Below are 226069 nucleotides of genomic sequence, written 5' to 3'. Positions count from 1 at the left end.
ATCAGCCGGCTCGGCGCCGCGATCGGGGCGGTGAGCGCCAGGTCGGCGTCCCCGGCGGCCAGTTCGGCCAGGCAGCCGTCCCGCGCACCCTGGCTGAGATCGAAGTCCGGCTGGGGATGCCGGCTGCGGAAAGCACTGATCAGCAGCGGCAGCATCGCCTCGCCGAAGGTGTGCTGGAAGGACACCGCGATCCGGCCGCGCACTACCTCCGACTCGTGCCGGACCAGATCCAGCCCGGTTTGGAACTCGCCCAGCGCTGCCTCAATGTGCGGCAGGAGCGCCTTCGCCGCCGGGGTCAGCCGCACGCCCCGGCCGTCGCGGATCAGCAGTTCCGTGCCGATGATGCCGCTGGCCCGCGCGATCGCCCGGCTCACGGTCGACTGGGGCAGTCCCAGCACCTCCGCCGTGGCGGTGATGTGCTGGGTGCGCCCGAGCTCGGCCAGCAGGGGCAGCAGCGGCAGCAGTTGGACGAGCTGCTTGTGCTCCACGTCCATACTCGCACCCCTCCCAAAACGATCCATATTTGCGATTGATTCTATGAGAAACATGCATTGGAAGCATGTCTTTCCGGAGCCTATTCTGGGGACATGGCCCGACTCCCCCTCCCAACTCCCGCGGCCGAGCCCGGTACGGCGGCCGACGGCGGTCGCCGGAACGGCCGGGCGGCGGACGTCGAGGTTCCCGTGTGGACGGGCCACAGCAAAGGGTCCGCGGCCTACCGGAGGATCCTCGCCGGCCTGGCATTCGCCGGCGTCGCGACCTTCGCCCAGCTCTATTCCACCCAGGCCGTGCTGCCGATCATCGCCGCCGATTTGCAGGTGACAGCTGCCGAAGCCGCCCTGACGATCTCGCTGGCCACCGTCGGCCTGGCTGCGACCGTGCTTCCCTGGTCCTTTTTGGCTGACCGGATCGGTCGGGTGCGGGCCATGGCCTGGGGCATCTCCGCGGCCACCGTCCTGGGGCTGCTGGCTCCGATGGCCCCCAGTTTCCCGGTCCTCCTGGCCCTGCGGACGCTGGAGGGCATGGCACTGGGCGGTATCCCGGCCATCGCCATCGCCTACCTGAATGAGGAAGTCAACAAGGCCCACGCCGCCCTGGCCGCGGGCACCTACGTCGCCGGCACCACCTTGGGAGGCCTGGCGGGCAGGCTCGTGGCCGGCCCGGTCGGCGATCTGTGGGGCTGGCGGGCCGCGGCACTGGCCGTGTCCGTAATGGCGACGGCAGCCGCCGCCGTGTTCCTGATGCTCGTGCCGCCGGCGCGGAATTTCACTGCCGCGGCCGCCAGCGGCTTCCGCGGCGCCCTCGCAACCCTGGCCGGCCACGGACGGAACCCGCGGCTGCTGGCCATCTACGTCCAGGCGTTCCTGCTGATGGGCGGCTTCGTGGCCGTTTACAACTACCTTGGTTTCCGGCTGTCCGGCGAGCCCTTCAGCCTGCCTGCGACGCTGATCAGCCTGATCTTTTTGGCCTATCTCTCCGGCACCGTCTCCGCGCGCTGGGCCGCCGGGCTGACCCTGCGCTTCGGCCGGCGAAACGTGCTGGTGGCGGGCACGGTCCTCATGGTCGCCGGGCTGGCACTGACGCTGACCCAGTTCCTGGCCCTGATCCTGGCCGGGCTGCTGCTGTTTACCGGCGGCTTCTTCGCGGCCCACAGCATTGGCTCCGGCTGGACCGGGGTGATTGCCAGCAGCGGACGCGCGCAGGCGGCCTCGCTCTACAACCTCGCCTACTACCTGGGTTCCAGCGTCATCGGATGGGCGGGCGGCTTGCTGTTCCAGACCCTGGGCTGGACTGCCCTGGCCCTCGCCGTGATGAGCCTGGCGTGCACGACGGCGGTAATCACCGCCGTCGCGCACCCCTCGGGAGCGGCCGCAGCGGGGCGGACCGCGGCGCGCTAGCGGGTCGCCTCGAGGGCCTGCACCAGGTCCGCGACGATATCCGCCGGGTCCTCCAGCCCGACGGAGACCCGGAGCAGGCTGGCATGCGGTTTGGCCTCGGCGGCCACCGGGCGGTGGGTCAACCCGGCGGGGTGCTGGATGAGGGTGTCGATGCCGCCGAGGGAGACGGCGTGCGTAATCATGCTGACTGCTCCTGGAACACGCTCGGCGTGCTCGGCGCTGGCCAACTCGAACGCCAGCAGCGAACCCGGGCCCGCCATCTGGGTGCCCACCAGGCCGCGCGGGTCGCATTCCGGCATGCCCGGGTAGTAAACCCGCCGGATCAATTCGTGTTCCGTGAGGGCCGCCGCAACCTTCTCGGCACCGGCCTGCTGGGCGCGCACCCGGACCGGCAGCGTCGCCAGGCCACGGTGCAGCAGGTAGGCCGGCCACGGCGTGAGGATCCCGCCGGTGATGGCGCGGATCTGCCGGAGTCGAACTGCCCATTCCGGGGCGGCGGCCACGACGCCGCCCATGGCGTCTCCGTGGCCGCCGAAGAACTTCGTGGCGCTGTGCAGCACCATGGCGGCACCCAGCCGGTAGGGCTGCTGGAGCACCGGAGTGGCGAAGGTGTTGTCGACGAGGAGCGGCACGCCTTCCGCCGCTGCCGCCGCGGCGGCAATGTCGACGAGGTCCAGGCTCGGGTTCGCCGGCGTCTCCAGGATGACGAGTCCGGTGTCGGGGCGCAGTGCCGAGCGGATGCCGTCGGGCGTGGTGAAGGTGACCTCGGTTCCCAGCACCCCGGTGGCGAGCAGGTGGTCGCTGCCTCCGTAGAGCGGACGGACGGCCACCACGTGTTTTTTGCCGGTGGCGACGACGGCGAGCAATACCGCGCTCAGGGCAGCCATGCCGGTGGCGAAGGCCACGGCTTCTTCGGTGCCTTCGAGCAGGGCGACGCCGTCTTCGAAGCGGGCAACGGTCGGGTTCCAGAGCCGCTGGTAGACAGTGCTCTGCCCCTCCAGGTGCGGGCCGCCGGTGGCCATCTGTTCGTAGGCGAGGCCTCCGTCGTGGACCGAGGGCAGCGGGGCCGTGGTGGAGAGATCGATCGGGACGGCGTGGACGCCCAGTTCCGTGAGGCCGTTGCGGCCGGCGTGGACCGCCAGCGAGTCTTGAGAAAGCACCCGTACTCCTTTTGAATATTCACCATTGAATGCGGCAAGTATCTGGCAATAATTCGGAGTTTCACAGAGGCGGTGAATGGAACTGTCAGATTGCGGCGTTTATGATGAACTCACAACACTTCAAGGAGGATCCGTGAGCAGCACCACGAAGAATGTTCGGCCGGGCGCCGGCGCCGGCGAAGCCCTGGACGCCATTGACGAGCGGCTGCTCGCCGCGCTGGTTGCGGACGCGCGGATCTCCAACAAGCAGCTGGCCGAACTGGTGGGGATCGCCCCGTCGACGGCGCTGATGCGCACCCGGGCCCTGTCCGAGCGCGGGATCATCCAGGGCTTTGAGGCCAAGCTCAGCCTTGCCGCGGTGGGCCGCTCGGTGCAGGCGCTGATCGCCGTCCGGCTGCGCGCCCACGACCGCGAACAAATCGACCGGTTCACGTCCCGGGTGCCCAAGCTTCCCGCGGTGCTCTCCACGTTCCACACCTCGGGTTCGGTGGATTACCTGTTGCATATCGCGGTCGCCACCACGGAGGACCTGCGCGACTGGGTGCTGGACAACCTGGCGACCGATCCCGTGGTGGGCCACACCGAGACCACCCTGGTGTTCGATCACATCCAGGGAAACCACGGGCCGCTGCCCGACTAGCCTGCTGCCGGACTAGCCTGCTGCCGGACTAGCCTGCTGCCCTCAGGCCCGCTGCCGGAGGGCTGCCCGCAGCGTGACGGCCGCCAGTGCAAGGGCAAAGACGGCGCACAGCGTGACGAAGCCCGCCACGGCTGCCTGCAGGCCGAACGCGCCGGCGGCGAGCCCCAGGCCGATCACCGGGAAGGCGCTGCCGAGGTAGGTGATGACGTAGACGGTGCTGATGATCTGGGCGTGGCGCGACGCCTCCACCTTGCCCGCAACGTCGTTGAAGACGGTCCGAAAAGAGACGCCCTGGCCCAGTCCGGCGGTGATGCTGGCGGCAATCAGCAGCCCCGGGCTGCTCCACGCCGCGGCTGCCGCGATCAGCAGCACGGAAACGGCAAGCAGCGACAGTCCCACGGGCACCACGAAACGGCCCCGCGCGGCCAGCAGCTGGCTCAGCGCCGAGGCCGCCAGCGTCAGCCCGGCGAGCAGTCCGATCAGCGGACGGGAGTCGGCGTGCACAATCTGGGCGAAATAGCCCGGAGCCAGCGAGAGGCAGAAGCCAAAGACGGCGAAGCTGAGGAACCCCACGGCCGAAGCCAACCAGAACGCGCCCCGCGCCTCGCTCGACACGGAGGGGCGCCGCGGCGCGAGGACCTTCAGCGGCTGCGGACCCGCGACCGAGGTGATGGCGGGCCGGGCCTTGAGCAGGTAGAGCGGCACCAGGAGGGCGATCAGGATTATTGAGTGCAGGTAGTACGGCGTGGACGTCGGGCCGGGGAGCACGGACAGCACGCCGCCGATGGCCGGCCCGGCCGCCACGCCGCCGGCGGAGGCAAGGAGCGTAAACCGCGAGGCCCACTCGGGCCGGCTGGGCAGCAGCTCGCGCAGCGCGGCGGAACTTGCGCCGGTGGCGAGCGCCACCGCGGCCCCCTGCAGCGCACGTCCTGCGGAGAGCGCCAGCAGGCTGTCCGCAGTAGCGAAGACGAAGCCTCCGGCGAGGCCTACCAGCACGGCCAGCAGCAGTGCGGCGCGCCTGCCGATGTGGTCCGACCAGTGCCCGGCCAGGATGAGCGTGGCCACGAGCGCCAGGACGTACGCGGAGAAGGCCACCGTGACGTCCAGGGCCGTGATGCCGAGTTTGGCCTGGAGCAGCGGGTAGAGCGGGGTCGCCAGATTGGCGCCCACCAGCAGCGTGAAGATCACGACGCCGGCCATCACCAGCCGGGCGGTGACGGAAGCGTCCCAGCCCCAGCGTTCTGCCGTGGCCGGGCGCATGCGAAGTTCGCTGAAGACGGTCATGGCGGTGCCCCTGCTGCATTGATGCGGACGGCACGCGTTCCCTGTGGGGAGGCGCCCGCCCGGTGAAGATTGATACCACCAGAATGCGACACGGGTGACCTTTCCAGCCAAGTTCTGTGCCAAAATTGAGCAAAACCGTCAATCACTAGCCGCAAGGATGAACCGGAGTGATGATTTGAACAGTCTGGACCCCACCGACCTCAAGATTCTGCTCGAACTGATCAAGGATCCGCGGATCCAGATCGGCGAACTCAGCGACACGCTCGGGATAGCCCGGAACACCGCGCAGTCCCGGGTCCGCCGGATGCTCCGCTCCGGTCTGCTGCATGACGGCGGCAGGGAAATCGACCTGGAGGCGGTGGGGTACGACGTCGTCGCCTTCGTCACGATCGAGGTGAACCACCGCGAACTGGACGGAGTGGTGGGTGCTTTGCGCCTGATCCCCCAGGTCCTTGAGGTCCACGAGATTTCCGGCCGCGGAGATGTCTGGTGCCGGGTGGTGGCGACCGACACGCATAACCTCCAGGCCGCGCTGCGGTCCATCCTCCGGATCAAGGGCGTCATCCGGACGGAAACCGTGCTCGCCCTGCACACCCACATCCAATACCGCACCGAGCCGCTCATCAGCCGGCTGGCCCAAGGCAGCGCTCTTACCCCCGGCCGCTCTGCCGCACGCCGGGCCGGTGCCGCGGATCCTCAGCTACAGACTGGATAATGTCCCGGTGACTATCATTGACAACGCCGTTTACGTCGACGGCGTCCGCCGCGCCGAGCCGCGCAACCTGGAACAGACTTTCGAGACCCTGACCGAGCATGGCGGGATGGCCTGGATCGGCCTGTACCGGCCCACGGAAGAAGAAATGGCCGCCGTCGCGGCGGAATTCGGCCTGCACGGCCTGGCCGTGGAAGACGCGATCTCCGCTCACCAGCGCCCCAAGTTGGAACGCTACGACGACAACCTCTTCACGGTGCTGCGGCCGGCGAGGTACCTGGACGACACGGAGACGGTGGAGTTCGGCGAGCTGCACGTCTTCACCGGGCGGAACTTCGTGGTGACGGTCCGGCACGCCGAGACGGCCGTCGTCGGCCAGGTCCGGCGCCGGCTGGAGCGGCGCCCGGACCTGCTCTGCCACGGCCCTGAAGCGGTGCTCTACGCCCTGATGGACCAGGTGGTAGATGATTACGGCCCGGTGGTGGCCGGGCTGGAGAACGACATCGACGAGATCGAGGACCAGCTCTTCAGCGGCGACCCGCTGGTTTCCCGGCGCATCTACGAGCTGGCCCGGGAGGTCATCCATTTCCAGCGGGCCATCCACCCGCTGCCGGCTATGATGCAGCAGCTCCGGCGGGGCTTCGAGAAGTACCGGGTGGACACCGAGCTCCAGCACAGCCTCCGCGACGTCGAGGACCACGTGGAGCGGCTGATCTCCCGCGCCGATTCCTTCCGCGACCTGCTGCAGAATGCGCTCACCCTGGACGGCACACTGACGGCGAACCGCCAGAACGAGGCCAGTGCGGAACAAAACGAGCAGGTCAAGAAGATCTCATCCTGGGCCGCCATCTTCTTCGCGCCGTCCTTTGTGGCCGGCGTGTACGGCATGAACTTCGAACGGATGCCGGAGCTGCGTTGGGCCTTCGGCTACCCGATGGCGATCTGCATGATGGCGGGCACCGCGGCGATCATGTACGGCATTTTCAAACGCAAGGGCTGGCTCTAGCCGTACGGCCCGCGCCGGCCCAGGGTTGCGGGGCGGGCTGCGCTCCGGGCCGCCGCGCGGGCTAGCGGGTCGGGCGGCGGCGGCGGGCCTGGGCCACCAGGCGGGTGAAGGCAAGGACGAAGCAGCTCTCGATCACTGCCATCAGCCCCAGCCACAGCCATTGTCCATGGCCGATGAAGTAGATCGTTCCGAGCAGCACCAGCACGCTGCCGAGGACAAGGGCGCAGACGGCGAAGCCGACCGCCACCCGTGCGCTGCGCACGCCGGTGCGGAAGCCGAATCCCAGGGGCTCACCGCCCGGGTAGCCGCCCACACGGTCCTCCCCGGCCGGCCCCAGCCGGTCGAATTCCTCCCACGGGTCGCGGTCCTGTTCCCGTCGCTGATCGGCCATGGACCCATTATCCCGCCGCGCAGGCCGGCAGGCCCTAACGGGCACGTTGCACCGGTTCAGGCGGCGCGCTGACCGACTTCGCCGGGACCGGCGCCGGCGGCGCCGAAGATGAGCTGGCGGGTAGCGATCTTGTCCGTGAAGAACCGGTCGTGGCTGACCACCACGACGGCGCCGGGGAAGTGCAGCAGCGCGCGTTCCATCACCTGGGTGCTGGAGAGGTCCAGGTGGTTGGTGGGTTCGTCGAGCAGCAGCACCGAGGCGCCGGAGAGCAGGCACTGCGCCATGGCCACGCGCGCCTTCTGGCCGCCGGAGAGGTTGCCGATCTTCTGCTTGAGGTCCGCCTCGGAGAACTGGAACATCGCCAGGAAGCGGTTGACGGACTTCTTCGTGGCGCTGAAAGCCAGGCTGTCCGGCAGCGCGTTGACGGCATGCGAGACGGTGTCGCCGTCGTCGAGGTCCTCCAGCATGCGGTTGTACGACACGAAGCCTGGGCCTTTCGCCCAGGCCACCTGGCCGGCGTCGGCAGCTTCCTCGCCGGTCAGGACCTTGAGCAGGGTGGACTTCCCGCTGCCATTCGCGCCGAGGACGGCAATCCGGTTGCCCTTGCGGATTTCAAAGCTGAGGTCCGCGAAGAGCAGCTTTTCGCCGTAGGCCTTGCCCAGCCCCTCCACCCGGCACAACACGTCCTTTACGTGCAGGCCGCCGTAGATCTCGGTGACAATCTGGTCCACCGGCCGGGGTGTGCGGGATTTCTTGATCTTGGCCAGCTGGTTGCCCAGTCCGCGGCTGGCAGCCTTGGCGGCTTCGCGGCGGTCGGCGATCCCTTCGGCCTCGAAGGCGAGGAGCTCGGACTCGTGCACGAACTGCTGCTCGAGGCTCTTGAGCCGGAATTGCTTCTGGACGACATATTCACCGAAGTTTCCCGGGTATTCGTGCAGGTGGAAGTTCTCCACCTCGATGATCCGGGTCACGACGGCGTCCAGGAACGTCCGGTCGTGCGAGACGATCACGGCGGCGCCCTGGAAATCGCGGAACCAACTCTCCAGCCATTCGACGCCGGCGACGTCCAGGAAGTTGGTAGGTTCGTCGAGGAGCAGGACGTCCGGTGCCTCAAGCAGGATCTTTGCCAGCGCGGCCCGGTTCCGCCAGCCGCCGGACAGGGCGTCGATCGCGCAGTGCCGGTGTGCGTCGTCGAAGCCCAGGGTGGTCAGCACCGTATCGATGCGGCGCGGATAGTCCCAGCCGTCCAGCCGGTCCATGTCCTCAAAGAGAGCGGCCTGCCGCCCGATCAGCCGGTCCAGCTCCCCGGCCGGGGGTTCCGCGGCGATCGCGGCGTCAATGCCGGCCAGCTCTGCTTCCACGGCCTTGATCTCGCCGAACAGCCCGTCGAGGACCTCGGTGATGGTCGATTCTCCGTTGAGCTCGGAGAACTGGGAGAAATACCCCACCTTGGTTCCGAGTTCCACACTGACCGTGCCGGTGTCCGGGGCTACCTGGTCCAGGATCAGCTTCAGGATGGTGGTCTTGCCGGAGCCGTTCTTGCCGATCAGGCCCACCCGGTCGCCCGGTTCCAGCCGGAAGAACGCCTCGCGGAGAATCTGGGTGTTGTCGAAGCGGACGCTGACGTCGTGCAGCCGGATCAGGCTCATTGCTGCGGTCCTCTCAAGGGGTTGGCTCCGGGATCCCCCGGCGCCGTCGGGGACGGCGGGGCCCGGCCAGCCGCCGTCCGGTCAGGAGCTTCCGGCGGACGGGGTGCGCGGGGTGAGGTTTCAGACTATCCCGGACCGGCGTGGCCGCCGGACACGGGAGCGCCCGGCGCGGGCTGCGGTGCCGCATCTGGGAACAACGAAGACCCCGCACCGCTAAGCGGTACGGGGTCTTCGGGCTACTTCGGGCTAGCGGCTACTTGCGGGACTTGCCGTGCTCGGCCTTGCCATGCCCGGACTCGCCGTGCTGGGCGGGAACGGCCTTCGGCGCAACGGCGGGCGCGGGCGCATGAACGGCCGCGGTCGCCGCTCCGGCGCCGTAGGAGGGAACGGCCGGGGTGGCGGCGTGCTCGTTGTGGTGCTGGGCGGCTGTGGCGAGCCCGGCCGCTCGGTGCGCTGCGGCGTTCTGGTGCGCCCAGGCGCTGTTGCCATGTTCCGAGGACTTCTCGTGTTCCTTGGTCCGGTCTTCCCCGGCCTCGTCGGCGTCATCACCGTCGGTGGGCTCCTGGGCCGGAGCGGTCTCGGTCTCGGAGGGCTCCGGTGCGGGCGCAGTCTCGGTCTCGGAGGGTTGCGGGGCGGGCGCAGTCTCGGTCTCGGTGGGCTCCGGGGCCGGAGCCGTCTCGGTCTCGGTGGGCTCGGCGGTCGGCTCGACCGTGGGATCCGCCGTCGGGGTCTCAGTGGCCGTGAGCTCCGGCGAGACGGTGGCGGTGGGTTCCGAGCCCAGCTCCGTGACCGTGGCAGCCATGGCGGCTCCGGCGCCGCCAGTGACGACGACGGCGGCAACAACAGTGGCCTTGCCAGCGGTACCGAGGGCGCTGAGCCAGGTGAAGATTCCTGCCAAGGGATGGTCCTTCCAAAGTGCGTACGTTGAGGGGGCCGGCGCTTACGCACATCCAGCCGGGCGCAACGTTACCGAACAGAAACCGCGCCGCGGGACGGGACGGGGATTCCTGCGGATTTCCTTGGGAAAACCATGGGCAGCCGCCGAGGAAGGCAGGCTCCGCTGGGTGTCATGCCAGGCGGCTACGGACAATCTCACTGACGCTTTTGCCGTCGAAGCGGCCGGCAACCTCGGCGGTGACCGGCTTCATCACCGCGCCGATGGAGCGCGTGGTGAGTTCCTGGCCGTCGGCCTTCAGGGCGGCGATGGCGTTGTCCACGATCGCTTCGACCTCTTCGCGGGAGAGGGCCTTGGGCAGGTAGGCCTCGATGATCTCCGCTTCGGCGAGCTCGGCGGCGGCGCGGTCGGTTTCGCCTGCTTCGGTGAAGATGCGGGCGGTATCGCGCCGCTTGGCGGCCTCCTTTTGCAGGAGCGAGGTCACCTGGGCGTCGTCGAGCTCAACCGGGGTCTTACCGGACTTCTCCCGGGTGCTGATCTCGCCCAGGACATTCCGGACGGTAGTCAGCGCCGTCTTATTGCCGGCCTTCATGTGGGTGACCACGTCTTGTTTCAGGCGATCCTTGAGCGTCATGGCGTTCCTCTTTCCTAGCGCGTTCAGCGGTGCTCTACTGACCAGTTTCCCCCGGGAGCGTGGGGACGAACCAAGTACCCGGGGCGCGAGTCGGCCCCTCCCACAGTGCATGCCATCTAGTCCGTGCACAAGAAGACCCTGCTCGTGGATTGTAGGCCGTCAGCATCCATCGGCTTCCAACTCTTTTTGGACTTCGCGCCTCCGGGTTCCAGACCCCCGTCAGCTTATGAACGCCGCGCCGTCCCAGCAAGGCAGGAGACCCGATCTGGTTGGCCCTCCTCGGCGGGTTTCGTCCCACCCTTGGCGGCCCGCACGGCTAGCGTGAAGGGTAAACGGCAGAGGTCACCCCATGCCGCCATGACAAGGAGAGACAGTGCCGAAGCGTTCCAGGAACGACACGAGGAATTATTCGATCGTCGGAGGCGTCGTGTTCGCCGCCACCTTGGCGTTGATAGTGTTCCGGCCTGCCCAACAGCCCGCGCTGGAGCTTGGGCTGCTTGCGGCCGGGCTCATCGCCGGCGCAGTGTTCCTGCGCTTCGGCGTGCCCCGGGTCTGGATGGTGCACCTGGTTCTTCTGGCGTTCATGGTCATCACCTTCATGTTGGGCAAATACTTCATTGGCTGGTTCTTCGGCTTCGGCGCCGGAGCGAACCTCGGGGTCGCCTGGCGCGCGCTGGCCACCAGAGAGAAAGCGACCTACCCGTGGACCGTGGACGGCAAGGGCTATGCCGCCGTCCCCCAAGTGCGGAAGGCGGCCCTGGCTGCCCTGCACTCTCTGGACGGGAAGAAGAACTGGCGGCTCATCGTCGAACACGGCGCGGCACGCTTCGACGCCTCAGGCAGCGCGGACGGCGTCGTCTGCCATCGGACACCCGACGCCGACAAGGTCGGAACCTGGGCGATCCTGGAACGGCCCGGTGAGACAGGCACCGAAACGGTCGCCGTCCCTGTGGGCGGACTCACCGGCACCATCCCCGCCCAGTACGTCACCGACATCGCCACTGCGGAAGCCGAACTGGGCAAATTCCTCCAGGACCCGGACGGCTCCGCGCCGGGCCCGGAGTGGAGCACCGATCAGATCGCCGAGGATCTGCACCTCGGCTCCTGAGGCCGGAGACAGCGATTCCTCTCTGCCAAAATGAAGCCATGGAGACTCCCTTGCCAGTCGCAGTCCGGGCCACCGCATCATGGAAGCAGCGCCGCTGGCTGAAGACCCGGTACCGCAGCATCCGCTATGACGTCAGATTCGCCGATGGGCGCGAGGAGTACGGAGTCCATTTGGACGCCGTCCTTCAGGGAGCCCGGTACCCGGCTGATTACTGGAGCACGGTCAAGGGCGCCGACAGAGCCTGCCCGAAAGAAGGGGCCGGACCATGGGTGGATTACCCCTACGGTCGGCCCTTGTAGCCACGTGGCGCAGGCAGTGAGCACCGCGGCGCCTGGCCCTGCGCTGCGCCTCCTCCCCGGCGACCGCGTTGAACGGAAGGATTTCGACGGCGGGCGGTCTTGGCGAGGCCGGCCTCTCCGAGACCATCGACCGGCAACGGCCGTCCGCATATGATCCGGTTAGCAATGTTCCTGGCAGCAGTGTGAGAGCAGGCACCATGAAGGAAACCCGGACCGATACGGCCGTTGACGATGCCGGCACACTCGAGCTCGTCCGCACCCCGGCGTGGGAGGTCAAGTTCAAGCGCGGCGACGACCCCGGAATGTTCGCCCACATTGTCTGTTGCCGGGACCTGGACTGGCGGAGGTCTTTCTGCGGCTTCCAGGATCCGGATCCGGTCATCATGGTGGACGCGTCCAACCTCTGCACGATGTGTATCGAGGCCGTCGGCGGCTTGGATGGCCCGCTGGCGCACGGCCAATGCCCGGTCGATGACCAGCCATGTCCTCCCGAAGAGGAGATCGACAAGATCATCGAGGAGCGGACGTTCCGCCCCTGAGCCTGCGGGGAGCGCGCCCCAGCCCCGGCTTTCCTTCAATCCATTTAGGGTGTTCAAATGACTGGTCAATTTCACGGCGGACTAGAGTGGCCCGGCAAGCTGCAAAGGGTGTCCGGGCCGTGGATCCTAATGACGGCAACCGGCTCCTCTATTGAGTTCAGCATGAGGTTTCGCTGGCTCGAGAGATTCTTTGGCCCATGGAGAGTCGAACGTTCGGCCGTTCGGGAGGTGTACGTCACTCCACCGGATGCCCTGGCTCCGTGGACGCGGGTGCGCATCCTTGCCCAGGAGAACATGCCGTGGTGCTTCCTGACCCAGCGGCCGTACGAGGTTCTGGACTACCTGGCGCGCCTGGGGTATCCCGTGGGCAGTGACGGCAATCCCTGACTCGTACCTGCCGCCTTATTCCACGCACACAGGCGCTCAAAAACCCCTGCAAATTGTGGAGCTAAGGAGATTCGAACTCCTGACCTCTTCGATGCGAACGAAGCGCTCTACCAACTGAGCTATAGCCCCGCAACAACGCCGCTCCCGGAGGAACGGCGTTCTCAACGTTCCTAGGCTACAAACTATCGGCCTGCATTGCCAGCCAGCCCTCGAATGTCAGCGTGCCGTGTCGCTCCTCCGGCACAAGGTTGAGTCCGGCACGCAGGTATCGGCCCATGCCGCCGGGCAACGGGAACTCCAGCAGGCGCCCGCGCGCCCCCGTCGCCTGCTGCCAGCATTCAGCCAACCCTCGCATCCCGACGATCTCGGGGCCGCCGATAGTCCGGACGCGATGCCGGACGCCGGAGGGGGCCGCCAGGGCGGCCTCCAGCAGGGCGGTGGCCACTTCTACGGGCGCAATCGGCTGGAACCGGGCACCCTTGACCACCGGAATCAACCGAACCTTCGCGCCGGCGGCAAAGAGTCGGGCAAGCAAGGAATGGAACTGCGTGGCCCGAAGCGCCCGGGTTTCCAGACCGGAATGCTCGTAGATCTGTTCCTTGGCCGCTTTGGACTGGTAGTAGCCGAAGCTGCTCCGGTCGCAATTGACGATCGAGAGCATGACCGCCTTCGTGACGCCGGCGTCCTGGGCGGCGGCCAGCAGCCGCGCCCCGCCGGCGGCGAAGTTTTTCAGCGCCCGGCCGGACTGCCCCTCGAGGCAATCGATGACGACGTCGGCTCCCGCCAGCGCCGAGGCCAGCCCCTCCCCCGTGCTGACGTCCCCGCGGAAGTACTCCGCGCCGTCGTGCCTGCCGGCCTCTCCTGGCACGGGCGGGCGGCGGCTGAGTACCGTCACGCGGTGTCCCTCCGCTACAGCTTGACGCACCACTTCCCGGCCTACCTGCCCGGTTCCCCCTGCTACGCAGATTCTCGTCATGCTCGTCAGGATAACTGCCGGGGGCAACAAAAAAGCCCCGGGCGGCCGATGGGTCGGCTGCCCGGGGCGGAGCGTTTGGGTCAGGCGCGGCGGCGCTGCAGGACGTCGTCGAGGTTGCTCAGGGCGCTTTGCCCCTTGCCCACCGTCTTCGACTCGGCAGCAACGGCATCCGGCTGCCGGACGGTGGCCTGCTTCAGCGAGGGCTTGCCAACGGCTTTCGGTGCTTCCGGAAGGTCCAGCGGCTGCGGGGCGGGGCGTTCCGCCTTGGGCGCCTCCACGTAGGTCGGCTTGGGGACCTCCACCGGCTCCCAGCTGGAACCTTCAGCCGAGGACGGATCGCCCACCCGGCGGACGGACGTGTCGCCGGAGGCGGCGGCCTCCGCCAGTGCCGCCTGCCGCAGTTCGTCGGCAGTCAAAGGCTTGGGGGCATCCTGGGGCTCGGCGGCGCCGGCCTCGGCGTCAAAGAGCGGACTCTCCTTCGCGGGGCCAGCAGCTTCACGGACAACCTCGGAACGCACCGGGGCCGCCTCCTCGGAAGCGGACCGGGCCGGGGCGCCCATGGCCGAGCGGAACGCGGCGTTAACCTTGCGCCGCCGGTCCCGCACCGCGAGCCTGCGCAGCAAAAAGACCGCGGCAACGGCGGCAAACAGTGTGGCGGCGGGCAGCCAGCCCGAGCCGATGCCAAAAAGGCGCAACGCCGCCGAGACGATGCCGGTGAGGAGCGAGATCAGCCCCGCCACGGCAAGTACCAGGCGGCCGTAGCGGATACGGAAAGCCGGAGCCGCCGGCTCCCGATCGCCGGGTTCAAGGAAACCCGGGGCTGGCTCGGGGCGCTGCGTACTCGTCATCGGTGTCTCCTCCGGGGCCGCCATCTTCATGACGTTTCCGGCTTGGGGGTCTGCGTTTTCTACATCCACGGTGTTCATCCGGAGTTCCACTGCAGGCTGCAGCTGGGGGCGGCCGTTCCGCAGCATGTAGGGAGCCACCCATACGATCCAGAGCGCGACAGCAATGACAAGGATCACTGAGCTGCTAAGAGGGAAGTCCACAGTCAAAACCGTATGAGCAAGACGGCGGGGCGGGCGGCATTGGCACCGGTGTGTCGCGAGGCAACTGCCAAATCACTGGATATATGACGAAACGGCTGGTCAGGCGGGGGTTTCGGGAGCCTGTGCGGGACGCGTTTCCAGCCACCGGGCCAGCAGGCCTCCCGGGACTTCCTCCGAAGTCAGCGCGAAGGTGCGGTGGTCCGCCCATGCGCCGTTGATGTGCAGGTAACGCGGCCGGTATCCCTCGTCGCGAAACCCGAGTTTTTCCACCACCCGCAGGCTTGGGCGGTTCTCCGGACGGATGTTGATCTCCATCCGGTGCAGCCCCAGCGTGCGGAAGCAGTAGTCGGTCGCCATCGCGACGGCGGTTGGGGCTATGCCTTGGCCAGCCCTGTCCTGGTCCACCCAGTAACCGAGGGTGGCCATCATGGCCGAGCCCCAGACGATGGAGGAGACAGTCAACTGTCCAACGATTACCGGTTCCTTGAACCCGGGGGTCCAGGCCGTGATGACGAAAGGCAGGGCGGTGGCTTGCGCCGCCTGGGTCTTCAGCGACCGGACCATCTGCCGGTAATCGGGCAGCCCGCCCCCGGGTACGGGATTGGAAGCTTCCCAGGGGGCCAGCCACGCTTCGTTGCGGGACCTAAGCTCGCTCCACTCCTTGCGGTCCCGGTACCGGATCGGACGCAGCACGAGGTCGCCGCACTCCAGGGTCACCGGCCAGTTGAAGCTGCCCCCCACGGGACTATTCCGTCAGGCTGGAAGCGAAGCCGGGCAGCCAGGCCCGCAGGCCGGGGCCGAGGTCGTCGCTGTCGCAGGCGAGCTGGACGCAGGCCTTCAGGTAGCTGAGCTTGTCACCCGTGTCGTAGCGGCGGCCGCGGAAGACGACGCCGTACACGCCGTAGCCTTCGCCTTCGCCGGCGGAGAGTTCCTGCAGGGCGTCGGTGAGCTGAATCTCGCCGCCGCGGCCGGGCTCGGTCCGCTCAAGGACTTCGAACACCGCCGGGTGCAGGACGTAGCGGCCGATGATGGCCAGGTTCGACGGGGCCTCGTCGACGTCGGGCTTCTCGACCAGCTGCTTGATCCGGACGTACTCCTCGCCCTCAACGGCCTCGACGTCGGCGCAACCGTAGGCGCTGATCTGCGACGGGTCTACCTCGATCAGGGCCACGACCGAGCCGCCGGTCTTCGCCTGGACCTCGATCATGGTGCTGAGCAGTTCGTCGCGGGCATCGATGAGGTCGTCACCAAGCAACACGGCAAAAGGTTCGTAGCCAACGTGCTGCTTGGCGCGCAGCACTGCGTGGCCCAGGCCCATCGGGTCGCCCTGCCGGACGTAGTGGATGTCGCCCAGGTTGCTCGCGGCCTGGATGGACTCCAGCTTGTCGGTGTCGCCCTTGGCCTCCAGCGTCGCCTCCAGCGTGGGCACGCGGTCGAAGTGGTCCTCAAGGGCGCGCTTGTTGCGTCCGGTGATCATCAGGACGTCGTTGAGGCCCACGTTCACGGCTTCCTCAACCACGTACTGGATGGCCGGCTTGTCGACGACGGGCAGCATCTCCTTGGGCATCGCCTTGGTGGCGGGAAGGAAGCGGGTGCCGAGGCCTGCAGCGGGAATGACGGCCTTGCGGACCGAGGCGTTGGGTGTAATCACTCGACTAATCTAACCGAGGGGGCAAAACATCAGGTAATTGTCTCCGTCGGCACGGCAGCCGCGGCCCCTGAACCGGGTGCCGCCCGCGCGAAAGGACGCCACAGCATGAGCACCAAGGAAGAGATCCGCGCCCTCCACCGGCTGCGTCGGGCGTCAATGTCGCCGGCAGAACGGGACGCCGCCGGAGCGGCCATCGGCCGCCATGGACTGGCCTGGGCCTCCGCTCTGGCGAACGGCGGTTCGAGCACCTTCGCCGCCTACCTGGGAGTCGGCTCCGAACCGCCCACCCTTCCACTCTTGGCCGCCCTCCATAATGCGGGACACAGGGTGCTGCTGCCGGTCTGCGAGCCCGAACTGGCGCTGAGCTGGGTGTACTGGACCCCTGCCTCGGAGTTTGTCCGCAGCCGCTATGCGCCGATCCAGGAACCAACCGGTGAACGGCTCGGCACCTCCGCGGTTCGAGGGGCTGCCGGAATCTTCCTGCCCGCCACGGCCCTGGACCGCTCGGGCAACAGGATCGGCCAAGGCGGCGGCTATTACGACAAGTTTCTGGCGGCGCTGGCCGCCCTTCCCGCCGAGGCTTCCCAGGGCACCGATGGGCCACCGCCGACGGCGGCGGTCGTCTACGACGCGGAGGTGCTCGCCGCCGGCAGCATCCCGGCGGAGTCCTTCGACCGGAAGGTGGCTGCCGCCTTGACGCCCGGCGGGCTGGTCCCGCTGTCCGCGCTTTCCTAGCGGCAGCCGGCGGGTGATAGAATTGGCACTCAGGCCCTGCGACTGCTAATGCGGTTTCCTCGCTCACCGGTTCCGGTGACGGAGATGCCGCTTCGACAGCCCGGGACCTGCTCGTTTGTCCAAGAGGAGGAATCCCAGTGCCCACGTATGCATATGCCTGCAAGGACTGCAGCCACGCCTTCGAGACCGTGCAGTCCTTCACGGACAGCTCCCTGACGACCTGCCCGGAATGCCAGGGTACGTTGCGGAAGAAGTTCAACAGCGTCGGCGTCGTATTCAAGGGCTCCGGCTTCTACCGGACCGACTCACGGGACTCCAAGGGCAGCGCCGTCGCCCCCGCTCCGGCAGCCACCGCGAGTTCCGCCCCGGCTTCCGCCGCCGCCAGCTAGGACCAGACGGGCTGCACGCCCGCGGTTGTCCACATAGCGACGCCCGGGGCTGATGCCTGCCGACGGGCTCAACGTAGCGTGGCGGCATGGCCCACCGCAGCCGCCGCGCACTTTTCTCCGAATCGACGCCGCATTCAGAATCGGCACCTCCAGGGCTCCGGCGCGGCCCCTTCCGTCCCGGAGCCGGCCGCAAGTACCCGGCACGGCGGCGCTTCCGCGGCTGGGCTGGCAGACACCGCCGGCTGGCCATAGCCCTCCTGCTGTGCCTGGCCGCTAGCATCGCCGTGCACCAGCTAACGCCTGCGCCGGACGCGACCGTCCCGGCGTGGGCCGCCGCAAGGGATCTCCCGGCCGGCCGGGTCCTGGATGCGGCCGACGTCGTCGCCGTCCAGGTTCCGCCCGGCGTTGTCCCCGCAGGCTCGCCTGGCCATGAAGCACTGCAGGGAAAGCAGCTGGCCGTGGCGCTGCGCAAAGGCCAGCTGTTCTCCGACACCCAGCTTGTTGGCCCGGGGCTGCTGGCCGGCAGCCCGCCGGGTTCGGCGGCCGTGCCCCTTCGCATGGCCGACCCAGCCTCGATCCAGCTGGTCTCCCCCGGCCAGCTGGTCAATGTCGTCATGACGAGCGGCGACGGCTACGGGAAGGCAGCAGCACCCCGGGTGCTCGCGTCGGCGGTTCCGGTCCTGTGGACCTCCGCCCAGGGCGGACGTGCCGACCCATGGCTCGACGCCGGGGAGACGGACGGCCTGATGGTGGTGGCAGCGGACCGGGACCAGGCCCGGAAACTCGCCGGATCCTCCACCCAGGGCAAGCTGTTCTTCGTCCTGGTCGGGGCCGGGTCCGGCTAGGCGGAGGATCGCCGGCTCACCGGTGCGCCGGTCAGCCCCAATGTGGTGGGCGCTGTTCCTTGAGCCAGGCGTCGTGATCGTAGCTGCCGGGCTGGTCGCCCCAGCGTCGCGGATCGTCTTCGGCCGCCTTGTTCGGCAGCACTCCCCCGGATACCGCGGCACCGGATGCCGGCTGACCCTTTGACTTCCCGGAACCTGCATCCTGGCTCGGCACGGACGCGTCCGGGGTGGTTGCGTCCGAGTCGCCGGACCGGTTCGCGTCACCACCGTGACGCTGTTTGTGCTTGTCGTTCTCGGCGTCTGCGCTCATGCTGCCGGCCTCCTTGCTGCGAATAACTGTTCCCTGCTGAGCGGCACCGGCCGCGGCCTAGCTCCGGTCCGCGGTGGCCGGGGCGTAGGCTTCCTGTACGTCTTCGACGCTCAGGTTCTCGATGTCGTCGGAAAAGCCGGGCGAGGTGCGCGTTCGGCTCGATGCCACCGGCTTCTCCAGTCCGAGGTAGCCGCCGATCCGGTCCGCGCAGGCGGAAGGATCGGTGAAGACCTCTATGGTCCATAGTGGCATGTACCGCCAGCCCATGCGCTCCAGCAGCTGCGGGCGGAGGCGGCTGCGCTCACGCACCGTCATCCGCCGGTACCGTTCGGTGCCGTCCGACTCGATGGCAACCGGGCGGGGAATCTCTGCGTCGTCCTGGCCGATGGTGTGCATCGGGTCGGCAGCGGCAACCATGTCCAGGACGCCGTCGTACTGGTGCCAGACCCGCGCACCGCGGGCACGGAGCCGGTCGCCGAGATCGGCCACCAGCGGGTCGGCGCCGAGGGCCTGCTCGCTGGCCGCGGCACGTGACGCCGGGCTCCCCAGATCGGAGTTGCCCGCGATTTCGCGGTCCAGGAGTTCGTAGAAGTCCACCGCTCCGTGGCTCAGGCGGGTGACGTCCAGGTCCTCAGGCCGGAAGCAGCTCAATACGTGCAGTGAGCGCCGGGCCCGGGTCATCGCGAGTGCGAACTTGGCGCGGCCGCCCTCGGCTGACAGCGGGCCGAGGCTGTGCAGCGCACGCCCGTGCGGGGTGCGGCCGTAACCGGGCGAGAAGATGACATGGTCGCGGACCAGTCCCTGGGCCCGTTCAAGGTCCACCACCCGGAACGATTCGTCGCCGGCGGTGAAGAAGCTCCCCAGCAGCGGGTAGTTGGGCAGCTGCCGCCGGATGGCCTCGCCAATCCGGGCGGCATGGCGCAGGCTGCCGGTGACAACGGCCAGCGAAGTGCGCGGGCGGAGCCTTGCGTGTTCGAAGACCAGTTCCACCACGCGGTTCACTTCGGCGACCACCGATTCGACGCCGTCGTGGTCGGCGCTCGGCAGGCCGGTCCCGTCCGGCAGGTACTCCACCGTCAGGGCCCGGTCCAGCCCGGTGGCTGACTGCCCCTCCGGAAGCCTGCGGAGTCCGCCGTCGTAGAATCCCTTGCTCAGCTGCCGGACCAGGTCCTCGTCGACGGCACGGTAGACGGTCCTCAGTTTCCAGACCGGCAGCACCGCGGCGAGTGCCTGGTACGCACTCTCCACGGGCTGGTGTGAGTTTTCGCCGGCGGCGAGCCTCTCGACCCCTACGGTGAAGCCGCGGGGGCTGGCGATCTTGTCGTCGCCAAAGGCAATGACCTGCCGGGAGCGGGCGACGGCGGGCAGCACGGCCTGCAGCGAGGTGGCCTCGGCATCCAGGATCACCACCGCGTCGAAGCGCTGTTCGGCCGGCAGCAGGCTGGTCATGAGGTACGGGCTGACGGACCAGACCGGCACCAGCATGGGCACGAGCTCCGGCGATTGCGCGGTCAGCGCCGCGGGGGTCACCCGTCCGTCCTTCAGCAGGCTGCGCAGCAGGTCGGCCTGCCGGGGGTGCTCGCTGAGGGCGGCGCGCCACCGTTCCGCGAGTTTCCAGCGCAGCCGGGCGGCACCGCTGGCGATGTGGGCGTTGTCCGCGAGGCGGTACTCCGCTTCGAGCTGGCGGAGGGCATCGCCGTCGGACATCGCAAGATAGTCGTCGCCGCTGATCATGGCTTCGAGGGCGGACTGCCACCAGGCCAGCTCAAGCTCCGCGGCCACCGATTCCGCCGGCACCTCGCGCTCGGCGAGGTCCGCGAGCAGTTCGCCCAGGCCGTGCTCGCGCATGTTCTCCACGAGCAGGGTCCGCTCAGGCAGGGTCTCCAGCGTGCCGGTGTCCGCGACGAGGCGTTCCAGGCGCTCCATCAGTTCCTCGTACGGGGTCTCCCGGACGGCTCCGCCGGCAGCCGTGTGCCGCACGGCCGCACTCAGCTCGCTCAGCTCGGACTCCAGCTCACGGTACAGGGCCGTGATCTCGGCCAGCCCGGATGGGACGGCCGGGTGGCGCTGGGTGGTGGCGTAACCGGACCAGCTTGCCCGCTGCTCCTGGACCAGCACCAGCGAACTGTGGAGGTCCGCGATGTGCACGCCCGGACGGACGTACTCCTTGGCGACGCGCCGCAGGCGGGAGCGCTGCATGGACGCCATTTCGATGTTCCGTTCGCGGCGCCACGAGGACGGGGCGGTAGCCGAAATCAGATCATGGACGGGCCGGTCGAAAATGTCGGGGGTGAACTTGTCCAGGCTTTCCCGGACGGCGACCAGCAGCTCGATCTGGTCCCCCCACTCGGCGAACGTCTCGCCAAGGCGGATCTCGGCGTGTTCAGCGACGCCGTTCATCCGTTCGCGCAACTGCGGGAGCTTCTCCGCGACGGAGCGGGCCACCTGCTGCGCCTCCTGGGTCTCCTTGCGCGTCAGCAGCCGCGCGCCGTGCCACGGGCTCATGGTGGAGGCCCGGCTGAAGCTGCCCAGCTCCGCGGCCCGCTTGAGCCGCCCCGCGAGTTCGGCGCGGTCCCGGATGCTGTCCAGCACGCTGCGCTTGAGCCGGACAGTGGTGGCCGGCGCCGGGTGAATGGCGGTCAGCGCGGCGAGCGACTGCATCGCCTCATACGGCGAGCATCCCCAGCGCGCCCGGACGTTGTGCAGGGAAGCGACATGGTCCATCAGGGCGTGACGGTGCTCGGTCAGGGTGGAGTGCAGGTTCGCCAGTTGCGGTTCGAGCGACTTTTCGTTGCGGACGATCGCGCGGACCAGCTGACCCTTGAGCATCAGGGGCGTGGAGTTGCCGGCGAGCTGCACGAGCAGCGACTCGAGCCCCAGCGCCTCCAGCTGGGCGGAGACCTCGCCCAGGCTGGCGCGGCGGTCGCCTACGACCAGGACGCTCTTGCCTTCGTCGACCAGCGCACCGATGGTGTTGATCGCCGTCTGGGTCTGGCCGGTTCCCGGCGGGCTGCTGACCACGAGTGAGTCGCCGGCACGGACGGCGTCCACGACGTACTGCTGGTCCGTGTCGGCGTCGAGCAGCAGGAGTTCGTCCGCGGGGCTGCGCTCATCCGTGCTGGGGAAGCGTCCCTCCTCCAGCGGGGGGACGTCGACGGGTGCGCCGGCAGCGGCGCGGCCGAGGGCCGCCACGGTCGGGTTGGCCTGGTTGATCCACGGGTCGTCCAGGTTGCCGGAGAGGTCGGCGAACGTGGAGACCAGCAGGTTGTGCTCGATTTCCGCGCCGTGGATCGGCTGGATCAGGGTGCCCAGGCGGTCGAGCACCGGCTGCGGGTCGAATCGGGCCGTGCTGTAGGCCATCCGGGTTACGGCGTTGACGTCGAACACAATGCCGTGGATGGTCTTCAGGTGCCGGACCAGGGCCGGGTTGATCCGGGCCTGCTCAGTGAGCTGCAGTTCGTAGTCGTCCTCGCCGGGGCGGACGGTGAGGGAGATGGCGGTGAGCATGACCGGCGCGGAGACGCGCTGCGGTTTGCCCCCGACGGCGGAGGTCCAGACGACGGTGCCGGCCGAGAAGTAGCCGGCGTCGATGCCGCGGTCGTTGGCGAGCTCGAAGATCTTGGAACGGAGGTTGCGTGAGGCGCGGGCGGCGACGACGTACTGCTGGCGGTCGCGGATCAGGGTCGACAGGCGGGTCCGTCGCCCGGCCATCAGCTGGGCCAGGCCGGAAGGGTGCGCGTGGGTCAGGTCTATGGAGCCTTCAGGCGTCTTCGTAAAGCGCAGCATGGTGTCTGCTCCGGTGACGGGTTTGAGACCCGACAGCCATTTCCTAAACTCCTCGGAGCCCTCGGGGTGGCCTTGACCAACTGACACTGCTGCCTTCTTTTCTGTGCTCACGGTTTCTGTGTTCGCGGCTTCTGGGTTCGCGCGGGACGCCCTGGACCATACCGGCATGTTTTCGAGGTTAGCCCGAATCGGGCGTTGGTGCGGGGCCGCAACACTGGCACACACCAAATTCGTGGGCAAATTGCTTCGCCGAAGCCGCTTGGCCAAAAGAAAATGGCCGGCCTCCGAGGAGGCCGGCCATTCACAACGCTATTCCCATTCGATGGTTCCCGGCGGCTTGCTGGTGACGTCCAGCACCACGCGGTTGACGCCGTCCACCTCATTGGTGATCCGGTTGGAGATCCGGGCGAGCAGCTCGTAGGGCAGCCGCGACCAGTCCGCCGTCATCGCGTCCTCGGAGGACACCGGACGCAACACGATCGGGTGGCCATAGGTGCGGCCGTCGCCCTGCACCCCGACGCTGCGGACGTCCGCCAGCAGCACCACGGGCATCTGCCAGACCTCATTGTCGAGGCCGGCCGCGGTCAACTCGGCGCGGGCGATGGCGTCGGCCTTGCGCAGCAGGTCGAGCCGCTCCTTGGTCACCTCGCCAACGATCCGGATGCCGAGCCCGGGGCCCGGGAAGGGCTGCCGGCCCACGATTTCCTGCGGCAGGCCAAGCTGGGCACCGACGGCGCGCACCTCGTCCTTGAACAGGGCACGCAGCGGTTCCACGAGCTCGAACTGAAGGTCTTCCGGCAGGCCGCCCACGTTGTGGTGGCTCTTGATGTTCGCAGCTCCCTCGCCGCCGCCGGATTCGACGACGTCCGGGTACAGGGTGCCCTGGACGAGGAACTTGATCTTTTCGCCGTGTGCGGCGGCCTCGGCGATGATGGCCAGTTCGGCTTCTTCGAAGGCGCGGATGAATTCGCGGCCGATGATTTTGCGCTTGGTTTCCGGGTCGCTGACGCCGGCCAGCGCGGCCTGGAAGCGCTCCTGCTCGTTGGCGACGTAAAGCTTAACGCCGGTGGCGGCCACGAAGTCGCGTTCAACCTGCTCGGCTTCGCCCTCGCGCAGCAGTCCGTGGTCCACGAAGACGCAGGTCAGCTGGTCGCCGACGGCACGCTGCACCAGGGCTGCGGCGACGGCGGAGTCAACGCCGCCGGAGAGGCCGCAGATGACCCGGGAGTCACCGATCTGCTCGCGGATCCGGGCGACCTGTTCCTCGAGGATGTTGCCCGTGGTCCAGTTCGGTTCCAGCTTGGCGCCCTTGAAGAGGAAGTTCTCGAGAACCTGCTGGCCGTAGGCGGAGTGCTTCACCTCGGGGTGCCACTGCACGCCGTACAGGCACTTCTCTTCGTTCGCGAAGGCGGCGACGTCGGCGCCCGCCGTTGTCGCGAGGACCTCAAAGCCCTCCGGGGCTTCGTGGACGGAGTCGCCGTGGCTCATCCAGGTGCTCTGGTGCTGCGGCATGCCCTCCAGGATGGAGCGGCCTTCGCCAATGGTGGTGGTCTCGGTGGCGCCGTATTCGCGCAGGCCGGTCCGGGCCACCTTGCCGCCCAGGGCGTTGGCCATGGCCTGGAAGCCGTAGCAGATGCCGAACACCGGCACACCTGCCTCGAACAGGTCGGCGCCCACGCTCGGGGCACCTTCGGCGTAGACGCTGGCGGGGCCGCCGGAGAGGATGATGGCGGCCGGGTTCTTGGCCAGCAGCTGCTCGGTGCTGTAGGTATGCGGAACGACTTCCGAATACACATTCGCTTCCCGGACGCGGCGGGCAATCAGCTGCGCGTACTGGGCACCGTAGTCAACAACCAGGACAGGCCTTTGGGACGTCTGGGATGCAGTGGAAGTGGTCACTGTCCTAGCCTACTTTGCACCCCCGGTCCCCCGCACATTGAGAAGCCCCGGGTAAGCGAACTCACAGGGTAATTCCCCGGTTCAGGGGCCAGTCAGGGGCCGGCTCAGTAGCGCTGCGGAGCCTGCGGGTTGGCGGCCAGTTCGGCCTCCACCTCGGCGTGGAACTTCTTCTCCACGAAGAACGACAGGAACGGCACGACGCCGCCCAGCGCCAGGATGATGAGCTTGGCAAAGGGCCAGCGCATGAGCGACCAGAGCCGGAAATTGGACATCAGGTAGACGACGTACATCCAGCCGTGCACGATCAGCACCGTCACGGACAGGTTCACTCCGTTTATCACTCCGGCCGGATCGGCGTCGGCGAACCCGAAGCCGAACGGCTGTCCGGTGACGGCGTTGGTGCCGCCGGCGAAAAGATACTGGCCGAAGACGTAGCGCGCGATCAGCTCCGCGCAGAGCAGGAGAAGCATGGAGCCCGTCAGGTAGGCGAGGACCTTGTAGAACTTCAGGGCGGAGCGGATCTGCGCCTCGGTGCCGCCGAAGCGGCGCTTCTTGCCGTTGGCGTTACCCGTTCCGTTGGACTGCTGCGGCTGGATGGCCGGCTGGGGCTCGATCATGATTGCACTCTCGGATTGGTTGGGTCGGATTCGGGGGAATCTTCGGGGGAAGCAGCGCCCTCGGGGCCGCCCGAGGCAGCGAGCCGGGCGGCCGCTTCATCCTGGGCGTCTTCGAGGCCGCGGCGATAGTCGTCCTTGACCAGCCGCCACCAGATGAACAGGGCGAAGCCGGCGAAGACCACCCACTCAGCGGCGTAGAAGAGGTTGAGCCAGTTCACGGTCTGCGCCGGCGGCTGCGGACCAATGTTGAGCGGTTTGACGGCGCCGGCGGCGGCCACGTCGGCGCCCCCGGAGCGCTCGGCGCTGGCGGCCACGAACCCGGGGTAGCTGCTGACGTCCCAGAGGTTGATGAGTTCCGCAACGGAGACTGCGGTGGCACGCCCGGGGCCGGCGTCGGTGTTGGGCAGCGGCGCCTCCGAAGGAATCAACCGGCCGGTGAGTTCGATGGTGCCCGACGGCGGTACCGTGGCATCCGCCGGGTCGGCGACCCAGCCCCGTGCCACCGGAATCCAGGTCTGCGGCGAGGCACCGGCGCCGGACAGGGCGGGGGCGCCCTGCACCGCGAAGGCGGAGACGATCCAGAAGCCCTTGGCCCCGTCGTGGATCCGGCCCGGCACCAGGACTTGCTTCCGCGGGTCATAGCTGCCGGTGGCGTTGACCACCTGGTCGGACGCCGTGCCCGGGAAGAACTGGCCCGGCTTCAGCACCGCGGTCAGCGGGCGGGCGTCCTCGGTCCCCGTGGAAACCGGCGCCTCGGCCCGCGTGGAGCGGCCAAACTGCCACTGGCTCAGCAGCACAAAGACCCCGGAAATCACGATCGCCAGCACGAGGCCTGCGATCCAGCGGGGTTTGAGGGCGGTTTTCAACACCCCTTAACCGTACTTCGTCCGCGTGTAGAACAACGAAACGGGGCGGCCCGGGTTCAGGTCCCTACGTGGCGACGGAGTCGACACGAAAGGGCCTGCCCCAATCTCTAGTGGTCGAAGAACACCAGGGACGAATTGATCAGTTCCGAGATGACCTCGGGATCATAGGCCCGGCGCAGCGACTCCCGGAAGGACTCCTTGGACAGCGAACGTGCCAGCGTGGCCAGCACTTCCAAGTGGTCGGAGAAGGAACTTGCCGGCGTCGCGATCAGCAGGACAACGGTGGCCGGGCCGTCGGCCGCGCCAAAGTCCAGGGCCTTGCCGTACTTGGTGATCCCCACGGCGATGGAGGTGCGGGAAACGTACTCGCTGCGGGCGTGGGGCAGGCCGACGCCGCCGGGAAGCCCGGTGGCCAACTGGTGTTCGCGGGCGTTGACGTGGCCGAGGAATCCCTCCAGGTCGGAGATCCGGCCGGCGTCATACATCCGCTGCGCGAGCTGGGCGGCGGCGTCGAACTTGTCCTTCGCATCGAGCTCCAGGATCACCATCTGCGGCGTGGTGAGGTCGGCATCGTACCTGTCCAGTGGTTCCGCCAAGAGGTGTCCCTTCGAAGTGGCGTCGGTGCACGCCGACTGGTGGTGCGCCTTGCGGCGTCCCCGGTCAGCGCAGCGGGACGATGTCCTCGACGCCCATTCGCGCGGCGTCGGCGGATTCGTCGTCCGGCTGCTCCTGGCTCAACCGTTCCGCGTCGACCCGTGCCAGGTAGTGCTTGATCTCGCTCTCGCGCTGCGCATCGCTCCAGCCGAGAACCTCACCGATCAGTTTAGCGACTACCGGCGCGGCGGACACACCGCGGTCCCACGCCTCGATCGAGATCCGGGTCCGGCGGGTCAGCACATCCTGGACATGGCGGGCACCCTCGAACCTGGCGGCGTACACAGCCTCGGCCGCGAGGTAATCGTCGGCGCCGGGCAGCGGCTCGGCCAGTTCGGGGTTCTCTCCGATCAGCGCCAGCACCTCCGGAGCCATCGAGCCGTAGCGGTTGAGCAGGTGCTCGATCCGCGCCACATGGACGCCGGTCTCCTCGGCCATCCGGTTGCGCTTGTTCCAGGCGGCCTTGAAGCCGCTGGCGCCCAGCAGCGGGATGGATTCGGTGCACGACGGCGGGACGCGTTCGTCCATGCTGCGGGTTGCCTCGTCCACGGCGTCCTTGGCCATGACCCGGTAGGTGGTCCACTTGCCGCCGGCCACGACGACAAGGCCCGGCACCGGGTGGGCCACGACATGTTCGCGGGACAGCTTGGCCGTCGAGTCGTTCTCCCCGGCCAGCAGCGGGCGCAGTCCCGCGTAGACGCCTTCGACGTCCTCGCGGGTCAGCGGCCGTTTGAGGACCTTGTTGACGTGTTCGAGGATGTAGTCGATGTCCTTGCTGGACGCCGCCGGGTGCGCCTTGTCCAGGTGCCAGTCGGTGTCCGTGGTGCCGATGATCCAGTGCCGGCCCCAGGGAATGACGAACAGCACGGACTTCTCGGTCCGCAGGATCAGACCCACCGTGGACTGGAAACGGTCCCTCGGCACCACCAGGTGGATTCCCTTGGAGGCCCGCACCTTGAGCTGGCCGCGGTCGGTGACCATGGCCTGGGTTTCGTCCGTCCAGACGCCGGTGGCGTTGATGACCTGCTTGGCCCGGATGTTGAAGCTGGAGCCGTCCTCATGGTTGACGACCTTGGCGCCCACCACCCGTTCGCCCTCGCGCAGGAAGTCCACCACGGCCATCTGGTTCACCGCGTGCGCCCCGTAGTAGGCGGCGGTGCGGACGAGGTTGGCGACGTATTTCGCGTCGTCGACCTGGCCGTCGTAGTAGCGGATGGAGCCCACGAACGCGTCGTCCTTGAGGCTGGGCGCCGCCCGCAGCGTGCCGCGCCTGCTCAGGTGCTTGTGGAACGGGACGCCGCGGCTGTGGCCGCCGGTGATGGACATGGCGTCGTAGAGGATGATGCCGGAGCCGACGTAGGGCCGTTCCACGAAGCGCTTGGTGAGCGGGTAGAGGAACGGGACCGGCCGGGCAAGGTGGGGGGCGAGAACGGAGAGGATCAGGCCGCGCTCGTGCAGGGCCTCCTTGACCAGCGCGAAGTCGAGCATCTCCAGGTACCGCAGGCCGCCGTGAATGAGCTTCGAGGACCGCGACGAGGTTCCCGCTGCCCAGTCGTTGGCCTCCACGATGCCCACGCTGAGGCCGCGGGTCACGGCATCCAGGGCGGCTCCGGCACCGACGATGCCGCCGCCCACGATCAGGATGTCGAGTTCCTTGCCGGGCTCGGTGCTGGCTTTGAGCACCGCGAGGGACGCTTCGCGTTCCGCGGGCCCGAGCGCGCCGCCTGCCAAGGGAGCACCACCGGGAAAACTGTTCATCTCACGCCTCCATCCGGATCAAACCTCGTAGTGCACCACACTACTTCCAAGTTCTCCGGATGGGCAGGGCTTTAGCTGCGCCGGCGAAAGGCTGTGGCCCCGCCGGCGCAGGGCTCAGTTGCCGGCGTAGGGCGAGACGACGACGTCGACGCGCTGGAATTCCTTCAGGTCCGAGTAGCCGGTGGTCGCCATTGAGCGGCGCAGCGCGCCGATCAGGTTCGAGGTCCCGTCGGTGTGGTGGCCGGGTCCGAAAAGGACTTCCTGGAGCGGTCCGACGGTGCCGACATTGACCCTGTCGCCGCGCGGAAGTTCGAGGTGGTGGGCTTCCTGGCCCCAGTGCCAGCCCTTGCCGGGGGCCTCTTCGGCGCGGGCCAGGGCGCTGCCGAGCATGACGGCGTCGGCGCCCATGGCGATGGCCTTGACGACGTCGCCCGAGGTGCCCATACCGCCGTCGGCGATGACGTGCACGTAGCGTCCGCCGGATTCGTCCATGTAGTCCCGGCGGGCGGCGGCGACGTCGGAGATGGCGGAGGCCATCGGCGAGTGGATGCCCAGCGCGCGGCGGGTGGTGGTGGTGGCTCCCCCGCCGAACCCGACCAGCACGCCGGCGGCTCCGGTGCGCATGAGGTGCAGGGCCGGGGTGTAGCCGGCCGCGCCGCCCACGATGACCGGGACGTCGAGTTCGTAGATGAACTGCTTGAGGTTCAGCGGCTCGTGGTCCTTGGAGACGTGCTCGGCCGAGACGGTGGTGCCGCGGATGACGAAGATGTCCACGCCGGCGGCGACGACGGTCTTGTAGTGCTCCTGGGTGCGCTGCGGCGTCAGCGAGCCGGCCACGGTTACCCCTGCGGCGCGGATCTCGGCCAGCCGCGAGGTGATCAGTTCGGGCTGGATCGGAGCCTGGTAGAGCTCCTGCATGCGGCGTGTGACGGCGGGGCTGTTCGTCTCGTTCTGGAGCGCTGCGATCTGGTCCAGGACCGGCTGCGGATCCTCGTAGCGGGTCCAGAGGCCCTCCAGGTCAAGGACGCCGAGGCCACCGAGCCGGCCGAGCGCAATGACGGTTTCCGGGGACATCGCGGAGTCCATCGGCGCGGCAATGACTGGCATGTCGAACTTGTAGGCATCGATCTGCCAGGAGACGGAGACGTCTTTGGGATCACGCGTACGTCGGTTGGGGATGATCGCAATGTCATCCAGGGAGTAGGCACGACGCCCACGCTTGCCACGGCCGATCTCAATCTCGTAAGTCACGTCCCCACTTTACTTGACCCGGCCCGGGACCCGGCATCGGCCCGGGCTGCCCCGCCGGTCGGAGCGCGGCAGCCCTCGCCGGCAGGCCCCGTTCGACGCCGCGAAGCACTCCGAAATAATCGATAGCTCACACTGACTTGACCGATTTTGTCAATAGTTTACAAATCGTGAAAATGCCCTTACGTTTACTTTCGGCCGCCCGGGGATTTCGCCCGGCGGCCTCCCCACCCAGTTCCGGGCATTCCGCAATGCCCGGTTATAGAAAGCAGAACCCATGGGAAGTGCATCACGCAGGACCTCGCGCGTCCTGGCCCTCTCGCTGGCGGCCGTCGTTGGCACCATGACCCTCGCCGTCTCCCCGGTGCTCGCGGCCCCCGTCACGGGCCCGGTCGCCTCGGAGACCGCACCGGCGCCGGACGTCAACGCCGGCGAGGCGTACACGCAGTTCATCGTCAGCTTCAAGAAGACGCCGGGCAACGCCACCCCCAACGGCCGGGCGAACGCCTGGGGTAAGGCCGCGAAGCAGCAAGGGGTGAGCGTGCGGGAACTTCGCGCCCTGGCCACCGGCGCAACCCTGATCTCCTCCGACAAGGCCTTGTCCGACCAGGCCGCCACGGACTTCATGGACGCCATCGTCGCTTCTGGAGCCGTCAACGCCGTCGAGCCCGACGCCCGCATGACGGCCGTGCTGACCCCGAACGACACCCGCTACGGGGAACAGTGGGACTTCACCGGCACCAAYGGCATGCGGATCCCCGGCGCCTGGGATGTCTCCACCGGGTCCGGATCCACCGTGGCCGTGATCGACACCGGCATCACGGCGCACCCGGACCTCGACGCCAACGTGCTGCCGGGCTACGACTTCGTGTCGGATGCCACTGCCGCGCGCGACGGAAACGGCCGCGATTCCAACCCGCAGGACCAGGGTGACTGGTACGCGGCCGGCGAATGCGGGCAGACCACGGCAGGGAACTCCTCCTGGCACGGCACGCACGTCTCCGGCACCATCGCCGCCGTGACGGGCAACGCCGCCGGCGTCGCCGGAGTCGCTCCCAACGCCAAGGTCCTGCCCGTCCGGGTGCTGGCCAAGTGCGGCGGCTCGCTCTCCGACATCGCGGACGCCATCATCTGGGCTTCCGGCGGCACCGTTTCCGGAATCCCCGCCAACGCCAATCCGGCCAAGGTCATCAACATGAGCCTGGGCGGTTCCGGGGCCTGCGGCACCACCTACCAGGCCGCCATCGACTCCGCCGTGTCCAGGGGCACCACCGTCGTGGTGGCCGCGGGCAACAGCAACCAGGATGCCTCCGGCTTCCGTCCGGCCAACTGCAACTCGGTGGTGACCGTGGCCGCCAGCAACCCTAGCGGTTCCCTCTCGTACTACTCCAACTACGGCGCCACCGTTGACCTCACCGCCCCGGGCGGCGACACCAGCGTCAGCGGCGGCGGCATCCTCTCCACGCTCAACACCGGAACAACGACGCCGGCAGCGGCCGGCTACGCCTACTACCAGGGCACCTCGATGGCGACCCCGCACGTGGCCGGACTCGTCGCCCTGATGAAGTCCAAGTCACCTTCACTCACGCCGGCCCAGGTGGAGTCCACGCTCCGGCAGGGCACCCGGGCCATGCCCGGCGGCTGCACCAAGGGCTGCGGCGCGGGTCTCTCCGACGCCACCGCCACGATGGGCCTGCTCGGCGGAAGCACTCCGCCACCGCCGTCGGGCAACCTGCTGCTGAACCCCGGCTTTGAAAGCGGCTCGGCGTCCTGGACCTCCAACCAGACGGACACCTTCGAAACCGGCACCGCTGCCCGCAGCGGCAGCGGCTTCGCGGGGCTGAACGGCTGGGGCAAGTCAACCTCGTACACCCTGGACCAGGCCTTTTCCATCCCGTCTTCGGTCAGCGGCTCCTCGCTGTCCTTCTACCTGAAGACGCTTACGGACGAGACAACCACCGGCTCCGCGTACGACACCCTGAAGGTCCAGGTCATCAGCGGCGGGGTGACCACGACCCTGGCCACCTACTCGAACCTGAACCAGTCCACAGGGTACGTCCTGAAGACGCTGGACCTGTCCGCGTTCAAGGGCAAGTCCGTCACCCTGCGTTTCCTCGGCGTGGAAGATTCCTCCCTTGCCACGTACTTCTACCTTGACGACACCTCGGTGACCACCTCCTAGGTTCTGGTCCGCCGCACAGAATGGGCATGCCCTCCCTCGCCGGGAGGACATGCCCATTCTTTGTGCGCGGGGACGGGCATATCGGCATTATGTCCACTGGCCGCGGCCTGGGGAGGACATGTCCGCCCGGCGGGTTGACTACAGTGGCTCCATGGCTGAGCGCTGGATCTTTGACGGACACATAGCCGGGATCGGTGCCGCCTCCGGTCTCCGGGCCGTCGTCGGTATCTGGCGGGACTCCCCCTTGGGGGCCTTCGCGGACGTCATGGTCCAGACGGACACCGGGCAACGGCTGCTGCTGGCCCCCTCCGACGACGTAGCGAACTTCATTGCCGCCACGTACAGCTTCGACGAGGTGCGGATCGTGGACGTTGCCGCAGGCCTGGACGGCCGCCGGCTGTCGGTCGCGGCCGGCCCGCTGAGCATCGAGGCAAGCGTTGGCCCCAGGGCGGCGGTGGGTTTCGGCCTCCGGGCGGTCCCCCGCCGGCTGGCTGTCCACCCGGCTTGGCTGCGGACCATCAATCCGGTGGCGACCCTGCTCAGCCCGGGTGCCCGGACGTCCGGCACCGCCGGGAACGGCCGGAGGGAGTACTACGGTGTGACCGATCTTCACCGGATCACCGGGGCCCGGGTCCGCTGGGACGGCGCAGACCAAGGCCCCCTGGTGCCGATCAGGCCGGCCGTGACGTTCGGTTTCAGCAGCGTCCCGGCCCGGCCTTCGGTTGCGACGGTCCGCACCACGATCGTTTCCGGGGACTGAGCCGCGTCCGGTCCTTCGGCGCCCGCAATCAGCCGGCGCACGCGCCGCGGCTCAGACGCCCTCGGCCTCGTCCACACTGAGCTGCGACTCGAACATCCGGAAGTAACGCCCGCGCAACGCCACCAGTTCCTTGTGCGTGCCCTGTTCCACGATTCTGCCGTCTTCGAGCATGTAGACGATGTCCGCCTTCTCGATCGTCGCGAGCCGGTGGCTGATGGCGATGATGGTGCTGCTGCGGTCGGCGAAGAGCCGGGTGAAGATCCGGTGCTCGGCCAGGGCGTCAATCGCCGACGTCGGTTCGTCCATCACCATGAAGGACGCATCCCGGTAGAAGTTCCGGGCCATCGCCAGCCGCTGCCACTGCCCGCCGGACAGGCCGCTGCCCTTCCGCCCGCGGGGATCCTCCATCCAGTTGCTGACGTGGTTGTCCAGCCCGTTGGGCAGCTTGTTGATGAACTCAAGGGCCTCTGCATCGGCAGCGGCCCGGCGGATCCGCTCGTCGTCGCGCGGCGCATCGACGTCGCCGAAGATAATGTTTTCCGCCGCCGTGGCGAACTCGTACTTGAGGAACTCCTGGCTGAGCACCGCCAGGTGGCGGTGCCAGGACTTCACGTCGACAGCGGCGAGGTCGACGCCGTCGAGCAGTACCTGCCCGGAGTCCGGTCGGTAGAGCCCGGCGAGGATCCTGATCAGGGTGGACTTGCCCGCCCCGTTCTCCCCCACGATGGCGATGTGCTGGCCCTGCCGGATGGTCAGCGAAATGCCTTTGATGACTTCCAACTCGCTGCCGGTGTAGGTGAAGCGGATGTCGCGCAGTTCCACGGTCCGGGGCGCCTGAAGCAGGGGCGGGGCGTGCTCGGAGTGGACCGGCAGCGCCATGAACAGCTCGTAGTCCTTGAGGTTGGCGAGGTCCTCGTCGATGGAACTGAGGGATGAGACCAGGTTGTTGGCCGTGGACAGGGCCCGGCTGACAATCTGCTGGACGTAGAGGAACTGCCCCACCGGCTGCGCCCTGGCGATGATCTGTCCCACCACCCAGATCAGCGAGACCACTTCGGCGCCGTACTGCAGGGCGTCGGCGGCGAGCTGTTTGGGGATGTAGCGCTTCTGGAAGTCGAGCCGGCGCTTTTCGTCCGCATCCCGGAGCCGGGACCGGAGCCCCATCAGGTAACCAACGATCCCGTACAGCCGCATTTCGGCGATATGTTGCGGGCGCAGCAGGTTCGTTTCGATCATCCGCCGCTGCCGGCGCGAGTCAACCTGGGTGTTCCAGTGCGCAATCTGTTCGCGGGACAGTTTGAACTGCAGGTAGACGCTGGGCACGATCGCCACCAGGACGATCACGGCGATCCACCAGCTGACCAGCAGCAGCGCGCCGATGGCCAGGATCACCGAGACCAACTGGGTGAAGATCGCGGCGATCCGGTCCAGGACGCGGGCGTAGGAATCGGAGAAGCGCTTCGCCCTGTCGTACAGGTCCACCGTCTCCTTGTCGTCGTAGCGCCAGAAGTCGAGGGCGAGGAACCGTTCGTACATCAGGTCCCCCACGATCGCGCCGACCCGGAAGCTCATGAGTTGCTGGATGTAGCGGTCCACGCTGCTGAAGGCTCCCCAGAACAGGCCGAGCGCCGCGGTGATGATGACGTAGACGATGGCTTGCTGCCCGGCGGCCGCATTTCCTGCATACGCTGCCGCGAGCGCCGTCGTGGTCAGCGCGGCGAAGTAGGTGGTGACCAGCGGCAGCAGCGCCGAGATCAACGAGCCCACCACTTTCATCACGACGGCGGCAGGCGAGGCCTGGAAGCTGACCCGCAGCACCTGCGCCACGGCCCGGGCGTAGGGCCGCAGCGCCAGTTTCCGCTTGGGCTCGCGCGCGGGCAGGAGTTCGGACATAGCTTCAGCCTAGTTGCGGGGCGGGGCCGTGCGCGCAACGGACGTCCAGCCGCGCAGGCCCTCTAGTATTTCTGCCCGTACTGGTACTCCGGGAACTCGAAACAGGCGCTGAAGCTGTCGATCTGCAGGCTCTCCGGGCCGTCCCAAAAAGACACCAGCAGCTGGGTCCCGTCTTCGTGGCGCAGCTGCACACGGCGGTTCCCGTCGTTGTCCTTCCCTTCCGTCGCCGACCAGCCGGAGCGGACGGAGACTGAATCCCGGACCTTGTCCAGGAACTTTGCGCGGTCCAGGCCCGGGCGCAGCTCGACCTGGCCGGTCCCCGCCCACTTCTTCTGCTCGCCGCTGCAGGGCATCAGGCTGGAGGTGTCATTCTCGAAAACCGAAACGGACGCTTCGGCCGGGACCATCCCGATAATCTCGTGCTGCACGGCCAAGAGCTTGGATTTGGCGGTTTCCAGCGTCATGGGTTTCATCGTTTGACTCTCTTGTGGTGCGGATCCTGATCCGCAGGCTGACAGGCCAAGGCACAGGCTGACGGCCAGCGGCCCGAACCAGCTACCTGCCCGATCGTTCGACCCGCCCCTACCGCGCACGGATCTCCCTGCGGATGTCTGCCAGGGCCGGACCGTTGAACGGATCCGTCGTCGCGATGAGGCTGTGGTTATCGCTGCTGTAGGCCTCCTGCCAGCCGGTGCCTCCGGGCGGGGCGTACACATGCTTTTCAAAGGCGGGCTCCTTCATGGGGTAATTGTCTCCCACGACCCCGCTGCGCTCCGCGGTCAACAGGATGTCAGGGTAGGTGTAGCTGGAGTACTGGGTGCCGGGATCGGCGGTCCAGCCTGGCGGCATGGCGGCCCCGGAAAGGGCGATGACCTTGTCAAAGTGGGCGCCGGCGACTTCGGAGCCGGTGACGTTCCGCAGGCCCCAGCTATGGCCGATGGCAACTGTCTGCGCCCCGGACGGCTTTTCCAGCTCGACGGCGGCCTGGAAGTCCCGCAACACCGGGGCCGTCGCGGCCACGAAGTCATCGCTCTTGGCTTCATCGAAGAAGGCCTCCGCAAATCCGCCGTCGGGGAACTCGGTTCCTTTGTAGACGAAGGCGACCGTGCCCTGTGAGGGGTCCGAGCCCACCAGCCACTGCGGGACCGATTGCGGGCGGCCGACGTAAAAGGACTGCTCGTTGGTCCGGGTTCCAGGCACATACGTGACGACGGTCGTGGTGTCGGCTTCGTAGTCGCCGACCATCTCCACGATCGCACTGCGCGCCGTGTCGTAGGCCACGAGTTTGACCTTCCCGTCGACCACTTTCTGCAAGTAGTCCTTTCCCTCCTGCCGCGCGGCCCACGCCTCGTGCTGTTTCGCGTACATCTGCGGATACCCGGCGGCCATGATCAGCGGATTGAATTTGGGTTCCGGATCGGAGTTGCGGAGCCAGTCAATGCGGTGCTGGGCGTTGATGGCGTTGGCGCGGACGCGGTCCTCGAACGGGATGCCATTGGTGTTCCCGGCGAGGTTCGGATGCTGGGCGATGAAGGCCGTCCGCTGTTCCGCGGTGAGCCCGTCCCACCAGGACCGAAGCTGGGCCGGAGTCTTACCCTGGAGGTCAGTGGGCTGAGGGACCGGCGTGGCCACCGAAAGACCAACGGCCGCCGTCCCGGCCGCGCGGGCTCCGCCGGCCTGGTTGGCTCCGCCGGCCTGGCTGGCCTGTTCCTGCTCCGCGGCGTTGCGGAGCAGTTCCTCCGCCGCGGCAGCCAGGAACGCGGCCGCCTGACGCAATGCCCGGCTGTGCCCGGATTCCCATTCCTGCCGGAACCTGTCAGCGTCCGGTCCCGGCCAAGAAGTTTGCGCAACCCCGGGTCCCAGTGAACCCAACTGCGCCATCAGTAGCCGGCCTGAGGAACCCATCTGCGCGCCTAGCCGCCTGAGCTGGGAGGGATCCGCCCCCTGGAATCCATCAGCCACGTGCAATCCCCCTGTTGTCCTCGGCTACCGCCGCGGATCAGGGAACCCCTGGCCGCCGGTCACGCTCGAGGCTACCGTGCACAAACACACGCAGGCCATGGGGAGAGTTCCCCATGGCCTGCGTGTATATATGATGCCGGGTGGGCCCGAGGGGCGGGGACTAGCGCGAGCCGTAGTTCGGCGCTTCCACCGTCATCTGGATGTCGTGCGGGTGGGATTCCTTCAGGCCGGCCGGCGTGATCCGGACAAACTTGCCGCGGGCCTTGAGCTCGGCCACGGTCGGGGCGCCGGTGTAGAACATGGTCTGGCGGAGGCCGCCGACGAGCTGGTAGGCCACCGAGGAGAGCGGGCCGCGGTAGGCGACACGGCCCTCGATGCCTTCCGGGATGAGCTTGTCGTCGCCGGAGACGTCGGCCTGGAAGTAGCGGTCCTTGGAGTAGGAGGTGTTCTTGCCGCGGGTCTGCATGGCGCCCAGCGAGCCCATCCCCCGGTATAGCTTGAACTGCTTGCCGTTGACGAAGATCAGGTCGCCCGGGGACTCATCGCAGCCGGCCAGCAGGGAACCGAGCATGACCGTGTCGGCGCCGGCGACGAGGGCCTTGCCGATGTCGCCGGAGTACTGCAGGCCGCCGTCGGCGATCAGCGGCACGCCGGCCGGGATGGCTGCCTTGGCGGATTCGTAGATCGCGGTAATCTGCGGGACGCCGACGCCGGCCACCACGCGGGTGGTGCAGATGGATCCGGGGCCGACGCCGACTTTGATGCCGTCGGCACCGGCGTCGATCAGGGCCTGCGCGCCTTCACGGGTGGCGGCCTGGCCGCCGATGATGTCCACGTGCGCGGCCACCGGGTCGGACTTGAGCCGGCGGATCATGTCCAGGACGCCCTGCGAGTGGCCGTTGGCGGTGTCTACGAAGAGGGCGTCCACGCCGGCGTCGATCAGCGCCATGGCGCGCTCCCAGCCGTCGCCGAAGAACCCGATGGCGGCACCGACGCGCAGCCGGCCCTCATCGTCCTTGGTGGCCAGCGGGTACTGCTCGGCCTTCGTGAAGTCCTTGGTGGTGATGAGGCCCTTCAGCCGGCCCTGCTCGTCGACGAGCGGCAGCTTTTCGATCTTGTTGGTCGCGAGCTTGTGCGAGGCTTCCTCACGGCTGATGCCGACGTGGCCGGTGACCAGCGGCATCTTGGTCATGACATCGCTGACCAGCCGGATCGGGAAGTCTGTTTCGGGCACGAAGCGGGTGTCGCGGTTGGTGACGATACCCAGCAGCCGCATGCCCTCGTCCACGACGGGCAGGCCGGACACCCGGTAGTGCGAGCAGATCTCGTCCAGCTCGGCCAGCGTGGCCTCGGGGCCGATGGTGAGGGGGTTGGTGATCATGCCGGACTCGCTGCGCTTGACCCGGTCCACCTGGTCGGCCTGGTCGGCGATCGAAAGGTTCCGGTGTACGACGCCGAGGCCGCCCTGGCGGGCCATGGCGATGGCCATCCGCGACTCGGTGACGGTGTCCATCGCGGCGGACAGCAGCGGCGTGTTCACCGTGATGCGCTTGGAGATCCGCGAGGAGGTATCAGCCTCGGAGGGGATGACGTTGGTGTGTCCGGGCAGGAGCAGGACGTCGTCGTAGGTCAGGCCAACGAAGCCGAAAGGGTCGTGTTCGGGCTGGGTCATGAGTGCGCCTCTTACCTTGGGTTTCTGGGTTCACGGGTAGGGGTTGCAGCAGATGACCAGCCCGTCATTACGGGCATGGCCTGTGCAGAAGTGTTGTGTAAATAGTAGAACCTTGGCGGCAATCCCCATATTCCGGGGCGCGAATGTGAGCAACGGCATCCGGCGCGCGGAGCCACAGGCGTCACTTCCAGCCGGTGGTGGCCAGCAGCCGCTTTTCGAACATCGGGATCATGCTTTGGACGTAGGTCTTGGTCAGGTGGTTGTCGTCCTTGTAGACGTACACGTTACCGACGACGGCAGGGCAGGTTCCGTCGGCGCAGATGAAGTCGCTCATGTCCATCAGGTGCAGGCGCGCGACCTTGCCGCGGTAGTCGTCCAGCGGTGAGGACGCCGCCAGGGACTCCTGCAGCGGGACGTTGCACTCGGCGGCGTCGGGGCCCTTCTTCTGGACGCATTCGGGCATGTTGATGGTGAACCGCGGGTTGTCGCGGATACCGACCACCTCGATGCCGGCGTCGGTGAAGGGCTTGATGCCCTCCAGGTACTGCGGCACCTCGGTTTCGAACGGCGCTTCCTTGTGCGTCAGCGAAGCGACCGTGAAGACGGCGTCGGGCTTGTGCGCCAGGACATAGTCGGAGCTAGCCTTGTTGAAGGCGTTGCAGTCCGCGTCCCGCTCGGGAGACTCTCCGCCGAAGCGGCAGTTGCCCTTGAGCAGGGTCACGACTTCCCAGCCGTGGCTCTTGGCAATGGGCCCGAGCGCGGCCATGTACTGCTGGGCATGGGAGTCGCCAAGCACCACGATCTTCTTGGTGACCTTGTCCGGCCGGCTGTTTTGCAGGCAGCCCTGCAGGAGGGGGTCGCTGGGGACGTTCGCGCCGGTGCAGAGCCCGTCGATGTCGGCCCATTCGTTCTTCATGGCGGCCGGCGCCGGGATGATCTTGGCATCCGGCGTCGGTTTGCCGGCGTTCTCCGGGGCCAGTGCAGCGGCGCCGGGAGTCAGTTCCTTCGGTTGGGCCGCGGCTGCGGCTTCGTCGGCGGTGATGTGGCTCTGCCACAAGGTGACCGGACCGGCCAGTACCGCGCCGCAGGCGGCGATGACGACGGCGGTGCGCCAGGCACGGCGCTGCGGCCAGTGCCACTCGCGGAGCGGCTTCTCGACGAACCGGGTGGTGAGCACCGCCAGCAGCACGGAGGCGGCGACAATCGCGAGCCCCTGGCCCAGGTCCGGCGCGGTGATTCCCATGCCGGCAAGGGCCAGCACCAGCAGGGGCCAGTGCCAGAGGTAGAGGGCATAGGAGTTGTCGCCGAGCGCGACGAGCGGACGCCAGGTCAGGAAGCGGTCCACGCCGAAGCGGCTGCCGCTGCGGCCCGCCACGATGATGGCAGCGGCAGCGAGGGTGGGCCAGAGCGCGATGAACCCGGGGAAGGAACGGTCCACGGTCAGCAGCAGCCCGCAGGAGAGCATCGCGGCCAGCCCCGCCCAGCCCAGCACCACACGCAGTACCTTCCCGGGCTTCAGGTACGGCAGGGCCAGCGCCAGCAGCGAGCCCAGCGCGAATTCCCAGAGCCGCGCCCGGGTGTCGAAGTAGGCGTAGGCCTGGTTGCTGGCGGTCTGCTCGATCGAGTAGGCCAGCGACACAGCGAAGATGGCGCCGAAGGCGAGGGCCAGGAGCAGGCGGTAATTCAGCAGCCGTTCATCCAGCCTGGTCCAGCGGCGGAGCGCGTAGCGCAGTCCCCTGTGCAGCAGGGCGGCCCCGGCGAAGATGAGCGGCCACAGCAGGAACACCTGTCCCTGGATGGACAGGGACCAGAAGTGCTGCAGCGGGCTCGCCCCCGAGTGGTCCTGGGCGTAGTAGTCCACGGCGGTGTCGGCAAGCAGCCAGTTCTGCCGGTACAGCAGGGACGCCCAGGCCTGGTCCAGGATGTCCGGCCAGCGGCTTGCCGGCAGGATGGCCCAGGTGCCGATCAGCACGCCCAGCACCACCACGACGACGGCGGGCAGCAGCCGCTTGAGCAAATGCAGCCAGTGGCTGAGCAGCCGGAGCGGCTTACCGCCCTCCACCTTCCGGGCGAAGCTCAGGGTCATCAAAAAGGCCGAGATGAGCAGGAAGATGTCCACGCCGCCGGACACGCGGCCCAGCCACACGTGGTAAGTCACCACCATGAGGACGGCGAGGGCACGCAGGCCCTGCACTTCCGGGCGGTAGTCCGTTTTCCGGCTCGCGGGAGAACCCGCGGCCGCGTGCTGCGGGCTGGCTATGGTTCGCTCGTTCGTCACGTGGGATCCCTCAGGCTGGCTTCCAAAGCATCAATGTTACCGAAACGTAATTTTCTTTTCCAATTTCCGGGGCGCCGTCCGGCCGGGATTCCCTGAGCCCGGCGGGCCCGCGCAGCTAGTCTGTTACGAGTCGAAGGAGGCCGCCAGTGATCGTACAGTTGCGGATATGTGTCCCGGAAGAACTCTCCGGGGCGGTGGTCGAGTGCTGCTCCGGCGAGCTCGGCGTCGCGGAGGTGGCGTTGCACCCCGGCGCCGCGGTGGTGCCCCCGGGCGACGTCATTCTCGTGTTCATGGCACGGGAATCCGTTGAGGCCCTGATCGAGAAGCTGCACGCCCTGAACGTCCAGGACGTGGGATCCATATCGGTCACCACTCCCGAACTCGTGCTGTCCGACCGCGCGGACCAGGCGGTCGACGAAGCGCCCGGCGAAGGCGCGGACGCCATGATCTGGGATGAGGTGTCGCGGCAGACCGGCGAGGACTCCAGGCTGACGTGGAGCTACCTGGCGTTCCTGGTCCTCGCCACCCAGCTTGCCGCAATCGGCATCGTCACCGATTCCACCATCGCAATCGTCGGCGCCATGGCAGTGGGGCCCGAGTTCGGCCCGCTCGCCGCGCTGGCCGTTGCGCTGGTGCGCAGGCAGTGGCGGCTGGGCCGCAGCGCGGCGCTGGCACTCGGCGTCGGGTTCCCGGTCGCAATGCTGGCCGCCGCCTTCACTGCCTGGCTATCCGTCCCCCTTGGACTGTTCCCCACCGACGCCCTGGACCGCGGTTCCGCCGTGGAGTTCATCTACCACCCGGGCCCCTACTCGCTGATTGTCGCCCTGCTCGCGGGTACCGCCGGCATGCTGTCCGTGATCAGCCGGCGTTCGGCGGCCCTGATCGGAGTGTTCATCTCCGTCACCACCGTTCCGGCGGCAGGGTTTGTGGCGGTTTCCCTCGTGCTGGGTGAGTATCAGAAGGCCGCCGGCTCTGCCTTGCAGCTTCTCCTGAACCTGGTCGGGATAGTGGTCTCGGCGGTGGCGGTGCTGCTCTTCTACCGGCTCGTGACAAAGCGCCTGCCGCGCGACGCCGCGCGGAAGCTGCGGCGGAACTCACAGCGACTGCGGGGTTGAACAGCGCCTGCGGGGTTGAACAGCGCCTGCGGAAGCTTCGGGCCGGGGAAGCTGCTGGCCGGGGAAAGCAAAGGACCGGGCCGGCGGATGCCGACCCGGTCCCTGTTCTTTCCCACGAAGGCGGCGCCGGCTACTTCCAGCCGGTCGATTCCAGGAGACGCTGGCCGAAGACCGAGGCCATCGAAGCCACGTAGGTCCGGGTGAGGTGGTTGTTGTCTTTGTAGACGAAGGTGTTGCCCACCACCGCGGGACAGATTTTTCCGTCGCAGATCAGGTCCGTCATGTCGACCATGAACAGTCCCGACACCCTGCCCTGGAGCGCAAGGAGCGGGCTCTTGGCAGCCAGCACGTCGCGTTCGGCGCGTTGGCAGTCCGGGCTGTCCTCTCCCTTGTTGGCCGCACATTCGGCGATGTTGAAATTGAAGCGCGGGTTGTCCCGGATGGCGACCATCTGGACGTGCTTCTCGGCCCAGAACTTTGCGGTCGCTTCCAGGTCCGGGGAGACCTTCTCCGCCGGGGACGACACCGCGGCTACGGTACCGACCGTCATGATGGCATCCGGCTTATTGCGGGACACTTCCTCCGTCACGGCGGCGTTGTAGCTGTCGCAGGGAATCGAGCGGCCCTGGGCGGAGATGCTGTACCGGCAGCCGGCCCTGAGCATTGAATAGACGCGCCAGCCCTTTTGCTTGCCGACGGCGTCGATGGCGGCCAGCCATTGCTGGGCGTGTGAATCCCCCAGCACGAGGATTGTCTTGGCGGGCTTGTCCGGTGCGCTGTTTTGCGAGCAGGTGCTCCGCAGTGCCGGGTTCGCGGGCTCGAGTTTGCCGGCGCACCGGTTGCCGAGGCTGGCCCAGTCCTTGTTGAGCTGCTCCGGCAGGGGCAGGATCGTGGCGTCGCCGTCGGCTGCGCTGACGAAGCCGGGCAGCAGCGCCAGGGCACCGGGGTTGTTCCGTTGCGACTGTGACATCGCGGCCTGCGCCTGGATCTGCTGCTGGAGCTGCAAGGCGGTCAGGGGCACGGCGACCACCGCGAGGGCCAGCGCCACGGCGACGACGGCGCGTCGGCGTCGTGCCTCCGGCCACGCCCAGGACCGCCACGGCTTCTCGACGAAGCGGGTGGTGAGGAACGCGAGGCCCAGCGAGACGGCGATGATAACGCTGCCCGAAAGCCACCCCGCCTGCTCCTTGCCGCTCCACGCCAGGGCCAGCACCAGCACGGGCCAGTGCCAGAGATAAAGCGCGTAGGAGTTGTCTCCGAGTTTCACGAGCGGGCCGGAGCTGAGGATACGGTCCACTCCCCAGCGGCTGTTCGTCTGGCCGGCAAGGATGATGCAGCTGGCGGCCAGCGTGGGCCAGAGAGCCACAAAGCCGGGGAAGGCCCCCTCCACGTCCAGGATGAAGCCGCAGCTGATCATGGCCACGACGCCGACCCAGCCGAGGACAACCCGGACCGGCCGGGACAGCAGGCTCAGCCCGGGCAGGAACAATGCCAGCAGCGTGCCCAGCGCAAACTCCCAGAGGCGTGCGCCGGTGTCGAAGTAGGCCTGGGACTGGTTCGTCGCCGTATAGATAATCGAGAAGGTCAGCGAGGCGAGAAAGATGGCACCGAAGATGTAGCAGAGCAGCACCCGGTAGCGGAGGCCGTACCGGCGGGCGACCAAGGCTGCGCCGGCAAAGATAAGCGGCCACAGAATGAAGATCTGGCCCTGGATGGACAGTGACCAGAAGTGCTGCAGCGGGCTGGCCATGGCGTGGTCCGCCGCGTAGTAGTCAACGGCTTCGGACTGCAGCAACCGGTTCTCAACGTAGAACAGCGATGCCCAGCTTTGCTCGACGACATCCGGGAAACGGGTGCGGGGCAACAGGAAGTAGCTGGCCGCCAGGACCGTCAAGATGACTACTACCGCCCCGGCCAGGAGACGACGGAACAGGTGGAGCCAGTGCTTGAACAGGTCCATCCGCGAGCCCCGCTCGTAGCGGCCCACAAACTGCAGCGTCATCAGGAACGCGGAGATCAGCAGGAAGATGTCGACGCCGCCGGACACCCGGCCAAACCAGATGTGGTAGGTGACCACCATCAGCACCGCGAGTGAGCGGAGCCCTTGGATTTCCGGCCTGAACTTTGTCCCTCGGGCGGGACGGGCCGGGGTACTGGTTTCCCGCGGCAGGACGAGCGTTCCCGCTCCAGACATATGAACCCCCGTGAAAATGACGCAAGACAGCCAGAGCAACTATACAGGCCGCCCCAAGCACCAACGCCCCAAATGTCGCGCGACCCGCCGTCCGGAACCCTCCGCACCAGCCGTGGAACGAAAAAAGACCGGACCAGCTGATGCTGGTCCGGTCTTTTATTGCGCGGAGACTACGGCGCGGAAACCTTAGTGCTGGTGTCCGGCGTGCTCGTCCTCGTCGGCGGGCTTTTCCACCACGAGGGTTTCGGTGGTGAGAACCAGCGCCGCGATGGAGGCCGCGTTGCGCAGGGCCGCACGAGTGACCTTGACGGGGTCGATGACACCGGCCGAGATCAGGTCTTCGTATTCGCCGGTCTTGGCGTTGAAGCCCTGGTTCACGGCGGATTCGGCCACCTTGGCGACGACGACGTAGCCGTCGAAGCCGGCGTTCTGGGCGATCCAGCGCAGCGGCTGGGTCAGGGCGCGGCGGACAATGCCAACGGCAGCTGCCGCGTCGCCGTCGAGCGCCTGGACGGCCGGATCCTCATCGAGGGCCTTGAGTGCGTGGATGAGGGCGGAACCGCCGCCGGCCACGATGCCTTCTTCGAGGGCAGCGCGGGTGGAGGACACGGCGTCCTCGATGCGGTGCTTCTTTTCCTTCAGCTCGACCTCGGTGGCAGCGCCAACCTTGATCACGCCGATGCCGCCGGCCAGCTTGGCCAGGCGTTCCTGCAGCTTTTCCTTGTCCCAGTCCGAATCCGTGCGGGTCAGCTCGGCACGCAACTGGGCAACCCGGGCCGCGACGTCCTCGGCCGAACCGGCGCCGTCGACGATGGTGGTGTTGTCCTTCGTGACGGTGATGCGGCGGGCGGTGCCCAGGACCTCAAGGCCCACAGAATCCAGGCTGAGGCCCAGTTCCGGGGAGACAACCTGTGCGCCGGTGAGGGTCGCGATGTCCTGCAGCATGGCCTTGCGGCGGTCGCCGAAGCCCGGGGCCTTGACGGCCACGACGTTCAGGGTGCCGCGGATGCGGTTGACGATCAGCGTGGACAGGGCCTCGCCGTCGACGTCTTCGGCGATGATGAAGAGCGGCTTGGAGCTCTGCAGCGCCTTTTCCAGCAGCGGCAGGAATTCCTGGACCGAGGAGATCTTGCCCTGGTTGATCAGGATCAGGGCGTCCTCGAGGACTGCTTCCTGGCGTTCCGCGTCGGTGACGAAGTACGGGGACAGGTAGCCCTTGTCGAACTGCATGCCCTCGGTGAGGACCAGCTCGGTCTGCGTCGTGGAGGACTCCTCGATGGTGATTACACCATCCTTGCCGACCTTGCCGAAAGCCTCGGCCAGGAGCTCGCCGACCTCGTCGCTCTGCGCCGAGATTGCGGCAACGTTGGCTACCTGGGTGCCTTCGACCGGGCGGGCGTTTTCGAGCAGGCGGGCGGCGACGGCCTCGACCGAGACCTCGATGCCGCGCTTGATCTGGCCCGGAGCGGCGCCGGCGGCAACGTTGCGCAGGCCTTCCTTGACCAGGGCCTGCGCGAGCACGGTGGCGGTGGTGGTGCCGTCGCCGGCGACGTCGTTGGTCTTGGTGGCGACCTCCTTGGCGAGCTGCGCGCCAAGGTTTTCGTACGGGTCGTCCAGTTCGACTTCGCGGGCGATGGTCACACCGTCGTTGGTGATCGTGGGGGCGCCCCACTTCTTGTCCAGCACGACGTTGCGGCCGCGCGGGCCGAGCGTCACCTTGACCGTGTTGGCGAGCTTATCGATGCCGGCTTCAAGCGACCGGCGGGCAGCGTCGTTAAACGCAAGCTGCTTTGCCATGGTTTTGTCCTTTCAAGACAGAACCCCGCGCAGCCGTTCCGTTCAAAGCGAAGGAGCGGCGGCGCGGGGATCCAAGAGAGTTACTTTACGACGATCGCCAGAACGTCGCGGGCGGACAGCACGAGGTACTCGACGCCGCCGGTCTTAACTTCGGTTCCGCCGTACTTGGAGTAGATGACAACGTCGCCGACTGCGACGTCGACGGGAACGCGGTTGCCGTTGTCGTCAAAGCGGCCGGGGCCTACTGCAACAACTTCGCCTTCCTGCGGCTTCTCCTGTGCGGAGTCCGGGATAACCAGGCCGGAAGCCGTGGTCTGCTCGGCTTCGAGCGGGCGGACAACAATACGATCCTCAAGAGGCTTAATAGAGACCGACACTCGGACCTCTCCTTTTCGTCAGCAAATTCGTGGACTTTAAAGCTGTGGTGCCATGGCGTACAGACCGTCGTCGCGGTGCCGGCAGCAGCCAGACTGGTCAAGCTTCAGGTGTTAGCACCCGCCTAGGGTGAGTGCTAATGACGACTCTATGTAAGTCGTTAGCACTCGGTCAAGGCGAGTGCCAGAAGTTCGTCCCTGGTGAACGCACTGGCCCCGCAGGACATGCCCATCGCTCAGATCAGCCGCCGGGCATAAAGCCTTATGCCCGGCCCTTGGTTCCAAGGATGGGCATGTCCGTCAGGCGGGGTGTCGTCCCTCGGGCCGGTGGGGTTAGCCGCCGGCGAGATCGTCGAAGTCGACGTCGTCGCCGTCGTCGATCCGGGCGGAATTACCGCGGTCGCGGTACAGCACGAAGCCTCCGGCGAGCGCGGCGATCACGCCGAGGACGAGGCCGATGATGCCGGCTACCCGGGCGCCGGCGTAGGTGTCCCGGATGGCGCGCGCTTCGTCGGTCGCGTCTTTCACATTGTTGCCGCCCACGGAGTACACGGTCGCATTGAAGGAGTCCAGGAAGAAGATGATCACGAGCAATGCCACGCAGACGACGGCGATCACGATGCCGGTGATCAGCGCCGGCCGGGCGAAGCGGGCCAGTCCCCGGTTGTCCTTTGCCTCCCCGAGGGTGCTCTCCCGGGTGCCTGCCGTGCCGAAGTCTTCTGTATTGCTGCCGTCCATGCCGTCCAGCCTATCGGGCGTCCCGCGGGTTCCCGGCCTGAACTACGCTTGATGGCATGGCTGAGACTACGCAGGACCAGATCGCCCCGCTCCTCAATCCGGAGGGCTGGGAGCTGCTGGCCTCGCTGGGGCCGTACCGCGAGGAGGAAGCCTTCCGCCTCAACGCCTCGCTCCGGAAAGCCGGCCATTCCCCGGAACTGGTCTCCGCGGCGCTGACCCAGTCCCGCTTGCGGACCAAGGCGGAGGCGAAGTTCGGCGAATTCGCCCGGCAGATGATCTTCACCCGCGCAGGCCTGGAGCAGGCCACCAGGCTCACCGTGGCGGCGCGGCACGCCCAGCGTTTCGCCGAGGCCGGGATCGCCCATGTGGCGGATCTGGGCTGCGGACTCGGTGCCGACGCCATGGCCCTCGCTTCCCTGGACATCAAGGTAACCGCCGTGGAACTGGATGAAACCACCGCCGCCTGCGCCACGATGAACCTGATTCCGTTCCGGAACGCCACCGTTGTCCACGCCGATGCCGCCACCGTTCCGCTCGACGGGATTGACGGCGTCTGGCTGGACCCGGCCCGTCGCACCACCTCCAGCTCCGGAACCAAGCGCCTCTGGGATCCGGAGGACTTCTCTCCCCCGCTGTCCTTTGTGGAATCTTTGGCCGGCTCCGGCCGCGCCGTCGGCGTGAAGATGGGCCCGGGCATGCCGCACACCTCGGTGCCGGAAGACTGTGAGGCCCAGTGGGTCTCCGTGGGCGGCGATGTCACGGAAGTGGCGCTGTGGTTCAACGCCGTCCGCCGCCCCGGGATCAGGCGTGCCGCCCTGGTCCTCGGGCCGCAGGGCGCCGCGGAGCTGACCAGCGCGGAGGACTTCGGGGCCGGGCCGGAGGCACCCCTGGGGCCGGTGGAGGGCTACCTGTATGAGCCCGACGGCGCCGTGATCCGCGCCGGCCTGGTCGCCGACGTCGCCCTGCAGCTGGGCGGTCATCTGCTGGACGAACATATCGCCTACATCTGTGCGCCGGAATTGCGCGACACCCCTTATGCCCGGGCGTACAAAGTCCTTGAGGTGATGCCGTTCAACGTCAAGGCGCTCAAGGCCTGGGTCAAGGACAACGGCGTCGGCGTCCTCGACATCAAGAAGCGCGGCACCTCGGTTACGCCCGAGGAACTGCGCAAGCAGCTGCTCCCCGCCGGCGGCAGGAATGCCAAGAACGCTGCCAAAGAGACCGCCACCCTGGTCCTCACCAGGATCGGCGAGGAACGCGTGGCCATCTCGGTTGAGCCGGTCTAGCACCGGACCCGGCCGCCCGGCTACTGGGCGCGCATGAACTCCTCGGCGGCCCGGACCTGCTCGTCGCTGGGCCGGATCCCCGTGTAGAGCACGAACTGTTCCAGGGCCTGGATGGTGGCGACCTCGGCGCCGGTGATCACCTGCTTGCCGGCGGCCCGGGCGGCCTTGATCAACGGCGTTTCGGCGGGCAGCGCCACGACGTCGAACACCACCTTCGCGGCGGCCACGGCGTCCGGCGGGAAGGACAGCGCGTCAGCCTCCGTGCCTCCGGCCATCCCCACGGGCGTTACGTTGATCAGCATGTCGGCGGCGCCCTCCCCGGAGTCCGGGGCGGGGATCCCGGGCCGCCATTCGAAACCGTAGAGCCCGGCAAGGGCCCGGCCGGCCGCCTCGTTGCGGGCAATGATGGTGACGTGCCGGAAGCCGGCATCACGCAGCGCGGCCGCGGTGGCCTTCGCCATTCCCCCGGCACCCAGCAGCCACACCGAGTAGTCAGTGGGGACGGCGTTGCGTTCAAGCAGCTGCTCGATCGCGGTGTAGTCGGTGTTGTAAGCCGTGAGGGTCCCGCCGTCGTTGACGATCGTGTTGACCGAATCGATGGCTTTCGCGGACGGGTCCATGACGTCAACGAGTGCGATGACGTCCTCCTTGAAGGGCATCGACACCGCGCAGCCGCGGATGCCCAGGCCCCGCACACCGGCAATGGCCTGTGCCAGGTCGGTGGGGGCGAAGGCCTTGTAGATCCAGTTCAGGCCCAGCAGTTCATAGAGGTGGTTGTGGAAGCGGGTCCCGTTGTTGCTCGGCCGGGCCGAGAGCGAGATGCACAGGGTCATGTCTTTATTCAGGATGGGCACAGCACCATTAAACGCCACGGGGCCCAACCCCGCCCGGTTCGTTCAGCGGCAGCCGGAACCCGGCCCCTGACGCCCGACGGCGACCGGCAGTTTGCCGGGGGCGGCCGCCTTTCCGGCGAGTACCGCCAGCAACGCGTCGAAGGCCTCCGGGCTCCGTCCGTACAGAGCGATCTTGGCGCGGGCCGCAGACTTGGCCAGCGGCCACGGCGCATCGAGCGAGACGGCCACGTCCGCCTTCGCCGGGGCGCCGCCGTAACCGATCAGCGTCACGAGCGGCCCCGCACCGATGCCGACCCCGGCGTGCCGGGCCGCTGCCACGAAACGTGCCCGGTCCTGCGTGGAACCACCGCTCACGCGGACCCTGGCCGGAACGATCCGGCCGCGGCAGGGCCCTGCGAGCACGGTGATGGCCTCCTGCGAAACCTTTTCCGACAGCGCGGAGCCGCTGCCGGGAGCAGATCCCCGCGGCGTGTGGCTGCGTCCGCGCCAGAGTTGCATGGTGGCTACCCGCCGCGCCGCCTCGTCCAGACGCGCGGCCGGCAGCGAGCCGCTGCGCACGGCCTTCACGATCGCTTTGTGGGCAGTCTCCACCGAGGCCGGCATGAGCAGCAGGTCCGCTCCGGCCGCGAGCGCCAGCGGTGCGGCCGTGTCGCGGGGGAACTGCTGCTGGATTGCCCCCATGTTGAGTGCATCCGTGACGGCGACCCCCTTGAAGCCCATCCGGCGCAGCTCCGCATAGGATGCCTTCGAAACCGATGCCGGGACCCCGGGTTGGAAGGCGCGGACGGCGATGTGGCCGGTCATGATCATGGGCAGCCCGGCGTCGATGGCCGCCTGGAAGGGCAGCAGGTCCTTCGCGCGAAGCTGCTTCAGGCTGGCGTCCTGGACGGGCTGCCCCTTGTGGGAATCGACGCTGACGGAGCCGTGGCCCGGAAAGTGCTTGGCGGCCGGGAGGATCCCCGCGCCGAGCATGCCCTTGGAGAAGGCGATGCCGAATTCCGCGGCGGTGTGCGGGCTGCCGGAGATGGACCGGGCGCCAATTGTGGGGTCGGCTGGCCCCATCGTGACATCGGCGGTCGGAGCGAAGTCGACGTTGAACCCGAGGCCGGCCAGTTCCGCCGAAATTGCCCGGCCGGCGTCGGAGGCCAGCTTCCCGCTGCCGGCTGCCCCGTAGCTCATCGGAGCGGGCCACTCGGTCAGCGGGGCGCGCAGCCGGGCCACCACCCCACCTTCCTGGTCCACTCCGATCATCCCCGGCCAACTGCGGCCATCGGCGCGGGCGGCCCGTTGCAGTCGCGTCGTGGCAGCGCGCATGGCGGCAGTGTCCACCCGTCCGTCCCGGGTGGCGGGCACGTTGTCCCCCATGATGATCGATCCGGCCAGATGCAGGCGCTCAATGGTTCTGGCGTGGGCCGCGTAGTCGGGCCCGGAGAAGAATGGCAGCAGCACCTGGCCGGCCTTCTGCTCGAGGCTCATGGCTCCCACCGCCTTGGCCGCGGCGTCGGCGTCGCGCTGGTCCGGGCCCCAGCCGAGGGGATATGGTTTCGCGGCCCGGGCGGGCGGAGCCGACGGGACGGCTGCAGCCGGCGGCGGGCCGGCCTGGATGCTGCCCGCGGACGTCCCGGGGTCCGGGGTGCCGGGGCCGGATTTGCCGGGGCCGGCGCAGCCCGTGGAAACCAGGGCGAGCGCTGTCAGAACCGCCGCGGCGGCCGGAAACAGGCCTCTTCTGTGAACACTCTCACGTATCAGCTGTAACTTGACCACCGGTTCGATGCTACCCCTGCACTAGACTTTGAACACCGCCGCCTTGCCGCCGCATGCCGTATGCGGGCTGCAACACGGGCGGGCAATAAAACAGTGAAGGGACCACATGAAGATTGATTTCGCTTCATCCAGGCAATCAACTCTTGGTGTGGAATGGGAACTGGCGCTCGTCAACGCCGAAACCGGCGAGCTGGCCTCGGTGGCCAACGAGGTGCTCCGCGGCGTGTCCGCCCGGCATCCGGAACTCAACGAGGATGACGAACATCCGCACATCAAGCAGGAGCTGCTGCTCAACACGGTGGAACTCGTCACCGGCATCTGCACCACCGTGGCTGAAGCGAAAGCGGATCTAAGCAGTTCCCTTGCCGCGGTGCGCGAGGTCACCGACCCGATGGGCGTGGAGGTCTTCTGCGCCGGCAGCCACCCCTTCAGCCCCCCGCAGCTCCAGCCCGTCACGGACAAGGCACGCTACGCCAAGCTGATCGACCGCACCCAGTGGTGGGGCCGCCAGATGGTCATCTACGGCGTGCACGTGCACGTCGGCCTCGACCGCCGCGACAAGGTCCTGCCCGTGCTGGACGGCCTCGTCAACTACTTCCCGCACGTCCAGGCGCTGTCCGCCTCGAGCCCGTTCTGGGGCGGCGAGGACACCGGCTACGCCTCGCAGCGCGCACTGATGTTCCAGCAGTTGCCGACGGCGGGACTGCCGTTCCAGTTCGCCAGCTGGGAAGAATATGAGTCCTACGTCCAGGACATGTTCACCACCGGTGTGATCGATACCCTCTCGGAGATCCGCTGGGACATCCGGCCGGTCCCCAACCTCGGCACCATCGAGATGCGCATCTGTGACGGCCTGGCCACGATCGAGGAAGTGGGCGCCATCGCCGCCCTCACCCAGTGCCTCGTGGACGAGTTCTCCACCATCCTGGACAACGGAGGCACCATCCCCACCATGCCGCCCTGGCACGTTCAGGAGAACAAATGGCGTGCGGCCCGCTACGGGCTGGAAGCAATCATCATCCTCGACGCCGAAGGCAACGAGCAGCTCGTCACCGACCACCTGCGCGAAACGCTGAAGAGGCTGGAGCCCGTCGCCGCCAAGCTCGGCTGCAGCGCGGAGCTCGCCGACGTCGAAAAGATCATCGAACGCGGCGCCGGCTACCAGCGGCAGCGCCGCGTCGCCGCGGAGCACGGCGGAGACCTGCGCGCCGTCGTCCTGGACCTGGTCGAGCAGATGCGCAAGGGGCCCGAAGCCTAGCTCCCCTGCCCGGGCGCCGGACCGGCTTCCTAGGCGGAGACGCTCGTTACCGGCATCGACGAGTCCGGTGCGAAGCCGATCCCGCTCGGCGCGGTTCCGGACATCACCAGCTGCGCACCGAGCGCGGCTACCATGGCGCCGTTGTCCGTGCACAGCGAGAGCGGCGGCACTGTCAACCGGATTCCTGCGGCGCTGCAGCGCTGCTCGGTCAGCTGGCGCAGCCTCGAGTTCGCGGCCACTCCCCCGCCGAGCAGCAGTTCGGTGATGCCGTTTTCGCGGCAGGCGAGGACTGCCTTGGCGGTGATGACATCCACGACCGCCTCCTGGAAGGCCGCCGCGACGTCGGCCACCGGCACTGCCTCGCCGCGCGCCTCAAACTGCTCCACGCAGCGGGCGACGGCGGTCTTGAGACCGCTGAAGGACCAGTCGTAGCGGTGCGGGCCGGGTTCCTCGGCGGTCCCCATGTATTTCGGCTGGGTCAGTCCGCGCGGGAAGCGGATCGCCTTGGCGTTGCCGGTGCGCGCGAGCTTATCGATGGCCGGCCCGCCCGGGTAGCCAAGCCCCAGCAGCCGGGCCACCTTGTCGTACGCCTCGCCGGCGGCGTCGTCGATCGTGGATCCCAGCAGCTCGACGTCGTCGGTGATGCTGCGGATCCGGAGGATCTCGGTATGGCCGCCGGAAACCAGGAGGGCACCGAGGTTCTCGGGCAGGGCGTTCGGGCCGGGCGCGGCCTGCGGGCCGCCGTCGTCGGGGCCGCCGTCCTCGGGCTCGAGCAGGCCGACGCCGACGTGCGCCACGAGGTGGTTGATCGCGTACAACGGCTTGCCGGTGGCAACCGCGAGCGCTTTGGCCGCGCAGACGCCCACCATCAGCGCACCGGCGAGGCCCGGGCCGGAGGTGACGGCGATGGCATCGATGTCCTCCAGGGTCACACCGGCTTCGGCGAGGGCTTCCCGGAGGGTCGGGACGAAGGCGTCCAGGTGCGCGCGGGAAGCAATCTCGGGGATCACGCCGCCGAAGCGCACATGCTCCTCCATGGAGGACGAGACTGTGTTGGCCAGCAACCGGGTGCCGCGGACAAGGCCGACGCCGGTCTCGTCGCAGGAGGACTCGATCCCCAGCACCAGCGGGGCGGAGCTGCGTGGGTGGTGGTTCATTCTGGGCCTGTTCCCCTTTGCTGTGTGTGGTCCGCGGTGCTGCCCGGAATTGCGCCGCCGGTCTTGTGCAGCTCGAGGCGCATGATCAGCGCGTCGACGCCGTCGCGGTAGTACCGCGGGCGGATGTGGATCTGCTCAAAGCCGAAACGCCGGTAGAGCTGCTGGGCCCGCGGGTTGTCCGCGCGCACCTCCAGCAGCACATCCGCGGCGTGCCGCCGCCGGCTTTCCCGGATGAGCTCGGTCAGCAGCGCCGAACCGATGCCCCGCCCTTCCTGCTCGGGCACCACCGCGATGGTCTGCACGTCCGCGATGGGTTCGATGCACATCAGCCCGGCGTACCCGACAATTGCGCCGCCGGACTCGGCGACGAGATAGCGCCGGGTCTCCGACTGGGCGAGCTCGTCGGCAAACATCTGCAGCGGCCAGGCGTCCACCGGGAACAGCCGCAGCTCGAGCGCGTGCACGGCCGGGATGTCCGCGGGAACCATGCTCCTGAGGTTCACTCCGGCCGGGGGCGTTACCGGCGCCGTTTCCGCGGCGTTCACAGGGCGCGCTTCCGCGGGCCCGGGACCTGCGCATCCGACTCCCGCAGGTACAGCGGGGTGGAGTCCAGGAGCTGCTCCCCGGCAGCGAGCCGCGCCAGCGCGAACTGGCCCAGCGAGAGCGCCTCGGGCTGCCGGGTGGCGAACCCGGGGACGGCGTTGAGCACGTCCGGGTACAGGCCGGCGCCCGCGCCGAAGACGGGAAGGTCCGGCAGATCGGCGGCGGAGCCCACATGCGGACCGTCCACCAGTTGCGGCAGCTGGCTCCCGGCCAGCGCGTAGCGGGCCCAGTAGACCTCCTTGCGCCGTGCGTCGGTTGCGACGATGAACTCGGCCGCCGCTTCCGTGGACTCCGCCACTTCCAGGGCGATGGCGTCCAGGCTCATGAGCCCGAAAAGGGGCTTTTGCCAAACGAAAGCCAGGCTGCGGGCGGTGACGATGCCGGAGCGCAGTCCGGTGAAGGGGCCCGGCCCCACCCCGGTGACAATGAGGTCGACGTCGGAGCCGCTGAGGCCCGCATCCGTGAGCAACTGCTCGATGCCCGGGGCAAGGACCTCGGCGTGGCTGCGGGTGTCCTCGGTCGCGAAGCTGCCGACGACCGATTCGAGCGAGTCGTCGGAAACGAGCGCCGCGCTGGCCACGGCCGAGGTATCGATGGCGAGAATCAGCATCTTCAGTCCGTTTCCGGGGTCGCGGGCAGCTCGGTGGTACCGACCATGTCGGGGATTACAGCCAGGGGGGCCGGCGGCTCGGCCCAGCGGGGGCCGAAGCCGCGGAACACTATGGTCCTGGGCTCGTCGTCGGCGTCGTCGGTGTCGAAGTCCAGCACGCCGCGGGCGGCCTGGGGGCTGGTCGGCTGGGTGCTGGCCGGTTCGGAGCCGGCGGGCTGGGCGCCGCCAAGCTGGCGGTGCAGCTCAACCTCGAGCCGGCTTTCGCTGAGGTGCTCCACCCGGTCACGGCCCCATTCCACGACGGTCACCGCGCTGTCCATGGTGTTTTCCAGGTCGATGTCGTCGATTTCCGAAGCCGAGGCGAGCCGGTACGCGTCAACGTGGACGAGGTCCGGGCCGCCCGGACGCGGGCCGTCCGGCAGGTTCGGGTGGATCCGCACCAGCACGAACGTGGGCGAAATGATCCCGGCGCGGACGCCGAGGCCTTCGCCGAGTCCCTGCGTGAAGGTGGTCTTCCCGGCGCCAAGCTCGCCTGTGAGCACCAGCAGGTCGCCCGCCTCCAGGACGGCGCCGAGCGAGGCCGCGAGGGCGTGCGTTTCCTCCGCGGTCCCGACTTCCAGGGTCCGCTCCCATGCCGGGTGGCTCACTGCGCAGCCCCTTCGCCGGCGGCGGGGTCCTCGTTGATGTAGCGGCGCGGTACCCGAGGGCTGATGCGGGTGACGATTTCGTAGTTGTTGGTGCCTGCAGCCCTGGCCCAGTCCTCGGCTGTGGGACCGCCGTCCGCGCCGTCGCCGAACATCACCGCTTCTGCGCCCAGCAGGCTGGGGCCACCCGCGGAGACCTGCAGCGGGCCGAGGTCGATCACCATCTGGTCCATAGCGATGCGGCCCACCACAGGGTAGTTCACCCCGCCCACCCGGATGGGGCCGCCGGTGGCGACCCGGGGCACGCCGTCGGCGTAGCCCAGCGGGACAAGGCCCAGTGTGCTGGCGCCGCTGGTGCGGTAGTTCAGTCCGTAGGAGACACCCTGGCCGGAGGGGACGTCCTTGCAGTGCGCAACGATGGTGCGGACCGTCATCGCCGGGCGCAGCCCGACCTCCGCGGATCCCTGTCCTTCGAACGGGGAGAGCCCGTAGATGCCCAGGCCCACGCGGACCAGGTCGAAGTGGGTGTCGGGGCGGGACAGGGTCGCCGGGGTGTTGGCGAGGTGGCGGACCTCGGGGTCGACGCCGGCGTCCTGGGCCATCGCCAGGACTTCGCGGAAGGCGGCAAGTTGCTCGTCGGTTTCGGGCCGCTCGGGTTCATCCGCTACGGCCAGGTGCGAGAAGATCCCGACGACGCGCAGCAGGCCCTGGTCCTGGTATTCCATGGCCTCGCCCAGCAGCGTGTCCCAGGTCTCGAGCGTGGCGCCGTTTCGGCCGAGCCCGGTGTCGACTTTCAGGTGGATCCGGGCCGGGCGTTCCTGCTCGCGGGCTGCGGCCACGATCCGGCCCAGCTCCCAGCCGGAGCAGCCGATGTCGATCCCGGCGGCGACGGCGGCGGCGAAGTTACTCTCGGGGGTGTGCAGCCAGGCCAGCAGGGGCGCCTCGATCCCGGCGGCGCGCAGGGCAAGCGCTTCGGAGATGTGCGCGACGCCGAGCCAGCTGGCGCCCGCCTCGAGCGCGGCACGGGCCACCGGGATGGCCCCGTGGCCGTATGCGTCCGCCTTGACGACGGCCATCACCTTCGCGGGCGAAGCGACCTTGGCCAGCCGCCGGACATTGTGCCGGATGGCTTCGAGGTCGATAACGGCCGAGCGCTCCTCGACATGGTCCGGACGCGCTTCCGCCACCGGCCGGAAATCACCTGTTGCTGCTGGGTATATCACTTTACGATTCTACGGGTGGTGGCAGACGGTGCTGAATTCCGCCGACGCCGCGCACCGCTGGACATGCTCATTCGCCGCCCGGCGGACATGCCCATTCCCGGCGGCCACGAGTGGGCAGATGCTGATCATGCCTATTCCCCGCGCCAGGCAACGGACATGTCCAACCCTGCCGGGGCCCAGCATGTCCGAATCCGCGCGCCGGCAGGCTACGCGTCGGACAGGTGCGCGATGGTCGCCGTCGCCCGGCGTTGCGCCTCCGGCGGGACGTCGCGCACGATGTCTTCCAGGAAACGGTAGCGGCGCAGCCATTGACTGCCTTGCCGTTCCTTGCGCGCGTTGGCCCGCTGCCACCAGTCGGCGAGGTCTCCCCAGCCCGGGGCGGCCAGCGAGCCGCCGACCTGCTGCACGGCAAGGGCCGCGCACAGGTTGGCGAAACGGAGCCGGTCCCCCAACGGCCAGCCGGCAAGGCAACCGACGATGAACGCGGCCCCGAAGCAGTCCCCCGCACCGGTGGGGTCGAACGCGGCAACGGGCAGCGACGGCACCCACTCCTCTTCACCGGTCTCGGAGTCCACCGCCATGGAGCCCTGCGGGCCCAGCGTCACCACGGCCACCGGGACCTTATCCGCGAGCGCGTAGAGCGCGGCCCAGGGGTTGTCCTTGCCGGTGAAGGCCATGGCCTCCTGCTGGTTGGGCATGAAGGCGTGGAAGTACCGCAGGTTATCCAACCTGGCCGGGGCCCACGTCCCGGTGGGATCCCAGCCGACGTCGCCGAAAAGCCACACGCCGGCCCGGTGCGCGTCGACAGCCCATGGCTCCAGCTCTTCACCCAGATCGGCGACGGCGGCGAGCGCGGGCGGCGGGCAGCCGATCAGTTCGCTCGAGGTGACAGGTGCCGGGTGGCCGTGGGTGACCATCGAGCGGTCCTTCTCGACGCTCAGCGACACGGTGACCGGCGAGTGCCAGCCGGGAACGCGCCGTGAGAGGGAAAGGTCCACATGTTCCTGCCGGTCCAGGATTTTCCAGTTGTAGTCGCCGTAGCCGTCGTCGCCGAACGCGGCGGCCAGCCCGGTGCGCAGTCCGAGCCTGGCCGCGGCGATGGCCTGGTTCGCCACCCCGCCGGGGCAGCTGCCCATCCCGTCGCTCCAGATTTCAGTCCCGGGCCGGGGAGCGTGCGGCAGCCCGGTGAAGATGATGTCCTGGAACACAGTGCCCGTCAGGAGCAGATCGAATCCTCCCGCCGCGGGGGTACGGACGGCGGCGAGCGGGTCGAAGCGCGGCGCTGGAATCGCGTCCATACACGGCACACTACGCCGTCCGGGTGGTCCGGGAAAGACGTCGCGCAGGGTCCTCCGGCGCGGCTCGGAATAGACTGCTGGCATGCGGCTCATGATCGCCGGCGGCGGCGGATTCCGGGTGCCCCTGGTTTACCGGGCGCTTTGCACCGGGCCCTTCGCCGGGCTGGTCCGGGAGCTGGCGCTATACGACGTCGACGCTGGCCGGCTCGCCGCGATCGAGGCGGTGCTCGCCTCGCTGCCGGGCCGGGGTCCGGGCGGCGGCCCGCCGGTACGCACCACCACGTCCCTGGCCGAGGCGCTGCACGGCACGGACATGGTGTTTGCCGCCATCCGTCCCGGCGGCACCGCCGGACGGATCGCCGATGAGCGTGTGGCGCAGGAGCTGGGCGTCCTTGGCCAGGAGACCACCGGTGCCGGCGGCATCTCATACGCCCTGCGCACCATCCCCCCGATGCTGTCCCTGGCTGCGGCCATGAATCGGTTCTGCCCCGGGGCGTGGCTGGTCAATTTCACGAATCCGGCGGGCATGGTGACCGAGGCATTGGTCCCGGTACTGGGCGACCGGGTAGTGGGCATCTGCGATTCGGCCGGCGGCCTGGTGCACCGCGCCGCGCTGGCTGCCGGCGTCGTGTTGCCCGAGGGAAGCCTCGACGGCGTCGGCTACTACGGACTCAACCACCTGGGCTGGCTGTACCGGCTGCAGTCCGCCGGCCGGGACGTCCTCCCGGCGCTGCTCGCCGATGCCCGGGCGCTGGCCGGCTTCGAAGAGGGCCGGCTCTTCCCGCAGCCTTTCCTCACCGGCCTGGGCTGCGTGCCGAACGAGTACCTGTACTACTACTACGAGACCGCCCGCGCCCTGGCCGCCATGCAGGGCGCCGCCCAGACCCGCGGCGAGTCAATCCACCGGCAGCAGTCCGAGCTGTATCCGCGGCTCGCGTCCGCCGGTCCGGAGGCATACGGGCTCTGGGATGCCGCGCGGCGGGCCCGCGAGGAGGGCTACCTGGCGGAGGCCCGAACCGCCGGCGAGCAGCGGGACGAGGAGGATCTGGCCGGCGGCGGGTATGAACGAGTCGCGCTGGCGGTGATGCGCGCCCTCTCCGGTGGCGGCGCCGCCGAACTGATCCTCAACACGCCCAACACAGCGACGGCGCTGGACGGGTCACGGACCCCCGCGATCCCCGGGCTGCCGGTGGACGCCGTCGTCGAGGTCCCCTGCAGGGTGGACGACGGCGGCGTGCGGCCGCTTCCGCAGGACCGTCCGGGCGAGGCGCAGCTCGCGCTGATGCTGCGGATCAAGGAGGTTGAACGGTTCGTGGTCCAGGCGACTGGGCAGGGGCCCGGGAGCCGGCGGCGGGAGGCGGCCCTCGCCGCGTTCGCACGGCATCCGCTGGTCGATTCGGACGTGCTCGCAGGGCGGCTGCTCGCCGGCTACGAGTCCGCGTTCCCGGACCTGGTCCGGCTCTGGCTGGGCGTGGCCCGCAGTTCCGGGGACGGTTCCTAGCCCGCTCAGCCCGTCCGGCGGCCCGTCTCATTGCCCTCGCTCGGCCCTCAGAGGCCCAGCCTCACCGCGCCGCTCGCAAATTTCTTGGGTTGAATCCGGGCGGGGCAGCTACAGCTTGCGGTACATCACATGCAGGCCCACATAGCCCAGTTGCGGGTGCCGGAAGGCCTCCGGGAGGGTTGCGAGGACCTCGAAGCCCATGGTCTGCCATGCGGCGACGGCCCGGACGTTGCTTTCCACCACGGCGTTGAACTGCATGGCGCGGAAGCCGGCGGCGCGCGCGGCGTCCAGGGAGTATGCGCACAGTGCGCGGGCTACACCCCGGCCGCCGTAGCCGGCCCGGACCATGTAGCCCGCATTGGCGACGTGGCTGCCTCCGCCGCCCTGGTTGGCGTGCAGTTCGCCGGTGCCCAGCACGACGCCGTCCAGCTCGCCGTTCCCGACAGCGACGAAGGTCCGGCCCGGGGCGGTCTTGAACCACTTGGCGCGCGCCTGGTCCTCGGTGGTCCCCCGGTCCCAGGTGAAGGTTTCCCCGGCCCGGATCACCGGCTCAAGGATCTCCCAGATGGCGGCCCAGTCCTCCGCGGTGGCTTCGCGGATCTCCCAGGACGCGGCGGCCGGCCGGACATCTGCGTTCTCGCTCATAGCCGCCACGCTAGCAGCCGGCCGCCCGCGAAGCCGCCGGGAGTTCAGGAGTAATGTTTTATCGAATCCACGTCACGCGAAGGGAAGGAAGAGAATGCCGCTGGTCCGCCGTGTCGCCTTCCTCTCCCTGCACACCTCGCCGATGGAACAACCCGGGTCCGGGGACGCCGGCGGCATGAACGTGTACATCCGCGCCCTCGCCGCGGCCCTGGCGGAGACCGGCGTCGAGGTGGAGATCTTCACACGGTCCACCGCGGCGGGACAGGCCGCCGTCGAGCACCCCAGCCCGGGAGTCTGCGTCCACAACGTCCTGGCCGGGCCGCCGCGGAAACTTCCCAAGGAGGAACTGCCGGCCCTGCTGCACAACATGGTGGCAGAGATCGACCGGATCAAGCAGCTCCAGCCGCACGGCCGCTACGACGTTGTCCATTCCCACTATTGGGTCTCGGGGGTCGCGGGCCTTGAACTCTCGGAGCTGTGGGGGGTGCCGCTGGTGCACACCATGCACACCATGGCGAAGGTCAAAAACCTGCTGCTGGAGTCCGGCGAGCAGCCCGAGCCGCGGCGGCGCGAGGAGGGTGAGCACCGGATCGTCGACGGAGCCACCCGGCTGATCGCCAACACCGGCGCGGAGGCCGCCGAGCTGGTCTCGCACTACGAGGCCGACCCGGACCGCATCGACGTGGCGCCCCCGGGAGTGGACCTGTCCGTCTTCACGCCCGCCTTCCGCAGCCGCGCCCGGAGCCAGCACGGCGTCCCGCCGGGCCGCTTCCACCTGCTCTTCGCCGGGCGGATCCAGCGGCTCAAGGGCCCGCAGATCCTGATCAAGGCGGCCGCGCTGCTGCGCGCCCGCCGCCCGGACATCGATCTGCAGCTGACCATCCTCGGCGCGGTGAGCGGGGCGAAGGATTTTGACCTCAAGGCCCTGATCACCGCTGCGGGAATGGACGACGTCGTCACCCACCATCCGCCGGTCAGCGCACCCAAACTGGCGGGCTGGTACCGCTCGGCCGACGTCGTCGTGATGCCCTCCTACAGCGAATCCTTCGGCTTGGTGGCCCTGGAAGCCCAGGCTTGCGGGACCCCCGTGGTCGCCACCAAAGTGGGCGGCCTGTCGCGGGCGATCTTCGACGGCCGGACCGGCCTGCTGGTGGAAGGGCACAAGGCATCGGACTGGGCCGACGCGCTGGAGGCCCTGCACGACGACGCTGCCACCCGGGAGGACATGGGCCGCGCCGCCTCGGTGCACGCCCAGGGCTTCGGCTGGCAGCGCACCGCCGCGATTACGCTGGAGAGCTACCAGTCCGCATTGGTCCAGTACCTTGGAACACGAAGCATCCCGGTGGGCCACACGCACTGACCGGGATGCAGCACGGAATCCAGGCAGAGCGCCTGGAAGGGCGTTTCGCCGGAACCGCCGGCCGCAGCGCCCCAAAGCCACGAGCTGAAGGGCAACGATGTCTGAGAACACCACGGAGACCGCAGGGGCCACCGCCGCGGCCGGACAGCCGGCAGTGTCGCCCGTCCTGAGCGATCTGGAGATTGCGCAGCGGGCCACCATGCGGCCGATCGAGGACGTGGCCGCCGCGGCCGGAATCAACCCCGAGGCGCTCGAGTTCTACGGCCGCTACAAGGCCAAGATCGATCCCGCCAAGCTGAAGCGGGACGGTGCACACGCGCCCGGCAAGGTGGTGCTGGTTTCGGCGATGTCCCCCACCCCGGCCGGTGAGGGCAAGTCCACCACCACGGTGGGCCTGGCTGATTCCCTGGCCCGCGCCGGGCACCGGGTGATGATCGCGCTGCGCGAACCCTCGCTCGGACCGATCCTCGGCATGAAGGGCGGCGCGACCGGCGGCGGCTACTCCCAGGTGCTGCCGATGGACGAGATCAACCTGCACTTCACCGGCGACTTCCACGCCATCACCTCGGCGAACAACGCCCTGATAGCTCTCGTGGACAACCACATCTACCAAGGCAACGCGCTGAACATCGATCCGCGCCGGATGACGTTCAAGCGGGTGCTGGACATGAACGACCGGGCGCTGCGCGAGGTCGTGATCGGCCTCGGCGGACCCACCCAGGGCGTGCCGCGGCAGGATGGCTTCGACATCACGGTCGCCTCGGAGATCATGGCCGTGTTCTGCCTGGCTACGGACCTGGACGATCTGCGCTCCCGGTTGGGCCGGATCACCTTCGGCTACACCTACGACCGCGAGCCGGTCACGGTTGCCGACCTCGGCGTCCAGGGTGCCCTGACCATGCTGCTCAAGGACGCGATCAAACCGAACCTGGTGCAGACCATCGCGGGCACTCCGGCGCTGGTGCATGGCGGCCCCTTCGCCAACATCGCGCACGGCTGCAACTCGCTGATCGCCACCCAGACGGCGCGCAGCCTGGCCGACGTCGTCATCACCGAGGCCGGCTTCGGCGCCGACCTGGGCGCGGAAAAGTACATGGACATCAAGTCGAGAATGGCCGACGTCGCCCCGGCCGCCGTCGTCGTGGTGGCCACCATCCGTGCACTCAAGATGCACGGCGGCATCGCCAAGGACCAGCTCAAGGAGCCCGACGTCGAGGCGTTGGCCGCCGGCGTCGCCAACCTGCAACGCCACGTGCGCAACGTGGAAAAGTTTGGCATCACCCCGGTGGTTGCGATCAACAAGTTTGGCACCGACAGCCAGGAGGAGCTCGACTGGCTGCTGGACTGGTGCGCCGCGGAGGGCGTGCAGGCGGCCGTGGCCGATGTCTGGGGCCGGGGCGGAGGGGGCGACGGCGGCGATGAACTCGCGGCAAAGGTGGCCGCCGCCATCGACGCGCCGCACGGCTTCCGGCACCTGTACCCGCTGGAGATGTCGGTGGAGGACAAGATCCGAACCATCGTGCAGGAGATTTACGGGGCCGACGGCGTCGACTTCTCCGTGCCGGCGCTCAAGCGGCTCGCGGAGATCGAGAAAAACGGCTGGACCTCGATGCCGGTCTGCATGGCTAAGACGCAGTACTCCTTCAGCGACGACGCCACCAAGCTTGGCGCGCCGAAGGGTTTCACCGTCCACGTCCGGGATCTCATCCCCAAGACCGGTGCCGGCTTCATCGTGGCGCTCACGGGCGCGGTGATGACCATGCCGGGCCTGCCCAAGGTCCCGGCGGCGATGCGGATGGACGTCGACGACGACGGAAACCCCGTGGGCCTCTTCTAGCCGCGACCCTCCCTCACCTCCGGCGCGTTTCCGCCGGACGCTCCCTCACATCCGGCGCCCCAAACCCGACGCTCCCTCACCTCCGGCGCCTCTAAACCCGACGCTCCCTCACCTCCGGCGCCCCCAAACCCGACGCTCCCTCACATCCGGCGCCTCTAAACCCGACGCTCCCTCACCTCCGGTGCCATTACGCCGGACGCTCGCTCAGATCGTGCGCGGCGACAGAGGCAGCTGTGGATAACTCCTGCACGGCTTTTCAAAGTCGCTCACAATGCCAGCATGAGAACAGAGCTACCCGGCGTGCTGGCGGCAGGTCCTTTTACCCTCGCGACTGCGACGGCATTGGGAGTGCCCAGGGCCAGGCTCCGGCAGGCGGACTTCAGGCACGTCAGCCGGGGTCTGTACCGGCCAGCGGGTTGGAGCTTCGAGTTGGAGGCTGCGGCCCGCGCGCTGTCCGCAGCTTCCCCCGGGGCATGGATCTCGCACGTTACGGCGGCTCAACTTCGCAGCCAGCTCTTGCCGCCGTGGCTCTCGGATTTCGAGGAGTTGCATCTGAGCAAGCCGCGCGCGCTCCCCGAAGTCCGTCGTAAGGGGATCGTCGGACACACGGTTATTGCGTTCGACGACGAGATCGAGACGGCGGACGGCATCCGGATCAGCACCCGGCCCCGGACGTGGCTTGACCTGGCCCGGCAATTGAGCCTGTACGAGCTTGTCTGCATGGGAGATGAGCTCGTTCGGATCCCCCGGTTCAACCTTGAGGGGCGGAGCGAGCCTTTCGCGACCATCGACGGGCTGTGGGAGATGCTGCGCCGTCATCCAAACCTGCAGGGGATCGTCCGCGCACGGGAGGCCTTGGATCTGATGCGGGTGGGAGCCGATTCAGGGCCCGAGACCCTCCTCCGCCTCGCGATGTGCGACGCCGGGCTTCCTGAACCAGAGCTGCAGATAGAGCTGCGCCCGGGAAGTGCAGGAACGCCGACGGCGGACCTCGGGTATCGGCGTCGGCGCCTGGCGGTGCAGTACGACGGCGGGCACCACCTGCTCCCTGCCCAGATCTTTAGCGATCGCCGGCGGGACAAGGCCTTCGAGGCCGCGGGCTGGACTGTTCTCCTTCTGACAAAAGAAGACCTTGCGGATGGTTTCGCAGGCGCCGTCGCCAGGATCAAGCGGGTCCTCCGCACTGCCTACATCAGCCCGCCAACCGCCGCCGGCTTTTAGAGCTGAGCTGAGGGAGCGTCCAGCCCAAACCCACCCGACGTGAGGGAGCGTCCGGTCTAAACCCGCCAGACGTGAGGGATCGTCCGGCTAAAACCCACCGGATGTGAGGGAGCGTCGGGAAGGAAGGCCGCCACGTACGCCGGAAACCACAACGCTCCCACACCATAGGTGCGGGAGCGTTGGGTTGAAACGCGCCAGAAGTGAGGGAGCGCCCGCCGAGGGCAGGGCGAAGGGGCTTAGCGCTCCAGGTCGCCGCGGATGAAGGCCTCGACCTTTTCGCGGGCGAGGTCGTCGTTGAACTGCTCCGGCGGGGACTTCATGAAGTAGCTCGAGGCGGAGAGCAGCGGGCCGCCGATGCCGCGGTCCAGGCCGATCTTGGCGGCGCGAACGGCGTCGATGATCACGCCGGCGGAGTTCGGGGAGTCCCAGACCTCCAGCTTGTACTCAAGCGACACGGGGGCGTCACCGAAGTTGCGGCCCTCGAGGCGCACGAACGCCCACTTGCGGTCATCGAGCCACTGGACGTAGTCCGACGGGCCGATGTGCACGTCCTTGGCGGCAAGGTCGGCTTCCACGTTGGAGGTGACGGCCTGGGTCTTGGAGATCTTCTTGGACTCGAGGCGGTCGCGCTCCAGCATGTTCTTGAAGTCCATGTTGCCGCCGACGTTCAGCTGGTAGGTGCGGTCCAGGGTGACGCCGCGGTCTTCGAAGAGCTTGGCCATGACGCGGTGCGTGATGGTGGCACCGATCTGGCTCTTGATGTCGTCGCCCACGATCGGCACGCCGGCTGCGGTGAACTTGTCCGCCCACTCCTTGGTCCCGGCGATGAACACCGGCAGGGCGTTGACGAAGGCCACGCCGGCGTCAATCGCGCACTGGGCGTAGAACTCGGCCGCTTCCTGGGAACCGACGGGCAGGTAGCAGACCATGACGTCGACCTGGGCGTCCTTGAGCGCCTGGACAACGTCGACCGGCTCCTCCGGGGACTGCTCAATGGTCTCGAGGTAGTACTTGCCCAGGCCGTCGAGGGTCGGGCCGCGCTGGACGGTGACGCCGGTCGGCGGGACGTCGGCAATCTTGATGGTGTTGTTTTCGCTGGCGAGGATCGCGGCGGAGAGGTCCTGGCCAACCTTCTTGCCGTCGACGTCGAAGGCCGCCACGAACTGGACGTCGTTGACGTGGTACTTGCCGAACTGCACGTGCATCAGACCCGGGATCGTGGCCTGGGGATCGGCGTCCCGGTAGTACTCGACGCCCTGGACCAGCGAAGTGGCACAGTTACCCACGCCGACGATTGCAACACGAATCGGATTTGTAGACACGAAACTCCCTTTGAGAACAAACTTCACGCGCCCGGCGCGGCCGCACTCTGATGTACGACGGCGGCAAACGGGCACAACGCCATGCGGCGCCCTTAGCATTCTAGTCAACGGCGCCGGGAGCTAAGTTGTTCCCGGCGCCGGTACCGAATCTGTTACGGCCGGCGGCGGCGCCACGAAACCGCCGGCCGGCAGCTTACTTCTGGGCCCAGAGGTTGATGTCGGACTCGACGGCGAACTCGTCGATCGCGTCCAGCTCATCGGCCGTGAAGTCCAGGTTGTTGATCGCGGCGAGTGTGTCTTCGAGCTGCCGGACGCTGGACGCACCGACCAGGGCCGACGTGACCGAGGTGCCCTTGCCCTGTTCGCGCAGGATCCAGGCGATCGCCATCTGCGCGAGGGTCTGGCCGCGGCCTTCCGCGATCCGGTTGAGCCCGCGCACGCGGTCCAGCTTTTCCCCGGTGATCATGCCTTGGTCCAGGGATTTGTCCTGCGCGGCGCGGGAGTCCTCCGGGACGCCATTGAGGTAGCGGTCGGTGAGCATGCCCTGCGCCAGCGGCGAGAAGGCGATGGCCCCCGCGCCAACTTGTTCCAGCGCCTCGTACAGGCTGGGGCTGCCGTTCTCGGTCCACCGGTTCAGCATCGAGTAGCTCGGCTGGTGGATCAGCAGCGGGGTGCCCAGTTCCTTGAGGATCCGGGCCGCTTCGAGGGTCTGTTCCGGGGTGTAGGAGGAGATACCCGCGTAAAGCGCCTTGCCGGAGCGGACGGCCTGGTCCAGGGCGCCCATGGTTTCTTCCAGCGGGGTCTCCGGGTCCGGGCGGTGGCTGTAGAAGATGTCCACGTAGTCCAGGCCCATCCGCGTCAGCGACTGGTCCAGGCTGGCCAGCAGGTACTTCCGGGATCCCCAGTTGCCGTAGGGCCCGGGCCACATGTCGTAGCCCGCCTTGCTGGAGATGACGAGTTCGTCCCGGTAGGGCTTGAAATCGTCCTTGTAGTGGCGGCCGAAGTTGGTTTCGGCGCTGCCGTAGGGCGGGCCGTAGTTGTTGGCCAGGTCGAAGTGGGTGACGCCCAGGTCAAAGGCGCGGCGCAGGATGGCGCGCTGGACCTCGAAGGGCTTGTCATCGCCGAAATTGTGCCAGAGGCCGAGGGAGATGGCGGGAAGTTTCAGCCCGCTGCGTCCCACCCGGCGGTAGGGCATGGTGTCGTATCGGTTCTCTGCTGCAAGGTAAGTCATGCGTTCTATCCTGTCCTATCGGGAGACGACGGCGGCGCTGTGGCCGGGCAGCCCGGCCCGGCCTCCGGTCAGCGTGACGCCGTCCTCGGTGGCCAGCAGCAGCGAGCCGCCGGTTACGGGGATCTGGCGTGGTTCGGCGGAGAAGTTCATCGCCACCTCCACGGTGCCGCGGCGCAACAGCAGCCAGCCCTCGTCTTCACTGAAGTCGACGGAGGTCTCGGCGAAACCGCCGTCGGCGAGTTCCGGCGTCGCGCGGCGCAGCGCGATCAGTTTCCGGTACAGCTCGAGCAGCCGGGCATGCTCCCCCGACCCGGCTTCGGACCAGTCCAGCTTGGAGCGGGTGAAGGTCGCCGGATCCTGCGGGTCGGGCACGACGGCGGGGTCCCAGCCCATCCGTTCGAATTCCTTGATCCGGCCCTCCGCGGTGGCCTTCCCGAGCTCGGGTTCCGGGTGCGAGGTGAAGAACTGCCAGGGGGTGGTGGCGCCGTATTCTTCGCCCATGAACAGCATCGGTGTGAACGGCGAGGTCAGGGTGGCGACGGCGGCGAGCGCCAACTGGCCGTAGCCAAGGCTCTGGGAGAGCCGGTCGCCGGTGGCCCGGTTGCCGATCTGGTCGTGGTTCTGGCTGCAGACGACGAGCGCGGCCGGGTGCACGAGGGAGGTGTTGATGGGCCGTCCGTGGTGCCGTCCCCGGAAACTGGAGTAGCTGCCGTCGTGGAAGAAGCCCTTTTCCAGGACCTTGGCCAGCGCCTCCAAGGAATCGAAGTCGCTGTAGTAGCCGGTGGTTTCGCCGCTGACGTTGACGTGGACCGCGTGGTGGAAGTCATCGCTCCACTGCCCGGTAAGGCCGTAGCCGTTGGCGTCCCGGGGGTAGAGGAGCCGCGGGTTGTTCAGGTCGGACTCGGCAACCATGGTCGCCGGGCGCCCGGTTTCGGCGGCGATTTCATCCGCGAGCGCGCCGAAGTCCTCCAGCAGGTGGACCGCGCGTTCGTCCTTGAAGGCGTGCACGGCGTCCAGCCGCAGGCCGTCCACGTGGTAGTCGCGCAGCCACATGGCGGCGTTGTCGAGGATGTAGCGGCGGACGACGTCGGAACCGGCGCCGTCCAGGTTGACCGAATCACCCCAGGTGTTCCCCTCCCCCGATTTGAGGTAGGGCCCGAACCGGGGCAGATAGTTGCCGCTGGGGCCGAGGTGGTTGTAAACGACGTCCTGGATGACGCCGAGGCCCGCCGCGTGGGCAGCGTCGACGAAGCGCTGGTAGGCGGCCGGACCGCCGTAGCCCTCGTGCACGGTGTACCAGAGCACGCCGTCGTAGCCCCAGTTGTGGGTGCCGTTGAAACCGTTGACCGGCAGCAGTTCCACGAAGTCGACGCCGAGGTCGGCGAGGTAGCCGAGCTTGCCGATCGCGGCGTCCAGGGTTCCCTCCGGCGTGAAGGTGCCCACGTGGAGCTCGTAGATGACGCCGCCCTGCAGCCCGCGGCCCTTCCACTGGCCGTCGGCCCACTCATGGCTGCCGGGGTCGAAGGTGCGGGAGAGCGAGTGGACGCCGCCGGGCTGGCGGCGGGACCGCGGGTCCGGCAGCGGGGTGCTGTCCCCGTCCAGCAGGTAGCCGTAGTCGACGTCCCCGGACGCCGGGGCGTCCGGGGCGCTCCACCAGCCCTCACTGCCCGCACTCCCCACGCCGGCGGCCCGGGTCATCGGGTACTTCCTGCCGTCGGCGAGGAGCGTGACTTCCTGCGCGTCCGGCGCCCAAAGATCGAAGCGTGCGGTTCCGTGTGCGGGCAGAGTCATTGCCGTTCCCCTCTATCGGTTCGTCTGTTCGTACGTGTCAGGCAGCCGGTGCCAGCAGGGCAACCGGGTAGTCGCGGAGGATCTCCGCCACGTCCACCGTGCCCGGGCCAAAGGACCGGCCGCTCAGCTGGTCCGTCATGGCGACGGCGAGGCTGATGGCGGTGTCCTGCCAGCCTCCCCGCTCCGCCAGCCCGCGGGGCAGCCTCGTGGCCAGGGTGATGGCACCCGGCGCGTCCGCCCCGCGGTCAAAGGCGACCAGGTGTTCCGCGGCCGCTCCGGTGGCCTGGACCGGGGAGTAACCGGTGAACAGCTCCGGGGCGTCCCGGCGCAGCCGCAACGCCCGCGAAGTCACCAGCAGCTTCGCGGTGTCTTCCCGGTACGACGCCGGACGCTCGCCGGCGTCGAGCGCCGCCAGGGCGGCCTGCCGGGCGCCGAAGTCGAACGGGCGCCGGTTGTCCGGATCGGTCAGCGACCGGTCCCAGAACTCGGTGCCCTGGTACACGTCCGGCACGCCGGGCATGGTGAGCTGGACGAGCTTGGCGGACAGTGCGTTGGCGGAGCCGTACGGGTCCAGCAGGGAAACCAGCGAATCCAGTTCCGCGCGCACCTCGGCGTTGTCGAAGGCCGCGTCGACGGCGGCCGCCAGCTTCGATTCGAACGCCTGATCCGGATCCAGCCAGTCGGTCGAGTTGCCAGCCTCCCGGGCGGCCTTCTGGGCGTAGGACTGCAGCCGTTCCCGGTCCGCGGGCCAAACCCCGACAATCGCCTGCCAGAGCAGGTTGGCCAGCGGGCCGTCCGGCAGCGGCGCGAGCTCCTGGAGCCGGCGCAGCGACGCCGTCCACTCCGGGGCCAGCTCGGCGAGCACGGAAATCCGCGCCCGGGTGTCCTCGCTGCGCTTCGTGTCGTGGGTGCTGAGCGTGGTCATGGACAGCGGCAGTTCAGCCTGGCGCCGCGCCATCCGGGCATGGAACTCGTCCGTGGACAGCGCGAACTCGGTGGGATCGGCGCCGACCTCGGTGAGGGTGCCCAGCCGGGTGTAGCGGAAGAAGGCGGTGTCCTCGACGCCCTTGGCCATCACCATGCCGGAGGTCTGCTGGAAGCGGCGGCCCAGCTCGGCGTCGTCCCCGGGCCCGGCGTGCAGCAGCAGCGGCAGCAGCGTCTGCACGACGGGTTCCAGCTCAGGCCGGCGCTGCACGGCGAGTTCGCATGCTTCGCGCAGCACGTCGTCGCCTTCGGGCAGGTAGCTGCGGTAGACCGGGAAGGCCGCGGTGATCTCGGAGAGGGCGTCGACGGCTTCTGCCGCGTTGAGCCCGGCGGATGCCGGCACCAGCCGGGCGAGCCGCAGCATCTCCGAATGCAGGATCCCGTCCGTGATCCGCCGCTTGGTGCCGCGGATCATCTCCTCATAGTCCGCGGGTTCGCCGCCCCGCAGCGAGGTGTCCAGGGCGTCGAGCCCAGCCTGGCCGGCGGGATCGACGAAGAGCCGGTCCACGTCCGCGAGGGCGTCGTACCCGGTGGTCCCCTCGCACTCGAAGGCAGCCGGGAGTTCCTCCCCCGGCTCGAGGATCTTCTCGATCAGCAGGTAGGCCCCGCCGGTCACCTCGCGCAGCCGGCGCAGGTAACCGGCCGGATCCGCGAGGCCGTCCGGGTGGTCGATCCGCAGGCCGTCAACAAGGCCTTCCCGGAACCAGCGGACGATCTCGGCGTGGGCTTCATCGAAGACCTCCGGGACCTCAACCTTGATCCCGGCGAGGGTATTGACCGCGAAGAACCGGCGGTAGTTGAGCTCGTTGTCCGCCCGGCGCCAGCCGACCAGTTCGTAGTGCTGCCGGTCGTGGACCTCGCGGGGGTTCTCCCCTTCGGTGTAGCTGCCTTCGGCCAGCGGGAAGCGGTGGTCGTAATACCGCAGTTCGCCGTCGCGGATCTCAAGCGCGTCCACGTCCGAGTCCTCGCCCAGCACGGGGATCCGGATCCGGCCGCCCCCGAAGTCCCAGTCGACGTCGAACGCCGGGGCGTACGGCGACTGCCGGCCTTCCTTGAGCAGCGACCACCACCACGGGTTCTGCACCGGGGTGGCGACGCCCACGTGGTTTGGCACAATGTCGACGAGCACGCCCATGCCGGCCTCGCGGGCCGCCCGGGACACGGCGGCCAGCCCCTCGGGGCCGCCGCGCTCCGGATCGATCGAGGCGGGGTCGGTGACATCGTAGCCGTGGTCCGAGCCCTGCTCCGCGGTGAGGATCGGCGAGAGGTAGACCCAGTCGACCCCAAGGGATTTCAGGTACGGCACGGTTTCCGCGGCGTCCTGCAGGGTGAAGCCCTGCCGGATCTGCAGCCGGTAGGTCGAGACGGGCGTCCTCATGAAGCGGTTGCCTTGGCTTCGCTGGCTTCAGCCGCCTTAGTCTGCGCCTCGGCCATCTCCTCCTGGGCGTCCTCGTGCTCAGCCATCGAAGCCAGCGACGCCGCGGCGGAGTAGTCCACCTCGACTTCCGGGCCCGAGTAGGCGCGCAGCACCACCATGGACTTGGCCGCCAGGGTCAGGGTGGTCCCGGCCTTGAGCGGTTCGTAGGCGTCGGCCTGGGCCGCGGTGTCGATGAGGACCTCCCAGTTCGGAGAGTACTCGTCGGCCGGCAGGCAGAAGTCAACGTTGTCGTCGTGGGCGTTGAAGGCCATCAGGAAGCTGTCGTCGGTGATCCGGCGGCCGCGGGAGTCCTGTTCCTGGATGCCGTGGCCGTTGAGGAACACGCCGATGGTGCGGCCGAAGCCGCTGTCCCAGTCCTCGGGCAGCATTCCGGTGCCGTCGGTCTTCAGCCAGACGATGTCCGGCAGCTTCTCGCCCTCGCCGCGGACGACCGGCCGGCCGTCGAAGAACCGGCTGCGGCGGAAGGTCGGGTGGTCGTGGCGGATCTTGTTGACGAAGGCCGTGAACTCCACGAGCGGCTGGTCCATGGCTTCCCAGTGGATCCAGCTGAGCTCGGAGTCCTGGCAGTAGGTGTTGTTGTTGCCCTGCTGGGTGCGGCCGAGTTCGTCGCCGTGCAGCAGCATCGGCACGCCCTGGGAGAGCAGCAGTGTGGCGATGAAGTTGCGCTGCTGGCGGGCGCGGAGGGCGAGCACGGTTTCGTTGTCGGTGTCGCCTTCCTCGCCGCAGTTCCAAGAGCGGTTGTGCGATTCGCCGTCGTTGTTGCCTTCGCCGTTGGCGTCGTTGTGCTTCTCGTTATAGGACACCAGGTCCCGCATGGTGAAGCCGTCGTGGGCGGTGACGAAGTTGATCGAGGCCACCGGGCGCCGGGCCGAGCTCTCGTACAGGTCGGCGGAGCCGGTCAGGCGGGACGCGAATTCGCCCAGCGTGGACGGTTCGCCGCGCCAGAAGTCACGGACCGTGTCGCGGTACTTGCCGTTCCATTCGGTCCACTGCGGCGGGAAGTTGCCCACCTGGTAGCCGCCGGGGCCAACGTCCCACGGTTCGGCGATGAGCTTGACCTGGGAGACGACCGGATCCTGCTGGATGAGTTCGAAGAAGGTGGAGAGCTTGTCGACGTCGTAGAACTCGCGGGCCAGCGTGGAGGCGAGGTCGAAGCGGAAGCCGTCGACGTGCATTTCGGTCACCCAGTAGCGCAGGGAGTCCATCAGCAGCTGCAGGGAGTGCGGGTGCCGGACGTTGAGCGAGTTGCCCGTGCCGGTGTAGTCCATGTAGTGCTTCTGGTCGCCGTCGACCAGGCGGTAGTAGGCCTGGTTGTCGATGCCCTTGAAGGACAGGGTGGGGCCGAGGTGGTTGCCCTCCGCGGTGTGGTTGTAGACGACGTCGAGGATGACCTCCATGCCCGCCCGGTGCAGATCGCGGACCATGGCCTTGAATTCCTGGACCTGGTGTCCGACGTCGCCGGAGGAGCTGTAGGTGTTCTGCGGGGCGAAGAAGCCGATGGTGTTGTAGCCCCAGTAGTTGTTGAGGCCCTTCTCCACCAGGGTGCCGTCGTTGACGAACTGGTGGACCGGCATGAGCTCAACCGCGGTCACGCCGAGTTTCTTCAGGTGCTCGATGACGGCCGGGTGGGCGACGCCGGCGTAGGTGCCGCGCTGTTCCTCGGGGATCTCCGGGTGCAGTTCGGTGAGGCCCTTGACGTGCGCCTCGTAGATGACCGACTCGTGGTACGGAATGCGCGGCTGGCGGTCGCCGTCCCACTCAAAGAACGGGTTGATGACCACGCCGTGCATGGTGTGCGGCGCCGAATCGGCGTCGTTGCGCGAATCGGGGTCGCCGAATTCGTAGGAGAAGAGCGCCGGGTCCCAGTCGATCTGGCCCTGGATGGCCTTGGCGTAGGGGTCCATCAGCAGCTTGTTGGGGTTGAAGCGGTTTCCGTTCGCCGGATCGTACGGGCCGTGCACACGGTAGCCGTACTTCTGCCCGGGCTGGATCTGCGGCAGGTAGCAGTGCCAGACGTAGCCGTCCACCTCGGTCAGTTCAATCCGCGTCTCGCTCAGGTCGTCGGCCAGAAGGCAGAGTTCCACCCGCTCCGCTTGTTCGCTGAACAGGGCAAAATTGGTGCCGGTGCCGTCAAAAGTGGCTCCCAGCGGGTAAGCCGTTCCGGGCCAGACTTCCATGTGTACTCCTCGTGCGATGCGGACAATCTCTAGACAGACTACTTGTAAGTAAGGTTACTAATTTACCGGAGGCGCAGGGTGTGCGCATTGTTACAGTCTCGCGATGACCTCCGGCAAGGCCTCGGCAATGTCCGACGCCGTCAGCGGTCCCCCGTTTGAGGCGGCTGTTCCGGCGCGGCCGTGCAGGCTGGCCGCCATCGCAGCAACGGCGGCCCACCGGTCCGGGCCGTCGAGCCGTAAGGCGCTGAAGGCGTCGGAGCCTTCCGCGAGTTGCGCCAGCAGGGCACCGAGTACCCCGGCCAGCACGTCGCCGCTGCCCGCCGTCGCCATCCAGGGACTGGCCTCGGCCTGGCTGAAGATCGCCCCCGAGGGCGCCGCCACCAGGGTGGTAGCCCCCTTGAGCAGCACGGTCGCTCCGGTGAGCCCGCTGGCCTGCCGGACGGCGGCGAGGGTGGCGTCCTCAACGGCGGTGCGCCCCGGTCCGGCGCCGTAACGCTCCAGCAAGCCGGCAAGTTCGCCGGCATGCGGGGTGAGCACGGTGTGCGCGGACAACTCCCGGGGCAGGGCCGGGAGTGCCCCGGCGTCGGCCACGGTGGGAAGGCCAGCGGCGGCCGCCTCGCGGACGCGCTCCAGCTGCTCGTGGGCCCCGTCGTCGAGTCCCGGCCCCAGCAGCCAGGCCTGGACGTGGGCGTCGGCCACGGACGTGCCGCACACTACTTCGGGGCAGGACTGGCGAACCAGGTCCGCGACCTCCGGCGGGCCTACGTAGCGGACCATGCCGGCACCTGCGGCCAGCGCGCCGCGGCAGGCGAGCACGGCCGCCCCCGGGTAGCGGGCGGATCCGGCGACGACGCCGAGCACGCCCCGGGAGTATTTGTGTGAGCGGCGTCCCGGATGCGGCAGGAGAGCCGCCAAGTCGGCTGTTTCCAGGCGCCGCAGCTCGGGGTCCGCCAGCGCGTGCTCGATGCCGATCGGGATGGTCCGGATGCGGCCGGTGAAGTCTGCTCCCGGGTCGGCGAGCAGGCCGGCCTTCGCCGCGCCGAAGCTCACGGTCACGTCGGCGGCCAAGACAGGGGCGTGCGCTTCGCCGGTATCGGCGTCGACGCCGCTGGGGATGTCGCAGGCCACCACCAGCCCGGGCCGGCTGCGCTGCAGTTCCTGGACCAGGACGCCGGCCGCTCCCCGAAGGCCGCCCTGGGCGCCGGTACCCAGCACCGCATCGATAACGACGTCGGCYCCGGCCGCGTCTGCAGCCAGCTCCCTGGCGTTGCCGTCGCTGAGTTCGGTGTCCCGGCCGCCCGCGGCGCGGAACGCTGCCAGCGCTTCGGGGTGGGCTTCGCCGGCGGTGAGCACCGCCGTCGCCCGCAGGCCGCGGCGGGCCAGCAGCCCAGCGGCGTAGAGCCCGTCTCCGCCATTGTTGCCCTTGCCGGCCAGCACGCTCACGCTGGACCCGTAGGCCTTCAGTCCGCGGTTCCGGAGTTCCCGGATCACCGTGTTGGCGAGCCCGTAGGCCGCCCGCTGCATGAGAACAGCGCCCATACCGGGGTCCGCACTCGCCTCAAGAAGCTGTTTCTCGAGGCCTCGAATGTGGGTTCCGGTATAGGCGCTGATCATGGTGCTCAGCCTTCGGCGATCACCGTGGCGGTGGCGATACCGCCGTCGTGGCTGATCGACAGGTGCCAGCGTTTAACGCCTTTCGACTCGGCTACCGCCAGAACCGTGTCCTTGACCTGGACCGTGGGACCGTTCTGGTCCAGCCCGATCCAGCAGTCCTGCCAGTTCATCCCGGCCGGCGCTCCGAGCACCTTGGCCACGGCCTCCTTGGCGGCGAACCGTGCGGCCAGGGACCGGGTGTTCAGTTCCCGCTCGGCCGGGACAAACAGCCTGTCGCGCAACCCGGGGGTGCGCTCCAGCTGCCGGCCGAACCGCTCAATGTCTACGACGTCTACGCCAATGCCAACAATCATGCGGCTATTCTACGGTCACGCTCTTGGCCAGGTTCCGCGGCTGGTCCACGTCGTAGCCCTTGGCGCTGGCCAGTGCCAGGGCGAAGATCTGCAGGGGCACGGTGGACAGCAGCGGGGCCAGGAGGGTCGGGGTCTCCGGGATGTAGATGACGTGCTCGGCGTAGGCCTTCACCGCTTCGTCACCCTCCTCAGCGATCACGATCGTCTTGGCGCCGCGGGCACGGACTTCCTGGATGTTGGAGACAATCTTGGCGTGCAGCGAGTCCCGGCCGCGCGGCGAGGGAACCACCACGAAGACCGGCTGGCCTTCCTCGATCAGGGCGATCGGGCCATGCTTGAGCTCTCCGGCGGCGAAGCCTTCGGCGTGGATGTAGGCGAGCTCCTTGAGCTTGAGCGCGCCTTCCATGGCTACCGGGAAGCCCACGTGGCGGCCCAGGAACAGCACGGACTTGGCGTCCACCATGTCATGGCCGAGCTTCTTGATCGCCTCGGCGTTGTCCAGGATCTGCTGGATCTTGGCCGGGATCTTGGCCAGGTCGGCGAGGATGTCCTTGATTTCGCCCTGGAACTTGTTGCCGCGCAGCTGTGCCAGGTAAAGGCCCAGCAGGTAGGCGGCGGCGATCTGGGCCAGGAACGCCTTGGTCGAGGCCACCGCGATTTCCGGACCAGCATGCGTGTACAGCACGGCGTCTGACTCGCGCGGGATGGTGGAGCCGTTGGTGTTGCAGATGGAGACAGTCTTGGCGCCCTGTTCCTTGGCGTACCGGACAGCCATCAGCGTGTCCATGGTCTCGCCCGACTGGGAGATGGAGACGATCAGGGTGTTGGCGTCCACGATCGGATCGCGGTAGCGGAACTCGTGCGAGAGTTCGACCTCGGTGGGGATCCGGCACCAGCGTTCGATCGCGTACTTCGCGACCTGGCCGGCGTAGGCGGAGGTGCCACAGGCCAGGACGATGATCTTGTCAACGCTCTTGAGCAGTTCCGTGTCGATCCGGAGCTCGTCGAGGGTCAGTTTGCCGTCGACGTCGGAGCGGCCCAGCAGGGTCTGCAGCACGGCGTCCGGCTGGTCGTGGATTTCCTTCTCCATGAAGGACGGGAAGCCACCCTTCTCCGCGGACGCGGGATCCCAGTTGACGTAGTATTCCTTGCCCTCGGCCGGGGCGCCGAAGAAGTCGGTGATCGAGACGGTGTCGGCGGTGATGGTGACGATCTGGTCCTGGCCCAGTTCCACGGCGCGGCGCGTGTAGTCGATGAAGCCGGAAACGTCGGAGCCGAGGAAGTTCTCGCCCTCGCCCAGGCCCACCACGAGCGGTGAGTTGCGGCGGGCGGCCACGACGACGTCGGGCTGGTCCGCGTGCACGGCGAGCAGCGTAAAGGCGCCCTCAAGGCGCTGGCAAGCAAGTTCCATGGCCTTGGTCAGGCCGCCGTTGGAGTTGTCGCCGCCGAGCTGGTTGCGGTAGATGTCACCGATCAGCGCAGCGGCCACCTCGGTGTCCGTCTCGGAGAGGAAGGTGACTCCTTTGGCCACCAGCTCCTGCTTCAGCTCCGCGAAGTTTTCGATGATGCCGTTGTGGATGAGCGCCAGCTTGCCGCCGTCGGACAGGTGCGGGTGCGCGTTCAGGTCCGTGGGGCCGCCGTGGGTAGCCCAGCGGGTGTGACCGATGCCGGTAACGGCGTCCGGCAGCGGGTGGGCCGCCAGTTCCTCGATCAGGTTGCTCAGTTTCCCCGACTTCTTGCGGGAGGAAATGGCGCCGTCCGCCACCACCGCGATCCCGGCGGAGTCATAGCCGCGGTACTCAAGGCGCCGCAATCCCTCCAGGACAACGTCCAGGGCTTTGTGTTCAGTATTTACCCGGCCAGCCGAGCGGCCTACATATCCAACGATTCCGCACATGGACACAAGCCTAACTGGTTTCCCGGTCGTCCGACGTAGGATGTGCCGCCCGCGACCGGTCCCGGGCGGCCGCCGGAGCGCCTATTTCGCTCTGGGCGTTGTCAAGGGCAGAATCTCTATGGTGACTTTGCAACGCAACGAAGCGAACGGCGAGGGCGTCTCCCCGTTCGTCGAGCTGGACCGGCAGACCTGGTCCCGGCTCGCTGCCCAGATGGAGCAGCCCCTCAACGAAGAGGACGTGCTCCGCCTCCGCGGCCTGGGCGACCCCCTTGACATGAAGGAGGTCCGCGAGGTCTACCTCCCGCTCTCCCGGCTGCTGCACCTCTATGTTGAGGCCGCCAACCAGCTTCACGCGGCCACCACGACGTTCCTGGGCGAGAAAACGCAGCGGACCCCGTTTGTGATCGGCGTGGCAGGGTCGGTGGCCGTGGGCAAATCCACCATCGCCCGAGTGCTGCGCGAAATGCTCCGGCGCTGGCCCGGGACCCCCAATGTCGAACTGATCACCACCGACGGGTTCCTCTACCCCCTTGCCGAGCTCAAGCGCCGTCAACTCCTGGACCGCAAAGGATTCCCGGAATCTTACGACCGCCGGGCGCTGCTGCGCTTCGTGAGCGAAGTCAAGGGCGGGGCCGAGGAAGTGCGGGCCCCTTGGTACTCGCACGTCACTTACGACATCGTCCCGGGCAAGGAAGTGGTGGTCCGCCGCCCGGACGTGCTGATTGTCGAGGGGCTGAATGTGCTGGCGCCGGCACGGCCGCGGCACGACGGCCGGCAGGGACTCGCGTTGAGCGACTTCTTCGACTTTTCCATCTACGTCGACGCCAAGACCTCCTACATCGAGGAATGGTACGTGGACCGGTTCCGCAAGCTGCGGACCACTGCCTTCGCACAGCCGGAGTCCTACTTCCACCGCTATGCCACGCTGTCCGATTCCGAGGCGGAGCAGACCGCACGGGACATCTGGAAGCGGATCAACGAGCCGAACCTGGAGGAGAACGTCCTCCCAACCCGCGGCCGGGCCCAGCTGGTGCTGACCAAGGATGCCGACCACTCCATCCGCCGCATGCTGCTGCGTAAGGTCTAGCACAGGTGTGCCACGACAGCTCCGGCGCTGCGCCGGGCCGGGACAAGGACCGCCGCCGGAAGGCCGGGCGCCTCGTCGCCGCGGCAACGGCCCTGGCCGTCCTGGCCGCTGTGGCGGGCTGCAGCCCGGGAGGCAACCCTTCTCTGCCCGGCTCCGGCACGACTGTGCCAACTGGCAGCCCCTCCTCCCCCACGGTGTCCGCCGCCGGTTCGCCGACGGCCCCGTCCGCCTCTGTCTCAGCCTCCGCGTCGCCGGCGGCCGCGTCTGCGTCCGCCTCTCCGTCGGCTGCGCCGGCCACTTCAGCGCCGGCCACTTCACTGCCGGGCCGGAAGTATTCGCTGGCGGACCCGGCAAGCCCGTGGGTGGTGGTGAACAAACACCGGCCGCTCTCCCCCGCGACCTTCGTTCCCGCCGAGCTCGTGCAGCCGGCCGTCCGGCTGGCGGTCTCCGGCGAGGCCGCACAGTTGAACCGCACGAYGGCGGCGGCGGCTGAGCGGATGTTTGGGCAGGCCGCGGCGTCCGGCGTCGTGCTGACCTTGGCGAGCGGCTACCGGTCCTACGCCACCCAGACCGCTACGTACAACGGCTATGTCTCATCCAGGGGCCGGGCGGAGGCGGACACCGCGTCCGCGCGGCCGGGCTACTCTGAGCACCAGACGGGCTGGGCCTTTGATATCGGCGACGGCGGCGGGGTGTGCAGCTTCCAGCCGTGCTTCGCCCAGCAGCCGGCGGCAGTGTGGGTCAAGGCCAACGCCTACCGTTTTGGCTTCGTGGTGCGCTACCCCTGGATGGAGCACCCGGTCACCGGCTACTTCTACGAGCCGTGGCACCTCCGCTACGTCGGCGTCGAAGCTGCCGGCGACATGCACCGGCGGGGCATCACCACCCTGGAGAAGTACTTCGGCCTCCCAGCGGCGCCGGCCTACCGCTGAGCACGGCCGGGTAGGCACCGGAAACTAAAGGTGGCCCGTTTCGTGACGGAAACGGGCCACCTTTTTGCATTCGGGAGGCTACTCGGTGACGAGCTCCAGCGCGAGCTCGGTCCTGACCACCTGGGCCAGGCCCTCGGCGACCTCCTGTGCCGTCTCCTGGTCCGCTGCTTCCACCATGACGCGGACCACGGGCTCGGTACCCGACGGGCGCAGCAGCACGCGGCCGGTGTCGCCCAGCTGGGCCTCGGCGCGGGCCACGGCCGCGGCCACGGTTTCGTCACCCTTGACCCGGCTGCGGTCGACGCCCTTGACGTTGATCAGCACCTGCGGAAGCTTCGTCATCACGGTGGCCAGCTCCTTGAGCGGGCGGCCGGTCATCGCCACGCGGGCGGCCAGCTGCAGCCCCGTCAGGACGCCGTCGCCGGTGGTGGCGTGATCGGAGAAGATCACGTGGCCGGACTGTTCACCGCCGAGGTTGAAGCCGCCTTCGCGCATGCCTTCGAGCACGTAGCGGTCCCCCACACCGGTCTCGCGCAGGCTGATGCCCGCTTCGCGCAGGGCAATCTTGAGTCCCAGGTTGCTCATCACCGTTGCCACCAGGACGTCGTCCTTGAGCTTGCCGGCTTCCTTGAGGGCCACGGCCAGGATGGCCATGATCTCGTCGCCGTCCACTTCCTTGCCCTCGTGGTCCACGGCCAGGCAGCGGTCGGCGTCGCCGTCGTGGGCAATGCCAAGGTCGGCGCCGTAGTCGAGGACCGCCTGCTTCAGCGGGCCGAGGTGCGTGGAACCCACGCCGTCGTTGATGTTGAGGCCATCCGGCTCGGCCCCGATCACCAGCACCTCTGCACCGGCGGACTTGAAGACCTCGGGCGAGCAGCCGCTGGCGGCGCCGTGCGCGCAATCCAGGACAACCTTCAGGCCGTCCAGGCGGTGCGGGAGGGTGCTCAGCAGGTGCAGGATGTAGCGGTCTTCCGCGTCGGAGAACCGCTGGATCCGGCCCACTTCGCCGCCGACCGGCCGGTACGGCTCCTTGCTCAGCTGTTCCTCGATCGCGTCCTCCACGTCATCGGGGAGCTTCTGTCCGCCGCGGGCGAAGAACTTGATGCCGTTGTCCGGGGCAGGGTTGTGGGAGGCGGAGATCATCACGCCGAAGTCGGCGTCGAGGTCGGCAACCAGGTACGCGGCGGCCGGCGTCGGTAGCACACCGGCGTCGTAGACGTCGATCCCGGAGCTGGAGAGCCCGGCCTCTACGGCGGCCGCGAGGAACTCGCCGCTGGCCCGCGGGTCGCGCGCGACGACGGCGCGCGGCCTGTTGCCGTTGGTATTGCGGTCGTGGCCAAGCACGACGGCGGCGGCCTGCGCCAGCTGCAACGCCAACTCTGCGGTCAGTAGGCCGTTAGCAAGGCCCCGGACACCATCTGTTCCAAATAATCTAGACATCGTGCCCAAGTTTAGTCGATCACGGGCTCTTGTCCCGTTTCGGGCCATCGAGGGCCCGTATAACGACGGAAGCCCGCCCCGCGCAATGCGGGACGGGCCTCCGGTTCCAACCGTGCCGCCGTGGCGACATCGGGTGGGAAGCGCTGTTTAGCGCTTGGAGTACTGCTGAGCCTTACGTGCCTTCTTGAGACCAGCCTTCTTACGCTCGATGACGCGTGCGTCACGGGTAAGGTAGCCGGCCTTCTTGAGGGTGGCGCGGTTGTTCTCGACGTCGATCTCGTTCAGCGAACGGGCGATGCCGAGGCGCAGTGCACCGGCCTGGCCGGAGGGGCCACCGCCGTGGATGCGGGCGATGACGTCGTAGGCGCCTTCGAGATCAAGGATCTTGAAGGGCTCGTTGACGTCCTGCTGGTGCAGCTTGTTCGGGAAGTAGTTCGACAGCTCGCGGCCGTTGATGGTCCACTTGCCGGAGCCCGGCACAACGCGAACGCGTGCAACGGCTTCCTTGCGGCGGCCAACAGCTGCGCCGGCAACGGTCAGTGCCGGACGTTCCTTCTTCGGCGCGGCCGCGTCAGCGGCACCGCTCTCCGAGGTGTAGCTGGTCAGGTTTTCCTCAGCCTCAACGGCTTCGGTGGTCAGTTCTTCGTTCTGAGCCACGATTCTCCTTGATAAAAAGTTGGTTGGTGGCCAGGACTACTGGGCGACCTGGGTGATTTCGAAAGTCTTGGGCTGCTGGGCGGCGTGCGGGTGCTCGGCACCGCGGTAAACCTTCAGCTTGCCCAGCTGCTGTGCAGCGAGGGAGTTCTTCGGGAGCATGCCCTTGATGGCCTTCTCCACGGCGCGGACCGGGTTGGATTCCAGCAGCTCCGCGTAGTTGACGGAGGTCAGGCCGCCCGGGTAACCGGAGTGGCGGTATGCGCGCTTCTGCTCCAGCTTGGCACCGGTGAGGGCGACCTTTTCAGCGTTGATGATGATGACGAAGTCGCCCATGTCCATGTGGGACGCAAAGGTGGCCTTGTGCTTGCCGCGCAGCAGGATTGCGGTCTGGCTGGCGAGACGACCAAGGACAACGTCGGTGGCGTCAATGACGTGCCACTGGCGGTTGATATCGCCGGGCTTCGGGGTGTACGTACGCACGGTGTTTGCCTCGTTCTTGTTCTGGCGTTCTTGTTTTAGGCGTCACGCAAAGGTGCACCTACTATCTATGCGCTACCGGAACAGAGGTGAGGGCTCTATGTAACCAGTCATCCTGTGGTCTCGAATGTGCACGTTGAGTAGCTATCCTGCAACCGGATTCTCAAGCGGGCACGCATCATCGAGATAGGACACGCACAACGACTACCAAGAATAGCGGAAGCCGGGGTCGTGGGTCAAAATGGGGTGTCCGGTGGTGCGCTGCCCTGCGTGCCGTTCGTTTCCGGCCCGCAGCGTTCCTGGAGGTACCGTGCCCGCTCCCGCCCTTGCAGGTTCCGCGGCACTGCTGTTCCTCGCCGGCGCGGCCATTGCCGGACTCTGCCTCGGGCTGCTCGCCGATGTGTTCGTCCGCCGCACCCTGCCGCACCTTGCAGGCCGGCCGGGCCGTGCGCAGAGAACGACGACGGCGGTTTCCGCCGCCGGCCTGTGCGCTCTCCTGGCCTGGCGCTTCGGCCCCGCGCCGGAATTGCCTGCCTTTATGCTTTTGGCGGTTATTGGCGTGCAGCTGGCTCGAATTGACGTTATTCATCATTTGTTGCCTAACCGGCTGGTCGTGCCCCTGCTGGGAGCCGGCGTCGTGCTCCTCGCAGCCGCTTCGCTGGCACTCGGTGGCTGGCTGTCGCTGGCCCGGGGCATCGCGGGCGCCGTCATTCTCTTCTTTTTCTACTTCATCTTGGCTCTCATCAGCCCCAAGAGCCTCGGAATGGGCGATGTAAAGCTCGCCGCTCCCCTCGGTCTGTACTTGGGGTACTTAGGCTGGACGCAGTTGTTCTATGGTGGCGCGCTGGGGTTTGTGGCCGGCGGCGTGGTTTCCCTGGCACTCGTGCTCAAAAACCCCGGAAACAAGCCCAAAGAGGTAGCCTTCGGGCCATCCATGCTGGCCGCCGCCCTGATCACGGCATTGGTCTCCGCGTAGCCTCTCCCCTCCCCCCTTTCCTGGTCGAACCAGTAAGCCCGCTTATCAAAACAAGTAGTTACCGCCGGGCCTCCGGAAAGAACTGAGTACACCTCTCCGGACGCCATACGTAAAACCCTCTTTTCGCCTCCAGAAGTCGAGTAGTCGAAGCCATTGCAACGCCGTTAATCGGCGTGCAAATGTTGTGCCAACGAAGCCCCACCAGATAGAAAAGGGGATTTGCTGGAGCTTCGTAAATCTATTCAAAACTCTGGAAAAGGACTTATAAAATGACTGGTCTCATGGTCTCAATGCTTTCTTTCATCGCCGGCGTCAAGGACCGCCTCGAATCCGAAAAGGGAGCGACCGCCACGGAATACTCGCTGCTCGTGGCCTTCATCGCCTTCATCGTCATCGGCGGCGTCACCATCTTCGGCCAGGGCCTCAGCGCCTGGTTCGCCGAGCTCGGTGGACACGTCGCCGCCTGGTCCAACTAGGCGCAGGCAGCTCAGCAGGTCTCAGCTCTACGCAATGTGCCGCGTCCGTGTCTCGCGGACGCGGCACATTTCTTAAAACCATTCGCTGCCTCTATCCCTGGGGGGATTCCATGAAACGCAGCAGTTCGCCGGCGCCCAAGTCTCGGGCGCAGGGGCGGGACCGCGGCTCGGCCGCCGTCGAATTCGCCCTCGTAGCACCGATCCTCCTGTCCCTGGTAGTGGGAATCGTGGAGTTCTCGTACACCTACAATCTTCAGATTTCCGTGACCCAGGCCGCCCGCGAGGCGGCCAGGACCATGGCCATCAAGAACAACCAGGCCGACGCAAGGGCGGCAGCTGTGGCCGGCGCGCCGGGGCTCAGCCCGGCCGGCTTCAGCTACACGTTTTCTCCCGCCGCCTGTGCCAACGGGAGCACCGCAAGAGTCAACGTCACCTACACCACGAACACTCTGACTAGCTTCTTCGGAAGCACCGTCACGCTGCATGGGACGGGAGCCATGCGGTGCAACGGCTGAAGGCTATGGCCACCCGCAAGCACCGGGACGAGCGTGGCGCAAGCGGCGTGCTGGCAGCGGTCATGATGCTGGTGCTCATCGGCGCCGGGGCCCTGGCCGTTGACACCGGCCAGATCTATGCCGAGCGGGCGCAGCTGCAGAACGCAGCGGACGCAGGCGCCATGGCCGCTGCCCAGCGGTGCCACCAGGCCGGCGGCTGCAGCGTTGGACAGGCCATGACGTGGGCCGCCGAGCTGAGCGGTCCCAACTCCAACGACGGCGCCACTACCGTTGACTCCGTCGACCTGTCAGTGCCCAACCAGGTCAAGGTTGTGACCTCCACGCGCGGCAGCAACGGCGCGGGTTTCTTGACGAAACTCTTCGCCAGCGCACTGAATGCTCCGCCGGTAACCGTCCGGGCCAACGCCATCGCGTCCTTCAGTAACAAGACGAACGGGTCCAGCTTCCCGCTGGCGTTGTCCGATAGCTGCTTCAACCTCTCGGGCGGAAGCCAAACCGCAGAGGTCCAGAAAGTCTCCTACAAGCCAGGCGGAACGTGCACGGGACCTTCGGGAACTCAGATCCCCGGCGGTTGGGGCTGGCTCGATCGGAGCTCCCCATGCATCGCTGAAACCACTACCGGAAACAACCGGGCGGGGTCCGACCCCGGCAACAACCCGCCGACTGACTGCGACACAGTGCTTGGCGGCTGGATCGCAACCATCCTCGCGGGGGGCGACGTCAAAGTGGCCTTCCCCGTCTTTGACAATGCCGGAGGCCAGGGGCAGAACGGCTACTTCCATGTGATCGGCTACGCCACTTTCAAGATGTGGGGCTGGAAGTTCGGCAATAACCACAATTACGAATTCCGCAACACTGCTGGAGATCCTGGCATGAACAGCGCCCTGGCCTGCTCCGGCGGCAACAATCGCTGCATCATCGGTCAATTCGTGAAATTCGAAACCATTGATTCGACTGGAGGTATTTCGGGGGGCGGAGCCGACTTGGGAACCGTTGAAATAAAGCTCATCAAATAAGCAATTTCTAAGGAGTTATGATGAAAACACGCCTGCTGGGGGGCATCGCCGCATTGCTTGTGGCAATTGTTGGAACCGTACTGCTGGTCTCATATGTTCAGAACGCCGATAAACGGGCGCTGGCCGGCACGGAAACAGAATCAATCTATGTTGTGCAAAAGGCCATTCCGGCCGGCACGCCCGCGGAAAAGCTCGCGGCAATGGTGACCAAGAAGGAAGTCCCGAAGCTGGCGCTGGCCGACAGCAGCGTCACGGATCTCGGAACGCTGGGGTCCAAGGTCACGGCTGTTACGTTGATGCCGGGTGAGCAACTGCTCTCCAGCCGGTTGGTGGAAGAGAACGCCTTCCTCGGCCCCGCTCGGGTCCAGGTGCCGGCAGGCCTTCAGGAGATCACCCTGAAGCTCCCCATCGAGCGAGTCGCGGGAGGCGTTTTGAAGGCCGGCGACACGGTGGGCGTCTTCCTCTCGCTGGAGGAGACCGGCGGCACGGCGGGGGTCAAGGTCAGCCGGACGCAGCAAACCTTCCACAAGGTCCTGGTCACGGCGTCGCAGTTCAGCAACGGATCAGCCACGCAGACGGGAACGGCTGACACCGAAGCCGGCGCGAGCCAGGTATCGTCCACTTCCTCCACCAAGGAGCAGGGTGACGGCAGCTATCTCATTACCCTGGCCAGGAACTCCGCAGATGCGCAGCGGATCGTCTTTGCCACCGAGTTCGGCAAGGTGTACCTGTCAAAGGAACCTGGCACTGCCGTCGAATCGGGCAAGGGCACAGTGGACGCGGCAGGGCTGTTCCGATGAGCCGCTTCGTCCTGATCACGCCGAACGCTGATTTCGAACGTCTGGTCCGTCTGGCCGTGGGCGGCATGCATGGTGACCTCCATGTCTTCAAGGCCGACTACCTGCCTGAGGGCCCCGCCGACATCATGCGCCAGATGGTTGGCGAGCCGCCGGAGGTTCTCATCCTCGGCCCGGGCGTGCCCGTGGCGGACTCCTTGAAGCTGGCGGCCGTGGTGGACCTCCAGTATCCCGAAATCAGCGTGGTCCTGGCCGTTACGACCAGCCCTGAAACTGTCGTCCAGGCAATGCGCGCCGGGGTCCGGGACCTGCTGGATCCCGGAGCGGACCCTGACACCATCAGGGTCATGCTGGAACGGGCCAGCCTCGCTGCGGCCGGCCGGCGTCGTGGACTTGGCCCGCAGGCCACCGAGCATGCCGACCACGGTGCGGGGCGAGTCATCGCGGTGATGTCTCCCAAGGGCGGTGTGGGCAAGACAACGGTCGCCACCAACCTCGCTGTCGGGCTCGGCAAGACTGCACCCATGGGCGTGGTGATCGTGGATCTTGACCTCCAGTTCGGCGACGTGGCCAGCGGCCTGCTGCTCGAACCGGAGTTCACCATCACCGACGCCGTGATGGGAGCTGCCAGCCAGGACTCCATGGTGCTCAAGACGTACCTGACGGTCCACCCGGCCGGCATCTACGCTCTCTGCGCGCCCCGGACGCCCGTCGAAATGGACCGCATCAGCGCGGCCCATGTCTCCCATCTGCTGGAGCAGTTGCGGAAGGAGTTCCGGTACATCGTGGTGGATACCGCACCGGGGCTGGGTGAGCATGTCCTCGCCACCTTGGAGCAGGCCACGGACGCTGTCTGGATCTGCGGCATGGATGTGCCCAGCATCCGGGGCATGCGGACCGGATTCCAAATCCTCGACGAACTGAACCTGGTGCCGGCGAATCGCCACATCGTGCTCAACATGGCTGATCGTCGGGCGGGGCTGTCGCTGAAGGATGTCGAGGCCACCATCGGAGCCCCCGTGGACGTGGTGTTGCCGCGCTCACGCACCCTTCCGTTCTCCACCAATAAGGGCGTCCCCATCCTCCAGGACGGCAGCCGGGACGCCGCCCTAAAAGGTCTCCGCCGGCTGGTCGACCGTTTCAAGCCGGACTGGGACGCCAGACCGCACAAGCAACTCCACAGAAGGGCGGTAGTCCAGTGAGCCTCACCGACCGATTCCAGCAACTCCGCGGCGGCCTTCCACCCGCCGGGCCCGAGGAAAAGCCGGCCGCCGTCGACGTCTTTGCTTCGCACGCCCAGCCGGCCACCCTCGGCCGGATCCTGGAGGCGAAGACGGCGGCGGAATCGCAGCCCGGGTTCTCCGAAATCCAGCAGACCGCATCCGTCGCCAGCGAGGCGCTCAACGCGCTCAAGGAACGCGCCAGCGAGGCCCTCTTCGAACGGCTCGGCTCGCGAATCACCGACTCATCAATTGACGAAGCGGAGCTTCACCAATCCGTCAAGGACGAGCTGAAGGCTGTTGTGGACGAGGAGCAAATCCCCCTCACCGCAATCGAACGGCAGCGGCTGATCCGCGAAATCATCGACGACGTATTGGGCCATGGCCCCATCCAGAGATACCTGGACGATCCGACGGTGACCGAGGTCATGGTCAACCGCTTCGACCAGATCTATGTGGAACGCCAGGGCCACCTTCAGCTGACCGATTCCAAGTTCACGTCCGACGACGCCCTGCGGCGGGTCATCGAAAGGATCGTTTCCAATGTGGGACGGCGGATCGACGAATCCTCGCCCTTGGTGGACGCCCGGCTGGCGGACGGGTCCCGTGTCAACGCGATCATCCCTCCGCTAGCCGTCAACGGGCCGGCCCTGACCATCCGGAAGTTCGGCCGGGATCCGCTCACCGTCCATGACCTCATTTCGATGGGGAGCCTCTCACCGGAAATGGCGGAGCTGTTGCAGGCCTGCGTACTGGCCAGGCTCAACATCATCGTTTCGGGTGGCACCGGCACCGGAAAGACGACCCTGCTCAACGTGCTGTCCTCGTTCATTCCGAGTTCGGACAGGATCGTCACCATCGAGGACGCCGTGGAACTGCAGCTGCAGCAGGACCATGTGGTCCGTTTGGAGAGCCGGCCCCAAAACATCGAGGGCAAGGGAGAAATCTCCATCCGCGACCTGGTTCGCAACTCGCTGCGCATGCGGCCGGACCGGATTGTGGTCGGCGAAGTCCGCGGCGGGGAGTGCCTGGACATGCTGCAGGCCATGAACACCGGCCACGATGGCTCCATCTCCACGGTTCACGCCAACTCCCCCAGGGATGCCATTGCCCGGCTCGAAACCTTGGTGTTGATGGCCGGCATGGACCTGCCGCTGCGGGCCGTCCGCGAGCAGGTTGCCTCGGCAGTGAACCTGATCGTCCATATTTCCCGGCTCCGGGACGGCTCCCGGCGCGTCACTCACATCACCGAGGTCCAAGGCATGGAGGGCGACGTCGTTACGCTTCAGGATGCCTTCGTCTTCGACTACTCCGCCGGCATCGACGCCAGTGGCAGATTCCTGGGAAAGCCCGTGCCCACCGGCGTCCGTCCGAGGTTCACCGATCGCTTCGCCGAGCTCGGGATCGCGATTTCGCCGGCAGTATTTGGCGCAGCGCCTGTCAGGGGGCGGTAACAGTGCAGGATCTGTCTCCCCTTGTCTTTGTCGCCGGCCTCGTCCTGGCGTACGCAGCCCTGGCGACGACGGTCGCCGTCCTCCTCAAGCCCCACGCGGTGCCGCTTTCCCGGCGCCGGCCCGATGAGGCGGCCGCCCACTCGTCAAACCTCACCAAGCTGACCGACCAAGCCGTGCACACTCTCAACAGGGGTCTCCGAAGCCGCGGCTCCGGACTGCTCAGCCGGGAGAAGCTCGAGCGTGCGGGGCTGAAGAAACAGCCGGGCGACTACGTACTGATGGGGTGCGCCCTCACATTCGTGGCCGCTGTCCTGGGCTTCCTCCTCGGCGGCCCAGTCCTGGCCGTGCTGCTGACGCTACTGACACCTGTCGGTCTCCTGTTGTTCCTCAACGTTCTGGTCTCGCGGCGTCGCAAGAAGTTCGACGAGCAGGTGCCGGACGCGCTGCAGATGCTCGCCGGCGGTCTCCGCGCCGGCCACAGCCTGCTCCGGGCAGTGGACGCTGCCGCCGAGGAGAATGAGGCGCCGATGAAAGAGGAACTCAGCAGGGTGGTGAACGAGACCCGCATTGGCCGGGACCTTGGCGATTCGCTCGCAGAGGTTGCCCGGCGCACTGCCAACGAGGACTTCGCTTCGATTACCCGGGCCATCGAGATCCACCGGGAAGTCGGCGGCGATCTCGCCCAGGTCCTGGACCACGTGGGCGAGACTATCCGGGACCGCAACCAGATCAGGGGCCAGGTCAGGGCGCTCAGTGCGGAGGGCAGGATGTCCGCCATAGTCCTGATGGCGCTCCCGGTGGTGATGTTTGTTGGCCTGACACTTTTCAACCCGCTGTACTCGAAGGTCTTCCTGACCACTTTTCCCGGGTTCCTGATGATCCTCGCGGCCCTGGTCCTGCTGACCGTGGGCGGCTTCTGGCTCAGCCGACTCATCAAGCCGAAGTTCTGAGAAAGGGAGAGAACCGTGCAAACTATTGCCTACGCCGCCATCCTGGCGGTCATCGCCCCGCTCTCGATCATGACCTGGCTAGCCTTCACCGGAGACCGGGCGGCCGTGCGAAACATCCAGGCCAATCTCGGTCGCGGTCCGCAGGCGACCGGATCTTTGCTCTCGGCCGGAGGCCAACTGGCGGAGCTGAGCCGGAAGATCACGCCCAAGGGCTACACGGCGTGGCTGGACAAGCAGCTCGCCGGCGCCGGCCGGCCGAAGGACTGGCCCTTGGGGCGTGTGCTTATGGTCAAGCCCCTGCTGGCTCTTCCGGGAGCAGTCATGGGAATCGTCATGGTTGCCGGAAGCCCCACGACGCTCAATGTCCTCCTCATGGTGGCCATGACCGCCTTGGCCTATTTTGTCCCGGATATCCTGCTCCGGAACCACGCCCAGAAGCGGCGCGAAGCGATCAAGTTGGAACTGCCGGACGCGTTGGACCAGATGCTCATCTCCGTCCAGGCCGGTCTCGGCTTCGAAACCGCCATGGCGCGTGCCGGCCAGAACGGCAAGGGTCCCCTCGCCGAGGAATTGATCAGGACCCTGCAGGATATCCAGGTGGGCCGCTCCCGCAAGGACGCGTACGTGGCCATGGCCCAGCGCGTCGACGTACCTGACCTGCGCTCCTTTGTCCGGGCAGTGGTGCAGGCCGACGCTTACGGCATCGCTATCGCGAAAGTGCTGAACGCCCAGGCGAAGGACATGCGCGTGAAGCGCCGCCAACGCGCGGAGGAGCACGCCATGAAGATGCCCGTCAAGATGCTGTTTCCGCTCATCTTCTCGATCCTCCCCACGTTGTTCATCGTGGTGCTGGGCCCCACGGTGATGAGCATCATGGAGGTCTTCGCCAACAGATAACCACGCGGCCGCGTTTGGACCGCCCCAAGACCGGACCCCCTTGGTACCCAGAGCCAAGGGGGTCCTCCCTTGTCCTCCTCCCTTTTACCGGGCGCTTTTGGCGCCCCAGCGCAGTATCCGCGCAGGGAATGTACAGGAAAAGGGCAGTTTGGGAAGTCTTGGCACAGGATGTTCGAAAGTCGGATTGACGGCGTGTCGGCGGTTGCTAAGTTCCTCTCAGTGCTGGTGCAGGGCCAGCCGCCCAACTCGCTCAGGAGTCACCAATGCGTTCCTACCTCTCCAACATCGCAACCCGCCTTCGCCGCGACCAGCGCGGCGCCACCGCCGTCGAATACGGCATCATGGTCTCCCTCATCGCCGTAGTCATCATCGTCGCCGTGACGCTGCTCGGCGGCAGCCTGCACGACACCTTCACCAAGGTCCAGTGCGACATCGCCGGCGCAGGGCACACCTATGCGGCGGGCGCCAAAGCCGGGGACGCTACCTGCACCCCGTAGCACCTCTCAGCAATCCACCAGTCAGGGTTGGGGAAGGCTCCGGCCTTTCCCAGCCCTGACTGTGTTCAGGCGCCAGCGAACAGTCAGCAAGGAAGGCGGTCCCCCATGTCCAAGACAAATCAACGGGGCGCCGTCGCCGTGGAGTTCGCCCTGCTGGCCCCGGTCCTGGTCATGATCCTGCTTGGCATCATGGAGTTCGGCCGCGCCTACAACGTGCAAATTTCGCTCTCCAACGCTGCCCGTGAAGGCGCACGAGTGATGGCCATCAACTACGCGGCGCCAGCAGCCGCAACGACCGCCAAGGCCGCGGCGGTCAGCGCCGCGAGCGTGCTGAAACCGGCTCTGGCGAGCGACAAGATAACTTTCAGATATCAGACGACGCCCGCCTCGACGCCCGCGCCAACGGCCTGCGCTGCGAACGTCCAGGTCACCGTGACAATCGACTACAACTTGTCCACTATGACCGGAATCGCCGGACCATTTCCGATGAAGGGCGTAGGTACCATGCAATGCGGCGGATAACAGCTTCGCGCGATGCGGAACACGGCGGGATCGCTGTCATTGTCGCCCTGCTCATGGTGGTTCTACTCGGGTTCGCGGCCATCTCCATCGACGTTGCTCGACTCTATTCCGAACGTGGCCAACTACAGAACGGGTCCGATGCGGTGGCCCTCATGCTGGCCCAAAAATGCGCCAGGAATCTGAACGACGCGGACTGTTCCGACACCGTAACTTCGCCCGCGGTTCTCGCCAGAACGCTTGCCAACGCGAACGCCGTGGACGGACAGAGCAATGTCAAGACCATCGTCTTGGATAAGGTGAACCGCAAAGCCACGGTCACCACGAGCGCCAAGGCGAATGGGGGCGCCCTCAACTCCGTACCGGACCAATTTGCCCGCGCACTGGGCTTTTCGAACTCTGAGGTCTCGGCTACTTCGAACGTGCAGTGGGGGACGCCGTCCAAAGGCACCGTCATCGTCCCCTTGGCCATCGCCGAGTGCAAATTCTCCCCCGACCCGTCTTACGTGCAGGTCCTCAATATGAGCGCGGGCGGATGCGCAGGGATCCCAGGAGGTTTTGGATGGATCATGGACCCCAATGCCGCCGATTCTGCGTGCAGCGTTGTGATCAGCGCCGGCGCCTCGAACGATCCAGGAATCTGGTTCAGCAGCGACACCGGCGCTTCCAGACCCTCGATCTGTTCGCCCGGGGACATCAGCGCTTTGAACGACCAGACCGTCCTCCTCCCGCTCTATGCCGTGGCCACGGGCACCGGATCCGGCGGCAAGTACTACATCAAGGGCTTCGCGGCTTTTCACGTCACCGGCTACCGCTTTTCCAGTGACACCTGGAATTCGAGCGGACTGGCCAACAAATCCCTCCGCGGATACTTCGTGAAATTCGTGTCCCTGTCACAAGCCTTCGAGCTCGGAAGTACTCCCGATTACGGTGCTTCCGTTGTCCGTCTCACCATTGGAGTGCCCTAACCGTGAAGTCACGCTTATTGGCAGGACTGGCCGCCGTCGTGCTGGCCATCGTCGGTGCCGTCCTCGTCGTCAGCTACGCCCAGGGCGCCGACACCCGCGCCGTTCAGAACCTGAATCCTGTCTCCGTCATGGTGGTGCAGCGGGCCGTTCCCGCCGGCACCCCGGTGACGTCTCTCGCGGCGTTCGTCACCAGCGAGGAACTCCCCGGCAAGGCCGTCTCCAAGACTGCGCTGAAGAATCTCGACAACGAGACTGGCAAAGTCACCGCCGTCGACCTGGTACCGGGCGAACAGCTCGTGGCAGAACGGCTGGTCCAACCGGAAGAGCTGAAGACCAGCGGATCGGTGCAGGTGCCCAAGGGGCTGCAGGAGGTGTCTTTCCAGCTTGAACCCCAGCGGGTGGTCGGCGGCCGCATCGCTCCGGGCGACCACGTCGGAATCTTCATCAACCTGAAGGATGGCGGCATCGAGGCCAAGCCGGAGAAGCAAACAACGCAGCTGACCGTGCACAAGGCCCTTGTAACGGCGGTCCAGCGTGCCCCCGCAACCACGCCCACTCCGCAGCCCTCGGCGAGCGGATCGGCCGCGCCGGCCGAGGACACCTCGCTCCCGGTGGGCTCGATGATCGTGACCGTCGCCGTCGACGACGTGGCCGCAACGAAGATTGTCTACGCCTCCAACTTCACGGATGCGGCGAGCATCTGGCTGAGCCGGGAACCGCTCGACGCCAAGGACAGCGGCCGCCCCGGAATCATCACCCGACCGGAGGTCTACAAGTGAGCCGCTTCGTCCTCATCACCCCCAACACCGACTTCGACGCGCGGGTCCGGCAGGCCGTTGCTGGCGGGCTACCGGGCGGCGTCCAGACTTTTGCCTACGTCAACCCGGCGGACCCCGGCGAGCTCTTTGCCAACCTCAACCAGGAGCGTCCCGAGGTGCTGATCCTCGGACCCGACGTTCCGGTTGAAGATGCGCTGCGGCTCGCCACCGTGTTCGACGTGCAACTGCCCGAGCTGAGCGTGATCCTGGTCGGCGAACCCGACCCGGATTTTGTGCTGCTGGCGATGCGTGCCGGGATCCGGGACATCCTTAGCCCCGCCTCGGACCCGGCCCAGATCCGGGTGCTGCTCGAACGTGCCTGCCAGTCCTATGCCAGCCGGACCCGGGGCACGGCCGTCCAGCAGCCGGACAACAACCCCAAAGGGCTGGTGATCGGCGTCTTCTCCCCCAAGGGCGGCGTCGGCAAAACCACCATCGCCACGAACATCGCGATCGGGCTGGGACAGGTCGCGCCGATGAGCGTGGTGATCGTGGACCTGGATCTGCAGTTCGGCGACGTGGCCTCCGGCCTGTACCTGAATCCGGAGCACACCGTCACCGACGCCGTTTCCGCCTCGGCAAGCCAGGACTCGTTGGTCCTCAAGGCCTTCCTCACGGTCCACCCGAGCAGCATCTACGCCCTCTGCGCGCCCCGCACCCCCGTAGAGGCGGATGACATCACGCCCCAGCAGGTCAGCCGGCTGATCGAACAGCTCGCGCAGCAGTTCCAGTACGTCGTCGTGGACACCGCCCCCGGCCTGCCCGAGGTGGGCCTGGCCGCCATGGAACAGTGCACCGACGTCGTCTGGGTCAGTGCGATGGACGTGCCCAGCATCCGCGGCCTCCGCTCGGGACTGGAAATCCTCCGTCGGCTCGACCTGCTTCCGGAAACCCGTCATGTGGTCCTGAATATGGCGGACTCCAAGTCCGGGCTCAGCGTCCAGGACGTCGAAGCCACTATCGGCGCCCCGGTGGACGTGAGCATTCCGCGCTCCAAGGCGGTGGCCTATTCCACCAACCGCGGGATCCCGGTCCTGCAGGACGGGCGCAAGGATCCGGCCGTGAAAGGCCTCCGGCAGCTGGTGACGCGCTTCGACCCGGCCTGGCGGGCCACCGCCCAGAAGAAGCTGCACCGACGGGTGGTTGTCTAGTGAAGCTCTCCGAACGCCTCTCCGCAGCCGAAGCCGGCGCCCAGCCGCAGCCCGCAGCACCGACGCCGTCGGCTGCCCCAGCGACGGCGGCGGCCACCGCCGGCCGACCGCTCCGTCTCTCCTCCCCGGCGGAACCGGCGCGTCCCGAGCCGTCGCGCCTCGCGGCGGCGGCCGCGCCGTCGTCCGTGGACCACCACGACGCCGCCCGCACCAAGGGCCAGCACCCGGTGGATGCCTTCGCCGCGCTCAAGGAGCGGGCGGCCACCGCGCTGTTCGAACGGATGGGCACGCGCTTCAACGACTCGGCGGTCACGGAAGACGAACTGCGCGCCACCGCACGCGACGAACTGACCCGCATCATCGACGCCGAACAGGTGCCGCTGTCCACCGAGGAGCGCACCAGGCTGGTCCGCGACGTCGCGGACGACGTGCTGGGGTACGGGCCGCTCCAACGGCTGCTGGATGACCCCGCGGTCACCGAGATCATGGTCAACCGGATGGACCAGATCTACGTGGAACGCAAGGGCCAGCTCACCCTTACCGATTCGCGCTTCAGTTCGGAGGACCACCTGCGCAAGGTGATCGAACGCATCGTCTCCAAGGTGGGACGCCGGATCGATGAGTCGTCCCCGCTCGTGGACGCGCGGCTCGAGGACGGCTCCCGCGTCAACGCGGTCATCCCGCCGCTGGCAGTCGGCGGCTCCTCGCTCACCATCCGAAAGTTCAGCAAGGTCCCGCTCACGGTGCGCAACCTGATCGACTTCGGCACCCTGACGCCCGAGATGGCTGAGCTGCTGAACGCCTGCGTCCGGGCCAAGCTGAACATCATCGTCTCCGGCGGCACCGGCACCGGCAAGACCACGCTGCTGAACGTCCTCTCGTCCTTCCTGCCGCACGACGAGCGCATCGTCACCATCGAGGACGCGGTGGAACTCCAAATCCAGCAGGAACATGTGGTGCGGCTGGAGAGCCGGCCGCCCAACACCGAGGGCAAGGGCGAGGTCACCATCCGCGATCTGCTGCGCAACTCCCTGCGCATGCGCCCGGACCGGATCGTGGTGGGCGAGGTCCGCGGCGGCGAGTCCCTCGACATGCTGCAGGCAATGAACACCGGCCACGACGGCTCGCTCTCGACCGTCCACTCAAACTCGCCGCGCGACGCCGTCGCCCGCCTCGAGACCCTGGTGCTGATGGCCGGCATGGACCTTCCCCTGCGCGCCATCCGCGAGCAGATCGCGTCCGCGGTGAACTTGATCGTGCAGATCTCCCGTCTGCGGGACGGCACCCGCCGCATCACGCACGTCACCGAGGTGCAGGGCATGGAGGGGGACATTGTCACCCTCCAGGACGCCTTCGTCTTCGACTACTCCGCCGGCGTGGACGCCCACGGCCGCTTCCTCGGCAAACCGGTGGCCACCGGGATCCGGCCGCGCTTCATCGACCGTTTCGAGGATCTCGGCATCCACGTCTCGCCCCAGGTCTTCGCGGCACCGCTGGCGCCGGCCGGCAGGGCGTGATCCGGCCATGACGCTGACTGTCGGCATCGTCTTCCTCGCCGCTGCCCTCCTGCTGCTGGCCATCACGGTTCTTTCGCCGGGAACCGCCCGGGTTCCGCTGGACCGACGGCGGCCGGTGCAGACGTCTCCGGACTCCTCGCTCAGCCGCTTCGCCGGCTCCGCGGTCAGCCTGGCGGAAGGCTTCCTTGCGCAGCGGAAGATCAGGCTCTTCAACCGGGAGGCCCTGGAGCAGGCGGGTCTGCGCATGGGCCAGGGCGACTTCTACGTGCTGCTCGCTGTCGGTGCCTTTGTGGGCGCGCTGGCCGGCTTCGTGGTCGGCGGCCCGCTGCTGGCCCTCCTGCTGGTCCTGCTCGCCCCGGTGGCGGGACACCTCGCCCTGAAGGTCCTCGCCGGCAAGCGTCGCGCAAAGTTCGATGACCAGCTCGGCGACACCCTGCAGTTGCTCTCCGGCGGCCTGCGCGCCGGGCACAGCATCCTACGGGCCATCGACGCCGCCGGCAGCGAATCGCAGAGCCCCACCGCGGAGGAAATGCGCCGTGTCATCACCGAAACGTCCCTGGGCCGCGACCTGCTGGCCTCGCTCAGTGACACCGCGGAACGGATGCGCAATGAAGACTTCGTCTGGATCGCCCAGGCCATCCAGATCAACCGCGAGGTCGGCGGCAACCTCGCCGAGGTGCTGGACCAGGTGAACGAGACCATCCGCGAGCGCAGCGAGATCAAGGGCCACATCAAGTCCCTCGCGGCGGAAGGGAAGTTCTCCGCCTACATCCTGATGGCCATGCCGGTCGGCATCGTGATCATGCTGATGCTGGTCAATCCCGGCTACATGAACGTCATGTTCACGAATCCGCTGGGCTGGGGCATGATCGCGGCGTCCGTGATCCTGATGACGATCGGCGGCCTGTGGATGCGCAAGATCATCGACCTGAAGTTCTGAGGCCCGGATGAAGCCCCTAATCCTGTGTTCCCTGCTGCTGATCTGCCTCCCGTCGGCCTACCTGACCTGGTCGGTCCTCTCCGTCGACCGCAAGTCCCAACGTGCCATCCGCGAAATGCTGTCGCTGGGCACCGGCCCGGTGGAATCCGCCGGGCCCAGGGAGAGCGCCCTGCTGGAGCGGATCGGCCACCGCCTGACGCCTCCGGCGTACGTCCGGAAGCTCGACCGGCTCCTGTCCCTTGCCGGACGCCCCGCTTCGCTCCCGCTGGGCCGGGTGCTGGCAGCCAAACCCCTGCTGGGACTGCTGGGTGCCCTCCTGGGTCTCTGGCTCGCCAGCACGCCGGCGCCGCTCCTGAAACTGGTGGGCTTGTTCGTGATGCTCCTGGGCTACTTCATCCCGGACCTGCTGCTGTACAGCAAGGGCCAGGAACGCCAGAAAATCATGCAGCTGGAACTGGCCAACACGCTGGACCAGATGCTGATTTCGGTCGAGGCCGGCCTGGGGTTTGAGGGCGCCATGGCGCGGGCCGGTGAAAACGGCAAGGGCCCGCTCGCCGAGGAGCTGGTCCGCACCCTGCAGGACATGCAGGTGGGGCGCAGCCGACGGGAGTCGTACCAGGCGCTGGCGGAGCGGACCAACATCCCGGAGCTGCKCAGCTTCGTCCAGGCCGTGGTGCAGGCGGACACCTACGGCATTGCCATCAGCCGCGTGCTCCGGATCCAGGCCAAGGTAATGCGCGTCAAGCGCCGCCAGCGGGCCGAGGAGAAGGCCATGAAGCTGCCGGTCACCATCCTGTTTCCCCTGCTGTTCTTCATCTTCCCGGTGCTGTTCATCGCCATCCTGGGACCTGCCGTAATCAACGCCATCGAGACCTTCAGCGGCCACTGACCGGCCGGCACGTTCGCAGCAGACGGCCCTCCGGGGTGCCCCTGAAACTACCGGCAAAAGTGCCCGCAAGTTTGCCCCAAAGGGCGGGACAAGGATAGCCGCAAGGTTTCCGCAGGAAACCCCGCCCCCTCGGGCGCCGGTCCGGACAGCTAGTACCGTAGTGCCATGTCTCTTTTAGCTCCCGGCCCTGACGACGGAATCGCGGGATCCCTGCTCGCCGCCGATGCCCCCGCCGGCGGGGCCGGACTGACGGCGCCGCTGCCCGAAACGGCCCCGCTGGTGGACCCCGCTGCGCTCCAGACCCTGGGCGAGCAGCTGGACAGCGCCGCCGTCGCCAAGGGCTTCGCACGGGACTACGCCGAGATGTGGGCCCAGCGCTATGAGTCGCTTGCCGGGGCCTTGGAGCGCCGTGACCAGGCCTCGGCCCTTGACGCGGTGCTGAGCGTCAAAACGTCCTCGTCGATGGTCGGCGGGCTGCGCCTGGCCGAACTCGCCGGCGAACTCGAGGAAGCAATCCGCGACGGGAACCTCGGACTGGCCGCCTCCCGGCTGGCCGAGGTCGCCGCCCGGGGCAGCGAAACCGTCGATGAGCTGCAGTTCAGCTACATTCTCTGGGAGCGCTAAGAACGAACAGGGGCCAGGCGGTAGCCCACGCCGCGCACCGTCTGCAGCCAGCGCGGCTGCACCGAATCCTCCCGGAGCTTCCGGCGCAGGTTTCCGATATGGACCTCGACGGCCCGTTCGTCGGATTCGCTGATATAGGCGTCGGCGCGGTAGTACTCTCCCCGCACCACACGGACCAACTCGGTCTTGGACTTCACTGCCCCGGCGCCGCGAAGCAGCGCGTGCAGGAGGTCGAACTCGCTGCGGGTCAAAGCGAGCGGCTCGTCGTCGACCGTCACCGAGCGCATCTCGGGGTTCAGGGCCAACCCGTTGTGCCGCAGCACGTTGTCCGGAACGGCGGCGTCGGCGCCCGGTCGTCCCGGCGCCGCCGTCGATGCGCCCTGGCCCTCACTCCGCGGCCGGCGCATCATGGCAGCCACCCGGGCCCGCAGCTCACGGGGCCGGAACGGCTTGGTCAGGAAGTCGTCGGCGCCGGTGTGCAGCGCCGTGAGCGTGTCCAGTTCGTCCGTCCGCGCGGTCAGCATGACGATGTAGGCATCGCTGAACTGCCGGATCCGGCGCAGCACCTCATAGCCGTCAATATCGGGGAGGCCCACGTCCAGCGTGACCACACTGGCTTCCCGCTGCCGGACGACGTCGACCCCCGCACGGCCCTCGGCCGCCGAGTGCACCTCGAAACCGGCCTGCCGGAGCACCGCCTCCACGAGGTTGCGCACATCCGCGTCGTCTTCAACAACGACGGCCACCCCAAGGTCAGTCATGCCACCCTCACATCCGATGCTGCTCCGTCGGCTGGCGGTGGACAAGCCCCCGCCGCCGCTACGAAACCGGGGCCCCATGCCCCGATGCCCAGCCCGTACCCAAGGGACACGGACTACGCATGTCCTGCCACAATACCCACAGGAGGCCTCAATTTCGGCCTCCGGCGCAGTAACACGGACAACAATAATATGTTTGATGTCAAGCAGGTGTGACAGCAATGTAAACTCCAGATGCGAGGAAGGGGCGCTTGGCATTGAATGAACAGCGGCTGTTTCGTGGCGCGGGAGTGGACCGCCACCTAGCAACCCTGCATCCGCGTGCCCGGGTGCTGCTCAGCCAGCTCCCGCTTGTGTTGCTGTTCAGCGCCGGCCTGGCGTCCACACCGGCCGCGTGGGACCTGCACTTGACCAGCGGTTGGGGCCAGGCGGCCCTCACGCTCCATGCCGCACTCCTCCTGGCCTGCCTCCTCGTCCCGTGGCAGCGGTTCGGACCGCTGGCTTCCCTGGTCATTCCGGTTCTGGACCTCGCCGCGATCGGCCTCAGCCGGGTCGCCGCCGCGGAAGTAGTGCCGGGCCTCGGCGTGCTGTCCGTGCTTCCCGTCGTCTGGATAGCCGCCTCGCAGCTCTCCCCCGCCGCTATCGTGTCGGTCAGCTTCCTCGGACCGCTGCTGGCAGGCCTGCCGTGGTGTTTCGCCGCTGGCCCCGAAGACAGCCCCGGCCGCAGCGCCACAGTGGTGTTGCTGGCACTGATGACCCTGGCGGTCGCGCTGGCCATGCAGTTCGTCAGGGCGCAACTGCGGCGCCAGCAGCGCAGGGTTGAAGCCAAGGAGGCGGAGTTGCAGGCCCTCCTCGCGGAGAGCCGGGAGCGCGAGCGGCTGCTCAACACCATCCTGGACACGGTCGACGTCGGCATCGTCGCGATTGGTGCGGACGGGCGGCGCCTGCTCACCAACAGCTGGCAGGCCCGGCTGGAGGCGTCCGCGGCAACCGCCGGGCCGGCCGGGCCAGGTGATCCAGGCTGGGAAGAGCAACTGCTGCTGACCGGACGGGACCAGGCCACACCGCTCCCGCCCGGCCGGCGCCCGCTGCGCCGGGCCCAGCAGGGCGAATCCTTCGCGGACCACTTGGTCTACTTCGGGGAAGCGCCCGGCAGCCGGGTCGTGTCCACCGGGGCGAGGCCGCTGAAAGACGACGACGGCGGTTTCGGCGGCGCCGTCGTGGTGTACAACGAGGTCACCGGGCTGGTCAATGCCCTCGCCGCCAAGGAGGACGTGGTCGCGACGGTTTCGCACGAGTTCCGGACACCCCTGACGTCGATCATCGGCAATCTGGACCTGGTGTTGGGCGATGACCTGCCGCTGCCGGTGCTGCGCCGGATTGAAGTGGCGCAGCGCAATGCCGAGCGGCTGCTGGCGCTCGTCTCGGATCTCCTGATGTCCGCCAGCTCCGCGGTGCAGGTCCACCCGCGGAAAACCGACCTGGCCGGGCTGGTGGAGGCAAGCCTCGGCTCGGCGCAGGCGCATGCGCAGTCCTCGCGCGTTTCGCTGGCAATGGACGTGCCGGCGCCGCTGTGGGCGAATGTGGACCCGCTGCGGATCGGCCAGGCGCTGGACAACCTCGTCTCCAACGCCATCAAGTATTCACCGGAGGGCGGCGCCGTCACTGTCACGGCCAGGGAGGACGACGGCCGGGTGCTGCTACAGGTGGAGGACAGCGGCATCGGCATGACCGCCGCGGACGCCGAACGGGTCTTCACCCGCTTCTTCCGGAGCCCGGCGGTGCGCGACGGCGCGATCCCAGGGGCCGGGCTGGGCTTGTCCATCACCAAGGCGATCGTGGAGGGCCACGGCGGCTCCATTAGCTGCAGCACCCTCCCCGGCTGCGGAAGCACCTTCACCGTGGACTTGCCGACGGACGGCCATCCGGCCGCTTTTTAGTCTCAGGGTCAGTCGCCGGGCCCCATTTCCCCAGCTTCGACGCCGTCGGCCGGCGTGTTGCGCCGACCCGCCCCCCTTGTAGGGGTTTCGCCGCGGCAAAGGTGGGGAAAATCAGCGGCCGGGCTACTCGCGCCTGGCCCGCGTCAGTTCGGCCCGGGCCAGCAGTCCGCTCGCTGAGGGGTACGCCACCTCTTCGAGTACCAGTGGATGCGGGGCGGCGAGGACGGAGCGCGCATCCCGCTGCCGGGCGATCAGGCGTTCGTACAGCCGCCCGGGCTGTTCGATGCCGGCTCCGACGTAGAGCGCCGACCCCACAAGCGAGCGAACCATGTTGTGGCAGAAGGCGTCCGCCTGCACGGTGGCGACGATGACGCCGTCCGCGCCGCGGGTGAACTCGAAACGCTGCAATTCCCGGATGGTCGTGGAGCCTTCGCGGGGCTTGCAGTAGGACCGGAAGTCCTGCAGTCCCAGCAGTTGGGCGGCCCCTTCGTTGAGCAACGCGGTGTCGAGCCGTTCCTTGTGCCAGAGCGTCGTATACCGGCCGAGCGGGTCCCACAGCGCCGGCCCGTCAGCGATCCGGTAGCTGTAGCGCCGCCAGAGCGCGGAGAAGCGCGCGTCGAAGCCTTCCGGGGCCAGGGCAGCGCGGTGCACCTCAATTGCGCCGCTGAGCTCACCCAGCCCCCGGCTCAGGGCACCGCGGAGCCGCCGGAGCAGCGCCGCCGAGGGGTCAAGCTCGGCCCCTCGGTTCAGTCCCCGCCATTCCGCCTCGCTCAGGTCGAGGTGGACCACCTGCCCCCGTGCGTGCACGCCGGCGTCGGTGCGCCCGGCCACGGTCACGCGGACGGGTCGTCGGATCAGCAGGGCGAGGGCTTCCTCCAGGACGCCCTGCACGGTGCGGCGGCCAGGCTGCAGCGCCCAGCCGCTGAAGGGGCGGCCGTCGTACGACAGATCCAGCCGGATACGCAAAAACCCGCCGCCCCCCATAACGGGGGCAGCGGGTTTGAGCTCATTCATAGACTTAAGTCTATAAGAAGGCCTTGGCGAATTACTTCGCGTCCTTCTCGGACTCGGCAGCAGCTTCCTCAGCGGCCGGAGCCTCTTCGGTCTCTGCAGCTTCGGTCTCTGCAACCTCAGCCTCGGGGGCCTCTTCGGTCTCCGCAGCTTCGGTCTCGGCAACCGGAGCGGCCTCGGCCTTGTCGGCGTCGCGCTTGGCAGCGGAAGTAGCCTCGGCTACCACGGCCTGCTTGGCGGAAACCGGCTCGAGGACCAGTTCGATGACAGCCATGGGAGCGTTGTCGCCCTTACGGTTGCCGATCTTGGTGATGCGGGTGTAGCCACCATCGCGGTTCTCCACTGCCTGTGCAATGTCGGTGAACAGCTCGTGGACGACGCCCTTGTTGCTGATCAGGCCGAGCACACGACGGCGGGAAGCCAGGTCGCCACGCTTGGCGAAGGTCACCAGGCGCTCTGCGTAGGGCTTCAGTCGCTTGGCCTTGGTCACCGTGGTGGTGATCCGCTTGTGCTCGAACAGTGAAGCTGCCAGGTTCGCGAGCATGAGACGCTCGTGAGCCGGGCCGCCTCCGAGGCGCGGACCCTTAGTGGGGGTAGGCATAACTATTTCTCCTCATATGGAAGCCGGCGGGCTGTGCACGCTGCGGTGCGTCCAGCCTGCTGGCCAAGATCTGTTTTAGAGCTCGTCGTCGCTGAAAGCGGCGTCGTCCTCTTCGATGGCTGCGGCGCGGGCTGCGAGATCGAAACCGGGAGGGGAGTCCTTGAGGGACAGACCCAGTTCAACAAGCTTCGCCTTGACCTCATCGATGGACTTCGCACCGAAGTTACGGATGTCCATCAGGTCAGCCTCGGAGCGGGCAACGAGTTCACCCACGGTGTGGATGCCCTCACGCTTGAGGCAGTTGTAGGAACGGACGGTGAGGTCCAGATCCTCGATCGGCAGGGCCATGTCTGCTGCCAGGGCAGCATCCGTCGGCGACGGGCCAATCTCGATACCTTCAGCTGCGGTGTTCAGCTCGCGAGCCAGACCGAACAGTTCCACCAGGGTGGTGCCTGCCGAAGCAACGGCGTCGCGCGGGGCGATTGCCTGCTTGGTCTCGACGTCGACAATCAGCTTGTCGAAGTCGGTGCGCTGCTCAACACGGGTAGCTTCCACGCGGAAAGTAACCTTCAGCACCGGCGAGTAGATCGAGTCGACCGGGATACGGCCGATCTCGGAGTCGCCGGACTTGTTCTGAGCTGCCGAAACGTAGCCGCGGCCGCGCTCGATGGTCAGTTCGAGCTCGAACTTGCCCTTCGAGTTCAGCGTGGCAATGTGCAGATCCGGGTTGTGGAATTCGACGCCGGCCGGCGGAGCGATGTCCGCGGCGGTGACGACTCCCGGGCCCTGCTTGCGCAGGTAAGCAACAACCGGCTCGTCGTGCTCGGAGGAAACCGACAGGTTCTTGATGTTCAGGATGATCTCGGTGACATCTTCCTTGACACCCGGAACCGTGGTGAACTCGTGCAGCACGCCATCGATCCGGATGCTCGTTACAGAGGCACCGGGGATGGAGGAGAGCAGGGTACGGCGGAGGGAGTTTCCGAGGGTGTAACCGAAGCCCGGCTCCAGCGGTTCAATGATGAAACGGGAGCGGTTATCGGAGACGACCTCTTCGGAGAGGGTGGGGCGCTGTGCAATGAGCACTTAGGTTTCCTTTCGGCGAGCATCCGCTATATGACGCAACACAGGTGGTGGAAAGATCGGTCTAATGACTTAACGCGGCTGGGCTTGCCCGGACCTGTGGGGGTCCGGGCAAGCACCGGCTAAGACTTAGACGCGGCGGCGCTTCGGCGGGCGGCAGCCGTTGTGCGCGCTGGGGGTTACATCCTGGATGGATCCAACCTCGAGGCCAGCGGCCTGCAGCGAACGGATTGCGGTCTCGCGTCCGGATCCCGGTCCCTTGACGAACACGTCAACCTTGCGCATGCCGTGCTCCTGTGCACGCTTTGCGGCGGCTTCGGCGGCCATCTGGGCAGCGAACGGGGTGGACTTGCGGGAGCCCTTGAAGCCAACCTCACCGGACGAAGCCCAGGAGATGACAGCACCGTTCGGGTCCGTGATGGACACGATGGTGTTGTTAAAGGTGCTCTTGATGTGCGCCTGGCCCAGCGCGATATTCTTCTTGTCCTTCTTACGCGGCTTGCGAACCGCGCCACGAGTCTTCGGGGGCATTATTTCTCCTACAGAAAGTTATTGGGGGAAGACGAGCTGATCCCGGAGGATTTAGCGGGTCTTCTTCTTGCCGGCGACGGTCCGCTTCGGACCCTTGCGGGTACGGGCGTTGGTCTTCGTACGCTGTCCGCGTACGGGCAGGCCCTTGCGGTGACGCAGGCCTTCGTAGCTGCCGATTTCAACCTTGCGGCGGATGTCAGCGGCTACCTCGCGGCGAAGGTCACCCTCAACCTTGTAGTTGCCTTCAATGTAGTCACGCAGCTGGACGAGCTCGGCGTCGGACAGGTCCTTGACCCGAACGTCCGCGCTGATGCCCGTGGCAGTCAGGGTTTCGTGTGCACGGGTCTTGCCCACGCCGTAGATGTAAGTAAGCGCAATTTCCAGCCGCTTTTCGCGGGGAATGTCTACGCCAGCGAGACGAGCCATAGTGGCAGTGCTCCTTGAATAAACCGGAGGTCGTAGGCAGTACACCCGCACAATCCGTACGGCCCCAGCCTCCGACCGGGGGTTAGCTGTCCGGACTCGTTATTGCTCAGTGTCCCAGATCAGCTTGTGCTGCCTTTTATTTACTTGCGTGGGTTAGCAACCCAGGGTTTCCCGTGAAGGAAATTAGCCCTGGCGCTGCTTGTGGCGCGGGTTCTCGCAGATCACCATGACCCGGCCATTACGGCGGATCACTTTGCACTTTTCGCAGATCTGCTTGACGCTCGGCTTGACCTTCATGGCGTTCCTTTGCGTGTTGCAGTTGGTCAGCTGGTCCGGCCTTCAGCTGTTGCCGAGGCCGCCCAGTGTTTACTTGTAGCGGTAGACGATACGACCACGTGTCAGGTCATAAGGGCTCAGCTCCACCACTACCCGGTCCTCAGGGAGAATCCTGATGTAGTGCTGGCGCATCTTTCCAGAGATGTGCGCCAGAACGATGTGCTTGTTGGTGAGCTCAACGCGAAACATCGCGTTAGGCAGCGCCTCGGTCACAACGCCCTCGATCTCAATGACCCCGTCCTTCTTGGCCATACCCTCCGCTAACTGTTGTTGCCACAGCCCCTCCGGCTTGCACCGGCGATCACTGCGGACGATTTTAATTGCTTGTTTTGCTAGCTTGCCTGCAGCCACCTGGCCACAAAAGGGCACAACAGGGCAGACAACCAACAGTCAACACTACGGCATTGCGGGCCGAATGTTAAATCCAGCCATGCTAGCGCACTCGGTCCCGGTATGCACGAAAGCGCCCCGCCGGAGTCTCCACCTCGAGTGCCGCGGCGATCCCGTCCAGGATGGCCAGCCGCACGACGTCGGCTGCCGCGCTTTGCAGGGTAATCAGGCTCAGCTGGCGTGCGGCACCGCTGCTGCGGTCCAACGGGAGCGCCCCGGTCGCGAGGCAAAAGACCGTGTCCCCGTCGGCGAGGGTGTGACTGGGGTCCAGGGCCCGCGCCAGCCCCGCGTGGGCGGCCGAGGCCGTGCGCTTGCACTCCGCCTTGTCCAGGATGGCGTTCGTCGCGACGACGACGAGGGTGGTGTTGAGCGCGGGCGGCACTGAGGTTCCGGCTGGGCCGTGGCCGGCTTCCGCCGCAAAAGGTAACCCGAGCGCGTTCACCACGGCGAGGGCCCCGACGACCACCGGGCCGTCCGGGGAGATGTTCTCCAGGGTGATGGAGGCGGTTCCCACTCCCCCTTTATACGTGCCCCGGCCGATCAGGGCTCCGGTGCCGGCTCCGGTGTTGCCGCGGTCGACGTCGTGCCCCTCCTGGCGGGAAGCGGCGTCGGCCGTGGCTGCATAACCCATCGCGGCGTCGGGGCGGGCGCCGAAGTCACCGCCGCGGCCCAGGTCGAAGATGGCGGCCGCGGGCACGATCGGCACCACCCCGCCGTTTACCGCGAAGCCCCTCCCCTGTTCTTCGCACCAGCGCTGGGCCCCGTGGGCGGCCGCCAGCCCGAAAGCGCTGCCGCCGGTCAGGACCACGGCATCGACCGCGGTGCTCAGGGTGGTGGGGTCGAGCGCGTCGGTCTCGTGCGTACCGGGGCCGCCGCCCCGGACGTCCACCGAACCGGCCGTGCCTGGCGGTGGCAGGACCACCGTGACGCCGCTCAGCCAGCCCTCACCGGTCCGGGAGGCGTGACCCACTCGGATCCCGGGAACATCCGTAATCGCAGTCATGGCTCCATTGTGCGCCTCACTGCCGGGACATCAGGCGCGGCGATCTCCCGGCTGGCAAACGAACGTTATGGAATACTGCAACCAACAAGAGGTAAACGGGCAAGGAAGCCTGACATAACAATGCTCTGACAAGGCCTTGTGCGGGGTTCCGCCCATCCAGTGTGTGGTGAAGTGTTCTTGATCCCCCCGCCCAACTGCCTGCCCTCGGCAGGCCCGGATCCGTTAGAGACCCCTATGACTAGACAATTGACTGACAGTCCGGCGACTACCGCCGGGGCCGTCACACGGGATCAGCGCCGGGGACGCTGGTCCGCCCGGACCCGCAGGGACTTCATTGTGTTCCTGGCGCTGGCCCTGCCGAACCTGGCACTGATAGCGGTGTTCACCTACCTCCCGCTCATCAACAACATCTACTACTCCACGCTGGACTGGACGCTGGGCTCCGCCTCCGCGACGGTCGTCGGCCTGGACAACTACATCAACTTCTTCACCAGCGCCGACGCCCCCAAGGTGTTGGGCACCACGGCCATCTTCACCGTCATCACGGTCGGCGGCTCCATGGTGCTCGGGCTGCTGGTGGCACTCGCCCTGAACTCGAAGGTCCGGGGCACCACCTTCGCGCGATCCGCCGTCTTCGCCCCCTACGTGCTCAGCGGCGTCGGCGTCGGCTTGGTCTGGCTGTTCATCTTCGACCCCGGCTACGGGGTGCTGTCCTGGCTGCTCCGCGGCATCGGGCAGCAGAGCCCGCAGTGGATCAACGATCCGCAGCTGTCCCTGGTCATGGTGATCACCGTCTACATCTGGAAGAACCTCGGCTACTGCGCCGTCGTCTACCTCGCCGGCCTCCAGTCGCTCCCGAAGGACGTCATGGAAGCCGCATCGCTGGACGGCGCCAACGGGTTCCGCCGCTTCATCAGCATGTCGGTCCCGCTGCTCTCCCCCACCACGTTCTTCCTGCTGATCACCACGATGCTCAGTTCCCTGCAGGCCTTCGACCTGATCCGGATCATGACCCCGCTCGGCAACGGCACGTCCACCCTGATCTACGAGGCCTACCTGCAGGCGTTCGGCGCCTTCAACCGGGCCGGCTACTCGGCCTCCATCTCCGTGGTCCTCTTCGCCATCCTCCTGGTCATCACCGTGCTGCAGGTGCGGTTCGTAGAACGGAAGGTGCACTACTCGTGAGCACACTCTCTCCCGTGAACCCCGACCCCGCTGCCAGCACCGGGCCAGTTCAGCGCCCCGAGGATCCGCAGCAGCGCCCACGGCCGTTTTCCCGCGCCAACCTGGCCCAGACCATCGCCACGGGCTACCTCCCGCTCATCCTCGCCACCCTCGTGGTGGTCTTGCCGCTGTTCTGGATGGTGCTGAGCTCCTTCAAGCAGCCCGGGGAGATCGTCACAACGGACCTCAAGATCCTCCCGGAGAGCGTGAACCTGGACAACTACCACGTCGCGATGACGACGGTGCCGTTCGCGCAGTTCTTCGTGAACAGCCTGATCGTCACCACGGTGGGATCCACCGTCAAGGTGATCCTGGCTATCCTGACGGCCTACGCCCTGGTCTTCGTCCGCTTCCCGTTCAAGAACGTCATCTTCATCGTCATCCTGGTCGCCCTCATGGTGCCGCCGCAGGTGTCCATCCTGCCCAACTACATCCTGATTGCGGGCATGGGCGGAAAGAACACCCTGTGGGGAATCATCCTGCCCGGGCTGGGGACCGCGTTCGGCACGTTCCTGCTGCGCCAGCACTTCATGACGCTGCCCGGCTCCATCCTGGAAGCTGCCGAGATCGACGGAGCGGGCCACTGGCGCCGGCTCTGGCAGGTCGTCGTCCCGGTCTCCGGTCCCTCCATCGCGACGGTTGCCCTGGTCACCGTGGTGAGCGAATGGAACGACTACATCTGGCCGCTCATCATCACCGACCGCCCGGAAACCATGACGCTCCCGGTGGGCCTGACCCTGCTGCAGAACTCGGAAGGCAACGGCTCCGGCTGGGGCATCCTGATGGCCGGCGCCGTGCTGGTGATCGTACCGATCCTGCTGGTTTTCGCGGCCCTGCAGCGCTACATCGTGGCCGGACTCACCCAGGGCAGCGTGACCGGGTGACCCGACCTCCCTCCCCCGAAACAACCCATCATCACAACGAGTCAACCCTTTTGAGAGGATCCACCATGGCAATCAATCTCGGCCGCAGACACTTCCTTGGCCTGGCCGGCGCGGGCGCAGGAGCAGCAGCCCTGTCGGCCTGCGGCGGCCCGTCCACGAGTGGCGGCACCGGAGCTTCCGGCGCGGCGGACATCGATTTCAGCGGCGTGAAGCCTGCCTCATCCATCGACTTCTGGACCAACCACCCGGGCAAGTCCCAGGACGTGGAAAAAGCGATTATCGAGAAGTTCCAGGCCAAGTTCCCGGAGATCAAGGTCAACCTGATCACCGCGGGCGCCAATTACGAGGAGATCGCACAGAAGTTCCAGACCTCGCAGGCGGCCAAGTCCGCCCTGCCCGGCCTCGTGGTGCTCTCGGACGTCTGGTGGTTCCGGTACTACACCAACGGCAACATCATCCCGCTCAACAGCTTGATCAAGCAGCTGGATATCAAGGTTGACGATTTCCAGAAGTCGCTCGTCGCGGATTACCAGTACGCCGACAAGCAGTGGGCCCTCCCCTACGGCCGCTCCACGCCGCTGTTCTACTACAACAAGGACCACTTCAAGGCCGCCGGCCTGCCGGACCGGGCACCCAAGACCTGGCAGGAGTTCGCCGAGTGGGCCCCGAAGCTCAAGGCCAGCTCCGGCGCCCAGTACGCCTACATTTACCCGGCGCTGGCCGGATACGCCGGCTGGACCCTGCAGAACAACCTCTGGGGCTGGGGCGGCAGCTGGTCGAACGAGTGGACCATCAACTGTGATTCCGCCGAGTCGGTGGAGGCGCTGCAGTGGGCCCAGGACTCGATCTACAAGGACAAGTGGGCCGGTGTTTCCTCCAAGGAAGCTGCGGACGACTTCGCGGCAGGCATCACCTCCGCCACGATCGCTTCCACCGGTTCCCTGCTGGGCGTGCTGAACTCGGCCAAGTTCAACGTAGGCGTCGGCTTCCTGCCGGGCGGTCCGAAGAAGGAAACCGGCGTGTGCCCCACCGGCGGCGCCGGGCTCGGCATCCCCAGCGGTGTCAGCAAGGAGGTCCAGCTCGCTGCCGCGACCTTCCTGAAGTTCATGACCGAGCCCGAGAACACCGCAGCGTTCTCGGCCGCCACCGGCTACATGCCCACCCGGACCTCGGCCGACATGACCGCGGTGCTCGCCAAGACGCCGCAGATCAAGACGGCCATCGACCAGCTCGCGGTCACGCACGTGCAGGACAACGCCCGGGTGTTCCTGCCGGGCGCGGACCAGGAGATGGCCAAGGCCGCCGCGAAGATCCTCACCCAGCAGGGCGACGTCAAGGCCACCATGACCGAGCTCAAGACCACCCTTGAGGGCATCTACACCAAGGACGTGAAGCCGAAGCTGAAGAGCTGACGCTTGCCCCCTGCCTGAGAATACGACGAATCCCTGGCGATGCTGGTAGTCCAGCATCGCCAGGGATTCGTCGTTTAATGGCCGCTCAGGCAAAGCCGCTGAGGCCAAGCCGCTGAGCCCGCTGGCCGGCTACGGGATCGGGACAGGCACGACGCCGAGGGGCGCCAGCTTCGCGGCTCCCCCGTCGGGCGCGGAGAGCACCCAGATCCCCTTCTCGTGCACCGCCACGGAGTGCTCCCACTGGCAGGAACGCTTCCCGTCGGTGGTCACCACGGTCCAGTCGTCGTCGAGGGTAGCGGTTTCAATGCTGCCGCGGACCAGCATGGGTTCGATCGCCAGGCAAAGCCCGGGACGGATCTTGGGCCCGCGGTGGCTCGTCCGGTAGTTCAGCACATCCGGGGCCATGTGCATCTCGGAGCCGATGCCGTGGCCCACGTAATCCTCCAGGATGCCAAGCGGCTTGCCCGGCACCGAAGACACGTAGTCATCCACCGCGTTGCCGATGTCACCGACGAACTTGCCGGTGGCCAGCGCCGCTATGCCATGCCACATGGCCGCCTCGGTGACGTCGGAGAGCCGCTGGTCCTCCGGGTCGGCCGTCCCCACGATGACGGTCCGCGCCGAGTCGGAGTGCCAGCCGTCCACGATCGCGCCGCCGTCGATCGAAATGATGTCCCCGTCCTTGAGCACACGGTCGCCCGGGATGCCGTGCACCACTTCCTCATTGACCGAGGTGCAAATGGTCGCCGGGAACCCGTGGTAGCCGAGGAAGTTGGACTTCGCCCCTGCTTCCTGGAGCACGCCGGCGAACACGGCGTCGAGGTCCCGGGTGGTGACCCCGGGGAGCGCGGCGGCCACGGCGGCGTCTAGCGCACGGCTGAGGACCAGCCCGGCTTCGTGCATGGTCCGCATCTGGGCGTTGGTCTTATATTCAATGCGGGTCTGGCCGAATGCCATCCTCAGCGTCCTTTCGGTGGTGCCGCTCCGCCCGGCGTGGGGTTTGCGGAGAAATGGCTGAGGCTCCTCCCGGCAGTGCGGGAGGAGCCTCGATAGTCACGGGCCCGGATCAGGCGGACTGGGCCGCTTTGATGGCCTGCATGACGCGGTCAGTGACCTCGTCGATGCCGCCGATGCCGTCGACCTGGGTGAGGATGCCGCGGTCGGCATACTTGGCCACGACGGCCTCGGTCTGGCCGTGGTAGAGATCCAGGCGGTGGCGGATCACGGCTTCGTTGTCGTCGCTGCGTCCGGTGTCCTTGGCGCGGCCCAGCAGGCGGGTGACGAGTTCCTCGTCATCGGCCGTGAGCTGCAGGACGACGTCGAGCTTCTGGTCGCCGTCGGCGAGGATCGCGTCGAGGTAGTCCACCTGCGCCGTGGTGCGCGGGTAGCCGTCCAGCAGGAAGCCGGCTTCGACGTCGTCTTCCGTGAGGCGGTCCCGGACCATCTTGTTGGTGACGCTGTCAGGAACGAAGTCGCCCGCGTCCATGTACTTCTTGGCTTCAATGCCGAGCGGCGTCTCACCCTTGACGTTGGCCCGGAAGATATCGCCGGTGGAGATCGCAACGACGCCGAGGCGCTCCGAAATACGCTCCGCCTGCGTTCCCTTGCCGGAACCGGGAGGTCCGATAATCAACATTCTCGTCATCGCAAAAGCCCTTCGTAGTGACGCTGCTGTAGCTGAGCATCAATCTGCTTGACGGTCTCCAAACCTACGCCCACCATGATCAGGATCGAGGTGCCACCGAACGGGAAGTTCTGGTTGGCATTGATCAGGACCAAGGCAATCAGCGGGATCAGGGCCACAAAGCCCAGGTAGATCGCGCCGGGCAGGGTGATCCTGGAAAGCACATACTGCAGGTAATCCGCGGTCGGCTTGCCGGCACGGATACCCGGAATGAAGCCGCCGTACTTCTTCATGTTGTCAGAAACTTCCTCAGGGTTGAAAGTGATCGCAACATAGAAGTAAGTGAAGAACACAATCATGGCGAAGTACAGGGCCATGTAGATGGGGTGGTCACCGCGGGTCAGGTTGTTGTTGATCCACTCAACCCACGGCGCGACGGGCTCGCCCGGCGCAGGCCGGTTGAACTGGGAGATCAGGCCCGGCAGGTACAGCATCGAGGAAGCGAAGATGACGGGAACGACGCCGGCCATGTTCACCTTGATGGGGATGTAGGTGCTCGTCCCGCCGACGGTGCGGCGGCCGATCATGCGCTTGGCGTACTGCACCGGGATGCGGCGCTGGGACTGCTCAACGAAGACCACCAGGGCGACGGTCAGCAGGCCGATGACGAGCACCATGAAGAAGGTGCCCGGGCCCTGCGCCTTCCAGATCGCGCCGAGGGAGGTCGGGAAGCCGGCGGCGATGGAAGTGAAGATGAGCAGCGACATGCCGTTGCCCACGCCCTTCTCCGTCACGAGCTCGCCCATCCACATGATCAGGCCGGTGCCGGCCGTCAGCGTGATGATGATCAGGATCGTGGTGATGATGCTTGAATCCGGGATGATCGGCAGCTGGCAGTTCGGCAGCAGCTGGCCGGAGCGTGCCAGGGAGACCAGCGTCGTGGCGTTCAGGAGGCCCAGCGCGATCGTCAGGTACCGGGTGTACTGGGTCAGCTTGGACTGGCCCGAAGCGCCCTCTTCGTAGAGCTGCTGGAACCGGGGAATGACCACGCGGAGCAGCTGGACGATGATGCTGGCCGTGATGTACGGCATGATCCCGAGCGCGAAGATCGAGACCTGCAGCAATGCACCGCCGCTGAACAGGTTGACGAGCTGGTAGATCCCGCCCGAGGTCTGACCGTTCTGCAAGCATTGCTGGACATTCTGGTAGCTCACACCAGGCGAGGGGATGAAGGCACCCAAGCGGAAGATTGTGATGATTCCCAGCGTGAACAACAACTTGCGTCGCAGATCAGGCGTGCGAAAGGCCCGGCCAAATGCGCTAAGCAAGCGTCCTCCTGAGTAATAAGTAAAGTCGTGTGAGATAGGTCAAATAAACCCAACAACCGAGTCTAACGGGTGGATGCGCCCGGCGAACAATCGGCGGGGCCGTGAAATGGAAAAAACTCCCGGCACCGGGGGCCTGAGCCCCACGGTGCCGGGAGTTTCTACAACGGGCTACTGCCCCGCCGCCTCGTTAGAGGGCGGTGGTGCTGCCGCCTGCTGCTTCGATCTTTTCTGCGGCGCTGGCCGAGAATGCGTGGACGGTGACGTTCACCTTTACGGTGATGTCGCCGGTGCCAAGCACCTTGACGGGCTGGTTCTTGCGAACGGCGCCCTTAGCAACCAGGTTCTCCACGGTGACGTCGCCACCTTCCGGGAACAGCTCGTTGAGCTTGTCCAGGTTTACAACCTGGTACTCAACCCGGAACGGGTTCTTGAAGCCGCGCAGCTTCGGCAGGCGCATGTGCAGCGGCAGCTGGCCGCCGGCAAAGCCAGCCTTGATCTGGTAGCGGGCCTTCGTACCCTTGGTACCGCGACCAGCGGTCTTACCCTTGGAACCTTCACCACGACCAACGCGGGTCTTGGCGGTCTTGGCACCCGGGGCGGGACGCAGGTGGTGAACCTTCAGTGCGTTCTGCTTCTCAGCAGCGGCGCCCTGTGCCTTCTCGGCGGTGTTCTTCTCTGCCATTTACTTCGCCTCCTCTACCTTTACCAGGTGCGGAACCGTGTTGAGCATCCCGACGGTCACGGCGTCGGCGGTGCGGACAACGGTGTGTCCGATCCGCTTCAGGCCGAGGGACCGAAGGGTGTCGCGCTGGTTCTGCTTGCCGCCAATGGCGGACTTGATCTGAGTGATCTCCAACTGAGCGTCGGAGGGAATCAGGTTCTTAGCCATGACTCAGACACCTGCCTTCTGGTTCAGGAGAGCCTTCACCATTGCCGGCGGAGCGATCTCGTCGAGCGGGAGGCCGCGGCGTGCTGCCACTGCTGCCGGCTCTTCGAGGCGCTTCAGGGCATCAACGGTCGCGTGAACGATGTTGATGGCGTTGGAGGAACCGAGCGACTTGGAGAGGATGTCGTGGATGCCCACGCACTCCAGTACTGCACGGACCGGACCGCCGGCGATAACACCGGTACCGGCGGAAGCCGGACGCAGCATGACGACGCCTGCAGCGGCTTCGCCCTGCACACGGTGCGGGATGGTGCTGCCGATGCGGGGAACGCGGAAGAAGGACTTCTTGGCCTCTTCAACGCCCTTCGCGATGGCGGCGGGAACTTCCTTAGCCTTGCCGTAGCCGACGCCGACCATACCGTTGCCGTCACCGACGACGACGAGGGCGGTGAAGCTGAAGCGACGACCACCCTTGACGACTTTGGAAACACGGTTGATGGTTACGACGCGCTCTACGAACTGGCTCTTCTCGGCTTCGCGGCCGCCGTCGCGGCCACCACGGCCACCACGGTCGCCACGGCCCTGGCCGCGGTCGCCACGCTCGCCACGACGCGCGCCACCACGGCGGTCGTCAGTGGTAGCAGGCGCAGCGGTCTCAGTTGCCGGAGCAGCTACAGCTTCAGTCACCTGAATGTCCTTTTCGTTATTTTCGGTCACAGTGCCAGCCCACCTTCACGTGCGCCGTCAGCGACGGCGGCGATCCGGCCGTGGTACTTGTTACCACCGCGGTCGAAGACAACAGCTTCGATACCGGCAGCCTTGGCACGCTCGGCAACGAGCTCGCCAACGCGCTTGGCCTTGGCGGTCTTGTCACCGTCGAATGCACGAAGGTCGGCTTCCAAAGTGGACGCGCTCGCTACGGTCAGGCCCTTGGTGTCATCGACAACCTGGACGAATACGTGGCGTGCGGAACGGTTGACGACCAGACGCGGACGTACAGCCGTACCGGAGATGCGCTTGCGGATACGAAGCTGGCGGCGGCTGCGCTGGGCAGACTTGCTCTTGTTCGTACGCTTCTTGTTAATTGCGATGGCCATGGTTACTTACCAGCCTTTCCGACCTTGCGGCGGATGACTTCGCCGGCGTAGCGGATGCCCTTGCCCTTGTAGGGGTCCGGCTTCCGCAGCTTGCGAATGTTGGCAGCAACCTCGCCGACCTGCTGCTTGGAGATACCTGAAACAGAGAGCTTGGTCGGGGTCTCAACTGCAAAGGTGATGCCGTTCGGAGCCGAGACGTTGACCGGGTGGCTGTAGCCCAGAGCGAACTCCAGGTCAGAACCCTTGGCCTGGACGCGGTAACCGGTACCGACAATCTCAAGCTTCTTCTCGTAGCCTGCGGTAACGCCCTGGATCATGTTGGCGATCAGGGTGCGGGTCAGGCCGTGCAGCGAACGGGAGGCGCGCTCGTCGTTCGGGCGGGCGACAGTCAGGGTGCCATCTTCCAGGGTGACCTCGATCGGGCTGGCCACAGTGTGGCTCAGCTCGCCCTTGGAACCCTTGACGCTGACGACAGAGCCGTCAACCTTGACCTCAACGCCGGCAGGAACGGTGATGGGGAGACGTCCAATACGTGACATTATTCTCTTCCTTTCCCGTTACCAGACGTAAGCGAGGACTTCGCCGCCCACGCCCTTCTTGCCGGCCTGCTTGTCAGTCAAGAGGCCGGAAGAGGTGGACAGGATTGCGATACCCAGGCCACCGAGCACGTGCGGCAGGTTGGTGGACTTTGCGTAAACGCGCAGTCCCGGCTTGGAAATACGACGAACACCAGCGATGGAACGCTCGCGGTTCGGACCGAACTTGAGCTCGAGGGTCAGCTTCTTGCCAACCTCCGCGTCTTCTTCCTTCCAGGAGGCGATGAAGCCTTCTGCCTTCAGGATGTCAGCAACGCGTGCCTTGAGCTTGCTGTAAGGCATAGACACGGAATCGTGGTATGCCGAGTTTGCATTGCGCAGACGCGTAAGCATATCTGCGACAGGATCTGTCATAGTCATGTGGGCTCTTGCCCTTCCTCATAACGGTTTCCGCTGTCCTGGAACAGAGCCAGGCAGCCGGACCTTTTACGTAGCTAGATTAATCTTCGGTCTTGAACGGGAAGCCAAGCGCCTTGAGCAGCGCGCGGCCTTCGTCGTCGGTCTTGGCAGTGGTCACGACGGTGATGTCCATACCGCGAACGCGGTCGATGGAATCCTGGTCGATCTCGTGGAACATAACCTGCTCGGTCAGACCGAAGGTGTAGTTGCCGTTGCCGTCGAACTGCTTGCCGCTGAGGCCCCGGAAGTCGCGGATACGCGGCAGTGCCAGCGTGACCAGACGGTCCAGGAATTCCCACATACGGTCGCCACGCAGAGTTGCGTGCGCACCGATCGGCATGCCTTCGCGCAGCTTGAACTGTGCGATCGACTTGCGGGCCTTGGTTACCTGCGGCTTCTGGCCGGTGATCAGGGTCAGATCGCGGACAGCGCCGTCGATCAGCTTGGAGTCCTTAGCGGCATCTCCAACACCCATGTTCACAACGACCTTTACCAGACGGGGAACCTGGTTGACGTTCTCGTACTTGAATTCCTCAACGAGCGAGCTCTTGATGGAATCCGCGTACTTGGTCTTCAGACGAGGAACGATCTTGCTTGCCGGAGTCTCGAGAGTCTCAGTCATTAGATGTCCTTCCCTGAGCTCTTGGCCACGCGGACACGCACTTCACGCTTCACGCCATCGCGCTCAACGGTCTCGGTGCGGAAACCGACGCGGGTGGGCTTCTTGGTGGACGGGTCAACCAGAGCCACGTTGGAGATGTGGATCGAAGCCTCAACGACCTCGATGCCACCGGTCTTGGTGCCGCGCTGCGACTGACCGACCTTGGTGTGCTTGGTCACGCGGTTAATGCCTTCGACCAACACGCGGTTGGTCTCCGGGAATACGCGCAGAACCTTGCCCTGCTTGCCACGGTCGCCGCCGCGCTCAGCCTTGGCGCCAGTGATGACCTGAACGAGGTCACCCTTTTTGATCTTAGCCATGGACTAGAGCACCTCCGGAGCCAGAGAAACGATCTTCATGAACTTCTTGTCGCGAAGTTCACGACCAACCGGTCCGAAGATACGGGTACCGCGGGGGTCACCGTCGTTCTTCAGGATCACAGCTGCGTTCTCGTCAAACTTGATGTAGGAACCATCCGCACGGCGGCGTTCCTTCTTGGTACGGACGATGACAGCCTTGACGACGTCGCCCTTCTTTACGTTGCCGCCCGGAATTGCGTCCTTGACGGTAGCGACGATCACGTCGCCGATGCCTGCGTAGCGACGGCCAGATCCACCGAGAACGCGAATGGTAAGGATTTCCTTAGCACCCGTGTTGTCGGCGACCTTGAGTCGCGACTCCTGCTGAATCACTATTTACTCCTTGCGTCGCGCCGGTTCTCAGGCCGTGATCTTGCTACGGAATGAGCCTTGCGGAACGGTTGATCGGGGTGTCTCTTGACCTGCCTGGATTTTGCCAGACCAAGCCTAAACGCCCGTGCCAAAAACAGTTGCATCCCGGGTGCGCGAGGCGCGAGGGGGCACTATGCCGTGGCACGATTGTTTACGAGGTTGATGATGACGCACGAAAGGCGCCATACAAACTCAATATCCTAGCACGGCCGGGGCCCCGTCGTAGAATCGGCCAATACCACAGACGCTCCCTCACTTTTGGCGTCCAATCCCCCGATGCTCCCTCACTTTTGGCGCCCACTCCCCCAACGCTCCCTCACATCCGGCGCGCGCGGCCCCGACGCTCCCTCACATCATGCTGAGCATGTCTTCCTGCCGGCCTTCACGAGCGCCAACCAGCGGGCGAACTAAGGTGAGGGAGCGTCCCCCACGAACACGCCACAGCTGAGGGAGCGTCCCATAGGAAAGCGCCACACCTGAGGGAGCGTCCCCCACAAACGCGCCAGAAGTGAGGGAGCGTCGGGAACGACGAAACCCCCGCTCCCAGGAGGGAACGGGGGTTTCGGCGCAGATCCCCTTGCGGGGCAGCTGCAGGTGTTACTTGGCCTTCTCGAGGATCTCCACCAGGCGCCACCGCTTGGTAGCGGAGAGCGGGCGGGTCTCGGCGAGGAGAACCAGGTCGCCGATGCCGGCGCTGTTCTCTTCGTCGTGAGCCTTGATCTTCGTGTTGCGGCGCATGACCTTGCCGTAGAGGGCGTGCTTCACGCGGTCTTCGACCTGGACAACGATGGTCTTTTCCATCTTGTCCGAGACCACGTAGCCGCGCTTCGTCTTACGGTAACCGCGCTCGTCAGCCTTAGCTGCGTCGGAAACAGTTTCCGTCACGTTCTCGTCCTTTTCACTCACTTGGCGTCCTCCTCGGTCTCAACCGTTTCAGCCTTGTCAGCCTTCTTGGTTGCAGCCTTCTTGGACTTCTTTTCTTCCTTGGCTTCCACAACCGGTGCGGCAACCTCGGCACGAATGCCCAGCTCGCGCTCACGGAGAACGGTGTAGATGCGTGCGATGTCCTTCTTTACCGCGCGCAGACGACCGTGGTTCTCCAGCTGACCGGTGGCGGACTGGAAACGCAGGTTGAACAGCTCTTCCTTGGACTTGCGGAGTTCTTCAACGAGACGCTCGTTGTCGAAACCGTCCAGCTGTGCGGGTGCGAGATCCTTCGACCCTACTGCCATTTCTATTCACCACCTTCGCGACGCACAATGCGTGCCTTCAACGGGAGCTTGTGGATTGCCAGGCGAAGTGCCTCGCGAGCTACCTCTTCATTAACACCGGAGAGTTCGAAGAGAACCCGGCCCGGCTTGACGTTTGAGACCCACCATTCCGGAGAACCCTTACCGGAACCCATGCGGGTTTCGGCCGGCTTCTTCGTCAGCGGACGGTCCGGGTAGATGTTGATCCAGACCTTGCCGCCACGCTTGATGTGGCGGGTCATCGCAATACGGGCAGATTCGATCTGACGGTTGGTGACGTATGCCGGGCTCAGAGCCTGGATACCCCACTCGCCGAACGAGACCTCGGTGCCGCCCGTGGCAGCGCCGGAACGACCCGGGTGGTGCTGCTTACGGTGCTTGACTCGACGTGGGATAAGCATTTAAGCCTGTCCTCCTTCTACTGCAGGTGCAGCGGCTTCGACAGCCGGAGCTTCGGCAGCAGGAGCTGCGTCGGCTGCCGGGCGGTCGTTACGACGACGGCGGTCGCCACGGTCAGCGCCACCCGGGCGGCCCGGACGATCGCCGGCACCACGGCCGCGGGACGGAGCAGCAGCTGCCTGCTGAGCCAGTTCCTTGGCGGTGACGTCACCCTTGTAGATCCAGACCTTCACGCCGATGCGGCCGAAGGTGGTCTTGGCCTCGTAGAAGCCGTAGTCGATGTTCGCGCGGAGGGTGTGCAGGGGCACACGGCCTTCGCGGTAGAACTCCGAGCGGGACATTTCTGCGCCACCCAGTCGACCCGAGCAAGCGATACGGATGCCCTTGGCACCAGCGCGCTGTGCGGACTGCATTGCCTTCTTCATCGCACGGCGGAATGCCACGCGGGAAGTCAGCTGCTCTGCAACGCCCTGGGCAACAAGCTGGGCTTCCATCTCGGGGTTCTTGACCTCGAGGATGTTCAGCTGAACCTGCTTGCCGGTGAGCTTTTCGAGCTCGCCGCGGATGCGGTCTGCTTCGGCGCCGCGGCGGCCGATAACGATGCCCGGACGTGCCGTGTGGATATCCACGCGGACACGGTCGCGGGTGCGCTCGATCTCAACCTTGGCGATGCCGGCGCGCTCCATGCCCGTGGACATGAGCTGGCGGATACGGATGTCTTCGCGAACGAAGTCCTTGTACCGCTGGCCGGACTTGGTGCTGTCGGCGAACCAGTGCGATACGTGATCGGTGGTGATACCGAGTCGGAACCCGTGCGGGTTAACTTTCTGTCCCACTTAGCGAGCCTCCTCTTTCTCCGGGGTAGCGACTACCACGGTGATGTGGCTCGTGCGCTTCTTGATCTGAAATGCACGACCCTGGGCACGCGGCTGGAACCGCTTCATGGTCGGGCCTTCATCAACAAACGCTTCGCTGATGATGAGGTCACCTTCGTCAAACGCCACGCCGTCGCGGTCCGCGAGGACCCGGGCGTTGGAGATTGCCGACTGAACTACCTTGAATACCGGCTCAGAAGCTGCCTGCGGGGCAAACTTCAGAATTGCCAGAGCCTCGTTCGCTTGCTTACCACGAACAAGGTTGACGACGCGCCGGGCCTTCATAGGCGTTACGCGGATGTGACGCGCAATTGCCTTGGCTTCCATTGCTTTCCTTCTCTCGTCTTTGACGTAAGTGCAGGCGCCTAGCGGCGCTTGCCCTTACGGTCGTCCTTGACATGGCCGCGGAATGTCCGCGTGGGAGCGAATTCGCCGAGCTTGTGCCCGACCATCGACTCAGTGACAAACACCGGGATGTGCTTGCGTCCGTCGTGCACGGCGATCGTGTGGCCGAGCATGTCGGGGACGATCATCGAACGGCGGGACCAGGTCTTGATGACGTTCTTGGTGCCCTTTTCGTTTTCCCTGGCTACCTTCACAAAGAGGTGCTGGTCAACGAAAGGACCTTTTTTCAGGCTGCGTGGCATGTGTCCAGGCTCCTATCGCTTGTTCTTGCCAGTACGACGGCGACGAACAATAAGCTTGTCGCTCTCTTTGTTGGGACGGCGGGTGCGGCCTTCGCGCTTACCGTTCGGGTTGACGGGGTGACGTCCACCGGACGTCTTACCCTCGCCACCACCGTGCGGGTGGTCGACCGGGTTCATGGCGACACCACGGACGGTCGGGCGGACGCCCTTCCAGCGCATGCGGCCGGCCTTACCCCAGTTGATGTTCGACTGCTCGGCGTTGCCGACCTCGCCGACGGTTGCGCGGCAGCGCACGTCAACGTTGCGGATTTCGCCGGAAGGCAGACGCAGCTGGGCGAAACGGCCTTCCTTTGCAACGAGCTGGATCGATGCGCCGGCGGAGCGGCCCATCTTGGCGCCGCCACCCGGACGCAGTTCAACTGCGTGGATCACGGTACCGACCGGGATGTTGCGCAGCGGCAGGTTGTTGCCGGGCTTGATGTCAGCGTCGGCACCTGCTTCCACGGTGTCACCCTGGGCCAGCTTGTTCGGGGCGATGATGTAACGCTTGGTGCCATCAACGTAGTGCAGGAGGGCGATGCGAGCCGTGCGGTTCGGATCGTACTCGATTTCGGCAACGCGGGCGTTGACGCCGTCCTTGTCGTGGCGACGGAAGTCGATCAGACGGTACTGGCGCTTGTGGCCACCACCCTTGTGACGGGTCGTGATCTTACCGGTGTTGTTACGGCCACCCTTTTTCGGGAGGGGACGTACCAACGACTTTTCCGGCGTCGACCGCGTGATTTCGGTGAAGTCCGCTACGCTCGAGCCACGACGGCCCGGGGTAGTCGGCTTGTATTTACGGATTCCCATAATTTATTTCCTCGTTAAAGTGGTCTCCGCTACGAGAGCGGACCGCCGAAGATGTCGATAGTGCCTTCTTTGAGGCTCACAATGGCACGCTTGGTGTTCTTGCGGGTACCCCATCCGAATTTGGTGCGCTTGCGCTTACCGGCACGGTTGATGGTGTTGATCGATTCGACCTTGACGGAGAAAATCTTCTCCACGGCCAGCTTGATCTCGGTCTTGTTCGAACGGGGGTCCACCAGGAAGGTGTACTTGCCCTCGTCGATCAGGCCGTAGCTCTTTTCCGAGACGACGGGTGCAAGCACGACGTCGCGCGGGTCTTTGATGGTGGCTGCGCTCACTTGGCATCCTCCTCGTTCTTTGCAGCCTTGTCAGCAACGAATGCTTCGTAGGCAGCCTTGGTGAAGACTACGTCGTCAGAAACGAGCACGTCGTAGGTGTTCAGCTGGTCTGCGTACAGAACGTGAACATCCTGGAGGTTGCGCACGGAGAGTGCAGCAACATCGTTGGCGCGGTCGATGACAACGAGCAGGTTCTTGCGCTCGGAGACGCCACGCAGCGTTGCCAGTGCTTCACGGGAGGACGGCTTGGTGCCGGCGACCAGTTCAGCAACGACGTGGATGCGGCCGTTACGGGCGCGGTCAGAGAGAGCGCCGCGCAGTGCAGCAGCAATCATCTTCTTGGGGGTGCGCTGGCTGTAGTCACGCGGCGTCGGGCCGTGGACGATGCCACCACCGGTCATGTGAGGAGCACGGATGGAACCCTGACGGGCGCGGCCGGTGCCCTTCTGCTTGAACGGCTTGCGACCTGCACCGGAAACCTCGGCGCGGGTCTTGGTCTTGTGGGTACCCTGGCGAGCAGCAGCGAGCTGTGCAACGACGACCTGGTGCAGCAGCGGCACGTTGGTCTGTACGTCGAAGATCTCTGCAGGCAGGTCAACCTTGACAGTGCTAGTCATTGAACTAGGCTCCCTTCACGGCGGTGCGTACGAGTACGACCTGGCCGCGGGCGCCGGGGACGGCGCCCTTGATCAGGAGCAGCGACTTCTCGACGTCAACCGCGTGGACCGTGAGGTTCAGCGTGGTGTGACGAACGGCGCCCATGCGGCCGGCCATTTTCATGCCCTTGAAGACGCGGCTCGGGGTGGATGCGCCACCGATTGAACCGGGCTTACGGTGGTTCTTGTGGGCACCGTGGGAAGCTCCAACGCCGTGGAAGCCGTGACGCTTCATAACACCGGCGAAGCCCTTACCCTTGGTGGTGCCAACGACGTCGATCTTCTGGCCGGCTTCGAAGAGCTCAACGGAGAGCTCCTGGCCCAGCTCGTAAGAGTCAGCATCTGCGGTACGCAGTTCTACGACGTGGCGGCGAGGCGTGACGCCTGCCTTTTCAAAGTGACCAGCCAGCGGCTTGGTGACCTTGCGGGGGTCGATCTGGCCGTAGCCGATCTGAACGGCGACGTAGCCATCAGTCTCTGCATTGCGCAGCTGCGTGATGACGTTCGAGTCAGCCTGGACCACAGTGACGGGGATGAGCTTGTTGTTCTCGTCCCAGACCTGGGTCATGCCGAGCTTCGTGCCCAGCAGGCCCTTTACGTTACGGGTTGCGGTCATAGTCTCTCAGCACCTCCCTACAGCTTGATTTCGATGTTCACGTCGGCCGGCAGGTCGAGACGCATGAGCGAATCGACAGCCTTGGGCGTGGGATCGATGATGTCGATAAGACGCTTGTGCGTGCGCATTTCGAAGTGCTCGCGGCTGTCCTTGTACTTGTGCGGAGAGCGGATTACGCAGTAAACGTTCTTCTCCGTCGGCAGCGGCACGGGGCCAACTACAGTTGCGCCTGCGCGCGTGACCGTCTCAACGATCTTCCGTGCTGAAACGTCAATGACCTCGTGGTCATATGACTTCAGCCGGATGCGGATTTTTTGTCCCGCCATGTCGCCTGACTCTCTTTCAGTCTGTGCTTCCCCTGGTTAGGGCTGCCCTGTTCACTTACTCGTTGTATGGCTGCCGAAGCATTTGAAGTCGTAACTACCATCAGCCGCACAAGCTGAATCCGGATGAATCCGGGTTCCTCAACCTGCCGGCCAACCGACCCCCGCGGTCGGGCGTGTCGCGCTTTTCACGCGTACTCGTCCGCAATTCCTTGGGGAGTGGGTTATGTTTGGTCTCTTACCTGGACCCTGACACCCGGCATTATCCGGATCGGGACGCGAAAGAGCGCTTGAACAACTCATCTAGTATGCCGGAATTATTCAGCAGAAGCGAATCAGCCCCTTCGGGGGTCCGACGGCGGACCCCGGGCCCCGCCGTCGGGCGCCTTCCGTCCCGGTCATTGCCTTCAGCAACCGCCGATACGAAGATAGGGGCATGACCGTGCAGGATTCCACCGCCGTCCAGGCCCTCGCTGCCAAGCTGCGGCCCGGCTTCATGCTCGGGGTGGCCTCCGCCGCCTTCCAGATCGAGGGCTCCCTGGCGGCGGGTGGCCGCGGACCCTCCGGCTGGGATGCGTTTGCCGAGAAGCCCGGCAGCATCCAGGACGGGCACTCCCCCGCCGTCGCCTGCGATCACTACAACCGCACGGACGAGGACATCCGACTGATGCGCGAGCTGGGCATTGATTCCTACCGGTTCTCGATTTCGTGGCCGCGGATCCAGCCGGACGGCACGGGCCCGTTCAACGCCGAAGGCCTCGACTTCTACGACCGGCTGATCGACGGTCTGCTCGAAGCCGACATCTCCCCGATGGCCACGCTCTATCACTGGGACACCCCGCTTCCGCTCGAACACCGCGGCGGCTGGATGAACCGGACGACGGCGGAACGCTTCGCCGAGTACAGCGCCGCCGCCGGGGCCCGGTTCGGCGACCGGGTCACCCAGTGGGTGACGCTGAACGAACCCGCCTCGGTCACCCTGAACGGCTATGCCCTTGGCGTGCATGCGCCCGGCCACGACCTGCTCTTCGACGCCCTGCCCTCTGTGCACCACCAGCTCCTGGCCCACGGGCTCGCCGTCCAGGCCTTGCGGGCTGCGGGCGTGGCCGGCGCCGTGGGCGTGACCAACCTGCACTCCCCGGTCCGGCCCGCCACCGGGTCGGTCACGGACAAGCTACTGGCCAAGGTCTTCGACCTGGCGCTGAACCGTATCTACGCCGACCCGATCCTGCTGGGCAGCTACCCGAAACCGCCGCTGGTGGCCCGCCCCTGGTTCCGTGCCCTCGGCAAGATCTCCGATGCGGACCTGCGCAATATCCACCAGCCCCTCGACTTCTACGGGGTGAACTACTACTACCCGGTGAAGGTGGCCACCGGCCGTGGCCCTGCGGACAGCCCGGTCGGTTCCGCCGAGGCAATGGTTCGGCTGCCGTTCCACTTCGCCGCGTTCCCTGAGTATGAAACGACGGGCTTCGGCTGGCCGGTGGCGCCGGACCATCTGGGTCCATTGCTTCGGGAGATGAAGGACCGGTACGGCGCCGCACTGCCGCCGCTCTTCATCACGGAGAGCGGTGCCAGCTTCCCGGAGCCGGACCACGTGGACGGGCCGATCCCCGACGCCGGCCGGATCAGTTACCTGGCCGATCATCTGGGGCACGCCCTCTCGGCGACGGCGCCCGGCGGCATCGCGGACGACGTCGAACTCCTGGGCTATTACGTGTGGACCCTGATGGACAACTTCGAATGGGCCGCCGGCTACTCCCAGCGGTTCGGCCTGGTCCATGTTGATTTCGATACCCAGGCGCGGACCCCCAAAGAGTCCTACTACTGGTACCAGGCCCTCAGCCGGGCCCGGCAGAGCCGTTCAGCCGGCTAGAGGCCTGCGCTACCGGTTCTTGTTGGCGCGGTCGATGCGCTTGGCGCGCTCGATCTCGTGCCGGAAGTACTTCTTGGCCCACAGCCCGGCCGCCACCACAGCGACAACCACCACCAGGAAAATGATCCATTCCATGCCGGAATCCTTTCGTCACCAGCAACGGTAGCAGGGGCGTTAAAACAGAACAGCCCCGCTGCAGTGCAGCGGGGCTGTTCCTTCCTTGCGGCGGCCGCGAGGCGGCGCGCCGATCAGGAAATCAAGCTCGGATCAGCAAGTAATTACTTGATGATCTTGGTGACGCGTCCCGAACCAACGGTGCGGCCGCCTTCGCGGATAGCGAAGCCGAGGCCCTCTTCCATTGCGATCGGCTGGATGAGCGCAACGGTCATCTCAGTGTTGTCGCCGGGCATAACCATTTCCGTGCCTTCCGGCAGGGTGATAACGCCGGTTACGTCCGTGGTGCGGAAGTAGAACTGCGGGCGGTAGTTGGAGTAGAACGGGTTGTGACGTCCGCCTTCGTCCTTGGAGAGGATGTAGACGTTAGCCTCGAAGTCGGTGTGCGGGGTGATGGAACCCGGCTTGACGACAACCTGGCCACGCTCGACATCGTCGCGCTTCAGACCGCGGAGCAGGAGGCCACAGTTCTCGCCGGCCCATGCTTCGTCGAGCTGCTTGTGGAACATCTCGATACCGGTAACCGTGGTCTTCTGGACCGGGCGGATGCCGACGATCTCGACCTCGGAGTTGATCGCGAGGGTTCCACGCTCGGCGCGGCCCGTAACAACGGTGCCACGGCCGGTGATCGTGAAGACGTCTTCAATCGGCATCAGGAACGGCTTGTCGCGGTCACGAACCGGGTCCGGAACGGACTCGTCGACTGCTTCCATGAGGTCCTCGACGGACTTGACCCACTCCGGGTCGCCTTCCAGAGCCTTGAGGCCGGAAACGCGGACAACCGGTGCTTCGTCGCCATCGAAGCCCTGCGAGCTCAGGAGCTCACGAACTTCCATTTCGACGAGGTCGAGGAGTTCCTCGTCATCGACCATGTCAGCCTTGTTCAGTGCCACCAGCAGGTAGGGAACACCAACCTGGCGGGCGAGCAGGACGTGCTCGCGGGTCTGAGCCATCGGGCCGTCAGTGGCGGCAACCACGAGGATTGCACCGTCCATCTGAGCAGCGCCGGTGATCATGTTCTTGATGTAGTCAGCGTGACCCGGAGCGTCTACGTGTGCGTAGTGGCGCTTCTCGGTCTGGTACTCAACGTGGGAGATGTTGATGGTAATGCCGCGCTGACGCTCTTCGGGAGCAGAGTCAATGGACGCGAAGTCACGCTTCTCGTTGAGAGTCGGGTACTTGTCGTACAGCACCTTGGAAATGGCGGCCGTCAGCGTCGTCTTACCGTGGTCAACGTGACCAATGGTACCGATGTTAACGTGCGGCTTAGTCCGCTCGAACTTTGCCTTTGCCACAGGTTCCTCCTAGAACGTTTTCAAATGACTTACCCTTCGACCGCGCTTGTCGCGGCAGAAACTCCAGTAAGTCTACTTGGGGGGCTTTGGATTGGTGAAATTGCAGATTCAGGAACTAATACTAGTCCCTCGAGCCTGTTCGTGTTGGCGGCCGGGGGCCGGCCGCCAACACCAGGTGAATCCCCTATTGAGGAAACGCACCCGAGTTTGATGCTGCTGCGGGAAGTCCTTTCGGACTACTCGCCGCGGCTCTTCTGGATGATCTCGTCGGCAACTGCCTTCGGGACCTCGGCGTAGCTGTTGAACGTCATGGAGTACACAGCGCGACCCTGGGTCTTCGAACGCAGGTCACCGATGTAGCCGAACATGCCGGACAGCGGAACGTGCGCGCGGATGACCTTGACGCCCTGGGCATCTTCCATGGACTGCATCTGGCCACGGCGGGAGTTGAGGTCACCGATAACTTCACCCATGTATTCCTCAGGGGTGCGGACCTCGACATCCATCAGCGGTTCAAGCAGGACAGGGTTCGCCTTGCGTGCGGCTTCCTTGAAAGCCATACGGCCGGCGATCTTGAACGCCATTTCCGAGGAGTCAACATCGTGGTAAGCGCCGTCAATCAGCGTTGCCTTGATGCCGACAACCGGGTAACCGGCCAGGACGCCGTCGTTCAGTGCATCCTGGATACCGGCGTCGACGGACGGGATGTATTCGCGCGGAACGCGGCCACCGGTGACCTTGTTCTCGAACTCGTACATCTCGCCTTCGGAAGTGTCCAGCGGCTCGATGGCGATCTGGATCTTTGCGAACTGGCCCGAACCACCGGTCTGCTTCTTGTGCGTGTAGTCGTGACGCTCTACAGCACGCTTGATGGTTTCGCGGTAGGCAACCTGGGGCTTGCCCACGTTTGCCTCGACCTTGAATTCGCGGCGCATGCGGTCCACCAGGATGTCCAGGTGGAGCTCGCCCATGCCGGCGATGATGGTCTGGCCGGTGTCTTCGTTGAGGGAGACCTGGAAGGTCGGGTCCTCAGCGGAGAGCTTCTGGATGGCCGTGGAGAGCTTCTCCTGGTCACCCTTGGTGTTCGGCTCGATTGCAACCGAGATCACGGGCTCCGGGAAGCTCATGGACTCGAGCACGATCTGGTTGGACGCGTCGCACAGGGTGTCGCCCGTGGTGGTGTCCTTCAGGCCGATCGCTGCGTAGATGTGGCCAGCGGTAGCGCCGTCGACCGGCATTTCCTTGTTGGCGTGCATCTGGAACAGCTTGCCGATGCGCTCCTTCTTGCCCTTGGTGGAGTTGACCACCTGTGCGCCTGCTTCCACGTGACCGGAGTACACGCGGATGAAGGTGAGCTGGCCGAAGAAGGGGTGTGCGGCAATCTTGAACGCCAGCGCGGAGAACGGCTCGTCAGCGGAAGGCTTCCGGGTCAGTTCCTTCTCTTCGTCGCGGGGGTCGTGGCCGACCATCGGGGGGACGTCGAGCGGGTTCGGCAGGTAGTCCACGACGGCGTCGAGCATCGGCTGGACGCCGCGGTTCTTGAACGCGGAGCCACAGAAGACCGGGTACAGCTCGGAGTTGATCGTCATCTTGCGGATGCCGGCCTTGAGCTCGTCGATCGAGATCTCTTCGCCCTCGAGGTACTTCTCCATGAGCTCTTCGGAGGACTCGGCAACGGTCTCAACGAGCGTTGCGCGGTACTCTTCGGCCTTTTCCTTGAGGTCAGCCGGGATCTCCTGGATCTCGTACTTGGCACCCATGGTGACGTCACCCTTGGAGTCGCCGGGCCAGACCAGTGCGCGCATGTAGAGCAGGTCGACGACGCCGATGAAGTCGTTCTCGGCGCCGATCGGCAGCTGCATGACGAGCGGCTTGGCACCGAGGCGGCTGATGATGGTGTCGACGGTGAAGTAGAAGTCAGCGCCGAGCTTGTCCATCTTGTTGACGAAGCAGATACGCGGAACGTTGTACTTGTCGGCCTGGCGCCAAACAGTCTCAGACTGCGGCTCCACGCCTTCCTTGCCGTCGAACACTGCGACTGCACCATCGAGGACGCGCAGGGAGCGCTCAACCTCAACCGTGAAGTCCACGTGGCCGGGGGTGTCAATGATGTTGATCTGGTTGTTTTCCCAGAAGCAGGTCACGGCGGCAGACGTGATGGTGATGCCGCGTTCCTTCTCCTGTTCCATCCAGTCGGTGGTCGACGCGCCGTCGTGCGTTTCGCCGATCTTGTGGTTCACACCCGTGTAGAACAGGATGCGCTCGGTAGTAGTGGTCTTGCCGGCATCAATGTGGGCCATGATGCCGATGTTGCGGACCTTGCTAAGGTCGGTAAGCACGTCCTGTGCCACGGTGTCTCCCTTTCGGATGGACTGCACGTTCGCCGCCGACTCGGTTGAGCCGGCGGCGTCCGGGAAGTATTACCAGCGGTAGTGTGCGAAGGCCTTGTTGGACTCGGCCATCTTGTGGGTGTCTTCGCGACGCTTCACAGCGGCTCCGAGACCGTTCGAGGCATCCAGGATTTCGTTCTGGAGGCGCTCGGTCATCGTCTTTTCGCGGCGGGCCTTGGAGTAGCCAACCAGCCAGCGGAGGGCGAGGGCCGTGGAACGGCCCGGCTTGACCTCGACGGGAACCTGGTAGGTTGCGCCACCGACGCGGCGGGAGCGGACCTCGAGGGAAGGCTTGACGTTGTCCATGGCCTTCTTGAGGGCTGCAACCGGGTCGCCGCCGGACTTGGCGCGGGCGCCTTCGAGTGCACCGTAGACGATGCGCTCTGCGGTGGACTTCTTGCCGTCAACCAGCACCTTGTTGATCAGCTGAGTGACCAGCGGGGAGCCGTAAACGGGATCTAGTACTAGCGGCCGCTTGGGGGCCGGACCCTTGCGAGGCATATTACTTCTTCTCCATCTTTGCGCCGTAGCGGCTGCGGGCCTGCTTACGGTTCTTCACACCCTGGGTATCGAGGGCGCCACGGACGATCTTGTAACGCACACCCGGGAGGTCCTTAACACGGCCGCCGCGGACGAGCACAATGGAGTGCTCCTGCAGGTTGTGGCCAACACCGGGGATGTAAGCGGTGACTTCAACGCCACCGTTGAGGCGCACACGCGCAACCTTACGCAGAGCCGAGTTCGGCTTCTTCGGGGTCGTCGTGTAAACGCGGGTGCAAACACCACGGCGCATCGGGCTGCCCTTAAGCGCGGGGGCCTTGGTCTTCGAGACCTTAGGCGTGCGGCCCTTGCGGACCAGCTGGTTAATCGTAGGCACTCTCGTGTTCTCCGTTTTATCCGGAGCGGCCGTTGGCGGCCGCTCTCTTGTCGCTGCGCCCCGCCGCTCGAGCTTTGAAGTTCTCTCCAGAGCAGCTGAGGCGAAGCCTTAATAGTCGGACCGCACACCCGGGCTCCGGACTCTCATCTCGAATGGCCCCTAGGCATGCGAAAATGTGGCATACGTTGCACAAGAACCCTGCAAACCGGAAACGTCGTCCTGGTTGAACCTTGCGGTCTCAACCGGCGCTCTCATCCACTGCCACAATAACAATTAGTCTCAAGTCTAACACGGACGGCCCCCAGCCCTTAATCGGCGGGCTTTCGGGCCCTTCCGACGCCCCGGTCGACCGCTCCGCTCCCCGCCGTCGCGTGTGCGTCGAGTGCTGAGATACGGCCCTTATGGAGCCTCAAAACGGCCGTATCTCAGCAGTCGACGGGTTGACTCGACGGGTTAAACGGGGATGGTCCCCCACCTTGCGGTGCGGGACCATCCTTCGGGGAGCAATTCCTTAGCGGAAGTCGCTGCCCAGGTCGTAGTCATCCAGCGGGATGGCGTGGAACTCAGGAGCTCCGTCGCCACCCAGGGAGTCGTAGGAGAAGTCGCTGAACGCGCTCGGGCCGGTGAACAGATTGGCCTTCGCTTCTTCAGTCGGCTCCACCGTGACCTCGGTGTAGCGCGGGAGACCCGTGCCGGCCGGGATGAGCTTACCGATGATGACGTTTTCCTTGAGGCCGAGCAGCGGATCGCTCTTGCCTTCCATGGCCGCCTGCGTCAGGACGCGGGTGGTCTCCTGGAAGGAAGCTGCGGACAGCCAGGACTCGGTCGCCAGGGACGCCTTGGTGATACCCATGAGCTCGGGACGGCCGGAGGCCGGCGTCTTGCCCTCGGAAACAACACGGCGGTTGGCATCCTCGAAGCGGCTGCGCTCGGCGAGCTCGCCGGGCAGCAGATCCGATTCGCCGGACTCGATGACCGTGACGCGGCGCAGCATCTGGCGGACGATAACCTCGACGTGCTTGTCGTGGATACCGATGCCCTGGCTGCGGTACACGCCCTGGACCTCGTCAACCAGGAACTTCTGCGCGGCACGGGGGCCCATGATGCGCAGAACCTGCTTCGGATCGACCGGACCGTTGATGAGCTTCTGCCCGACGCTGACGTGCTCGCCGTCTTCGATGAGAAGACGTGAACGGCGCAGTACCGGGTAGGCGATCTCTTCGGATCCGTCATCCGGGGTGATGACCAGGCGCATCTGGCGCTCGGACTCTTCGATGGTGATGCGGCCGGCTGCTTCAGCAATCGGTGCGACACCCTTCGGAGTACGGGCTTCGAAGAGCTCCTGGATACGGGGCAGACCCTGGGTGATGTCGTCGCCACCGCCGGCGGAGACAGCGCCACCGGTGTGGAAGGTACGCATGGTCAGCTGGGTACCCGGCTCACCGATTGACTGGGCGGCGATGATGCCCACGGCCTCGCCGATGTCCACGGTCTTGCCGGTGGCCAGCGAACGGCCGTAGCACAGGGCGCAGGTGCCGACGCTGGACTCACAGGTGAGTACGGAGCGGACCTTGACCTCGGTGATGCCGGCTGCGAACAGTTCGGCAATGACGACATCGCCGCAGTCGGTGCCGGCCGCTGCCAGGACCTTGCCCTTGGCGTCAACGACGTCCACGGCGAGGGTACGGGCGTAGGCGCTGTTCTCGACGTTTTCGTCCAGGACCAGCTCGCCGTTGGCGTCGGCGACCGCGATCGGGGTGACGAGGCCGCGTTCGGTGCCGCAGTCCTCTTCACGGACGATGACGTCCTGCGAGACATCCACCAGACGACGGGTCAGGTAACCCGAGTTGGCGGTACGCAGTGCGGTATCGGCCAGACCCTTACGGGCACCGTGCGTGGCGATGAAGTATTCCAGCACCGACAGGCCCTCGCGGTAGGAGGACTTGATCGGACGCGGGATGATCTCACCCTTCGGGTTGGCCACCAGGCCACGGATACCCGCGATCTGACGGACCTGCATCCAGTTACCACGGGCACCGGAGGACACCATGCGGTTGATGGTGTTCATCGGCGACAGGCTGTCACGCATCGCCTGGGCGATCTCGTTCGTTGCCTTGTTCCAGATCTCGATCAGTTCCTGGCGACGCTCGTCGTCGTCGATCAGGCCCTTGTCGTACTGGCCCTGGATCTTCGCGGCCATGGTCTCGTAGCCGGCGAGGAGCTCCGGCTTGGAGGCCGGGACCTCGATGTCGGAGATGGCGACGGTGACGCCCGAGCGGGTTGCCCAGTAGAAACCGGCATCCTTCAGGTTGTCCAGCGTTGCCGCCGTGACGACCTTCGGGTAGCGCTCGGCGAGGTCGTTGACGATCCGGGACAGTTCGCCCTTGTCGGCAACAGCCTCAACCCACGGGTAGTCCGCGGGCAGCGTCTGGTTGAAGATGACCTGGCCGAGGGAGGTTTCGACCAGCGCGGTCTGACCCGGCTCCCAGCCCTCGGGAGCTTCCCAGCCGGCGTAAGGAACGAAGTCCTCGAGCCGGATCTTGATCTTGGAGTTCAAGTGCAGCTCGTGCAGGTCGAAGGCCATGATGGCTTCCGAAATCGAGGAGAAGATCCGGCCTTCGCCAGCTGAACCGACACGCTTGGTGGTCAGGTGGTAGAGGCCGATGATCATATCCTGCGAAGGCAGCGTCACCGGGCGGCCGTCGGACGGCTTCAGGATGTTGTTCGAGGACAGCATCAGGATCCGGGCTTCGGCCTGGGCTTCGGGGCTCAGCGGCAGGTGGACTGCCATCTGGTCGCCGTCGAAGTCAGCGTTGAAGGCGCCACAAACCAGCGGGTGAAGCTGGATTGCCTTGCCTTCGACGAGCTGCGGCTCGAACGCCTGGATGCCGAGACGGTGCAGGGTAGGTGCACGGTTCAGCAGCACGGGGTGCTCGGTGATGATCTCTTCGAGGACGTCCCAGACCTGCGGGCGGTAGCGCTCGACCATCCGCTTGGCGGACTTGATGTTCTGTGCGTGGTTGAGGTCAACCAGGCGCTTCATCACGAACGGCTTGAAGAGCTCCAGCGCCATCTGCTTCGGCAGACCACACTGGTGCAGCTTCAGCTGCGGGCCGACGACGATAACGGAACGGCCCGAGTAGTCAACGCGCTTACCCAGGAGGTTCTGGCGGAAACGACCCTGCTTGCCCTTGAGCATGTCGCTCAGGGACTTCAGCGGGCGGTTGCCCGGTCCGGTGACCGGACGGCCACGGCGGCCGTTGTCGAAGAGGCTGTCAACAGCTTCCTGAAGCATGCGCTTCTCGTTGTTGACGATGATCTCCGGGGCACCGAGGTCAAGCAGGCGCTTGAGGCGGTTGTTGCGGTTGATCACGCGGCGGTACAGGTCGTTGAGGTCGGAGGTCGCGAAGCGGCCGCCGTCCAGCTGGACCATCGGGCGCAGTTCCGGCGGGATCACCGGGACGGCGTCCAGCACCATGCCGAGCGGGCTGTTGTTGGTCGTCAGGAACGCGTTGACCACCTTGAGCCGCTTCAGGGCGCGGGTCTTGCGCTGGCCCTTGCCGTTGGCGATGATGTCGCGCAGCAGGTCCGACTCGGCCTGCATGTCGAAGCTCTCAAGGCGCTTCTTGATGGCCTCGGCACCCATGGAGCCCTCGAAGTACATGCCGTAGCGGTCACGCAGTTCGCGGTACAGGCCCTCGTCGCCCTCGAGGTCGGCGACCTTGAGGTTCTTGAAGCGGTCCCAGACCTGCTCGAGGCGCTCGATCTCAGCATCCGCGCGCTTGCGGACGTTGGCCATCTGGCGGTCGGCGGAGTCGCGGGCCTTCTTCTTGTCCGCAGCCTTGGCGCCTTCACCTTCGAGGCGCGCGATCTCGTTTTCGAGGTCGCGGGCGATCGTGGCGATGTCCGAGTCGCGGTTGTCGATCAGCTGCTTCTTCTCGATGTCGTGCTCAACCTGGAGGTTGGGCAGTTCTTCATGGCGGGCATCGGCGTCGACGCTGGTGATCATGTAGGCAGCGAAGTAGATGACCTTCTCGAGGTCCTTCGGTGCCAGGTCGAGGAGGTAGCCCAGGCGGGACGGGACACCCTTGAAGTACCAGATGTGCGTGACCGGGGCGGCCAGCTCGATGTGGCCCATGCGCTCACGGCGCACCTTGGCACGGGTGACCTCAACGCCACACCGCTCGCAGATGATGCCCTTGAAGCGCACGCGCTTGTACTTACCGCAGTAGCACTCCCAGTCGCGGGACGGGCCGAAGATCTTCTCGCAGAAGAGGCCGTCCTTCTCGGGCTTGAGCGTGCGGTAGTTGATGGTTTCCGGCTTCTTAACCTCGCCGTAAGACCAGCCACGGATGTCTTCCGCGGTGGCGAGGCCGATCTGCATGAGGCCGAAGGAGGATTCGCTGGACATATGGTCCCTGTTCTCTCTTGTTCTCTAAATTCTGAAGTCTTGGGTTACGGGAAGAGGGAGGTGGCGTCCGACGGCGGGCGGTGGCCCGCCGTCGGACGCTTACCTGCTAAACCTCTTCTACGGAACTGGGCTCTGCACGAGACAGATCGATGCCCAGTTCTTCCGCAGCCGTGAAGACTGCGTCATCAGAGTCACGCATTTCAATTGTGGTTCCGTCCGTGGAAAGAACTTCCACGTTCAGGCACAGCGACTGCATTTCCTTGATCAAGACCTTGAAGGACTCAGGAACACCCGGCTCCGGGATGTTCTCGCCCTTGACGATGGCTTCGTAGACCTTCACACGACCGTGGATATCATCCGACTTGATCGTGAGGAGCTCCTGGAGCGTGTAGGCGGCGCCATAGGCTTCGAGCGCCCACACTTCCATTTCACCGAARCGCTGRCCACCGAACTGYGCCTTACCACCCAGCGGCTGCTGCGTGATCATGGAGTACGGGCCGGTGGAGCGCGCGTGGATCTTGTCGTCCACCAGGTGGTGGAGCTTCAGGATGTACATGTAGCCGACCGAGATCGGATCCGGGAACGGCTCGCCGGAGCGGCCGTCAAACAGGCGGGTCTTGCCCGAAGAGTTGATCAGGCGGTCGCCGTCGCGGGTGACGTTGGTGGAGTCGAGCAGGCCCGTGATTTCCTCTTCACGTGCACCGTCGAAGACCGGCGTCGCGACAGTGGTCTGGCCACTTTCACGCGGCAGGTTCGGCAGCTGCTTGACCCACTCGGGCTCGCCTTCGATCTTCCAACCGGTCTTGGCAACCCAGCCGAGGTGCGTTTCAAGCACCTGGCCGACGTTCATACGGCCCGGAACACCCAGCGGGTTCAGGACGATATCAACGGGGGTGCCGTCGGCAAGGAAGGGCATGTCCTCGATCGGAAGGATCTTGGAGATAACACCCTTGTTGCCGTGACGGCCGGCGAGCTTGTCGCCGTCGGTGATCTTGCGCTTGGCGGCCACGTAGACGCGGACCAGCTGGTTGACGCCCGGGGGCAGCTCGTCATCGTTGTCGCGGTCGAAGACGCGGACACCGATCACGGTGCCGGACTCGCCGTGCGGAACCTTCAGCGAGGTGTCGCGCACTTCGCGGGACTTCTCGCCGAAGATGGCGCGCAGCAGGCGCTCTTCCGGGGTCAGCTCGGTCTCGCCCTTGGGGGTGACCTTACCGACCAGGATGTCGCCGGCTTCGACCTCGGCACCGATGTGGATGATGCCGCGCTCGTCCAGTCCGGCCAGGACTTCCTCGGACACGTTCGGGATGTCACGGGTGATTTCCTCGGCACCAAGCTTGGTGTCGCGGGCATCGATCTCGTGCTCCTCGATGTGGATCGAGGACAGGACGTCCTCGGCCACGATCCGCTGGGACAGGATGATGGCGTCCTCGAAGTTGTGGCCTTCCCATGACATGAATGCCACGAGCAGGTTCTTACCGAGGGCGAGCTCGCCCTGGTCCGTTGCCGGGCCGTCGGCGATGATGCCGCCGACTTCCAGGCGCTGGCCTTCGTTTACCAGGACACGGTGGTTGTAGCAGTTGCCCTGGTTGGAGCGGGCGAACTTGTTGATCCGGTAGTTGGTCTCGGTGCCGTCGTCGTTGAGCATGATGACGAGTTCGGCGGAAACCTCGGTGACCACACCGGCCTTCTTCGCGATGACAACGTCACCGGCGTCGACGGCGGCGGCGCGCTCCATGCCGGTGCCGACGAACGGCGCCTCGGAGCGGACCAGCGGGACAGCCTGGCGCTGCATGTTGGCACCCATGAGTGCACGGTTTGCATCGTCATGCTCGAGGAACGGGATCAGGGCGGTAGCCACGGACACCATCTGGCGCGGGGAAACGTCCATGAACTCGACGTCGGCGGCGGGAACCAGCACGGGCTCGCCTCCACCACCACGGGCACGGACCAGCACGGTCTCTTCGGCGAAGCGCTTGTTCTCGTCGAGCGGGGCGTTGGCCTGTGCGATCAGGACCTCGGCCTCGTCGTCGGCGGTGAGGTACTGGACCTCATCGGAAACGACGCCCTCGGAGACAAGGCGGTACGGGGTCTCGATGAAGCCGAACGGGTTGATGCGTCCGTAGGAAGCCAGCGAGCCGATCAGACCAATGTTCGGGCCTTCAGGGGTTTCGATCGGGCACATACGTCCGTAGTGGGACGGGTGCACGTCACGAACTTCCATGCCGGCGCGGTCACGGGACAGACCACCCGGGCCAAGCGCGGACAGGCGGCGCTTGTGGGTGAGGCCCGAGAGCGGGTTGTTCTGGTCCATGAACTGGGACAGCTGCGACGTTCCGAAGAACTCCTTGATGGCTGCCACAACGGGGCGGATGTTGATCAGGGTCTGCGGCGTGATGGCCTCGACGTCCTGGGTCGTCATACGCTCGCGGACAACGCGCTCCATGCGGGACAGGCCGGTGCGGACCTGGTTTTCGATGAGCTCGCCGACGGCGCGGATGCGGCGGTTGCCGAAGTGGTCGATGTCGTCGATCTCGACGCGCAGCTCGTGGTCCTGGCCGTCGCGCTTGCCCATGAGGGTCTTCTCACCGGCGTGCAGGGCTACCAGGAACTTGATCATGGCAACGATGTCTTCAACGTGCAGCACGGATGCTTCCTTGTCGCCAAGGGAGCGGTCGATGCCGAGCTTGCGGTTGATCTTGTAGCGGCCAACCTTGGCCAGATCGTAGCGCTTGGAGTTGAAGTACAGGTTGTCCAGCAGGGACTGGGCAGCCTCGACGGTGGGCGGCTCGCCCGGTCGCAGCTTCCGGTAGATGTCCAGCAAGGCGTCTTCGCGGGTTTCGGTGGCGTCCTTCTCCAGCGTCGCGCGCATGGAGTCGTACTGACCGAACTCTTCGAGGATCTGGCCTTCGGTCCAGCCGAGGGCTTTCAACAGCACCGTGACGGACTGCTTGCGCTTGCGGTCGAGGCGAACGCCGACCTGGTCACGCTTGTCGATTTCGAGTTCGAACCAGGCGCCGCGGGACGGGATGATCTTCGCGGTGAAGATGTCCTTGTCGCTGGTCTTGTCCGCGGTGCGCTCGAAGTAGGCACCCGGGGAACGAACCAGCTGGGACACGACGACACGCTCGGTGCCGTTAACGACGAAGGTGCCCTTCTCGGTCATCAGCGGGAAGTCACCCATGAACACGGTCTGCTGCTTGATTTCGCCCGTGTTGTTGTTCATGAATTCGGCCTTGACGTACAGCGGAGCCGAGTATGTAGCGTCCCGGTCCTTGCACTCAGCCATCGTGTACTTGGGGTCAGCGAACTCCGGCTCGGAGAAGCTCAGGGACATGGTGCCCTGGAAGTCCTCGATCGGGGAGATCTCTTCGAAGATGTCAGACAGGCCCGACGTGGTGGCGACGCTGAGGTCGCCTTCTTCGACGGCCTTCGCAACGCGTGCCTGCCAGCGTTCGTTTCCGACCAGCCAGTCAAAGCTGTCGGTTTGCAGGGCAAGCAGATTCGGAACGTCAAGCGGTTCGTGAATCTTTGCGAAGGAGAGCCGGCGGGTTGCACCGTCGGTGCTGTCGGCATTGATAGCGGTAGCGTTGTTTACATTAGAGGTGCTCGAGGCGACCAAGAGGGATCCTTCCACAGACCTTCAGGCGTTTTCAGATCTCCCCCGTTATGCACCCTGCGAAGTGACTCCGCAGTGCTACCAAACCGGTTCCGCTATATGACCCGGGACCCCGCCGCCCATGCTGGTGCGCGTTGTAGACGGCACATTGATGGCGCAGCTGTCAGGCTAAGCCCACCGCTATATGAAGGCTGAAGGTAAACAGGGAAGACGCAAATATCTACGATACGGCAAAGCAACCTACTTGTCTACCCCACTTGCGGCGCGATTGCAAGCACGAGCCTGCGCACCCCAGCCGTACCACTGCCCGGCGCCCCGCACCCGGCCCGGTCCGCCGAATAGCTCAGTGATGGGGCTCACGATAACCTTGGGATACATCATTAGAGATCGGAAGAGATAACCATGAGCAACTCCGCGGACAACAATGATGTTGTCATCCTCGCCGCAGCCCGCACCCCCCAGGGACGGCTCAACGGGCAGCTGGCCAGCTTCACCGCCGTCGAACTCGGCGCCCACGCGATCCGGGCCGCCCTGGCCGCCAGCGGAGTGAAGGCCGACCAGGTCGATTCTGTGGTCATGGGCCAGGTCCTGCAGGCCGGCGCGGGACAGAACCCGGCCCGGCAGAGCGCCATCGGCGCCGGCATCGGCTGGAACGTTCCCACCGTCACCATCAACAAGGTCTGCCTCTCCGGCCTCACCGCCGTGATCGACGCGGCCCGCATGATCCGCAGCGGCGACGCCACCGTCGTCGTCGCCGGCGGCCAGGAATCGATGAGCCGGGCACCGCACCTGCTGCCCGGCTCGCGGCAGGGCTGGACCTACGGCTCGGTCCAGGCGCTCGACGCCGCCGCCCACGACGGCCTCACCGACGCCTTCGACGGCCAGTCGATGGGCCTGTCCACGGAAAGCAAGAACGTCACGCTCGGCATTGACCGCACCTCCCAGGACGAAGTGGCGGCCGCATCGCACCAGCGCGCCGCCACGGCCGCGAAGGACGGCGTGTTCGACGGCGAAATCGCCCCGATCAGCGTCAAGCAGCGCAAGGGCGACCCGATCCTGGTCGGCACCGACGAGGGGGTCCGCCCGGACACGTCCGTTTCCTCCCTGGCCGGCCTGCGCGCGGCCTTCGCCACTGACGGGACCATCACCGCCGGCAACTCCTCCCCGCTCTCCGACGGCGCCGCCGCCCTGGTGCTGACCTCGCGGAAGTTCGCCGAGGAGCACGGCCTGGAGTACCTGGCCGTGGTCGGCAAGCCGGGGCAGGTCGCGGGCCCGGACAATTCGCTGCACTCCCAGCCCTCCAACGCGATCAAGAACGCGCTGGACAAGGCAGGCTGGACCACCGGCGACCTGGACTTCATCGAGATCAACGAGGCCTTCGGTTCCGTGGCCGTGCAGTCCCTCAAGGACCTGGACTACCCGCTGGAGCAGTGCAACATCCACGGCGGCGCCATCGCCCTGGGCCACCCGATCGGCGCCTCCGGAGCCCGCTTGGCGCTGCATGCGGCCCACGAGCTCAAACGGCGCGGGACCGGCAAGGCCGCCGTGTCGCTCTGCGGCGGCGGCGGCCAGGGCGAGGCCCTGCTGCTGTACCGCGACTGATGTCCGAGCTGGACTCGGGCGAGAACCGCGGCGGCGGCGCTGGCAGGAAGCGATTCCTGGCCGACGCCGCCGCGCGCGGCCTCAAAGTGGAGCTGGTTGAGCGCCTGGCCGCCAGCAGCCTGGAGGAGGCCGCCGGGATCCTCGGGATCAGCCCCGGGGAGATCGTGAAGTCGCTCGTGGTCAAGCACAAGGACGGCAGCTTCCTCTTCGCCCTCGTCCCCGGCGACCGCCAGATCTCCTGGCCCAAGCTGCGCCAGCTGGTGGGCGTCAACAAGCTCTCGCTCCCCAGCGCCGACGTCGCCCTCGCCGCGACCGGCTACGAGCGAGGCACGATCACCCCGCTCGGCAGCACCTCCCCATGGCCCGTCTACGCCGACAGCACCATCGCCGGACGGCGGATTTCGATGGGTGCCGGCGAACACGGCTACAGCGCCTTCGTCGATGCCGACGCGCTGGTGGCCGCGCTGGGCGCCGTCGTCGCGGACATCACCGAGCCGCTGACCTCCATTTAGCACCCCCGGGTTAAGTGCCCCGCGACTGCGCCCGAGCCATCGATTGCTCCGTAACTGCCTTTATGGGGGCTGAAAACGGCAGTTACGGAGCAACCGATTGAGGCCGGGACCGGAATCAGGCGGTGACGGTCAGCGGCTCGCCCTTGACGGTGAGCCGCCAGTTGCTCTGGCTGAACACGGCGGCGTCCAGCGTGCCGCGGGCCACGACGTAGTCGATGATGCGCTGGCGGATCTCCTGCTGGCTGTTCGAGAGCACCGGCGCCGTCTTCACGGCCGGGAAGTTGCCCCCGCCGCTCTGCCGGTAGTTGTTGATGGCCATCGCGAACTCCTTGTCCGCCGGCACGGGCGCGCCGCCGTACGTCAGGTTCATGATCCGGTCCCCCACCGGGCGCGCCAGGTCAATCTCGTAGTTCAGCGGGGCGTCCAGGCCGTAGACGACGTCGTAGTTGTAGTCCGGAGTGCCGTTCGGCGCTATCGAGGTGGCGGCGTTGGTGACGTCCTGGGCGCTGGCCGTGGTGCCGGCTACCGGCTTGAAGTATTGCGCGGACCATTCGAGGTAGGCCTTGACCTGGGCGCCGGTGACCTTGATGGAGAGCAGGGTGTTGTCGAAGATGTACAGCCCGGCCACGTCGCGGATGGTCAGCGGGCCGGCCTTGACGTCCACCGCCCGCGAGAACGCTGCAGCGATCGAGAGCACCGGAAGCCCGGCTGCCGGACCATTGGCCAGCTCTGCCTTGATGGTGCTGGCCTGGACATAGTTGATCGCGTCGATCGCCGCAGAGTCTCCCCAGCAGGCGGTCGCCGTGTTCAGCGGCGCGGTTGAGGTGCCGATCACCTGGTTCACGTACTTCACGGTGGCCTCGTGCCCGGCCTGCACGGCCCCGATGACGGCGGGGTCGGCGTCGACGGTCTTGGCGTCGAGGAGGTGCGAATGCGCCGAGGCGACGCTCCACTGCCCCCGGTCTTTGACGAGCTGCAGGTCGATCACGGCGACGCGCATGCCCCATTTCAGCGGCTCGGTCAGGAGCACCTGCCGCCCGGTGGCCTTGTTGGTGACGAAGCGTTCCGGGATTTCCAGGTGCGCGTGGCCCACGAGGATCACGTCGATCCCGGGGACTTCCTCGGCGAGCTGCGTGGAGGCGTTTTCGGGGAACGGCAGCGCGTCACCATAGGACGAGCCCGGCGTGGCACCCGAGTGGCTGGAGACGATCACGACGTCGGCTCCGGCCGCCTTCATCTGCGGGATGACGGTCTTGGCTTCCTCGACGATCCCGTTGAAGTCCAGCTTGCCCTGGACGTTGTCCCGGTCCCAGAGCGCGCAGCCGGGCGTCACGAAGCCGACGAGGCCGACCGTCAGCCACCCGTTCTCGGTCTTGACGCGCTTGAGCACGTACGGGGTAAACGCGCGCTGGCCGGTGACGGCGTCGTGCACGTTAGCGCCGAGCAGCGGGAAGTCCAGCTGCTTCTCCCAGGTCCGCAGCATCGGGATGCCGTAGTTGAATTCGTGGTTGCCGAGGGCCACCGCGTCGTAGCCCACGGCGTTCATGGCCAGCGCCATCGGGTGCTTGACGGTGTCCGAAATGGGGTTGACCTTGGCGAAGTAGTAGGCCAAGGGCGTGCCCTGGATGGTGTCGCCGGAGTCGATCGTGAGGGTCTGGCCCGTACCGCGCTCGGCCCGGACCGCCTTGATCAGCGTGGCGGCCTGGGCGATCCCGATCTTGTTCCCGGCGTTGTCCGCGTAGGGCATGTCCTTGAAGTAATCCCAGTTGAAGACGTTGTTGTGCAGGTCGGTGGTGCCGAGCACGGTCAGCTGGAACTGCTTCTTCCCGTTGGCCGGCGCCGCCTGGGCGGCCGGGGCTCCGAGGGCGGCCGCGGCAGCGCTGCCGCCGACGAAGGCCGCGGCGAGCATGGCACGGCGGGAGAACGAAGGATTCGGATCGGTCATGGTGGGGACTCCTCAGGGTTGGCGGCCGGTCGGCACAAAGCCAAAGTCTAGGGGCCGTGCAGTCGCCTGAAAAGGAGAGACAACAATCATTTGCAAAAGATTCACTTGTTCCGCACTACGGGGCCGGAACGCAGGAAACCCCGCCCACCGGAGTGGACGGGGTTTCCCGGAAAGATTGGGGCGTTCGAACTAGTCGAGCGTCCCGGGCAGGGCGAGTTACTTGAGGGTAACGGTTGCGCCGGCCTCTTCGAGCTGAGCCTTTGCCTTCTCGGCGGCTTCCTTGGTGGCGCCTTCGAGAACAGCCTTCGGTGCACCGTCGACCAGGTCCTTGGCTTCCTTGAGGCCGAGGGAGGTGATGGCGCGAACTTCCTTGATCACTGCGATCTTCTTGTCGCCAGCAGCTTCGAGGATGACGTCGAAGTCGGTCTTCTCTTCAACCTCTTCAGCGGCGCCGCCGGCGGGGCCAGCAACAGCAACCGCAGCAGCGGTAACTTCGAAGGTCTCTTCGAAGAGCTTGACGAACTCGGAGAGCTCGATGATGGTCAGTTCCTTGAAAGCTTCAATGAGCTCTTCGTTGGTGAGCTTCGCCATGGTTGGCGTCCTTCCTATAGTGGTGCTTGGCGGCCTGGACCGTGCCCTCGCACCGGAGTCTGGTTTGAAAGAGAGTTAGTTCTCTTCGGCAGCTGCGGCTTCGGCCGGAGCTGCGGCTTCGGCGGGAGCCTCGGCTGCGGGGGCTTCTGCTTCTTCAGCGGCGGGCGCTTCGGCAGCTGCCGGTGCACCGTTCTCTTCTTCAAGCTTGAGGCGCAGTGCGTCGATGATGCGTGCAGCAGCGGCAGCAGGAGCCTTGAGGACGCCTGCAACCTTTGCGAGCTGCAGCTCACGGGACTCGAGTGCTGCCAGGGCAGCAACTTCGCTGGCGTTCAGTGCCTTGCCTTCGAAGTAACCGGTCTTGATAACCAGCTGCTTGTTGGCCTTGGCAAAATCCGTCAGGCTCTTGGCAGCGGCAACTGCGTCACCCTTGATGAACGCGATTGCAGTGGGGCCGGCGAGCTGGCCGTCGAATGCTTCGACACCAGCTTCCTTGGCTGCAATTGCGGTCAGGGTGTTCTTGACGACCGAGAACTTGGTTTCCTGGCCGAGAGAAACACGCAGCTGCTTGAGCTGTGCAACGGTGAGCCCACGGTATTCGGTCAGGACAGCGGCGGTCGATTCCTTGAAATCGTTAGTGATCTCAGCTACTGCTGAAACCTTGCTAGGCGTTGCCATAACCCTCCTTCCGGGGATAGTGCCGGTTCGTCCGGGTCCCCGCTCAGGTGAGCTAAAACTAAAAACGCCCCGCGCAGATGCACGGGGCTTGTCTCAACGCGGTCAAGCCGCGGAGCTTTGCTTCGTTCACCTGCGCCGGCCGCCCTATGTTCAGGGTCCTTCGTCTGGAGATCCACTGGCTCTCCCGGCGCAGCTGCAGATTTGAGCCTTGCTTGGGAGAGTGGATTTCCAACAACCGACGGTCTTTGGTTCCCCCAGCTTACGGGAAGGGTACCGCGCGCTCCAAATCGGCTCAGCTGACGCTGGGCCGGAAGTCCGGCAGTTCCTTTTGCCAGATCCCCGTCACACCCGCGGTGGTGAAGCCCAGCTGCTGGTTGACGGTGAGCAGGTAGCGGTTTTCCGGGGCGTTCCAGGTGTAGAGCACGCGTGCGTCCGGGAACTGCTCGGTCAGCCGCTCCATGTTGGCCACCTTGATCAGCAGGCCGAGTTTGTTGCCACGGTGCTCGGCCAGCACCACGGTGTCGTCCTGGAATACGACGTCGGGGCGCAGCGCCAGGACGCTGATGGTCGTCAAGCCCACCAGAGTTCCGCTGGCGATGTGCTCGACGGCGGTGACTACGGTGCGGCGCCCCTGCGCGATGGCGACGTCCTCCGTCTCGCGCAGCACGCCGCCGTCGAACACCAAGGCTCCGTCCTCGGCCCCCGGGATTCCGTCCTCGCCGGCCCGGTTCTCGAGGGCGGCCACGGCTTCGAGCCACTGCTCCGGGCAACGATCCGTCCAGTGATGCAGCCGGTAGCGTCCCGCGTTGGCCTCCTCCGCCTCCGCCTGCAGTTCGGCGACCAGTTTGCCGTCCAGCGGGAGGACGCAGGAGCTGAACTGCTCGATGTGCTGCAGGGTATAACCGGTGTGTTGGGCGAACTCCACCTCCCGGCTGTTCAGCGGCACGAATCCCATGCCGGTCCCGGGAATCAGCTGCCCAGCCTTGCTGTCACCCAGGGTCGCGGCCGGATGGTTGGTGTCGATCAGGATGGTGCTCCGCCCCTCTTCCCGGGCCAGATGCTCCGCGGCCTCCAGCAGCTGCCGGCCGACGCCGCGGCCCTGGTACTCGGGCAGGATGTCGAGGGTGAATTCGGCCAGGTCCTGGTTATCCGCCAGCGGCAGGGCAACGTCCACGGTTCCGACGATCTGCTGGTCGATCCTGGCAACGAGGATCACCTGGCGCTCGTAGGGATCGGCCATTTCCAGCAGCTTCTCCAGCGGGGAGTAAGCGAGGTCGTCGCTCCCCCAGGTCTGCATCCGGACCTTGCGCCCCACCTCGACGGCGGCGAGGAAATCCGCCGCATCCGGTCCGTCCAGCGAATCCGGAATCCAGAGCTGCTCGATCCGTACCTCTTGTGCCTTAGCGGGCATGTTCCCAGCCATCCTGCCGCCCAATGCTCTACAGCCTCATGCGCTGCCCTGCCCGCGCCGGGCTTCAAGCGTCAGCATATGCCCGTTCGGGTCCGTATTCCATGGCCTGAACGGGTAAGTTTGCGGGCGTTCGAAGGCTGGCGAGGGTCAGTGGGAAGCCGACGAACTTCCCGCGGCGACGGTCCGCTGCCATTCCCCGTCCCAGCCCGCGGGACGGAATCCGAGAGCCACGTTGATAGCCAACATGTGATCGTTTTCGGCAGCGTTGAAGGTGGCCACGCGCTCGATGTCCGGGTAGTCCGCCAGGCGCCGGAGGTTGGCGATCTTGACCAGCATGCCCAGGCGGTGGCCCCGGTGGCTGGCCGCCACCAGGGTGTCATCCTGCTCGGCGAGCCAGGGCTTGTTGGGCGAGAGTTCGAGCACGGAGTACGCGGCCAGTTCGCCCGTCTCCAGATGCCGGGCAGCCGCCACGAGCGAGACGTTCCCGGCTTGCTTCCAGGTGTCCTCGACGTGCCGGACGCGCGCGGCGTCCCAAGTCTCCTCCTCGAAGCTGAGGCCCCCGCTCGGCGCGTCCGTGCTCATCCGCGACATCAGCACGGCGAGCTGCTCCACCAGCTCCTCCGGGCAGTGGTCCGTCCAGGTCAGCAGCTCGTACCCGGCCGCCTTGGTCCGCGCTTCCCGCTCCAGGCCGTCCAGGGCCTGGGCCGCAGCGGCAACCTCCAGGCTGCTGTACCGTTCCACCTGCTCGAGCTGGTAGCCCGCCGCCCTAGCGAAGCGCACGCCCCGGGCCCCGGCCGGCAGGGCGCCCGTTCCCGTCAGCGGCGCGATCACGTCGGGGCCGTCGGCGTCGAAATCCGCCGGGTGTTCGGTGAAGCTCATCAGGACGCTGCGGCCCTCGGCGGCGGCCAACTGCTCCGCGTGGGCCAGCAGCTCCCGCCCGATTCCCCGCCCGGCGTACGAGTTCAGCACGGCCACGTGCACGAGTGCGCGGCCCAGGTTCTCCTGCTGCTCGAGGCGGATCCAGGACTTGGCCGCCATCCGGCCGTCGACGCGGACGAAGAAGCCCCGCACCCGGGCGTAGGCATTGTCGCGCCAGAAGCGCAGCCGCGCCGGGGCCGCCGTCGCCCGGTCCAGGCTCCCCCACGTTTCGAGGGTCAGCTCGTCACAGAGCCGGCCGAACTCCAGGAACTCCGAGGCGTCGGGCGCCTCAAGGCTTGCCGGCAGGACCAAGGGTTCGATGAGATACGTCGCTGGAGTCACCGGGACAGCCTAACCGCGGTCCGGAAAGCAGAAAAGACCGCCCCGCGGAGGCGGGACGGTCTTTTCGGTAATGCTGTGAGGACTAGACCTCGGTCAGGACCTTGGTGACGTTAGGGTCAACCGAGATGCCCGGGCCGAACGTGGTGGCCACGGTGGCCTTCTGGATGTAGCGGCCCTTGGAAGCAGACGGCTTGAGGCGCAGGACCTCTTCCAGTGCGGCTGCGTAGTTCTCGGCCAGCTTCACGGCGTCGAAGGAAACCTTGCCGATGATGAAGTGCAGGTTCGAGTGCTTGTCGACGCGGAAGTCGATCTTGCCGCCCTTGATGTCGTTGACAGCCTTGGTGACGTCAGCGGTCACCGTACCGGTCTTCGGGTTCGGCATCAGGTTACGCGGGCCGAGGACCTTACCGAGGCGGCCAACCTTGCCCATGAGGTCAGGGGTGGCGACGGCGGCGTCGAAGTCGGTCCAGCCGCCGGCGATCTTCTCGATCAGGTCGTCGGAACCGACGAAGTCGGCGCCGGCTGCGATTGCGGCCTCAGCCTTGTCACCGGTGGCGAAGACGAGGACGCGGGCGACCTTGCCGGTGCCGTGCGGCAGGTTGACCGTGCCGCGGACCATCTGGTCGGCCTTACGGGGATCGACGCCGAGGCGGAATGCGACCTCAACGGTGGCGTCGAACTTGGACGGGTTGGTGTCCTTGGCGAGGGTCACTGCCTCGAACGGCGCGTAGAACTTCTCCGCGTCGATCTTGGCGGCGGCTGCCTCATATGCTTTGCTGCGCTTTGCCATGCTGCTTATTCTCCTTGTGCAGTTGTGGTCTGCGGACCGCGCTGGGCCCTGCCACAGTCGGGATTCGAACGGTTGATCCGTCCTGGCTTCCCGATATTTCAATGTTTAGGTGTTGCCGGTCGCCCGGCCGTGCTGTCCGGCGTCGTTCACGGTTTCCCGGGCCCGGTGCCGCATCAGCGGTGGAGGGAATTAACCCTCGACGGTGATACCCATGGAGCGGGCGGTGCCGGCGATGATCTTCGCGGCGCCTTCCAGGCTGGTGGCGTTGAGGTCTTCCATCTTGGTGGAGGCGATCTCGTTGACCTGGGCCTGGGTCAGCTTGGCAACCTTGACGGTGTGCGGGGTAGCCGAACCCTTGGCGACGCCTGCAGCCTTCTTGATGAGCTCTGCAGCCGGCGGGGTCTTGGTGATGAACGTGAATGAACGGTCTTCGTAGACGGTGATTTCAACCGGAATAACGTTGCCGCGCTGGGCTTCCGTCGCAGCGTTGTACGCCTTGCAGAATTCCATGATGTTGACACCGTGCTGGCCAAGCGCAGGACCGATCGGCGGGGCCGGGTTGGCGGCACCTGCCTGGATCTGCAGCTTGATGAGGCCGGTGACCTTCTTCTTGGGAGCCAATGTAGGGTCCTTCTCTCAATTACGTCCTGGGACACAGGAGCGTGTCTCAGGTTGGTGGCCGCCATGGCAAGGCGGCCTGCCGCTCCAAGGCTGCTAAGCGGGCAGCCCGGGGCGAATTCTGTGGATGAAGCTAGATCTTGCTGACCTGGTTGAACGCCAGGGTGACCGGGGTCTCGCGCTCGAAGATGGAGACCAGCACCACGAGGGTCTGCGAGTCCACCTTGATCTCGGAGATCGTGGCCGGAAGGGTCTCGAACGGGCCCTCCTTGACGATAACCGATTCGCCGACCTCGAAGTCGACGTCGACCGCGGCGGCAGCGTGCTTGACCGGCTTGCCCTTCTCGGCCTGCTCTTCTTCGAAGACCGGGGCGAGCATGGAGAAGACCTCGTCGAGGCGCAGCGGCACGGGGTTGTGGGCGTTGCCCACGAAGCCGGTGACGCCGGGGGTGTGGCGGACGGCGCCCCATGAGGCGTCGGTCAGATCCATGCGGACCAGCACGTAGCCGGGGATGCGGACGCGGTTGATGACCTTGCGCTGAGCGTTCTTGATCTCAACGACTTCCTCCATGGGGACCTGGATTTCGAAGATGTAATCTTCCATGTCCAGGGTCTGGATGCGGGTCTCAAGATTTGCCTTGACGCGGTTTTCGTAGCCGGCGTATGAGTGGATGACGTACCAGTCACCCTCCTGGCGGCGCAGCTTGGCCTTGAATTCGTCGGCGGGGTCGACGTCGGCTGCGGCGGCGGCAACCGCCAGGGCGTCGCCTTCTTCGCCTTCTTCGCCGGTTGCGGTCTCCTCGGCAGCTACGGCCTCGTCAGCAGTCTCATCGGCGGCGTCGGATTCGGGCGCAGCAGAAACAGCCTCGGACTCTTCCGCGGCATCCACCGCAGCGTCCTGGCTCTTATCCAGCTCAGTCTCAGTTACCTCGAGCTCCTGCTCAGACACTTGGTCTCCTGCTTCCTCATTGCCTAACATGCCTATTTAAATGACTCAATTCCGCACACCCCGCGGAAGCTCCGGATTCCCGGAGGTCCACGCAGTCTGCGGACCGGTCGCCTTAGCGGTCCGTGGCGCCTGTTCCGCCGAAGACCCAGCTCACTCCGGTCCCGAAGGCCAGGTCCAGCAGGGTGACGATCACCATCATGATGACCACGAACACCAGCACCACGAGCGTGTAGTTGATCAGTTCCTTGCGGGTGGGTGCAACGACCTTCTTCAGTTCGCCGATGACCTGGCGGACGAAGAGTGCGATCCGAGCGAAGAATCCTGCCTTGGGGGCGTTCTTGGCGGGGCGGCCTTTGGAGCTGCTGGCAGCTGTTTCGGTCACCTGATCCTCACTCATCCTCGCGATGTCGGATACCCGGCTCTGGACTGAACCATGGTTGCTGCGCTTGTTCCGGTGAAGACCGGAACAGCTTGCGCAGGGCAGACAGGACTCGAACCTGCAACCTGCGGTTTTGGAGACCGCTGCGCTACCAATTGCGCCACTACCCTATGGATCGAAAACCGGTCAGACCGCGCTTTTCCGCAGGCTTCCCTGAGGCGCACGCCATCATCGTGTTTTCAACACCGGAGAACCAGTCTACGCAACATCTGCGTCCACGTCGAACCGGCTCCGTCCGGACCCCTGGCTGCCTGCGAATAAGGCGGACTCGTGAGTCTCATTTCCGCTGTGGGTCACATTCACACCCGGCACCCCGGGGGATCCGCTGAACAGCATAGAGTAGATTTCGTCGAATCCCACATCCAGCCACGAGCTGAACGCGAAGAACGGACCCGCAATGCCTGCCGCCCGCATTTCCCAGCGCATTTCCGCCATAGCCGAATCCGCCACACTGGCTGTCGATGCCAAGGCGAAGGCGTTGAAGGCTGCCGGCCGTCCTGTCATCGGCTTCGGCGCCGGCGAACCTGACTTCCCGACCCCCGGCTACATCGTTCAGGCCGCCATCGAAGCCGCCGGCCAGCCGAAGTACCACCGCTACTCCCCCGCCGGCGGGCTGCCCGAACTGAAGCAGGCCATCGCGGACAAGACGTTCCGCGACTCCGGCTACAAGGCCGAGGCGTCGCAGGTGCTCGTCACCAACGGCGGCAAGCAGGCCGTCTACAACACCTTCGCGACCCTGCTGGATCCGGGCGACGAGGTAATTGTCCCCACGCCGTTCTGGACCACCTATCCGGAAGCCATCCGGCTGGCCGGCGGCGTTCCGGTGGAGGTCTTCGCCGGTCCCGAGCAGGGCTACCTGGTGACCGTGGAGCAGTTGGAATCGGCCCTCACGGACCGCACCAAGATCCTGCTCTTCGTCTCCCCCTCCAACCCCACGGGCGCCGTCTACTCGCCGGAGCAGGTCAAGGAAATCGGCCAGTGGGCCGCCGCAAAGGGCATCTGGGTGGTCACGGACGAGATCTACGAGCACCTGACGTACGACGGCGTGCCGTTCACCTCGATCGCCACCGCTGCCCCGGAGCTCGGCGACAAGGTGGTCATCCTCAACGGCGTCGCCAAGACCTACGCCATGACTGGCTGGCGGGTGGGCTGGATGATCGGCCCGGCCGACGTCATCAAGGCCGCCACCAACCTGCAGTCACATGCCACCTCCAACGTCTCCAACATCATGCAGATCGCTGCCCTCGCGGCGGTGTCCGGCCCGCTCACCGCGGTTGACGAGATGAAGGTGGCCTTCGACCGCCGCCGGAAGGCCATCGTGGCCGGGCTCAACGCAATCGAGGGCGTGGACTGCCCCACGCCCAAGGGCGCCTTCTACGTCTATGCCGACGTACGGGCGCTGCTGGGCAAGGAGTTCCCGACGGCGAACGGACCGGTCCGTCCTTCGACGTCGGCCGAACTTGCCGCACTGATCCTCGACGAGGTGGAGGTCGCGGTGGTGCCGGGCGAGGCCTTCGGCCCCTCCGGCTACCTGCGCCTGTCCTACGCGTTGGGCGACGAGGACCTGGCCACCGGCGTCGGCCGCCTCCAGGACTTCCTCGGCAAGGCGAAGTAGCAACCCTCCCTCAGATCCTGCAGCTACAAAACGGACGCTCCCGCAGCTCCTGCACGATTTCCACGAACGCTCCCGCACTCACTGCGGGGGCGTTCGTCGTAAGACGCCCGGATGTGAGGGAGGATCCGTCGAAAGGCCGCCGGACGTGAGGGAGGGTTCGTCGAAGGGCCACTGGATCTGAGGGAGGGTTCGTCGAAGGGCCACCGGATCTGAGGGAGGGTTCGTCGAAGGGCCACCGGATCTGAGGGAGCGTCGGGTTGTAAGCCTCCGGATCTGAGGGAGCGTCAGGTGATAGGCCGCCGGATCTGAGGGGGCGTCGGGGGGTGTGGGGGCTAGAGGAGGCGGCGCTCCGCGGCCCAGCGGGTCAGCTCGTGCCGGCTGGAGAGCTGCAGCTTCCGCAGCACCGCGGAGACGTGGGTTTCGACTGTCTTGATTGAAATGAACAGCTCCTTGGCCACTTCCTTGTAGCTGTAGCCCCGGGCGATCAGCCGCATGACTTCCAGTTCGCGGGCCGACAGCCGGTCCARTTCGTCGTCCGCAATGTCGGCCGGGGCGGTGCCGAAAGCGTCGAGGACAAATCCCGCCAGCCGGGGCGAGAAGACGGCGTCGCCGCCCGCCACTCGGCGCACCGCGTCACTGATTTCGGCCCCCGAGATGCTCTTGGTGACGTACCCCCTGGCGCCGGCGCGGATCACGGAGACGACGTCCTCGGCGGCATCCGAAACGCTCAGCGCAAGGAACTTGGTGCTGCCCAGCAGCGCCGCGGAGCCGGCCAGAACCTCGCGTCCGCCACCGCCCAGACCGCCGGGGAGATGGACATCCAGCAGCACGACGTCGGGCCGGGCCGCTGCAATGACGGCCACGGCCTCCTCCACGGTTCCTGCCTCGCCGACAACGAGGATGCCGGGATCGAGGTCGGCCTTCAGACCGGAGCGGAAGATGGCGTGGTCATCGACGATCACCACGCGCGTGCCGCCGGGAGCCGCCCCAGTGCCGGCCTGTGCCTGCATGCTCATTGTTGGTCCTCTCCGTTGCTTCTGTTTGTCCCGCTTCCGTTGCCGGCGGGGGTGTTGTTTGCGTCGGCCGCGAGCGGCAGCCGGAGCCGGACCTCGGTGCCTTCGGGGCTGCTGGAGATGGCGGTGGTGCCGCCGTGGCGCCGCATCCGGCCAATCATGGATTCCCGGACGCCGAGCCGGTCGGCGGGGATGGCCGCCGGGTCGAACCCCGGCCCGCGGTCCTTGACGAAGACCTCGGCGGCGTCATCGGTGACTTCCAGGTACACCGAGACGGCTCCGCCGCCGTGGCGGGCCGAGTTAAGCATGGCTTCGCGCGCCGCCTGGACCAGGGCCTCAAGCCGTTCGTTCATGGCGCAGTCCCCCACGGTTACGACTTCCACGGCCTGCCCCAGCGAGTCCTCGACGTCCGCCGCGGCCGCCTTGATCCCGGCGGCGAGCTGGCCCGAGTCGCGGCCGGGGTCACGGTAGAGCCAGCCCCGCAGCTCCCGCTCCTGCGCCCGGGCGAGGCGGACGACGTCGTGCTCGTTAGCGGCGCGCCGCTGGATCAGCGCCAGCGTCTGGAGCACGGAGTCGTGCAGGTGCGCGGCGATCTCGGCCCGTTCGGTGGCACGCACGCGGCCGGTGCGCTCGGCTTCCAGATCACGCCAGAACTTCAGGCCCCAGGGCAGCAGCACCAGCGCCACGCCGCCCAGAACGGCCACGGAGGCCAGCAGGGCGAGCCAGGTCTGCTCCCAGGAGCCCGAGCCGGAGACCATCAGCAACACCCCGGCCACCACCAGGGCCAGGCCGGCAGCCAGGCGGGCCCAGCCGCCGGCCTGGTCAGCCTTGGTCTTGTCCACGAGGCCGGCCCGCCGGGTTTCGTCCAGCTGCATCCAGGCAATGGCGGCTCCGCCCAGGATCGCGGCGACCGGGATCAGCGTGCCCAGCGGCACATCCAGGCCAAGGAGCCTGGCGATCAGGATGCCGGCCGCCAGCAGCAGTCCGGCGCCGAGCAGGATTTCCTTGCCATACGGCATGCCCGGGAACCACGTCCGCCAGGATCCGGCCGGGGCGCCAATTCCGGCCTTGACGGCGTTCCCGCCCGCCGCCGGCGCATTCCCCGCGGGCCCATCCGCCGGGGGCGCGCTCACCGCAGGAGCTATCGGCGACGCCGGCCGGCGGGCATTGCGCTTGGAGTTCTCGTCCGCAGTGGGCACCATGATCCAGAGCCAGGCATAGAACGCGACTCCGGCCCCGCCCGCGAGCGCCGCCACCACCATGCCGATCCGGACCATCCGCACCGGCCAGCCCAGGTGATGGGCCAGGCCCGCGCAGACGCCGGCGATCACGCGGTCGCTGCTGCGGACCAGCGGCGGGCGGAAAGCGGGTGTTGTCATGGGTCAATCCAAACACGGACCGGGGTTTCCCGGAGCCGTTTTCAGGCCGAACCGGGGGCCGCTCAGGGGACGTTCAGGGTCTTCCCCAGTAGAGCCCCAGCCCCCGCGGGCAGGAGGATCGAAGTATGAACCCGCACACTCCGTACCCAGATGAGGACCCGAACGCTTCGCCCCGTCCGGACGCAGCTCCGGACGCCACTCCCGACGCTCCCGACGGTTCCGCAGACGCAGCTCCCAACGGTTCCGCAGGCGCCGCCGGAACACCAGGCGAGCCAGCCCCGGACGCACCGCCCCTGTATCCGCCCGGCGGCCCGTACCCTTCCGGCCCCGGCGTCCCTCCGCCGTACACCGGCGCCCCGCCTGCCCCGGGCATGCAGCAGCAGAACTTCTTTGACTGGATCCGCAGCCACGGAATCTACCGTGGCCGCGAGCGCTGGATCGGCGGCGTCGCCAGCGGCATTGCCCACCGGCTCGGCGTCGACCCCCTGATCGTGCGGGGCATCCTGATCGTACTGACCGTGTTCGCCGGCGTCGGCGTCCTGCTCTACGGCCTGGCCTGGGCGCTGCTGCCGGAGCCGGACGGCCGGATCCACGTCCAGGAGGCGGCCGCGGGCCGCTGGAGCTCGGGCATGACCGGCGCCCTGATCACCACCGTCATCGGATTCCCCAGCCTGGGCAGCGGAGTCTGGGGCTGGGACCGCTACGGCTTCGGCGCCTTCATCTGGACGGTGTTCTGGGTGGGCGGCGCGATCTACGTCATCTACTACCTGACCCAGCGCAACAAGGCCCGCGCCGCGGCATCCCACGGGTCCCCGGGCCACGGTGTCGGCGGAGCCGGCTGGAGCGCGACGGGCGCCAAGGCCAACGCGACCGGCACTCCTCCGGCCGGCCCTGCCGCTCCCGGCGGCGCGGGCTATGGCAGCGCCGGGCAGGCCACCACGGCCACCACGGCCACCACGGCCACCAACCAGACCCTCCCGCTGGAAGGACTCCCGGCCCGGAACTGGGCAGACCACTCCGGAACTGCCCCCGGCTGGGCGGCGCCTCCGCCCTCGGGCCCCGTCCCACCCTACGGCGGCGGTTACGCCCCGGTGCCCCCGGCGGCCCCGATCCCGGCCCCGAAGCCCCGCAACCTGGGGCCAGGCGCTCCCGCCGTGGCAATGACCGCCGGCCTGGCGCTCCTGGTCGGCGGCGGCATCAAGGCCCTCGATGCAGCCCACGCGATCAACCTCGGCACGGCGGCCAACGCCGTCGTCTGGGCCAGCGCCGCGGCGGTGCTGGGGCTGGGCATCCTGGTTTCCGGGCTGCGAGGCCGGACGGCCGGCATCCTTGGATTCTTCGCCGTCGTGGCATTGATCATCGGCGGAATCTTCAACCTGGTTCCCAACGCTGACCGCGCCCGTTTCCAGAACATCGACTGGGCCCCGGCGAGCATCGAGCAAGCCCGCGACGGGTTCGACATCACGGGCGGGACCGGCACGGTGGACCTGACCAAGATGAACCTGAACCCGCCGCTGGGGTCCGACGTCGTGGTCCACCTTGATGCCACGGCGAGCAATGTCACGGTGGCCATCCCCACGAACGTCCCGGTCCAGGTCCAGGCGGACATGACCATGGGGAACCTCAACGACAGCCGCGGCAACCACGGCGGCGTGACGACCCAGCAGAACGACTACAACACGGACAAACCCGGTGCCCGGCTGGTCGTCAAGGTCTCCGGGACCCTAAGCAACATCACCGTGAAGGAAGGGAACTGACATGAGCAGCTACGACCCGGCGGACACGGCGGCCGGCTCCACGGAGCCCGGTGGCACCCGCCCCCGCGTGGGGACCGTGGTGTGGGGCCTGATCGTGCTGGCTCTGGCCGCACTGATAATCGTCTCCCGACTGGGCCTCGTCGCCCTGAACGGAACCTACGTGCTGATCGGCCTGATGATCGGGGCTGGCGCCGCACTGGTGATCGGCGGACTGCTCTCAGCCCGCGGACGTGACAAAGAAACCACAACAGGGAAGTCTTGAAACATGGATAAGTTCTTCAGCATCGTCCGGGGCCTTGGCCTGAAACGCGGTCCGCAGCGCTGGCTGGGCGGCGTGTGCGGCGGGATCGCCGCCAAGCTGAACGTCGACGTCGCGTACGTCCGGATCGGGTACCTGCTGTTCGCCCTGATCCCCGGGCCGGCGTTCCTGTTCTACCTGGCAGCCTGGTTGATCCTGCCGGACCAGCGGAACGCGATCATCCTCGAGTCCTTCCTCGAGCGGCGCGCCGGCCGGCCCTGAGCCGGCCCTGAGCCAGTCCGCCGGACCACCAGCCCCACCAGCAACCCACAGTGCCCCCGCCGCTCCGGCGGGGGCACTGTGCGTTGGTCACGGTTTGTGTCCTGCCCCACATGCGCGATTAGACTTCTAGGTGAGCTCAGCGTGGCGCTCTGCCTGTACCCCTTCGAACCAGGATTTGAGCCGAGACATGAAAATTGGAATCCTCACCAGCGGCGGAGACTGCCCCGGGCTGAACGCCGTGATCCGCGGCGCCGTCCTGAAAGGCATCGCCGTACACGGCCACGAATTCGTGGGATTCCTGGACGGCTGGCGCGGCGTGGTCGAGGGCGACGTCATCGACATCCCGCGTGCACTGGTCCGCGGCATCGCCAAGCAGGGCGGAACCATCCTCGGCACGTCCCGCACCAACCCGTTTGAGAACAACGGCGGGCCCGAGGTCATCAAGGCGAACATGGACCGCCTCGGCATCGATGCCATCATCGCCATTGGCGGCGAAGGCACCCTGGCCGCAGCTAAGCGCCTGACCGACGCCGGGCTGAAGATCGTCGGCGTACCCAAGACGGTGGACAACGACCTCGACGCCACGGACTACACCTTCGGCTTCGATACCGCCGTCGAGATCGCCACCGAGGCCATCGACCGGCTCCGCACCACCGGGGAATCCCACCACCGGACCATGATCGCCGAGGTCATGGGCCGCCACGTCGGCTGGATCGCCCTGCACGCCGGCATGGCCTCCGGCGCCCACGCCATCCTCATCCCGGAGCAGAAGGCCTCGATGGAACAGATCACCGAGTGGGTCATCTCAGCCCGCGACCGCGGCCGCGCACCGCTGGTGGTCGTCGCGGAGGGCTTCGTTCCCGAAGGCCAGGAATCCCCGCACTCCGAGCGCGGTCTGGACACCTTCGGCCGGCCGCGCCTTGGCGGCATCGCCGAACTGCTGGCCCCCGAGCTTGAGGCCCGCACCGGGATCGAGACCCGCGCCACCGTGCTCGGCCACATCCAGCGCGGCGGCGTCCCCACCGCATTCGACCGAGTCCTGGCAACCCGGCTCGGCATGGCTGCGATCGATTCGGTGGTCGAGCAGCGCTGGGGAACCATGGTTTCGCTGAACGGTACCGACATCGTCCACGTCGGCTTCGATGCCGCACTGGGCAACCTCAAGAGCGTCCCGGCGCACCGCTACGAGGAAGCCGCCGTCCTCTTCGGCTGAGGCTTCCCCGTCCCCACGACGCTGGCTGGGTAGGGTTGAAGCATGACTCTTGCGCCCGGTTCCGCTGAAATCATCCAGCTCGCGTGGGCCCGCCGGCTGGGGCTCGACGACGCCGCTTTCGCCACCGCGGCGGGCCGCCGCCTCACCCGGGCGGACGACTCTGCCCGTTGGCTGCAGTTCGTCCGCCTGTTCGGCAGCTCGGCCCTGGTGGGGCCGCAGTGGGCGCTGGACGCCGCAGCCGGGTATTCGGACGAGGAACTGGCGCAGCACGTCACGCTGCTGACCATCACCCGCGCACACGGCGGGCACGGGCTGGGCGCCGCCGCATTGTTCTTCGCCGATGATCTGGCCCTGCAGCAGCCTGCCGAGGAGCTGACCGTCTCGCACGGCAACCCGGAAGCGGTCGAACTCGAGGCCCTGTGCCCGCCGGACGATGTCAACGAGGTGGGCCTGGCGGACCTTGAGCACCGCTTCACGATCATGCACCTCGAAGACGGCCGCCGCACCCCGGTGGCGTGCGGCGCCTACACCGAGTGGGAAGGCATCCTGGCCCAGCTTGGAGTGCTGGTGGCCCCCGAATGGCGGCGCCGCGGCCTCGGCACCCTTGCGGCCTCGATTGCGGCCCACGAGGCGCTGGCCTCCGGGCTGACGCTGCAGTGGCGCAGCGATGTCAGCAATCACGGGTCCCTCGCGCTGGCCCGGAGCCTGGGCTTCACCGCCGGTGGCATCCAGACCAGCGTGCTGCTCGGCTAAGCGGACACGGCCGGAGCCCGGCGTCGGCCTAGCCCCGCTTGGCCTCGGCGTCCTCTGCGACGGCGGCCACGCCGTCTGTTGCCGCCGGAACCGCGCCCGGCGTGCCCCAGCCCTGCTGCGGCTGGGGTTTGGCAAAGAACAGCGCCACGGCCGCGCCGAGCAGGATCACGGCGGCGGGCAGCAGGATGGACTGGCCCATCGCCGTCGAGAACCCTTCGTGCAGCGCCTCGGGCAGTTTCCCTCCGAAGGCCATCGGGCTCGACTTCGCGGACGCGCCCGGGGCCGGCGGCAGTTCCGCGGCAAGCCGGGCCTGGATCAGCACCGCGATGGCCGCGCTGCCCAGGACCGCGCCGATCTGGCGGGTGGTGTTGTAGACGCCGGACCCGGCTCCCGCGAGCCGGGGCGGCAGGTTGCGGGTGGCAGTGGAGCTCAGCGGAGCCCAGATGCCAGCGTTCGCGAACCCCAGCACGGCACTCGGCAGCAGGAAGAGCCAGATGGGAGTATCCGGATGCATCAGCGAGGCATTCCAGAACAGGGCCACGGACATCAGGGTCAGGCCGCCCGCCGTGATGAACTTCGGGTTGACCCGGTCGATGATCCTGCCCACGACGGGGGCCAGCCCGCCGGAGATCACGGCCATCGGAACCATCATGAGGGCCGACTGCGTCGGGGTCAGGCCGCGCACCACCTGGTAGTAGAAGATCAGCGGCAGGCCGAAGGCGGTTACGGTGAAGCCGACGGTGGTGATGCCGAGGTTGGCCAGGGAGAAGTTGCGGTCCTTGAACAAGCCCAGCGGCAGCAGCGGTTCGCCCTTGTTGTACCGCTGCCAGACCACGAAGGCGACGAGGACCACGATGCCGCCGATGATCAGTCCCCAGACGGTGATGGGCCCGGTGATGGTGCCCCAGTCGTAGGTTTCGCCTTCCTGGATTCCGAAGACCAGCAGGAACAGGCCGACGGCGCTGAGCAGCACGCCGGGGATGTCGAACTTGTGCGGGTGGGTGCTCAATGCGGGAACGAAGCGCAGGGCCAGGAAGAACCCGGTGATCCCCACCGGAATGTTGATGAAGAAGATCCATTCCCAGCCCAGTCCGTCCACCAGCACGCCGCCGAGGATCGGACCCACCAGGGTGGCGACGCCGGCCGTGGCGCCCCAGATGCCCATCGCGGCGCCGCGGCGGTCCGGCGGGAAGATGCGGGTGATGACCGCCATGGTCTGCGGCGTCATCATCGCGGCCCCGAGACCCTGCAGTACCCGGGCCTCGATCAGCGTCTGGACGTCGCCGGAGAGGCCGCACCACAGCGACGCAACGGTGAACACCACGAGGCCGGACAGGTAGAGCTTCTTCGGCCCGAAGCGGTCACCCAGCCGGCCGGTGATGAGCAGCGGCACGGCGTAGGCCAGCAGGTAGGCGCTGGTGACCCAGATTACCGAGTTGATGTCCGCGTTGAGGCCTTCCATGATCCGGGGGTTCGCCACCGAAACGATGGTGGTGTCGATCAGGATCATGAAGAATCCGATCACCAAGGACCAGAGGGCGGCCCACGGCCTCGCTACGTTTTCCATTTCGGTTCCTTACGGTGCGTGTTGCAGGCTAAGCGGGTGGTGGAGCCGGGGTGAAGCTGTGGGATCCGGCGCTGCTGGCTGGGCGGTGCCCGGTTCAGCCGAGGAGCGCCAGAATATCGTTGCGGGCAAACATTTGGGCGGCAGCCCGGGCGGAGGGACTTCCGGCGTCGGGGTCGGCGCCCGCCTCCACGAGGACCTGCACCACGTCCGGGTAACCCTTGAATACGGCGCCGGCGAGCGGTGTCTGGCCGCGGTCGTTGGCCGTGTTGGCGTCCCCGCCGTGCGCCAGGATCAGCCGGACGGCATCCGCCTGGCCGTGGTAGGCCGCAAGCATCAGCAGCGTGTCCCCCGTCGCGGTGGTCAGCGTCGCTGGGGCGCCTGCCGCGAGGTAGCCGCCGAGCAGCGCGGAGTTTCCTTCGCGGGCGGCGTCGAACAATGCGTGGGCCAGGGCGAGCGTCTCGTCGTCGGGGCCGGCCGGCTGGGGCGCCGCCGACTCGGTTCCGCCGCTCACCGGGTCCCCCGGAGGAAGCCGGTCTGGCGTCCCACGACCTGTCCGGCGTCGGGAGCCACGATGGGCTCCTGCGCCGCGGGGTAGGGTTCCTCGCCGTCCATCACGGTCAGCACCTGGTCCGGGGCGACGGAACGCTTGATGACCGCCAACGCCACCGGACCCATTTCGTAGTGCTGCGCCACGGATGTCACTGTGCCGACCTTCCGCTCGCCGGCCCGGACCTCGCTGCCGACAGCGGGCAGCGTGTGCTGGGACCCGTCGAGTTGGAGGAACACCAGACGCCGCGGCGGGTGGCCCAGATTGTGCACCCGGGCGATGGTTTCCTGTCCCTTGTAGCAGCCCTTCGCGAGGTGCACCGCCGTGCGCAGCAGGTCCAGTTCGTGCGGGATGGTCTTGTCGTCCGTCTCTGCTCCCCAGCGGGGACGCCACGCCGCGATGCGCAGCGCCTCGGCCGCCATTACGCCGGCCAGCGGGCGGTCCGCCACGGTGGCCTCAAGCTCGGTGGCCGGCACGAGGTATTCGAACCAGGGCCGTTCCAGGCCGGGGTGGGCATCCTCGCCAACCACCGCGTAGGAGTACCCTCCGGCACCGACGTGCGGCCACGGGTCTTCCCAGACCTTGTGTCCGGACCATTCCGGCACCGGCCGGGTGGTGCCCAGTACTGCCCAGTCCGCCGAGACGTCGGCCACCTCGACCCGGAGCATGAACTTCATCCTGGTCAGCCATTCGGCGAGCGGCGGGGCCTCTGCGGCCTCCACGATCAGCCAGGTGGTGGCGCCGTCGTCCAGAACCCGTGCGTCGAACTCGATCCGGCCCTGCACGCTGAGCAGCAGCAGTTCGGTGGACTGGCCCGGAGCCAGGGCGGTGAGCTGCTGCGAGGAGAGGGTGTTGAGCCAGCTCAGCCGGTCTGGTCCACTCACCGTGACTACGCCGCGCTGGGACAAATCCACGACGGCGGTTCCGGCAGCCAGTGCGCGCTGCTCGCGCAACGGTTCGCCGTAGTGGGCGGCGACGCCGGCGTCCGCGCCGGCCGCTTCGACGGCGCCCGGGCGCGACAGCAGGGGGCTCTTGGTAGTCATATGAAGTAGAAGTCCTCGGGGCTCAGCGGTATTCCGGATTTTCGAAGTCGAATCGGGTGCCGGCTTTCCAGTCATCAGGCAGGTTGCCGTAGGCGGGAATGCCCCCGGCATCCTTGAGCATCCGGGCCAGGTGCAGCAGGTTCCACGTCATGAAGGTGGTGTTGCGGTTGGTGAAGTCGCTTTCCGGGCCGCCGGAGCCTTCGTCCAGGTAGCTCGGACCGGGTCCAACCGCACCGATCCAGCCCGCGTCCGCCTGGGGCGGGATGGTGAAGCCGATGTGCTGGAGGCTGTAGAGCACGTTCATGGCGCAGTGCTTGATGCCGTCCTCGTTGCCGGTGATGAGGCAGCCGCCCACCTTCGGGTAGAACGCCCACTGGCCCTTGGAGTTCAGTTCGCCGGAGTGCGCGTAGAGCCGCTCGATCAGTTTCTTGGTCTGGGACGAGTTGTCCCCGAGCCAGATCGGTCCGGCGACCACCACAATGTCCGCTTCCCGCACCGCCGGGTACAGTGCGGGCCATTCGTCGCTCGCCCAGCCGTGCTCACGCATGTCCGGGTAGACGCCGCTGGCAATGTCGTGGTCCACCGTCCGGATGACGCTGGTGGCGACGCCCTGCTTCTCCATGATCCTGCGGCTGATCTCGATCAGGCCCTGCGTATTGGACGTCTCCGGGGACTTCTTCAGGGTGCCGTTGAAGAACACCGCCTTGAGGTCGCTGTACCTGCCGGATTGCGCCGTGCCGTTACCGGCGCCACTTGCTGTCTCGTTCACTGTGGTGCTCCCTGCGTTCGCTGCGGACAACGGAAATCCAGTGAGACCCCGGCCTACGCCGGACGTGCGGTTCAGTCGAGCTTGCTGAGGATGGCGGAGGCGTGTGCTTCCAGGCCGCCGCCCGGCGTCGTGCTCTGGCCCGCGGCAACGTCCCAGCGCCAGAGCAACTTGCCGTCGACCAAACCGAAGATCCGGGTGGCGGCCGTGTACTCCTTGGAGTGGCTGCCGCGCATCACCATGTCGGTGCTGAGCTGGATTTGCGGGCCCTTGATCTGGCCGTAGTACAACTCGGAAATCCCGCCGGGGTGTGAGATGGAGACGGAAATGTCGAAGCCGCCGTCGCTGTTGCGCAGCTCCTCGACCTCGTCGGCGCTCTTGAGCACCGGGACGATGTCGGCCGGGATCAGCCCAGGGCCGCCGTCCTCATCGCGCTGCTTGCGCTCCAGGGCCCAGAAACCGGTCTCCACGGTCAGCGGGCGGAGTTTGGTTCCCTCGTCGTCCGTCAGCCAGGACTCGGCCCGGTACTGCAGGTACGGCAGGCCGTTGTGGGTGAAGGAGACGTGCTGGAGGAAATGCTCCGAATCCTCTTCCCCGGCACCGAGCCGGCCGCGGCCCTCCCACTCACCAATGAGCCAGGACAGCGGAACGAGTTCGGGCGTCAGATCTGTAGGAATTTCAATCGGCACAGCAGCTACCTCTGGAAACTACGGGTTCTGGACGTTTATCGGCTTTTTACTTCTGGCCCTTGAAGAGCCGGTACACCACAAAGCCGGCAAACCAGGCCATGGAAAGGCCGGCGACGGCCAGCAGGACAAGGAAGAAGATCTCAAATGCAAGTACGGACATGATGCCATCCTAACGCTTAGTGGAGGAGTAGTTTGTCTATGAAGTAAGCGAGCGAACCGACCGCGGAAACCGGCGCCAAACCCATGCTCAGCACGGCCGGCAGGTTCAATGTCGCGCCACGGATGATGACCAGCCTGCGGAAGCTGACCAGGACGGCCCCGACCACGATCCCGACCAGGGCGGCAGGCAGTACGGCAATGTCGGAGAGCACGAGGCCGGCCAGCGGACCGGCGAGCCCCGCCCCGACGATGCCCAGCGGGGCGACGATCCGGTCCGGCCAGCGGATCAGGCCCGCCATCAGGGCGATCGCCGCGCTGATGGCGGCAACGAGCAGCATTTCCTTGACCCCGTTGAAGCGCGAGCAAGCGATCCAGCCGGCGCCGAGGCAGGACAGCAACACCCCGGCGCTGGAGCCCAGGGTGGATTCGAGGCGCTGGGCCTGGCCTGTGCCGCGGATGAGCTGCATGACAAAGATGGCCATCACGCCGGCCGCGACAAACGCGGGCGTCCAGTTCAGGAAGCCCGGCGCGGGCAGGTAGGTGGCGGCGATTGCGGAGCCGATTCCGGGGAGGCCGATCAGGGCGGCGAGGGTCTTCTTCGCCGGGATGCCGAGAAAGTGCGGCCAGCCGATGCCGACGCAGACGGCGGTGAGCACGGCGACGCCCAGGAGGGCCTCGGGCGTGGAGTACGCACCGGCAATGATCGCGGCGAGCCCGGCCAGGCCGATGACACCGACACTCCACGACTTCACAGTTCCCCCTCCAACGCTGGCCCGGACGCTCCCACCGGCAGGGCACCCCGGACACGGTCCCCCACGATCAAGTTAGCCACGATCAACCGGTACCTTCGCTCACTGCGGACCCGTAGGGCCTGCTCGACTCTGCCGGGCTGCAGGCCCTGACGGTTCAATCCTGCCTTATATGAACGTTTTGTGTCGTAAGAGAGCCAAGCTGGAGCGGCGGAACAGTGTCTGCGGGGGGCCATTTGGGTATACTCAAAGCTCAGCTACGCTTCCTCCGGCAACCGCAGGCAGGTCACCGTCCGGAAGCTCAGTACCGGCCGGTGAGAGCCCGGTTCAGACGCCCAATGATGCGCGGACACCCCTTGGAGGAACCATGTCGCACATCCTGCTACTGACGAACAGCACCGGATCATCGGTGGATGTCCTGCCTGCGCTGGAACTGCTTAACCACCGCGTCCACATCCTTCCCGCCGAGCCCACGGCCCTGCTCGACACCGACCCGTGCGACATCGTGCTGCTCGACGCCCGCAAGGACCTGGTCGGCGCCCGCTCCCTCACCCAGTTGCTCAAGGCCACCGGGTTGAGCGCTCCCCTCATGCTGATCCTGACCGAGGGCGGCATGGCGGCGGTCTCCTCGGCCTGGGCCGTGGACGACATTCTGTTGGAGTCCGCCGGTCCCGCGGAAGTCGAAGCCCGCATCCGGCTCGGCGTCGCGCGTGCCCTGCCTGATGCGGACGACACCCCCACCGAGATCCGAGCGGCCGGCGTCGTCATCGATGAAGCCAGCTATACGGCCCGGGTGAACGGGGCTGCGCTGAACCTGACGTTCAAGGAATTTGAGCTGCTCAAGTACCTCGCCCAGCACCCCGGCCGGGTTTTCACACGCCAGCAGCTCCTCACCGAGGTCTGGGGCTACGACTACTACGGCGGCACCCGCACCGTGGACGTCCACGTCCGGCGGCTGCGCGCAAAGCTCGGCGCCGACCACGAGAACCTGATCAGCACCGTCCGCAACGTCGGGTACCGCCTCACGCTGGTCCGGCAGCCGGACGAAGAGCTCACCGAGGCCTAGCCGGCAGGCCGCCCCGGCCAGAGTCAGGTCCGGACGCCGGCGAGACACAGGACCGGACACAGGCCAGGCAGTGGCCGGACACGCAAAAGCCCCGGACTCGAGAGTCCGGGGCTTTCTTGCGCTGCAGTGGAGGACATACGGGTCGAACGTATCGAGGCCACCCCAGTGGTGGATCCCCCTCGCATCCACTGAACGGTTTGGGCCGCTCAACCGGATGAGATAACGACTATACGTGCCCCGAGCCGATGCATCAAATCCTCGCCATTCCCGCCCGCCAAACCGCCACGGACGTATAGCCTTGCACCATGAGTCCCGCGAATCCGGAGAACTGGCCCGTACTCACCCTGCAGGGAGCTGTGGACGAACAGCTCCTGCGGGACGTCACGACTCTCGTGGCCGCCGCCGAAGAGTCAGACGGCAACCCGCCGCTGTCGGAGCAAACCCTCGTGACGCTTCGCGCCCCGGACGCCGGCCCGCACTCCGTGCTGGCCCTTGCTCTCTACTCCCCCGACTATTCCCGGGAGGACTCCGGCACGGATGCCACCGGCCACCGCGCCGCCGGCTCACCCGGTCCGGGCCGGGGCAACGACCTGGCGGGTTTCGCCGTCGTCGTCGAGGAAGCGGACGGCAGCGGGGTGCTGGAGGTGGCGGTCCATCCGAACTACCGCAACCAGGGCGTCGCGGACCGGCTGGTCGGCGAACTCCAGAAGGTGCGCGGCTTCGCGGGCCTGAAGGCGTGGTCGCACGGCAACCACGAGGCCGCCGCTGACCTGGCCGCCCGCTACGGCTACGCCCCGGTCCGCGAACTGTGGAAGATGCGGCTCGCGACGGCGGCCTCGGAACTGCCCGACGTCGCCCTGCCCGAGGGCGTCTCGCTGCGCAGCTTCGTCCCCGGCCGGGACGAGGAGGAATGGCTCGCGGTCAACCGGGCAGCCTTCGCCCATCACCCCGAACAGGGGAACATGAGCCGGGCAGACCTGGACGCCCGGATGGCCGAGCCGTGGTTCGACCCCGCCGGTTTCCTGCTCGCGGTCGACGCCGCCGGCCGGATCCTCGGCTTCCATTGGACCAAGGTGCACCCCCGCCACGGCGAGCACCCGGCGATCGGCGAGGTGTACGTCGTTGGCGTCGCCCCCGAGGCGCAGGGCACCGGCCTCGGCAAGGCGCTGACCGTCGCCGGCATCAAGCACCTGCAACAGCAGGGCCTGCACGCCGTGATGCTCTACGTCGATGCGGACAACATTCCCGCCGTGGCGCTGTACCACCGGCTCGGCTTTTCGCGCTGGGACATGGACGTCATGTACGCGCCGCTGGAAGGGCGTTAGCCGGAGCTGCGGCCGGGCCCCCGGCGACGGCCGAAACCTGGGCTCCTCCGGATTCGATTCCTTGTAAGGTTGAAGCTAAATCGCGCCAGCATTAGGAGAGACCATGCAACGGGAAACTGCCCGGACGGCCACGTCTGAAGCCGCAACGCCGGACAAGGCTGCCCGTCCTGTGCGGGCCCGGTTCGGCTCCTCCGAAGTGCCCGCCTCGCGCGCCACGCAGGACCGGATCGACATCCCCGAGTTCGCCCCCAACCTGGAACCGGAAGGCGACATCAGCCCGGACCGCTTCCTGGACCGTGAACTCAGCTGGCTCGCGTTCAACGCACGCGTCCTGGAACTCGCCGAGGATCCCAACCTCTACCTGCTGGAACGCGTCAGCTTCCTGTCGATCTTCGCGTCCAACCTGGACGAGTTCTTCATGGTCCGCGTCGCCGGCCTCAAGCGCCGCATCGCCACCGGCCTCGCCGTGCCCTCCCCCGCCGGGCTGAGCCCGATGCAGGTCCTGGAACAGATCGGCGACGCCGCGCACCGGTTGCAGCAGCGCCACGCCCAGGTCTACGCCGACCAGATCCGCCCGGCCCTCGCCTACGAACACATCCACCTGATGCATTGGGAGGAACTCGACGACCAGGCCAAGGACCAGCTCAGCGCCATGTTCGCGGAGAAGGTCTTCCCGATCCTGACGCCGCTGGCCGTGGATCCGGCCCATCCCTTCCCCTACATCTCCGGGCTCTCGCTGAACCTCGCCGTCGTGGTCCGGAACCCGGTCAGCGACAAGGAGCTGTTCGCCCGTGTCAAGGTCCCGGACCAGCTGCCGCGGCTGATCTCCATCGACGGCCCGCGCGCCGGCTCGGTGCCCGGGCGGGTGGCCCGCTTCATCGCGCTCGAGGAAGTCATCGCCGTCCACCTGGACCAGCTCTTCGCCGGGATGGAGGTGCTGGAGCACCACACCTTCCGCGTGACCCGCAACGAGGACGTGGAGGTCGAAGAGGACGACGCCGAGAACCTGCTGCAGGCGCTGGAGAAGGAACTGCTGCGCCGCCGCTTCGGCCCGCCGGTCCGGCTCGAGGTCACCAACGACATCAACCCCAACATCAGGGCGCTGCTGATCCGCGAGCTCGGCGTCGAGGAATCCGAGGTCTATTCCGTCCCGGCCCCGCTGGACCTGCGCGGCCTCTCCGTGATCGCGGGCATCGACCGCGCGGACCTGCACTACCCCAAGCACGTGCCGCACACGTCCCGGTACCTCAACGAGTCCGAGACGTCCAAGGCGGCGAATGTCTTCGCGGCCATGCGGCGGCGGGACATCCTGCTGCACCACCCGTACGACTCCTTCTCCACGTCCGTGCAGGCTTTCCTGGAGCAGGCCGCCGCGGACCCGAAGGTGCAGGCCATCAAGCAGACCCTGTACCGCACGTCCGGCGACTCACCCATCGTTGACGCCCTGATCGACGCCGCCGAGGCCGGCAAGCAGGTGCTCGCCCTGGTGGAAATCAAGGCCCGCTTCGACGAGCAGGCCAATATCTCCTGGGCCCGGAAGCTGGAACAGGCCGGGGTCCACGTGGTCTACGGGATCGTGGGGCTCAAGACCCACTGCAAGCTCTCCCTCGTGGTCCGCCAGGAAGTGGACGGACTGCGCCGCTACTGCCACATCGGCACCGGCAACTACCACCCGCGCACCGCGCGCTACTACGAGGACCTGGGCCTCCTGACCGCCAACGAGCAGGTGGGCGAGGATCTGTCCAGGCTGTTCAACCAGCTCTCCGGCTACGCGCCCAAGTCCACGTTCAAGAGGCTGCTGGTCGCCCCGAGGTCGGTTCGTTCCGGGCTGATCGACCGGATCGAAACCGAGATCCGCAACGCCCGGGCGGGAATCGCGGCCCGGGTCCAGATCAAGGTGAATTCAATGGTGGACGAAGCCATCATCGACTCCCTCTACCGGGCCTCCCAGGCCGGGGTGCAGGTGGACGTGATCGTCCGCGGCATCTGCTCCCTGCGCCCGGGCGTGCCCGGGCTCAGCGAGAACATCACCGTGCGGTCCGTCCTGGGCCGCTTCCTGGAGCACTCCCGCGTCTTCGCCTTCGCCAACGCGGGCGACCCGGTGGTCTACATCGGCTCGGCCGACATGATGCACCGCAACCTGGACAGGCGGGTGGAGGCCCTCGTGCAGCTCAGCAGCGGGGACGACACCACGTACGTCCTGGACATGCTCAACCGCTACATGGATCCTGCCACCGCCAGCTGGCATTTGGACAACAGCGGCGAATGGGTCCGCCACCACCTCGCGGAGGACGGCACCGCGCTGCAGGACGTCCAGTCATGGCTGCTCAACTCGCGGTCGCGGCAGCGCTCGGCGAGCCTGCGCTAAGGCACGGTTGTGAGCAGCGATTCACTGGTCGCGGACCAGACCGACCATCCGGGCGAAGCGATAGCGGTCGTGGCCGCCGGCGCCCTGCCCTGGCGCGTCAACAAGGACAAGCTTGAGGTCCTGCTGATCCACCGCCCCCGCTACGACGACTGGTCCTGGCCCAAGGGCAAGCTCGATCCGGGCGAGACCGTTCCCGAGTGCGCCGCCCGCGAGGTGGAAGAGGAGATCGGCCTCAAGGCGCCGCTGGGCATACCGTTGCCGCCCATCCACTACCACGTGGCGGCGGGCCTGAAGGTGGTGCACTACTGGGCGGTCGACGTCGACGGCGCTCCCCTCCGCCCCGACGGCAAGGAGGTGGACAGCGTCATGTGGTGTTCACCGGAAAAGGCAGCGGGCCTGCTCAGCAACCCCGGCGACCGTGCCCCGCTGGAACACCTCGTAGCTGCACATTCCCGCGGCGAACTGGACACCTGGCCGCTGCTGGTTGTGCGCCATGCCAAGGCTAAGCCCCGCTCGTCCTGGTCCAAGGCCGAGGGCGACCGTCCACTGGCGGCCACGGGGGCACGGCAGGCCCAGGCCGTGGGCCGGCTGCTTCAGGCCTGGAGCCCCCCACGGGTGGTCACGAGCCCCTGGCTGCGCTGCGTGGCCACGGTCGCCCCCTACGCCAAGGCCGTCGACGCCAAGGTGAAGCTGCACGAGTCCCTGACCGAACACCTGCACGGCCGGAGTCCGCACAAGACCGCGAACGTCGTCGAGTCCCTGTTTGACAAGGGGCGCGCGGTGGCACTGTGCACGCACCGGCCCGCGCTCCCCACGGTTTTCGCCCAGCTGGGCAAGCACATGAACTCACGGCTGCGCGGCTTGCTTCCCTCCACCGACCCCTTCCTCTCGCCCGGGGAGATCGTCGTCTGCCATGTCTCGCACAGCAAGGGCAAGGTCGTGGCCGTGGAGCAGTTCCGCCCCTTCGACGACTAGGGTGCTTGACCCCGACGTCCACGAACCCTAGTTTGTATCAAGTACTTGATACATAACTGCGGGGTCTTTGGGGGATTTCATGCCGGCCGAGTTCTACTTTCCATCGATGCTGCTGTTCGGTCCGATGATCGCTGCCGTGATCGTCTACGCCGTGCTTCGCTGGGTGATTTGGGCCCCGGACACCGGCACGTCACCGTCGTCGGTGTCCGAACACGCCCTCTGGGTGGGGGTCATCGGCTGGCTCGGGAGCTCCCTGCAGGGCGCCATGAACCTCGGCATCATCCCGGCCAACCCCTCCGTGGGCGGCGCCCTGACGACCGCGGGGACGATTATCCCCGCACTGGCCTGGCCGCTGCTGGGGTGCCTGGGGGTGCATGCCCTCGGCCAGATCAGCTATCCGGGCCCGCGCCGGATGCGTCGGCAGACCGTACTCTCCGTCCGGCGGATCCGCGACTTCCTGCCCCGCCGGCTGGCGGCGGTCACGGCGGCCGTCTTTGCCGCCGCCGGGGCCTTCATTGCATGGACCGGCACCCTTCCGGGATTCTCACCGCTTAGGCCCGAAACCGTGGTGGACGGGCCCTACACGCGGCAGACCAGCGGCGCCGACGGCCGGATACCAGGGCCGGAACTGGCCGGCTGGCTGGGCGGCGCCCTGGCCTTCCTGGCCATCGGAACCTGGCTGGTGCTGCGGCTGATAGCCAGCCGCCGCCAGTTGGAGGCCCTCGACGCCGGCGACAACGCCCTGCTGCGGACCATCGCGATGAACCGCCTGCTCCGTACCGTATCCACCGTGGCCGCCGGGCTGGGAGTCATCGCCGGAAACTTCGCGGCACGGCCTGATCCTTCCGCCGGCATCACGGGATGGACGAATCCCGCCGGCGTCGTCGGCATGGCCGTGCTGCTGGTGATGTGGTGCTGGCGGCCGCCCCGGCTCGCGGCCGCCGGGCTGGGCACGCGGAACCGGCCAGTCGCGGACCTGAAGACGGGCGGACAGCATCCCGCGGCCCGGCTGATCTCCTCGCTGGGTCCCCTGCTGGGCCTCGCGGCGGCGGTACCACTGCTGGCCGGGGTCTTCGTCGTCCCCGGGCTGACGGCCGCCGCGGCGGCCTTCGGCTTGGCAGGCTTCGTGGCGCTGATGGCGGCCGCGGTGCTGGGGGTCCTCGCCGCGGGCGAGCTGCTGCTGCAACGCAATTACGGGGACCCGACGGCGCCGCGCAGCTGGCCGCGCAGGCCGGCCAGCCCCGCGCTGCTGGCCACCGCAGCCCTGGCCGTGCTCATCTTCGTGCTCGTACTGTCCATCACCGCGGCCGGCCAGCAGAGGCTCTACGGCGAGTCGGACTGGCTTCCGCCGGCCCTCCTGGCAGCGGGCGGGGCGGCCGCCTCGGTACCGGCCTTCCTGGCGGCCAGGCGCCGGCAGGGTGTGCCCGGCCTTTCCACAGCCGGGGATGCCGCGTTGCGCGCCATCACGGTCCATCGGGCGCTGCGGACCCTTGCAGCTATGTTCACCGCCCAGGCGGCCGTCCTGCTGCTGGCCCATAGCCCGGCGTGGGCCGCGGTGTTCGCCGCCTCGTCCTTCGGTGAACCGTTCAATCCCTCCGCGGATACGTGGTGGCCGGCCACCCTGGCCGGCGCGGTCCTCGGCACCGCAGCCACCATCATCGCCGTCATTCCGGTCGTCGGCCCGGCCCGCACGCCGCGCCGCCCCGCGCCCCGGCCGGACCACGAGCCCGCGGCATGACCGCGGGAATCTCCGTCAACCTGGGCTCCGCCACGCCGCCGTACGAGCAGATCCGCGGGCAAATTGCCTCCCTGATCGCCATCGGAGCGCTGCCCACGGGCACCCGGCTGCCCACCGTGCGGAGCCTCGCCGCCGACCTTGGCATAGCTGCCGGAACCGTCGCCCGCGCCTACAAGGAACTTGAGCAGGCCGCGCTCATCACCACCGGGCGCCGCAACGGGACCGTCGTCGCCGCCCCGGCCGGCGGGGAGGGGGCCAAGGATCCGGCGTCGTCGTCCATCAGCACGGAGGTGTCCGACGCCGCCGACCGCTACATCGCCGCGGGCCGCGCGGCCGGCCTGGACGACGGCGCGTTGCTCGCCCTGATCCGCGCCAGGCTCGGCCACCGCCACAAATACGGCGAGCAAGGCAGTTCTCAGTAGACTGGGAACGTGAGCATCCCAACGCCCTACGAAGACCTGCTGCGCGACGTCTTTGAGCACGGTACGCACAAATCGGACCGCACCGGGACGGGCACCCGCAGCGTGTTCGGCCGGCAACTCCGCTTCGACCTGGGCAAGAGCTTCCCGCTCATCACCACCAAGCGCGTGCATTTCAAGTCCGTCGCCGTGGAGCTGCTGTGGTTCCTGCGCGGGGACAGCAACGTGAAGTGGATGCAGGACCAGGGCGTCACCATCTGGAACGAATGGGCGGACGCCGACGGCGAACTCGGCCCGGTCTACGGCGTGCAGTGGCGCTCCTGGCCGACGCCCGAGGGCGGCCACATCGACCAAATCGCGGACCTCGTGGAAAACCTGAAGTCCAACCCCGATTCGCGCCGCCACATCGTCTCGGCGTGGAACGTCGCCGAGCTCAAGAACATGGCACTCCCGCCGTGCCACGCCTTCTTCCAGTTCTACGTGGCCAACGGCAAGCTCTCCTGCCAGCTCTACCAGCGCTCCGCGGACACCTTCCTTGGCGTGCCCTTCAACATTGCCTCCTACGCCCTGCTGACCTGCATGCTGGCTCAGCAGACCGGGCTGGAACCGGGCGAGTTCGTCTGGACCGGCGGTGACGTCCACCTCTACGAGAACCATCTGGACCAGGTCCTCACGCAGCTGGCACGGGAACCGTACGAATATCCGCAGCTGAGGATCATCCGTAAACCCGAGTCCATCTTCGACTACACGCTCGAGGACTTCGAGGTGGTCGGCTACCAGCACCACCCCACAATCAAGGCCCCGATCGCCGTATGAGCCCCGAACCTCATAAGAACAGGGAGACGAGCAAAGACATGGAACCGGTCGACTTCACCGAACAGCTCCGCGGCACCCTCACCGGGCTCGGCCTGGTCTGGGCGCAGACCAACACCGGAGTGATCGGCCAGGCCGGCTCCATGCCGTGGAACCTGCCCGAAGACATGCTGCACTTCAGCCGCCTCACCACCGGCCACCCGGTCATCATGGGGCGGAAGACCTGGAAATCCTTCCCGGACAAATACCGGCCGCTGCCCGGCCGGACGAACATTGTCATCAGCCGGCAGGAAGGCTGGGGCGGGACGCCGGAGGCGGAAGGCGCCCTGGCAGTCAGGTCCCTTGACGACGCCCTTTTGGAATCGCAGTTCGCGCCGGACCACCAGATGGTCTGGATTATTGGCGGCGGCGAAATTTTCACGCAGTCCCTGGATCTTGCCGACGTCGCCGTCGTCACCACCATCGACGCCGCCACCGAGGGCGACACCTTCGCCCCGGAACTTGGCTACGACTGGACCGCGGAGGCCAGCCTCCCGGCCGACGGCTGGCTGACCGCCGCGAACGGCACCCGCTACCGCATCACCCTGTGGCGCCGGACGGAGACCAAATAGTGCTGCGCAAACCCGAAGTGCTCTTTGTTCTCGGTTACATGCTGCTGCCGCTGCTGGCGCTGCTGTCCGCGATCGTGGGACTGACGATGATCCTCGGCGGCAACAAGATCGCCGGCGCGATCGTACTCGTCGTCGTCACCCAGCTGTTTGCGTTCGGGGCGGTGTTCGCCCTGCGGCGGCGCAAGAGCGCCCTCCTGGCAGAGCCCGACGCCGACTAACGGCACCGCACGGACCGCCCCGGATGCGGGGATGGGGAGAGCACCCCATCGCGGTGTCCCCGCCTCCCGGCTAGATTGGGGCGGGTCAGATTCTTTGGCCACAATGCATTTGGCCAGAATGCATTTGGTTTGGCGGCAGCCGGTTAGGCTGTTGCCCGTAAAGGGGGGCCATCATGGCAGGAAACGTGTGGGGCGCCGACGTCGCCCAGTTGCGAGTGCTCGCGCAGCACTTCGGGAAGACGTCCGAGACGCTGCTGCAGCAGTCCACGGCACTGTCCACGGTCATCAACAACAACACCTCGTGGAAGGGCGCGGACGGCGCCCGCTTCAAGTCGGAGTGGAACGGCAGCCACCGGGCCCTGATCCAGCAGACCGCGCGCGCCCTGAAGGAACAGTCGAAGCGGCTCATGAGCCAGGCAGACGAGCAGGAAAAGGCTAGCAATGCAGCTCCGGGCTCCGGCGGCGGACCCGGTGCCGGGACGCCCGGAAGCACCGGCGGCCAGGGCCAGTCCGGCTCCAACGATCCGTGGGGACCCGACTGGCTCGCGGATCCGAATTCCCCCTTCCGCGACGGCTGGGACATCTACGGCTTGACCAAGGCCCTGCCGAATCTCCGCGCCGGCCTCTTCGACCTTGCACACTTCATCGGCAAGGCGGACAGCGTCTCCGAGTTCTTCTCCAAGGACTTCAGGAATGTGGCAAAGGCATTCCAGGACTCGAACATGTTCAGCCAGCTCTTCAACACCTCCTCCGAGCTCTTCGACGGCAGGTGGGACACGGCCCTGAACCTTGCCGAGGGCGGCAAGGCCGCAAAATTCTTTGAGTTCGGCGGGAAGGCCCTCGGCGGACTCGGCGTCGGCCTGGACCTGCTGGACACGGTCAACCACATCAGCGACGGTGAAAAGGGCGCCGCAATTTACTCCGGAATCAAGGCGGGCCTGGGCGTGGCAAGCTTTGCCCCGCCACCGGTAGGAACCGCGGCCATGGTCGCCTCCGGTGCACTCGCGATTTACGACAATGTGCCGGTGGTACATGAGGCTGTTAATGCCGTAGGCGAGTCCATCGCCGACGGCGCCGAGGCTGCCTGGGACAGCGCCGGAGACGCCGCCGACAAAGTCGGCGACTTCTTCGGCTTCTGAGCTCACAACGAAAGGTATCGACGATGACTGAAACTGCAACGGAGCGCACCGCCATACCGGATGCCCTCGGCTTCGGGTTTGCCGAGATAACTACCCTCGCCAGCCTCAGGGGCGGTGAAGCGGCGACCCTTAGCGCCGAAGCGCTGAGGGTGGGCAACTACCTGGGCGATACGGACATGGTGAGCGCGGGCGCGTCCTCCCTGGTCGCACGCGGGCTGGCCAAAGCCGAAAGCGACGGCCTGCTCTCGGTAGCCGGACCCACCGCCGCCGTGGCCGCGGTCCTGAGTTCCGCAAGCCGCCGCATGGAGATTTCCCTGCTCACGGCGGAGGGTGGCGACAGCGTCATCTTCATGGAAAGCGATGACCTCCATCTGCTGTTCCAGCCGCGCGCCTACTTCACCTGGTGGGCCATGGCGCAGCGGCCTGATGTCACCGCCGCCGAGGCCAACTTGATGGTCGTCAAGCAGCACCTGCAAACCCACCCGCAGGGCGGAGCCACCCTCCGCCGCAGGGAGGAGCCCACGGGGCGGACCCTGTACGTGAAAAAGGGCAGTGACGGGTCATGGACCATCGGCACGTCCACCGCGCAGCAGCCGGACATCACCGAGACCACCGGCCTGGACGACGCTGCCCTTCTCGACCAGATCCGCGCCATCCGACAAGACGAACTGTGAGCTTCGATCGCGAGCGTGAACGCCGCAACGACGAGGTGTATGCCGAGCACAAGGAGGCGCTCGCGCGGGGCGAGAAGCGCGTGCTGCGAAAGACCGACAACGGCGAACTGCACAGCTATCCGGCGGACGAAATCGGATTCTCTCCCGGCCGCGGCCAGGTGCAGGTCCGGTCCTGGTGGGGCATGGGAATCCTCACTGCCGTAATGGGGCTATTGGTCATCCTTTCCTTGGTGATCCTGCTGGCCCCCGCGGGCCGCGGTGAGCAGCCTTTCTGGGGAGCGCTGTTCCTGACGGCGTTCGGCGGTTTCGGAGCCTGGTATACCTTCGGCATGGCAAGGGACGAGTACCGGGCCAAAAGGCTGCGGGCGCAGCGGCAGGCGCCCGAGCCTGGAGCCGGGCACGTCTCGCAGTAGTTGGCACGCCCGGGCACCGTTCGCCGGCGTGACGTAACCGACTGCGGCCGGACGGCCGCAAAGTCTAAACTGGCCCAATGACTACAGCAGCTACCCCGTCCGTCGGACTGGTCGGTTGGCGTGGCATGGTCGGCTCCGTCCTGATGCAGCGCATGCAGGACGAGGGCGACTTCGCCAACATCAACCCGGTCTTCTTCTCCACCTCGAACGCCGGAGGCGCCGCTCCGGCCATCGCAGGTGCGGCGGCGGGCGCTGCCGGCAAGCTCGAGGACGCATTCGACGTCGAGACGCTGGCCAAGCTGCCCATCATTGTGACCGCCCAGGGCGGGGACTACACCAAGAAGGTGCACGGCGAACTGCGCAGCCGCGGCTGGGACGGCCTCTGGATCGACGCCGCTTCCACCCTCCGCATGAACGATGATTCCATCATCGTGCTGGACCCGATCAACCGCGACGTCATCGACGCCGGCCTCTCCGGCGGCGTGAAGGACTACATCGGCGGCAACTGCACCGTCTCCTGCATGCTGATGGGCCTGGGCGGGCTGTTCAAGAACGGCCTCGTCGAGTGGGGCACCTCCATGACCTACCAGGCAGCCTCCGGCGGCGGCGCCAGGCACATGCGCGAACTGCTGAGCCAGTTCGGCACGCTCAACGCCGAGGTCAGCAGCGAACTGGACGACCCGGCGTCGGCGATCCTGGAAATCGACCGCAAGGTCCTGGCGCACCAGCGCACCGACATCGACGCCACCCAGTTCGGGGTGCCGCTGGCCGGCTCGCTGATCCCGTGGATCGACGCCGACCTCGGCAACGGCCAGTCCAAGGAAGAGTGGAAGGCCGGGGTGGAGACCAACAAGATCCTGGGCACCTCCGACGCGGACCGGGTCATCATGGACGGACTGTGCGTCCGGATCGGCGCCATGCGCTCGCACTCCCAGGCGCTGACGCTCAAGCTCCGCGAGGACCTCTCCGTCGCCGAGATCGAAAAGCTCCTCGAAGCGGACAACGAATGGGCCACCGTGGTGCCCAACACCAAGGAAGCATCGATGGCCGACCTCACCCCGGTGGCGGCGTCCGGCACCCTGGACATCCCGGTGGGCCGCATCCGCAAGCTCGAAATGGGCCCGGAGTACATCAGCGCGTTCACCGTAGGAGACCAGCTCCTCTGGGGCGCTGCGGAGCCGTTGCGGCGCATGCTCAACATCGCCACCGGCACGCTCTAGCCGTCCTTAGCCTCAGCGCCCAAGGAACCGCCGGTACTTTGCGGCCTGCAGCTCGAAGGATTTTCGGGCCGCGGGCCGCAGCCCGTTAACCGCGTCGAAGGGCTCGGGCACGACGGCGGCGCCGCGGCCGTTGCCGGGCCCCGCCCAGGTGCCGACCACTTCGCCGCCGGCCACGATGGTCTTCTTGAACACCCCGTTGCCGCCGGGCACGATCTTGTCCGCGTGGTGCGACGGCAGGGCGATGGACCGGTCGGTATAGCCCAGGATGAACTCGTCGAATCCCGGCAGCGCCAGCACGGAGCGCTGGCCCGGCACGACGCCGTCGAGCAGGGCCGCCGTCTGCGGCGACAACCAGTAGGTTCTTTCCTCAAATTCCAGCTCCACCAGCTGGGCCCGCACCTCGGCCAGCGCCGCCCGGGTTTCCGTCAGCGAAATCCCGGACCACCAAGCGAAGTCCCGCTCCGTGGCGGGACCGTGGCTGCACAGGTAGCGCAGCAGCCACTCGGCGATCCCCTCCGCCCGATCCAGGGTCCTTGAGTCCGTGATCCAGTCGTCGAAGGCCACCACCAGCTGCTGGTTGCCGGCCAGCGGGCCCTGGACCAGCTGGGCCCGCTGGCACAGCAGGGCGAGCAAGTGGATGCCGCGCTGGCCCGCGGTGGACTGGCCGGCTTCCTCGAAGGCCTGGAACAGCTCCGCCCGGCTGGCGGCGCCCCCGCCGCCGACCCGCTGCAGCGCTGCGCCGGCGGCGGCGTCCACATCCGCGGGCGAGATGCCCAGCTCCCGGTGCCGCCCGGCGAGGCTCTTGATGAGGCGGCCGGAGGTGATGTTCAGGACCCATTTCAGGTCCTCGGGCGCCAAGAGGTGCAGTGTGCCGCGCATCGGCCAGGAGCGGACGATTTCGCCGCGGTCCAGCGCGGCACGGACGTCGGTCACACGGGAGCCCGGAACGCGCTGCCCTACCGCCCAGAGCGAAGCCTGGAGGTCCTGTGCCTGCAGGGCGGTCATGGCCCGGACCGACCCGGGAACGGACTCGAAGCCAGGCCCGGTGAGCCCCTGCGAGGCCAGACGGAGCCGGCCCATCACCGCCCGGCTCAATCGTGTGCGCACCTGTGCTGCCATGACCTCATCCTAGGGCCGGGGTCAGACGCTCCGGCGGAATCCGGCTGCCGCCCCGCACCCTCCCAGCCTGCGCCCAGCCGGCCTTATTAAAGTGGATGCATGACTTTGGGTGACGTGTGGCCGCTGCTGCGGCCCCTGTGCAGGAGGCTGGCCCTGCTGGGCTGGGCCTCCAGCGCGGCCGGCATGGCTGCCGGACTGGCCGTCGCCATCGCCAGCGGCACCCGCCTCTCCCCCATGATGACAACGTTCCAGACGGTGTCCGCCGCGTCCATGGGAGTAGCCGTACTCAGCTTTGTCACGGCTGCGATGATCCAGCCACGGCCCTCGGCATTGCAGAACGCCGAGCGCCGGGAACCCGAGCCCGACCCGGGGGCCGAGTTCCCCGCCACGGTTCACAGCTTCCTGCTCGGTTCGCTGGCGTTGCTGGCCGGAGCGGTGGCGTTCGCCTGCGCCGGGCTTCTGCTGCGGAGCGGGCCCAGCGCCCAGTCCGTGGCGTTCTGCCAGGTCTTCCTGCTGGGCGCCGCGGCGTCCGGCTTCACCTTCATGCTCTTCAGCAAGGTGGTCCCTCGCCGCGGCAGGAACTAGGCGCCCGCCTGCTGCTGTGCCTTACAACTCGATGCCGATCAGCAGTGGCTCGGGGTGCAGTTCGATGCCAAAGCGCTCGAGGACGCCGCGGCGCACCTCGCGGGCTATGGCCAGCAGGTCCGCCGCACTGGCGCCGCCGCGGTTCGTGATGGCCAGGGTGTGCTTGGTCGACAGCGATGCGCGGCCGCCGGAGACGCTGTCCGGCTCGAGCCCGAAGCCCTTTCCGTAGCCGGCATGGTCGATCAGCCAGGCTGCGGAGAGCTTGGTCAGCCCCTCGGCGCTGCCCGGGTAGCGGGGGGCGTCCTCGGGCAGCGCGGCCGCCACCTCGGCGGGCACGATCGGGTTGGTGAAGAACGAGCCGGTGGAGTATGTGTCCCGGTCCGACGGATCCAGCACCATGCCCTTGGAGGCCCGGAGCCGGAGCACCTCGCGCCGGACATCGTTGGAATAGGCCCGCTGGCCCGGCTCGACGCCGAGGGCCCGGGCCAGTTCGGCGTAGCGGATCGGGGCGCTCATCCGGCCCAGYGGCAGCTGGAATTCCACCGTAAGCACCACGTACCGCGGGGACCCGTTGGTGGTGGTCTGTTTCAGCACGGAGTCCCGGTAGCCGAACTTGAGCTCCGAATTGGTGAACGTCTGGACGGCGTTGCGTTCCCGGTCCCAGGTGCGCACCGCGGCAATGGTCTGCGACACGTCGGAGCCGTACGCTCCGACGTTTTGCACYGGGGTCCCGCCGGTGGCGCCGGGAATCCCGGACAAGGCTTCTATGCCCGACCAGGCATGCTTCACGGCGTGCTCTACGAGGGCGTCCCAGTTGTGGCCTGCCTGGACCACGACGGCGACTCCGCCGCAGGAATCTTCGGCGTTGACGGTGAATCCCTCGGAGGCGATCTTCACCACCGTTCCGGGGAAGCCGTCGTCACCGACCAGCAGGTTAGAACCCCCGCCGATGATCAGGAGGGGTCCGCCGTCGGCGTCGGCAGTGCGCACGGCGTCGATAATCTCCGCTTCGGTGCGGGCTTCGACATACTTGGCGGCGGGGCCGCCGACGCCGGCGGTGGTCAGGGCTGAAAGCAGAGTCTGGGTCACCCCACCAGCCTAGCCCGGTCCGGACCCCGCCCGGAAAGGCGCCGGGCCTGACCTAGCCGGCTTTGCGGGCCACCGGGGAGAGCAGGAAGCTGGCCACGAGCATCACCATAACGGCCAGCAGCGAGTGCAGGATGCCGACGTGCTCCGCCAGCAGGCCGAGCAGGGGCGGACCACAAAGGAAGGCACCGTAGCCGATGGTGGAGACCACGGACACGCGAGCCGCGGCCTTGACCGGGTCGTCCGCGGCGGCGGACATGCCCACCGGGAAGCCCAGCGAGGCGCCAAGTCCCCAGATGGCAAGCGCCACGAAGGCCAGCCACGGCACCGGAGCGAAGACGAACAGACCCAGGCCGGCCACGGCCAGCGCCGCGCACCAGCGCATCACCGGGACCCGGCCGTAACGGTCCAGCACCACGGTGCCGGCAAAACGTCCCACGGTCATAAACGTGACGAAGAGACCGTAACCGGCCGCTCCGGCGGCGTCGGACTGGCCGTGCCCGTCCGCGAGCGCCAAGGCCACCCAGTCCCCCGCCGCGCCCTCGGCCAGGGCGAGCCCCAGCACCAGGACACCGAGCAGCAGGGTCCGGCGGTCCCGCCAGGCCTGCGCGATCTGCCGTTTGTTGTCCAGCGGTTCCTCGGGGCCCTTGGTCGCCTGGCTGATGACGGGCAGCGGTCCGGTGGAGGGGTCCTCGAAGGTGTCCGGGCCGGAGGGGGTGAACTCCTTCTGCGCCTCGAGCGGGGTGATGTCGGCACGGAACCAGTTGGCGGCCGTGGCCACGGAGCCGGCGACGAGCAGGCCGACGGCGGCCAGGTGCCAGAAGACCGGAACGCCTGCGCCGGCGGCCCAGGCCCCCACGCCGGCGCCGGCCACGGTGCCCAGGCTGAATGCGCCGTGCAGTCGCGGCATGATGTGCCGCCGCACCGCGCGCTCGACTGCTGCGCCTTCCACGTTGGAGGCGGTGTTCCAGCTGGCCGTGCCGAGGCCGACCACCACGAGTCCCGCCGCGACCGCCAGCGGGTTGACCAGGACGGACGTTCCGAAGCCGGCAAGGATGAGGCCGGCACCCACCATGATGCTGCCGATCCGGATGGTCTGTTTGGAGCCGAACCGCAGCACGATCAGCCCGGACGCGGACACCGAGACAAAGGATCCCAGCGTCATGCAGAGCAACAGCAGGCCGACGTTACCGGGCGTGAGGTCAAGGCCGTCACGGATGGCCGGCAGCCGGGACACCCAGCTGGCGAAGGCTATGCCGCTGAAGGCGTAGGCTGCCACGACGGCGTTGCGCCACCGCGTGACCTCGGCGGGCTGGGCGGTACGCACCTTCACGGCTGAGTCATCCGGTCAGGCCAGCCTGACGACGGCCTGGGCCTTCATGAGCACCTTTTGGCCGCCGGCGACGACGGTGAGGTCCACGCGGGCGGTGCCGGCATCGGCGTCGAGCGCCCCGATGGCGCCGCTGACTTCGATTACCGCACCGGCATCCGGCGTCCCGGTGGTATCCGCGACCGGGACCGGCTTGCTGAAGCGGGTCTGGAAGTCCACGACGGCGGCGGGGTCACCGGCCCAGTCGGTGACCAGCTGGACGGCGGCGCCCATCGTGAACATGCCGTGGGCGATCACACCAGGCAGGCCGACGGCCGTGGCGAAGGCTTCGTTCCAGTGGATCGGGTTGAAGTCGCCGGAGGCGCCGGCGTATTTGACGAGGTCGGTGCGGGTGACCTCGATGCTCCGGCTGCCGAGATCCTGGCCGACGGTGAGTTCTGAAAGTGTGGGGCGCATGGCTTACTGTCCCTCTCCGCGGACCAGGATGGATGAGGTGGTGGTGGCGACGGCTTCGCGGCCGCCGTCGGAATCGTAGCCGGCGAGGGCGAAGATCTCGGAGCGGGTGGTGATCATGGCGCCTCCCCCCATCGCGCGGACGCCGTCGACGTGCAGTTCGGCGACCAGGCGGTCTCCGGCGACGATCGGCCGGTGGTGGACGAAGCGCTGGTCGGCGTGGACGACACGGGAGAAGTCGATGCCGGAGTCGGGGTCTTCGATCAGCTGCGCGTCGGCGCGCTGCGCGACGATGATCGCGAACGTGGGCGGGGCCACCAGGTCGCCGTAGCCCAGCGCCTTGGCGGCGTCGACGTCGAAGTGCGCGGGGTGGGTGGCCTTGACCGCGCGCGCGAACTCGCGGATCTTCTCGCGGCCGACGTCGTACACCTCTGCGGCAGGGTAACTGCGGCCCTGCAGATCCGGATTGATAGTCATGGTTCCAGCCTAGCGCCCTGCCTCCGCGCGGCTTTCCCCGTGACGCCGCACCGGGGTCTTGCATCCAAGCGATATGATGGAAACATCAATTCATAAATCCGCAGCCCGTTGCCGCCGGGCCGCCAGCCAGGAGAGCGCAGGACCGCCGTGATTTCCGCAGCACAGACCCCCTTGTACGAAATCAAGGCCAACCTGTTCAAGGCCTTGGCCCACCCGGCACGGATCCGGGTGCTGGAACTGCTGGCGGCGGCCCCGGACACCTCGGCGCCGGTCAGCTACCTGCTGGCCGAGACCGGGCTGGAGGCCTCGCACCTGTCCCAGCACCTGGCCACGCTCCGCCGGCACCGGGTGGTGACCTCGGTCCGGACGGCCAACGCCGTGACGTACCGGCTGGCCCACCCGAAAATTGCCGAACTGCTCGCCATCGCCCGGATCTTCCTGCTGGACAGCCTGGCGGATTCCGGCGAACAGCTCCGGCTGGCGCAGGAGCTGCCGGCCGCGCCGCTCCAGGGTTCCGCGTCATGACCGCCGCGACGGCTACCGGGGCGGCACGAGGCGCCCGGGGATCCCTCACCCGGTTCCTGCCCTCCCGCCGCGACTACGACGGGCTGCGCGGCTCGTGGCGGACGGACCTGCTCTCCGGCATCACTGTGGGCATCGTTGCCCTCCCGCTGGCCCTCGCCTTCGGCGTGAGTTCCGGCGTCGGCGCGGAGGCCGGGCTCATCACCGCGGTGGTCGCAGGGCTGGTGGCTGCCGTCATGGGCGGCTCACACGTCCAGGTGTCCGGGCCCACCGGCGCCATGGTGGTGGTCCTGGCCCCCGTGGTCGCCGCGCACGGCGCCGGCAGCATCGCCCTGGTCTCCGTGCTGGCGGGACTCCTGGTCATCGTCCTCGGCATCAGCGGCCTGGGCCGGGCCGTCGCGTTTATCCCGTGGCCGGTTGTGGAGGGCTTCACCCTCGGCATCGCCGCCATCATTTTCCTCCAGCAGGTGCCCATGGCCACCGGCACAACGGGCGTGCCGGGCCACAACACCGTGCTGGCCGCCGTCGAGAGCGCCGCCAAAGCCACGGCGCCCGCTGTGCTGCAGACCCTGGCCATCGTGGCCGGCGTCGCCGCGGTCATGTTGCTGTTGCCCCGGCTGAACAAAGCCATCCCGGCCAGCCTGGCCGCGGTGCTGCTGGCCACCGTGGCCGCCGAACTGCTTGACCTGCCCATACCGCGGATCGGCGCCCTGCCGCACTCCCTGGCCGCACCCTCGCTGCCCGCACTGGACCCGGCGTCCCTGGGCGGTTTGTTCATGCCCGCCCTGTCCATCGCCATGCTCGCGGCCATCGAATCCCTGCTCTCGGCCCGGGTCGCGGCCGGCATGGTCGGCCCCGACGGCCGGCCCACCGGCACCTACAGCCCGGACCGCGAACTTACCGGCCAGGGCCTGGCGTCGGTGGCGGCAGGGTTCTTCGGCGGCATGCCCGCCACCGGGGCCATCGCCCGGACCGCCGTCAACGTCCGCTCCGGAGCGAAGACCCGGCTGGCGGCGGTGGTCCATGCCCTGGTGCTGCTGGCCATCATTTACCTCGCGGCCGGCCTGGTGGGACGGATACCGCTGGCGGCCCTGGCCGGAATCCTGATGGTCACGGCCACCCGCATGGTTTCGCGGCAGACCGTGGCGGCGGTGCTGCGCTCCACCCGCGCCGACGCCTTCGTCTTTGTCCTGACAGCGCTGATCACCGTGGCGTTCGACCTGATCGTGGCGATCGAGATCGGACTGGTCGCGGCCGCCGTATTCACGCTGCGCAAGTTCGCCTCGCTCAGTGGCGTGCAGCGCGAAGACATCCCGGGCCCTGCGGCTCCCGGCGACGGGCACATCGCCGTCCTCCGGCTGGACGGTGCCATGTTTTTCGGGGCAGCGGAGCGGGTCCTGCAGGAGATCAGCCAGGTCAAGGACATCCAGGTCGCGATCATTCGGCTCTCGCAGGTCCGGATGCTCGACGCGACCGGGGCGCACACCCTGGTCGACGTGATCTCGGCGCTGGAGCTGCGCGGGGTCACGGTGCTGCTTAAGGGCGTCCAGCCGCAGCACCTGGATCTGGTGACCAATGTCGGCGTGATCCGGTCACTGCGGCACCACAAGCACCTGTTCGATACCCTGCCGGACGCCGTGGAGCACGCCCGCAGCCACGTGGCGCGGAACGCCGCCGCTAACGCTTGAGGTTTTTCCGGATGGTCTGGCCGCGGACCACGATTCCGGCGATGTGCAGGATGAGCCCGAGCCCGATGACGGCCAGCGAGGCCAAGGCAAGGCCCTGGTTGCCCGAGTTGTTGCCGACCAGGTTGAGGATGATGCCCGCGGCAATCAGGCCCATGGCGCTGAAAACGAGCACCTTGTAGGTGGTTGACGCGGTGGCCCAGAATTCGTTCAGCACCGTGCCAGTCTACCGGTGACCGCCGCACCCTCCGCGTCCGCGGCCTACCGGCTCACCCGGCGGCAGCCCCTCAGAACAGTGCTTCCTGCACCGCAGGAACGCCGGACCCGTAATCGCCGGCTTCGATCATCCGCGCCTTCAGCTGCCCCAGGTCCACCACGAATTCCAACGCGCTGCCGTCCAGCGCCGCCAACGCGATGCTGCCGCTCAGCGAGTCGACCCGGAAGCCGTGCGCGCCGCTTGCCAGGCTGTGCGGGTAGGCGTGCCGGGCGGCCGGGGCGCAGGCCGCGTCAGCCAGGCCGGGGCGCAGCCACCGTTCATCGACGACCTCAAAGCCCTCCAGCCCGGTGCCGCGCAGGAGTTGACGGACTCCGGCCGCGATCCCGGCATTCCGGGAGTCGAGGCCGGCGCCGGGCGGCGGGTCTGTGAGTCCCGCCGCCTTCGCGGCCGCGCGGACCTGCTGCGGCAGCCCGGCGTCGCGCGTGACCAGGTCCTCCAGGATTCTCACCACCCGCCCGTCATCGGCGCGGGCGACATAGCGGGCGACGACGGCGCCCTGCTCCGCAAGCCGGTGCCACTTCCGCAGGTTCGAGGCGGTGCCCACCTTGCTGGCGCCGTTGGCGAAGGTGGCGATGTAGAGCCAGTGCGGCTGCATCAGGTAGGCGCGCAGCCCGGGCGGGACTCCCCCGCCGCGGTGGAAGTCATGGATCAGCCGGGAATCGTCCACGGCGAAGCACGGCCCGCACTGGCTGCCTCTGGCTGCTTCGGCCCCGCTCGGACAGAGGATGTGGTCCCGGTCCGCCGGGCCGTGCACCCTGTGGTGGCCCAGGCAGTGCTTGCCCGCGGCCGCGAGCCGGAACCCTAGCCGCGTCCCGGCGTCGAGCGCCACCTCGGTGAAGGCGCCCGAGTGGTCCTGCAGGCGCAGGGCCGCGGAGCCGGCGCCCGGCCGTCCAGGTGCGGCAGCGTGGCCATCCCAAAAGACCCCGTGGACCAGATAACGGGTATCGGTCACGGGGTCTCCTCGGCGTCGGGGGCCGGCTACAGGGCCGGCTGCACCCCAAAGGCTACCGCGAGCTTCATGATCTTTTCGGCGCGGCCCAGGCGCGGCAGGTCGGAGCCGTCCCGGATCACGCGGCCGTTGGCTTCAAAGTCGGCCATGAAGTCGGTGGCCCAGGCGACGTCGGACGGCGTGGGGCTGATGACCTCGTTGATCACGTGGGTCTGGTCGATCGCGAGGCAGAGTTTGCCGGTCATGCCCATCATCACCGTGATGCCGGTCTGCTCGCGCAGGATCGGGTGGTTGGTGCCGACCGTGGGGCCGTCGATCGGGCCGGGCAGGTTGCCGACGCGGCTGGCGACCACGAGCTTGGCGCGCGGGTAGGCCATGGCTTCCGGGGTGGCGGCCATGCCGGTGTCGCGGCGGAAGTCACCGGAGCCGAAGGCCAGCCGGAACGCGCCCTGGGCCTTGGCGATGTGGTTGGCTTCCTCGATGCCGACGGCGGATTCGACCAGCGGAATCACCGGGGTTTTGCCGTCCATGCGGTGGAAGCTCTCGGTGACCTGGTCCGCGGATTCGGTCTTGGCGAGCATGACGCCCAGCAGGCCCGGGGTGCCGCGCAGGCCGGCGAGGTCATCGGCCCAGAAGGGGCTCGTGGCGTCGTTGATCCGGACCCAGGCGCTGCCGCCGGCGGTCAGCCAGTCCACGACGTGCTCGCGGGCGGCGTCCTTCTGGGAGGGATCCACCGCGTCTTCGATGTCCAGGATGATGGCATCCGCGCGGGACTCCGCGGACTGTCCAAAGAGTTCCGGCTTCATGGCGTTGACCAGCAGCCAGGAGCGGGCGATTTCGGCCGGGACGTTGCGCTGGGGCCGGACAATCCCGGCGGTGGTGGTAGAGGTCATGCCTCTACGCTAGCCGCCCGGGGCCACCCGCCGCCAAGTAATACCCCCGTTAAGGGCGACCAATACGACCAAAATCACCCCCGCACCCCAACTGGCTCGCAGTTGTTGTCGTTTTGAGGGCTGAGAACGACAACAACTGCGAGCCAGTTGGGGGTGGGTCTGTGGGCGGGTGCGCGGCTAGGGGATGTTGCTGCCCCGGGCCGTGATCCAGAGCCGGTACCACTCGGCCCGCGTCATGGCCGCGGCCACCTCGCCCGCGCCGGCGCCGGCCCGGATCCGGTCCGGCTTGGCGGTGCCTATCACGGGGGCAATTCCGGCTGGGTGCTTCATCAGCCAGCCCAGCAGCACGGCTTCGGCCGTGACACCCTTCGCGGCGGCCATCTCGGCCACGAGTTCGGCGGTGGCCGCCTCCGCCGCACTTGGATTCTCGGCGGGCGCCCCCGTGTAGAGCCCGCGGGACAGGGCGCCGTAGGCCTGCAGGGTGATGCCGTGCCGGACGCAGTGCTCCACGGTGCCGTGCGGGAAGCTGTAATCAGTGCCCTCGGCATGGTTGACCAGCACTGTGCTCTCCAGCCAGGCCCGCGCGGACAGGCTCATCTCCAGCTGGTTGGCGACCACCGGCACCTCAAGCCGGTCCTGCAGCAGCTCGATCTGCGGCGCGGACATGTTGGACACACCCACCGCCCGGACCTTGCCCTCGGCCATGAGCTGCGAAACGGCGGATGCCACCTCGGCCGGATCCAGCAGCGGGTCCGGCCGGTGCAGCATCAGCACATCGACGTAGTCGGTCCGCAGCCGGGCCAGGCTCTCGTTGACGCGCTCCAGGATGCCGTCCCGGCTCAGGTCGTAGAACGCCTCCAGCCCCTGCTCGCCGAGCCGGATGCCGCACTTGGTCTGCAGCCGGATCCGCTCGCGCAGCCCCGGGGTCTGCGCCAGGACCTCGCCGAACACCGCCTCGGCCTTGCCGCTGCGGTAAATGTCGGCGTGGTCGAACWGGGTGATGCCGGCGTCCAGGGCGGCGTCGACGGCGGCAGCCGCCTCGTACACGTGCGCGGACGAGTACGGCTCCGCCGACCAGCTGCCACCCAGGCCCATGCAGCCGTAGATCAGTTCCTGGGTAGGCGCGGCGCTCACCGAAGCCAAACGGTGGTGTTGCCCGGGAGCAGCTGCCCGTCCAGCGGGCCGCTGCTGACCAGCACCTCGCCGGCCGGGAGCTCGACGGCGTCGTCCCCGAAGTTGGTCACGGACTGCCAGCCGCCGTGGCGGCGGAAGTGCAGGACGCTGGCGTGGCCGGCGTCCAGCCATTCCAGTTCCTCGGAGGTCTGCAGTTCGCGGCGCAACTTCAGTGCCTTGCGGTAGAACTCCAGCGTGGAGCCTTCGATTCCGTCCTGGGCGGCCACGGCGTAGCGGCTGAACCACTCCGGCTGCGGCAGGTGGGCGCCGCCGTCGCCGAAGCCGAAGGAGGATCCCTCCGGGGCCCAGGGCAGCGGCACCCGGCAGCCGTCGCGGCCGATCTCGACGCCCTTGTTGCGGAAGAAGGTGGGGTCCTGGCGGTCCGCGTCCGGAATCTCGGCGACCTCCTGCAGGCCCAGCTCCTCGCCCTGGTACAGGTAGGCGGAGCCGGGCAGCGCCAGCATCAGCAGGGTCGCGGCACGGGCGCGGCGCAGCCCGAGTTCGACGTCCAGCTCCTCTGCCGGGGCGCCGGCCAGCAGCCAGCCCTTGCCGTCCTGGCCCTTGGCATGCTTGCCGCCGCCCTTGGGCAGGCCGTAGCGGGTGGCGTGCCGGACGACGTCGTGGTTGGAGAACACCCAGGTGGACGACGCGCCGGACTCGGTGGCCTCGGCGAGGTTGCGGGTGATGATCTCGCGGAACTCGTCGGCGTCGAAGTCGGCCTGCAGCAGGTCAAAGTTGAAGGCCTGGCCCAGTCCCTCGGGGCTGGCATAGCGGGCGCGGCGCGACGCGTGCACCCAGGCCTCGGCGACGGCGGTGCGCGGCGGGTTGTATTCGTTGAAGACCTCGCGCCACTCGACGTAGATCTCGTGCACCTCGTCGCGGTCCCAGAACGGGTGCGAGCCGTCGTCGAAGCCGTCGGTGCCGCTGTTGGCCTCGCTCAGTTCGACCTTGGACAGCAGGGGTTCGGTCAGGTCCTTGGTGAGGGCGTGCGCTACGTCGACGCGGAAGCCGTCCACACCGCGGTCGGACCAGAAGCGCAGCGTCTTGAGGAAGTCGTCGCGGATCTCGCGGTTGGACCAGTTCAGGTCCGGCTGTTCCTTGGCGAAGATGTGCATGTACCACTGGCCGGGGGTGCCGTCGGGTTCGGTGATGCGCTCCCAGGCCGGGCCGCCGAACACGGACTCCCAGTCCGACGGCGGGATCTCGCCGTTTTCGCCCTTGCCGTCACGGAAGATGTAGCGCTCGCGGGCGGCCGAGCCGCGGGGGGACGCGAGGGCTTCCTTAAACCATTCGTGCCGGTTGGAGGAGTGGTTCGGGACGATGTCCGCGATCAGCTTGATGCCGGCGGCGTGCAGCGCGGCGGACATCTCATCGAAGTCGGTCAGGGTGCCGAGCTTCGGGTCGACGTCGCGGTAATCGTCGACGTCGTAGCCGCCGTCAGCGAGGGCGGAGGGATAGAACGGGGAGAGCCAGACGGCGTCGATCCCGAGTGCCTTCAGGTACGGGACCTTGGCGGTGATGCCCTTGATGTCGCCCAGGCCGTCACCGTTGGAGTCGGCGAAGCTGCGCGGGTAGATCTGGTACACGGACGCCTGGCGCCACCAGTTGGGGTCGGCGGCGAGGTCGGAACCGGACAGGGTTGCCAGCGTGGCGGTGTTCGACAAGTTAAGTCCTTCGGGCTGGGGTGCGATGTCTGACGAAAGCGGTATCTGATAATTTAGATACAAGCTAAATATAATGCCGGTTCAATTATGGGTCCGCGCTCACAGGGAGGTCAAGATTCCAAAGAAGCCGCAGGGCGCCGCGACCCCTCAACTGCTGCGCCGGGTCAACGCCCAGGCCGTGCTGGCGGCCATCCGGAGCACAGAGGTGGCCACCGGCACGGAGCTGATGGCGGGTACCGGGCTCACCCGTGCCTCGGTGATCGCCGTCTGTGAGGACCTGATCCGGCGCGGCTGGATCCGGGAACTCGGCGCCCCGGCCAAGGACACTCCCGCCGCCGGGAGCCCGCAGAAGGGCCGGCCGGCGCGGCGTTTCGAGCTCCGGGCGCGGGCCGGCGTGGTCCTCGGCATCGACATCGGCGCCGCCACCACCACGGCGGCCGTCGCGGATCTCCGGGGCACGGTCCTCGGCAGCGCCAGCGGCAGTTTCCGTGCCGCGGACATCCCCGCCGCCGAGCGGGTCGACGTCGTGGACCGGACCTGCCGGCAGGCACTGGAGGCCGCCGGCGAGGTGCCGGCCAAGGTGCTCGCCGTGGGCGCCGGGATCGCCGCACCGGTGGACCGAGGCGGCAAGGTCCTGGCGGCCCAGCACTTCTGGAGCCTGTTCGACGTCGGCCTCCGCTCGGCCCTGCAGGAGCTGCACGGCTGGACCGTGCTGCTGGAGAACGATGCCAACCTGGCCGCGCTCGGGGAACGCTGGCGCGGCTCCGGCGCCGGCGTCGACGACCTGGTGGTGCTGCTGGCCGGCGAGCGGCTCGGCGCAGGCGTGCTGGAATCCGGACGCCTGCTGCACGGCCGCGGCGGCGGTGCCGGCGAAATGGGATTCCTGGACATGGTTGAGGGCGTCGGGTCCAGCGACGGCATCGCGAGCCTGGCCCGGCAGTGGCAGGCCTCCGACGGCGGACCCGCGGCCGGCGGCGAGGCAAGTGCCCGGCGCGTCTTTGAGGATGCAGCCGCCGGGGACTCCGCAGCCCTGGCCATCCTGGACCGGCTTTCGGAACGGATGGCCCGGGTGATCGCCGCCGTTGCCAGCCTGCTCAACCCGGAGCAGGTGGTGATCGGCGGCGCCGTCGCGGATTCGGCCGGCGCGCTGGTCCCCGGCATCACCGCCGCGCTGCCGCGTTTCACCGCCACTCCCCCGCGCGTCACGGCCTCTCCGCTGGGCGACAGGATTGTCACCGTAGGCGCCATCCGGCATGCCCTGGACTTCGTCGAAGCCAACGCCCTGGAACTGGAACTGGCCCGCTGACGGGGTGCCCGCGGGCTGGGTCTTAGCTGTGCCCCGGCCGGATCCGTTCCCGGGGCGTTTACTCCGGCATGATCATGGTGCGCAGATCCAGCTGCCGCAGCACCCGGTCCGCGACCTCGGGGTCCATGTCGGGTTCATTCCGGGCCGCCACGACCTCCTGACGCGCCGCGTCCAGCGCGATTGTCTGGACGGCGATGGCCAGCTCGCGGCCCCGCTTGCGTTTCTCGGTGACACTTTCGTTCCGCAGGCTGCCGTCCAGGAGTTCGGCATGGAGCCGGGTCATCTTCTCCTTCACCAGGGCCACCTTTTCCTGCGGCAGTTCCTTCATGAACTCGTTGTCCTTCAGCGCCGCGATGGCTGCCTGCTGGGCCCGGGAGGCCAGCAGCCGGGCGGCGTCGCGCTCCACGGAGCCGTCTTCGGAGGCTTTCAGGACCCGCATCAGCCAGGGCAGGGTCAGGCCCGGCAGCACGAGGGTGGCCAGCAGCACCGCGCATGCAATCACCAGCAGCTCGCTGCGGGCCGGGAACGGGGACCCGTCGGCCAAGGTGACCGGTAGAGCCAGCGCCAGTGCCAACGTCGCCAGGCCGCGCATCCCGCACCAGGAGAGGATCAGGACTTCCTTGGCGGAGGTGGGGCGTAGCGTGTTCTTCGAGCTCCGGGCCAGCCCGGACATCATCGCCAGCCAGCCGAAGCGCACGGCGAACACCAGTACGCAGACCACGGCGGCTGTCCCTGCCATGCCGAAGACGGCGGTACCTTCCTCGCGGATGACCTGCCGGATCTCCAGTCCCACCAGCCCGAAGGCGAGACCGGTGGCGAGCAGTTCCACCACGTCCCAGAAGGCGGTGCGGGTGACGCGTTCGGCGGCGTCCTCGGGCCGTGAATGCCGCTTGATCTCCAGCGCGGTGACGACGACGGCGATCACGCCGGAGGCATGGAGCTCCTCGCCGAGGATGTAGGCGGCGAACGGTACCACCAGCGTGACGGCGCTGCGGGCCACCATCGACTGCACCAACCGCGTGATCAGGCTCGTGAGCCAGCCCATGCCGATCCCGATTCCGACCGCCAGTGCGGCGCCGAGCACGAACTGCAAGACGACGCCGGGCCCGATCTTGGTGCCGGAGACCGAGGCCGCGACGGCGGCCTGGAAGATGACGATGGCCGCCGCGTCGTTGAAGAGGCCCTCGCTCTGCAGGACCGTGATGAGCCGCCGCGGCATGTGGACCCGCCCTGCGATCGAGTCCACTGCCACCGGGTCCGGCGGCGCCACCATGGCGCCGAGGGCTATTGCGGCCGGGATGCCGATCCCCGGGATCATGAGCCAGGCTGCGCCGGCCACGACCGCGGTGGAGACCACGACGAGGGCGACGGCGAGCATCAGGAGCGTGCGCCAGCGGACCCGGAAGACGGCCCAGGAACTGCGTTGCGCGGTCGCGAACAGCAACGGCGGCAGGAAGATGGGCAGGATGAGCTCGGGCGCGATGTCCATCTCCGGAAAGCCCGGGATGAAGGTCAGCGAGGCGGCCAGGATCAGCATCAGGACCGGGTACGGCAGGCGGAGCCGGTCGCCGATGCCGACGGCCACCACCGTGGCGAGGAGTAGTCCGACGATAAGGGCCAGCTGGTCCATGGGCTCTCTTTCCCCGGGCATTTAGGGCGGCCAGGACCCGGTCAATAATGCGCTGGCCGCCCCACTACCCTATCGGGGTGTCAGGGCTCGGAAACTAACTCCCCGGCTGCAGGGCTGCGGCGAGCGGCAGGGTTCCGTCGCGGAACTCGATGGTCCGGCCGGCGGTCTGCGGCAGGCCCAGCACCGCGGCGGCGACGAGGGCCACATTGGAACGCGAGGTGTCGGTGCCGTCTGAAGTGTCCGAGGGGTTGACGTCGAGCAAGCCGTTGCCCGGGCCGTCGGTCAGGGATCCCGGGCCCAGTATGGTCCATTCCAGGCCGCTGCCGCGCAGGTGCGCGTCCGCGGCGGCCTTGGCCTCGGCGTAGGCGTAGAACCCGTTGTCCTCGGGGACGCCGTGGTCCGGCCCGGCGCCGAGGTAGGAGACCATGACGTAGCGCCGGACTCCGGCCTGGTCCGCCGCGTCCATCGAGCGGATAGCCGCGTCCCGGTCGACGGCGTAGGTGAGTTCCGGGCTGCCCCCGCCCGCGCCGGCGGACCAGACCACGGCGTCGTGGCCCTCCAGCGCCGCGGCGATCTCCGCCGTCGTCGAGTTCTCCACGTCGAGGACCAGCGGGGTGGCGCCGGTGGCTGCCACGTCGTCGCGATGGTCCGGGTTGCGGATGATGGACGTAACGTCTGCCCCGTCCTTGGAGAGGATGCCGGACAGTTCCAAAGCCACTTTTCCGTGGCCGCCGATGATTGCGATTCGCGTCATCGTCCCATTCTGTCCCAAGCGTGCCGGCCCCGCACCCCCGGCGCCGCCCTCCGGCCCGTTTGCTCTCTCACCTAGGGTTGTTCTCAGGGCCTCGGAAGAGCCACAAGTGAGAGAGCAACGCAGGGGTTAAAACAAAAGGACCCCGCAGGCTGGCCTGCGGGGTCATTCTGTAGCGGCGGGGAGGCTCGATCTCCCGACCTCACGATTATGAGTCGTGCGCTCTAACCAACTGAGCTACGCCGCCACGAATGAGAAAAACCTGCGCCAAGCCGGTCAAAACCGCCTTGACGCAGGCCCTCATTCAGAGCCCCCCACCGGAATCGATCCGGTGACCTCGTTCTTACCAAGAACGCGCTCTACCACTGAGCTAGGGGGGCAACGAGTAAATACTCTACCGGAAGATTCGGCTCCCAACAAATCGGCCAGCCAACGGCTCCGCCCGGCCTAAAATCCCCGCGATTCCGGGGCTATCCGGGGACTTCCGCACTCCCCCGCGGCCCGTTCCGCCGGACACCCGTGAACGGATGTGACGAAGCCGACTAGCGGGTTCGGCGCGTGATCGAAACCGGGATCGGGACGGCCTTAAAGCAGAACAGGCCGGCTCGAAAAGAGCCGGCCTGTTCTGACGCTGCCTAGGAGCTAGCGACTACCACTTGTTGCGGGGTTTGAAGCCGCCTTCGTGGCGCGGCTTGCGGGTGTCGGAGCCGACGCCGCGCTCGTTGCGGTCACTGAAGGAGCGGCCGCCGCGGTCCGCGGTGGAACGCTCGCCGTCGTTCTTGCGGAACTCGCGCTTGAAGCCGCCGTTGCCCTTGAAGTTGCCGCTGCCGCCGGAGTAACCGCCGCGGTCGCCCCGGTCTCCACCACGGTTGCCCTGGTAGGCGCCGCGGTCACCGGAAGGCTTGCGGCCGTTGTCCAGCTCGAGGTGGATCAGCTCGCCGCCGATCCGCGTGCGGGACAGGGCTCGCAGCTGCTCGGGGCTCAGGTCCGCCGGGAGTTCCACGAGGGAGTGGTCCGAACGGATGTCGATGCCGCCGATCTGGGCCGAGGAGATGCCGCCCTCGTTGGCGATGGCACCCACGATGGAACCCGGCATGACGCGCTGGCGGCGACCGACGGCGATCCGGTAGGTGGCGTTGCCTTCGGTCAGCGTGCGGGTCGGGCCGCGGGAGCCGAAGCCGTCCTTGGAGCGCTCGCGCTTCTGGAATTCCGGAGCGGCCGGCAGTTCCTTGACCAGGAGCGGCTGTCCGCCCTGCGCCATGACGGCCAGTGCGGCGGCAATCTCGGCGGCCGGGACGTTGTGCTCTTCCTCGTAGGAGGCGATCAGGTCACGGAACGCGGCGACGTCCTCGGACTCGAGGGTCTCCGTGATCTTCTCCGCGAACTTGCCCAGGCGCAGGGTGTTGACCGTCTCGGCGGTGGGCAGGTGCATCTGCTCGACCGGCTGGCGGGTGGCCTTCTCGATCGAACGCAGCAGGTACTTCTCCCGCGGCGTCATGAACAGGATCGCGTCGCCGGAGCGGCCCGCGCGGCCGGTGCGGCCGATGCGGTGCACGTAGGACTCGGTGTCGTGCGGGATGTCGTAGTTGATCACGTGGCTGATGCGCTCCACGTCGAGGCCGCGGGCGGCGACGTCGGTGGCGACCAGGATGTCGATCCGGCCTTCCTTGAGCGCGTCGACGGTGCGTTCACGCTGCTGCTGCGGGATGTCGCCGTTGATGGCGGCAGCCTGGAAGCCGCGGGCGCGGAGCTTGTCGGCGAGGTCCTCGGTGGCCATCTTGGTGCGGACGAAGGCGATCACGCCGTCGAACTCTTCGACCTCGAGGATGCGGGTCATGGCGTCGAGCTTGTGCGGGCCCATGACCTGCAGGTAGCGCTGGCGGGTGTTGGCGCCGGTGGTGGTCTTGGACTTGACCTGCACCTCGGCCGGGTTGTTCAGGTACTGCTTGGACATCCGGCGGATCTGGCCCGGCATGGTGGCGGAGAACAGTGCAACCTGGCGGCCCTCGGGGGTCTGCTGGAAGATCTGCTCCACGTCATCGGCGAAGCCCATGCGCAGCATCTCGTCGGCCTCATCCAGCACAAGGTACTGGAGTTCGGACAGGTCGAGGGAGCCCTTGGCGATGTGGTCGATCACGCGGCCGGGGGTACCGACGACAACCTGGGCGCCGCGGCGCAAGCCGGCCAGCTGGGGACCGTAGGCGGAACCGCCGTAGACCGGCAGGACGGTGAAGTCATCGATGTGCTTGGCGTAGGAGGTGAAGGCCTCGGCAACCTGGAGGGCGAGCTCGCGGGTCGGAGCCAGGACCAGGGCCTGGGTCTTGCGGGACGGGCCGTTCAGGTCGTGGAGCTCGGCGAGGCGGGACAGCGCCGGCACTGCGAATGCTGCAGTCTTACCGGTGCCGGTCTGGGCCAGGCCCACGACGTCGCGGCCTTCGAGCAGCAGCGGGATGGTTGCGGCCTGGATCGGGGAGGGCTTCTCGTAGCCGACGTCCTGCAGGGCCGCGAGGACACGGGCGTCGATGCCGAGGTCGACGAAGCGGAGGCCCGTTTCGTCGTCGCCGCTGTTGTCGGCGGTCTTCTCGGCGTCGTTCGCGGTGGTGTTTACTGCCGCTGCGGCAGGCGTTTCGGTGATCTCGACGTCGGCCTGGGTGTTTTCGGTGTCGACGGAGTTGTTCTGATTTTCGGGCATAGGGGAATATTCCTCATCCATAGGGGCCAGGCGGCACAACCCGAGGTGAGCGGAGCCGCAGTACGCGTGACACAAGTTGCCGGGCATACGTTGACCGGCCGGTCACATAGAAGTCCGGCGCTTTCGCAATCCCGTGGCAGGACTTCCCGCTGCAACTCTTGGCTGCTATCCCAGCAGTCTGTACAGCGTTTTCTTTAGCCGGCTCTCCCTATGAAAATGCCCGCATCACATTTGCGGGCCCCAACACTTACCAGTCCTGCCTCAAAAATTGGGCAGGAATAAGGGATTTCCGGAGTGGGGGATGTTTCCAGTGTAGGGCATTCGTCCGCCCCGGCGCTAATGCAGAGGCCGACGACGGCGGTGACCTTGCGCACAGGCTGCGTCAGCCGTGGGCCGGAGCCTGCCGCTCCCCCGGCTAGGCCAGCAGCTTGGCGAATTCCTGGTGGTACTCCGGCTGCAGCCGGATCAGTCCGTCGGCGTCCGCGTCCCGCAGCGCCTCCATGTCCTGGACCGTGGGGTCGGAAAACCATTTGCCGATCGTCACGCCGTGGGCCGGGACGTAGAGCCGGTGGATGTGGTCCCCGGCTTGGATGCTGCCGGTGCGAACTACCCGCAGGTAGGTGCCCACCAGGCCCGCTTCGGTGAACCGCTTGACCCAGTGCGGTTCGTCGACCCGCCGCTGGAAGGTGCTGCACGGCCGCCTGGGCGAGGTGACTTCCAGTTCGACGTCGAGCCCGATCTTCCAGCGTTCGCCGATCACAGCGTTGGTGGCATCGACGCCCGCCACCCGAAGGTTTTCACCGAAATATCCGGGCGGGATCTCGCGGCCGAGTTCCGCGGCCCAGTAGTCGGCGTCGGCCTGGGAATAGGCGTAGAGCGCCTGGTCTTCGCCGCCATGGTCCATGCGGTCGGCCTGGATGTCGCCGCGGAGGCCCAGCCGGTGGACTTTCACGGGGCCGTCGATGGGACGCTTGTCGATGGCGGTCACGCCCAGCCTGCCCTCGTCGCTGAGCAGCTGGTGCACCCGGCAGACGGCAAGCACAGAAGCGGTGTTCATGGCACCAGTGTAGGCCTGCTGCGGCGGGGTGGCTTCGATACCCGGGAGACGCCCGGGCGACGCTCCAGCCCGGTTACTTCGCCACCGGCCGCACCTCCGGGCCGCGACGCCGGCGTGTCCGCCACATTCCGGGCGCCGGTCCCGAAGTAACTGGGCAGGAAGGTCCGCCGCACCTCCCACGCCCCGCCGTAGGATGCTCGCATGAGCACTGGCGAAGCAACAGATGTGTCCGATGTCCTCGCGATCGATTCGCTGCTGAGCGCGGAAGAACTCGCCGTACGGGAAAAGGTCCGCGATTTCACCAGCCAGCGGATCCGGCCCGGAATCGCCGCCTGGTACGACGACGGCGTCTTCCCGCTTGAACTGGCCGCGGAACTGGGTGAGCTGGGCGTGCTCGGCATGCAGCTGGAAGGGTACGGCTGCCCCGGCCGCTCCGCTGTCGAATACGGCCTGGCGGCGATGGAACTCGAGGCCGGCGATTCAGGCATCCGGACCTTCGTCTCCGTGCAGGGGTCCCTCGCCATGACCGCCATCCATCTGTGGGGTTCCGAGGAGCAGAAAGTCCACTGGCTGCCCCGGATGGCCGCCGGCGAAGTGATCGGCTGCTTCGCCCTGACCGAGCCCACGGCCGGCTCGGACCCGGCGGCGATGCGGACCTACGCGCGGCGGGACGGGTCCGGAGACGACGCCGGCTGGATCTTGGACGGGGAAAAGCGGTGGATCGGGCTCGCCTCCGTCGCGGACGTGCTGGTCGTGTGGGCGATGACCGACGACGGCGTCCGCGGCTTCCTGGTCCCCGCCGATACCCCCGGGGTCACAGCGATGCCGATCCGGCAGAAGCTCTCGATGCGCGCCTCGATCCAGTGCGATGTAGCGTTCGACGGCGTCCGGCTGGGTCCGGAGGCCCAGTTACCGGCCGCCAGAGGGCTGCGCGGGCCCTTCAGTTGCCTCAACGAAGCGCGCTACGGGATCGCCTGGGGCGCGATGGGCGCCGCCCGCGACTCCTACGAGGCCGCCCTGCGGTATTCACAGGAACGGCTGCAGTTCGGCAAGCCGCTGGCCGGATACCAGCTCACCCAGGAGAAGCTGGTGAACATGCTGCTCGAAATCCAGAAGGGCACCCTGCTGGCACTCCAGCTGGGCCGGCTCAAGGACGCCGGGAAGCTGCGGCCAGAGCAGATTTCGCTCGGCAAGCTGAACAACGTGCGCGAGGCGATCGCGATTGCCCGTGAGGCCCGCACCATCCTCGGCGGGAACGGGATCACCCTGGACTATTCGCCGCTCCGGCACGCCGCCAACCTGGAATCCGTGCGCACCTACGAGGGCACGGACGAGGTGCACACCCTGGTCCTCGGCCAGCACATCACCGGCCTCGCCGCGTTCCGCTGAACCCGAGATGACACTTCCCGGCAGTGTGGCCGCGAAACACTGCCGCGATGTGTCATCTCGACGGCGGGTGGCAGGAGGAGTCAGGCGGAGAAGCCGCCGTCGGCCTTGACCAGCTGCCCGGACACCCAGCGGCCCTCGGGCGAGAGCAGGAACGCCACCGTCCCGGCCACGTCGGCCGGAGTGCCGAGCCGGCCGCCGGGCTGCAGCCGGGTCAGGTCCTCGCGCAGCTGCGGGTCCATCCAGCCGGTGTCCACCGGCCCCGGGTTGAGCACGTTGGCGCTGATTCCCTGCGGTCCGAGCTCCCTTGCGGCCGCGATCACGATCCGGTCCAGGGCGCCCTTGGATGCACCGTAGGGCAGGTTGAAGGCGGTGTGGTCGCTGGTCAGGGCCAGGATCGCACCGCCCTCGGCCGGAGCCTGCCGGGCAAATGCGGCGATCAGCTGCCAGCTGGCGCGGGTGTTGACGGCGAAATGCCGCTCAAAGCTTTCCAGCGACGTGTCCAGGATGCCTGAATCCACGGATTCGGCGTGGCTCAGCACGAGGCCCTGCAGGGTCCCGGCGTCCTCCGCCACCGCGGCCATCAGCCGCTCCACGGCCTGCGGATCCTCGAAGTTGGCCGGCACGGCCACCACGGCGGCGCCGGTGGCCTGCAGCTCGGCGGTGAGGCGCTCGACGTCGTCGGGCTGGACGCCCCAGGGCATCCGGGTGTCGTAGTCCTGCCAGTAGGTGAGCACCAGGTCCCAGCCGTCCGCCGCGAGCCGGCGCGCGATGCCGGCGCCGATGCCGGCGAGCCGCCCGACGCCGGTCACCAGCGCAGTCTTGCGCTGCACCGGCGCAGCGCTCAGGTCAGGGTCGGCCGGGGAACCGGGCATTGTCGAAGTGGAAGGCATGCGCCCCAGCCTAGTGCCCGGCTTACGCCGGAACGGGAACCGCGGCCTTCGCCCCGGTGTCCTTGCGGATGGTTGCGCTGATCACGGCGGCGATGGTGCACATCGCCGCGGCGGCGAACCAGGCGTAGGTGTACTGGCCGGTGGCATCCCGGACGGCGCCGGCGGCCAGGGCGGCCGCGGCGGCACCGAGCTGGTGGGCGGCGAAGACCCAGCCGAAGACCACGCTGCCGTCCGCGCCGAACACCTGCCGGCAGATCGCAGCCGTCGGCGGGACGGTGGCCACCCAGTCCAGGCCGTAGATGACCACAAACACGATCATGCTGGGCTGGACCTCGGCGCTGAGCAGCAGCGGCAGGACCAGCAGGCCGATTCCCCGGAACTGGTAGTAGACCGCGAGCAGGATCCGCGGGTTGAACCGGTCCGTGAGCCAGCCGGACGCGATGGTGCCGAGGATATCGAAGATGCCGACGACGGCGAGCAGGCCCGCTGCGGTGGTTTCCGCCATGCCGTGGTCGTGGGCGGAGGGGATGAAGTGGGTGCCGATCAGTCCGTTGGTCGTGGCGCCGCAGATGGCGAAGCCGGCCACGAGTGCCCAGAACGTCCGGACCTTGCTGGCGCGTTTGAGCACCTGGAGCGCACGGACAGCCGCGTTCCGGCGGGGTTCGGCCGGGGCTGCGTCAGGGCCGGTCGTGCCGGAGCCGGCGCCCGCGGCCGCCGTGTCTGCCGTGTCCGCGCCCTCCGGGGACTCTGCCTCCGCCCCGTAGGGCAGCGCACCGACGTCGGCCGGTGAGTTCTTCAGGAATTTCAGCACCAGAGGCACCACGGCCAGGGCGCCGGCGGCGATCAAGAGGGAGGCCTGCCGCCAGCCCGGGTGCTGCGCAAGGGCTGCGATGAAGGGCAGGAAGACCAGTTGCCCGGCCGCGCTGCCCGCGGTGAGGATGCCGATCACGAGCCCGCGGCTCTTCACGAACCAGGTGTTGGCGATGGTGGCGGCGAAGACCAGCGCCATGGACCCGGTACCGAGTCCGATCAGCAGCCCCCAGGTCAGCAGGATCTGCCACGACTGGTTCACCAGGACGGTGAGGGCGCTGCCGGCGCCGATCAGCACCAACGCCACCGCGGTCACGGCGCGGATCCCGAAGCGCTCCATCAGGGCCGCAGCGAACGGTGCCGTGAGGCCGAACAGCACCAGGTTGATGCTGACCGCGGCCGAGAGGACGGTGGTGGACCAGCCGAATTCGGTCTGCAGCGGCACCATGAGCACGCCCGGGGCGGCGCGGAAGCCGGCCGCGCCCACCAGGGCCAGGAATGCGACGGCTGCGACCATCCAGGCCGGGTGGATCCGGCGCCGGGTGGAGGGCCGCTGGGTAGACGGGCGGCGGCCGGTCCGGGATTCACTCATGCTGCGTTTCCGTTCTTGCGGGGGTTCGGGGCGGTGGCGAGGGCCACGGGTGCCTCGGTCCGGGTGAGGCTGTGCCAGCTGGTGTTCTCGGCCGTGAGCCGCTCGCCGCAGCCCGTGCAGCTGTCCGCCGAGGAGGTGCGCTGGCCGCAGCCGCTGTGGATCACGAACATGTGCGCCTGTTCGGACGGAGCGTCCAGGTGCTTTTCGGCCCAGATGACGACGGCGTTGAGCACCGGCAGGGCGTCCTCGCCCTTCGCGGTGAGCACATACTCCTGGCGGGGACGGCCGCCGTCGTCGTAGGGCCGGCGGGTCAGCAGGCCGGCCTCAACGAGGGCGGCCAGCCGCCGGGTGAGCACCGAGTCCGCCGCGCCCAGCCGGTCCTTCATGGCGTCGAAGCGCCCGTTGCCGAAGAAGACTTCGCGCAGGACCAGCATGCCCCAAGGGTCGCCCAGGATGTCCAGGCCGCGGGCCATGCTGCAGTTGCGTCGGGACCAGTCGGATCGAAGTGCCATACCGGCAGAATAGCTGGCTTTCTTCAAGATAGCTAGGGCATGGAGCCCAGGCGCTGGGACTAGGCGCGCAGGCCGGCGCGGGAGGGCCGGTAAGCCAAGGCCCAGTACACCAGCATCGCGATCCCGCAGACCACGCCCAGGCTCGCGACGGTGAGCTGCCACGTCGTGTTCGGGTCCTTGCCCCACTCGTGCGCCCCGGCCATCACCGCGAGGTACTTGGGCGTCAGATAGAACGCGACAGCGGAGGCCGCCACGATGATCCAGCCGGCCAGTCGCATCCTGCCGTTGCGCGAAGGTACGCGGTGGATGGCGAACCCCATGCACGGCAGCGCCACGGCCATCCAGACCCAGTGGTGCGACCAGGAGACCGGGCTGATGAGCAGCATCAGCACCGCGGTGGCGGATACGGCCACGAAGTTCTCCTCGGCAGCGACCGCCCACTTGATCACCAGTGCGGCCACGGCGGCCAGGCCGAGGGCGAGCACCAGCCACAGCAGCGACGTCAGGGATGAATCCTGCAGGCCGAGGTGCAGCAGCAGCCCCTTGACCGAGAGGTTGTCCACATAGCCCGGGACGCCGATCCGTCCGGTGTCCGGCAGGATCTTGGTCCAGAAGGTCATCGAGGCAACGGGCAGCATGGCCCAGGCCAGCACGATGGAGCCCACGAAGCCAACGGCCATCCAGCCGAGGGCCTTGAAGTCGCGACGGACCAGGAAGTACAGGCCGAAAGCGAGCGGGGTGAGCTTGATCCCGGCGGCGATCCCGATCAGCAGCCCGGCCGGCCAGCGGAGCTCGCCGGCACGGGATTTTCCGTACAGCGCGAAGTCGGCCAGGATCAGGCCCATCAGGATGATGTTGATCTGGCCGAAGTCGAAGGTGTCCCGCCACGGCCCCATCAGCAGGATCGCCGCGGTGCCGGCCAGTGCCACGGACCGGAACCGCCAGTCCGCCACCGCGTCGCGCCAGCGGCCCAGCCCGAAGTAGTGCCGGGTCAGCCAGGCGGACACGACGGCGGCGCCGAGCAGTGCGGCGGCGATGAAGATGATGCTGCCGGCGCTCTGGCCCAAGGTGGCGAGGGCGGCGAAGACCAGGGCGGCGAACGGCGGGTAGGTAAACGGGAGGCCTTCGCGCGGGGCGTAGAGCTCGTTGACGCCGGCCTCGCCGGTCTGCAGCACACGGTTCCCGCCGTAGAAGTAGACCTCAAAGTCGTTCATCAGCGGGATGTAGGCCGAGTACAGCACCACCAGGGCGGCGACGACGGCGGCCGCACCGGCCGCCGTCGCGATCCAGCCGCGGGTGGCAGAGCCCGCGGCCCTGGAAGTGACGGTCACTGGAGGCTAGCTGCCCGTCTCAATGCGCGCGAAGGCCTGCTCGAGGTCCGCGATCAGGTCCTCGACGTCCTCGATGCCGCAGGAGAGCCGGATCAGGTTTTCCGGGACCGCCAGCTCGGTGCCCTTGACCGAGGCATGCGTCATCTCCGAGGGGTAGTTCATCAAGGATTCGATGCCGCCCAGGGATTCGGCCAGGGTGAAGACCGAGGTGGACTCGGCCACCTTGCGGGCCGCGGCTTCGCCGCCCTTGAACTGCACGGAGATCATCCCGCCGAACTTCTTCATCTGCTTCTTGGCCAGTTCGTGGCCGGGGTGCGAGGGCAGGCCCGGGTACAGCACGGCTTCCACCTCGGGGCGCTGCAGCAGCCATTCGGCCACGGCCTGCGCGTTGTCGCTGTGCCGGTCCATCCGCACGCCGAGGGTCTTCAGCCCGCGGGTGGTGAGGAAGGCATCCATCGGCCCGGACACGGCGCCGACGGCGAACTGCACGAAGCCGATCTTCTCGGCCAGCTCGGGGTCGTTCACGACGATCGCGCCGCCGACGACGTCGGAGTGCCCGCCGATGTACTTGGTGGTGGAGTGCACCACGATGTCGGCGCCGAGCGCCAGCGGGTTCTGCAGGTACGGGGACGCGAAGGTGTTGTCCACCACGAGGAGGGCCCCGGCGTCGTGCGCCACCTTGGCGAGCGCCTCGATGTCGGTGATCTTCATCATTGGGTTCGACGGCGTCTCCACCCAGACCAGCCGGGTCTTGCTGGCCGAGACGGCCTGTGCCACGGCGTCGAGGTCGGACATGTCCACCGGGGTGTTGCCGATCCCCCACTCGCCCAGGACGCGGCTGATGAGCCGGTAGGTGCCGCCGTAGGCGTCGTTGCCGAGCACGATGTGGTCCCCCGGCCGGGTCAGGGCCCGGATCATCGAGTCCTCGGCGGCGAGGCCGGAGCCGAAGGAGAACGCGTGCGAACCGCCTTCCAGCGCGGCCAGCTGTTCCTGCAGGGCGTCGCGGGTGGGGTTTCCGCCGCGGCCGTATTCATAGCCGGCGCGCAGCACTCCGATGGATTCCTGCGCGTACGTGGAGGAGAAGTGCAGCGGGGGCACCACGGCGCCGGTGCGCGGCTCGAAGGCCTGGCCGGCGTGCACGGCGCGGGTGTTGAAGCCGGCGTTCGTCGCGGAAGAGCTTTCTTGCTGGGACATGGGACTCCTTGGACTGGTCAGTTGCTGAGGTAGGCGAGGAGGTCATGGCGGGTCAGGATACCCACCGGAGCGCCGACGAACGTCACCATCAGGGTGTCGGTGTCGGAGAGGAGTTCGCGGGCGGTCGAGATCGATTCGAGCGAACCGATGACGGGCAGCCGCGCCTCCATGTGTTCGGAGATCTTGTCTGTGAGGGCCGCTTCGCCGCGGAAGAGTTTCGCGGTCAGGGTGCGCTCGTCGACGGCACCGAGCACCTCGCCCATCACCACCGGCGGTTCCTGCGACAGCACCGGGATGTGCGAGACCCCGTACTCGTTCATGATGTTGATGACGTCGCGGACGGACTCGTTCGGGTGGATGTGCACCAGGTCCGGCAGCTCGCCGGTCTTGGCCTTGAGCACCTCCCCCACCGAGGCCTCATCACCGCCGGACAGGAATCCGTAGGACCGCATCCACTGGTCGTTGAAGATCTTCGCCAGGTAGCCGCGTCCCGAGTCGGGCAGGATCACGACGACGACGGCGTCCGCCGGGAGGTCCTTGGCGGCCTGCAGCGCGGCGACGACGGCCATACCGGAAGAGCCGCCCACGAGCAGGCCTTCCTCCCGGGCCAGCCGGCGGGTCATGGCGAACGAGTCGGCGTCGCTGACGGCGATGACGTCGTCGGGAACGGCCTTGTCATAGTTCGCCGGCCACATGTCTTCGCCGACGCCTTCGACGAAGTACGGCCGGCCGGTGCCGCCGGAGTAGACCGAACCGGCCGGGTCGGCGCCGATGATCTTGACCACGCCGCCGTCGGCCTCGGCCCGGTCCGCGGAGACTTCCTTGAGGTAGCGGCCGGTGCCGGTGATGGTGCCGCCGGTGCCGGCGCCGATCACGCAGTGCGTGATCCTGCCGTCCGTGTCGCGCCAGATTTCCGGGCCGGTGGACTCGTAGTGGCTGGCCGGCGCGGCCGGGTTGGAGAACTGGTCCGGCTTGTAGGCGCCGGGGATCTCGGTTACCAGCCGGTCCGAAACGCCGTAGTAGCTCTGCGGGCTGTCCGGGGCGACGGCGGTGGGCGTCACCACGACTTCGGCGCCGTAGGCCTGCAGCACGGCGCGCTTGTCTTCGCCGACCTTGTCCGGGACCACGAAGATGCAGCGGTAGCCCTTCTGTTGCGCCACGAGGGCCAGGCCCACCCCGGTGTTGCCGGACGTGGGCTCCACAATGGTCCCGCCGGGCTGGAGCTTGCCGCTGCGTTCCGCCTCTTCGACCATTTTGGCGGCGATGCGGTCTTTGATCGAACCGCCGGGGTTCAGGTATTCGAGCTTCACCAGGACGGTGGCGGCGATGCCTTCGGTCACGTGGTTGAGTTTGACGAGCGGCGTGTTGCCGATGAGGTCCAGGACGGACTGGGCGTACTTCATAGGTACAAAGTTACCGCCTCCGGGGCAGCGGGCACGTCGCGTCGTCAGCGCCGCCGTGCGGGTGCGACGATAAGGCGGTGAAGCGAAGGACCTGGTTGAAGACGCTGAGGAGCTACCTGGTTCCCGGCGGCATGCTCGCGGCCGGGGCCGCGGCGCTGGCTACCGGGCTGTTGCCGTGGCCCGCATTCGAGGAGCTCACCGGCCGCACCGTGCCGGTACTGGGCTTCGTGCTGGCCATGTCCCTCGTGACGGAACTGGTCGACGACGCCGGCCTGTTCCGGGCTGTCACGGACCGGCTGGCGGCACTGGGCCGGGGCCGGGTACTGCTGTTGTGGTTGCTCGTGATCGCGCTCGCGTGCGTGGCCACCGTGTTCCTGTCGCTGGATACGACGGCGGTGCTGGTCACCCCCGTCGTCGTGCTCCTCGCCGTACATGCACGGATTCCGCCGTTGCCGTTCGCGCTGACCACGATCTGGCTCGCAAACACGGCCTCGCTGCTGCTGCCCGTGTCCAACCTGACCAACCTGCTGGCCCAGTCCCGGCTGGGGCTGAGCCCGGCCGGGTTCGCCTCGCTGGTCTGGGCCCCCGCCCTGGTGGGGATCCTGCTCCCGCTGGTGCTGCTCTGGCTCGCCTTCCGGAAGGATCTGCGGGGCCGCTACGCCCCGCAGCCCGCCCACCGGGTGCGGGACAAGGTGCTGCTCTATGCCTCGGCGGCCGTGATGGTGATCCTGCTGCCGGCGCTGGTGTCCGGAGTGCCGGTCTACATTCCGGCGACCGCAGCGGCTGCGCTCCTGCTGGCGCTGTTCCTGTGGCGCCGGCGCTCAAGCCTCCGCTGGTCCATGGTTCCGTGGCGCCCGCTCATGCTCACGGTCGGCCTCTTCATGGTCGTGGAGGCGGCGCACTCCAACGGCCTGTCGAAGGCCCTTGCCGGCGTGGCCGGCTCCGGGGAAAGCCTGCCCGCCCTGCTCCAGCTGGCAGGGCTCGGCGTCGGGGCGGCAAACACGGTCAACAACCTGCCGGCCTACCTCGCGCTGGAACCAGTGGGCGGCTCGCCGGTGCGGCTCGCGGCGCTGCTGATCGGAGTAAATATCGGCCCGCTGGTGACCCCGTGGGCTTCCCTGGCCACGCTGCTCTGGCACGAGCGCCTGCGGGCCCTCAACGTGGAGATCCGCTGGGGCGGCTTCGCGCTGGCCGGGCTCGCCGCCGTCGCCCTCACGGTTCCCCTGGCAGTCGTCGCCCTGTGGCTGACCAGCGGCATGCACTAGGCCGGAGTCAGGCCCCGAGGTCGTTCCCGGCCGCGGCTTCACCGGCAGTGCCCGCTCCACCCGGCGCCGCGGGCGCGGCGTTCTGCCACAGCCCCACCACGTTGCCCTCCGTGTCCGTGAAGTACGCGTTCCAGCCGGACCCCGGCACCTCCATCTTTTCCCGTTGGACCGAACCGCCCCGGGCCACGATCTGCTCCAGGGCGGCGTCAATGTCGTCGACGTCGACCGTCACCACCGGGGCCGTGAGCTCGCCGCGGCGGAACAGGCCGCCGTTGATGGATCCGGCGACGGCGGGCCGTCCCTGCTCATCCATCGGGGTGGTCAGGGCCAGACTGTATTCCATCTCCGGCATGACCTGGAAATTCCAGCCGAAGACCGAACTGTAGAACCCGCGCGCACGGTCCTCGTCGTCCGCGGGAAGCTCGAAGTGCACCACTCCACCAGCCATCTCATTCTCCTGACCATCAAGGGATCCGTTGCCGGGGCCTGGGAGTCCGGGCCCCAGCCGGATTCTAGCCCGCTCCGTGGCCGCGGATAAGGGCCCTCCGGTCCCCCGGAGCACGCCGCCGGACGGGCCCGGATGTGCCCGCCGTCGGCCGGGCGTGGGAACATGTTCGGGTGACCACCGCAGAGCTTCCCGCCGGCGTGCCCGCCGCGGCGGACGCCTCACTGCGGTGGCACCCGGGAGGTCCGTTCGATCTCCTGCAGACCCTCGGCACGCTCCGCCGGGGCCACGGCGATCCATCGATCCGGGTCACCGCGGACAGTTTCTGGATGGCGTTCACGACGTCGTCCGGCCCGGCCTCGCTGCGGCTGACCTCCGCGGGCCCGGCGGCGGCGCCGTGGATCGAAGCCCGGGCCTGGGGACCCGGGGCGGCCGAGGCGATCGGGGCCGTTCCGCGGATGCTGGGCCGCGACGACGACTGGACGGCCTTCGACGAACCCGCGTTCCACGCCACGCTCCCCCGGATGGTGGTCGAAGCACGGCGCCGTAACCCCGCGGTCCGGCTGCCGTCTACCGGGCGGATGATCGATTCCCTGGTGCCCACCGTGCTGGAGCAGAAGGTCACGGTGATCGAGGCACGCCGCGGCTACCGCTACCTGATGTACCGCTTCGGCACAGCCGCCCCCGGCGCGGGCACTGTGGCCCCCGCAAATCTCTTGGTCCAGCCCACGCCCGAGCAGTGGCTGCGCATCCCGTCCTGGGAATGGCACAAGGCCGGGGTGGGCCCGCAGCGCTCGGACACCGTGATGCGGGTGCTGCGCTCCGCCGCCGCGCTGGAACGCCTGGCGGCGCTGCCGGCGGCCGAGGCGGCCGCGAAGCTGCAGACTCTTCCCGGGATCGGGGTTTGGACGGCGGCGGAGGTCGTGCAGCGCACGCACGGGTGCCCGGACTCGATTGCCGTGGGCGACTACCACCTTGCCGCCTACGTCGGCGCAGCCCTGACCGGGCGGCGAACCGACGACGCGGGCATGATCCGGCTGCTGGCGCCGTGGGCGGGCCACCGCCAGCGGGTGGTGCGGATGATCGGCCTCAGCGGCTTCCGCAAGCCCACCTTCGGCCCGCGGATGACCATCCAGGACCACCGCGGCCACTGACCTGGCGCCGCGCTCAGAGCCCCAGCCGGGCCACGGCCTCCTGGCGCATGTCCACCTTCCGGATCTTGCCGGACACCGTCATCGGGAAACTTTCCCGGACTTCCACGTAGCGCGGGATCTTGTAGTGCGCCAGCTTGCCGCGGCAGAACTCCGCCAGGCCTGCCGCGTCCAGGGGTGAGGCCCCCGGCTTGAGGATGATGCAGGCCATCAGTTCCTCGCCGTAGGTGGCGTCGGGAACCCCGATCACCTGCACGTCCTGGATATCCGGGTGGGTGTAGAGGAACTCCTCGATTTCGCGCGGGTAAATGTTCTCGCCGCCGCGGATCACCATGTCCTTCATCCGGCCCTCGATCACCAGGTAGCCGTCCTCGTCCATCCGGGCCAGGTCCCCGGTGTGCATCCAGCCCTCGGCGTCGATGGCCTCCGCGGTCTTGTCCGGCTGGTTCCAGTAGCCCTGCATCACGGAGTAGCCGCGCGTGCACAACTCGCCGATCTCGCCGCGCTGGAGCACCTCGCCGGTCACCGGGTCGACGATCCGGCTTTCGAGCTGCGGCATGGTGCGGCCCACGGTCTGCGTGCGCTGGGCCAGGGTGTCTCCGTCGCGGGTCATGGTGGACACCGGCGAGGTCTCGGTCATGCCGTAGCAAATGGCGACGTCGCGCATGTTCATTTCCGCGATCACCCGATTCATCACCTCGATCGGGCACAGCGAGCCGGCCATGACGCCGGTGCGCAGCGTCGAGAGGTCGTAGGAGGCGAAGTCCGGCAGCGCGAGTTCGGCGATGAACATGGTCGGCACGCCGTAGAGCGACGTCCCGCCGAAGTCCTGCACGGCCTCGAGCGCGGCGGCCGGCGTGAAACCCCGGCCCGGAATGATGGTGGCGGCGCCGTGGCTGAGTGCCGCCAGGTTGCCGATCACCATTCCGAAGCAGTGGTAGAACGGCACCGGCAGCACCACCCGGTCGTGCTCGGTGTAGGACAGCAGTTCCCCGATGGCGAAGCCGTTGTTGAGCAAATTGTGGTGCGTCAGGGTGGCGCCCTTGGGAAACCCCGTGGTTCCGGAGGTGTATTGCAGGTTGATCGCGTCGTGCGGGTCCAGTTCGGCCATCCGCGCCTTAAGCCCGGAATGCGGGACGTCGTCGGAGCGCCGCAGCAGCTCCGCGTAGCTTTGTTCCGCCTCGCCTTCCGGGATCCCGGCGGCGAGGCCGGGCAGGCCGGCATCGGGCAGGAATACCAGTTCGCGCAGTTCGGGACATTCGGCCAGGGCCTGCCGGGCCATGCCGGTGTAGTCGCTGTTCTTGTCCGACGGCGCCGCCACCAGCATCCGCATGCCGTTCTGCTTGACGACGAACTCGAGTTCGTGGCTGCGGTACGCGGGATTGACGTTGACCAGGATCGCCCCGACCTTCGCCGTGGCGTACTGCAGGATGGTCCATTCGGCGCAGTTGGGGCTCCAGATCCCGATCCGGTCCCCCTTCGCGACGCCGAGCGCCAGCAACGAGCGGGCCAGCCGGTCGACGTCGTCGTTCATCTTGGTGTAGCTCCAGCGCCGGGCTTCGCCGCCCGGAACCGCTGCGGCCTCGATCAACGCATCGTGGAACGGGAACCGGGCGACGATGCGCTCGAAATGGTCGCCGATGGTTTCATCAATCAGCGGGACGTCAGTGTCCCCGGCTGTATACGCAAGCATGGTGCGACGCTACCAACAGCCCGGCGGCATGAGAAGACTTAAGCGTGGATGTCCTAGGAAATCTTCGGGAGATCTTCCGACGCCGGGGCGGCCGCCGGGTAGGGTAAAAACCATGAGCGCACCTATTGACCTGCGGGCCACTTTCATCCCCAACGACGGCGAATTCTTCCGAGTGAAGCTTGCCCTCGAAATCGCGATCGACGAGGTCGTCAACGAACCCGGCTGCATTCGCTATGAACTGACCGAGGCGAGCGAGGACAAGCTGGTGCTGACCGAGCGGTGGGCCTCCCAGGAAGACCTGGACAAGCACTCGAAGGGTACGGCGGTCCAGGACTTGAACGAATCCTTGAGCGCGCTGCTGGCCGAACCGGTCAAGCTGGAAAAGCTCTAGGGACCTTCGCCAACAAGGAACGCGGGGTCCCTCCACGCCGGCATCCCGTTCGGGATGGGCGCGGAGGGACCCCGCGTTGCTGTTTGTTGCGTTAGACCGGCCTAGGCGTCCGGGATCTGGGTGCCGTCCTGCTGGGTTGCGGCGGCCTCGGCCTGGGAGCGGGCCACGTGCGCGTGGACTTCCTCCATGTCGAGGGCCTTGACGGCGTCGACAACCTGCTCCAGCTGCTGGGCGTTCAGGGCGCCGGGCTGCGAGAACACCAGCACCTTTTCGCGGAAAGCCATCAGCGTGGGGATCGAGGTGATACCGGCCTCGGCGGCGAGCTGCTGCTCCGCCTCGGTGTCCACCTTGGAGAAGACCACATCCGGGTGCTTCTCCGAAACAGCCGAATACGTGGGGCCGAACTGCTTGCACGGGCCGCACCATTCGGCCCAAAAATCTACGAGGACAATGTCGTTTTCCTCGACGGTCGCTGCGAACTGTTCACCTGTAATGTCTACGGTAGCCATGGGTCAACGGTACGCGAGCCGCCCTCGAAAGTCCCCTGCGTTTCGCTGTTGGCACATCCCGGCCGGATTACGCCCAGACGTGCGGGGCGGGCCGGCGGGCGCCCGGCAGCGCGTTCGTTTCGCGCCACTCGTGGATCCATTCCGGCAACTCAAGGTCCGCCGGCGGGGCTCCGAATTCGCGGATGATCTCGTCCTGGCTGACCGGGCCGCTCTTGGTGACCAGCCGGGTGGCGATGTGGGCCCGGGCGTAGATTTCGCCGTCCACCACCATGCGCTGCTCAAAGTAGATGGCCTTTTCATCGAGGCCGATCACCTTGGACTCGATCGTGTACTGCTGCCACAGCTGCAGCGACCGGCGGAAGGCGATCGTCTCCCCGGCCACCACCGGCGTCCAGCCGCGCCGGCGCATGGCTTTCCAGGTGCCGCTGCGGGCCATCAGGTCGAACCGGCCCAGGTCCATCAGCGAGAGGTACATGCCGTTGTTGACATGCATGGCAATGTCGATGTCCGTCGGCAGGACCCGGAGCGGCAGCGAGGACGTGTCCCAGATGCTCAGCGGCGAGCGTCGGGCGGACCTGATGAGCAGGAGAAGGGTGCGGAGCAGCAAATGCATGGGCCCTATGTTACCCGCGAGTAACAAAGCTGCCAAGGGCGGCTATCCGGGCCGGCCGGCGGAGAGGACGGCTACCGTGGCTTTGCTCCCGGAGCCGCGGATGGACCAGCAGTTCCCGGTCCCGATCACCTCCAGGTCCTCCAGGTCGGCGTGGCGCAGCACCAGGGCAGTGTTTTCATCGATGGCCACTGCCCGGTCCGCGAGACCCTCCGCCACCGCCCCGACCGCCCGGCTCAGGGTGCCCGCCTGCGCCGCGTGGACGTCGACGGCGAACGGCACCAGGCCCAGCCCGTCGCGGACCTCAAGCTCGTCGAGGCCCTCCGAGCATTCCTCCGCGCACACCTCAACGCCGCGGATCCGGTAGCCGCCGATAAGGGCCCGCCGCGGTGCGATCATCGCCCCGGCCGAGAACCCCAGATAGGGTACGCCGTCGGCGGCCGCCGCCCGGATCGTAGCGGCCGCGCCGAGCAGGCCGGCCAGGTATTCCGGCGTGGGTCCGCCGCCGACGACGACGCCGTCGACGTCGGCAAACGCCACCGGATCGGCCGGCGCGCCGGTCCGCAGCAGGACCGGCGCCACCTCACAGGCCATCCGGTCCTGCAACGGTTCCAGGTAGGCCGGGAGGAAGTACTCCGAGCTGCCTTCGCGGTCGAACAATACGACGGCGATCCGGGGCGACCGGCCGCCGGCGCGGCGCCGGACGTGGCTCGCGAAGCGGTCAAAGACGACGGGGGTGGTGACCGTGTCGGGGCCGCCGCCCACCAAAATGATGCTCATGGGTATCACGGTACCCCGGAGACCCGCTCAGTCCGTGGCGACCAGCTCGACTTCGAAGCCGTCCGAGTTCACCAGGTAGGCAGCGAAGTGCCCGGCGCCGCCCGCATGCGGATAACTCTCCGGAAACAACTCGGTCCAGCCGCGACCGGGGGCGCCCTCGGCCAGGGCGTCCACGTGCTCCCGCGTTCCGGCATGGAAGGCCAGATGGTTCAACCCGGGCGCGGTGCGGTGGTGGGTCCGGCCGCTCAGGTCCGGCGACTCCTCGACCACGATGTAGGTGGGCCCGCGCCGCCAGCTCCGCCCGTGGGGCCAGTCCTGGTACTGCTCGTAGCCGAGCCCGGACAGCAGCCAGCCCCATTCCTCCCGGGCCCGGTCAAGGTCCGGCACCCACAGCTCGACGTGGTGCAGGGCGCCGAAGGATTCGTCATTCACCGTGAGAGTCTCGCACGCGGTTCAGTGCAGGATGAGCTGGAACAGGACATGGTCCTGCCAGCTGCCCGCAATCTGCAGGTAGTCCGGGGCCAGCCCGATCTCCTGGAATCCGGCCCGGCGCAGCACCCGTTGCGAAGCGGCGTTGTGCGGCAGGGTGGCCGCCTGGATCCGGTGCAGGCGCAGTTCGGTGCGCGCGGCAGCAACAACGTGGGCGACGGCGGCCGAGGCGATGCCGCGGCCGGTCAGATCCCCGTCCACCCAGTACCCAAGGTTGGCGCTGAGGAACGGGCCCCGCACAATGCCGCTCAACGTCATCGCGCCCACGGCCCGATCACCGGCCAGCAGGATCCAGGGAACACCGGTACCGGCGGCGAACATGCCGAGTTTCCCGCCGATATTGGCGCGCTGGCCCTCCGTAGTGAGAAACTCCGCGCTCCGGACCGGTTCCCAGGGCGCAAGATGGTCCCGGTTCCGCCGGTAAGCGGCACCCAGCCGCTCGGCGTCGGAGCCGCGGAGCAACCGCATATGGACACCGCCGGGCAGCTCCGCCGCCAGGGTGCCTGAGCTTTCAGTCATCACTGTCCCAATAATTCCGGATCTCCCCGGCTGCCGCAGCCAGCGCCTCGCCGCTGACCGGGACCGAGCGTTCGTCCATGCCGCGGTCGGGCCACCGCGCCACGACCCGCAGGTCCCCGCCCGAGGGCAGCGGCCACACCCAAAATTTAGCGGAGTAGCTTAGTTCCTCATCACTGCCTCCACCTCCACCGCCACTGGCCGGCGTGAGAACGGGGCCGTCGGGGCCGGTCTCCTCAGACTCCCAAGGGCGCATGCCGTCTTCCGTCGCCTTCCTCCCGTCCGGGTAGGCGACGCCGAAGCGGAGGCCACCGTCGCCGCCCACCGGGATGCCGTGGCGGAAGGCCGGCCGGTTGAAGCACTGTTCCGTCACGAGGGCCCATTCCGAGTCGGTCTCGTCCTCCCGGCGCACCGTCCACACCAGCTCGATGACACACCCGGTGCTGAACACCTCCACGCCCTTGACCGCCACCACCAGGCGCGGGGTGCGCTGCAGAAACTCACCGACGGACACGACGGCGGGAAGCTCGTCCGACGGCGGCGCGGCCCAGACCGGAGGAACGAGCTTGGGCATCCGTGGCCGCTGCGGCGGGGTGGGCAGGTCTTCGAAGAAGGACATGACCTCATCCTCGCAGCGCAGTCAACACCGCCTGCGAAGCCTGAAGGGTCCGTCTCGCGGCGTGCGTTAGACTCGGGCCATGTCGGCTCTGTGGGGGGCGCGGATCCTCAGCGCAAATGTGGCAATGCTGGCAATGCTCCTGCCCCTGGCGGCGTGCGAATACAGCCCCGAGGAACCACCCCAGCCCGTGCCGACCGCCACACGCTCGATCGATCCCGCGGTGTTCCTGGCCGAAGTGGCCCGGCAGCTCTCGGGCCCTCCTGCCGACCCCGGCATTCCGTACGCCGTCGGCAAGAGCGCCGAATGGACCACCGAGCTTGCCGCCGGGGACTACCTGCTGACCTCAGCCTGCTCCGGAGCCTCCCGGCTGGAACTGAAGGTGACGAGTGCCCACGGACTTCCGCAAGGCTGGGACTACCCCTGTGGGGAAGCCAACTCCGCGTTTTTCCGCCACAGCGGGGGCAGGCTCACGGCCCGCGCCACCGCGATCTCCGGCCTCGAGGCCGGCGTCGCCGGGGTGAAGATCGAGCCCAACACGGACGCGTCGCTGCGCGAGAATTTCGGCGCCAGCGCCTGGGCCCGGGACGTCCTGGGCCCGTCCAGGCCAGGCGAGTACCGAGGCTCCGCCACCTCCGACGAACGGACGGTCTTCGGCCTCACCGCCCCTCCCGGCCGCTACGAACTGAACTTCGCCTGCCGCGGGACGGCAGCGACGCGGCTGTCCATCCGTAGCTGGAACGGCGCCGAGGTTTTGCCCGAAGGGACTGTCCCATGCGGCGAGACCATCAGCATCGAGGTGCGGCTGCCTTCGGAGGGCGCCCAGCTGAGCATGGCGCCTTCCGGCGGTACCGGGCAGTACTCGTTCAGGCTCGTGCCGCTACGGACCGGAAAAGGCTAGTCCGCTGCACCGCCCCCGGCCAAGGCGATCACCATCCGTTCCATCCGGGCGACGCCGGCAAAGCGCCCGGCGTTGTCCGTCACCAGGAGCGAATCGAACCTTTGGGCCTTCGGCCTCGTCATGGAACGGGCGAGCGCCTCGCTGAGCGGCGTATCCAGGTTCACGCGCATCCCGGGACTGACCACGCCCAGCGCGGCGGCCCCGGCGTCCAGCACCGCGATCGGCCGGAGGTGCTCACCGAGCAGCACGACTTCCTCCAGCACCGGGCTGGAGGCAAACGCGTCGGCGGCCAGCGCGACACTGGCAGCGGTCGTCGCCGGTTCGACGACGTCGCGGATGACCGTTTTGTGGGCTACCGGACGGGAGGTGGCGAGGCGGTGCGCCAGGTCGAGGTCGATGCCGGCCCAGGGCGGGGCGGGCCGGGCGAGGTAATAACCCTGCACGAGCGGGACGCCCAGCGAGACGAGCGCCTCAAGTTCCTCGGCCCTCTCCACACCCTCGGCCAGGATCCATGCGTCGACGCGGCTCGCGAACGCGCCGAGCATGCCGATGAGGGCTCGCTTCGCCTCGTCGCGGTCGACGTCCTGGATCAGGTCCCGGTCGATCTTGATCAGGGCGGGCCGCAGGGCCAGCAGGTGGCGCAGCCCGGCATAGCCTGCTCCGGCGTCGTCGACGGCGATCATTGCACCGGCGGCGCGCAACTGGTTGAGGTCCGGCTCCAACTCCACGTAGGAATCGATCGGCGTCTGCTCCGTGAGCTCGACGATGAGACCGCCCAGTGCGCCCTCTTCGCGCCAGACGCTGCGGATGCACTCCGAGGTCAGCAGCTCGGGCGAGACGTTGAGCGTCAGGAAGCAGTTGGCGGGCAGCCCGGCGCGGGCCCTGAGTGCGGTCCGCAAGGCCGCCGCTTCCAGCTCGGCCGCTTTGCCATGGTTCCGCGCGGCCGCGAACCAGACCTCGGGGTTCTTCTCTGCGTAACCGGGAAACCGGGCAAGGGCTTCATAGCCCACCACGGTGCCTCGGGCAGTATCGACGATCGGCTGGTAGGCCGCCGCCAGGCCCTCGCCGCGGCAGGCCGAAGCCAGCACGGCCTCCCAGTCCGGCGGGGATCCGGTGCCGGACCCGGCCGGTGGCACGGCTTCCGCAGGAGTCAACTAAGCAATCAACTAACCGGGTGGATCGCTTTGTGAACGGAATCGACGAGCTCGGCGGGCAACTCGGTCAGGCCGTGTACGGAGGCGGCGTGGGCGCCGACCTGGACGAGGATCTCGTCCTCCGTGCTGCAGACCCAGCGGGCGTCACAACCGGGAACGACGTCACCACATGCAAACGACTTCAATTCAGCTCCTAAGGCTCTCTGGTTAATCGGCCTAAGCCTACTCTGGGGTAACGTGCATCCCACTGAAGCCAACGCCCGGTGTCGGGCGGCGTGTTGGCCGGCGGTGTCGGCGGTGTCGGCCGGCGAAGCAGGAGCCGGCCCGGGAGCGCTATCAGCCGGCGACGCTCTGGGGGTCGCCGCTGGTGGCCAGGGCATCCAGCCATTCCAGGGCATCGGCGCTGGAGGTGAAGTAGCTTTGCGGGCACTCATTGCCACGGCGCATCCAAGCGGCAACAACGCGGTCCACGTTCGACTCGCCAACCAGCGCCACCGAGGATACGAAACGGCTGTCGAGGTAATGGTTGCGGGCGCCGGCGGTCAGCTTCACGTCGCTGATGTCGATCAGCAGCGGCAGCATCCGCCCGGCGCTGATTTTTGTGACGGCAAGGACCGATTCGACGGCGTCCGCCGTTTCGATCGTGGATCCGGCGGCCCAAACCAGCTGCAAAATTCCGGCCTCATCCAGGCTGAGCGTTCCCTTGCCAGCCGCCAGGACTATCTCCATTTGTTTTCCCCTCCTGCGAAAGAGTAACGCCTCGCGCACCAAAAAGTGATGTCGGCCACTTTTGTGCACGGAAGAGACGCCCCTGCCGGCCGCCGGACATCGGTCCGCGGACTGAGGAGGGTCGCTGATAAGTGTTCCGGGCAAAAGAAAAAGCCTCCGGAACCGTGTGGTTCCGGAGGCTTTCCCAAGGGTGGCAGATGAGGGATTCGAACCCCCGTAGGCGTTGCCAGCTGATTTACAGTCAGCCCCCTTTGGCCGCTCGGGTAATCTGCCGAACTTCAAAAGAAGATCACTCGCAGCTTCGTCATCGAAACGCCTGTTTCCAGTCCGTTCCGCTTCCAGCAACCGCGGGCAAGACAACTTTACAGAACTTCCGCCGAAGAATCGAATCGGCGCCGCACGGCCCCCGGAGGCCCGGAATATCAGGCTTCTCCGAGGATCCGTCCGGCGAGTTTGGCCTCGAACTTCGCGGCCTGCTCGGCGGTGATCTGGTTCAGCTGCACCGCCCGGGCCAGGTCCGCTTGCACGCCGTCGAGCCTGGCGGACGCGTCCGCGGCCGGGCTGAGGATGATGGAGGTCGCCAGGGCTGCCGCGGCCACGGACGTCACCGCCGTCGTGATAGAACCCGCAGCTGCGGCGGTGGTGCTGCTGACGTAACGGATGGCCCTGCGGTTCATGTGCTTTGCCTTTCGTGCGGCTCGTCCAACGGGTCCAACCCTCCCCTGCCAAGCTTCATTCCTCCCGGGGTTCAGCTTTGTGCCCGCTGTGAGGACCAGCCGCACCTTCACATCCAGAGCATCCGTACTAGGCTGGAATGCAGAAAACACCGCCCTGAAGCAGGGCGTCCGGACAACATCAGGAGGACAGTCATGGCAGGCGAATCCACATTCGACGTCGTCAGCAAGGTCGACAAGCAGGAAGTCGCCAACGCGCTGAACCAGGCGCAGAAGGAACTGGCGCAGCGTTACGACTTCAAGGGCGTCGGCGCAGAGGTTGACTTCAGTGGCGAGAAGATCCTGATGAAGGCCAACTCCGAGGAGCGCGTCCTGGCGGTCCTCGACGTGCTGCAGTCCAAGCTGATCCGCCGCGGAATCTCGCTGAAGTCCCTCGACACGGGCGAGCCCTACCCGTCCGGCAAGGAGTTCCGCCTTGAGGCCACCATCAAGGAGGGCATCGCGCAGGACCTGGCGAAGAAGATCAACAAGCTGATCCGCGATGAGGGCCCGAAGTCGGTCAAGTCCCAGATCCAGGGCGATGAGCTGCGGGTGACCTCCAAGTCCCGCGACGACCTGCAGGAAACCATGAACCTGCTCAAGGGCTTCGACGAGGCCGACCTGCAGTTTGTGAACTTCCGCAGCTAGCCGGGCCGTAGGCCCACTGACGGCGCGCAGTGCAGCCGTCGGTCCAAAAAGGGCTGCCGCTACTCCGGTAGCGGCAGTCTTTTTTGTTGTCCGGCCCGTGCGCTCCAGCCCGGTTACCCGCCGGGCCGCCGACCGGCGTTGTACCTCAATACCGGAAACCCGGGGTTGCCGGTGGCTGGTGCCGGCCTGGCACCGGAGTAACCGGGGAGTAACGCACGCCTGGTGCAGCGTGCGTCGGGGCCCGGGTCAGCCCAACGTCCGGCCCGCCATCCCTTCCAGCCGGCTGATCCGCTCGCTCATCGGCGGGTGGGTGGAAAACATGCGCGCCATGCCGCCGCCGCGGAACGGGTTGGCGATCATCAGGTGCGAGGCGTTCACCAGCCGCTGGTCCTGCGGCAGCGGGGCCAGCTGCACGCCCTGCTCGATCTTGCGCAGCGCGGAGGCCAGCGCCAGCGGGTCGCCGGTGAGCGACGAACCGTCCTCGTCGGCGTCGTACTCCCGGGTGCGGGAGATGGCCATCTGGATCAGCGAGGCGGCAAAGGGGGCCAGCAGGGCCATCGCCAGCAGCGCGAGCGGATTGCCGTTGCGGCGGTCACCGCCGCCGCCGAAGAACAGCAGCATCTGGCCCACCGAGGTGATTACGCCGGCGACGGCGGCCGCCACCGAGGAGGTGAGGATGTCCCGGTTGTAGACGTGCATCAGCTCGTGGCCGAGGACGCCGCGCAGTTCCCGGGCGTCGAGCAACTGCAGGATGCCCTGCGTGCAGCAGACCGCCGCGTTCTGCGGGTTCCGGCCGGTGGCGAAGGCATTCGGTGCCATGGTCGGCGAGATGTAGATCCGCGGCATCGGCTGGTTGGCGCGCGCCGAGAGTTCCCGGACGATCTGGTGCAGCTGCGGCGCCTCGGCCTCGGTCACCGGGTATGCCTGCATGGACCTGATCGCGATCTTGTCGCTGTTCCAATAGCCGTAAGCGGTGGTGCCGACGCCTATCAGCGCCATGATCCAGATGGGCGCCGAGCTCCGCGTTCCGGACCCGATCAACGCGCCCAGGCCGAGCAGCACGGCCCAGAGCACGCCGAACAGGGCCGCCGTCTTCAGGCCGTTGTGATGGTTGTGCACTGTTCCTCCCAAACCGCCGACCAGCCGTCCGGCCGATCGCCTATCTAAGAAACGAATTGCTAGGGTACCGGGTTCCGCGCGTCGTACTTCAGGAACCCGGACTGCCAGCGCGCCACTGCCCACGCCACCGCCGCGCAGAGCACCCCGCCGGCGAGCAGTACCCAGCCCTCACTGAGCAGCTTAGTCGCGCCGCCGGCGAGCATGTCCCCTACCCGGGGACCGCCTGCCACGACGACGACGAAGACGCCCTGCAGCCGGCCGCGAAGATGGTCCGGGGTGGCCGATTGCAGGATGGTGGTGCGGAAGACCGCACTGACGGAGTCGGCGATGCCGGCGAGCGCGCAGCACACTGCGGCGGGCACCAGCCAGGGAGTCACGCCCTCAGCGCCGGACCTGCCGGCCAGCACGACCACGAGGCCCAGGCCCGCGATCGAGGCGCCCCAGCCCATAACCGACCAGACCACCGCCGCCCCCTGGGCCCGGACGGCACCGAGCGGCCCGGAAAAGAGCCCGGCCAGGAAGGCGCCGACGGCGGTGGAGGCCAGCAGCACACCGACCGTTGCTTCGCCGCCGCCGATCATGAGCGCCCCGATGGCCGGCAGCAGGGCCCGCGGCTGGGCCAGGATCATGGCGACGAGGTCGATCACGAAGGTCATGCGCAGGTTGGGCCGCGTGCCGAGGAACCGGAAGCCCTCCACGACGGAGCGCAGCCCGGCCCGGTGCGAGGCCTGCCCCGGCGGCATGGGCGGCAGCTTGAGCAGTGCCCAGACGACGAAGGCGAAGCTGGCCACGTCGATCGTGTAGGTCCAGGCGAAGCCGATCGTTGCGACCAGCACGCCGGCCAGCAGCGGCCCCGCGGTCATGGTCAGGCCGAAGATCATCATGCTCAGGGCATTGGCCGCGGGCAGGAGCTCCTTCCGGACGAGCACCGGGATGATGGCGCTGCGGGCCGGCTGGTTGATGGCCTGCGCGCCGCTCTGCACGGCGACGAGGAGGTAGAGCAGCCAGACGTTCCCCAGCTGTAGCCAGGCCTGCAGCGCCAGGGCCACGGTGGTCAGCCACAGCACCGCGGAGGCGAGTAGCGCGACCTTGCGGCGGTCGTGGGCGTCGGCGATGGAACCGCCGAGCAGGCCGCCGAAGACCAACGGCACCAGGGCGAAGATGCTCAACAGGCCTACGTACAGGCTGTCCTGGGTGAGCCGGTAGACCTCCAGGCTGACGGCCACAAGGGTGAGTTGGCTGCCCAGCGCCGAGGCGGCGGATCCCAGCCACAGGCGGCGGAAGGCCGGACTCTCGCGCAACGGCGTGATGTCCGCCAGGAATTTCCCCACCCGGCCACTCTAGTGGGATGAAGTTGAGAAATAAGCCGAACCTTATTGTGACCGAATCAAAATAAGTGTTTGAATGGGGCCATGACGGACACGGCGGGGACCAGCGAGGCATGGACCGCCGCCCTGCATGCCCACGGCCGCCGGGTCACCAAACAGCGGCTGGCGGTGCTGGCCGCCGTCGAACGCCATCCGCATTCGCCGGCGGAGGCCATCCTCGCCGCAGCCCGCGAGGATCTTCCGGAACTCACTGCACAGTCCGTCTATGTGGTCCTTGGCGATTTGACCGAGTTGCAGATGCTGCGCCGTTTTGAACCCCCGCACTCCCCCGCGCTGTACGAGACGCGGGTGGGCGATAACCACCACCACGCCGTCTGCATCAGTTGCGGCCGTGTGGAGGACGTCGAATGCGCCGTCGGCCACGCGCCATGCCTGACACCGCACTGGGGCTCCGGCTCCAAGCCCATGACCATCCAGATCGCAGATGTCCTGTACCAAGGCATCTGCGAGGACTGCCAGCGCGCCCAACAGCTCCCCTCCGAACGTAATTAAGTACAAACAAGAAATAGGAGAACGATGACTCAGAACATCTCTGCGCCTTCCGTGTCCACGACACAGTCCGGCGCCCCGGTCACGTCCGATGCCCACTCGCAGTCCGTCGGCGCCGACGGCGCGATCATCCTCACCGATCACTACCTGATCGAAAAGCTGGCCCAGTTCAACCGCGAGCGGGTGCCGGAGCGCGTCGTGCACGCCAAGGGCGGCGGCGCCTTCGGCACGTTCACCACCACGGGTGATGTCTCGCAGTACACCAAGGCCGCGCTGTTCCAGCCAGGCACCGAGACGGACATGCTCATCCGTTTCTCCTCCGTCGCCGGCGAGGCTGGCTCCGCCGACACCCTGCGCGACCCGCGCGGCTTCGCCGTGAAGTTCTACACCAGCGAGGGCAACTACGACCTGGTCGGCAACAACACGCCCGTCTTCTTCATCCGCGACGGCATCAAGTTCCCGGACTTCATCCACTCGCAGAAGCGCCTCCCGGGCACCCACCTGCGCGACGCCGACATGCAGTGGGACTTCTGGACCCTCTCCCCCGAATCCGCACACCAGGTCACCTGGCTCATGGGCGACCGCGGCCTGCCGGCCACCTGGCGTGAAATGCAGGGCTACGGCTCGCACACCTACCAGTGGATCAACGCTGCGGGCGAGCGATTCTGGGTCAAGTACCACTTCAAGTCCAACCAGGGCGTCAAGTCCCTGACCGGCGACGAAGCCGAGGAACTGGCCGGCGCGGACGCGGACTTCTACATCCGCGACCTGCAGGAGAACATCGACGCGGGCAACTTCCCCTCCTGGGACCTGCACGTGCAGGTCATGCCCTACGAGGACGCCAAGACCTACCGCTTCAACCCGTTCGACCTGACCAAGGTGTGGCCGCACGGCGACTACCCGCTGATCAAGGTCGGCACCATGGAGCTGAACAAGAACCCGGAGAACTACTTCGCGCAGATCGAGCAGGCCACCTTCGCGCCGTCGAACTTCGTGCCGGGCATCGCCGCCTCGCCGGACAAGATGCTCCAGGCCCGCATCTTCTCCTACGCCGACGCACACCGCTACCGCGTGGGCACCAACCACGCCCAGCTGCCGGTGAACCTGCCCAAGAACCAGGTCAACAACTACAGCCAGGACGGTGCCGCCCGGTACCACTTCAACGCCCCGTCGGTTCCGGTGTACGCGCCGAACTCCTTCGGCGGCCCGGCTGCCGTTGAGCCGCAGAACCCGGCCGGCGGCTGGGAGAACGACGGCGAGCTGACGCTCTCCGCCCACTCCCTGCACGCTGAGGACAGCGACTTCGGCCAGGCCGGAACGCTGTACCGCGAGGTGTTCGACGACGGCGCCAAGGCCCGCCTGCTGGACACCCTCACCGGTGCCGTGGGCGGCGTCAAGAACGCCGACATCAAGGAACGCGCCATCCAGTACTGGACCAACGTCGACGCCGAGCTCGGCGCGAAGCTGCGCGCCAACCTGGGTGCCGCCACCGGCGCTCCTGCCTCGGACGCGGAAGCAGCCAACAAGATCGGCTAGCCTTCCCAGCAATGAAAGAACACCCCGCCGCGGAGAACCGCGGCGGGGTGTTCTTTTCGGCCTGCGCCGGGTGGGGTAGCGTCCCCGGGCATGGCAAAATCGGGAGGGACTGCGGAATCTTCGGTTCCGCAACGTGGCGTTTCGATAGCAAATGTCCCGCGATCCCCACGGCCAGGGCCACATCCCGTGCCCGGCCACCAGAGCTAAGGACATCATGAGCGTCGCCGAGCAAGTGCGCACCGACAAGGCAGGCGTCCAGGCGGCTGGCACCGGCCTACGCCGGCGCCGGATCTTCCGCGCGGACATCCAGGCGCTCCGCGCCCTAGCCGTCACCCTCGTGGTCCTCAACCATCTCTGGCCGGACCGCATGACCGGAGGCTACGTCGGCGTCGACGTATTCTTCGTAATTTCGGGTTTCCTCATCACGTCCCACCTTCTTAAGGAGCTGATGGCGACGGGAAGGATCCGGCTGGGGCAGTTTTACGCGCGCCGTATTCGCCGGCTCCTGCCAGCGGCGCTGTTGGTGCTCGCGGTCGGGCTCGGAGCTTCCTGGCTTTTGCTGCCAAACTCCCGCTGGATCGACACCGCGCTCGAGGTCTTGTCCAGCGCCTTCTACGTCGAAAACTGGGTTCTGGCAGCGAAATCCATCGACTACTCAGCGTCGACAGACTCCGCGACCGTTGCCCAGCATTACTGGTCGCTCTCGGTCGAAGAGCAGTTCTACCTCATCTGGCCCCTGCTGCTGCTGGGTCTGTTCTGGATAGCCGCCCGGCGCCGCACCTCAGTCAGGGGCGTGCTGCTTGCCGGCGTTGCCGCCGTGATCGTGGCAGGGCTGGCCGCCTCTGTCCTCACGACGCAGGCGACTCCGAGCCAGGCCTATTTCGTGACGCCCGTCCGGGCATGGGAGTTCGGTGCCGGAGCGCTGGTGGCGCTAGGGCTGGGCAGGGTGCGGCTCGGAGCCACCGCAGCGAAGTGCCTGGGCCTGCTCGGACTCCTGCTTATTGGGCTTTCCGCGTTCACTTTCAACAGTGCCAGCCCTTTCCCGGGGTGGCTGGCGGCCCTTCCGGTCGCCGGCACATCGCTGGTCATTTTGGCAGGCAATGACGGCCGCCGGCCGGTGCTCAGGGGACCGGTCGGCTCGTTGCCTGTCCAGCACATCGGAAGCGTCTCTTATTCGCTCTATCTGTGGCATTGGCCCGTTATCGTTGTTTCCCCCTTCGTCCTGGGGCGTACGCCCACGGATATGGACAAGGCCCTAGTCCTGGCTCTGTCCCTGGTCCTGGCTTCGATCACCAAGGTACTTGTGGAGGACCGCGCGCAAGCATCCCGGTTCCTCAACACCTCGACCGCCCGCACCGTCACGGCCATGGGCGTGGCAATGGTGCTGCTCGCGGGACTCTGCTTCGCCCAGATCCAAGCCTCCGAGCAGCAGAGCGCCCGCGACGATCAAGCCGCGGCAGCCGCGGCGCTGGAGCCCTGCCGTGGGCCTGGTGCCCTGCTGCCAAAGGCCGACTGCCAAGGGAAGTTCGGTCCGGTCACGTCGCCGGGGAACCACGATGCCAAGAAGTACTGGCCGGTCCCGCCCGAGTGTGGCGCGGCCAGGGAAGAACTCATGACCGGCGATAAGAAGACGCACCACGTCTGCGACTTCTCCGCCGGCAAAAAGAACCCGAGCATTGTTTGGCTGGTCGGCGATTCCCACGGCCAGCACTGGCAAGGAGCCGTGTTCGCGGCCGCCCGGAAACAGCATTGGATCGTCAAGACTGCATTTGCCGGCGGTTGTCCGGTGGCAGATGTTCAGTACGTCGGCTACAACGGCCACACCGAGCGTGAGCCTGCCCTGAAGTGCATGGACTGGTCCCGCCGCGTCACGGCGGCCGTCGCCGCAGACAACCCTGCCGCGGTCTTCACCTCGATGTTTTCGAGGGAGCAACACGTCGATGACGGGTCCGGGCGGCCGGAAGCGGAACAGTTCGCCGAAGGGCTTCATAAGACCTGGCGACAGTGGACAGCCGCCGGCGCCACGGTTTACGTGCTCGCGGATACCCCCTTGAACGGAGCCGTGCGCGACTCTGACTGCACCCAGATTCACGCAGCCACCCCAGCGGACTGCGCCGTGTCGCGGTCCGCTGCCCAGCCCCCGGACCCGCTCGTTCAAGCCGCCAAATCCGACTACGACCGAGGCGTGCGGCTCCTCGACCTGACCGACTACTTCTGCGACGCGGAGAAGTGCTATACCGTGGTCGGCGGCGTCGACGTCTATTACGACGCCAACCACATGAACCGGGAATACAGCGAGCTGTTCGGACCCATTCTTCTGGCCAAGATGGGCCCAGGAGCGCCGTAGGCACGGGGTCGGGCCGCCGCCTCCCGGCACTGACGAAACACCCCGCCGCGGAGAACCGCGGCGGGGTGTTCTTTTTTCTTCGGGCGCCCGGAGGGGCGGCCGGCTAGGCGGCTACGAGCGGTTGAGCGCCTCCGCGTCGTCGCCGTCCGCAGCCGGCTTGGCAGCGGGCGCGGTGGCCGGAGCCGCGGCCGCGGCCGGGCCGTTGACGGCGGCCCGTGCCTCGGCGAACTTCTCGTTGAGCCGGGAGTGGCGCTGGCCGTAGGCGAAGTAGATCGCGATGCCGATGACCAGCCAGAGGGCGAAGAAGATCCAGGTCTCCACGGCGAGGTTGGTCATCAGGTAGAGGCAGAGCACGGCGGAGACCACCGGGACCACCTTGCCGAACGGCACCCGGAAGGAGGGCTTGAGGTCCGGGCGCTTCTTGCGCAGGACCAGGATGCCGAGGCTGACCATCACAAAGGCCGACAGCGTGCCGATGTTGATCATTTCCTCCAGCAGGTCCACCTTGGTCAGGCCGGCCACCACCGCCACGGCCGCACCGCAGATGATCTGCAGCCGGGCCGGAGTGGCGCGGATGGTGCTGGTCTTGGACAGGGAGCGCGGCAGCAGGCCGTCGCGGCTCATGGCCAGGACCACGCGGGAGAGGCCCATCAGCAGCACCATGATCACGGTGGTCAGGCCCACCAGCGAGCCAAAGGCGATCACCTTGGCGGCGTCGTTGTTGCCCACAGCCTCGAAGGCGGTGGTGAGCGTGGGGCTCTCCGCCTCGGCCAGCTTGGTGTAGGAGACCATACCGGTCAGCGCGAGCGAGACCAGGATGTAGAGCACGGTGACGATCGCCAGGCCGCCGAAGATGCCACGCGGCAGGGTCTTCTGCGGATTCTTGACCTCCTCGGCGGAGGTGGCGACGACGTCGAAGCCGATGAAGGCGAAGAAGACCAGCGCTGCCCCGGCGAAGATGCCGAGGGTGCCGTACTGGGCGGGGGCCGCGCCGGTGAGGAAGCCGAAGAAGGACTGCTTGAGCACGTCGGTGGCGCCGGTGCCGCCGGTGGGCTGTGAGGTCGGGACGAACGGGGTGTAATTCTCGAACTTCACGTAGGTGAAGCCCACGATGATGACGAAGAGGACGACGGCGATCTTGATCAGCGTGAAGACGTTGCCGACGCGGGCGGACAGCTTTGTCCCCAGCACCAGCAGCACGGTGAAGACGGCCACGATCAGGAAGGCGCCCCAGTAAAGGTCAACCCCGCCGAGGGAGATTGCCGGCGGGACGTCCAGCCCCATCAGCGCGAAGACCTTGCTGAGGTAGATGCCCCAGTACTTGGCGATCACGGCGCCGGCGGTGAACAGTTCCAGGATCAGGTTCCAGCCGATGATCCAGGCCAGCACCTCGCCCATGGTGGCGTAGGTGAAGACGTAGGCGGAGCCGGCCACGGGAATGGCGGTGGCGAACTCGGCGTAGCACATGATCGCCAGCGCGCAGGTGACGGCGGCGATGGCGAAGGAGATGGTGACGGCGGGGCCGGCGAAGTTGGCGGCGGCCTTGGCGCCGACCGAGAAGATCCCGGCGCCGACGGCAACGGCGACGCCCATGATCATCAGGTCCCAGGTGCTGAGCGAGCGCTTGAGCTTGCGGCCGGGCTCATCGGCGTCGGCCATCGACTGCTCGACGGACTTGGTCCGGAAAAGGTTCATTGGAAGGTCCAGGGTCTCTGTAGCAGGGGAAAACGGACCTATTAATAGTAGTGTCCATCCACTGGACGGCCGCTTTAATCCCAAATGGTGAGACGACGGGGGCTTCTTAGACCGGCCAATCCATCAGCGTCGAGCGGATCAGGAAGCGCTTCCCCTCGGGCGCCTCGACCGAGAAGCCGCTCCCCCGGCCGGTCACGACGTCGACCGTCAGGTGGGTGTGGCTCCAGTAGTTGAACTGTTCTTTGGACATCCAGAACTCCAGCGGCCGCGGCTGCGTGCCGTCCGAGATGTCGAACCGGCCCAGCAGCACGTCCGAGTCACCGGTAAGGAACTCCCCCGCCGGGTAGCACATGGGCGAGGAACCGTCGCAGCAGCCGCCGGACTGGTGGAACATGAGCGGACCGTGCTGCAGCCAGAGCTTGCGCAGGAGCTCAACGGCTTCGGTGGTGAGCGCCACCCTGGAAAAGTCCTCGCCGGCCAGCGTTACGGCGGCGTCGAGCCTGGTCTGGGTCATGGGGGCTTCTCCTCTAGCTGGGGATGACGGTTACGGACGAAACGGAAAAGGCGGGGCGGACCAGGTCCGCCCCGCCACGCCGGCTTAGAAGAAGCCGAGCTTGTTCTCGTTGTAGCTGACCAGCAGGTTCTTGGTCTGCTGGTAGTGGTCCAGCATCATGGCGTGGTTCTCGCGGCCGATGCCCGAGGACTTGTAGCCACCGAACGCGGCACCGGCCGGGTAGGCGTGGTAGTTGTTGACCCACACCCGGCCCGCCTGGATCTCGCGGCCGGCGCGGTAGGCGACGTTGCCGTTGCGGGACCAGACGCCGGCGCCGAGGCCGTACAGGGTGTCGTTGGCGATGCCCATGGCGTCGTTGTAATCGCTGAACCGGGTCACGGACACCACCGGGCCGAAGATCTCCTCCTGGAAGATGCGCATCTTGTTGTGGCCCTCGAAGATGGTGGGCTGGACGTAGTAGCCGCCCGCGAGGTCGCCGGACAGTTCGGCCCGGGCGCCGCCGGTGAGCGCCTTGGCCCCCTCCTGCTTTCCAATATCGATGTAGGAGAGGATCTTCTCCAGCTGGTCGTTGGAGGCCTGGGCGCCGAGCTGGGTGTCGGTGTCCAGCGGGTTGCCCTGGATGATCTTCTGGGTGCGGGCCAGCGCGTCGGCCATGAAGGAGTCGTAGATGCCTTCCTGGACCAGGGCCCGGGACGGGCAGGTGCAGACTTCGCCCTGGTTGAAGGCGAAGAGCGTGAAGCCCTCGAGTGCCTTGTCGTAGAACGCGTCGTTCTTGTCCGCGACGTCGTTGAAGAAGATGTTGGGGCTCTTGCCGCCCAGTTCCAGGGTGACCGGGATCAGGTTCTGGGACGCGTACTGGCTGATCAGCCGGCCCGTGGTGGTTTCGCCGGTAAAGGCGATCTTGCGGATCCGCGGGCTGGAGGCGAGCGGTTTGCCGGCCTCTACGCCGAAGCCGTTGACGACGTTGATGACGCCCGCCGGCAGCAGGTCGCTGATGAGTTCCATCAGCACCATGATCGAGGACGGCGTCTGTTCGGCCGGCTTGAGGACGACGGCGTTGCCCGCGGCGAGCGCGGGGGCGAGCTTCCAGACGGCCATCAGGATGGGGAAGTTCCAGGGGATGATCTGGCCGACGACGCCGAGCGGCTCGTGGTAGTGGTAGGCGGTGGTGTCGTCGTCGAGCTGGGAGAGCCGGCCTTCCTGGGCGCGGACGGCGGAGGCGAAGTAGCGGAAGTGGTCGGCGGCGAGCGGGATGTCGGCGTTGAGGGTCTCACGGATCGGCTTGCCGTTGTCCCAGGACTCAGCCACGGCGAGCATCTCGGTGTTCTCATCGATCCGGTCGGCGATCTTGTTCAGGATGGCCGCACGCTCGGCCACCGAGGTCTTGCCCCAGGACGGGGCAACCTTATGGGCGGCGTCCAGGGCCAGCTCGATGTCCTCTGCGGTGCCGCGGGCCACCTCGCAGAAGGCCTTGCCCGTCACCGGCGTGATGTTTTCGAAGTACTGGCCCTTGACCGGGGCGACCCATTCGCCGCCGATCCAGTTCTCGTAGCGGTCCTTGAAGGTGACCTTCGAACCCTCGGTTCCGGGCTGTGCGTAGACAGTCATTGCTAGCTCCTTTGCTGTGCAAGATGGGTGGCGGGAGCGGCCAGGATCTCTGCGGCCGCCGCTGGCACCAGCCTAGGAGCGGGCAGGTTGCAAGCAGGTTGCAACCTTGTGAGCCGGATCACTCCTTCGTCGGTGCGGGTCACCGCGTCAGGCGCTGAGCTCCGCTTCCAGCCGTTCCAGGTCAGCGACGACGGCGGCCCGCTTGGGCGAGCGCGGCGGCAGCAGCTTCAGCGCGGCGGCGCGGACCTCGACGTCGTCGCGCGCTTCCGGCAGCTCCGCATACTTCAGCAGCGATTCGGCGCTCCCGTCGGTCAGCACGGCTTCGCGCAGCAGGGACGCAACCCGGCCGCGGAGCTCTGTGATCCCCGGTGCCTCGGAGCGGGGAAGGACCGCACCGCGGTAGATTTCCAGCGCGATCCGGTGGGCTCCGCGCTGCAGGCAGCTGAGCACCTGGCCGGAATCCGGCATCAGGTCCATCGGCAGGCGGTAGGGCCGGGACTCCGGAACGGCGGCCGGGTTGAGCTGCTGCAGGACCTTGCGCAGGCGCACCATTTCGGCGCGCAGCGTCATGGTGGCGCCGTCATGCGGGTAGAGCAGGGCGGCCAGCTCCTCCGCGGTGAGGCCCGCCGGGTGCGTGCTGAGCAGGGCAAGAATCTCGCTGTGCCGGGCGGAGAGCGTGACAGTGCGGCCGTCGATGCTGA

The 226069-nt window shown here is 67.2% G+C and carries 220 protein-coding genes and 5 tRNA genes (2 of these 225 only partly in view); 78 read left to right on the top strand and 147 right to left on the bottom strand.

Going from position 1 to position 226069, the window contains the following annotated elements; genetic code table 11:
• Positions 1–494 carry the 5' portion of a LysR family transcriptional regulator gene (locus tag AC1DK9_RS03740; RefSeq protein WP_476915021.1) on the bottom strand. 490 nt of this gene lie to the left of the window's left edge, so 494 of the gene's 984 nt are visible here — the first part of the coding sequence; its start codon is at positions 492–494; its stop codon lies beyond the left edge, outside the window.
• Positions 495–587: 93 nt separating this feature from the next.
• On the opposite strand from AC1DK9_RS03740, the gene AC1DK9_RS03735 reads away from it, so the two are divergent.
• Entirely contained in the window at positions 588–1898 is a 1311-nt protein-coding gene (locus tag AC1DK9_RS03735) for an MFS transporter (RefSeq protein WP_476862963.1), read from the top strand.
• Here the strand turns inward: AC1DK9_RS03735 and AC1DK9_RS03730 are convergent.
• A complete protein-coding gene (locus AC1DK9_RS03730) occupies positions 1895–3058 on the bottom strand; it encodes a trans-sulfuration enzyme family protein (RefSeq protein WP_476915020.1) in 1164 nt (387 codons plus the stop codon). The two genes, AC1DK9_RS03735 and AC1DK9_RS03730, sit on opposite strands and share 4 nt — an antisense overlap.
• Before the next feature lie 133 nt (positions 3059–3191).
• On the opposite strand from AC1DK9_RS03730, the gene AC1DK9_RS03725 reads away from it, so the two are divergent.
• Complete coding sequence (locus AC1DK9_RS03725; RefSeq protein ID WP_476915019.1) at positions 3192–3698, top strand: Lrp/AsnC family transcriptional regulator; 507 nt, start codon at positions 3192–3194, stop codon at positions 3696–3698.
• Positions 3699–3740: 42 nt separating this feature from the next.
• Here AC1DK9_RS03725 and AC1DK9_RS03720 read toward each other — a convergent pair whose 3' ends face one another.
• Complete coding sequence (locus AC1DK9_RS03720; protein ID WP_476862960.1) at positions 3741–4982, bottom strand: MFS transporter; 1242 nt, start codon at positions 4980–4982, stop codon at positions 3741–3743.
• 175 nt (positions 4983–5157) lie between these two features.
• Here AC1DK9_RS03720 and AC1DK9_RS03715 point away from each other — a divergent pair, with 175 nt between their 5' ends.
• Both AC1DK9_RS03715 and corA read left to right on the top strand, forming a co-directional pair.
• Positions 5158–5697 (top strand): Lrp/AsnC family transcriptional regulator, encoded by a 540-nt coding sequence (locus AC1DK9_RS03715; protein WP_476862959.1) that lies wholly within the window; start codon positions 5158–5160, stop codon positions 5695–5697.
• A gap of 7 nt (positions 5698–5704) precedes the next feature.
• Positions 5705–6700, top strand: coding sequence for a magnesium/cobalt transporter CorA (gene corA, locus AC1DK9_RS03710; RefSeq protein ID WP_476862958.1), 996 nt, complete (start codon positions 5705–5707; stop codon positions 6698–6700).
• 61 nt (positions 6701–6761) lie between these two features.
• On the opposite strand, the gene AC1DK9_RS03705 is transcribed toward corA, so the two are convergent.
• The 4 genes from AC1DK9_RS03705 to AC1DK9_RS03690 all read right to left on the bottom strand — a co-directional run bounded on the left by AC1DK9_RS03705 (position 6762) and on the right by AC1DK9_RS03690 (position 10269).
• Positions 6762–7091, bottom strand: coding sequence for a hypothetical protein (locus AC1DK9_RS03705; RefSeq protein WP_476862957.1), 330 nt, complete (start codon positions 7089–7091; stop codon positions 6762–6764).
• Between the two features lie 56 nt (positions 7092–7147).
• Positions 7148–8740, bottom strand: coding sequence for an ABC-F family ATP-binding cassette domain-containing protein (locus AC1DK9_RS03700; protein WP_476915018.1), 1593 nt, complete (start codon positions 8738–8740; stop codon positions 7148–7150).
• A gap of 253 nt (positions 8741–8993) precedes the next feature.
• On the bottom strand, positions 8994–9638 hold the full coding sequence (locus AC1DK9_RS03695; RefSeq protein ID WP_476862955.1) for a hypothetical protein: 645 nt from the start codon (positions 9636–9638) through the stop codon (positions 8994–8996).
• Positions 9639–9807: 169 nt separating this feature from the next.
• Positions 9808–10269: a GatB/YqeY domain-containing protein gene (locus AC1DK9_RS03690; RefSeq protein ID WP_476862954.1), complete on the bottom strand. Its 462-nt coding sequence runs from the start codon at positions 10267–10269 to the stop codon at positions 9808–9810.
• A gap of 373 nt (positions 10270–10642) precedes the next feature.
• Here AC1DK9_RS03690 and AC1DK9_RS03685 point away from each other — a divergent pair, with 373 nt between their 5' ends.
• The 3 genes from AC1DK9_RS03685 (at position 10643) to AC1DK9_RS03675 (ending at position 12602) form a co-directional block, all read left to right on the top strand.
• On the top strand, positions 10643–11377 hold the full coding sequence (locus AC1DK9_RS03685) for a hypothetical protein (protein WP_476862953.1): 735 nt from the start codon (positions 10643–10645) through the stop codon (positions 11375–11377).
• 496 nt (positions 11378–11873) lie between these two features.
• Entirely contained in the window at positions 11874–12215 is a 342-nt protein-coding gene (locus tag AC1DK9_RS03680; RefSeq protein WP_476862952.1) for a hypothetical protein, read from the top strand.
• A 228-nt stretch (positions 12216–12443) separates the two neighbouring features.
• Positions 12444–12602, top strand: coding sequence for a hypothetical protein (locus tag AC1DK9_RS03675; RefSeq protein ID WP_476862951.1), 159 nt, complete (start codon positions 12444–12446; stop codon positions 12600–12602).
• A gap of 56 nt (positions 12603–12658) precedes the next feature.
• Here the strand turns inward: AC1DK9_RS03675 and AC1DK9_RS03670 are convergent.
• From AC1DK9_RS03670 to galU, 5 genes are all read right to left on the bottom strand, one after another.
• Positions 12659–12731: transfer RNA gene (locus AC1DK9_RS03670), tRNA-Ala, on the bottom strand.
• A 46-nt stretch (positions 12732–12777) separates the two neighbouring features.
• Entirely contained in the window at positions 12778–13578 is an 801-nt protein-coding gene (locus AC1DK9_RS03665) for an SDR family oxidoreductase (protein ID WP_476862950.1), read from the bottom strand.
• An 80-nt stretch (positions 13579–13658) separates the two neighbouring features.
• Positions 13659–14603, bottom strand: coding sequence for a hypothetical protein (locus tag AC1DK9_RS03660; RefSeq protein WP_476915017.1), 945 nt, complete (start codon positions 14601–14603; stop codon positions 13659–13661).
• A 123-nt stretch (positions 14604–14726) separates the two neighbouring features.
• Positions 14727–15368 carry a GNAT family N-acetyltransferase gene (locus AC1DK9_RS03655; RefSeq protein WP_476862948.1) on the bottom strand — a complete coding sequence of 214 codons (642 nt, stop codon included), beginning with the start codon at positions 15366–15368 and terminating at the stop codon, positions 14727–14729.
• Between the two features lie 4 nt (positions 15369–15372).
• Entirely contained in the window at positions 15373–16278 is a 906-nt protein-coding gene (gene galU / locus AC1DK9_RS03650) for a UTP--glucose-1-phosphate uridylyltransferase GalU (RefSeq protein ID WP_476862947.1), read from the bottom strand.
• Positions 16279–16383: 105 nt separating this feature from the next.
• Here galU and AC1DK9_RS03645 point away from each other — a divergent pair, with 105 nt between their 5' ends.
• The 3 genes from AC1DK9_RS03645 to AC1DK9_RS03635 all read left to right on the top strand — a co-directional run bounded on the left by AC1DK9_RS03645 (position 16384) and on the right by AC1DK9_RS03635 (position 18247).
• Positions 16384–17013: a 5-formyltetrahydrofolate cyclo-ligase gene (locus AC1DK9_RS03645; protein ID WP_476862946.1), complete on the top strand. Its 630-nt coding sequence runs from the start codon at positions 16384–16386 to the stop codon at positions 17011–17013.
• 137 nt (positions 17014–17150) lie between these two features.
• Positions 17151–17402: an FmdB family zinc ribbon protein gene (locus AC1DK9_RS03640; RefSeq protein ID WP_476862945.1), complete on the top strand. Its 252-nt coding sequence runs from the start codon at positions 17151–17153 to the stop codon at positions 17400–17402.
• Between the two features lie 86 nt (positions 17403–17488).
• The gene (locus AC1DK9_RS03635; RefSeq protein ID WP_476915016.1) at positions 17489–18247 is read left to right on the top strand and encodes an RcpC/CpaB family pilus assembly protein; all 759 of its coding nucleotides are present in this window, start codon (positions 17489–17491) and stop codon (positions 18245–18247) included.
• Positions 18248–18278: 31 nt separating this feature from the next.
• Here AC1DK9_RS03635 and AC1DK9_RS03630 read toward each other — a convergent pair whose 3' ends face one another.
• From AC1DK9_RS03630 to AC1DK9_RS03595, 8 genes are all read right to left on the bottom strand, one after another.
• Complete coding sequence (locus AC1DK9_RS03630) at positions 18279–18557, bottom strand: hypothetical protein (RefSeq protein ID WP_476862636.1); 279 nt, start codon at positions 18555–18557, stop codon at positions 18279–18281.
• Positions 18558–18614: 57 nt separating this feature from the next.
• Positions 18615–22430, bottom strand: coding sequence for an AAA family ATPase (locus AC1DK9_RS03625; RefSeq protein WP_476915015.1), 3816 nt, complete (start codon positions 22428–22430; stop codon positions 18615–18617).
• A gap of 222 nt (positions 22431–22652) precedes the next feature.
• Positions 22653–24242, bottom strand: coding sequence for a glutamine-hydrolyzing GMP synthase (gene guaA / locus AC1DK9_RS03620; protein ID WP_476915014.1), 1590 nt, complete (start codon positions 24240–24242; stop codon positions 22653–22655).
• A gap of 104 nt (positions 24243–24346) precedes the next feature.
• Entirely contained in the window at positions 24347–24859 is a 513-nt protein-coding gene (locus AC1DK9_RS03615; RefSeq protein WP_476862291.1) for a DUF3817 domain-containing protein, read from the bottom strand.
• A complete protein-coding gene (locus AC1DK9_RS03610; protein WP_476915013.1) occupies positions 24856–25728 on the bottom strand; it encodes an SURF1 family protein in 873 nt (290 codons plus the stop codon). Before AC1DK9_RS03610 ends, AC1DK9_RS03615 begins: the two co-directional genes overlap by 4 nt.
• A gap of 104 nt (positions 25729–25832) precedes the next feature.
• Positions 25833–26321 (bottom strand): PTS sugar transporter subunit IIA, encoded by a 489-nt coding sequence (locus AC1DK9_RS03605; RefSeq protein WP_476862293.1) that lies wholly within the window; start codon positions 26319–26321, stop codon positions 25833–25835.
• A gap of 64 nt (positions 26322–26385) precedes the next feature.
• A complete protein-coding gene (locus AC1DK9_RS03600) occupies positions 26386–28137 on the bottom strand; it encodes a glycerol-3-phosphate dehydrogenase/oxidase (RefSeq protein ID WP_476862294.1) in 1752 nt (583 codons plus the stop codon).
• A gap of 114 nt (positions 28138–28251) precedes the next feature.
• The gene (locus AC1DK9_RS03595) at positions 28252–29388 is read right to left on the bottom strand and encodes a GuaB3 family IMP dehydrogenase-related protein (RefSeq protein WP_476862295.1); all 1137 of its coding nucleotides are present in this window, start codon (positions 29386–29388) and stop codon (positions 28252–28254) included.
• 274 nt (positions 29389–29662) lie between these two features.
• Here AC1DK9_RS03595 and AC1DK9_RS03590 point away from each other — a divergent pair, with 274 nt between their 5' ends.
• Positions 29663–31567: a S8 family peptidase gene (locus tag AC1DK9_RS03590; RefSeq protein WP_476862296.1), complete on the top strand. Its 1905-nt coding sequence runs from the start codon at positions 29663–29665 to the stop codon at positions 31565–31567.
• A 151-nt stretch (positions 31568–31718) separates the two neighbouring features.
• Complete coding sequence (locus AC1DK9_RS03585; RefSeq protein WP_476915012.1) at positions 31719–32327, top strand: hypothetical protein; 609 nt, start codon at positions 31719–31721, stop codon at positions 32325–32327.
• Positions 32328–32378: 51 nt separating this feature from the next.
• On the opposite strand, the gene AC1DK9_RS03580 is transcribed toward AC1DK9_RS03585, so the two are convergent.
• From AC1DK9_RS03580 to AC1DK9_RS03560, 5 genes are all read right to left on the bottom strand, one after another.
• Positions 32379–34220: an ABC transporter ATP-binding protein gene (locus AC1DK9_RS03580; protein WP_476915011.1), complete on the bottom strand. Its 1842-nt coding sequence runs from the start codon at positions 34218–34220 to the stop codon at positions 32379–32381.
• 62 nt (positions 34221–34282) lie between these two features.
• Positions 34283–34684, bottom strand: a complete 402-nt coding sequence (locus AC1DK9_RS03575) for a hypothetical protein (protein ID WP_476915010.1) — start codon at positions 34682–34684, stop codon at positions 34283–34285.
• 118 nt (positions 34685–34802) lie between these two features.
• Complete coding sequence (locus AC1DK9_RS03570) at positions 34803–35996, bottom strand: hypothetical protein (protein WP_476915009.1); 1194 nt, start codon at positions 35994–35996, stop codon at positions 34803–34805.
• A 346-nt stretch (positions 35997–36342) separates the two neighbouring features.
• Positions 36343–37854 (bottom strand): IMP dehydrogenase, encoded by a 1512-nt coding sequence (gene guaB / locus AC1DK9_RS03565; RefSeq protein ID WP_476862301.1) that lies wholly within the window; start codon positions 37852–37854, stop codon positions 36343–36345.
• 181 nt (positions 37855–38035) lie between these two features.
• Entirely contained in the window at positions 38036–40132 is a 2097-nt protein-coding gene (locus tag AC1DK9_RS03560; RefSeq protein ID WP_476915008.1) for an acyltransferase family protein, read from the bottom strand.
• 146 nt (positions 40133–40278) lie between these two features.
• Here AC1DK9_RS03560 and AC1DK9_RS03555 point away from each other — a divergent pair, with 146 nt between their 5' ends.
• Positions 40279–41247 carry a DUF389 domain-containing protein gene (locus tag AC1DK9_RS03555; protein WP_476862303.1) on the top strand — a complete coding sequence of 323 codons (969 nt, stop codon included), beginning with the start codon at positions 40279–40281 and terminating at the stop codon, positions 41245–41247.
• Positions 41248–41377: 130 nt separating this feature from the next.
• On the opposite strand, the gene AC1DK9_RS03550 is transcribed toward AC1DK9_RS03555, so the two are convergent.
• From AC1DK9_RS03550 to AC1DK9_RS03535, 4 genes are all read right to left on the bottom strand, one after another.
• On the bottom strand, positions 41378–43441 hold the full coding sequence (locus AC1DK9_RS03550) for an acyltransferase family protein (protein ID WP_476915007.1): 2064 nt from the start codon (positions 43439–43441) through the stop codon (positions 41378–41380).
• Positions 43442–43627: 186 nt separating this feature from the next.
• Entirely contained in the window at positions 43628–45238 is a 1611-nt protein-coding gene (groL, locus tag AC1DK9_RS03545; protein ID WP_476862305.1) for a chaperonin GroEL, read from the bottom strand.
• Between the two features lie 80 nt (positions 45239–45318).
• Positions 45319–45615 carry a co-chaperone GroES gene (gene groES, locus AC1DK9_RS03540; protein WP_056737866.1) on the bottom strand — a complete coding sequence of 99 codons (297 nt, stop codon included), beginning with the start codon at positions 45613–45615 and terminating at the stop codon, positions 45319–45321.
• A gap of 330 nt (positions 45616–45945) precedes the next feature.
• A complete protein-coding gene (locus AC1DK9_RS03535; protein ID WP_476915006.1) occupies positions 45946–46350 on the bottom strand; it encodes a hypothetical protein in 405 nt (134 codons plus the stop codon).
• Between the two features lie 56 nt (positions 46351–46406).
• Here AC1DK9_RS03535 and AC1DK9_RS03530 point away from each other — a divergent pair, with 56 nt between their 5' ends.
• Positions 46407–47636, top strand: a complete 1230-nt coding sequence (locus AC1DK9_RS03530; protein ID WP_476915005.1) for a THUMP-like domain-containing protein — start codon at positions 46407–46409, stop codon at positions 47634–47636.
• Positions 47637–47656: 20 nt separating this feature from the next.
• Here the strand turns inward: AC1DK9_RS03530 and AC1DK9_RS03525 are convergent, their stop codons facing one another.
• Positions 47657–48490 carry a shikimate 5-dehydrogenase gene (locus AC1DK9_RS03525; RefSeq protein ID WP_476862308.1) on the bottom strand — a complete coding sequence of 278 codons (834 nt, stop codon included), beginning with the start codon at positions 48488–48490 and terminating at the stop codon, positions 47657–47659.
• A gap of 42 nt (positions 48491–48532) precedes the next feature.
• The gene (locus AC1DK9_RS03520; RefSeq protein ID WP_476915004.1) at positions 48533–50254 is read right to left on the bottom strand and encodes a glycoside hydrolase family 3 protein; all 1722 of its coding nucleotides are present in this window, start codon (positions 50252–50254) and stop codon (positions 48533–48535) included.
• Positions 50255–50360: 106 nt separating this feature from the next.
• On the opposite strand from AC1DK9_RS03520, the gene AC1DK9_RS03515 reads away from it, so the two are divergent.
• Positions 50361–51512, top strand: a complete 1152-nt coding sequence (locus AC1DK9_RS03515) for a glutamate--cysteine ligase (RefSeq protein WP_476915003.1) — start codon at positions 50361–50363, stop codon at positions 51510–51512.
• Between the two features lie 29 nt (positions 51513–51541).
• On the opposite strand, the gene tsaD is transcribed toward AC1DK9_RS03515, so the two are convergent.
• From tsaD to AC1DK9_RS03485, 6 genes are all read right to left on the bottom strand, one after another.
• Positions 51542–52669: a tRNA (adenosine(37)-N6)-threonylcarbamoyltransferase complex transferase subunit TsaD gene (gene tsaD / locus AC1DK9_RS03510; RefSeq protein ID WP_476915002.1), complete on the bottom strand. Its 1128-nt coding sequence runs from the start codon at positions 52667–52669 to the stop codon at positions 51542–51544.
• Positions 52666–53157: a ribosomal protein S18-alanine N-acetyltransferase gene (gene rimI, locus AC1DK9_RS03505; RefSeq protein ID WP_476915001.1), complete on the bottom strand. Its 492-nt coding sequence runs from the start codon at positions 53155–53157 to the stop codon at positions 52666–52668. The genes tsaD and rimI overlap by 4 nt, the downstream gene beginning before the upstream one ends.
• A gap of 53 nt (positions 53158–53210) precedes the next feature.
• On the bottom strand, positions 53211–53882 hold the full coding sequence (tsaB, locus tag AC1DK9_RS03500) for a tRNA (adenosine(37)-N6)-threonylcarbamoyltransferase complex dimerization subunit type 1 TsaB (protein ID WP_476915000.1): 672 nt from the start codon (positions 53880–53882) through the stop codon (positions 53211–53213).
• 2 nt (positions 53883–53884) lie between these two features.
• Positions 53885–54529: a tRNA (adenosine(37)-N6)-threonylcarbamoyltransferase complex ATPase subunit type 1 TsaE gene (gene tsaE / locus AC1DK9_RS03495; protein ID WP_476914999.1), complete on the bottom strand. Its 645-nt coding sequence runs from the start codon at positions 54527–54529 to the stop codon at positions 53885–53887.
• Entirely contained in the window at positions 54526–55749 is a 1224-nt protein-coding gene (gene alr / locus AC1DK9_RS03490; protein WP_476914998.1) for an alanine racemase, read from the bottom strand. Before alr ends, tsaE begins: the two co-directional genes overlap by 4 nt.
• Before the next feature lie 206 nt (positions 55750–55955).
• A complete protein-coding gene (locus tag AC1DK9_RS03485) occupies positions 55956–57047 on the bottom strand; it encodes a carbohydrate kinase family protein (RefSeq protein ID WP_476914997.1) in 1092 nt (363 codons plus the stop codon).
• Between the two features lie 82 nt (positions 57048–57129).
• Between AC1DK9_RS03485 and AC1DK9_RS03480 the strand changes: the two genes are divergently transcribed.
• A complete protein-coding gene (locus AC1DK9_RS03480) occupies positions 57130–58548 on the top strand; it encodes a family 4 glycosyl hydrolase (protein WP_476914996.1) in 1419 nt (472 codons plus the stop codon).
• 108 nt (positions 58549–58656) lie between these two features.
• On the opposite strand, the gene AC1DK9_RS03475 is transcribed toward AC1DK9_RS03480, so the two are convergent.
• Positions 58657–59193 carry an N-acetyltransferase family protein gene (locus AC1DK9_RS03475; RefSeq protein ID WP_476914995.1) on the bottom strand — a complete coding sequence of 179 codons (537 nt, stop codon included), beginning with the start codon at positions 59191–59193 and terminating at the stop codon, positions 58657–58659.
• 94 nt (positions 59194–59287) lie between these two features.
• Between AC1DK9_RS03475 and mshA the strand changes: the two genes are divergently transcribed.
• From mshA to AC1DK9_RS03460, 3 genes are all read left to right on the top strand, one after another.
• The gene (gene mshA / locus AC1DK9_RS03470; protein WP_476914994.1) at positions 59288–60553 is read left to right on the top strand and encodes a D-inositol-3-phosphate glycosyltransferase; all 1266 of its coding nucleotides are present in this window, start codon (positions 59288–59290) and stop codon (positions 60551–60553) included.
• Between the two features lie 97 nt (positions 60554–60650).
• Entirely contained in the window at positions 60651–62390 is a 1740-nt protein-coding gene (locus AC1DK9_RS03465; protein ID WP_476914993.1) for a formate--tetrahydrofolate ligase, read from the top strand.
• Positions 62391–62669: 279 nt separating this feature from the next.
• On the top strand, positions 62670–63611 hold the full coding sequence (locus AC1DK9_RS03460; RefSeq protein WP_476914992.1) for a hypothetical protein: 942 nt from the start codon (positions 62670–62672) through the stop codon (positions 63609–63611).
• A gap of 236 nt (positions 63612–63847) precedes the next feature.
• On the opposite strand, the gene AC1DK9_RS03455 is transcribed toward AC1DK9_RS03460, so the two are convergent.
• The 8 genes from AC1DK9_RS03455 to glmS all read right to left on the bottom strand — a co-directional run bounded on the left by AC1DK9_RS03455 (position 63848) and on the right by glmS (position 76418).
• Positions 63848–64933 carry an inositol-3-phosphate synthase gene (locus tag AC1DK9_RS03455; RefSeq protein ID WP_476862322.1) on the bottom strand — a complete coding sequence of 362 codons (1086 nt, stop codon included), beginning with the start codon at positions 64931–64933 and terminating at the stop codon, positions 63848–63850.
• A 193-nt stretch (positions 64934–65126) separates the two neighbouring features.
• On the bottom strand, positions 65127–66164 hold the full coding sequence (gene mgrA, locus AC1DK9_RS03450) for an L-glyceraldehyde 3-phosphate reductase (protein ID WP_476914991.1): 1038 nt from the start codon (positions 66162–66164) through the stop codon (positions 65127–65129).
• Between the two features lie 15 nt (positions 66165–66179).
• Positions 66180–67955: a malto-oligosyltrehalose trehalohydrolase gene (gene treZ / locus AC1DK9_RS03445; protein ID WP_476914990.1), complete on the bottom strand. Its 1776-nt coding sequence runs from the start codon at positions 67953–67955 to the stop codon at positions 66180–66182.
• Between the two features lie 37 nt (positions 67956–67992).
• Positions 67993–70317, bottom strand: coding sequence for a malto-oligosyltrehalose synthase (gene treY / locus AC1DK9_RS03440; protein ID WP_476914989.1), 2325 nt, complete (start codon positions 70315–70317; stop codon positions 67993–67995).
• Positions 70314–72554, bottom strand: coding sequence for a glycogen debranching protein GlgX (glgX, locus tag AC1DK9_RS03435; RefSeq protein ID WP_476914988.1), 2241 nt, complete (start codon positions 72552–72554; stop codon positions 70314–70316). The genes treY and glgX overlap by 4 nt, the downstream gene beginning before the upstream one ends.
• A 90-nt stretch (positions 72555–72644) precedes the next feature.
• A complete protein-coding gene (locus tag AC1DK9_RS03430) occupies positions 72645–74168 on the bottom strand; it encodes an NAD(P)H-hydrate epimerase (protein WP_476914987.1) in 1524 nt (507 codons plus the stop codon).
• Between the two features lie 5 nt (positions 74169–74173).
• The gene (locus AC1DK9_RS03425) at positions 74174–74521 is read right to left on the bottom strand and encodes a holo-ACP synthase (RefSeq protein WP_175321209.1); all 348 of its coding nucleotides are present in this window, start codon (positions 74519–74521) and stop codon (positions 74174–74176) included.
• A gap of 4 nt (positions 74522–74525) precedes the next feature.
• Positions 74526–76418 carry a glutamine--fructose-6-phosphate transaminase (isomerizing) gene (gene glmS, locus AC1DK9_RS03420; RefSeq protein WP_476914986.1) on the bottom strand — a complete coding sequence of 631 codons (1893 nt, stop codon included), beginning with the start codon at positions 76416–76418 and terminating at the stop codon, positions 74526–74528.
• A gap of 118 nt (positions 76419–76536) precedes the next feature.
• Between glmS and coaA the strand changes: the two genes are divergently transcribed.
• The gene (gene coaA, locus AC1DK9_RS03415; RefSeq protein ID WP_476862329.1) at positions 76537–77505 is read left to right on the top strand and encodes a type I pantothenate kinase; all 969 of its coding nucleotides are present in this window, start codon (positions 76537–76539) and stop codon (positions 77503–77505) included.
• 5 nt (positions 77506–77510) lie between these two features.
• The gene (locus tag AC1DK9_RS03410) at positions 77511–78437 is read left to right on the top strand and encodes a M15 family metallopeptidase (RefSeq protein ID WP_476914985.1); all 927 of its coding nucleotides are present in this window, start codon (positions 77511–77513) and stop codon (positions 78435–78437) included.
• A gap of 78 nt (positions 78438–78515) precedes the next feature.
• On the opposite strand, the gene glmM is transcribed toward AC1DK9_RS03410, so the two are convergent.
• The 3 genes from glmM to rplM form a co-directional block, all read right to left on the bottom strand.
• Positions 78516–79877, bottom strand: a complete 1362-nt coding sequence (gene glmM / locus AC1DK9_RS03405; protein ID WP_476914984.1) for a phosphoglucosamine mutase — start codon at positions 79875–79877, stop codon at positions 78516–78518.
• Positions 79878–80024: 147 nt separating this feature from the next.
• Entirely contained in the window at positions 80025–80534 is a 510-nt protein-coding gene (gene rpsI / locus AC1DK9_RS03400) for a 30S ribosomal protein S9 (protein ID WP_476862332.1), read from the bottom strand.
• A 36-nt stretch (positions 80535–80570) separates the two neighbouring features.
• Entirely contained in the window at positions 80571–81014 is a 444-nt protein-coding gene (rplM, locus tag AC1DK9_RS03395) for a 50S ribosomal protein L13 (protein WP_015937805.1), read from the bottom strand.
• A 307-nt stretch (positions 81015–81321) separates the two neighbouring features.
• Here rplM and AC1DK9_RS03390 point away from each other — a divergent pair, with 307 nt between their 5' ends.
• From AC1DK9_RS03390 to AC1DK9_RS03305, 18 genes are all read left to right on the top strand, one after another.
• Complete coding sequence (locus tag AC1DK9_RS03390) at positions 81322–81987, top strand: prepilin peptidase (RefSeq protein WP_476862333.1); 666 nt, start codon at positions 81322–81324, stop codon at positions 81985–81987.
• A gap of 269 nt (positions 81988–82256) precedes the next feature.
• The gene (locus AC1DK9_RS03385) at positions 82257–82463 is read left to right on the top strand and encodes a Flp family type IVb pilin (RefSeq protein ID WP_476862334.1); all 207 of its coding nucleotides are present in this window, start codon (positions 82257–82259) and stop codon (positions 82461–82463) included.
• Between the two features lie 110 nt (positions 82464–82573).
• The gene (locus tag AC1DK9_RS03380; protein ID WP_476862335.1) at positions 82574–82978 is read left to right on the top strand and encodes a TadE/TadG family type IV pilus assembly protein; all 405 of its coding nucleotides are present in this window, start codon (positions 82574–82576) and stop codon (positions 82976–82978) included.
• 5 nt (positions 82979–82983) lie between these two features.
• On the top strand, positions 82984–83994 hold the full coding sequence (locus AC1DK9_RS03375; RefSeq protein ID WP_476914983.1) for a pilus assembly protein TadG-related protein: 1011 nt from the start codon (positions 82984–82986) through the stop codon (positions 83992–83994).
• Positions 83995–84011: 17 nt separating this feature from the next.
• Positions 84012–84794, top strand: coding sequence for a Flp pilus assembly protein CpaB (gene cpaB / locus AC1DK9_RS03370; RefSeq protein WP_476914982.1), 783 nt, complete (start codon positions 84012–84014; stop codon positions 84792–84794).
• Positions 84791–85993: a CpaE/TadZ family protein gene (locus AC1DK9_RS03365; RefSeq protein ID WP_476862338.1), complete on the top strand. Its 1203-nt coding sequence runs from the start codon at positions 84791–84793 to the stop codon at positions 85991–85993. The genes cpaB (AC1DK9_RS03370) and AC1DK9_RS03365 overlap by 4 nt, the downstream gene beginning before the upstream one ends.
• On the top strand, positions 85990–87465 hold the full coding sequence (locus AC1DK9_RS03360) for a CpaF family protein (RefSeq protein WP_476862339.1): 1476 nt from the start codon (positions 85990–85992) through the stop codon (positions 87463–87465). Before AC1DK9_RS03365 ends, AC1DK9_RS03360 begins: the two co-directional genes overlap by 4 nt.
• 2 nt (positions 87466–87467) lie before the next feature.
• On the top strand, positions 87468–88415 hold the full coding sequence (locus AC1DK9_RS03355; protein ID WP_476862340.1) for a type II secretion system F family protein: 948 nt from the start codon (positions 87468–87470) through the stop codon (positions 88413–88415).
• 15 nt (positions 88416–88430) lie between these two features.
• Complete coding sequence (locus AC1DK9_RS03350) at positions 88431–89312, top strand: type II secretion system F family protein (RefSeq protein ID WP_476862341.1); 882 nt, start codon at positions 88431–88433, stop codon at positions 89310–89312.
• 263 nt (positions 89313–89575) lie between these two features.
• Positions 89576–89809, top strand: a complete 234-nt coding sequence (locus tag AC1DK9_RS03345; protein ID WP_476862342.1) for a Flp family type IVb pilin — start codon at positions 89576–89578, stop codon at positions 89807–89809.
• A 105-nt stretch (positions 89810–89914) separates the two neighbouring features.
• Positions 89915–90331 carry a TadE family protein gene (locus AC1DK9_RS03340; protein ID WP_476862343.1) on the top strand — a complete coding sequence of 139 codons (417 nt, stop codon included), beginning with the start codon at positions 89915–89917 and terminating at the stop codon, positions 90329–90331.
• Positions 90319–91296, top strand: a complete 978-nt coding sequence (locus AC1DK9_RS03335; protein ID WP_476862344.1) for a TadE/TadG family type IV pilus assembly protein — start codon at positions 90319–90321, stop codon at positions 91294–91296. The genes AC1DK9_RS03340 and AC1DK9_RS03335 overlap by 13 nt, the downstream gene beginning before the upstream one ends.
• 2 nt (positions 91297–91298) lie before the next feature.
• Positions 91299–92075: a Flp pilus assembly protein CpaB gene (cpaB, locus tag AC1DK9_RS03330; RefSeq protein WP_476914981.1), complete on the top strand. Its 777-nt coding sequence runs from the start codon at positions 91299–91301 to the stop codon at positions 92073–92075.
• Positions 92072–93265: a CpaE/TadZ family protein gene (locus AC1DK9_RS03325; protein ID WP_476914980.1), complete on the top strand. Its 1194-nt coding sequence runs from the start codon at positions 92072–92074 to the stop codon at positions 93263–93265. The genes cpaB (AC1DK9_RS03330) and AC1DK9_RS03325 overlap by 4 nt, the downstream gene beginning before the upstream one ends.
• Positions 93265–94782 carry a CpaF family protein gene (locus AC1DK9_RS03320; RefSeq protein ID WP_476914979.1) on the top strand — a complete coding sequence of 506 codons (1518 nt, stop codon included), beginning with the start codon at positions 93265–93267 and terminating at the stop codon, positions 94780–94782. The genes AC1DK9_RS03325 and AC1DK9_RS03320 overlap by 1 nt, the downstream gene beginning before the upstream one ends.
• 7 nt (positions 94783–94789) lie before the next feature.
• The gene (locus AC1DK9_RS03315) at positions 94790–95722 is read left to right on the top strand and encodes a type II secretion system F family protein (protein ID WP_476914978.1); all 933 of its coding nucleotides are present in this window, start codon (positions 94790–94792) and stop codon (positions 95720–95722) included.
• Positions 95723–95729: 7 nt separating this feature from the next.
• The gene (locus tag AC1DK9_RS03310) at positions 95730–96611 is read left to right on the top strand and encodes a type II secretion system F family protein (protein WP_476914977.1); all 882 of its coding nucleotides are present in this window, start codon (positions 95730–95732) and stop codon (positions 96609–96611) included.
• 165 nt (positions 96612–96776) lie between these two features.
• Positions 96777–97235 carry an Hpt domain-containing protein gene (locus AC1DK9_RS03305; protein WP_476914976.1) on the top strand — a complete coding sequence of 153 codons (459 nt, stop codon included), beginning with the start codon at positions 96777–96779 and terminating at the stop codon, positions 97233–97235.
• On the opposite strand, the gene AC1DK9_RS03300 is transcribed toward AC1DK9_RS03305, so the two are convergent.
• Entirely contained in the window at positions 97232–97996 is a 765-nt protein-coding gene (locus tag AC1DK9_RS03300; protein ID WP_476914975.1) for a response regulator transcription factor, read from the bottom strand. The two genes, AC1DK9_RS03305 and AC1DK9_RS03300, sit on opposite strands and share 4 nt — an antisense overlap.
• Before the next feature lie 248 nt (positions 97997–98244).
• Between AC1DK9_RS03300 and AC1DK9_RS03295 the strand changes: the two genes are divergently transcribed.
• On the top strand, positions 98245–99933 hold the full coding sequence (locus AC1DK9_RS03295; protein WP_476914974.1) for a sensor histidine kinase: 1689 nt from the start codon (positions 98245–98247) through the stop codon (positions 99931–99933).
• A gap of 123 nt (positions 99934–100056) precedes the next feature.
• Here AC1DK9_RS03295 and AC1DK9_RS03290 read toward each other — a convergent pair whose 3' ends face one another.
• The 8 genes from AC1DK9_RS03290 to AC1DK9_RS03255 form a co-directional block, all read right to left on the bottom strand.
• Positions 100057–100947 (bottom strand): tRNA pseudouridine synthase A, encoded by an 891-nt coding sequence (locus AC1DK9_RS03290; RefSeq protein WP_476914973.1) that lies wholly within the window; start codon positions 100945–100947, stop codon positions 100057–100059.
• Between the two features lie 31 nt (positions 100948–100978).
• Positions 100979–101545 carry a 50S ribosomal protein L17 gene (gene rplQ / locus AC1DK9_RS03285; protein ID WP_476914972.1) on the bottom strand — a complete coding sequence of 189 codons (567 nt, stop codon included), beginning with the start codon at positions 101543–101545 and terminating at the stop codon, positions 100979–100981.
• A 75-nt stretch (positions 101546–101620) separates the two neighbouring features.
• Positions 101621–102631: a DNA-directed RNA polymerase subunit alpha gene (locus tag AC1DK9_RS03280; protein WP_024366109.1), complete on the bottom strand. Its 1011-nt coding sequence runs from the start codon at positions 102629–102631 to the stop codon at positions 101621–101623.
• Between the two features lie 126 nt (positions 102632–102757).
• Positions 102758–103159 carry a 30S ribosomal protein S11 gene (gene rpsK, locus AC1DK9_RS03275; protein ID WP_018773682.1) on the bottom strand — a complete coding sequence of 134 codons (402 nt, stop codon included), beginning with the start codon at positions 103157–103159 and terminating at the stop codon, positions 102758–102760.
• 51 nt (positions 103160–103210) lie between these two features.
• A complete protein-coding gene (gene rpsM, locus AC1DK9_RS03270; protein ID WP_476862355.1) occupies positions 103211–103585 on the bottom strand; it encodes a 30S ribosomal protein S13 in 375 nt (124 codons plus the stop codon).
• Between the two features lie 183 nt (positions 103586–103768).
• Positions 103769–103882 (bottom strand): 50S ribosomal protein L36, encoded by a 114-nt coding sequence (gene rpmJ, locus AC1DK9_RS03265; RefSeq protein WP_009358722.1) that lies wholly within the window; start codon positions 103880–103882, stop codon positions 103769–103771.
• A gap of 69 nt (positions 103883–103951) precedes the next feature.
• Positions 103952–104173 carry a translation initiation factor IF-1 gene (gene infA / locus AC1DK9_RS03260; RefSeq protein ID WP_009358723.1) on the bottom strand — a complete coding sequence of 74 codons (222 nt, stop codon included), beginning with the start codon at positions 104171–104173 and terminating at the stop codon, positions 103952–103954.
• Between the two features lie 181 nt (positions 104174–104354).
• Positions 104355–105314 carry a P1 family peptidase gene (locus AC1DK9_RS03255; RefSeq protein WP_476862356.1) on the bottom strand — a complete coding sequence of 320 codons (960 nt, stop codon included), beginning with the start codon at positions 105312–105314 and terminating at the stop codon, positions 104355–104357.
• A gap of 234 nt (positions 105315–105548) precedes the next feature.
• Between AC1DK9_RS03255 and AC1DK9_RS03250 the strand changes: the two genes are divergently transcribed.
• From AC1DK9_RS03250 to AC1DK9_RS03240, 3 genes are all read left to right on the top strand, one after another.
• Complete coding sequence (locus AC1DK9_RS03250; protein WP_476862357.1) at positions 105549–106499, top strand: carbohydrate ABC transporter permease; 951 nt, start codon at positions 105549–105551, stop codon at positions 106497–106499.
• Entirely contained in the window at positions 106496–107422 is a 927-nt protein-coding gene (locus AC1DK9_RS03245; protein ID WP_476862358.1) for a carbohydrate ABC transporter permease, read from the top strand. The genes AC1DK9_RS03250 and AC1DK9_RS03245 overlap by 4 nt, the downstream gene beginning before the upstream one ends.
• A gap of 65 nt (positions 107423–107487) precedes the next feature.
• A complete protein-coding gene (locus AC1DK9_RS03240; RefSeq protein ID WP_476914971.1) occupies positions 107488–108834 on the top strand; it encodes an ABC transporter substrate-binding protein in 1347 nt (448 codons plus the stop codon).
• Positions 108835–108963: 129 nt separating this feature from the next.
• On the opposite strand, the gene map is transcribed toward AC1DK9_RS03240, so the two are convergent.
• From map to rpsJ, 23 genes are all read right to left on the bottom strand, one after another.
• A complete protein-coding gene (gene map, locus AC1DK9_RS03235) occupies positions 108964–109791 on the bottom strand; it encodes a type I methionyl aminopeptidase (RefSeq protein WP_476914970.1) in 828 nt (275 codons plus the stop codon).
• A 109-nt stretch (positions 109792–109900) separates the two neighbouring features.
• Positions 109901–110470 (bottom strand): adenylate kinase, encoded by a 570-nt coding sequence (locus AC1DK9_RS03230; protein WP_476862361.1) that lies wholly within the window; start codon positions 110468–110470, stop codon positions 109901–109903.
• A 5-nt stretch (positions 110471–110475) separates the two neighbouring features.
• Positions 110476–111786, bottom strand: a complete 1311-nt coding sequence (gene secY / locus AC1DK9_RS03225) for a preprotein translocase subunit SecY (RefSeq protein ID WP_476862362.1) — start codon at positions 111784–111786, stop codon at positions 110476–110478.
• Between the two features lie 187 nt (positions 111787–111973).
• On the bottom strand, positions 111974–112468 hold the full coding sequence (gene rplO / locus AC1DK9_RS03220) for a 50S ribosomal protein L15 (RefSeq protein WP_476862363.1): 495 nt from the start codon (positions 112466–112468) through the stop codon (positions 111974–111976).
• Positions 112469–112675, bottom strand: coding sequence for a 50S ribosomal protein L30 (gene rpmD, locus AC1DK9_RS03215; RefSeq protein ID WP_056626615.1), 207 nt, complete (start codon positions 112673–112675; stop codon positions 112469–112471). It abuts the gene before it with no gap.
• A 3-nt stretch (positions 112676–112678) separates the two neighbouring features.
• The gene (gene rpsE / locus AC1DK9_RS03210; protein WP_173403037.1) at positions 112679–113359 is read right to left on the bottom strand and encodes a 30S ribosomal protein S5; all 681 of its coding nucleotides are present in this window, start codon (positions 113357–113359) and stop codon (positions 112679–112681) included.
• Between the two features lie 26 nt (positions 113360–113385).
• On the bottom strand, positions 113386–113769 hold the full coding sequence (gene rplR / locus AC1DK9_RS03205) for a 50S ribosomal protein L18 (RefSeq protein ID WP_018773674.1): 384 nt from the start codon (positions 113767–113769) through the stop codon (positions 113386–113388).
• Between the two features lie 2 nt (positions 113770–113771).
• Positions 113772–114308, bottom strand: coding sequence for a 50S ribosomal protein L6 (gene rplF / locus AC1DK9_RS03200; RefSeq protein WP_028269576.1), 537 nt, complete (start codon positions 114306–114308; stop codon positions 113772–113774).
• Between the two features lie 18 nt (positions 114309–114326).
• Positions 114327–114725: a 30S ribosomal protein S8 gene (rpsH, locus tag AC1DK9_RS03195; RefSeq protein WP_056737814.1), complete on the bottom strand. Its 399-nt coding sequence runs from the start codon at positions 114723–114725 to the stop codon at positions 114327–114329.
• Between the two features lie 79 nt (positions 114726–114804).
• Complete coding sequence (gene rplE / locus AC1DK9_RS03190) at positions 114805–115386, bottom strand: 50S ribosomal protein L5 (protein ID WP_056425240.1); 582 nt, start codon at positions 115384–115386, stop codon at positions 114805–114807.
• Entirely contained in the window at positions 115386–115745 is a 360-nt protein-coding gene (gene rplX / locus AC1DK9_RS03185) for a 50S ribosomal protein L24 (RefSeq protein WP_066436866.1), read from the bottom strand. Before rplX ends, rplE begins: the two co-directional genes overlap by 1 nt.
• Positions 115746–115748: 3 nt before the next feature.
• Positions 115749–116117, bottom strand: a complete 369-nt coding sequence (gene rplN, locus AC1DK9_RS03180) for a 50S ribosomal protein L14 (protein ID WP_003803789.1) — start codon at positions 116115–116117, stop codon at positions 115749–115751.
• 636 nt (positions 116118–116753) lie between these two features.
• Positions 116754–117062: a 30S ribosomal protein S17 gene (gene rpsQ / locus AC1DK9_RS03175; RefSeq protein WP_056737811.1), complete on the bottom strand. Its 309-nt coding sequence runs from the start codon at positions 117060–117062 to the stop codon at positions 116754–116756.
• Positions 117059–117388, bottom strand: coding sequence for a 50S ribosomal protein L29 (rpmC, locus tag AC1DK9_RS03170; protein ID WP_056737810.1), 330 nt, complete (start codon positions 117386–117388; stop codon positions 117059–117061). Before rpmC ends, rpsQ begins: the two co-directional genes overlap by 4 nt.
• 2 nt (positions 117389–117390) lie before the next feature.
• Positions 117391–117807 (bottom strand): 50S ribosomal protein L16, encoded by a 417-nt coding sequence (gene rplP, locus AC1DK9_RS03165; RefSeq protein WP_056737809.1) that lies wholly within the window; start codon positions 117805–117807, stop codon positions 117391–117393.
• Positions 117808–118641 carry a 30S ribosomal protein S3 gene (gene rpsC, locus AC1DK9_RS03160; protein ID WP_476862364.1) on the bottom strand — a complete coding sequence of 278 codons (834 nt, stop codon included), beginning with the start codon at positions 118639–118641 and terminating at the stop codon, positions 117808–117810.
• Positions 118642–119007 carry a 50S ribosomal protein L22 gene (gene rplV, locus AC1DK9_RS03155; RefSeq protein WP_003803798.1) on the bottom strand — a complete coding sequence of 122 codons (366 nt, stop codon included), beginning with the start codon at positions 119005–119007 and terminating at the stop codon, positions 118642–118644.
• A 38-nt stretch (positions 119008–119045) separates the two neighbouring features.
• Positions 119046–119327, bottom strand: a complete 282-nt coding sequence (rpsS, locus tag AC1DK9_RS03150; RefSeq protein WP_018773666.1) for a 30S ribosomal protein S19 — start codon at positions 119325–119327, stop codon at positions 119046–119048.
• Positions 119328–119339: 12 nt separating this feature from the next.
• Complete coding sequence (rplB, locus tag AC1DK9_RS03145; protein WP_024366131.1) at positions 119340–120179, bottom strand: 50S ribosomal protein L2; 840 nt, start codon at positions 120177–120179, stop codon at positions 119340–119342.
• A 29-nt stretch (positions 120180–120208) separates the two neighbouring features.
• Positions 120209–120514 (bottom strand): 50S ribosomal protein L23, encoded by a 306-nt coding sequence (rplW, locus tag AC1DK9_RS03140; protein WP_018773664.1) that lies wholly within the window; start codon positions 120512–120514, stop codon positions 120209–120211.
• On the bottom strand, positions 120511–121131 hold the full coding sequence (gene rplD, locus AC1DK9_RS03135; RefSeq protein ID WP_138768569.1) for a 50S ribosomal protein L4: 621 nt from the start codon (positions 121129–121131) through the stop codon (positions 120511–120513). Before rplD ends, rplW begins: the two co-directional genes overlap by 4 nt.
• 4 nt (positions 121132–121135) lie before the next feature.
• Entirely contained in the window at positions 121136–121786 is a 651-nt protein-coding gene (gene rplC, locus AC1DK9_RS03130) for a 50S ribosomal protein L3 (RefSeq protein WP_003803812.1), read from the bottom strand.
• Between the two features lie 17 nt (positions 121787–121803).
• The gene (gene rpsJ / locus AC1DK9_RS03125) at positions 121804–122112 is read right to left on the bottom strand and encodes a 30S ribosomal protein S10 (protein ID WP_003803825.1); all 309 of its coding nucleotides are present in this window, start codon (positions 122110–122112) and stop codon (positions 121804–121806) included.
• Between the two features lie 433 nt (positions 122113–122545).
• On the opposite strand from rpsJ, the gene AC1DK9_RS03120 reads away from it, so the two are divergent.
• Positions 122546–123985 carry a GH1 family beta-glucosidase gene (locus AC1DK9_RS03120; RefSeq protein ID WP_476914969.1) on the top strand — a complete coding sequence of 480 codons (1440 nt, stop codon included), beginning with the start codon at positions 122546–122548 and terminating at the stop codon, positions 123983–123985.
• 9 nt (positions 123986–123994) lie between these two features.
• On the opposite strand, the gene AC1DK9_RS03115 is transcribed toward AC1DK9_RS03120, so the two are convergent.
• From AC1DK9_RS03115 to rpoB, 7 genes are all read right to left on the bottom strand, one after another.
• Positions 123995–124120: a hypothetical protein gene (locus AC1DK9_RS03115; RefSeq protein ID WP_476862366.1), complete on the bottom strand. Its 126-nt coding sequence runs from the start codon at positions 124118–124120 to the stop codon at positions 123995–123997.
• A 143-nt stretch (positions 124121–124263) separates the two neighbouring features.
• On the bottom strand, positions 124264–125454 hold the full coding sequence (gene tuf, locus AC1DK9_RS03110; protein WP_476862367.1) for an elongation factor Tu: 1191 nt from the start codon (positions 125452–125454) through the stop codon (positions 124264–124266).
• Between the two features lie 236 nt (positions 125455–125690).
• A complete protein-coding gene (gene fusA / locus AC1DK9_RS03105) occupies positions 125691–127805 on the bottom strand; it encodes an elongation factor G (RefSeq protein WP_476862368.1) in 2115 nt (704 codons plus the stop codon).
• 69 nt (positions 127806–127874) lie between these two features.
• Positions 127875–128345, bottom strand: coding sequence for a 30S ribosomal protein S7 (rpsG, locus tag AC1DK9_RS03100; protein ID WP_026531948.1), 471 nt, complete (start codon positions 128343–128345; stop codon positions 127875–127877).
• A gap of 1 nt (position 128346) precedes the next feature.
• Positions 128347–128721, bottom strand: a complete 375-nt coding sequence (rpsL, locus tag AC1DK9_RS03095) for a 30S ribosomal protein S12 (protein ID WP_009358312.1) — start codon at positions 128719–128721, stop codon at positions 128347–128349.
• 511 nt (positions 128722–129232) lie between these two features.
• Complete coding sequence (locus tag AC1DK9_RS03090) at positions 129233–133132, bottom strand: DNA-directed RNA polymerase subunit beta' (RefSeq protein WP_476862369.1); 3900 nt, start codon at positions 133130–133132, stop codon at positions 129233–129235.
• 106 nt (positions 133133–133238) lie between these two features.
• Complete coding sequence (rpoB, locus tag AC1DK9_RS03085) at positions 133239–136754, bottom strand: DNA-directed RNA polymerase subunit beta (RefSeq protein WP_138768564.1); 3516 nt, start codon at positions 136752–136754, stop codon at positions 133239–133241.
• Positions 136755–137153: 399 nt separating this feature from the next.
• On the opposite strand from rpoB, the gene AC1DK9_RS03080 reads away from it, so the two are divergent.
• Both AC1DK9_RS03080 and AC1DK9_RS03075 read left to right on the top strand, forming a co-directional pair.
• Complete coding sequence (locus AC1DK9_RS03080; protein WP_476914968.1) at positions 137154–138353, top strand: acetyl-CoA C-acetyltransferase; 1200 nt, start codon at positions 137154–137156, stop codon at positions 138351–138353.
• Positions 138353–138865, top strand: coding sequence for an aminoacyl-tRNA deacylase (locus AC1DK9_RS03075; RefSeq protein WP_476914967.1), 513 nt, complete (start codon positions 138353–138355; stop codon positions 138863–138865). Before AC1DK9_RS03080 ends, AC1DK9_RS03075 begins: the two co-directional genes overlap by 1 nt.
• 115 nt (positions 138866–138980) lie before the next feature.
• Here AC1DK9_RS03075 and AC1DK9_RS03070 read toward each other — a convergent pair whose 3' ends face one another.
• The 10 genes from AC1DK9_RS03070 to AC1DK9_RS03025 all read right to left on the bottom strand — a co-directional run bounded on the left by AC1DK9_RS03070 (position 138981) and on the right by AC1DK9_RS03025 (position 147653).
• Entirely contained in the window at positions 138981–140810 is a 1830-nt protein-coding gene (locus AC1DK9_RS03070) for a bifunctional metallophosphatase/5'-nucleotidase (protein WP_476914966.1), read from the bottom strand.
• Positions 140811–141026: 216 nt separating this feature from the next.
• Complete coding sequence (rplL, locus tag AC1DK9_RS03065) at positions 141027–141401, bottom strand: 50S ribosomal protein L7/L12 (RefSeq protein ID WP_175321169.1); 375 nt, start codon at positions 141399–141401, stop codon at positions 141027–141029.
• Positions 141402–141476: 75 nt separating this feature from the next.
• Positions 141477–142076: a 50S ribosomal protein L10 gene (gene rplJ / locus AC1DK9_RS03060; RefSeq protein ID WP_476862373.1), complete on the bottom strand. Its 600-nt coding sequence runs from the start codon at positions 142074–142076 to the stop codon at positions 141477–141479.
• Between the two features lie 292 nt (positions 142077–142368).
• Positions 142369–143487, bottom strand: a complete 1119-nt coding sequence (locus AC1DK9_RS03055; protein ID WP_476862374.1) for a GNAT family N-acetyltransferase — start codon at positions 143485–143487, stop codon at positions 142369–142371.
• A 147-nt stretch (positions 143488–143634) separates the two neighbouring features.
• Positions 143635–144747, bottom strand: coding sequence for a GNAT family N-acetyltransferase (locus AC1DK9_RS03050; protein ID WP_476914965.1), 1113 nt, complete (start codon positions 144745–144747; stop codon positions 143635–143637).
• Positions 144748–144829: 82 nt separating this feature from the next.
• The gene (rplA, locus tag AC1DK9_RS03045) at positions 144830–145537 is read right to left on the bottom strand and encodes a 50S ribosomal protein L1 (RefSeq protein WP_476862376.1); all 708 of its coding nucleotides are present in this window, start codon (positions 145535–145537) and stop codon (positions 144830–144832) included.
• 189 nt (positions 145538–145726) lie between these two features.
• The gene (gene rplK / locus AC1DK9_RS03040) at positions 145727–146158 is read right to left on the bottom strand and encodes a 50S ribosomal protein L11 (RefSeq protein ID WP_003803853.1); all 432 of its coding nucleotides are present in this window, start codon (positions 146156–146158) and stop codon (positions 145727–145729) included.
• 130 nt (positions 146159–146288) lie between these two features.
• Complete coding sequence (gene nusG / locus AC1DK9_RS03035; protein ID WP_476914964.1) at positions 146289–147104, bottom strand: transcription termination/antitermination protein NusG; 816 nt, start codon at positions 147102–147104, stop codon at positions 146289–146291.
• 112 nt (positions 147105–147216) lie between these two features.
• Complete coding sequence (gene secE, locus AC1DK9_RS03030; RefSeq protein WP_056738571.1) at positions 147217–147501, bottom strand: preprotein translocase subunit SecE; 285 nt, start codon at positions 147499–147501, stop codon at positions 147217–147219.
• Positions 147502–147580: 79 nt separating this feature from the next.
• Positions 147581–147653, bottom strand: a tRNA-Trp gene (locus AC1DK9_RS03025).
• A gap of 287 nt (positions 147654–147940) precedes the next feature.
• Here AC1DK9_RS03025 and AC1DK9_RS03020 point away from each other — a divergent pair.
• A complete protein-coding gene (locus AC1DK9_RS03020; protein WP_476914963.1) occupies positions 147941–149158 on the top strand; it encodes a pyridoxal phosphate-dependent aminotransferase in 1218 nt (405 codons plus the stop codon).
• A gap of 332 nt (positions 149159–149490) precedes the next feature.
• On the opposite strand, the gene AC1DK9_RS03015 is transcribed toward AC1DK9_RS03020, so the two are convergent.
• Positions 149491–150168, bottom strand: a complete 678-nt coding sequence (locus AC1DK9_RS03015) for a LuxR C-terminal-related transcriptional regulator (RefSeq protein WP_476862627.1) — start codon at positions 150166–150168, stop codon at positions 149491–149493.
• Between the two features lie 2 nt (positions 150169–150170).
• The gene (locus AC1DK9_RS03010; protein WP_476914962.1) at positions 150171–151550 is read right to left on the bottom strand and encodes an ATP-binding protein; all 1380 of its coding nucleotides are present in this window, start codon (positions 151548–151550) and stop codon (positions 150171–150173) included.
• 125 nt (positions 151551–151675) lie between these two features.
• Between AC1DK9_RS03010 and AC1DK9_RS03005 the strand changes: the two genes are divergently transcribed.
• From AC1DK9_RS03005 to AC1DK9_RS02985, 5 genes are all read left to right on the top strand, one after another.
• Positions 151676–153307 (top strand): PspC domain-containing protein, encoded by a 1632-nt coding sequence (locus AC1DK9_RS03005; RefSeq protein WP_476914961.1) that lies wholly within the window; start codon positions 151676–151678, stop codon positions 153305–153307.
• A 1-nt stretch (position 153308) separates the two neighbouring features.
• Positions 153309–153569, top strand: coding sequence for a hypothetical protein (locus AC1DK9_RS03000; RefSeq protein WP_476862381.1), 261 nt, complete (start codon positions 153309–153311; stop codon positions 153567–153569).
• A 3-nt stretch (positions 153570–153572) separates the two neighbouring features.
• Positions 153573–153827, top strand: coding sequence for a PspC domain-containing protein (locus AC1DK9_RS02995; protein ID WP_476914960.1), 255 nt, complete (start codon positions 153573–153575; stop codon positions 153825–153827).
• A gap of 187 nt (positions 153828–154014) precedes the next feature.
• Positions 154015–155040: a 6-phosphofructokinase gene (locus AC1DK9_RS02990; RefSeq protein WP_476862382.1), complete on the top strand. Its 1026-nt coding sequence runs from the start codon at positions 154015–154017 to the stop codon at positions 155038–155040.
• Between the two features lie 42 nt (positions 155041–155082).
• Positions 155083–155793, top strand: coding sequence for a GNAT family N-acetyltransferase (locus AC1DK9_RS02985; protein WP_476862383.1), 711 nt, complete (start codon positions 155083–155085; stop codon positions 155791–155793).
• A 28-nt stretch (positions 155794–155821) separates the two neighbouring features.
• Here the strand turns inward: AC1DK9_RS02985 and AC1DK9_RS02980 are convergent, their stop codons facing one another.
• The 6 genes from AC1DK9_RS02980 to AC1DK9_RS02955 form a co-directional block, all read right to left on the bottom strand.
• Positions 155822–157360 (bottom strand): DHA2 family efflux MFS transporter permease subunit, encoded by a 1539-nt coding sequence (locus AC1DK9_RS02980; protein WP_476914959.1) that lies wholly within the window; start codon positions 157358–157360, stop codon positions 155822–155824.
• 94 nt (positions 157361–157454) lie between these two features.
• The gene (locus tag AC1DK9_RS02975; protein WP_476862385.1) at positions 157455–157871 is read right to left on the bottom strand and encodes an ankyrin repeat domain-containing protein; all 417 of its coding nucleotides are present in this window, start codon (positions 157869–157871) and stop codon (positions 157455–157457) included.
• Positions 157868–158950: a CAF17-like 4Fe-4S cluster assembly/insertion protein YgfZ gene (gene ygfZ, locus AC1DK9_RS02970; protein ID WP_476914958.1), complete on the bottom strand. Its 1083-nt coding sequence runs from the start codon at positions 158948–158950 to the stop codon at positions 157868–157870. Before ygfZ ends, AC1DK9_RS02975 begins: the two co-directional genes overlap by 4 nt.
• Positions 158951–158972: 22 nt before the next feature.
• The gene (locus AC1DK9_RS02965) at positions 158973–159719 is read right to left on the bottom strand and encodes a flavodoxin family protein (protein ID WP_476914957.1); all 747 of its coding nucleotides are present in this window, start codon (positions 159717–159719) and stop codon (positions 158973–158975) included.
• A gap of 71 nt (positions 159720–159790) precedes the next feature.
• Positions 159791–160405, bottom strand: coding sequence for a nitrobindin family protein (locus tag AC1DK9_RS02960; protein WP_476914956.1), 615 nt, complete (start codon positions 160403–160405; stop codon positions 159791–159793).
• 176 nt (positions 160406–160581) lie between these two features.
• Complete coding sequence (locus tag AC1DK9_RS02955; RefSeq protein WP_476862389.1) at positions 160582–161316, bottom strand: permease; 735 nt, start codon at positions 161314–161316, stop codon at positions 160582–160584.
• 364 nt (positions 161317–161680) lie between these two features.
• On the opposite strand from AC1DK9_RS02955, the gene AC1DK9_RS02950 reads away from it, so the two are divergent.
• From AC1DK9_RS02950 to asd, 13 genes are all read left to right on the top strand, one after another.
• A complete protein-coding gene (locus AC1DK9_RS02950) occupies positions 161681–162379 on the top strand; it encodes a winged helix-turn-helix transcriptional regulator (protein WP_476862390.1) in 699 nt (232 codons plus the stop codon).
• Between the two features lie 305 nt (positions 162380–162684).
• Positions 162685–163704 carry a mycothiol synthase gene (gene mshD, locus AC1DK9_RS02945; protein ID WP_476914955.1) on the top strand — a complete coding sequence of 340 codons (1020 nt, stop codon included), beginning with the start codon at positions 162685–162687 and terminating at the stop codon, positions 163702–163704.
• 103 nt (positions 163705–163807) lie between these two features.
• Positions 163808–166072 (top strand): RNA degradosome polyphosphate kinase, encoded by a 2265-nt coding sequence (locus AC1DK9_RS02940; protein ID WP_476914954.1) that lies wholly within the window; start codon positions 163808–163810, stop codon positions 166070–166072.
• A 9-nt stretch (positions 166073–166081) separates the two neighbouring features.
• Positions 166082–167047: an NUDIX hydrolase gene (locus AC1DK9_RS02935; protein ID WP_476862393.1), complete on the top strand. Its 966-nt coding sequence runs from the start codon at positions 166082–166084 to the stop codon at positions 167045–167047.
• A 79-nt stretch (positions 167048–167126) separates the two neighbouring features.
• On the top strand, positions 167127–168785 hold the full coding sequence (locus AC1DK9_RS02930; RefSeq protein ID WP_476862394.1) for a hypothetical protein: 1659 nt from the start codon (positions 167127–167129) through the stop codon (positions 168783–168785).
• A complete protein-coding gene (locus AC1DK9_RS02925) occupies positions 168782–169207 on the top strand; it encodes a GntR family transcriptional regulator (RefSeq protein ID WP_476914953.1) in 426 nt (141 codons plus the stop codon). The genes AC1DK9_RS02930 and AC1DK9_RS02925 overlap by 4 nt, the downstream gene beginning before the upstream one ends.
• A gap of 9 nt (positions 169208–169216) precedes the next feature.
• On the top strand, positions 169217–170020 hold the full coding sequence (locus AC1DK9_RS02920) for a thymidylate synthase (RefSeq protein WP_476914952.1): 804 nt from the start codon (positions 169217–169219) through the stop codon (positions 170018–170020).
• A 38-nt stretch (positions 170021–170058) separates the two neighbouring features.
• Positions 170059–170628 (top strand): dihydrofolate reductase, encoded by a 570-nt coding sequence (locus AC1DK9_RS02915; RefSeq protein ID WP_476915236.1) that lies wholly within the window; start codon positions 170059–170061, stop codon positions 170626–170628.
• Positions 170628–170846, top strand: coding sequence for an NF038396 family protein (locus tag AC1DK9_RS02910; protein ID WP_476862398.1), 219 nt, complete (start codon positions 170628–170630; stop codon positions 170844–170846). Before AC1DK9_RS02915 ends, AC1DK9_RS02910 begins: the two co-directional genes overlap by 1 nt.
• 173 nt (positions 170847–171019) lie before the next feature.
• Positions 171020–171985 carry a WXG100 family type VII secretion target gene (locus AC1DK9_RS02905; RefSeq protein ID WP_476914951.1) on the top strand — a complete coding sequence of 322 codons (966 nt, stop codon included), beginning with the start codon at positions 171020–171022 and terminating at the stop codon, positions 171983–171985.
• A gap of 23 nt (positions 171986–172008) precedes the next feature.
• Positions 172009–172659, top strand: a complete 651-nt coding sequence (locus AC1DK9_RS02900; protein WP_476862400.1) for a hypothetical protein — start codon at positions 172009–172011, stop codon at positions 172657–172659.
• Complete coding sequence (locus tag AC1DK9_RS02895) at positions 172656–173072, top strand: hypothetical protein (protein WP_476862401.1); 417 nt, start codon at positions 172656–172658, stop codon at positions 173070–173072. The genes AC1DK9_RS02900 and AC1DK9_RS02895 overlap by 4 nt, the downstream gene beginning before the upstream one ends.
• Before the next feature lie 77 nt (positions 173073–173149).
• The gene (asd, locus tag AC1DK9_RS02890) at positions 173150–174292 is read left to right on the top strand and encodes an aspartate-semialdehyde dehydrogenase (protein ID WP_476862402.1); all 1143 of its coding nucleotides are present in this window, start codon (positions 173150–173152) and stop codon (positions 174290–174292) included.
• Positions 174293–174304: 12 nt separating this feature from the next.
• On the opposite strand, the gene AC1DK9_RS02885 is transcribed toward asd, so the two are convergent.
• Complete coding sequence (locus tag AC1DK9_RS02885; RefSeq protein WP_476862403.1) at positions 174305–175411, bottom strand: winged helix DNA-binding domain-containing protein; 1107 nt, start codon at positions 175409–175411, stop codon at positions 174305–174307.
• Between the two features lie 99 nt (positions 175412–175510).
• On the opposite strand from AC1DK9_RS02885, the gene AC1DK9_RS02880 reads away from it, so the two are divergent.
• Positions 175511–175996: a hypothetical protein gene (locus AC1DK9_RS02880; protein WP_476862404.1), complete on the top strand. Its 486-nt coding sequence runs from the start codon at positions 175511–175513 to the stop codon at positions 175994–175996.
• Positions 175997–176017: 21 nt separating this feature from the next.
• Here AC1DK9_RS02880 and AC1DK9_RS02875 read toward each other — a convergent pair whose 3' ends face one another.
• The 4 genes from AC1DK9_RS02875 to AC1DK9_RS02860 are packed head-to-tail and all read right to left on the bottom strand — an operon-like array spanning position 176018 to position 179342.
• Positions 176018–177085, bottom strand: coding sequence for a UDP-N-acetylmuramate dehydrogenase (locus AC1DK9_RS02875; protein ID WP_476862405.1), 1068 nt, complete (start codon positions 177083–177085; stop codon positions 176018–176020).
• 52 nt (positions 177086–177137) lie between these two features.
• Positions 177138–178415, bottom strand: coding sequence for an MFS transporter (locus tag AC1DK9_RS02870; protein WP_476862406.1), 1278 nt, complete (start codon positions 178413–178415; stop codon positions 177138–177140).
• A gap of 15 nt (positions 178416–178430) precedes the next feature.
• On the bottom strand, positions 178431–178868 hold the full coding sequence (locus tag AC1DK9_RS02865; RefSeq protein ID WP_476862407.1) for a MaoC family dehydratase: 438 nt from the start codon (positions 178866–178868) through the stop codon (positions 178431–178433).
• Between the two features lie 3 nt (positions 178869–178871).
• Complete coding sequence (locus tag AC1DK9_RS02860; protein WP_476862408.1) at positions 178872–179342, bottom strand: FAS1-like dehydratase domain-containing protein; 471 nt, start codon at positions 179340–179342, stop codon at positions 178872–178874.
• Positions 179343–179489: 147 nt separating this feature from the next.
• Here AC1DK9_RS02860 and AC1DK9_RS02855 point away from each other — a divergent pair, with 147 nt between their 5' ends.
• Positions 179490–179867: an ArsR/SmtB family transcription factor gene (locus AC1DK9_RS02855; RefSeq protein ID WP_476862409.1), complete on the top strand. Its 378-nt coding sequence runs from the start codon at positions 179490–179492 to the stop codon at positions 179865–179867.
• On the top strand, positions 179864–181552 hold the full coding sequence (locus AC1DK9_RS02850; protein ID WP_476862410.1) for a SulP family inorganic anion transporter: 1689 nt from the start codon (positions 179864–179866) through the stop codon (positions 181550–181552). The genes AC1DK9_RS02855 and AC1DK9_RS02850 overlap by 4 nt, the downstream gene beginning before the upstream one ends.
• Here AC1DK9_RS02850 and AC1DK9_RS02845 read toward each other — a convergent pair.
• The 5 genes from AC1DK9_RS02845 to AC1DK9_RS02825 form a co-directional block, all read right to left on the bottom strand.
• Positions 181542–181766: a DUF3188 domain-containing protein gene (locus AC1DK9_RS02845; protein WP_476862411.1), complete on the bottom strand. Its 225-nt coding sequence runs from the start codon at positions 181764–181766 to the stop codon at positions 181542–181544. The genes AC1DK9_RS02850 and AC1DK9_RS02845 overlap by 11 nt on opposite strands.
• 70 nt (positions 181767–181836) lie before the next feature.
• Positions 181837–182778 carry a DUF2797 domain-containing protein gene (locus AC1DK9_RS02840; RefSeq protein ID WP_476862412.1) on the bottom strand — a complete coding sequence of 314 codons (942 nt, stop codon included), beginning with the start codon at positions 182776–182778 and terminating at the stop codon, positions 181837–181839.
• Positions 182779–182804: 26 nt separating this feature from the next.
• A complete protein-coding gene (locus AC1DK9_RS02835) occupies positions 182805–183668 on the bottom strand; it encodes an HpcH/HpaI aldolase/citrate lyase family protein (protein WP_476862413.1) in 864 nt (287 codons plus the stop codon).
• 177 nt (positions 183669–183845) lie between these two features.
• The gene (locus AC1DK9_RS02830) at positions 183846–184802 is read right to left on the bottom strand and encodes an aldo/keto reductase (protein WP_476914950.1); all 957 of its coding nucleotides are present in this window, start codon (positions 184800–184802) and stop codon (positions 183846–183848) included.
• Positions 184799–186505 (bottom strand): glycoside hydrolase family 13 protein, encoded by a 1707-nt coding sequence (locus AC1DK9_RS02825; protein WP_476914949.1) that lies wholly within the window; start codon positions 186503–186505, stop codon positions 184799–184801. Before AC1DK9_RS02825 ends, AC1DK9_RS02830 begins: the two co-directional genes overlap by 4 nt.
• 73 nt (positions 186506–186578) lie before the next feature.
• Between AC1DK9_RS02825 and AC1DK9_RS02820 the strand changes: the two genes are divergently transcribed.
• On the top strand, positions 186579–187811 hold the full coding sequence (locus AC1DK9_RS02820; protein WP_476914948.1) for an ROK family protein: 1233 nt from the start codon (positions 186579–186581) through the stop codon (positions 187809–187811).
• A 58-nt stretch (positions 187812–187869) separates the two neighbouring features.
• Here AC1DK9_RS02820 and AC1DK9_RS02815 read toward each other — a convergent pair whose 3' ends face one another.
• The 6 genes from AC1DK9_RS02815 to AC1DK9_RS02790 form a co-directional block, all read right to left on the bottom strand.
• Entirely contained in the window at positions 187870–189441 is a 1572-nt protein-coding gene (locus AC1DK9_RS02815; RefSeq protein ID WP_476862417.1) for a Na+/H+ antiporter, read from the bottom strand.
• Between the two features lie 94 nt (positions 189442–189535).
• Complete coding sequence (locus AC1DK9_RS02810) at positions 189536–190195, bottom strand: SDR family oxidoreductase (protein WP_476914947.1); 660 nt, start codon at positions 190193–190195, stop codon at positions 189536–189538.
• Positions 190196–190365: 170 nt separating this feature from the next.
• Positions 190366–190439, bottom strand: a tRNA-Met gene (locus AC1DK9_RS02805).
• 61 nt (positions 190440–190500) lie between these two features.
• A tRNA-Thr gene (locus AC1DK9_RS02800) sits at positions 190501–190572 on the bottom strand.
• A 269-nt stretch (positions 190573–190841) separates the two neighbouring features.
• Positions 190842–192884: a DEAD/DEAH box helicase gene (locus AC1DK9_RS02795; protein ID WP_476914946.1), complete on the bottom strand. Its 2043-nt coding sequence runs from the start codon at positions 192882–192884 to the stop codon at positions 190842–190844.
• Between the two features lie 415 nt (positions 192885–193299).
• Positions 193300–193941: an MOSC domain-containing protein gene (locus AC1DK9_RS02790; protein ID WP_476914945.1), complete on the bottom strand. Its 642-nt coding sequence runs from the start codon at positions 193939–193941 to the stop codon at positions 193300–193302.
• A 201-nt stretch (positions 193942–194142) separates the two neighbouring features.
• On the opposite strand from AC1DK9_RS02790, the gene AC1DK9_RS02785 reads away from it, so the two are divergent.
• Positions 194143–195330: an acyl-CoA dehydrogenase family protein gene (locus AC1DK9_RS02785; RefSeq protein WP_476914944.1), complete on the top strand. Its 1188-nt coding sequence runs from the start codon at positions 194143–194145 to the stop codon at positions 195328–195330.
• Positions 195331–195410: 80 nt separating this feature from the next.
• Here AC1DK9_RS02785 and AC1DK9_RS02780 read toward each other — a convergent pair whose 3' ends face one another.
• Genes AC1DK9_RS02780 through AC1DK9_RS02755 form a run of 6 tightly spaced genes read right to left on the bottom strand, consistent with a single transcriptional unit; the run spans position 195411 to position 202062 of the window.
• Positions 195411–196202, bottom strand: a complete 792-nt coding sequence (locus AC1DK9_RS02780) for an SDR family oxidoreductase (RefSeq protein WP_476862628.1) — start codon at positions 196200–196202, stop codon at positions 195411–195413.
• Between the two features lie 40 nt (positions 196203–196242).
• Positions 196243–197622: an MFS transporter gene (locus tag AC1DK9_RS02775; protein WP_476914943.1), complete on the bottom strand. Its 1380-nt coding sequence runs from the start codon at positions 197620–197622 to the stop codon at positions 196243–196245.
• Positions 197619–198134, bottom strand: coding sequence for a winged helix-turn-helix transcriptional regulator (locus AC1DK9_RS02770; RefSeq protein ID WP_476914942.1), 516 nt, complete (start codon positions 198132–198134; stop codon positions 197619–197621). Before AC1DK9_RS02770 ends, AC1DK9_RS02775 begins: the two co-directional genes overlap by 4 nt.
• A 59-nt stretch (positions 198135–198193) precedes the next feature.
• Positions 198194–199465 (bottom strand): glycosyltransferase family 87 protein, encoded by a 1272-nt coding sequence (locus tag AC1DK9_RS02765; RefSeq protein ID WP_476914941.1) that lies wholly within the window; start codon positions 199463–199465, stop codon positions 198194–198196.
• A 6-nt stretch (positions 199466–199471) separates the two neighbouring features.
• Positions 199472–200659, bottom strand: coding sequence for a cystathionine gamma-synthase (locus tag AC1DK9_RS02760; protein ID WP_476914940.1), 1188 nt, complete (start codon positions 200657–200659; stop codon positions 199472–199474).
• Between the two features lie 17 nt (positions 200660–200676).
• The gene (locus AC1DK9_RS02755; RefSeq protein WP_476914939.1) at positions 200677–202062 is read right to left on the bottom strand and encodes a cystathionine beta-synthase; all 1386 of its coding nucleotides are present in this window, start codon (positions 202060–202062) and stop codon (positions 200677–200679) included.
• A 131-nt stretch (positions 202063–202193) separates the two neighbouring features.
• Between AC1DK9_RS02755 and AC1DK9_RS02750 the strand changes: the two genes are divergently transcribed.
• A complete protein-coding gene (locus AC1DK9_RS02750; protein WP_476915235.1) occupies positions 202194–203327 on the top strand; it encodes an SLC13 family permease in 1134 nt (377 codons plus the stop codon).
• Between the two features lie 7 nt (positions 203328–203334).
• On the opposite strand, the gene AC1DK9_RS02745 is transcribed toward AC1DK9_RS02750, so the two are convergent.
• On the bottom strand, positions 203335–203775 hold the full coding sequence (locus tag AC1DK9_RS02745) for a VOC family protein (RefSeq protein WP_476862427.1): 441 nt from the start codon (positions 203773–203775) through the stop codon (positions 203335–203337).
• Positions 203776–203945: 170 nt separating this feature from the next.
• On the opposite strand from AC1DK9_RS02745, the gene AC1DK9_RS02740 reads away from it, so the two are divergent.
• Positions 203946–204926: a DNA-3-methyladenine glycosylase family protein gene (locus tag AC1DK9_RS02740; RefSeq protein ID WP_476862428.1), complete on the top strand. Its 981-nt coding sequence runs from the start codon at positions 203946–203948 to the stop codon at positions 204924–204926.
• Positions 204927–204939: 13 nt separating this feature from the next.
• On the opposite strand, the gene AC1DK9_RS02735 is transcribed toward AC1DK9_RS02740, so the two are convergent.
• A complete protein-coding gene (locus AC1DK9_RS02735; protein WP_476914938.1) occupies positions 204940–206616 on the bottom strand; it encodes an AMP-binding protein in 1677 nt (558 codons plus the stop codon).
• Positions 206617–206728: 112 nt separating this feature from the next.
• Here AC1DK9_RS02735 and AC1DK9_RS02730 point away from each other — a divergent pair, with 112 nt between their 5' ends.
• Entirely contained in the window at positions 206729–207007 is a 279-nt protein-coding gene (locus tag AC1DK9_RS02730) for a putative quinol monooxygenase (protein ID WP_476862430.1), read from the top strand.
• A gap of 101 nt (positions 207008–207108) precedes the next feature.
• Here the strand turns inward: AC1DK9_RS02730 and trxA are convergent, their stop codons facing one another.
• The 6 genes from trxA to AC1DK9_RS02700 form a co-directional block, all read right to left on the bottom strand.
• Positions 207109–207516 (bottom strand): thioredoxin, encoded by a 408-nt coding sequence (gene trxA / locus AC1DK9_RS02725; protein ID WP_476862431.1) that lies wholly within the window; start codon positions 207514–207516, stop codon positions 207109–207111.
• Positions 207517–207583: 67 nt separating this feature from the next.
• Entirely contained in the window at positions 207584–208129 is a 546-nt protein-coding gene (locus AC1DK9_RS02720) for an acyl-CoA thioesterase (RefSeq protein ID WP_476862432.1), read from the bottom strand.
• Between the two features lie 42 nt (positions 208130–208171).
• Complete coding sequence (locus AC1DK9_RS02715) at positions 208172–208906, bottom strand: Type 1 glutamine amidotransferase-like domain-containing protein (protein WP_476862433.1); 735 nt, start codon at positions 208904–208906, stop codon at positions 208172–208174.
• 27 nt (positions 208907–208933) lie between these two features.
• Positions 208934–209338 carry a VOC family protein gene (locus tag AC1DK9_RS02710; protein ID WP_476914937.1) on the bottom strand — a complete coding sequence of 135 codons (405 nt, stop codon included), beginning with the start codon at positions 209336–209338 and terminating at the stop codon, positions 208934–208936.
• A 21-nt stretch (positions 209339–209359) separates the two neighbouring features.
• Positions 209360–209914 carry a GNAT family N-acetyltransferase gene (locus AC1DK9_RS02705; protein WP_476914936.1) on the bottom strand — a complete coding sequence of 185 codons (555 nt, stop codon included), beginning with the start codon at positions 209912–209914 and terminating at the stop codon, positions 209360–209362.
• On the bottom strand, positions 209907–210530 hold the full coding sequence (locus AC1DK9_RS02700) for a hypothetical protein (RefSeq protein ID WP_476914935.1): 624 nt from the start codon (positions 210528–210530) through the stop codon (positions 209907–209909). The genes AC1DK9_RS02705 and AC1DK9_RS02700 overlap by 8 nt, the downstream gene beginning before the upstream one ends.
• Before the next feature lie 79 nt (positions 210531–210609).
• Between AC1DK9_RS02700 and AC1DK9_RS02695 the strand changes: the two genes are divergently transcribed.
• Complete coding sequence (locus AC1DK9_RS02695) at positions 210610–211428, top strand: hypothetical protein (RefSeq protein WP_476914934.1); 819 nt, start codon at positions 210610–210612, stop codon at positions 211426–211428.
• Here AC1DK9_RS02695 and AC1DK9_RS02690 read toward each other — a convergent pair.
• From AC1DK9_RS02690 to AC1DK9_RS02670, 5 genes are all read right to left on the bottom strand, one after another.
• Complete coding sequence (locus AC1DK9_RS02690; RefSeq protein WP_476914933.1) at positions 211425–212582, bottom strand: EAL domain-containing protein; 1158 nt, start codon at positions 212580–212582, stop codon at positions 211425–211427. The genes AC1DK9_RS02695 and AC1DK9_RS02690 overlap by 4 nt on opposite strands.
• 8 nt (positions 212583–212590) lie before the next feature.
• On the bottom strand, positions 212591–212767 hold the full coding sequence (locus tag AC1DK9_RS02685; protein WP_476862440.1) for a DUF1059 domain-containing protein: 177 nt from the start codon (positions 212765–212767) through the stop codon (positions 212591–212593).
• 151 nt (positions 212768–212918) lie between these two features.
• Positions 212919–213311, bottom strand: coding sequence for a DUF7793 family protein (locus AC1DK9_RS02680; RefSeq protein WP_476862441.1), 393 nt, complete (start codon positions 213309–213311; stop codon positions 212919–212921).
• Between the two features lie 191 nt (positions 213312–213502).
• Positions 213503–213584 (bottom strand) — tRNA-Tyr (locus AC1DK9_RS02675).
• Between the two features lie 149 nt (positions 213585–213733).
• Complete coding sequence (locus AC1DK9_RS02670; RefSeq protein WP_476862442.1) at positions 213734–213988, bottom strand: hypothetical protein; 255 nt, start codon at positions 213986–213988, stop codon at positions 213734–213736.
• A 192-nt stretch (positions 213989–214180) separates the two neighbouring features.
• Between AC1DK9_RS02670 and AC1DK9_RS02665 the strand changes: the two genes are divergently transcribed.
• Entirely contained in the window at positions 214181–214672 is a 492-nt protein-coding gene (locus tag AC1DK9_RS02665) for a YajQ family cyclic di-GMP-binding protein (RefSeq protein WP_138768479.1), read from the top strand.
• A 246-nt stretch (positions 214673–214918) separates the two neighbouring features.
• Here AC1DK9_RS02665 and htpX read toward each other — a convergent pair whose 3' ends face one another.
• A complete protein-coding gene (gene htpX, locus AC1DK9_RS02660) occupies positions 214919–215791 on the bottom strand; it encodes a zinc metalloprotease HtpX (RefSeq protein ID WP_476914932.1) in 873 nt (290 codons plus the stop codon).
• 59 nt (positions 215792–215850) lie between these two features.
• Complete coding sequence (locus AC1DK9_RS02655; protein WP_476914931.1) at positions 215851–217122, bottom strand: MFS transporter; 1272 nt, start codon at positions 217120–217122, stop codon at positions 215851–215853.
• A gap of 81 nt (positions 217123–217203) precedes the next feature.
• Here AC1DK9_RS02655 and AC1DK9_RS02650 point away from each other — a divergent pair, with 81 nt between their 5' ends.
• The 3 genes from AC1DK9_RS02650 to AC1DK9_RS02640 all read left to right on the top strand — a co-directional run bounded on the left by AC1DK9_RS02650 (position 217204) and on the right by AC1DK9_RS02640 (position 221551).
• Positions 217204–217671, top strand: a complete 468-nt coding sequence (locus AC1DK9_RS02650; RefSeq protein ID WP_476862445.1) for a Fur family transcriptional regulator — start codon at positions 217204–217206, stop codon at positions 217669–217671.
• Positions 217672–217695: 24 nt separating this feature from the next.
• Complete coding sequence (locus AC1DK9_RS02645; protein ID WP_476914930.1) at positions 217696–219204, top strand: catalase; 1509 nt, start codon at positions 217696–217698, stop codon at positions 219202–219204.
• A gap of 151 nt (positions 219205–219355) precedes the next feature.
• On the top strand, positions 219356–221551 hold the full coding sequence (locus AC1DK9_RS02640) for an acyltransferase family protein (protein WP_476914929.1): 2196 nt from the start codon (positions 219356–219358) through the stop codon (positions 221549–221551).
• Positions 221552–221662: 111 nt separating this feature from the next.
• On the opposite strand, the gene AC1DK9_RS02635 is transcribed toward AC1DK9_RS02640, so the two are convergent.
• The 4 genes from AC1DK9_RS02635 to AC1DK9_RS02620 all read right to left on the bottom strand — a co-directional run.
• The gene (locus tag AC1DK9_RS02635; RefSeq protein WP_476914928.1) at positions 221663–223246 is read right to left on the bottom strand and encodes an amino acid permease; all 1584 of its coding nucleotides are present in this window, start codon (positions 223244–223246) and stop codon (positions 221663–221665) included.
• 106 nt (positions 223247–223352) lie between these two features.
• A complete protein-coding gene (locus AC1DK9_RS02630) occupies positions 223353–223760 on the bottom strand; it encodes a DUF779 domain-containing protein (protein WP_476914927.1) in 408 nt (135 codons plus the stop codon).
• A gap of 84 nt (positions 223761–223844) precedes the next feature.
• Positions 223845–225368 (bottom strand): acetaldehyde dehydrogenase ExaC, encoded by a 1524-nt coding sequence (exaC, locus tag AC1DK9_RS02625; protein WP_476862454.1) that lies wholly within the window; start codon positions 225366–225368, stop codon positions 223845–223847.
• 147 nt (positions 225369–225515) lie between these two features.
• Positions 225516–226069, bottom strand: partial view of a GAF domain-containing protein gene (locus AC1DK9_RS02620; RefSeq protein ID WP_476914926.1) — the 3' portion only. 862 nt of this gene lie beyond the right edge of the window; only the last 554 of its 1416 coding nucleotides appear in the window; the start codon falls outside the window, past its right edge; the stop codon is at positions 225516–225518.

Source organism: Arthrobacter sp. 01T414 (assembly GCF_056398965.1).
The sequence above is the reverse complement of the archived record's forward strand: the minus strand, read 5'-3'. Positions and strand labels throughout refer to the sequence as shown.

Excerpts from the sequence above, each read along its gene's own strand:
- AC1DK9_RS02700 (WP_476914935.1), bottom strand. The coding sequence starts at position 210,530 with ATGTCCTTCTTCGAAGACCTGCCCACCCCGCCGCAGCGGCCACGGATG.
- AC1DK9_RS02640 (WP_476914929.1), top strand. The coding sequence starts at position 219,356 with ATGTCCCGCGATCCCCACGGCCAGGGCCACATCCCGTGCCCGGCCACC.
- AC1DK9_RS03425 (WP_175321209.1), bottom strand. The coding sequence starts at position 74,521 with ATGATTGTTGGCATTGGCGTAGACGTCGTAGACATTGAGCGGTTCGGC.
- AC1DK9_RS02860 (WP_476862408.1), bottom strand. The coding sequence starts at position 179,342 with ATGACTATCAATCCGGATCTGCAGGGCCGCAGTTACCCTGCCGCAGAG.
- AC1DK9_RS02795 (WP_476914946.1), bottom strand. The coding sequence starts at position 192,884 with ATGCCCGAAAATCAGAACAACTCCGTCGACACCGAAAACACCCAGGCC.
- AC1DK9_RS03120 (WP_476914969.1), top strand. The coding sequence starts at position 122,546 with ATGACCGTGCAGGATTCCACCGCCGTCCAGGCCCTCGCTGCCAAGCTG.
- rplA (WP_476862376.1), bottom strand. The coding sequence starts at position 145,537 with ATGGCAAAGCGCAGCAAAGCATATGAGGCAGCCGCCGCCAAGATCGAC.
- AC1DK9_RS03305 (WP_476914976.1), top strand. The coding sequence starts at position 96,777 with ATGTCTCTTTTAGCTCCCGGCCCTGACGACGGAATCGCGGGATCCCTG.
- AC1DK9_RS02750 (WP_476915235.1), top strand. The coding sequence starts at position 202,194 with ATGCTCGCGGCCGGGGCCGCGGCGCTGGCTACCGGGCTGTTGCCGTGG.
- AC1DK9_RS03515 (WP_476915003.1), top strand. The coding sequence starts at position 50,361 with ATGAAGATTGATTTCGCTTCATCCAGGCAATCAACTCTTGGTGTGGAA.
- AC1DK9_RS03375 (WP_476914983.1), top strand. The coding sequence starts at position 82,984 with ATGGCCACCCGCAAGCACCGGGACGAGCGTGGCGCAAGCGGCGTGCTG.
- AC1DK9_RS03345 (WP_476862342.1), top strand. The coding sequence starts at position 89,576 with ATGCGTTCCTACCTCTCCAACATCGCAACCCGCCTTCGCCGCGACCAG.
- AC1DK9_RS03385 (WP_476862334.1), top strand. The coding sequence starts at position 82,257 with ATGACTGGTCTCATGGTCTCAATGCTTTCTTTCATCGCCGGCGTCAAG.
- AC1DK9_RS02780 (WP_476862628.1), bottom strand. The coding sequence starts at position 196,202 with ATGCCCGGTTCCCCGGCCGACCCTGACCTGAGCGCTGCGCCGGTGCAG.
- AC1DK9_RS03630 (WP_476862636.1), bottom strand. The coding sequence starts at position 18,557 with ATGAGCGCAGACGCCGAGAACGACAAGCACAAACAGCGTCACGGTGGT.
- exaC (WP_476862454.1), bottom strand. The coding sequence starts at position 225,368 with ATGACTGTCTACGCACAGCCCGGAACCGAGGGTTCGAAGGTCACCTTC.
- rimI (WP_476915001.1), bottom strand. The coding sequence starts at position 53,157 with ATGGTTCCCGCGGACATCCCGGCCGTGCACGCGCTCGAGCTGCGGCTG.
- AC1DK9_RS03480 (WP_476914996.1), top strand. The coding sequence starts at position 57,130 with ATGCGGCTCATGATCGCCGGCGGCGGCGGATTCCGGGTGCCCCTGGTT.
- mshD (WP_476914955.1), top strand. The coding sequence starts at position 162,685 with ATGAGTCCCGCGAATCCGGAGAACTGGCCCGTACTCACCCTGCAGGGA.
- glmM (WP_476914984.1), bottom strand. The coding sequence starts at position 79,877 with ATGTCTAGATTATTTGGAACAGATGGTGTCCGGGGCCTTGCTAACGGC.
- AC1DK9_RS03335 (WP_476862344.1), top strand. The coding sequence starts at position 90,319 with ATGCGGCGGATAACAGCTTCGCGCGATGCGGAACACGGCGGGATCGCT.
- AC1DK9_RS02915 (WP_476915236.1), top strand. The coding sequence starts at position 170,059 with ATGGAACCGGTCGACTTCACCGAACAGCTCCGCGGCACCCTCACCGGG.
- AC1DK9_RS02680 (WP_476862441.1), bottom strand. The coding sequence starts at position 213,311 with ATGGAGATAGTCCTGGCGGCTGGCAAGGGAACGCTCAGCCTGGATGAG.
- AC1DK9_RS03380 (WP_476862335.1), top strand. The coding sequence starts at position 82,574 with ATGAAACGCAGCAGTTCGCCGGCGCCCAAGTCTCGGGCGCAGGGGCGG.
- glgX (WP_476914988.1), bottom strand. The coding sequence starts at position 72,554 with ATGGAAGTCTGGCCCGGAACGGCTTACCCGCTGGGAGCCACTTTTGAC.
- AC1DK9_RS02810 (WP_476914947.1), bottom strand. The coding sequence starts at position 190,195 with ATGACGCGAATCGCAATCATCGGCGGCCACGGAAAAGTGGCTTTGGAA.
- AC1DK9_RS02760 (WP_476914940.1), bottom strand. The coding sequence starts at position 200,659 with ATGTCCCAGCAAGAAAGCTCTTCCGCGACGAACGCCGGCTTCAACACC.
- AC1DK9_RS03250 (WP_476862357.1), top strand. The coding sequence starts at position 105,549 with ATGACTAGACAATTGACTGACAGTCCGGCGACTACCGCCGGGGCCGTC.
- rplD (WP_138768569.1), bottom strand. The coding sequence starts at position 121,131 with ATGACTAGCACTGTCAAGGTTGACCTGCCTGCAGAGATCTTCGACGTA.
- treZ (WP_476914990.1), bottom strand. The coding sequence starts at position 67,955 with ATGACTCTGCCCGCACACGGAACCGCACGCTTCGATCTTTGGGCGCCG.
- tsaB (WP_476915000.1), bottom strand. The coding sequence starts at position 53,882 with ATGCTGATTCTCGCCATCGATACCTCGGCCGTGGCCAGCGCGGCGCTC.
- AC1DK9_RS02720 (WP_476862432.1), bottom strand. The coding sequence starts at position 208,129 with ATGCATTTGCTGCTCCGCACCCTTCTCCTGCTCATCAGGTCCGCCCGA.
- rpsG (WP_026531948.1), bottom strand. The coding sequence starts at position 128,345 with ATGCCTCGCAAGGGTCCGGCCCCCAAGCGGCCGCTAGTACTAGATCCC.
- rpsS (WP_018773666.1), bottom strand. The coding sequence starts at position 119,327 with ATGCCACGCAGCCTGAAAAAAGGTCCTTTCGTTGACCAGCACCTCTTT.
- rplL (WP_175321169.1), bottom strand. The coding sequence starts at position 141,401 with ATGGCGAAGCTCACCAACGAAGAGCTCATTGAAGCTTTCAAGGAACTG.
- AC1DK9_RS03575 (WP_476915010.1), bottom strand. The coding sequence starts at position 34,684 with ATGACGCTGGAAACCGCCAAATCCAAGCTCTTGGCCGTGCAGCACGAG.
- rplV (WP_003803798.1), bottom strand. The coding sequence starts at position 119,007 with ATGGAAGCCAAGGCAATTGCGCGTCACATCCGCGTAACGCCTATGAAG.
- rplO (WP_476862363.1), bottom strand. The coding sequence starts at position 112,468 with ATGGCAGAGAAGAACACCGCCGAGAAGGCACAGGGCGCCGCTGCTGAG.
- AC1DK9_RS03720 (WP_476862960.1), bottom strand. The coding sequence starts at position 4,982 with ATGACCGTCTTCAGCGAACTTCGCATGCGCCCGGCCACGGCAGAACGC.
- AC1DK9_RS03735 (WP_476862963.1), top strand. The coding sequence starts at position 588 with ATGGCCCGACTCCCCCTCCCAACTCCCGCGGCCGAGCCCGGTACGGCG.
- rpmD (WP_056626615.1), bottom strand. The coding sequence starts at position 112,675 with ATGGCTAAGAACCTGATTCCCTCCGACGCTCAGTTGGAGATCACTCAG.
- AC1DK9_RS02790 (WP_476914945.1), bottom strand. The coding sequence starts at position 193,941 with ATGAACACCGCTTCTGTGCTTGCCGTCTGCCGGGTGCACCAGCTGCTC.
- mshA (WP_476914994.1), top strand. The coding sequence starts at position 59,288 with ATGCCGCTGGTCCGCCGTGTCGCCTTCCTCTCCCTGCACACCTCGCCG.
- AC1DK9_RS02865 (WP_476862407.1), bottom strand. The coding sequence starts at position 178,868 with ATGCGCCCCACACTTTCAGAACTCACCGTCGGCCAGGATCTCGGCAGC.
- AC1DK9_RS02885 (WP_476862403.1), bottom strand. The coding sequence starts at position 175,411 with ATGGCAGCACAGGTGCGCACACGATTGAGCCGGGCGGTGATGGGCCGG.
- AC1DK9_RS02905 (WP_476914951.1), top strand. The coding sequence starts at position 171,020 with ATGGCAGGAAACGTGTGGGGCGCCGACGTCGCCCAGTTGCGAGTGCTC.
- guaB (WP_476862301.1), bottom strand. The coding sequence starts at position 37,854 with ATGACCCAGCCCGAACACGACCCTTTCGGCTTCGTTGGCCTGACCTAC.
- AC1DK9_RS03535 (WP_476915006.1), bottom strand. The coding sequence starts at position 46,350 with ATGGACGGCAGCAATACAGAAGACTTCGGCACGGCAGGCACCCGGGAG.
- rplR (WP_018773674.1), bottom strand. The coding sequence starts at position 113,769 with ATGGCCATCGCAATTAACAAGAAGCGTACGAACAAGAGCAAGTCTGCC.
- AC1DK9_RS03115 (WP_476862366.1), bottom strand. The coding sequence starts at position 124,120 with ATGGAATGGATCATTTTCCTGGTGGTGGTTGTCGCTGTGGTGGCGGCC.
- secE (WP_056738571.1), bottom strand. The coding sequence starts at position 147,501 with ATGAGTGAGGATCAGGTGACCGAAACAGCTGCCAGCAGCTCCAAAGGC.
- AC1DK9_RS02775 (WP_476914943.1), bottom strand. The coding sequence starts at position 197,622 with ATGAGTGAATCCCGGACCGGCCGCCGCCCGTCTACCCAGCGGCCCTCC.
- rpmC (WP_056737810.1), bottom strand. The coding sequence starts at position 117,388 with ATGGCAGTAGGGTCGAAGGATCTCGCACCCGCACAGCTGGACGGTTTC.
- AC1DK9_RS02635 (WP_476914928.1), bottom strand. The coding sequence starts at position 223,246 with ATGAACCTTTTCCGGACCAAGTCCGTCGAGCAGTCGATGGCCGACGCC.
- AC1DK9_RS03465 (WP_476914993.1), top strand. The coding sequence starts at position 60,651 with ATGTCTGAGAACACCACGGAGACCGCAGGGGCCACCGCCGCGGCCGGA.
- rpsK (WP_018773682.1), bottom strand. The coding sequence starts at position 103,159 with ATGCCCCCGAAGACTCGTGGCGCGGTTCGCAAGCCGCGTAAGAAGGAC.
- AC1DK9_RS02900 (WP_476862400.1), top strand. The coding sequence starts at position 172,009 with ATGACTGAAACTGCAACGGAGCGCACCGCCATACCGGATGCCCTCGGC.
- rpsH (WP_056737814.1), bottom strand. The coding sequence starts at position 114,725 with ATGACTATGACAGATCCTGTCGCAGATATGCTTACGCGTCTGCGCAAT.
- AC1DK9_RS03005 (WP_476914961.1), top strand. The coding sequence starts at position 151,676 with ATGAACCCGCACACTCCGTACCCAGATGAGGACCCGAACGCTTCGCCC.
- AC1DK9_RS02995 (WP_476914960.1), top strand. The coding sequence starts at position 153,573 with ATGGATAAGTTCTTCAGCATCGTCCGGGGCCTTGGCCTGAAACGCGGT.
- AC1DK9_RS02670 (WP_476862442.1), bottom strand. The coding sequence starts at position 213,988 with ATGAACCGCAGGGCCATCCGTTACGTCAGCAGCACCACCGCCGCAGCT.
- groL (WP_476862305.1), bottom strand. The coding sequence starts at position 45,238 with ATGGCAAAGCAGCTTGCGTTTAACGACGCTGCCCGCCGGTCGCTTGAA.
- AC1DK9_RS02745 (WP_476862427.1), bottom strand. The coding sequence starts at position 203,775 with ATGGCTGGTGGAGTGGTGCACTTCGAGCTTCCCGCGGACGACGAGGAC.
- AC1DK9_RS03635 (WP_476915016.1), top strand. The coding sequence starts at position 17,489 with ATGGCCCACCGCAGCCGCCGCGCACTTTTCTCCGAATCGACGCCGCAT.
- AC1DK9_RS03055 (WP_476862374.1), bottom strand. The coding sequence starts at position 143,487 with ATGCCCGCTAAGGCACAAGAGGTACGGATCGAGCAGCTCTGGATTCCG.
- AC1DK9_RS02815 (WP_476862417.1), bottom strand. The coding sequence starts at position 189,441 with ATGGACCAGCTGGCCCTTATCGTCGGACTACTCCTCGCCACGGTGGTG.
- rplX (WP_066436866.1), bottom strand. The coding sequence starts at position 115,745 with ATGGCTAAGATCAAAAAGGGTGACCTCGTTCAGGTCATCACTGGCGCC.
- AC1DK9_RS02630 (WP_476914927.1), bottom strand. The coding sequence starts at position 223,760 with ATGACCCAGACCAGGCTCGACGCCGCCGTAACGCTGGCCGGCGAGGAC.
- infA (WP_009358723.1), bottom strand. The coding sequence starts at position 104,173 with ATGGCCAAGAAGGACGGGGTCATTGAGATCGAGGGCGTTGTGACCGAG.
- trxA (WP_476862431.1), bottom strand. The coding sequence starts at position 207,516 with ATGGCTACCGTAGACATTACAGGTGAACAGTTCGCAGCGACCGTCGAG.
- rplF (WP_028269576.1), bottom strand. The coding sequence starts at position 114,308 with ATGTCACGTATTGGACGTCTCCCCATCACCGTTCCTGCCGGCGTTGAG.
- AC1DK9_RS03365 (WP_476862338.1), top strand. The coding sequence starts at position 84,791 with ATGAGCCGCTTCGTCCTGATCACGCCGAACGCTGATTTCGAACGTCTG.
- AC1DK9_RS03010 (WP_476914962.1), bottom strand. The coding sequence starts at position 151,550 with ATGACAACACCCGCTTTCCGCCCGCCGCTGGTCCGCAGCAGCGACCGC.
- AC1DK9_RS03090 (WP_476862369.1), bottom strand. The coding sequence starts at position 133,132 with ATGTCCAGCGAATCCTCCTTCGGCCTCATGCAGATCGGCCTCGCCACC.
- AC1DK9_RS02650 (WP_476862445.1), top strand. The coding sequence starts at position 217,204 with ATGACGGACACGGCGGGGACCAGCGAGGCATGGACCGCCGCCCTGCAT.
- AC1DK9_RS02785 (WP_476914944.1), top strand. The coding sequence starts at position 194,143 with ATGAGCACTGGCGAAGCAACAGATGTGTCCGATGTCCTCGCGATCGAT.
- tsaD (WP_476915002.1), bottom strand. The coding sequence starts at position 52,669 with ATGAACCACCACCCACGCAGCTCCGCCCCGCTGGTGCTGGGGATCGAG.
- AC1DK9_RS03240 (WP_476914971.1), top strand. The coding sequence starts at position 107,488 with ATGGCAATCAATCTCGGCCGCAGACACTTCCTTGGCCTGGCCGGCGCG.
- ygfZ (WP_476914958.1), bottom strand. The coding sequence starts at position 158,950 with ATGACTACCAAGAGCCCCCTGCTGTCGCGCCCGGGCGCCGTCGAAGCG.
- treY (WP_476914989.1), bottom strand. The coding sequence starts at position 70,317 with ATGAGGACGCCCGTCTCGACCTACCGGCTGCAGATCCGGCAGGGCTTC.
- AC1DK9_RS03000 (WP_476862381.1), top strand. The coding sequence starts at position 153,309 with ATGAGCAGCTACGACCCGGCGGACACGGCGGCCGGCTCCACGGAGCCC.
- AC1DK9_RS02755 (WP_476914939.1), bottom strand. The coding sequence starts at position 202,062 with ATGAAGTACGCCCAGTCCGTCCTGGACCTCATCGGCAACACGCCGCTC.
- AC1DK9_RS03690 (WP_476862954.1), bottom strand. The coding sequence starts at position 10,269 with ATGACGCTCAAGGATCGCCTGAAACAAGACGTGGTCACCCACATGAAG.
- rplC (WP_003803812.1), bottom strand. The coding sequence starts at position 121,786 with ATGACCGCAACCCGTAACGTAAAGGGCCTGCTGGGCACGAAGCTCGGC.
- AC1DK9_RS03665 (WP_476862950.1), bottom strand. The coding sequence starts at position 13,578 with ATGACGAGAATCTGCGTAGCAGGGGGAACCGGGCAGGTAGGCCGGGAA.
- AC1DK9_RS02645 (WP_476914930.1), top strand. The coding sequence starts at position 217,696 with ATGACTCAGAACATCTCTGCGCCTTCCGTGTCCACGACACAGTCCGGC.
- cpaB (WP_476914982.1), top strand. The coding sequence starts at position 84,012 with ATGATGAAAACACGCCTGCTGGGGGGCATCGCCGCATTGCTTGTGGCA.
- AC1DK9_RS03070 (WP_476914966.1), bottom strand. The coding sequence starts at position 140,810 with ATGACCGATCCGAATCCTTCGTTCTCCCGCCGTGCCATGCTCGCCGCG.
- AC1DK9_RS02950 (WP_476862390.1), top strand. The coding sequence starts at position 161,681 with ATGTCGCACATCCTGCTACTGACGAACAGCACCGGATCATCGGTGGAT.
- asd (WP_476862402.1), top strand. The coding sequence starts at position 173,150 with ATGACTACAGCAGCTACCCCGTCCGTCGGACTGGTCGGTTGGCGTGGC.
- AC1DK9_RS02940 (WP_476914954.1), top strand. The coding sequence starts at position 163,808 with ATGCAACGGGAAACTGCCCGGACGGCCACGTCTGAAGCCGCAACGCCG.
- AC1DK9_RS02980 (WP_476914959.1), bottom strand. The coding sequence starts at position 157,360 with ATGGAAAACGTAGCGAGGCCGTGGGCCGCCCTCTGGTCCTTGGTGATC.
- AC1DK9_RS02985 (WP_476862383.1), top strand. The coding sequence starts at position 155,083 with ATGACTCTTGCGCCCGGTTCCGCTGAAATCATCCAGCTCGCGTGGGCC.
- AC1DK9_RS03255 (WP_476862356.1), bottom strand. The coding sequence starts at position 105,314 with ATGACTGCGATTACGGATGTTCCCGGGATCCGAGTGGGTCACGCCTCC.
- AC1DK9_RS02735 (WP_476914938.1), bottom strand. The coding sequence starts at position 206,616 with ATGCTTGCGTATACAGCCGGGGACACTGACGTCCCGCTGATTGATGAA.
- rplQ (WP_476914972.1), bottom strand. The coding sequence starts at position 101,545 with ATGCCTACCCCCACTAAGGGTCCGCGCCTCGGAGGCGGCCCGGCTCAC.
- AC1DK9_RS03680 (WP_476862952.1), top strand. The coding sequence starts at position 11,874 with ATGAAGGAAACCCGGACCGATACGGCCGTTGACGATGCCGGCACACTC.
- AC1DK9_RS02990 (WP_476862382.1), top strand. The coding sequence starts at position 154,015 with ATGAAAATTGGAATCCTCACCAGCGGCGGAGACTGCCCCGGGCTGAAC.
- AC1DK9_RS03230 (WP_476862361.1), bottom strand. The coding sequence starts at position 110,470 with ATGTTGATTATCGGACCTCCCGGTTCCGGCAAGGGAACGCAGGCGGAG.
- AC1DK9_RS02705 (WP_476914936.1), bottom strand. The coding sequence starts at position 209,914 with ATGACTGAAAGCTCAGGCACCCTGGCGGCGGAGCTGCCCGGCGGTGTC.
- AC1DK9_RS03700 (WP_476915018.1), bottom strand. The coding sequence starts at position 8,740 with ATGAGCCTGATCCGGCTGCACGACGTCAGCGTCCGCTTCGACAACACC.
- AC1DK9_RS03290 (WP_476914973.1), bottom strand. The coding sequence starts at position 100,947 with ATGAATGAGCTCAAACCCGCTGCCCCCGTTATGGGGGGCGGCGGGTTT.
- AC1DK9_RS02880 (WP_476862404.1), top strand. The coding sequence starts at position 175,511 with ATGACTTTGGGTGACGTGTGGCCGCTGCTGCGGCCCCTGTGCAGGAGG.
- AC1DK9_RS03485 (WP_476914997.1), bottom strand. The coding sequence starts at position 57,047 with ATGGACGCGATTCCAGCGCCGCGCTTCGACCCGCTCGCCGCCGTCCGT.
- AC1DK9_RS02715 (WP_476862433.1), bottom strand. The coding sequence starts at position 208,906 with ATGAGCATCATTTTGGTGGGCGGCGGCCCCGACACGGTCACCACCCCC.
- coaA (WP_476862329.1), top strand. The coding sequence starts at position 76,537 with ATGGTGACTTTGCAACGCAACGAAGCGAACGGCGAGGGCGTCTCCCCG.
- AC1DK9_RS02850 (WP_476862410.1), top strand. The coding sequence starts at position 179,864 with ATGACCGCCGCGACGGCTACCGGGGCGGCACGAGGCGCCCGGGGATCC.
- rplB (WP_024366131.1), bottom strand. The coding sequence starts at position 120,179 with ATGGGAATCCGTAAATACAAGCCGACTACCCCGGGCCGTCGTGGCTCG.
- AC1DK9_RS02930 (WP_476862394.1), top strand. The coding sequence starts at position 167,127 with ATGCCGGCCGAGTTCTACTTTCCATCGATGCTGCTGTTCGGTCCGATG.
- glmS (WP_476914986.1), bottom strand. The coding sequence starts at position 76,418 with ATGTGCGGAATCGTTGGATATGTAGGCCGCTCGGCTGGCCGGGTAAAT.
- rpsM (WP_476862355.1), bottom strand. The coding sequence starts at position 103,585 with ATGGCTCGTCTCGCTGGCGTAGACATTCCCCGCGAAAAGCGGCTGGAA.
- AC1DK9_RS03705 (WP_476862957.1), bottom strand. The coding sequence starts at position 7,091 with ATGGCCGATCAGCGACGGGAACAGGACCGCGACCCGTGGGAGGAATTC.
- AC1DK9_RS02695 (WP_476914934.1), top strand. The coding sequence starts at position 210,610 with ATGTCGGCTCTGTGGGGGGCGCGGATCCTCAGCGCAAATGTGGCAATG.
- AC1DK9_RS03075 (WP_476914967.1), top strand. The coding sequence starts at position 138,353 with ATGTCCGAGCTGGACTCGGGCGAGAACCGCGGCGGCGGCGCTGGCAGG.
- AC1DK9_RS03300 (WP_476914975.1), bottom strand. The coding sequence starts at position 97,996 with ATGACTGACCTTGGGGTGGCCGTCGTTGTTGAAGACGACGCGGATGTG.
- AC1DK9_RS03530 (WP_476915005.1), top strand. The coding sequence starts at position 46,407 with ATGGCTGAGACTACGCAGGACCAGATCGCCCCGCTCCTCAATCCGGAG.
- AC1DK9_RS02835 (WP_476862413.1), bottom strand. The coding sequence starts at position 183,668 with ATGACCTCTACCACCACCGCCGGGATTGTCCGGCCCCAGCGCAACGTC.
- AC1DK9_RS03600 (WP_476862294.1), bottom strand. The coding sequence starts at position 28,137 with ATGAACAGTTTTCCCGGTGGTGCTCCCTTGGCAGGCGGCGCGCTCGGG.
- AC1DK9_RS03315 (WP_476914978.1), top strand. The coding sequence starts at position 94,790 with ATGACGCTGACTGTCGGCATCGTCTTCCTCGCCGCTGCCCTCCTGCTG.
- AC1DK9_RS03615 (WP_476862291.1), bottom strand. The coding sequence starts at position 24,859 with ATGATCGAGCCCCAGCCGGCCATCCAGCCGCAGCAGTCCAACGGAACG.
- rplJ (WP_476862373.1), bottom strand. The coding sequence starts at position 142,076 with ATGGCAACGCCTAGCAAGGTTTCAGCAGTAGCTGAGATCACTAACGAT.
- rplE (WP_056425240.1), bottom strand. The coding sequence starts at position 115,386 with ATGACTGAGACTCTCGAGACTCCGGCAAGCAAGATCGTTCCTCGTCTG.
- AC1DK9_RS03020 (WP_476914963.1), top strand. The coding sequence starts at position 147,941 with ATGCCTGCCGCCCGCATTTCCCAGCGCATTTCCGCCATAGCCGAATCC.
- AC1DK9_RS02730 (WP_476862430.1), top strand. The coding sequence starts at position 206,729 with ATGAGCGCACCTATTGACCTGCGGGCCACTTTCATCCCCAACGACGGC.
- rplP (WP_056737809.1), bottom strand. The coding sequence starts at position 117,807 with ATGCTTATCCCACGTCGAGTCAAGCACCGTAAGCAGCACCACCCGGGT.
- AC1DK9_RS02925 (WP_476914953.1), top strand. The coding sequence starts at position 168,782 with ATGACCGCGGGAATCTCCGTCAACCTGGGCTCCGCCACGCCGCCGTAC.
- AC1DK9_RS03580 (WP_476915011.1), bottom strand. The coding sequence starts at position 34,220 with ATGTCCGAACTCCTGCCCGCGCGCGAGCCCAAGCGGAAACTGGCGCTG.
- map (WP_476914970.1), bottom strand. The coding sequence starts at position 109,791 with ATGGCATTCGGCCAGACCCGCATTGAATATAAGACCAACGCCCAGATG.
- AC1DK9_RS03645 (WP_476862946.1), top strand. The coding sequence starts at position 16,384 with ATGAGCACCAAGGAAGAGATCCGCGCCCTCCACCGGCTGCGTCGGGCG.
- AC1DK9_RS03080 (WP_476914968.1), top strand. The coding sequence starts at position 137,154 with ATGAGCAACTCCGCGGACAACAATGATGTTGTCATCCTCGCCGCAGCC.
- AC1DK9_RS03585 (WP_476915012.1), top strand. The coding sequence starts at position 31,719 with ATGGCTGAGCGCTGGATCTTTGACGGACACATAGCCGGGATCGGTGCC.
- AC1DK9_RS03475 (WP_476914995.1), bottom strand. The coding sequence starts at position 59,193 with ATGAGCGAGAACGCAGATGTCCGGCCGGCCGCCGCGTCCTGGGAGATC.
- AC1DK9_RS02820 (WP_476914948.1), top strand. The coding sequence starts at position 186,579 with ATGCCGGTTCAATTATGGGTCCGCGCTCACAGGGAGGTCAAGATTCCA.
- AC1DK9_RS02665 (WP_138768479.1), top strand. The coding sequence starts at position 214,181 with ATGGCAGGCGAATCCACATTCGACGTCGTCAGCAAGGTCGACAAGCAG.
- AC1DK9_RS03340 (WP_476862343.1), top strand. The coding sequence starts at position 89,915 with ATGTCCAAGACAAATCAACGGGGCGCCGTCGCCGTGGAGTTCGCCCTG.
- AC1DK9_RS03550 (WP_476915007.1), bottom strand. The coding sequence starts at position 43,441 with ATGTCTGGAGCGGGAACGCTCGTCCTGCCGCGGGAAACCAGTACCCCG.
- mgrA (WP_476914991.1), bottom strand. The coding sequence starts at position 66,164 with ATGACTTACCTTGCAGCAGAGAACCGATACGACACCATGCCCTACCGC.
- rpsJ (WP_003803825.1), bottom strand. The coding sequence starts at position 122,112 with ATGGCGGGACAAAAAATCCGCATCCGGCTGAAGTCATATGACCACGAG.
- AC1DK9_RS03460 (WP_476914992.1), top strand. The coding sequence starts at position 62,670 with ATGAGAACAGAGCTACCCGGCGTGCTGGCGGCAGGTCCTTTTACCCTC.
- AC1DK9_RS02770 (WP_476914942.1), bottom strand. The coding sequence starts at position 198,134 with ATGGCACTTCGATCCGACTGGTCCCGACGCAACTGCAGCATGGCCCGC.
- rpmJ (WP_009358722.1), bottom strand. The coding sequence starts at position 103,882 with ATGAAGGTCAAGCCGAGCGTCAAGCAGATCTGCGAAAAGTGCAAAGTG.